The organism is Planctomycetota bacterium, from assembly GCA_039819165.1.
Lineage (GTDB): Bacteria > Planctomycetota > Phycisphaerae > Phycisphaerales > UBA1924 > JAHCJI01.
In genome coordinates, this window is the sequence record JBCBSM010000001.1 from 2,069,409 (window position 1) to 2,300,094 (window position 230,686).

Annotated in this window: 200 protein-coding genes and 1 tRNA gene (2 of these 201 only partly in view); 96 read left to right on the top strand and 105 right to left on the bottom strand. The window is 71.5% G+C overall.

Going from position 1 to position 230,686, the window contains the following annotated elements; translation table 11 throughout:
* Positions 1-331, top strand: partial view of a ribosome biogenesis GTPase Der gene (der, locus tag AAFX79_09075; protein ID MEO1008707.1) — the final stretch only. Its footprint begins 1,304 nt before the window's first position; only the last 331 of its 1,635 coding nucleotides appear in the window; the start codon falls outside the window, past its left edge; the stop codon is at positions 329-331.
* Between the two features lie 317 nt (positions 332-648).
* Here der and AAFX79_09080 read toward each other — a convergent pair whose 3' ends face one another.
* A complete protein-coding gene (locus AAFX79_09080) occupies positions 649-1,530 on the bottom strand; it encodes a GC-type dockerin domain-anchored protein (GenBank protein ID MEO1008708.1) in 882 nt (293 codons plus the stop codon).
* A 96-nt stretch (positions 1,531-1,626) separates the two neighbouring features.
* Positions 1,627-2,520, bottom strand: coding sequence for a tRNA pseudouridine synthase A (locus AAFX79_09085; protein ID MEO1008709.1), 894 nt, complete (start codon positions 2,518-2,520; stop codon positions 1,627-1,629).
* A gap of 249 nt (positions 2,521-2,769) precedes the next feature.
* Here AAFX79_09085 and AAFX79_09090 point away from each other — a divergent pair, with 249 nt between their 5' ends.
* Positions 2,770-3,234 (top strand): hypothetical protein, encoded by a 465-nt coding sequence (locus AAFX79_09090; GenBank protein ID MEO1008710.1) that lies wholly within the window; start codon positions 2,770-2,772, stop codon positions 3,232-3,234.
* Between the two features lie 147 nt (positions 3,235-3,381).
* Here the strand turns inward: AAFX79_09090 and AAFX79_09095 are convergent, their stop codons facing one another.
* The 3 genes from AAFX79_09095 to AAFX79_09105 form a co-directional block, all read right to left on the bottom strand.
* Entirely contained in the window at positions 3,382-5,154 is a 1,773-nt protein-coding gene (locus AAFX79_09095; GenBank protein MEO1008711.1) for a molybdopterin-dependent oxidoreductase, read from the bottom strand.
* Between the two features lie 130 nt (positions 5,155-5,284).
* Positions 5,285-5,536: a hypothetical protein gene (locus AAFX79_09100; GenBank protein MEO1008712.1), complete on the bottom strand. Its 252-nt coding sequence runs from the start codon at positions 5,534-5,536 to the stop codon at positions 5,285-5,287.
* 508 nt (positions 5,537-6,044) lie between these two features.
* The gene (locus AAFX79_09105) at positions 6,045-6,617 is read right to left on the bottom strand and encodes a hypothetical protein (GenBank protein ID MEO1008713.1); all 573 of its coding nucleotides are present in this window, start codon (positions 6,615-6,617) and stop codon (positions 6,045-6,047) included.
* An 84-nt stretch (positions 6,618-6,701) separates the two neighbouring features.
* Here AAFX79_09105 and AAFX79_09110 point away from each other — a divergent pair, with 84 nt between their 5' ends.
* From AAFX79_09110 to AAFX79_09125, 4 genes are read left to right on the top strand one after another with little or no spacing between them, the layout of a single operon-like run.
* Positions 6,702-8,204 (top strand): ATP phosphoribosyltransferase regulatory subunit, encoded by a 1,503-nt coding sequence (locus AAFX79_09110; protein ID MEO1008714.1) that lies wholly within the window; start codon positions 6,702-6,704, stop codon positions 8,202-8,204.
* Complete coding sequence (locus tag AAFX79_09115) at positions 8,201-9,436, top strand: glycosyltransferase family 4 protein (GenBank protein MEO1008715.1); 1,236 nt, start codon at positions 8,201-8,203, stop codon at positions 9,434-9,436. Before AAFX79_09110 ends, AAFX79_09115 begins: the two co-directional genes overlap by 4 nt.
* A 19-nt stretch (positions 9,437-9,455) precedes the next feature.
* Positions 9,456-10,274 carry a hypothetical protein gene (locus tag AAFX79_09120; GenBank protein MEO1008716.1) on the top strand — a complete coding sequence of 273 codons (819 nt, stop codon included), beginning with the start codon at positions 9,456-9,458 and terminating at the stop codon, positions 10,272-10,274.
* 29 nt (positions 10,275-10,303) lie between these two features.
* Complete coding sequence (locus tag AAFX79_09125; protein ID MEO1008717.1) at positions 10,304-11,014, top strand: MBL fold metallo-hydrolase; 711 nt, start codon at positions 10,304-10,306, stop codon at positions 11,012-11,014.
* A gap of 119 nt (positions 11,015-11,133) precedes the next feature.
* On the opposite strand, the gene AAFX79_09130 is transcribed toward AAFX79_09125, so the two are convergent.
* On the bottom strand, positions 11,134-12,573 hold the full coding sequence (locus AAFX79_09130) for a PQQ-dependent sugar dehydrogenase (GenBank protein ID MEO1008718.1): 1,440 nt from the start codon (positions 12,571-12,573) through the stop codon (positions 11,134-11,136).
* A gap of 172 nt (positions 12,574-12,745) precedes the next feature.
* Positions 12,746-14,905 carry a TIGR03790 family protein gene (locus tag AAFX79_09135; GenBank protein ID MEO1008719.1) on the bottom strand — a complete coding sequence of 720 codons (2,160 nt, stop codon included), beginning with the start codon at positions 14,903-14,905 and terminating at the stop codon, positions 12,746-12,748.
* A 215-nt stretch (positions 14,906-15,120) separates the two neighbouring features.
* Here AAFX79_09135 and AAFX79_09140 point away from each other — a divergent pair, with 215 nt between their 5' ends.
* Positions 15,121-15,609: a histidine phosphatase family protein gene (locus AAFX79_09140; GenBank protein MEO1008720.1), complete on the top strand. Its 489-nt coding sequence runs from the start codon at positions 15,121-15,123 to the stop codon at positions 15,607-15,609.
* A gap of 36 nt (positions 15,610-15,645) precedes the next feature.
* On the opposite strand, the gene metG is transcribed toward AAFX79_09140, so the two are convergent.
* From metG to AAFX79_09155, 3 genes are all read right to left on the bottom strand, one after another.
* Positions 15,646-17,238 carry a methionine--tRNA ligase gene (metG, locus tag AAFX79_09145; protein ID MEO1008721.1) on the bottom strand — a complete coding sequence of 531 codons (1,593 nt, stop codon included), beginning with the start codon at positions 17,236-17,238 and terminating at the stop codon, positions 15,646-15,648.
* 91 nt (positions 17,239-17,329) lie between these two features.
* Entirely contained in the window at positions 17,330-18,286 is a 957-nt protein-coding gene (locus AAFX79_09150) for a hypothetical protein (protein ID MEO1008722.1), read from the bottom strand.
* A gap of 121 nt (positions 18,287-18,407) precedes the next feature.
* Positions 18,408-20,207: a hypothetical protein gene (locus AAFX79_09155; GenBank protein ID MEO1008723.1), complete on the bottom strand. Its 1,800-nt coding sequence runs from the start codon at positions 20,205-20,207 to the stop codon at positions 18,408-18,410.
* Positions 20,208-20,364: 157 nt separating this feature from the next.
* Between AAFX79_09155 and pyrE the strand changes: the two genes are divergently transcribed.
* Complete coding sequence (gene pyrE / locus AAFX79_09160; protein MEO1008724.1) at positions 20,365-20,958, top strand: orotate phosphoribosyltransferase; 594 nt, start codon at positions 20,365-20,367, stop codon at positions 20,956-20,958.
* Here pyrE and AAFX79_09165 read toward each other — a convergent pair.
* Positions 20,948-21,778 (bottom strand): hypothetical protein, encoded by an 831-nt coding sequence (locus tag AAFX79_09165; protein ID MEO1008725.1) that lies wholly within the window; start codon positions 21,776-21,778, stop codon positions 20,948-20,950. The two genes, pyrE and AAFX79_09165, sit on opposite strands and share 11 nt — an antisense overlap.
* On the bottom strand, positions 21,778-22,758 hold the full coding sequence (locus AAFX79_09170) for a hypothetical protein (protein MEO1008726.1): 981 nt from the start codon (positions 22,756-22,758) through the stop codon (positions 21,778-21,780). Before AAFX79_09170 ends, AAFX79_09165 begins: the two co-directional genes overlap by 1 nt.
* 63 nt (positions 22,759-22,821) lie before the next feature.
* Between AAFX79_09170 and AAFX79_09175 the strand changes: the two genes are divergently transcribed.
* Complete coding sequence (locus AAFX79_09175) at positions 22,822-23,943, top strand: hypothetical protein (protein MEO1008727.1); 1,122 nt, start codon at positions 22,822-22,824, stop codon at positions 23,941-23,943.
* Here the strand turns inward: AAFX79_09175 and AAFX79_09180 are convergent.
* Complete coding sequence (locus AAFX79_09180) at positions 23,927-25,426, bottom strand: hypothetical protein (GenBank protein MEO1008728.1); 1,500 nt, start codon at positions 25,424-25,426, stop codon at positions 23,927-23,929. The genes AAFX79_09175 and AAFX79_09180 overlap by 17 nt on opposite strands.
* A gap of 269 nt (positions 25,427-25,695) precedes the next feature.
* On the opposite strand from AAFX79_09180, the gene AAFX79_09185 reads away from it, so the two are divergent.
* Together AAFX79_09185 and AAFX79_09190 are read left to right on the top strand one after the other, a co-directional pair.
* The gene (locus AAFX79_09185; protein ID MEO1008729.1) at positions 25,696-26,838 is read left to right on the top strand and encodes a UbiA prenyltransferase family protein; all 1,143 of its coding nucleotides are present in this window, start codon (positions 25,696-25,698) and stop codon (positions 26,836-26,838) included.
* A gap of 94 nt (positions 26,839-26,932) precedes the next feature.
* Positions 26,933-29,656, top strand: coding sequence for a zinc-dependent metalloprotease (locus AAFX79_09190; GenBank protein MEO1008730.1), 2,724 nt, complete (start codon positions 26,933-26,935; stop codon positions 29,654-29,656).
* 92 nt (positions 29,657-29,748) lie between these two features.
* Here AAFX79_09190 and AAFX79_09195 read toward each other — a convergent pair whose 3' ends face one another.
* From AAFX79_09195 to AAFX79_09245, 11 genes are all read right to left on the bottom strand, one after another.
* Positions 29,749-30,627: a GC-type dockerin domain-anchored protein gene (locus AAFX79_09195; GenBank protein MEO1008731.1), complete on the bottom strand. Its 879-nt coding sequence runs from the start codon at positions 30,625-30,627 to the stop codon at positions 29,749-29,751.
* 165 nt (positions 30,628-30,792) lie between these two features.
* Positions 30,793-32,355, bottom strand: coding sequence for a murein biosynthesis integral membrane protein MurJ (murJ, locus tag AAFX79_09200; GenBank protein ID MEO1008732.1), 1,563 nt, complete (start codon positions 32,353-32,355; stop codon positions 30,793-30,795).
* Entirely contained in the window at positions 32,352-32,795 is a 444-nt protein-coding gene (locus AAFX79_09205; GenBank protein ID MEO1008733.1) for a VanZ family protein, read from the bottom strand. Before AAFX79_09205 ends, murJ begins: the two co-directional genes overlap by 4 nt.
* Entirely contained in the window at positions 32,792-33,826 is a 1,035-nt protein-coding gene (locus tag AAFX79_09210) for a ParA family protein (protein ID MEO1008734.1), read from the bottom strand. The genes AAFX79_09205 and AAFX79_09210 overlap by 4 nt, the downstream gene beginning before the upstream one ends.
* A gap of 53 nt (positions 33,827-33,879) precedes the next feature.
* On the bottom strand, positions 33,880-35,196 hold the full coding sequence (locus AAFX79_09215) for an MraY family glycosyltransferase (protein ID MEO1008735.1): 1,317 nt from the start codon (positions 35,194-35,196) through the stop codon (positions 33,880-33,882).
* Positions 35,193-36,218, bottom strand: coding sequence for an NAD-dependent epimerase/dehydratase family protein (locus AAFX79_09220; GenBank protein ID MEO1008736.1), 1,026 nt, complete (start codon positions 36,216-36,218; stop codon positions 35,193-35,195). Before AAFX79_09220 ends, AAFX79_09215 begins: the two co-directional genes overlap by 4 nt.
* A gap of 44 nt (positions 36,219-36,262) precedes the next feature.
* A complete protein-coding gene (locus AAFX79_09225) occupies positions 36,263-38,467 on the bottom strand; it encodes a hypothetical protein (GenBank protein MEO1008737.1) in 2,205 nt (734 codons plus the stop codon).
* Between the two features lie 153 nt (positions 38,468-38,620).
* Positions 38,621-43,252 (bottom strand): tetratricopeptide repeat protein, encoded by a 4,632-nt coding sequence (locus AAFX79_09230; GenBank protein ID MEO1008738.1) that lies wholly within the window; start codon positions 43,250-43,252, stop codon positions 38,621-38,623.
* Between the two features lie 49 nt (positions 43,253-43,301).
* Positions 43,302-44,207, bottom strand: a complete 906-nt coding sequence (locus AAFX79_09235; protein MEO1008739.1) for an exosortase-associated EpsI family protein — start codon at positions 44,205-44,207, stop codon at positions 43,302-43,304.
* On the bottom strand, positions 44,204-45,175 hold the full coding sequence (locus AAFX79_09240; protein MEO1008740.1) for an exosortase/archaeosortase family protein: 972 nt from the start codon (positions 45,173-45,175) through the stop codon (positions 44,204-44,206). Before AAFX79_09240 ends, AAFX79_09235 begins: the two co-directional genes overlap by 4 nt.
* A gap of 109 nt (positions 45,176-45,284) precedes the next feature.
* Positions 45,285-46,793 (bottom strand): polysaccharide biosynthesis/export family protein, encoded by a 1,509-nt coding sequence (locus AAFX79_09245; GenBank protein ID MEO1008741.1) that lies wholly within the window; start codon positions 46,791-46,793, stop codon positions 45,285-45,287.
* A 301-nt stretch (positions 46,794-47,094) separates the two neighbouring features.
* Here AAFX79_09245 and lipA point away from each other — a divergent pair, with 301 nt between their 5' ends.
* Complete coding sequence (gene lipA, locus AAFX79_09250; protein ID MEO1008742.1) at positions 47,095-48,207, top strand: lipoyl synthase; 1,113 nt, start codon at positions 47,095-47,097, stop codon at positions 48,205-48,207.
* A gap of 39 nt (positions 48,208-48,246) precedes the next feature.
* Here the strand turns inward: lipA and AAFX79_09255 are convergent, their stop codons facing one another.
* On the bottom strand, positions 48,247-49,092 hold the full coding sequence (locus AAFX79_09255) for a class I SAM-dependent methyltransferase (protein ID MEO1008743.1): 846 nt from the start codon (positions 49,090-49,092) through the stop codon (positions 48,247-48,249).
* On the opposite strand from AAFX79_09255, the gene AAFX79_09260 reads away from it, so the two are divergent.
* From AAFX79_09260 to AAFX79_09280, 5 genes are all read left to right on the top strand, one after another.
* Positions 49,083-50,243, top strand: coding sequence for a PP2C family protein-serine/threonine phosphatase (locus AAFX79_09260; GenBank protein ID MEO1008744.1), 1,161 nt, complete (start codon positions 49,083-49,085; stop codon positions 50,241-50,243). The two genes, AAFX79_09255 and AAFX79_09260, sit on opposite strands and share 10 nt — an antisense overlap.
* Before the next feature lie 51 nt (positions 50,244-50,294).
* Complete coding sequence (locus tag AAFX79_09265; protein ID MEO1008745.1) at positions 50,295-50,834, top strand: hypothetical protein; 540 nt, start codon at positions 50,295-50,297, stop codon at positions 50,832-50,834.
* Complete coding sequence (locus AAFX79_09270; protein MEO1008746.1) at positions 50,824-51,924, top strand: DMT family transporter; 1,101 nt, start codon at positions 50,824-50,826, stop codon at positions 51,922-51,924. The genes AAFX79_09265 and AAFX79_09270 overlap by 11 nt, the downstream gene beginning before the upstream one ends.
* A gap of 304 nt (positions 51,925-52,228) precedes the next feature.
* Positions 52,229-52,555, top strand: coding sequence for a hypothetical protein (locus AAFX79_09275; GenBank protein MEO1008747.1), 327 nt, complete (start codon positions 52,229-52,231; stop codon positions 52,553-52,555).
* A gap of 76 nt (positions 52,556-52,631) precedes the next feature.
* A complete protein-coding gene (locus AAFX79_09280) occupies positions 52,632-53,222 on the top strand; it encodes a hypothetical protein (protein MEO1008748.1) in 591 nt (196 codons plus the stop codon).
* A 30-nt stretch (positions 53,223-53,252) separates the two neighbouring features.
* Here AAFX79_09280 and AAFX79_09285 read toward each other — a convergent pair whose 3' ends face one another.
* Positions 53,253-53,897, bottom strand: coding sequence for a hypothetical protein (locus AAFX79_09285; GenBank protein MEO1008749.1), 645 nt, complete (start codon positions 53,895-53,897; stop codon positions 53,253-53,255).
* A gap of 18 nt (positions 53,898-53,915) precedes the next feature.
* Positions 53,916-55,235 (bottom strand): radical SAM protein, encoded by a 1,320-nt coding sequence (locus AAFX79_09290; protein ID MEO1008750.1) that lies wholly within the window; start codon positions 55,233-55,235, stop codon positions 53,916-53,918.
* 138 nt (positions 55,236-55,373) lie between these two features.
* On the opposite strand from AAFX79_09290, the gene AAFX79_09295 reads away from it, so the two are divergent.
* Entirely contained in the window at positions 55,374-55,697 is a 324-nt protein-coding gene (locus AAFX79_09295) for a hypothetical protein (protein ID MEO1008751.1), read from the top strand.
* On the opposite strand, the gene AAFX79_09300 is transcribed toward AAFX79_09295, so the two are convergent.
* On the bottom strand, positions 55,694-56,329 hold the full coding sequence (locus AAFX79_09300) for a short-chain dehydrogenase (protein ID MEO1008752.1): 636 nt from the start codon (positions 56,327-56,329) through the stop codon (positions 55,694-55,696). The two genes, AAFX79_09295 and AAFX79_09300, sit on opposite strands and share 4 nt — an antisense overlap.
* 45 nt (positions 56,330-56,374) lie before the next feature.
* On the opposite strand from AAFX79_09300, the gene AAFX79_09305 reads away from it, so the two are divergent.
* The 4 genes from AAFX79_09305 to dnaK all read left to right on the top strand — a co-directional run bounded on the left by AAFX79_09305 (position 56,375) and on the right by dnaK (position 60,703).
* Positions 56,375-56,950 carry a hypothetical protein gene (locus AAFX79_09305; protein MEO1008753.1) on the top strand — a complete coding sequence of 192 codons (576 nt, stop codon included), beginning with the start codon at positions 56,375-56,377 and terminating at the stop codon, positions 56,948-56,950.
* A complete protein-coding gene (locus AAFX79_09310; protein ID MEO1008754.1) occupies positions 56,937-58,430 on the top strand; it encodes a hypothetical protein in 1,494 nt (497 codons plus the stop codon). Before AAFX79_09305 ends, AAFX79_09310 begins: the two co-directional genes overlap by 14 nt.
* Before the next feature lie 8 nt (positions 58,431-58,438).
* Positions 58,439-58,666, top strand: coding sequence for a hypothetical protein (locus tag AAFX79_09315; GenBank protein MEO1008755.1), 228 nt, complete (start codon positions 58,439-58,441; stop codon positions 58,664-58,666).
* Positions 58,667-58,777: 111 nt separating this feature from the next.
* Positions 58,778-60,703 (top strand): molecular chaperone DnaK, encoded by a 1,926-nt coding sequence (gene dnaK, locus AAFX79_09320; protein ID MEO1008756.1) that lies wholly within the window; start codon positions 58,778-58,780, stop codon positions 60,701-60,703.
* 121 nt (positions 60,704-60,824) lie between these two features.
* On the opposite strand, the gene AAFX79_09325 is transcribed toward dnaK, so the two are convergent.
* The 10 genes from AAFX79_09325 to ptsP form a co-directional block, all read right to left on the bottom strand.
* A complete protein-coding gene (locus AAFX79_09325; protein MEO1008757.1) occupies positions 60,825-61,778 on the bottom strand; it encodes an AsmA family protein in 954 nt (317 codons plus the stop codon).
* A 40-nt stretch (positions 61,779-61,818) separates the two neighbouring features.
* Entirely contained in the window at positions 61,819-62,553 is a 735-nt protein-coding gene (locus AAFX79_09330) for a TrkA C-terminal domain-containing protein (GenBank protein ID MEO1008758.1), read from the bottom strand.
* 27 nt (positions 62,554-62,580) lie between these two features.
* Positions 62,581-62,949, bottom strand: a complete 369-nt coding sequence (locus AAFX79_09335) for an STAS domain-containing protein (protein ID MEO1008759.1) — start codon at positions 62,947-62,949, stop codon at positions 62,581-62,583.
* Positions 62,950-62,977: 28 nt separating this feature from the next.
* A complete protein-coding gene (gene gyrA, locus AAFX79_09340) occupies positions 62,978-65,740 on the bottom strand; it encodes a DNA gyrase subunit A (protein ID MEO1008760.1) in 2,763 nt (920 codons plus the stop codon).
* A 122-nt stretch (positions 65,741-65,862) separates the two neighbouring features.
* On the bottom strand, positions 65,863-67,623 hold the full coding sequence (locus tag AAFX79_09345) for a hypothetical protein (GenBank protein MEO1008761.1): 1,761 nt from the start codon (positions 67,621-67,623) through the stop codon (positions 65,863-65,865).
* Positions 67,624-67,625: 2 nt separating this feature from the next.
* Complete coding sequence (locus AAFX79_09350) at positions 67,626-69,155, bottom strand: hypothetical protein (protein MEO1008762.1); 1,530 nt, start codon at positions 69,153-69,155, stop codon at positions 67,626-67,628.
* Between the two features lie 61 nt (positions 69,156-69,216).
* The gene (locus AAFX79_09355; protein MEO1008763.1) at positions 69,217-70,131 is read right to left on the bottom strand and encodes a hypothetical protein; all 915 of its coding nucleotides are present in this window, start codon (positions 70,129-70,131) and stop codon (positions 69,217-69,219) included.
* Between the two features lie 245 nt (positions 70,132-70,376).
* A complete protein-coding gene (gene dxr, locus AAFX79_09360; GenBank protein MEO1008764.1) occupies positions 70,377-71,582 on the bottom strand; it encodes a 1-deoxy-D-xylulose-5-phosphate reductoisomerase in 1,206 nt (401 codons plus the stop codon).
* Positions 71,583-71,585: 3 nt separating this feature from the next.
* Positions 71,586-74,213, bottom strand: a complete 2,628-nt coding sequence (locus tag AAFX79_09365; protein ID MEO1008765.1) for an Rne/Rng family ribonuclease — start codon at positions 74,211-74,213, stop codon at positions 71,586-71,588.
* 267 nt (positions 74,214-74,480) lie between these two features.
* Positions 74,481-76,235: a phosphoenolpyruvate--protein phosphotransferase gene (gene ptsP, locus AAFX79_09370; GenBank protein ID MEO1008766.1), complete on the bottom strand. Its 1,755-nt coding sequence runs from the start codon at positions 76,233-76,235 to the stop codon at positions 74,481-74,483.
* A gap of 325 nt (positions 76,236-76,560) precedes the next feature.
* Between ptsP and rho the strand changes: the two genes are divergently transcribed.
* Genes rho through AAFX79_09390 form a run of 4 tightly spaced genes read left to right on the top strand, consistent with a single transcriptional unit; the run spans position 76,561 to position 79,940 of the window.
* Positions 76,561-77,799 carry a transcription termination factor Rho gene (rho, locus tag AAFX79_09375; protein ID MEO1008767.1) on the top strand — a complete coding sequence of 413 codons (1,239 nt, stop codon included), beginning with the start codon at positions 76,561-76,563 and terminating at the stop codon, positions 77,797-77,799.
* Between the two features lie 8 nt (positions 77,800-77,807).
* Entirely contained in the window at positions 77,808-78,629 is an 822-nt protein-coding gene (locus AAFX79_09380; GenBank protein MEO1008768.1) for a hypothetical protein, read from the top strand.
* 52 nt (positions 78,630-78,681) lie between these two features.
* Positions 78,682-79,152, top strand: coding sequence for a hypothetical protein (locus AAFX79_09385; GenBank protein MEO1008769.1), 471 nt, complete (start codon positions 78,682-78,684; stop codon positions 79,150-79,152).
* A gap of 23 nt (positions 79,153-79,175) precedes the next feature.
* Entirely contained in the window at positions 79,176-79,940 is a 765-nt protein-coding gene (locus tag AAFX79_09390; GenBank protein ID MEO1008770.1) for a pyridoxine 5'-phosphate synthase, read from the top strand.
* Between the two features lie 66 nt (positions 79,941-80,006).
* Here the strand turns inward: AAFX79_09390 and lysS are convergent, their stop codons facing one another.
* The 3 genes from lysS to coaD form a co-directional block, all read right to left on the bottom strand.
* Positions 80,007-81,659, bottom strand: a complete 1,653-nt coding sequence (gene lysS / locus AAFX79_09395) for a lysine--tRNA ligase (protein ID MEO1008771.1) — start codon at positions 81,657-81,659, stop codon at positions 80,007-80,009.
* 25 nt (positions 81,660-81,684) lie between these two features.
* Positions 81,685-82,491 carry a hypothetical protein gene (locus AAFX79_09400; protein ID MEO1008772.1) on the bottom strand — a complete coding sequence of 269 codons (807 nt, stop codon included), beginning with the start codon at positions 82,489-82,491 and terminating at the stop codon, positions 81,685-81,687.
* A gap of 99 nt (positions 82,492-82,590) precedes the next feature.
* Positions 82,591-83,154, bottom strand: a complete 564-nt coding sequence (gene coaD, locus AAFX79_09405) for a pantetheine-phosphate adenylyltransferase (protein ID MEO1008773.1) — start codon at positions 83,152-83,154, stop codon at positions 82,591-82,593.
* 390 nt (positions 83,155-83,544) lie between these two features.
* On the opposite strand from coaD, the gene AAFX79_09410 reads away from it, so the two are divergent.
* A complete protein-coding gene (locus AAFX79_09410) occupies positions 83,545-84,216 on the top strand; it encodes a GC-type dockerin domain-anchored protein (protein MEO1008774.1) in 672 nt (223 codons plus the stop codon).
* 4 nt (positions 84,217-84,220) lie between these two features.
* Here the strand turns inward: AAFX79_09410 and AAFX79_09415 are convergent, their stop codons facing one another.
* Positions 84,221-85,372: a Nif3-like dinuclear metal center hexameric protein gene (locus AAFX79_09415; protein ID MEO1008775.1), complete on the bottom strand. Its 1,152-nt coding sequence runs from the start codon at positions 85,370-85,372 to the stop codon at positions 84,221-84,223.
* Between the two features lie 38 nt (positions 85,373-85,410).
* On the opposite strand from AAFX79_09415, the gene AAFX79_09420 reads away from it, so the two are divergent.
* The 6 genes from AAFX79_09420 to AAFX79_09445 all read left to right on the top strand — a co-directional run bounded on the left by AAFX79_09420 (position 85,411) and on the right by AAFX79_09445 (position 91,002).
* Positions 85,411-86,307 carry a hypothetical protein gene (locus tag AAFX79_09420; GenBank protein MEO1008776.1) on the top strand — a complete coding sequence of 299 codons (897 nt, stop codon included), beginning with the start codon at positions 85,411-85,413 and terminating at the stop codon, positions 86,305-86,307.
* A 21-nt stretch (positions 86,308-86,328) separates the two neighbouring features.
* A complete protein-coding gene (locus AAFX79_09425; GenBank protein MEO1008777.1) occupies positions 86,329-87,291 on the top strand; it encodes an ROK family protein in 963 nt (320 codons plus the stop codon).
* The gene (locus AAFX79_09430; protein MEO1008778.1) at positions 87,288-88,550 is read left to right on the top strand and encodes an amidohydrolase; all 1,263 of its coding nucleotides are present in this window, start codon (positions 87,288-87,290) and stop codon (positions 88,548-88,550) included. Before AAFX79_09425 ends, AAFX79_09430 begins: the two co-directional genes overlap by 4 nt.
* A 101-nt stretch (positions 88,551-88,651) precedes the next feature.
* Complete coding sequence (locus tag AAFX79_09435) at positions 88,652-89,332, top strand: GC-type dockerin domain-anchored protein (protein MEO1008779.1); 681 nt, start codon at positions 88,652-88,654, stop codon at positions 89,330-89,332.
* A 230-nt stretch (positions 89,333-89,562) separates the two neighbouring features.
* The gene (locus AAFX79_09440) at positions 89,563-90,267 is read left to right on the top strand and encodes a hypothetical protein (GenBank protein MEO1008780.1); all 705 of its coding nucleotides are present in this window, start codon (positions 89,563-89,565) and stop codon (positions 90,265-90,267) included.
* 42 nt (positions 90,268-90,309) lie between these two features.
* A complete protein-coding gene (locus AAFX79_09445; protein ID MEO1008781.1) occupies positions 90,310-91,002 on the top strand; it encodes a GC-type dockerin domain-anchored protein in 693 nt (230 codons plus the stop codon).
* A gap of 16 nt (positions 91,003-91,018) precedes the next feature.
* Here AAFX79_09445 and dnaE read toward each other — a convergent pair whose 3' ends face one another.
* Positions 91,019-95,059, bottom strand: a complete 4,041-nt coding sequence (gene dnaE / locus AAFX79_09450) for a DNA polymerase III subunit alpha (protein ID MEO1008782.1) — start codon at positions 95,057-95,059, stop codon at positions 91,019-91,021.
* Positions 95,060-95,430: 371 nt separating this feature from the next.
* Between dnaE and AAFX79_09455 the strand changes: the two genes are divergently transcribed.
* From AAFX79_09455 to AAFX79_09465, 3 genes are all read left to right on the top strand, one after another.
* Entirely contained in the window at positions 95,431-96,138 is a 708-nt protein-coding gene (locus AAFX79_09455) for a hypothetical protein (GenBank protein ID MEO1008783.1), read from the top strand.
* Positions 96,139-96,418: 280 nt separating this feature from the next.
* Positions 96,419-97,096, top strand: a complete 678-nt coding sequence (locus AAFX79_09460) for a hypothetical protein (protein MEO1008784.1) — start codon at positions 96,419-96,421, stop codon at positions 97,094-97,096.
* A 40-nt stretch (positions 97,097-97,136) separates the two neighbouring features.
* Positions 97,137-97,472 carry a hypothetical protein gene (locus AAFX79_09465; GenBank protein ID MEO1008785.1) on the top strand — a complete coding sequence of 112 codons (336 nt, stop codon included), beginning with the start codon at positions 97,137-97,139 and terminating at the stop codon, positions 97,470-97,472.
* Between the two features lie 23 nt (positions 97,473-97,495).
* Here the strand turns inward: AAFX79_09465 and AAFX79_09470 are convergent, their stop codons facing one another.
* From AAFX79_09470 to AAFX79_09485, 4 genes are read right to left on the bottom strand one after another with little or no spacing between them, the layout of a single operon-like run.
* Positions 97,496-98,437 carry an aminotransferase class IV gene (locus AAFX79_09470; GenBank protein ID MEO1008786.1) on the bottom strand — a complete coding sequence of 314 codons (942 nt, stop codon included), beginning with the start codon at positions 98,435-98,437 and terminating at the stop codon, positions 97,496-97,498.
* Positions 98,394-99,299: a serine protease gene (locus tag AAFX79_09475; GenBank protein ID MEO1008787.1), complete on the bottom strand. Its 906-nt coding sequence runs from the start codon at positions 99,297-99,299 to the stop codon at positions 98,394-98,396. Before AAFX79_09475 ends, AAFX79_09470 begins: the two co-directional genes overlap by 44 nt.
* On the bottom strand, positions 99,296-101,023 hold the full coding sequence (locus AAFX79_09480; GenBank protein ID MEO1008788.1) for a SpoIIE family protein phosphatase: 1,728 nt from the start codon (positions 101,021-101,023) through the stop codon (positions 99,296-99,298). Before AAFX79_09480 ends, AAFX79_09475 begins: the two co-directional genes overlap by 4 nt.
* 27 nt (positions 101,024-101,050) lie before the next feature.
* Positions 101,051-102,730, bottom strand: coding sequence for a hypothetical protein (locus AAFX79_09485; GenBank protein ID MEO1008789.1), 1,680 nt, complete (start codon positions 102,728-102,730; stop codon positions 101,051-101,053).
* A 383-nt stretch (positions 102,731-103,113) separates the two neighbouring features.
* Here AAFX79_09485 and AAFX79_09490 point away from each other — a divergent pair, with 383 nt between their 5' ends.
* The 6 genes from AAFX79_09490 (at position 103,114) to AAFX79_09515 (ending at position 108,115) form a co-directional block, all read left to right on the top strand.
* Positions 103,114-103,764, top strand: coding sequence for an OmpH family outer membrane protein (locus AAFX79_09490; GenBank protein ID MEO1008790.1), 651 nt, complete (start codon positions 103,114-103,116; stop codon positions 103,762-103,764).
* Positions 103,765-103,823: 59 nt separating this feature from the next.
* Positions 103,824-104,897 (top strand): UDP-3-O-(3-hydroxymyristoyl)glucosamine N-acyltransferase, encoded by a 1,074-nt coding sequence (lpxD, locus tag AAFX79_09495; GenBank protein MEO1008791.1) that lies wholly within the window; start codon positions 103,824-103,826, stop codon positions 104,895-104,897.
* Positions 104,894-105,751 carry a UDP-3-O-acyl-N-acetylglucosamine deacetylase gene (locus tag AAFX79_09500; GenBank protein MEO1008792.1) on the top strand — a complete coding sequence of 286 codons (858 nt, stop codon included), beginning with the start codon at positions 104,894-104,896 and terminating at the stop codon, positions 105,749-105,751. The genes lpxD and AAFX79_09500 overlap by 4 nt, the downstream gene beginning before the upstream one ends.
* 257 nt (positions 105,752-106,008) lie before the next feature.
* Positions 106,009-106,587, top strand: a complete 579-nt coding sequence (locus tag AAFX79_09505; GenBank protein ID MEO1008793.1) for a hypothetical protein — start codon at positions 106,009-106,011, stop codon at positions 106,585-106,587.
* Positions 106,532-107,290 (top strand): prepilin-type N-terminal cleavage/methylation domain-containing protein, encoded by a 759-nt coding sequence (locus tag AAFX79_09510; GenBank protein ID MEO1008794.1) that lies wholly within the window; start codon positions 106,532-106,534, stop codon positions 107,288-107,290. Before AAFX79_09505 ends, AAFX79_09510 begins: the two co-directional genes overlap by 56 nt.
* Positions 107,291-107,311: 21 nt before the next feature.
* The gene (locus tag AAFX79_09515; protein MEO1008795.1) at positions 107,312-108,115 is read left to right on the top strand and encodes a hypothetical protein; all 804 of its coding nucleotides are present in this window, start codon (positions 107,312-107,314) and stop codon (positions 108,113-108,115) included.
* A gap of 149 nt (positions 108,116-108,264) precedes the next feature.
* On the opposite strand, the gene AAFX79_09520 is transcribed toward AAFX79_09515, so the two are convergent.
* On the bottom strand, positions 108,265-112,494 hold the full coding sequence (locus tag AAFX79_09520; GenBank protein MEO1008796.1) for a PQQ-binding-like beta-propeller repeat protein: 4,230 nt from the start codon (positions 112,492-112,494) through the stop codon (positions 108,265-108,267).
* Between the two features lie 294 nt (positions 112,495-112,788).
* Here AAFX79_09520 and AAFX79_09525 point away from each other — a divergent pair, with 294 nt between their 5' ends.
* The gene (locus AAFX79_09525) at positions 112,789-113,271 is read left to right on the top strand and encodes a DUF5658 family protein (protein MEO1008797.1); all 483 of its coding nucleotides are present in this window, start codon (positions 112,789-112,791) and stop codon (positions 113,269-113,271) included.
* A gap of 131 nt (positions 113,272-113,402) precedes the next feature.
* Here AAFX79_09525 and AAFX79_09530 read toward each other — a convergent pair whose 3' ends face one another.
* Together AAFX79_09530 and AAFX79_09535 are read right to left on the bottom strand one after the other, a co-directional pair.
* The gene (locus AAFX79_09530; GenBank protein MEO1008798.1) at positions 113,403-114,398 is read right to left on the bottom strand and encodes an aspartate carbamoyltransferase catalytic subunit; all 996 of its coding nucleotides are present in this window, start codon (positions 114,396-114,398) and stop codon (positions 113,403-113,405) included.
* A 26-nt stretch (positions 114,399-114,424) separates the two neighbouring features.
* Positions 114,425-115,042, bottom strand: coding sequence for a hypothetical protein (locus AAFX79_09535; protein MEO1008799.1), 618 nt, complete (start codon positions 115,040-115,042; stop codon positions 114,425-114,427).
* Positions 115,043-115,293: 251 nt separating this feature from the next.
* Between AAFX79_09535 and AAFX79_09540 the strand changes: the two genes are divergently transcribed.
* Positions 115,294-115,980, top strand: coding sequence for a UbiX family flavin prenyltransferase (locus AAFX79_09540; GenBank protein ID MEO1008800.1), 687 nt, complete (start codon positions 115,294-115,296; stop codon positions 115,978-115,980).
* Here the strand turns inward: AAFX79_09540 and AAFX79_09545 are convergent.
* From AAFX79_09545 to AAFX79_09560, 4 genes are all read right to left on the bottom strand, one after another.
* The gene (locus AAFX79_09545) at positions 115,977-117,218 is read right to left on the bottom strand and encodes a Fic family protein (GenBank protein ID MEO1008801.1); all 1,242 of its coding nucleotides are present in this window, start codon (positions 117,216-117,218) and stop codon (positions 115,977-115,979) included. The genes AAFX79_09540 and AAFX79_09545 overlap by 4 nt on opposite strands.
* A gap of 101 nt (positions 117,219-117,319) precedes the next feature.
* Entirely contained in the window at positions 117,320-117,802 is a 483-nt protein-coding gene (locus AAFX79_09550) for a hypothetical protein (GenBank protein ID MEO1008802.1), read from the bottom strand.
* Positions 117,803-117,993: 191 nt separating this feature from the next.
* Complete coding sequence (locus AAFX79_09555; protein MEO1008803.1) at positions 117,994-119,754, bottom strand: iron ABC transporter permease; 1,761 nt, start codon at positions 119,752-119,754, stop codon at positions 117,994-117,996.
* 1 nt (position 119,755) lies between these two features.
* On the bottom strand, positions 119,756-120,994 hold the full coding sequence (locus AAFX79_09560; GenBank protein ID MEO1008804.1) for a pitrilysin family protein: 1,239 nt from the start codon (positions 120,992-120,994) through the stop codon (positions 119,756-119,758).
* 166 nt (positions 120,995-121,160) lie between these two features.
* Between AAFX79_09560 and AAFX79_09565 the strand changes: the two genes are divergently transcribed.
* The 5 genes from AAFX79_09565 (at position 121,161) to AAFX79_09585 (ending at position 125,795) form a co-directional block, all read left to right on the top strand.
* On the top strand, positions 121,161-121,934 hold the full coding sequence (locus tag AAFX79_09565; GenBank protein MEO1008805.1) for a hypothetical protein: 774 nt from the start codon (positions 121,161-121,163) through the stop codon (positions 121,932-121,934).
* A 326-nt stretch (positions 121,935-122,260) separates the two neighbouring features.
* A complete protein-coding gene (locus AAFX79_09570; protein ID MEO1008806.1) occupies positions 122,261-122,650 on the top strand; it encodes a hypothetical protein in 390 nt (129 codons plus the stop codon).
* Positions 122,651-122,784: 134 nt separating this feature from the next.
* Positions 122,785-123,420 carry a hypothetical protein gene (locus AAFX79_09575; GenBank protein MEO1008807.1) on the top strand — a complete coding sequence of 212 codons (636 nt, stop codon included), beginning with the start codon at positions 122,785-122,787 and terminating at the stop codon, positions 123,418-123,420.
* Positions 123,413-124,654: an amidohydrolase family protein gene (locus AAFX79_09580; GenBank protein MEO1008808.1), complete on the top strand. Its 1,242-nt coding sequence runs from the start codon at positions 123,413-123,415 to the stop codon at positions 124,652-124,654. The genes AAFX79_09575 and AAFX79_09580 overlap by 8 nt, the downstream gene beginning before the upstream one ends.
* A gap of 292 nt (positions 124,655-124,946) precedes the next feature.
* Complete coding sequence (locus tag AAFX79_09585) at positions 124,947-125,795, top strand: phenylalanine 4-monooxygenase (protein MEO1008809.1); 849 nt, start codon at positions 124,947-124,949, stop codon at positions 125,793-125,795.
* 90 nt (positions 125,796-125,885) lie between these two features.
* On the opposite strand, the gene AAFX79_09590 is transcribed toward AAFX79_09585, so the two are convergent.
* The 3 genes from AAFX79_09590 to AAFX79_09600 all read right to left on the bottom strand — a co-directional run bounded on the left by AAFX79_09590 (position 125,886) and on the right by AAFX79_09600 (position 128,168).
* On the bottom strand, positions 125,886-126,416 hold the full coding sequence (locus AAFX79_09590) for a DinB family protein (protein ID MEO1008810.1): 531 nt from the start codon (positions 126,414-126,416) through the stop codon (positions 125,886-125,888).
* A 46-nt stretch (positions 126,417-126,462) separates the two neighbouring features.
* Complete coding sequence (locus AAFX79_09595; protein ID MEO1008811.1) at positions 126,463-127,581, bottom strand: GC-type dockerin domain-anchored protein; 1,119 nt, start codon at positions 127,579-127,581, stop codon at positions 126,463-126,465.
* A gap of 62 nt (positions 127,582-127,643) precedes the next feature.
* The gene (locus AAFX79_09600; GenBank protein MEO1008812.1) at positions 127,644-128,168 is read right to left on the bottom strand and encodes a hypothetical protein; all 525 of its coding nucleotides are present in this window, start codon (positions 128,166-128,168) and stop codon (positions 127,644-127,646) included.
* Positions 128,169-128,287: 119 nt separating this feature from the next.
* Here AAFX79_09600 and speA point away from each other — a divergent pair, with 119 nt between their 5' ends.
* Genes speA through AAFX79_09630 form a run of 6 tightly spaced genes read left to right on the top strand, consistent with a single transcriptional unit; the run spans position 128,288 to position 133,502 of the window.
* Entirely contained in the window at positions 128,288-130,306 is a 2,019-nt protein-coding gene (gene speA, locus AAFX79_09605) for a biosynthetic arginine decarboxylase (GenBank protein ID MEO1008813.1), read from the top strand.
* A gap of 26 nt (positions 130,307-130,332) precedes the next feature.
* Positions 130,333-131,223, top strand: coding sequence for a thiamine-phosphate kinase (thiL, locus tag AAFX79_09610; protein MEO1008814.1), 891 nt, complete (start codon positions 130,333-130,335; stop codon positions 131,221-131,223).
* A complete protein-coding gene (gene tsaE / locus AAFX79_09615) occupies positions 131,216-131,842 on the top strand; it encodes a tRNA (adenosine(37)-N6)-threonylcarbamoyltransferase complex ATPase subunit type 1 TsaE (protein MEO1008815.1) in 627 nt (208 codons plus the stop codon). Before thiL ends, tsaE begins: the two co-directional genes overlap by 8 nt.
* A 24-nt stretch (positions 131,843-131,866) precedes the next feature.
* On the top strand, positions 131,867-132,631 hold the full coding sequence (locus tag AAFX79_09620; protein MEO1008816.1) for a MotA/TolQ/ExbB proton channel family protein: 765 nt from the start codon (positions 131,867-131,869) through the stop codon (positions 132,629-132,631).
* Positions 132,631-133,065 (top strand): biopolymer transporter ExbD, encoded by a 435-nt coding sequence (locus AAFX79_09625; protein MEO1008817.1) that lies wholly within the window; start codon positions 132,631-132,633, stop codon positions 133,063-133,065. Before AAFX79_09620 ends, AAFX79_09625 begins: the two co-directional genes overlap by 1 nt.
* A gap of 38 nt (positions 133,066-133,103) precedes the next feature.
* On the top strand, positions 133,104-133,502 hold the full coding sequence (locus AAFX79_09630) for a biopolymer transporter ExbD (GenBank protein ID MEO1008818.1): 399 nt from the start codon (positions 133,104-133,106) through the stop codon (positions 133,500-133,502).
* A gap of 6 nt (positions 133,503-133,508) precedes the next feature.
* Here AAFX79_09630 and asnS read toward each other — a convergent pair whose 3' ends face one another.
* Positions 133,509-134,906, bottom strand: a complete 1,398-nt coding sequence (asnS, locus tag AAFX79_09635) for an asparagine--tRNA ligase (protein ID MEO1008819.1) — start codon at positions 134,904-134,906, stop codon at positions 133,509-133,511.
* Positions 134,907-134,962: 56 nt separating this feature from the next.
* Between asnS and AAFX79_09640 the strand changes: the two genes are divergently transcribed.
* Both AAFX79_09640 and AAFX79_09645 read left to right on the top strand, forming a co-directional pair.
* Complete coding sequence (locus AAFX79_09640; protein ID MEO1008820.1) at positions 134,963-135,574, top strand: sulfur transferase domain-containing protein; 612 nt, start codon at positions 134,963-134,965, stop codon at positions 135,572-135,574.
* On the top strand, positions 135,574-135,864 hold the full coding sequence (locus tag AAFX79_09645) for a (2Fe-2S)-binding protein (GenBank protein MEO1008821.1): 291 nt from the start codon (positions 135,574-135,576) through the stop codon (positions 135,862-135,864). The genes AAFX79_09640 and AAFX79_09645 overlap by 1 nt, the downstream gene beginning before the upstream one ends.
* 317 nt (positions 135,865-136,181) lie before the next feature.
* Here AAFX79_09645 and AAFX79_09650 read toward each other — a convergent pair whose 3' ends face one another.
* The 3 genes from AAFX79_09650 to pdxA form a co-directional block, all read right to left on the bottom strand.
* Complete coding sequence (locus AAFX79_09650; protein ID MEO1008822.1) at positions 136,182-137,120, bottom strand: DNA-directed RNA polymerase subunit alpha C-terminal domain-containing protein; 939 nt, start codon at positions 137,118-137,120, stop codon at positions 136,182-136,184.
* Between the two features lie 61 nt (positions 137,121-137,181).
* The gene (locus AAFX79_09655; protein ID MEO1008823.1) at positions 137,182-138,663 is read right to left on the bottom strand and encodes an MATE family efflux transporter; all 1,482 of its coding nucleotides are present in this window, start codon (positions 138,661-138,663) and stop codon (positions 137,182-137,184) included.
* Entirely contained in the window at positions 138,660-139,664 is a 1,005-nt protein-coding gene (pdxA, locus tag AAFX79_09660) for a 4-hydroxythreonine-4-phosphate dehydrogenase PdxA (protein MEO1008824.1), read from the bottom strand. Before pdxA ends, AAFX79_09655 begins: the two co-directional genes overlap by 4 nt.
* Before the next feature lie 62 nt (positions 139,665-139,726).
* On the opposite strand from pdxA, the gene AAFX79_09665 reads away from it, so the two are divergent.
* Both AAFX79_09665 and AAFX79_09670 read left to right on the top strand, forming a co-directional pair.
* On the top strand, positions 139,727-141,520 hold the full coding sequence (locus AAFX79_09665) for an FKBP-type peptidyl-prolyl cis-trans isomerase (GenBank protein MEO1008825.1): 1,794 nt from the start codon (positions 139,727-139,729) through the stop codon (positions 141,518-141,520).
* 64 nt (positions 141,521-141,584) lie between these two features.
* Positions 141,585-141,926, top strand: coding sequence for an FKBP-type peptidyl-prolyl cis-trans isomerase (locus AAFX79_09670; protein MEO1008826.1), 342 nt, complete (start codon positions 141,585-141,587; stop codon positions 141,924-141,926).
* Positions 141,927-141,951: 25 nt separating this feature from the next.
* On the opposite strand, the gene AAFX79_09675 is transcribed toward AAFX79_09670, so the two are convergent.
* Together AAFX79_09675 and AAFX79_09680 are read right to left on the bottom strand one after the other, a co-directional pair.
* Positions 141,952-142,899 (bottom strand): hypothetical protein, encoded by a 948-nt coding sequence (locus tag AAFX79_09675; protein MEO1008827.1) that lies wholly within the window; start codon positions 142,897-142,899, stop codon positions 141,952-141,954.
* 111 nt (positions 142,900-143,010) lie between these two features.
* The gene (locus tag AAFX79_09680; GenBank protein MEO1008828.1) at positions 143,011-143,604 is read right to left on the bottom strand and encodes a sigma-70 family RNA polymerase sigma factor; all 594 of its coding nucleotides are present in this window, start codon (positions 143,602-143,604) and stop codon (positions 143,011-143,013) included.
* Positions 143,605-143,699: 95 nt separating this feature from the next.
* Between AAFX79_09680 and mutM the strand changes: the two genes are divergently transcribed.
* Complete coding sequence (mutM, locus tag AAFX79_09685) at positions 143,700-144,569, top strand: bifunctional DNA-formamidopyrimidine glycosylase/DNA-(apurinic or apyrimidinic site) lyase (protein ID MEO1008829.1); 870 nt, start codon at positions 143,700-143,702, stop codon at positions 144,567-144,569.
* Between the two features lie 445 nt (positions 144,570-145,014).
* Here the strand turns inward: mutM and AAFX79_09690 are convergent, their stop codons facing one another.
* Positions 145,015-145,833: a hypothetical protein gene (locus AAFX79_09690; GenBank protein MEO1008830.1), complete on the bottom strand. Its 819-nt coding sequence runs from the start codon at positions 145,831-145,833 to the stop codon at positions 145,015-145,017.
* A gap of 123 nt (positions 145,834-145,956) precedes the next feature.
* Between AAFX79_09690 and mgtE the strand changes: the two genes are divergently transcribed.
* Positions 145,957-147,345, top strand: coding sequence for a magnesium transporter (mgtE, locus tag AAFX79_09695; protein ID MEO1008831.1), 1,389 nt, complete (start codon positions 145,957-145,959; stop codon positions 147,343-147,345).
* On the opposite strand, the gene AAFX79_09700 is transcribed toward mgtE, so the two are convergent.
* From AAFX79_09700 to galE, 4 genes are read right to left on the bottom strand one after another with little or no spacing between them, the layout of a single operon-like run.
* Positions 147,331-149,670, bottom strand: a complete 2,340-nt coding sequence (locus AAFX79_09700) for a DUF255 domain-containing protein (protein MEO1008832.1) — start codon at positions 149,668-149,670, stop codon at positions 147,331-147,333. The genes mgtE and AAFX79_09700 overlap by 15 nt on opposite strands.
* Positions 149,657-150,649: a hypothetical protein gene (locus AAFX79_09705; protein MEO1008833.1), complete on the bottom strand. Its 993-nt coding sequence runs from the start codon at positions 150,647-150,649 to the stop codon at positions 149,657-149,659. The genes AAFX79_09700 and AAFX79_09705 overlap by 14 nt, the downstream gene beginning before the upstream one ends.
* Before the next feature lie 53 nt (positions 150,650-150,702).
* Positions 150,703-151,941, bottom strand: a complete 1,239-nt coding sequence (locus AAFX79_09710; GenBank protein ID MEO1008834.1) for a prolyl oligopeptidase family serine peptidase — start codon at positions 151,939-151,941, stop codon at positions 150,703-150,705.
* Entirely contained in the window at positions 151,941-152,957 is a 1,017-nt protein-coding gene (gene galE, locus AAFX79_09715; GenBank protein ID MEO1008835.1) for a UDP-glucose 4-epimerase GalE, read from the bottom strand. Before galE ends, AAFX79_09710 begins: the two co-directional genes overlap by 1 nt.
* Before the next feature lie 71 nt (positions 152,958-153,028).
* Between galE and AAFX79_09720 the strand changes: the two genes are divergently transcribed.
* A complete protein-coding gene (locus AAFX79_09720; protein ID MEO1008836.1) occupies positions 153,029-154,045 on the top strand; it encodes a DUF368 domain-containing protein in 1,017 nt (338 codons plus the stop codon).
* On the opposite strand, the gene lgt is transcribed toward AAFX79_09720, so the two are convergent.
* Genes lgt through AAFX79_09735 form a run of 3 tightly spaced genes read right to left on the bottom strand, consistent with a single transcriptional unit; the run spans position 153,974 to position 157,183 of the window.
* Positions 153,974-155,134, bottom strand: coding sequence for a prolipoprotein diacylglyceryl transferase (lgt, locus tag AAFX79_09725; protein ID MEO1008837.1), 1,161 nt, complete (start codon positions 155,132-155,134; stop codon positions 153,974-153,976). The genes AAFX79_09720 and lgt overlap by 72 nt on opposite strands.
* A gap of 19 nt (positions 155,135-155,153) precedes the next feature.
* The gene (locus tag AAFX79_09730; GenBank protein ID MEO1008838.1) at positions 155,154-156,356 is read right to left on the bottom strand and encodes a hypothetical protein; all 1,203 of its coding nucleotides are present in this window, start codon (positions 156,354-156,356) and stop codon (positions 155,154-155,156) included.
* A 44-nt stretch (positions 156,357-156,400) separates the two neighbouring features.
* The gene (locus tag AAFX79_09735) at positions 156,401-157,183 is read right to left on the bottom strand and encodes a TatD family hydrolase (GenBank protein MEO1008839.1); all 783 of its coding nucleotides are present in this window, start codon (positions 157,181-157,183) and stop codon (positions 156,401-156,403) included.
* 36 nt (positions 157,184-157,219) lie between these two features.
* Here AAFX79_09735 and AAFX79_09740 point away from each other — a divergent pair, with 36 nt between their 5' ends.
* Both AAFX79_09740 and AAFX79_09745 read left to right on the top strand, forming a co-directional pair.
* On the top strand, positions 157,220-158,692 hold the full coding sequence (locus tag AAFX79_09740) for a transglutaminase-like domain-containing protein (GenBank protein MEO1008840.1): 1,473 nt from the start codon (positions 157,220-157,222) through the stop codon (positions 158,690-158,692).
* Positions 158,689-159,657 (top strand): NAD(P)H-hydrate dehydratase, encoded by a 969-nt coding sequence (locus tag AAFX79_09745; protein ID MEO1008841.1) that lies wholly within the window; start codon positions 158,689-158,691, stop codon positions 159,655-159,657. Before AAFX79_09740 ends, AAFX79_09745 begins: the two co-directional genes overlap by 4 nt.
* A 12-nt stretch (positions 159,658-159,669) precedes the next feature.
* On the opposite strand, the gene AAFX79_09750 is transcribed toward AAFX79_09745, so the two are convergent.
* The 6 genes from AAFX79_09750 to rnhA all read right to left on the bottom strand — a co-directional run bounded on the left by AAFX79_09750 (position 159,670) and on the right by rnhA (position 166,947).
* Positions 159,670-160,293 (bottom strand): prepilin-type N-terminal cleavage/methylation domain-containing protein, encoded by a 624-nt coding sequence (locus AAFX79_09750; GenBank protein ID MEO1008842.1) that lies wholly within the window; start codon positions 160,291-160,293, stop codon positions 159,670-159,672.
* Positions 160,290-163,178, bottom strand: a complete 2,889-nt coding sequence (locus AAFX79_09755; protein MEO1008843.1) for a hypothetical protein — start codon at positions 163,176-163,178, stop codon at positions 160,290-160,292. Before AAFX79_09755 ends, AAFX79_09750 begins: the two co-directional genes overlap by 4 nt.
* Before the next feature lie 41 nt (positions 163,179-163,219).
* On the bottom strand, positions 163,220-163,873 hold the full coding sequence (locus tag AAFX79_09760; GenBank protein ID MEO1008844.1) for a prepilin-type N-terminal cleavage/methylation domain-containing protein: 654 nt from the start codon (positions 163,871-163,873) through the stop codon (positions 163,220-163,222).
* A gap of 63 nt (positions 163,874-163,936) precedes the next feature.
* Positions 163,937-165,163: a type II secretion system F family protein gene (locus AAFX79_09765; protein ID MEO1008845.1), complete on the bottom strand. Its 1,227-nt coding sequence runs from the start codon at positions 165,161-165,163 to the stop codon at positions 163,937-163,939.
* Positions 165,164-165,239: 76 nt separating this feature from the next.
* Entirely contained in the window at positions 165,240-166,301 is a 1,062-nt protein-coding gene (locus tag AAFX79_09770; GenBank protein MEO1008846.1) for a PilT/PilU family type 4a pilus ATPase, read from the bottom strand.
* Positions 166,302-166,488: 187 nt separating this feature from the next.
* Positions 166,489-166,947: a ribonuclease HI gene (gene rnhA / locus AAFX79_09775; protein MEO1008847.1), complete on the bottom strand. Its 459-nt coding sequence runs from the start codon at positions 166,945-166,947 to the stop codon at positions 166,489-166,491.
* A gap of 57 nt (positions 166,948-167,004) precedes the next feature.
* Here rnhA and AAFX79_09780 point away from each other — a divergent pair, with 57 nt between their 5' ends.
* The gene (locus AAFX79_09780) at positions 167,005-169,875 is read left to right on the top strand and encodes a phosphoribosylformylglycinamidine synthase subunit PurS (GenBank protein ID MEO1008848.1); all 2,871 of its coding nucleotides are present in this window, start codon (positions 167,005-167,007) and stop codon (positions 169,873-169,875) included.
* A gap of 73 nt (positions 169,876-169,948) precedes the next feature.
* Here AAFX79_09780 and AAFX79_09785 read toward each other — a convergent pair whose 3' ends face one another.
* The 5 genes from AAFX79_09785 to AAFX79_09805 form a co-directional block, all read right to left on the bottom strand.
* Complete coding sequence (locus AAFX79_09785) at positions 169,949-170,233, bottom strand: hypothetical protein (GenBank protein MEO1008849.1); 285 nt, start codon at positions 170,231-170,233, stop codon at positions 169,949-169,951.
* Between the two features lie 219 nt (positions 170,234-170,452).
* Positions 170,453-170,575, bottom strand: a complete 123-nt coding sequence (locus tag AAFX79_09790) for a hypothetical protein (GenBank protein ID MEO1008850.1) — start codon at positions 170,573-170,575, stop codon at positions 170,453-170,455.
* A gap of 186 nt (positions 170,576-170,761) precedes the next feature.
* Entirely contained in the window at positions 170,762-172,225 is a 1,464-nt protein-coding gene (locus tag AAFX79_09795; protein MEO1008851.1) for a sigma-54 dependent transcriptional regulator, read from the bottom strand.
* A 10-nt stretch (positions 172,226-172,235) separates the two neighbouring features.
* Positions 172,236-172,751 carry a crossover junction endodeoxyribonuclease RuvC gene (locus AAFX79_09800; protein MEO1008852.1) on the bottom strand — a complete coding sequence of 172 codons (516 nt, stop codon included), beginning with the start codon at positions 172,749-172,751 and terminating at the stop codon, positions 172,236-172,238.
* On the bottom strand, positions 172,748-173,386 hold the full coding sequence (locus AAFX79_09805) for a riboflavin synthase (GenBank protein MEO1008853.1): 639 nt from the start codon (positions 173,384-173,386) through the stop codon (positions 172,748-172,750). The genes AAFX79_09800 and AAFX79_09805 overlap by 4 nt, the downstream gene beginning before the upstream one ends.
* A gap of 157 nt (positions 173,387-173,543) precedes the next feature.
* Between AAFX79_09805 and AAFX79_09810 the strand changes: the two genes are divergently transcribed.
* The 3 genes from AAFX79_09810 (at position 173,544) to AAFX79_09820 (ending at position 177,134) form a co-directional block, all read left to right on the top strand.
* Positions 173,544-174,725 carry a PQQ-binding-like beta-propeller repeat protein gene (locus AAFX79_09810; GenBank protein MEO1008854.1) on the top strand — a complete coding sequence of 394 codons (1,182 nt, stop codon included), beginning with the start codon at positions 173,544-173,546 and terminating at the stop codon, positions 174,723-174,725.
* An 8-nt stretch (positions 174,726-174,733) separates the two neighbouring features.
* Complete coding sequence (gene purH, locus AAFX79_09815; GenBank protein MEO1008855.1) at positions 174,734-176,308, top strand: bifunctional phosphoribosylaminoimidazolecarboxamide formyltransferase/IMP cyclohydrolase; 1,575 nt, start codon at positions 174,734-174,736, stop codon at positions 176,306-176,308.
* Between the two features lie 220 nt (positions 176,309-176,528).
* A complete protein-coding gene (locus AAFX79_09820) occupies positions 176,529-177,134 on the top strand; it encodes an HNH endonuclease (GenBank protein ID MEO1008856.1) in 606 nt (201 codons plus the stop codon).
* A 47-nt stretch (positions 177,135-177,181) separates the two neighbouring features.
* On the opposite strand, the gene AAFX79_09825 is transcribed toward AAFX79_09820, so the two are convergent.
* On the bottom strand, positions 177,182-177,487 hold the full coding sequence (locus AAFX79_09825; protein MEO1008857.1) for a 4a-hydroxytetrahydrobiopterin dehydratase: 306 nt from the start codon (positions 177,485-177,487) through the stop codon (positions 177,182-177,184).
* Between the two features lie 147 nt (positions 177,488-177,634).
* On the opposite strand from AAFX79_09825, the gene AAFX79_09830 reads away from it, so the two are divergent.
* The 3 genes from AAFX79_09830 to AAFX79_09840 are packed head-to-tail and all read left to right on the top strand — an operon-like array spanning position 177,635 to position 180,387.
* A complete protein-coding gene (locus tag AAFX79_09830) occupies positions 177,635-178,612 on the top strand; it encodes a glutamate--tRNA ligase family protein (protein MEO1008858.1) in 978 nt (325 codons plus the stop codon).
* On the top strand, positions 178,591-179,097 hold the full coding sequence (locus tag AAFX79_09835; GenBank protein MEO1008859.1) for a DUF192 domain-containing protein: 507 nt from the start codon (positions 178,591-178,593) through the stop codon (positions 179,095-179,097). The genes AAFX79_09830 and AAFX79_09835 overlap by 22 nt, the downstream gene beginning before the upstream one ends.
* A gap of 51 nt (positions 179,098-179,148) precedes the next feature.
* On the top strand, positions 179,149-180,387 hold the full coding sequence (locus AAFX79_09840) for a PP2C family protein-serine/threonine phosphatase (protein ID MEO1008860.1): 1,239 nt from the start codon (positions 179,149-179,151) through the stop codon (positions 180,385-180,387).
* A gap of 24 nt (positions 180,388-180,411) precedes the next feature.
* On the opposite strand, the gene AAFX79_09845 is transcribed toward AAFX79_09840, so the two are convergent.
* On the bottom strand, positions 180,412-181,227 hold the full coding sequence (locus AAFX79_09845) for an ABC transporter ATP-binding protein (GenBank protein ID MEO1008861.1): 816 nt from the start codon (positions 181,225-181,227) through the stop codon (positions 180,412-180,414).
* Between the two features lie 129 nt (positions 181,228-181,356).
* Between AAFX79_09845 and AAFX79_09850 the strand changes: the two genes are divergently transcribed.
* From AAFX79_09850 to AAFX79_09865, 4 genes are all read left to right on the top strand, one after another.
* Positions 181,357-181,430, top strand: a tRNA-Trp gene (locus AAFX79_09850).
* A gap of 63 nt (positions 181,431-181,493) precedes the next feature.
* Positions 181,494-182,168, top strand: coding sequence for a preprotein translocase subunit SecE (gene secE / locus AAFX79_09855; protein MEO1008862.1), 675 nt, complete (start codon positions 181,494-181,496; stop codon positions 182,166-182,168).
* Between the two features lie 123 nt (positions 182,169-182,291).
* A complete protein-coding gene (gene nusG, locus AAFX79_09860) occupies positions 182,292-183,104 on the top strand; it encodes a transcription termination/antitermination protein NusG (GenBank protein MEO1008863.1) in 813 nt (270 codons plus the stop codon).
* Positions 183,105-183,282: 178 nt separating this feature from the next.
* Entirely contained in the window at positions 183,283-187,491 is a 4,209-nt protein-coding gene (locus tag AAFX79_09865; GenBank protein ID MEO1008864.1) for a hypothetical protein, read from the top strand.
* 134 nt (positions 187,492-187,625) lie between these two features.
* On the opposite strand, the gene AAFX79_09870 is transcribed toward AAFX79_09865, so the two are convergent.
* From AAFX79_09870 to dnaX, 4 genes are all read right to left on the bottom strand, one after another.
* Positions 187,626-188,312 carry an NUDIX hydrolase gene (locus tag AAFX79_09870; protein ID MEO1008865.1) on the bottom strand — a complete coding sequence of 229 codons (687 nt, stop codon included), beginning with the start codon at positions 188,310-188,312 and terminating at the stop codon, positions 187,626-187,628.
* The gene (locus tag AAFX79_09875; protein MEO1008866.1) at positions 188,309-188,686 is read right to left on the bottom strand and encodes a YbaB/EbfC family nucleoid-associated protein; all 378 of its coding nucleotides are present in this window, start codon (positions 188,684-188,686) and stop codon (positions 188,309-188,311) included. Before AAFX79_09875 ends, AAFX79_09870 begins: the two co-directional genes overlap by 4 nt.
* A 33-nt stretch (positions 188,687-188,719) precedes the next feature.
* Positions 188,720-189,064: a hypothetical protein gene (locus tag AAFX79_09880; protein MEO1008867.1), complete on the bottom strand. Its 345-nt coding sequence runs from the start codon at positions 189,062-189,064 to the stop codon at positions 188,720-188,722.
* A 302-nt stretch (positions 189,065-189,366) separates the two neighbouring features.
* Positions 189,367-190,497: a DNA polymerase III subunit gamma/tau gene (gene dnaX, locus AAFX79_09885; protein ID MEO1008868.1), complete on the bottom strand. Its 1,131-nt coding sequence runs from the start codon at positions 190,495-190,497 to the stop codon at positions 189,367-189,369.
* Positions 190,498-191,167: 670 nt separating this feature from the next.
* Here dnaX and AAFX79_09890 point away from each other — a divergent pair.
* On the top strand, positions 191,168-192,316 hold the full coding sequence (locus tag AAFX79_09890) for a hypothetical protein (protein ID MEO1008869.1): 1,149 nt from the start codon (positions 191,168-191,170) through the stop codon (positions 192,314-192,316).
* A gap of 30 nt (positions 192,317-192,346) precedes the next feature.
* Here the strand turns inward: AAFX79_09890 and AAFX79_09895 are convergent, their stop codons facing one another.
* On the bottom strand, positions 192,347-192,814 hold the full coding sequence (locus tag AAFX79_09895) for a hypothetical protein (GenBank protein MEO1008870.1): 468 nt from the start codon (positions 192,812-192,814) through the stop codon (positions 192,347-192,349).
* Between the two features lie 174 nt (positions 192,815-192,988).
* Here AAFX79_09895 and AAFX79_09900 point away from each other — a divergent pair, with 174 nt between their 5' ends.
* The gene (locus AAFX79_09900) at positions 192,989-193,441 is read left to right on the top strand and encodes an Hsp20 family protein (protein ID MEO1008871.1); all 453 of its coding nucleotides are present in this window, start codon (positions 192,989-192,991) and stop codon (positions 193,439-193,441) included.
* A gap of 117 nt (positions 193,442-193,558) precedes the next feature.
* Here the strand turns inward: AAFX79_09900 and AAFX79_09905 are convergent, their stop codons facing one another.
* On the bottom strand, positions 193,559-194,344 hold the full coding sequence (locus AAFX79_09905) for a GC-type dockerin domain-anchored protein (protein MEO1008872.1): 786 nt from the start codon (positions 194,342-194,344) through the stop codon (positions 193,559-193,561).
* Positions 194,345-194,605: 261 nt separating this feature from the next.
* Between AAFX79_09905 and AAFX79_09910 the strand changes: the two genes are divergently transcribed.
* Both AAFX79_09910 and AAFX79_09915 read left to right on the top strand, forming a co-directional pair.
* The gene (locus AAFX79_09910) at positions 194,606-195,073 is read left to right on the top strand and encodes a sigma-70 family RNA polymerase sigma factor (protein ID MEO1008873.1); all 468 of its coding nucleotides are present in this window, start codon (positions 194,606-194,608) and stop codon (positions 195,071-195,073) included.
* Positions 195,074-195,081: 8 nt separating this feature from the next.
* A complete protein-coding gene (locus AAFX79_09915; protein MEO1008874.1) occupies positions 195,082-195,819 on the top strand; it encodes a hypothetical protein in 738 nt (245 codons plus the stop codon).
* A 5-nt stretch (positions 195,820-195,824) separates the two neighbouring features.
* Here AAFX79_09915 and AAFX79_09920 read toward each other — a convergent pair whose 3' ends face one another.
* Positions 195,825-196,706 (bottom strand): GC-type dockerin domain-anchored protein, encoded by an 882-nt coding sequence (locus AAFX79_09920; GenBank protein MEO1008875.1) that lies wholly within the window; start codon positions 196,704-196,706, stop codon positions 195,825-195,827.
* 123 nt (positions 196,707-196,829) lie between these two features.
* Between AAFX79_09920 and trpS the strand changes: the two genes are divergently transcribed.
* The 7 genes from trpS (at position 196,830) to AAFX79_09955 (ending at position 206,538) form a co-directional block, all read left to right on the top strand.
* Positions 196,830-197,900, top strand: coding sequence for a tryptophan--tRNA ligase (gene trpS, locus AAFX79_09925; GenBank protein ID MEO1008876.1), 1,071 nt, complete (start codon positions 196,830-196,832; stop codon positions 197,898-197,900).
* Positions 197,901-197,910: 10 nt separating this feature from the next.
* Entirely contained in the window at positions 197,911-198,900 is a 990-nt protein-coding gene (miaA, locus tag AAFX79_09930) for a tRNA (adenosine(37)-N6)-dimethylallyltransferase MiaA (protein MEO1008877.1), read from the top strand.
* A gap of 180 nt (positions 198,901-199,080) precedes the next feature.
* Positions 199,081-201,936, top strand: a complete 2,856-nt coding sequence (locus AAFX79_09935; protein MEO1008878.1) for a DNA topoisomerase — start codon at positions 199,081-199,083, stop codon at positions 201,934-201,936.
* Positions 201,937-202,226: 290 nt separating this feature from the next.
* Positions 202,227-203,663, top strand: a complete 1,437-nt coding sequence (locus AAFX79_09940; protein ID MEO1008879.1) for a pyridoxal-phosphate dependent enzyme — start codon at positions 202,227-202,229, stop codon at positions 203,661-203,663.
* 78 nt (positions 203,664-203,741) lie between these two features.
* Positions 203,742-204,899: a cystathionine gamma-synthase gene (locus tag AAFX79_09945; protein ID MEO1008880.1), complete on the top strand. Its 1,158-nt coding sequence runs from the start codon at positions 203,742-203,744 to the stop codon at positions 204,897-204,899.
* A complete protein-coding gene (locus tag AAFX79_09950; protein MEO1008881.1) occupies positions 204,896-205,609 on the top strand; it encodes a hypothetical protein in 714 nt (237 codons plus the stop codon). The genes AAFX79_09945 and AAFX79_09950 overlap by 4 nt, the downstream gene beginning before the upstream one ends.
* On the top strand, positions 205,606-206,538 hold the full coding sequence (locus tag AAFX79_09955; GenBank protein MEO1008882.1) for a hypothetical protein: 933 nt from the start codon (positions 205,606-205,608) through the stop codon (positions 206,536-206,538). Before AAFX79_09950 ends, AAFX79_09955 begins: the two co-directional genes overlap by 4 nt.
* 3 nt (positions 206,539-206,541) lie before the next feature.
* Here AAFX79_09955 and AAFX79_09960 read toward each other — a convergent pair whose 3' ends face one another.
* Positions 206,542-207,123: an NAD(P)H-dependent oxidoreductase gene (locus AAFX79_09960; GenBank protein ID MEO1008883.1), complete on the bottom strand. Its 582-nt coding sequence runs from the start codon at positions 207,121-207,123 to the stop codon at positions 206,542-206,544.
* 129 nt (positions 207,124-207,252) lie between these two features.
* Entirely contained in the window at positions 207,253-208,620 is a 1,368-nt protein-coding gene (locus AAFX79_09965; protein ID MEO1008884.1) for a GC-type dockerin domain-anchored protein, read from the bottom strand.
* A 277-nt stretch (positions 208,621-208,897) separates the two neighbouring features.
* Here AAFX79_09965 and AAFX79_09970 point away from each other — a divergent pair, with 277 nt between their 5' ends.
* Complete coding sequence (locus AAFX79_09970) at positions 208,898-210,517, top strand: hypothetical protein (GenBank protein MEO1008885.1); 1,620 nt, start codon at positions 208,898-208,900, stop codon at positions 210,515-210,517.
* A gap of 112 nt (positions 210,518-210,629) precedes the next feature.
* Positions 210,630-210,845, top strand: a complete 216-nt coding sequence (locus AAFX79_09975; GenBank protein ID MEO1008886.1) for a 4-oxalocrotonate tautomerase family protein — start codon at positions 210,630-210,632, stop codon at positions 210,843-210,845.
* Here the strand turns inward: AAFX79_09975 and AAFX79_09980 are convergent.
* Complete coding sequence (locus tag AAFX79_09980; GenBank protein ID MEO1008887.1) at positions 210,838-211,821, bottom strand: aspartyl/asparaginyl beta-hydroxylase domain-containing protein; 984 nt, start codon at positions 211,819-211,821, stop codon at positions 210,838-210,840. The genes AAFX79_09975 and AAFX79_09980 overlap by 8 nt on opposite strands.
* Positions 211,822-212,029: 208 nt before the next feature.
* On the opposite strand from AAFX79_09980, the gene AAFX79_09985 reads away from it, so the two are divergent.
* The 5 genes from AAFX79_09985 to AAFX79_10005 all read left to right on the top strand — a co-directional run bounded on the left by AAFX79_09985 (position 212,030) and on the right by AAFX79_10005 (position 217,127).
* Complete coding sequence (locus tag AAFX79_09985) at positions 212,030-212,773, top strand: GC-type dockerin domain-anchored protein (protein MEO1008888.1); 744 nt, start codon at positions 212,030-212,032, stop codon at positions 212,771-212,773.
* 190 nt (positions 212,774-212,963) lie between these two features.
* Entirely contained in the window at positions 212,964-213,827 is an 864-nt protein-coding gene (locus tag AAFX79_09990) for a GC-type dockerin domain-anchored protein (GenBank protein MEO1008889.1), read from the top strand.
* 330 nt (positions 213,828-214,157) lie between these two features.
* Positions 214,158-214,970 (top strand): GC-type dockerin domain-anchored protein, encoded by an 813-nt coding sequence (locus AAFX79_09995; protein MEO1008890.1) that lies wholly within the window; start codon positions 214,158-214,160, stop codon positions 214,968-214,970.
* A gap of 518 nt (positions 214,971-215,488) precedes the next feature.
* Positions 215,489-216,289 carry an EF-hand domain-containing protein gene (locus AAFX79_10000; GenBank protein MEO1008891.1) on the top strand — a complete coding sequence of 267 codons (801 nt, stop codon included), beginning with the start codon at positions 215,489-215,491 and terminating at the stop codon, positions 216,287-216,289.
* Between the two features lie 100 nt (positions 216,290-216,389).
* Positions 216,390-217,127, top strand: a complete 738-nt coding sequence (locus AAFX79_10005) for a GC-type dockerin domain-anchored protein (GenBank protein MEO1008892.1) — start codon at positions 216,390-216,392, stop codon at positions 217,125-217,127.
* 76 nt (positions 217,128-217,203) lie between these two features.
* Here the strand turns inward: AAFX79_10005 and AAFX79_10010 are convergent, their stop codons facing one another.
* Positions 217,204-217,635, bottom strand: coding sequence for a SnoaL-like domain-containing protein (locus AAFX79_10010; GenBank protein MEO1008893.1), 432 nt, complete (start codon positions 217,633-217,635; stop codon positions 217,204-217,206).
* A 71-nt stretch (positions 217,636-217,706) separates the two neighbouring features.
* Positions 217,707-218,900, bottom strand: a complete 1,194-nt coding sequence (locus AAFX79_10015; protein MEO1008894.1) for an Mrp/NBP35 family ATP-binding protein — start codon at positions 218,898-218,900, stop codon at positions 217,707-217,709.
* Positions 218,901-219,093: 193 nt separating this feature from the next.
* Between AAFX79_10015 and AAFX79_10020 the strand changes: the two genes are divergently transcribed.
* Both AAFX79_10020 and AAFX79_10025 read left to right on the top strand, forming a co-directional pair.
* On the top strand, positions 219,094-220,116 hold the full coding sequence (locus AAFX79_10020) for a hypothetical protein (GenBank protein ID MEO1008895.1): 1,023 nt from the start codon (positions 219,094-219,096) through the stop codon (positions 220,114-220,116).
* A gap of 425 nt (positions 220,117-220,541) precedes the next feature.
* Positions 220,542-221,528 (top strand): NAD-dependent epimerase/dehydratase family protein, encoded by a 987-nt coding sequence (locus AAFX79_10025; protein ID MEO1008896.1) that lies wholly within the window; start codon positions 220,542-220,544, stop codon positions 221,526-221,528.
* Here the strand turns inward: AAFX79_10025 and AAFX79_10030 are convergent.
* Positions 221,518-222,678 carry a hypothetical protein gene (locus AAFX79_10030; protein ID MEO1008897.1) on the bottom strand — a complete coding sequence of 387 codons (1,161 nt, stop codon included), beginning with the start codon at positions 222,676-222,678 and terminating at the stop codon, positions 221,518-221,520. The genes AAFX79_10025 and AAFX79_10030 overlap by 11 nt on opposite strands.
* A 261-nt stretch (positions 222,679-222,939) precedes the next feature.
* Here AAFX79_10030 and AAFX79_10035 point away from each other — a divergent pair, with 261 nt between their 5' ends.
* A complete protein-coding gene (locus AAFX79_10035; protein ID MEO1008898.1) occupies positions 222,940-224,259 on the top strand; it encodes a hypothetical protein in 1,320 nt (439 codons plus the stop codon).
* Here AAFX79_10035 and AAFX79_10040 read toward each other — a convergent pair.
* The 8 genes in view from AAFX79_10040 to AAFX79_10075 are tightly spaced (at most 34 nt apart) and all read right to left on the bottom strand, a layout consistent with a single transcriptional unit that may run on beyond the window.
* On the bottom strand, positions 224,256-225,149 hold the full coding sequence (locus AAFX79_10040) for a sulfotransferase domain-containing protein (protein MEO1008899.1): 894 nt from the start codon (positions 225,147-225,149) through the stop codon (positions 224,256-224,258). The two genes, AAFX79_10035 and AAFX79_10040, sit on opposite strands and share 4 nt — an antisense overlap.
* Positions 225,146-226,342, bottom strand: coding sequence for a glycosyltransferase (locus tag AAFX79_10045; GenBank protein MEO1008900.1), 1,197 nt, complete (start codon positions 226,340-226,342; stop codon positions 225,146-225,148). The genes AAFX79_10040 and AAFX79_10045 overlap by 4 nt, the downstream gene beginning before the upstream one ends.
* Entirely contained in the window at positions 226,339-227,031 is a 693-nt protein-coding gene (locus AAFX79_10050; protein MEO1008901.1) for a hypothetical protein, read from the bottom strand. Before AAFX79_10050 ends, AAFX79_10045 begins: the two co-directional genes overlap by 4 nt.
* Positions 227,028-228,104 carry a glycosyltransferase family 2 protein gene (locus AAFX79_10055; protein ID MEO1008902.1) on the bottom strand — a complete coding sequence of 359 codons (1,077 nt, stop codon included), beginning with the start codon at positions 228,102-228,104 and terminating at the stop codon, positions 227,028-227,030. Before AAFX79_10055 ends, AAFX79_10050 begins: the two co-directional genes overlap by 4 nt.
* Positions 228,101-229,018 carry a polysaccharide deacetylase family protein gene (locus AAFX79_10060; GenBank protein MEO1008903.1) on the bottom strand — a complete coding sequence of 306 codons (918 nt, stop codon included), beginning with the start codon at positions 229,016-229,018 and terminating at the stop codon, positions 228,101-228,103. Before AAFX79_10060 ends, AAFX79_10055 begins: the two co-directional genes overlap by 4 nt.
* 29 nt (positions 229,019-229,047) lie before the next feature.
* The gene (locus AAFX79_10065) at positions 229,048-230,118 is read right to left on the bottom strand and encodes a GNAT family N-acetyltransferase (protein MEO1008904.1); all 1,071 of its coding nucleotides are present in this window, start codon (positions 230,116-230,118) and stop codon (positions 229,048-229,050) included.
* A 23-nt stretch (positions 230,119-230,141) separates the two neighbouring features.
* On the bottom strand, positions 230,142-230,372 hold the full coding sequence (locus tag AAFX79_10070) for an acyl carrier protein (GenBank protein MEO1008905.1): 231 nt from the start codon (positions 230,370-230,372) through the stop codon (positions 230,142-230,144).
* 34 nt (positions 230,373-230,406) lie between these two features.
* Positions 230,407-230,686 carry the end of an HAD-IIIC family phosphatase gene (locus AAFX79_10075; protein ID MEO1008906.1) on the bottom strand. Its footprint extends 1,664 nt past the window's final position, so the window shows 280 of its 1,944 coding nt (coding positions 1,665-1,944); its start codon lies beyond the right edge, outside the window; it ends in the stop codon at positions 230,407-230,409.

Sequence of the window (230,686 nt, forward strand, 5' to 3'; positions counted from 1 at the left end):
CGCCCCGCCCACCATCGCGCTGGTCGTTAATGAGCCCAAGCTCTTCACCGCCAACTACATGAAGTACCTGTCCAATCGAATCCGCGAGCAGGCGCCCTTCGACGAGATCCCCTTCCGCATCTTCATCCGCTCCCGCAAGCAGTTCGACAGGCGGCGGCGGTCGACGGTGTACCGCGACGAGCAGGGCCTCATCCCCACCAGCGTGCTCGACGCCGACGGCAACGAGTTCGACCTGACCCCCGCGCAGATCGAGGCGCTCTTCGAGATCCCCGAGGCCGGCGACCACGCCGAAGAGGCCTTCGTGCTCGACGACGCCGACGACAAGAACTAGCACGCATCGATGCGCAACGCACAAACCGCACGGCCCGATCTCGGGGGATGAGTCCGAGCGCGGGCCGTACGGTTCATTGGGGGCTGTTTGTCGTACGAACACTGCCGTACTAAACGGTGAACCCCCACGGTTGCTCACGTATTCCGGAGCACTTTCTGCATCTGAACACCACATCTATGTTCGGAAGCGGCGGGGGCCGGTTGCGTGTTGGCACAACCATTGCGCCGCGGTCCCCGCTGGCGCACCGCACGACGCGGTGCGCACAGGAAAACCCCGAGATTTCTCGGGGTTCTGGCGTTCGCGGTGCGACTTCGTTTTCAGCAGCCGGCGTCGAACTCGCTCTGGAACGCCAGGAAATCGAAGATCGTGAACGCGCCGTCGCCGTCGAAGTCGGCGCGGGCATCACCCCGGCCGAATGCGATCTGGAAGGCCAGGAAGTCGAAGACCGTGAGCCGGCCGTCCCCGTCCAGATCGGCGCGGCACGGCGCGGGGCCCAACCCCTGCGGCACGTCGCTCGTCGTGGCCCTTAGCGTCATGACGCCCGTCGACGCATCGACCTCCCACACCCGGCGACCCAGGTCGGTCATTACCAGCGTGCCATCCCGCTCGAATGCGATGCCGCCCGGCACGCTTCCGACGGTGGGCCTGCTCATGGGGATGGTCGCCAGCGGCGCGCCCGTCGCCGGGTCGATCACCAGCAGTTCGGGCACCGAGAACGGCGCCGCGCTCGTCACGCCGTAGAAGAGGCCGCTGCGCTGGTCGTAGTCCAGGCCGTAGAGCCGCGGCAGCGACGGTCCGCCGAGCGAGGTCGCCACGCCCGTCGCGGTGCTGACCGTCGCGAGGCGGGTGCCCAGCATGCCATACAGCCGCCCGCCCGGGCCGAAGCTGATCGAGTCGCCCACGGTGCCGCCGATGTGCGTCGCGATCCCCGTCGCCGGGTCGACGCGGCTGAGATTCGCGTCGCCCGCCGGCGAGTTGTTGATCACGTAGATCGACCCGCCCGGGCTCACGGCCATGCTCACCGGCGTAACGTACCGCGCTGGGTCGGGGTTCAGCGGACCGATGACCGAGACGGTGGCACCGGTCGCGGTATCGAAGATGTACAGGCTGTCGGTGCCCGCATCGCAGGCATACATGCGGTCGGCCGACGCCAGGCCGGCGGCGGACAACAGGACGGCGGCGGTGCACGAACGGATCATGGCGGTCCCCCTTTGGGCCCACGTGGGCCGGATTGCGCGCGAGCGACGCACCCGCGCCGCTCGATCAGGATGGGGAGCGCCGGCGCAGCGGCCGCCTCACGCCGGGGCCGGATTTTCTTCGTCGCCCGGGTAGTGGATCCACTCCAGGCACAGGCCGCTCGGGCCTGCGGTCGGCCCCGCCCGCCGCCGATCACGGCTTTCTAGCGCAGCGGCCACGTCGCCTGGCGACATCCGTCCTCGGCCGACCTCGTGCAACGTGCCGGCGATGATCCGCACCATGTTGTACAGGAACCCGCTGCCGCTGACGTCGATCCGCACCCGCACCGGCGACTCGCGAACCACCGAGATGCCGTGGATCGTCCGCACCGTGCTCACGCGGTCGTGGTTGATCTGCGTGAAGGCCGCGAAGTCGTGCTCGCCCGCCAGCACGCGGGCGGCGTCGCCCATCGCCTCGGCGTCCAGCTCGTGGTGCGTGTGCGTGACGAAGGCGCGATCGAACAGCGGCCGCTCGGCCCCGGTGCAGAAGGCGTATGAGTAGCCCTTGCTGATCGCGCCGCCGATGGGATCGAAGCCGTCCTGGGCGACGCGGGCATCGCGGACCAGGGCGTCGGGCGGCAGCCGATCGTTGAGCGCTCGCACGAGCGCCCCGACGCCGCGTTCGACGGGCCAGCCGCCGCCCCGCCGCGCTGGGTCGTCGCCGGCCGAGCACGCGAAGGCCGCGACCTGCCCCCGCGCATGCACCCCGGCGTCGGTGCGGCTCGCGCCGGTCAGCCGCACGGGCTCGCGGACCACCCGCTGCACGGCCTGCTCCACGACCGCTTGCACGGTGCGGAGCGCGACGCGGCCCTCGGGCGCCGGCAGCGACGCGTCGGCCTTGTGCACCGCCCCGGTCGCCACGCCGCCGTCCGCCTCGGGGATCGGCGGCTCCTGCTTCTGCCAGCCGCTGAAGGCGGTGCCGTCGTAGGCGATGGTCAACCGGTACGTCGGCACGCCGCAAGCCTACGGGCGATAGACCTCCCCCGTGGCGGCCAGCCCTGGCCCGCGCCGGCCACCATGGACCCAACGCTCCGGTGCGTCGGCCGTGGCTGGCCGTGGCCCAAAGAAGTCGCGCATCGCCGCACCAAAACCGCGCAACTTCCGGCAATAGCCGGCCATACTCCCCGTTGCAGAACAGAGCGGTCGCGCTGGGGAGGCCGGCCCGCATCCGAGACGCATCGAGAAGGAATGAGGAGCTCGAAGATGACCAGAACCCTGTCCATGCTGTCCGCCGTGCTGATGGTGCTCGTCGCCGCCGCCGCCACGCAGGCGCAGACCAGGCCCGATCCCGCCGACGTCGCCGCCCGCTGCGTCGCCACCATGCAGCAGACCACCGATCGCGTCGTCGGCGCCATCGGCGGCACGACCTCGGCCGTCCTCGATCGCATCGCCGACCTCGACGCCAGCGGCGCGAGCGACGACGAGATCATCGCCGCCGGCCGCCGGGGCATCTCCCGCGTCACCGGCCTGGCCCGCATGGGCGTCGCCCGCGTCAGCCGCACCGAGCGCCGTTGCATCGGCGTCCTCCGCCGCCTCGGCGCGGACCGCGCCCTCATCGGCCGCGTTGCCGACGCCGCCGACGGCTTCCGCGAGGACATCGGCAACGCCGCCAGCCGCGGCGTGGGCGCCATCCGCCAGGCCGTCGACGACGCCACCGGCGGCGGCTAAGCATCAACCAGGTCGCACGCAGCCAGCGACACACTCCGGCAACATGGCACGCCCCGGGACCACCGTCCCGGGGCGTGCTTTCGTTTGACCGAATCCGATTCGAGCAGGTTCGATGGACCGCATCGCCGACGGAAATCGGCGACGCCGCTACAGCTCGACCAGCCGCATGTCGGTGCTCGCCTTGGCCTCCGCGGGCGGGTGCCGGACGTCGCCGGCGAATTCGCCCAGCCCGGCATCGACGAGCATCCGCCGGGCCTCGTCGGCGCGGAACGGCCGACCGCGGGGCAACTCCACCTCGGTCGCCTGCGGCACCTGGCCCGGTCCCTCGTCCACGATGACGACGTTCGCCCGGTGAGCCGTACGTGTGGCGACGGGGCCGGTGTCGCGGATGAACTCGTCCACGCCCAGCGCCGCCAGCAGGTCGAAGGCGATCTGCCCCTCGGTCCGCGCGAGCGGCGGGATGGCCCGCTCGAAGGACTGCAGCAGCCCGCGATGGTTCTCGAAGGTGCCCGCCTTCTCCGCCCACGTCGCCCCGGGCAGCACCACGTCGCTGGCGTCGATCAGCCGCGTCGGCAGCGTATCGAGCAGCACCGTGAACCGCTCCCGGGCCGCGTCGGCGACCTCGACGGCTGACCAGTCGGTCGCATAATTGCCCGTCAGCACCAGGGCGCCGACGCCGTTGAGCGAACGCATGAACGCCGCGAACTCCAGCGGTTCGTCGCCCAGCACGGCCCGCAGCACACGCCGCACGCCCCGGGCGTTGGGTGCCTTCTCGGCCTTCATGACGAAGGCGTCCGGATCGTCGGGCTGCTTGGTCGGGGGGAAGGCCTTGTCCTCGCCGTGCATCGGCACCGGACCCACGCCGAGGATCGCCTGGTCGTCCAGCCGCCTGGCGAGCGTGGCGAGGGCGAAGGCCTCTTCGCAGGTCAGCATCGGGCTGATCATCACCGCCAGCCGGGTGCCGCCGTCGAGCTGCCGCGCGATGCCCGCGAGTGCGTCGCGGTAGGCCCGCGTCCACTCGGTCTCGACGAGGGCCCCGTACCGCCGCGTCCGCGGCTCGATCAGCCGATCGTCGCGATGCACGAACTTCCAGCCGTAGCGGACCTCGTCGGTGATCCAGTGCTTGTTGACGTCCTCGTTGGAGCGCGGCTTGACGCGGTAGATCTTGCCCTCGTTGTGCTCGAGGTAGATGTTGTCGCCCGAGGCGGTGATGCCGTCGATGCTCGGGGTTCGCTTCAGGAACCACACCCGCTGGGCGAACAGGAAGTCCTTATCGAGCAGGGCGCCCACGGGGCACAGGTCCACGACGTTGCCGCTCAACTCGTTCTGCAGGGCGCGGCCCGGGAACACGTCGATCTCGCTGCGGTTGCCCCGGCCGCCGATCATCAGCTCGTCGGCGCCGGCGATCTCGCGATCGAAGCGGACGCACCGCGTGCACATGATGCAGCGGTCCGAATACAGGTACACGTGCGGGCCCAGATCCTTCTTGGGCTGCTTGACCTTCTGCTCCTGGAAGCGGCTGACGCCCCGGCCGAACTCGTAGCTGTAGTCTTGCAGGAAGCACTCGCCCGACTGGTCGCACACCGGGCAGTCCAGCGGGTGGTTGATGAGCAGGTACTCCATCACCGCCTTCTGGTTGGCCACCGAGGCGGGCGAGTCGCTCCGCACCACCATGCCGTCGGCCGCGGGCGTGGTGCAGGTGGGCAGCAGCTTGCCGCCGGCGATGGCCTCCAGCTTGCCCTCGTTCCGCGCGTTGGGCCCCCACATCTGCGCGAGGCAGATGCGGCACTGGGCCGGGGCGCTCAGCCCGTCGTGATAGCAATAGAACGGGATCTCGACGCCGCTGGCGTTGGCGACCTGCAGCACCGTCTGCCCGGGCTCGAAATCGCACGACACTCCGTTGATGGTCATCGTCGGCATGCGGGCCGATGGTAGGGTTGCGGACGCCCGCGCGGCCCGATCCCCGGGCACCCAAACAACCCCTAGGCCCTTCGACGAGATCCCTCGCGGGAGACCGCCTCGGATACGCCGCCGCCGGCGGTCGCCGGCCCTAGATCCCGCAGACGACCCCGCCCGCCGGCCGGCTGCTCTCGGCCACCCATCGCTGGGCCGCCGGCGCGACCCGATGGGTCGCCGCTCCTGGGGTCGCCTCCCCGGCGTCTCCGCCACCGCCGCCCGATGCCGACCCGCCCAGGGCCAGCGAGCACGCCGCCGCCGCAAGTCCCGCCAGCACGGCCGCCGATACCGACCACGCCCCGAGCCGCCGCCGCCCGGGAGCCCCATCCATCGCCGCTGCGCGCATCGTCCGCGCCTCCTCACCTCCCCTAGGTGTCGCCGGCCGGCCGCCCCCCACGATGGAGCGCGGGCCGTCCTCCTCGGCTCCCCTCTACCGGCTTGTTCCGAACACGGACGCACGGCTTGCGGCCGCCCGTCGCCACGCCCCGTCGGATCTCATGCCCCGGGGCCCCGGTCCGCCCAAACACGGCTGGTGGCCCGCAAAGACTGCGCGAATCCGCCCTCGGCTTGCGTCCAAGGCCCCGGCATGCCGAACGTGCGACGAGCATCCGGGCGGCCGAACGCGCGTCCGGACCCACAACGCGCCCCGCGTGCGGGGGAACGTGCAACTTTCCGGCCGGTGCCCCGTAGAAAGCAGCGTGCGGCGAAGCCGCGCCGCACCACAATTCCACCTCCCCAGAGGGCCGTCTCGCTTCGGCGGGCGGCCCTCATTCTCGCTCGTCGGAACCCGCTGCGCACGAAGAAGGCCGCCCCGAGAGGCGGCCCGCACGGACTCGATGATCGGCCTTGATGCGTCAGTTGCCCATCGCGTCGTCGATGTCGTTGTAGCTGAAGTTGTCGAAGGTGAAGTGCACCGCCGCGAGGCTGCCGGCACGCGGATCGCTCACCATCGTCATGTCGCGGTTGAAGGACGTCTGCCCGCTGGCGGCCAGGCCCAGGATGCCCCAGCCCGCGTTGCCGCCGACTGACCAACCGCCCTCCTGGAAGTCGGCCAGCGCCTCCTCGGTGGGGAAGAACAGGACGAAGTCCTCGTAGCCGCCCCAGGCGCCGATGCCCAGGTTGATCCGCGCGTGGCGGCTGTAGCCGATGACCTCGCCCGAGTTGTCGTACACCAGGCCGTCCCCGCCGCCCCCGCCCAGGAAGTAGGCCAGGATGTTGAAGTCGCCCGGGAACACCGCCCAGGCATGGCTGCTCTCGACCAGACCGTCGAACTCCGGCTCGGTGTTGGAGAGATGGGTGATGGTCGCCTGGCACTCGGCCTTGGTGATCTCGAGCGCCTCGGGCGTCAGCCCCGTGGCGGCGCAGCCGCCCAGCATGCACCCCAGACCAACCACGCCGACACCCGCTGCGGAACGCTTGAAGGACATATCGCTTCTCCTGCTACCTTGAATACGCTCCGGGTCCGGTCCGCCTAGACGATCTGGCGGCGCCGCCCGGAGGGACCCTCCACGATGAGCAGGCCGCAAGCCGCCCCCATCGCAGCGCCCAAGGGTACGCGCGATCTCTATCCCGACGAGCACCTCCGCCAGGCCTACATCTGCAAGCTCTGGCGGGACACCGCCGTCCGCCACGGCTTCGAGGAGATCAACGGCCCCACCTTCGAGATGCTCGAGCTCTACAAGAAGAAGTCCGGCGAGGGCATCGTCAGCGAACTCTTCAGCTTCCGACGCCAGGGCGGCGACGACGACTACGCCCTCCGCCCCGAGTTCACCCCCACCCTCGCCCGCATGTACGCCGCCAAAGCCGCCAGCCTGCCGAGCCCAACCAAGTGGTTCAGCATCGGGCCGTACTTTCGGGCGGAGAAGCCGCAGCGGGGGCGGCTGCGGGAGTTCTTGCAGTGGAACGTGGACATATTGGGCGGCGACACGCCGGAAGAACAAACCCGGCACGACGTTGAGTCGATCGGCGTCGTGGATTCGCTGCTGCGCGGCGGCGGCGTCCCCGTCGACGATGTCGCGACGCAGTTGAACCACCGGGGCGTCTTTCAGCAGATTCTCTCGAAGCTCGGCATTCCTCCGGGTTCGATGGAGTCCGCGTTTGCTCTGGCGGACAGAGCGGCGAAGATCAACTCCGAGACGTTCATCGGCAACTGGATGGACCTGGGCGCAGAACGCGAGCCAGGAGAGCGGCTGCGCCGCGTACTACTCGACCCCCACGGCGTCGCCGACGCACGCGATCGCGCCCAGGGCCTGTGGCTCCAGTTCCGATCGATCGCAGACCGCCTGGGCATTGGCGAGCTGTCGGCGGATGCTGCGGCAACCGAACGCACGCTTCGAGCACTCTTCGAGCAACTCGCACGTGCGGACGTTGGCCACGTACAACTCGTACCCTCCATCGTCCGCGGCCTCGCCTACTACACCGGCACCGTCTTCGAGGTCATCGCCGAGGGCGAGCGGGCCATCGCCGGCGGCGGCCGCTACGACAACCTCATCGAACTCTTCGGCGGGCCGCCCACGCCCGCCGTCGGCTTCGGCATGGGCGACGTCGTGCTGGGCCTGCTGCTCGACGACAAGGGGCTGATGCCCCAGGGCAAGGACCTGCTCGATGCCCTCAGCCAGCCCGCCGCCAGCCTGCGGCCCGACGCCTTCGTGATCGCCGGAAGCGAGGACGAGGACGCCCTCGTCGAGCCGCTGCTGGCCAACCTGCGGCGCGGCATCGAGCACGACGGCTTCTCCATCCAAGGTGGCGGCAAGCCCTGGGCAGCCGATCGCTACGCCGTGCGCCCCGTGCACGCCCGCCGCACGTACAAGACCACCCGCAACCTCAAGAAGCTGCTCAGCGACGCCGAGAAGCAGCACGCCCGCTACGCCATCGTGCTGCACGGCGAGGACAAGGTGCAGGTCAAGAACCTCGACACCCGCGAGGAGCTGGCCCACGACGAGCGCGGCGACTTCAGCGTCCGCCCCGAGAGCGACGCCTACGTCGGCGCCGCGCTCGCGCACGCACTGCCGTGACACGCATCCTCCACATCTCCACCCGGCTCATCCTCGGCGGCAGCCAGGAGAACACCGTGCTCTCCTGCGAGGGTCAGGCCGATGCGGGCCGCGACGTGCACCTCGCCTACGGCCCCATCCACGGACCCGAGGGCTCCATGCTCGACCGCGTGCGCGGCTTCCAGGCCATGGACGGCGGCGGCATCGCCACGCACGAGGTGCCATCGCTCGTTCGCCCCGTACACCCCGCCAGGGACATCGCGGCGTACAAGCAGCTCAAGCGGCTGATCGACGACATCGAGCCCGACGTCGTGCACACGCACTCGTCCAAGGCGGGCATCCTCGGCCGGCTCGCGGCCTGGCGTGCGCGATGCAAGCCCGCGGTCGTGCACACCATCCATGGTCCGCCGTTCATGCCCGTCGAGGGCTCGCCCGTCCGACGGCTCCGCCTCCGGCTGAACAACGCGATCTACACGCTCGCCGAGCGCGTGGCCGCAACGCGGTGCGATGCCATCGTGTCCGTCGCCGACGCGATGACCCGCCAGTTCCTCGACCGCGGCATCGGCACGCCCGCGCTCTACACGACCGTCCGCAGCGGCGTCGACCTTGCGCCCTACACCGAGCCCACGCCGACCCGCGACGAGGTTCGCGCAGGGCTCGGCCTCGAGCCACACGACTTCGTCGTCGGCACGGTCGCCCGCCTCGCGCAGCACAAGGGCCACGACGACCTGCTCGATGCGCTCGCCGACGACCTCGCCGCCAACCCCCACTGGAAGCTGCTCTGGGTCGGCGACGGCTACTGGCGGGAGCGGCTGGAGGCCCGGATCGCCGAACACGCGTTATCGAATCAGGTCGTGCTCACCGGCCTCGTGCCGCCGGCGGACGTTCCCGGGCTCATCCGCGCCATGGACGTGCTGGCCCACCCCAGCTATCGCGAGGGGCTGCCCCGCACGGTCACCCAGGCGCTGCTGTCGGGCGTCTGTCCGGTCGCCTACGACTGCGACGGCACGCCCGAGATCTGCCGGCACGACCGCACGGGCCTGCTCATCCCCACCGGCGACGTCGCGGCCCTACGCGGGGCCGTCAAGCGGCTGGCCGACCACCCCGACGAACGGCTGCGGATGGCGGCGACGGGCAGGGAGTCGGCCGCCCGCGAGTTCAGCGCCCGCGCCATGGTGGCCGGGCTGGAGCACGTGTACGCCGAAGCGCTGGAACGCCGCGCGCGCCGGACCGGACCGCGGCGGGGCCGATAGCCTCCCGGCGGAACCCGCCATGACCCACCGCGTCCGATCACCACGCCGCGCCGCCCGCGTCGCACTCGCCGCCACCGCCGCGCTGACGGCGCTCGCCGCGGGCTGCAGCAGCGGCGGCGGCGGGCTCGATCCCGTCGTCATGGCGCCGCCCATCGTGCCGCCGGCGCCGCCGCCCGCACCCGACCCCGATCCGCTGCCCGAGGATCCCATCGGCACGCCCACCGGCGGCAGCGGCCCGAGCGGCACGGGCGGCGGCGGCATCCGCGCCTATACGGGCACCATGGACGGCGTCGAGCTACTCGCGCGGTCCGCCCTCGCCTACGGCCGGCTGAGCGAGTACGCCGACAGCGGCGTCCTCTTCGTCGATCAGCCCGCCGGACGCACCGAGTATCGCTTCGTCACCACGGCCTCGGGCGACGAGACCTTCGCCTTCGACCTAGTCAGCAGCGACTCGACGCGGCTACCGAGCCTCCGCGTCACCCGCGCCGCCCGCCGCTACGAGGTCGTCCGCGGCAGCTCCTACGGCCAGGCGCGGACCATCGAGGACGCCCTGCGGCCGCTGGACGCCGAGGCCACCGAGTTCGCCACCGTCGTGCCCAAGATGCTGATCGGCATCGACTGGGCCGGGCCCGCCGACGACTACACCGACGCGCGGATCATCGGCACCGCCACCGTGAGCGGGCAGCCGGTCATCGGCGTCGATCTGCGGCTGGCCGGCCTGGGCGAGGCCACCGTCTGGATCGACGAGGCCACGCTGCTCATCCGCCAGATCAGCCACCAGTCGGTCCGCAGCGAGACCCGCGCGACGGTCAACTTCCAGCAGGTCCGCGCCCGATAGCCGGAGCCCGCGCGGCGTACGCTCGCCCCGTGGACGCCCGCCTCATCAGCCTCGGCACGCTGCCGGCCAACCCGCTGTGGAGCGAATCCGCGCCCGTCCGCACGGGCCACGCCACCACCACGCTCATCCGCGCGGGCGGCAAGGCCATCCTTGTCGATCCCAGCCTGCCCGAGCCCGCCCTGGCCGCACGGCTGCACGAGAGGACGGGGCTGCGGCCCCGCGACGTTACCGATGTCTTCCTGACCACCTACAAGCCCGACATGACGCGGGGCCTGCGGCTCTTCGACGCCGCCACGTGGTGGATCCACGACGACGAACGCGAGAGCGCCGGCGTGCTGCTGGCCACCACCCTCCGCCGCGCCGCCGAGGACCACGACTCGCTCTCCAACGGAACCGCGGAGGACGAGCCCTCGCCCATCGACGACCTCCGCGAGCGGGTCGCGATGCTCCAGCGGTGCAAGGCCGCGCCCCAGTCGCTGGCCGAGCGCGTCGACCTCTTCCCGCTGCCCGGCGTGACGCCGGGGCTCTGCGGCCTGCTGCTGGCCGACGCGCGGCACACGACGCTGCTGTGCTCCGATGCCGTGCCCGACGCCGACCACATCGCCCAGGGCCGGGTGCTCGACGGCGCAGCGGACGTCGACCAGGCACGCGAGTCCTTCGCTGAGGCCCTGGAGATCGCCGACGTGCTCATCTGCGGCCGCGACGGGCTGGTGATCAACCCGACCAAGCGGCCGTTCTAGAGCAGATCCGATCCTCGTGTAGCGCGTGCGTTCGTGTCGGCCCGCCGGATTCACTCCGGCGAGGCCGACGAGAGCAAGCGTCGCGGCCGTCCGGCCGCGACGGAGCGCTCAAACATGCCCTACGCGGGGCAGCCCGCGCCGAACAGGTTCTGGAACTCCAGGAAGTCGAAGACGGTCAGCTCGCCGTCGCCGTTGATGTCGGCGGCGAGGTCGCCCGCGTCGAACAGGTTCTGGAACTCCAGGAAGTCGAAGATCGTCAGCTCGCCATCACCGTCGATGTCGGCCAGGCACTGGCAGTCGTCGGGGATGCCGTCGCCGTTGACGTCCGCCTCGGCGCCCGCGGCGATCTCGCACGCGTCGTCGGTCAGGTCGCCGTCGCAATCGGTGATGGCCTCGGTGGGCATGATCTTGACGATCTCGCCGCCCAGGCTCACGACGTACAGCTCGCCGAAGGCGTCCCGGCCGAAGCTCACGATGCTGCCGATGCCACCGAACTGGCTGGTGCGGTTGACGAACTCCGTGGCCTCGCCGTCGACCACCCGGATCGACCAGACGCGGTTGGTGCACAGATCGGCGTAGAAGTAGGTGCCGTCGAGCCCATCGATCTGGCAGCCGCGGTAGACCATGCCGCCCGTGATCGAGCAGCCGCCCGCCGAGCTGTGGTCGTACACGATCACCGGCTCGACGAAGGCCGACGGATCGCAGCTCGTCGGGCACGGCACCGCGGTCGAGAAGCAGATGTCGCCCTCGCGGCACTTCCAGCCGTAGTTCTCGCCGCCCGCGCTGTCCGCCGGCTGGTAGTTGACCTCCTCGCGCGCGCCCTGGCCGACGTCGGCGATGTACAGGTCGCCGGTCTCGGGATCGACGTCGCACCGCCAGGCGTTCCGCAGGCCGTAGGCCCAGATCTCGTCGAGCCCCGGCCTGCCCACGAAGGGGTTGTCGTCCGGAATGCCGTAGGCCAGCCCCGGCTCGGGCAGGCCCAGCACGTCGATGCGGACCATCTTGCCCAGCAGCGTGTCCAGCCGCTGGCCCCGGCCGCCCGGATCGCCGCCGCTGCCGCCATCGCCCCACGAGATGTAGAGCATGTCGTCGCCGCCGAAGCCGATCCAGCCGCCGTTGTGGTTCGTGAACGGCTGGTCCTCCGTCAGCAGGATCTCGGCCGACGCCGGGTCGGCCACGTCCGGATTGGTGTCCGACACGCGGTACCGCGCAATCACGCTGTCGCCCGAGTTGTTGGTGTAGTGCACGTAGAACTCGCCATCGGCGCCGTACTCGGGGCTGAACGCCAGTCCGAGCAGCCCACGCTCGCCGAAGCTCGAGATCAGCGGGTCGATGTCCAGGAACGGCGTGGGCAGCACGTCGCCGTCCCGCACGACGCGAATGACGCCTCGCTTCTCGACGACGAACATGCGGTCGAAGTCGCCCTCGAGGGCGGTCAGGAACACGGGCTCGTCCAGCCCGCTCAGGAAGGGCGTCGTGGTGACGTCGACCTGGCCGGTAGCGGTCGCGGCGGCCAGGCCGCACGCGGCGGCGGCCAGGAGGGTCTTCGTGGCGGTCATGTGCATCCTCTCTCGGAGTGTCATCGTGGATCACGACGCGGGCCGGAGCATCGCCCGCACCAATGCCTAGCCCATCGGGGGCCGCGGGCGTTGCGGAAAGCCCGCTCAACGGCGGGATCTACCACCTTCTAACTTGCAAACACGCTCCCCAGGCGCAGCCCGCACGGACCGCTCAGCAGCCCGCATCGAAGGCGTTCTGGAACGCCAGGAAGTCGAAGATCGTCAGCGAGCCATCCCCATCGAAGTCGGCCGCAAGGTCGCCCGAGTCGAACAGGTTCTGGAACGCCAGGAAGTCGAAGATCGTCAGCGAGCCGTCGCCGTCGATATCGGGCGGGCATGCCACGATCGGCAGCTCGAAGCGGACCACGCCGCGATCGGTGCCCGCCGGCGTCGTGACCTCGAACTCCAGGTCGCCGATGGCCGCCGGCTCGTCGTCGATCCGCACCAGCGCGAAGGCCTTGCCGTCGTGCCACAGAACCTCGGCCCCCGTGGCGGGCCCGGCCGTGATCGAATACGTCACGTCCGCCGGATCGGCATCGTGGCCGACCGGCAGATCGACCAACAATGTCTGTCCGGGCTCGACGCGGCGCGTGTGATCGAAGGCGATCGGCGGGCTCGCGGCGGGCAGGGTCGACCGGAACTCGATGTCCAGGCCCTTGATCTCGTTCGTCCGAACAATGGTGCCGTCGGGATACGACGCCTCGCCCCAGAACGACACGGGCCCGGGGCCCACGTTCACACCGAAGAGATCCACCTCGCCCGACTCGCCCTGCACCGCGCCGAGAACCCTGCCGCCGCGGACGACCCGGATCTCGGTCGCCCCCGGCGCCTCGAGAAACACGTTCACCTCCTCATCGAGGGCCTCTCGGCCGCCGACCTCGATCGTCGCCACGCGGCCCGTGTTCACGACGTCCGCGAACAGCGTCGTGCTGCCGCGGGTCTCCAGGTCGGTGTCGTCGTATCCGATCACGCGGATCTCGTTGAGCCCGTCGGGCAGCTGCGTGGTGTCCAGCGAGACCGTCTCGCCCGCGGCAACCTCGGCCACCGTCACGCCGTTGGCGAGGATGACGAAGCGGGCCAGCTCGGCACCGGGCTTGGACGTAAAGCCCCGCGGCTCGAACTCGACTACGCCGCTCACCTGCGGTGCGATCGGCGGCCTCGTGATGCTGGGCACGTACGCGAACGGCCGCGCCAGCGGGTCGCCGATGAACTGCACCTGGAAGGGCATGAAGCCGATGCTGCGGAGGTAGGCCTCGCCCAGCGTCGCGCCCTGGTCGTAGAAGTAGTGCAGCCGTGCGTGGGGGAACTTGCCCGTGTAGTTGCACGGCTCCTCGACGGTGCCCGAACTGCCGACCGCGCCCTTGGCAATCCAGCGGGACATCTTGGTCTGCGCCTCGGTGCCGAAGTGGCCCGCGAAGCTCGTCAGGTGATCGGCAAATGCCCCGTTGCGGCGGATGGAGAACGTGCCGCCGTCGATGTCGGGCGTCGCCCAGCCGGTCATGATCCCCGCCGCCGGCCCCGTCGGCAGCACGCCATCCTCCTGCGTCGCCGGCGTGCCCTTGGCGTTGAGGTCGGCGATCACCGCCGCGAACTGCGGCTGCCGCACATTGCGCGCCGAGTCCGTCGTGTTCATGAATCGGTACGGCCGTATCGACCCGCCGGGCGACTCGCCGTCGGCCGCGACCGACTCGTCGATCATGTCCAGCACGTCCTGGATCGTGTTGCCCCGCTCGCCCGTCCAGCCCAGCACCGCGCCAATGAACGACTGCCGCGCCAGCGGCGACGTGCTCGGGTTGCCCGCGATGTACAGCACCTCGCTATCGAACCCGCGGGGCTCGCCCACGGGGCGGTAGAACGGCTGCGACCGCGTCACGCTCAGCCCGCCGGCGAGCACCTCGTCGGCGTAGAAGGCCATCGTGTACCCGCTCGAGATGCCGAAGTTGTTCACCGGGCTGCAGGCGTCGGCCACGGTGGTCGCCGCGCCCATGCGATACCGGGAAGGCGGAGCCACGATGACGTAGTCGGCGCGATCGCCGATGCCCCGGCCCTCGATGGTGCCGAAGAGCGCCACCAGGTTCTCGTCGCGAAAGCGGGCGAAATCCACCGCGTCGGGCGTCATGTACAGCACCGCCGTCTCGGGCAGGCCCCGCGCCGCGATGTACGCGTTCGCCGCCCACTGCGCCTCGATGGACGACGGATCGACGATCAGGATGGCGTGCTCGGCCACGCCCGGGCCGGCGGTCGCTACGCCGGCGGCGAGGCTGTTCGCCAGGACACCCGCCGCCGCGGCGAGTCCCCATGGGCTTCGTGTCGAGAGCGTCTTCATGGGCATGCTGCCTCCCCGGCCGCGGCATCGCGGGTCCACCCGCGCCGGGCCGCCTGTCTGTATGGTCCGCCATTCCGGCCGGTTCTGCAAGGGAATCCGCGGGCGAGGCCCGCCCATTCCGCCCCGGCCGCTCGCGGGCCGCCCAGAAATTCCCCCGCCGGGGCTGCTGCGAACTTGCATCGAAGGCCGATTTTCGGGAAGCTACGGAGAGGCCAAACCCCATGCGGATCTACATCTGCCGACACGCACAGGCCGTCCCGACGGCCGTCTCCGGCCGGGACCTCGACCGCCCGCTGACCCGCCACGGCCAGCTCCAGGCCCGATATCTCGCCAGCGTGCTGGGCGACGCCCGGGGTCCAGAACGGCCCCGCGGCGTGCTGGCCAGCCCCGCCGCCCGCACCCAGGAGACCGCCCAGAGCATCGCCGACGAGCTGGGCTTCCAGGTGGCCACCCACCAGGAACTCGCCCCAGACCAGCCGCCGGGTGTCCTGCTCGACCTGATCGACGCCGCCGACGACCTGCCCGTCGTGCTCGTGGGCCACAACCCCACCGTGTCGGCCCTGGTCTCGCTGCTGGCGTCGGGCATCGGCCCCCGCCGCGTCGCGCTGGATACCGGGCAGATGGCCGTCCTCCGCTTCGACGGGGAGCTGGCCCCGGGCGAGGGCGAGCTGGTCGCCCACTTCCGCTACGACGCCGTCCACAGCCACTAGCCACGAGCAGCAAGGGCGCTCCCACGAACGCCGGCGCTACGCGCCGGGTGCGGGCTCGTCGGCCTCCGCCCGCTGGAACAGCACCTCGCCCTTCTGCACGGCCGCCCCCGGAGCGATCGCGTGCGCGCCCCGCCAGGCCACGTGCGAGTCGAGGCCGCCGTCCGTCGGCACGCCCGCGCCGAGCGTCCGCAAGGCATCCGCCGCCCGACCCGGCAGGAACGGCAGAAGCAGCACCGCCGCGATCCGCAGCGCCTCGGCGCAGTTGTACAGGATGAGCGCCAGCTCTCCATGCTTCGGATCGTCCTCGCCCTCGATCTGCTTGGCCAGGCGGAACGGCTCGGTCTGGAAGATGTACTGATCGACGGCCGACACGATCGCCATTGCCTGGTGGCCCGCGCCGTGCAGATCGATGACGGCCATCCGCTCGTGCGCCGCCTGCACGTGCCCCGCGATCAGCTCGGGCCAGTTCACGCCGCCATGCACCGTTGCATCGCCGGCTTCCGGATACACGCCACCGAAATACTTCTGCACCATGTTGACCACGCGGTTCACGCTGTTGCCGAAGCGGTTGGCCAGTTCGGCGTTGTAGACCTCGACGAAGTTGGCGTGCGCGAAGTCCGCATCGGTCGCGCCCAGCGGACCCTGCGTCGCCAGGTACCACCGCACCGCATCGATCGAGTACCGCTCGCCGTACGCACGCAGCTGGTCGATCTCGATGAAATTCCCCAGGCTCTTGGACATCTTGCGGCCCTCGGCCACGAAGTAGGCGTGCGCGTACACGCAGCCGGGCAGCGGGCGATCGAGCGCCATCAGCATCGCGGGCCACACCACCGCGTGGAACCACAGGATGTCCTTGGCCAGCATGTGCACGTCGGCGGGCCAGTAGCCGCGGCACTCGTCGGTATCGACGACGGTCAGGTAGTTGCACAGCGCTTCGATCCACACGTACACGCGGTGCGCCGGGTCGTTGGGCATCAGGATGCCCCAGTCGGCCTCGCCCCCGCGGACCGCGCGGCTCACCGGCACGTCCTGCAGGCCCTGCTGCAGCCGCCCCAGCACCTCGTTGAGCCGCGCCTGCGGCCGCACGAAGCTCGGGTGCGCCTCCAGATGCGCCGCCAGCCGGTCCTCGTAGGCCGATAGGCGGAAGAAGTAGTTCTGCTCGGTCCGCTTCTCGAGGGGCTTGCCCGTCACCGGGCTGGCGTAGGCGTGCTGCTTGGCGACCGACTCGGTGACGTACTCCTCCTGGCTCGTGTCGTACCAGCCCTCGTAGTCGCCCAGGTAGATGTCACCCGAATCCACGAGGTGCTGGATGTAGGCCGACGCGCGGTTCTTGTGCCGCTCCTCGCTGGTCCGCACGAAATCGTCGTTCGAGATCGCCAGCAACTCGAACGCCTCGCGGAACGCCTGCGCGTTGCGGTCGGCCCACTCCTGCACGCCCACGCCCGCCTCGCGAGCCCGCTCGATGACCTTCTCGGCGTGCTCGTCGGTGCCGGTCAGGAACAGCACGTCCCGCCCCGCCAGCCGGTGGAAGCGCGCCAGCACGTCGGCCACCAGCGTGGTATAGCAATGGCCGATGTGCGGATGATCGTTGACGTAGTAGATCGGCGTGGTGACGTAGAACGTGCCCATGCCGCTAGTCTACCGGAATGCGCGAAGCCGCGGGCGAAATGCGCGAGCCCACGGGCGGAATGCGAGAACCAAGGCCGCGGGTCGCCCGCGTTCAGTTGTCTTCCTGCGGCACGCCGATGTCGGCCAGCTCGGGCATCGGGTCGGGCGGCAGCAGCTCCCGCAGCTCGGCCATGACCGCGAACATGGCCCGGAAGCCCATCTGGTCCAGCAGCGCGACCATCGCCTGGATCCGGGCCTCGTCGCCCTCGGCCGACGTAGCGGCCTCGATCGCCTCGCGATGGGCCTCGGCGTCGATGCCCGCGTTCGCCATCGCCGCTTCGATGTACTCGGGCGACCGCGCGAGCACCGAGCGGAACATCCGCATCGCGTCGTCGGTCAGGTTGACCATCGTCGAGCGGCCGGCAAGCAGCACCGCCTGCTGCTGGTCGCCGCCGGTCTCCTCCAGCGCGGCGTCGATCGCCGCCTGGTTGCGCTTCGAGATGAAGTCCCGCACGATCAGCCGGTTGGCCTCGGCCTGCTCGCTGGTGATGGCGCCGGCGTTGGACAGGTGCGTCGTCAGGTTGGTGGAGGACGTCAGCGCCTTCATCACCTCGGAGGCGAACTCCCACCGCTCCTTGTCGTTGATGTCCAGGTCCTCGAAGAGGCCCTGGGCGACCTCCAGGCACAGGTCGGGGTTCTGGGTCACCATCAGCTCGACCTCGTCGTGCCACGCCCGGAACGACCGCTCGATGGCGCTCCGCTGCTCGGGGTCGATCTTGGGGTTGCGAGTCAGCGCCGCCAGGTCGGGCCAGCGGGCCGGCGCGATGATCGCGCCGGCCTCGGTCGTCTGGTAGATCGGCTCGTACTCGAAGTCGGCCTGCGGCTGGCCTCGATCAATCCCCTGCCCCCGGCGGTCGGGCGGCGGCTGACGCGGGGGCGGCGGCTCGGGCAGCTGCGTCTCGGGCTTGGCCTCCGGCTCGCCCGGCGGCGGCGAGAACTGACCCATGGCCGGCGCCACGCCGACCGCGACCGCCGCACCCACGACCAGCAAGGACCACTCTCCGCGCATCGCATTCCCTCCGATCGTCGCGGCCGGCGGACGCATCACGCCCGCGGGCCACCCATTCCGTGCCGCCCTGCGCGACCTGGTGCCATTGTTGCGCCCGCCCGCGCGAGCATCGAAGCTCCGCTCAGCCGCCGTTGCCCGCCCGGACCCGCGAATCCTGGGACTCGCCCTGGCCCTGCTCCACGGTCCTCCGGGGCCAGCGGCCCTCGAAGAACCCCGGCTCGGGCACCGCCCGGCCCGTGCGGGCCGCGATCAGCTGCTGGTGGGCCGACGCCGGAAGCTCCACCGCCACAGCCCAGAACGAGTCGTGCGTCAGCGGCTCGTCGCCGGCGAGCACCGGCTCGAGCTTGGCGGCGATCTCGGGCTCCACCGTCAGCGACGCCAGCGCATCGCGGAAGTCCGGCTCGCCCACCCTGAGCTGCCGCGCGTAGGACTCCTTGGCGTGGCCGATGAGCACCTGCAGACGCCAGGGCCGCTTGATGCTCGCGGGCATGGAAAGCCCCTGATCGAGCAGCTCGCCCGTGCGCACCTTCTTGATCAGCTCGATGCGCGCATCGAAGATGTGCGCCGCGTCGTATTCGTTGGCGATCCGCGTCAGCTCCAGCAGCGTCTCCCACTCGATGGCCTCGCGAACGGCCGGGTCGCTGTGGAACGTCGACGGCGCGGGCAGCTCATCGTTCAGCCACGCGCCGTACCGCGTGGCGGGCCCGAGCCACTCGGGCGCCAGCACCGCCCGGTGCGTCGGCCAGGTCTCGACGCGGCCGACCTGTGCGGTCTCCAGCAGCAGCTCGTACAGCCGCAGAGTCTGCTCGTCGAGGGTCCGCTGCCGTTGGGCGACCACCTCCGCGAGCCGCTCGGCCTCGGGCTTGGAGATCATGTCGTGCTCGCGCATCAACTCGAAGGCCGCCACGTGCGCGCTCTCATCGAGCCGGACGGCGAGGCCCTCGGCGTCCCGCTCCACCAGCGAGACCACGCCATCCTCGGGATTGACCCGCAGCTGCTCGAGCTCGGCGTGTGGGTCGGGCATCGGGAAGCCGCCGTCCTGCGGCACCAGCCCCGTGCTGTAGATGATGTAGCCGTCGGGGCTGGGGTACTCCACCTCCATCCCCGTCACCTCGGCCACGAACACCTCCAGGCCGTCGTCGGTCATGGACCACATCGTGGACCAGTAGCCCTGCTCGGCGATGGCGCCGGCCAGCCCGGGACGCAGCTCGGCCAGCTTGGCCTCGCCGCCCAGGGCAACCTTCAGCAGCCGCGCCGCGTCGGCGACGGAGTCCCGATTGCGGAAGGCCTGCTGGATCGTCGATGACCGCAGCTCGATCGGGCTGTATTCCGCGCCCTCCTCGTCCATCTCGCGCCGCATCTCGGTCCGGCGCTCGTTGATGCGGGCCTGGTTGTAGTCGCGGACCATCTTGGCTAGGTCCGTACTCGCGGCCCGAGCGATGTCGCGCCGCACCGCCGGCTCGCTCACGAACGTGCCCCGCTGCTGCAACGGACCCAGCGACGCCCAGAAGGCCCGCGCGTATTCGTCGGCGGCGAAGTCGTCCCCCGAAGCGCGCTCCCGCATCTCGCCCAGCACCTTGTCGGCGTGGGCGATGGCGATCTTGGTCAGCAGCGCGTCACGCTCGGCGATGAGGCCGTCCACCAGCTCGCGATCGGCGGCGTTCAGCCGCACCAGCCGGGCGGCGTGGTAGCCCGGATCGCCCTCGACCCACTGCACCGAGCCATCGGCCGCGAACGAGAGGATGCTCGGCAGCTCGCGCGGCGGCTGGGCCGTGGGCGCCTGCACCTGAGGCTGGGGTCCCACCGAGTTCTGTGCATGCGCCCCAGACGCCGCGATTCCCGCCAGCGCCGCCGAGGCGATGCAGACGCGGCCCATCCGCCGCAGCGTGTTTGCCCATTGCTCGGTATCGGTCTCGCGCATGATCATCTCCCGTCGTCGCGATGCGGTGCGTATCGCCGCGGCATACGCCGCCGCCCGATCGTGGGATCGGACGTCCACCCATGCATCTTTCGCACTCCGGAGCCGCCGCGGCGGGCGTGCCGCATCTCCGCGATCGACCCTCCCCTATCCTGACCGCATGGAGTCGGCTCCGCCCCCCGTCCGTCACCCGCCGGCCGCTCGCCCAGCCGATTCATCGGACCTGGCCCGCCGCATCGCCGACGCCTGCCTGCTCCGGGGCACGTTCACGCTCCGCTCGGGCCGCACGAGCACCTACTACCTGGACAAGTACCGCTTTAGCAGCCGGCCCGAGCTTCTCGGACCCGTAGCCGACCACCTGGCCGACCGCGCCGCCGCGCTGCTGGCCGCGCACGCCGACGCGCCCCATCGCCTTGCGGGCGCGGAGCTGGGCGGCATCCCCCTGGTGACCGCCGCCGCGCTGCGGCTGGGCCTGCCGATGGTCTTCGTCCGCAACGCCAAGAAGGACTACGGCACCGCCAAGCAGCTGGAGGGCGCCCTCGAGGCCGGCGACGCGGTCGTGCTGCTCGAGGACGTCGCCACCACCGGCGGGCAGTCGGTCGAGGCCGCCACCGTCCTGCGCGATGCGGGCGCCACCGTCGCCGGCGTGATCGCCACCATCGATCGCCAGGAGGGCGCCCGCGAGAACATCGAGGCCGCCGGCCTGCGCTTCGAAGCGCTCTTCACCGCCCGCGACCTCGGCGTCACCGAGTAGCCCCCAGCCGCGCGATCGCCTCGCGGAGCCACCAGCGACGAGCCCGGTCGAGCTGCGCCAGTTCGATGGTGTCGGCGTGCACCAATCCCAGCACGCCCGTTTCATCCCGCAGGATCGCCCCCAGCACGAAGTCGTGCAGCCTCGGGCCGTCGGCGTGGTCCCACAGCGCATCGATCCGGCTTGCGAAGCCGCGGGCCCGCCGCAGTTGCTCGCGCAGCAGCGCTGCCGCCGGCGGCGCTCGGTGCGCCGCCGGCGGCAGCGCTGCGTGCGATCGCGTCGGCCCCACCAGCGACCACACTCCCTCCGGATCGATCGACGCAGCCCACGGGCGGCCCCGGCGTTCCAGCAGCGCCGCGAGCGCGGCCGTCCCGCCCGGCTCGGCCAGGATCTCGCCCTCCAGCGCGGCGATCCGCCGCTGCGCCCGCGCCCGTGCCACCCCGCGGATGCCAACCGGGTCGGCCGGATCGAGCGCAGCCAGCAACTCGCGCAGCGATCGCATCGCGTCCTCCGAACTCGCCGCGAGCAGGGCCCGCGCGTCGGCGTGCCGCAGCTCGACCAGCGCGGCGTCCAGCGTCCGTGCCGCGGCGAAGCGGTCGGCCCCCGCGGCGTGCGTCCCCTCGAGCATCGCGACAACCGCCCCGATCCACGCCGCGGCGTCTCCACGGCGGCGCGCAGCCTCTGCTGCCTGGGCCAGCGCGTCGGCCTGCGCGGCCGCCGTTGGCGGTGCGCCGTAGGCGTACCGGAACGCGGACTCATCGAACGACGCGCGCACGCCGCCGCCCGCGGGCAGCACCGCGAGCACACACGCCAGCCATCGCATCAGGGCAGCACCGATCGCATCGCCCGCAGACGCTCCCGCAGCTCGGCGTCGGCGGCGCCCAGCTCCGCCGCGTCGGCGAGCAGCAGCCGCAGGATGCCGGTTTCGTCGTCGCGGATCCGCTCGCGGATGCGGCGCTCGACGTCGGGCCTCGGCGGCTCGTTCCAGAGGTCGGCGAGCGCCTCGGCCAGCGCAACGGCCTCGACGGGCAGCCGGCTCAGCTCGCGATCGGTGGGCGGCCGCGCATCGGGCGTCCGCCGCCGCGACACGCGCCGCGCCACCGCCCGTGCGTCGGGTCCCGTCGCCCGCTCGAGGAAGGCGCTCGACCGCGCCCGGACCTCGTGCAGCATCGCGCCGCGTCGACCAACGGGATCCGTTGCGTCCAGCCCGTCGAGCGCCCGGATGAGCCCCGCGGCCGACGACGGATCCAACGCCAGCCGCAGCGGCGCCGCGGCGGGTTGCTCGACGGCGGCGGTCGCCGCACGCAGCATCTCGTCGGCCGCCGCCGCCGCGTGCGACGAACCCGACGACGCCAGCTCGCCCGCGCGCTCCACGAGCAGCCCGATCGCGTCGGCCGCGCCCGCGACGTCGGCCCGCGCCAGCCGGAGGGCGGCCTCGGCGCGGCACAACGCCGCCCACTCGCGGTTGGCCTCGATCGCCATCCGCTGCTCCACGCTCGTCGCCTGGTCGAGCGGAGACGCCGAACTCACCGGTACGCCCGGTGCTCGCTCGCCCGCCGCCGACCACGCCTCGGCGATGCGATCCCGCAGCTCGGGCCAGGGCTCCCGCGGATGTCCCGGCGGGCTGGTGGCATAATCCAGCTCGGCGAGCCCGGCCAGCAGCGAAGGCGGCACGCGCGCCGCCGATGGCTCCGCCGCCGGCGACGGCACCCCCGCCCGAGCCGACGCCGGCGCCTCGTCGCACCCCGCGGCCAACGCCACCAGGAGCACACCCACGCCGCAGCCACGACCGATCGCCCGCATGCCGAAGGCTATCGGCCGCTGGAGGCCCGCCACTCGCACGGCCGATGCCATGGGCCGCCCCGCATGACGCCCGATCCGCCACACGCCGACGCTCGCCGCCCGCGCCTCCGCGCCACGCTGCGCTGGCTCGCCCGCGGGCTGCTGCTCGCGACGCTCGGCGGGTGGGCCCTCGCCGTGGTCGCTACCGATCGCACGGCCGCCTCGCAGTGGCTGTTCTGGACGCCCCGCGAGGCCTGGCTCGTCCTCGCCGTCGCCCTGGCCGTCCCCGCGACGCTGTTCACGCCCCGCCCGCAGAGGCTGCGGCGCTGGCTGCCCGCCATCGCCGCCGGCGTCCTGGTGCTGCACACGGCCTTCCTGCACTGGCGGCTTGCGAACGTCGTGCTCCGCCCGAGCGGCCCGACCGCGCTGCGGCTGGCCCACTGGAACGCCACCGAAGCTACCGACGCCTCGCTCCAGGCCTTCCTGCGGGAGCAGGACCCCTTCGCCATCGGTGCCGCAACACCCGGCGTCGTCGTGCTCGCCAATCCGCCGCTGCGGCTGCCATGGGAGGACATCGTGCGGGCGCTCGCCCCTCGCGAGCTGACCGGGGCCGACCTGACCCGGCACCTCGCGCGGGCCGGCCGCGTCGTGTTCATCAGCGGCGCGCCCATCTCGCGGTCGGGCTCGTCCACGCTGGGCCTCGCCGGCCGCACCCGCACCGAGATGCTCGACCGCGGACGCGCCGCCTTCGCCGAGCTGGACACCGAGGCCGGCCCCATCGTGCTGTGGGCCATCGACTGGCCGAGCGATCCGAGCATCGTCCGCATCGACATGGTGCGGCCGTCCCGCGAGTCCATCGACACCTCGGTGCACAGGCGTTTCGGCCCCACGGCCGCCGGCCCGATGCGCGCCACGCGGACCACCGGCTTCCCGCCCGCCGACGTCGTGCTGGGCGACTTCAACACCGCCCGCGGGTCCGCGGCCGTCGACGCGTTGCTGCCCGGCATGGCATCGGCCCACGCCCAGGCCGGCATCGGGCCCGGCTACGCCTGGCCCCGGGACCACGTCTTCCCTGGCATCCCGCTGCTCGCGCTCGATCAGGCCTTCGTCCGCCGCGACGCCTGGCGAGCCACCCGATACCGCGTGCACGACACGGGCTCGGGCGTGCACCGCGCGCAGCTGCTCGCGATCACCCCCGCGCGGTGAGCGCGGCCGCGGGCTCGCCCAGAGCGGCACTCGGGGCCTGGGGCGCGGGCAGCCGCGGATCGTTCGGCCGCGTGGGCTCGCCCCGCCGCCACGGATCGATCTCCTTCGTCCACAGCACGAAGCCCGTCAGCGCCGCGAGCACCACCGCCAGCCCGAAGGGCGGCAGCAGCTGGGCGTTGGGTGTCCCGGTCGCGGGGGGCCTGCGGCCGCCAACGATGACGGCCGTCGCCAGCCCGAGGAACAGCAGCGCGAACGGCTCGTGGTACCGCTGCCAGACCTCGAAGCTCGCCGACTGCGCGATGCCGAAGCCCGCGAGCCCCGCCGCCAGCACCCACCGCTGCCGCCGCGGTGCGAACGCCAGCAGGAACACGAGCAGCCCGGCGCCGAACGAAGCCGCCAGCACCAGCAGCGGGCTCAGATGCTCGGGCGCCGGGCTGAGCGCGTTGGCCAGCCCGCCCAGCTGCCAGACCAGGCCCGCGCGGCCCTGCTTGGGCGCCAGCGTTGTTGGCACCAGCACCGCCACGACCAGCGACACCCCCGCCGCCGACAGCATCCACCAGCGGACGGCCCGCAGGCGTTCGGCCGCCCGCGCGCGCCACCCCTCCTCGCCCACGCCGACGATCGCCGGCGTGAACCAGATGCCCAGCATCCCGAGCATCGCCAGCTGCAGCGGCACGTTCGACGGGTTCGCGCCGCGGTACTGGCCCTGGAATTCGAAGGGCACGAGCCCATCCCAGACCGTGTACAGGTACCCGAGGCTCGCGACCGCCGGCAGCGTGGCCAGCGCCATCGGACCCAGCGACGCCGCCCGAGAGCCGAGCGACGCCCGCGGCGTGCCGGCGGCCTCCGATCCCGGGGTGACCCCCCCCGGCCCATCTCGCGGCGCCGCCAGCCACGCGGCCGCCCACAGCGGCAGGGCAAGCCACAGCAGGTTCTGCCTCGTCCAGACCGCCAGCAGCAGCCCGCCCCCCGCGACGACCGCCGTCCGCCAGGACCACGACGCCCGCACCGCCAACGCGAGCAGCGCGAACACCCAGAACCAGCCGGCGTTGTCGGCCAGCAGCCAGGCCCCGGAGTTCGCCACGTACACCGACGCGCACAGCGGCGCCGCGAGCGCCACGGCCCGCACCGGTCCGGCCCACCGCGCAAGCACGAGCACGAAGCCCGCCAGGATCGCGGCGCTCAGCCCGAGCCCGACCAGCCGCAGCGCGCCCGGCCCCGCCCCGGTGAACCTCTGGGCCGCCGCCAGCGTCCAGTGGAAGCCGGGCGTCATGGCGACGAAGTGCCGCGGCTTGGCCGCGGGGGCATCCTCCGGCGGGTCGACCAGGTGGGCCACCGGCCAGGTCCGCGCGAGTTGCTCGATGGTGTGCTCGTGGAACAGGACGTGGTCGAAGGTCGCCCGCCCGCCGGCGTGCCGAACGTCCAGCACCGCGATCGGGCTCAGCAGCAGCGCGTACGCCAGCGGCAGCAGCAGCAACGCCACCCCCGCCCCGCGGAGCCACCTCCCTCGCTGTCCAGGCCCTCGGCGTGCCATACACCCCCAACGCAGCAGATCGGCCAAGGCCAGCGGGGGCTGGAGCCGGCACGCTTATCGGATGCACTCTGTGCAGTCGGCGGGGACCCGCCCGGGTGGTGGACTCCGCCGCCGATGCCACCGATTCTTACGCGGGGGTGCCGCACCGGACCGCCCCCGCAGCGAGATCCTCCGCCCCCAGGCACCTTCGGCCGGCCGAGCCCCATGACCAGTGCCCAATGACCAGCGCCCCAGCCCAGCCCGACGCCCTTGAGCACGCCCCGCGCCGGGGCGCGTCGCTCGTGCCGGCCCTCATCCGCCTGGCGCGGCCCAAGCAGTGGACCAAATCGGCCTTCGTGGCCATCGGCCCCGTGTACGGCGGGCTGGGGCTCGAGGCGGCACCCGTCGTCGCCCTGGGCATGCTCGCCTTCGCGCTGGTCTCCAGCGGCTGCTACGTCATCAACGATCTCCGCGACGCCGAGGCCGACCGCCTGCACCCCCGCAAGCGCCGCCGCCCCATCGCCTCGGGCCGCGTCGGCCCCCGGACCGCGATGGCCTACGCCGCCGCGCTGTGGCTGGCCGCCGCCGCCTGCCTGGGGGCCCTGCCGCCGTTGGGCGTCGGCCTCGATCGCCTCGGAATCCTCGCAAGCTGCCTGCTGCTCTACGCCGCCAACGTCACGGCCTACAGCCTGGGCCTCAAGCGGGTCGTCGTGCTCGACGTGCTGAGCCTGGCGATGGGCTTCGTGCTGCGGGTCCTCGGCGGATGCGTCATCGCCGGCATCACCCCCAGCACCTGGCTGCTCAACTGCACCCTCTTCCTGGCAATGTTCCTGGCCTTCGGCAAGCGGCTGGGCGAACGCCGCACCCTCGGCGTCGACGCCAGCGGCGCCCGCGCCGTCCAGAGCGTCTACACCGACGATCTCCTGCGCATGGCGGTCGTCGTTACCGCGGTCGCCACGCTTCTTACATACGCCGGTTATGTGCAAGATCAAGAAACCAGATTCATCTGGCATCTGGGCGACCTCGATGGCGCGGCCGGCGCGGGGATTAACGTGCTGTGGATCACCATCCTGCCCGCCACTTTTGCCGTGCTGCGCTGTATCGTGTTGCTTGAGCGGGGTCTCTTCGATGACCCCACCGAGCTCGCGACCAAGGACAGGGGGTTCCAGATCGCAGCCGCCATCTTCGTTGCGCTCACCGGATGGCTGCTGGCCCAGGCCGGGCCCGCGGAGGATCCGGGTGCCGCCGTGCCGGCCGACGCCGGACGCCCGGCCACCGAGCAAGATGGACCTCAGGCGGCCCGATCTTCGACCGATATCCTCGGATGTGAGCCGGGCAAGGATGCCATAGGCCGGCTTGGGCGTGGTGGCGCGTCCACATAGCCGGTGACGCGTGGGGCGCCCGGCGGGCGCTTCTGGATGTGGATCGCGGGCGGGGCGAGAGATCCCGGTCCGCGCAATAGGGAGTATGACGATCATGAAGACCAGGTGCCGCACAACCGCCGCCGTCGTCGCCTCGCTCGCGTTCTGCGCCGGGCAGGCCCTCGGCCAGGGCAACAAGGACGACCTGCCGCCCTTCGAGAAGGTCAGCGAGGGGTACAAGAAGGTGGTCTCCACCACCGACGGCAAGAGCCTGTACAACGTGTGGAAGCGCGACAAGGACGGCCAGCTGCTGGCCGAGCTGCCCCGCGGCTACGAGAACCAGAAGCACTTCTTCGCCATGACCATGGCCAGCGGCGACATCTTCGCCGGCCTGCAATCCGGCGACCGCTACGTCTACTGGAAGAAGTACGACGACCGCCTCGCGCTCATCGCCCCGGACCTGAGCGTCCGCGCCAAGGGCGACAAGCAGCTGCAGAAGGGCGTCGACCGCATCTTCACCGATCGCGTGCTGCTCGACGTGCCCATCGTGTCCAAGGGCCCCAGCGGCCAGCCGGTCATCGACCTGGACGCCCTGCTCGTCGGCAACGCGAGCACGTTCTTCGGGCCGGGCGCCAACAGGCTCAATGCGCGCCTGGCGACGATCACCAAGGCCAAGGCCTTCCCCGAGAACATCGAGATCGCCATCGAGGTGCCCCGCGCCAACGGACGCATGGCCACCTACCACTACTCGATCAGCAAGATCCAGGGCACGCCGGGCTTCAAGCCCCGCGAGGCCGACAACCGCGTCGGCTTCTTCACCACCGCCTACCGCGACTTCACCGAGATGGACGGCTCGCAGCTCTGGACGCGATACATCAACCGCTGGCACCTCGAGAAGGCCGACAAGGGCCTCAAGAAGAGCCCGCCCAAGGAACCGATCGTCTACTACGTCGATCACCAGGTTCCCGTGAAGTACCGCCGCTACGTCAAGCAGGGCGTGGACTACTGGAACCGGGCCTTCGAGGAGGTCGGCATCGTCGGCGCCATCGAGGTCCGCTATCAGGACGCCACCTCGGGTGCCCACATGGACAAGGACCCCGAGGACGTCCGCTACAACTTCATCCGCTGGCTGACCAACGGCATCGGTACGGCCATCGGCCCCAGCCGCGTCAACCCCGAGACCGGCGAGATCCTCGACGCCGACGTGGTGCTCACCGATGGCTGGATCCGCGCCTACTGGTTCCAGTACAACAACCTCCTGCCCGACGTCGCGATGGAGGGCTTCGGCCCCGAGACGCTCGCGTGGCTCGACCAGAACCCGCAGTGGGACCCGCGGATCCAGCTCGCACCGCCCGCGCAGCGCGACTTCCTGATCGCCCAGCGCGAGGCCCGCGGCCCGCAGCCCTTTGGCGGGCACGCCGCCGCCATGGCCGACCCGACGATGCTCGGCGATGAGGCCTTCGACGGCCTCGCCGGCCGCCTCACCCAGATGAACGGCGCCTGCAACATGGCCGAGCTCAAGGCCATGAACATGGACTTCGCGCGGCTCGGCGCCGAGGTTCTGGGCATCTTCGAGAATGAGGAGATGGGCGAGGCCGACATGCTCGACGGCGTGCCCGAGTGGTTCATCGGACCCGCCCTGGCGCACCTCACCGCGCACGAGGTCGGCCACACCATCGGCCTGCGACACAACTTCAAGGCGTCGGCCATCTACAGCATGGCCGAGATCAACTCCGAGGACGTCAAGGACAAGGAGCCCTTCGCCTCGTCCGTGATGGACTACAACCCCATCAACATCAACATGGACTCCGGAGAGATCCAGGGCAACTACGAGGTCATCGACATCGGTCCCTACGACGTGTGGGCCGTCGAGTACGGCTACACCAGCGGCAGCACGGACGAGGTGCTCGCCCGCGCGGGTGATCCCAAGCTCGCCTACCTCACCGATGAGGACACCTGGGGCCCCGATCCCCTCGCACGCCGCTACGACCTCTCGTCCGACCCGCTCGACTACGCAGAGAACCAGATGCGGCTGGTCGCCGAGCTCCGCTCGAAGATCCTCGAGAAGTACGTCGAGGACGGCGACAGCTGGGCCCGGGCCCGCCGCGGCTACAGCATCACCCTGGGCCAGCACGTCCAGGCCGTCAGCATGATGGCCAACTGGGTCGGCGGCACGCACCAGAGCCGCAACAAGAAGGGCGACCCGGGCGAGCCGCTCACCCCGGTGCCCGCCGAGCAGCAACGTGCCGCCCTCGACTTCGTTGTCGAGAACACCTTCCACGACGACGCCTTCGGCCTCGACCCCGAGCTGCTCAGCAAGATGACCATCGACAAGAACTGGGAGACCGGCGACATCTTCGCCGAGCCGGCCTACCCCGTGGCCGACCAGATCCGCGGCATCCAGGCATCGGCCATGACCATGATCCTCAATCCGACCACGCTCGGCCGGGTCTACAACAACGAGCTGCACGTGCCCGCCGACGAGGACTACATCACCCTCGCCGAGGTCATGACCACCATCAAGGACGCCGCGTGGTCCGAGCTCGACGAGAAGTCCAGCGGCAGCTACACCGAGCGTGAGCCCATGATCAGCACGCTCCGCCGCGGCCTGCAGCGGCAGCACGTCGATCGCCTCATCGACCTCGCCACCGGCGGCTACCCCGGCGCCGCCGGCGACGCCCTGACCAACCTGGCGGTGCTGCAGCTCCGCGAGCTGCGGCAGGACATCAACAATGCCAGCAAGGCCGGCGGCATCGACATGTACACCAAGGCCCACCTGCAGGACGCGCACACCCGCATCGAGCGCGCCCTCGAGGCCCAGTACGTCCAGCGCCGATAAACGCCGGCGTCAAACCCCGATGCAACAAGGGCCCCGCGGCAACGCGGGGCCCTCTTCTGTTGTGGCAGAACTGTCCTGCGACGTTCCGGGGGCTACTCGCAGCCCGCGTCGAACTCGTTCTGGAACTCCAGGAAGTCGAAGATGGTCAGCTGGCCATCGCCATCGAAGTCCGCGGCCAGATCGCCGGCATCGAAGGCGTTCTGGAAGGCCAGGAAATCGAAGATGGTCAGCTCGCCGTCGAAATCGAAGTCCGCCCGGCAGTCGTTGCCGGCGGCGAACAGCAGCGACTGCACCAGCATCAGATCGCCGTCGGTCGCCGGATCCCACCAGCCCGACGCCGCATCCGCCGACGGCGGATAGAACGCGAGGTCCACCCGCTTCTCGTTGGCGCCGATCGCCACGAGCACGCGGCCGTCGTCCCATTCGGCGATCGCCCGCGCGCCGGGCCGTAGATCGGTCACCACCGGGCGGAAGCTGGACGTGCCGCCGTCGAAGGTCGCCACGCCGTCCATGATCGGGTGGGGTTCCAGGATGGTGCCCAGGCCCGCTTGGCCCGTCTGGTTGCCGCTGCCCGGCACGATGACCTCGTACTCGGCGCTGCCCTGCCAACGACCCGCGATCTGGCGAGTTGTCGTCGTCGTGCTGTTGGCGAACACCGCCACCACCACGCCGCCGCCGCCATCCACGTAGTCGGCCAGCACGTTGCCGACCGCCACGTTGTCATCGGGCGTCGTGTTGGTCCACACGATGATCGAGTCGAAGGCCTCCAGCTCGGCCAGCGTCGGCGTGCTCGTCTCGAGCGCGATGTTGGCCACGCTGTCGAACGCCCCGCTGCCCACGAGGATCGCCTCGACGTCGTCGGCCTGGAAGCTGCCCGCCGCCGCGACGATCGCGACGTCCTGGGCCGCCGCCCCGCTTGCCGCTGCGACCAAGGCCGCCGCAGAAATACCGATAACCGTGCCGCGTTGCATGATCCAATTCCCCCTTGCCGCAAGAGCGGCCTGTCGAGTGGCGGAGCGTCCGTCGCTCCGCGTGATCCTCGCCGAACAGCCTACTGCAGTCCACGCCCCGGTGCAACGCGACCGTCGGCGAATCACCGGGGATGCCGCCCGGATTCGCCCACCATCGGCCCTGGCTCAGCCGCGAGAGCGAGCCAGCAGACGCCGCAGTTCGCCGTAACCCACCACCCGCGACGCGACGCCGTACGCCGCCACGCCCGCCAGCACGCACGCCGCCAGCCGGCCGAGCCGCACGCCCCAGTCCTCGCCGACCCACAAGAACCGCACCGCCAGCACCGCCGCGATCACAGCGACCAGCGGCACCGCAGCGCGCGACGTCCGCCGCCACGCCTCGCCCGCCACCCGCACGCCGTGCCGCCTGCGAAGCAGCACCGCGAGCACCACCGCCTGCAGCACCGCGGCGATCGCCGTCGCCCACGCAAGCCCGGCCTCCCGCAGCACCCAGATCAGCGACAGGTTGAGCGCGAGGTTGGCCAGCAGCACGCCGACGGCCACCAGCGCCGGCGTCCGCGTATCGCCCAGCGCGTAGAAGCCCCGCGTCAGCACCTGGTTGATCGCGTACGCCCAGACGCACGACGCATAGCCCACGAGCGCCGCCGACGCCCGGCCCACCCCCTCCGCGCTGAACGAGCCCCAGCCCGAGAACAGCACCGCGACCAGGTCGCCCGACACCAGCACCAGCCCCACGCTCGCGGGCAGCGCGATCGCGAGCGTGAGGCACAGCGCGTCGACCGTGGCCGAGCGGAACCTCGCCGCGTCGCCCGCCGCACGGCTGAGCAGCGGCAAAGCCGCGGTGGCCACCGCCACGCCGAAGACGCCTAGCGGGAATTGGTACAGCCGCTGCGCGTAGAACAGCACCGCGTTGGACTGCTCATCGAGCGGGTACGCAACGCCGAACACCACGCCGCCGACCCAGATGGGCCACATCGCAAGCAGCACGTCGACGAGGGCGCTCGCCTGCAGCGTGCCGAGCCCGATCACCGCGGTCGCCCAGCGACCCAGCAGCCGCCGCGCGCTGTCGCCCACGCCCGCGAGGGCGCGCGTCCACCGCACGTGCGGCCGCAGGGCGAGCGCGCTCCACGCGACCTGGATGGCCCCCGAAAGCACCACCGCCCCGCACAGCAGCATCGCAGCCGATTCGAGCGGAGCGCCCTCCCGCAGCGCGTGCGCGCCCGCGGCCCCCAGCACGCACGTGTTGAGCACGATGGGCTGCGCCGCCGGCGGGCCGAAGCGGCCCCGTGCCTGCAGCACACCCGCCATCACCGCCGCGATGCAGATCAGCGGCATGAAGGGCAGCGCCACCATCACCAGCACCAGCGAGAACCGCTGCGTGCCCTCGTCGAGCCGCACAACGACGAGCCACAACGCGGCCTCGGCCAGCACGACCAGGAGCGTCGTCGCGGCCGCGATCACCGCGAGGGTGAACGACGCGAAACGGTCGGCCGCGCGCGGGTCCCGCTCGACGAGCTGCGCGTACTCGGGCACGAAGGCCGCCGCCAGCGCGCCCTCGCCGAACAAGCGGCGGAAGGTGTTGGGCACGGCGAAGGCGGCCGCGAAGGCCGAACCGATCGCGGTATCGCCGAAGAGCCGCGCGGTCACGACGTCGCGGACCAGCCCCGCCACCCGCGATACCAGCGTGAGCGAGGAGACCACCCGCACCGCCCGCGCCAGCGCCGTCACCCCGCTGGCTCCGAGTGGGGCTCCGGGTCGGAATCCGAGCCGGGCTGGACATCGGCGGCGGTGATCCGCGCGAGCGCGTGCGCGGCCACGGCCCCCGCCACCGCCCCGACGGTGTTCGCCACGAGATCCGACAGATCGAACACGCGGTTGAGCCCGGGGATGGCCTGCGTCGCCTCATCGACCCAGGCGTACAGCACACCGACGACGGCCAGAACCCCGAGCGCTCGCACGCGTCGCACCGGACCGATGAAGCCCGACAACCCGAGCAGCAGCGTCCACAGCCCGAAGGCCGCCACATGCACGAGCAGGTCCAGCCGGATGCCCGCGGCCAGCGGCACCGCGACGCCCGGCTTGTGCGTCGCGATGAACAGCACGATGGCGTAGGCGACGAAGGCGATCCGCAGCGGGCGGCGATGCCGCGCCGGATCCCACCGGCTCACGACGCCGGCTGCCGCGGCTCGGCCGGCTGCGTCACGATCTCGGGCGCCGGCACTTCATCGGCTGTGGGCTCGCCTTGCACGACTTCCGATGCCGGCGATTCGACCTCGGGCGGCGCCTCGACCATCGACGGCGACGCTGGCTCGATCAACGCCGCGAAGTGCTTCGCCAGCGCCGCGTAGTCTCGCGCGCCCGCGGCCTGCGGCGAGTATTCGAAGATCGACTGCCCGAAGCTCGGCGCCTCGGCCAGCTTGATGTTGCGACGGATGGGCGGCCACAGCACACGCGCCTCGCTCCACGGCAGGCCCTTGCCCCGCGCATCGGCAAAGAACGCCTCGATGTCGCCCACCACCTCCTGCGTGTGGCTGGCCTGCTGGTCGTACATGCACAGCACCACGCCGGCGACCCGCAGCCCGGGCCTGACCGAGCCCGACACCAGCCGCACCGTCTCCAGCAGCTTGCCCACGCCGTGCAGCGCCAGGAAGTGCGCCTGCATCGGGATGACGACCTCGTCGGCCGCCGCCAGCCCGTTGAGCGTCAGCAGCCCCAGCGACGGCGGACAGTCGACCAGCACGACGTCCAGCGGCGTCGAACGGCCGATCGCCTCGATCGCGCGGGCCAGCCGCTGCAGCCGGCCGTCGGCCTGCGCCAGCTCGGTCTCGATGGCCGCCAGGTCGGTCTCGCTGGGCAGCAGCCGCAGGTTGTCGGCGACCGCCACCGCCGACGCCGATCCGGGATCGAGCAACGCGTCATAGGCCGTCGGCGGCCGATCCCCGTCGTCGCCCTCCGCGGATACGCCCAGGTGCAGCGTGGCGTGCGCCTGGGGGTCCAGGTCCACCAGCAGCACTCGCTGGCCCAGCCGCGCCAGCGCGGCCCCGAGGTTGACGGCCGTGGTGGACTTGCCCACGCCGCCCTTCTGGTTCATCAATGCGAAGACCCGCGGCCCGGGCGATCCTGCGGCCGCATCCGGGCCGTCGTGCGGGCTCGCGTCGGGGGGCGGAGAACTCTGGCTGCCGGATCCGTGGCCGTCCATCCGCCGATTCTATCGGCCGATGCCGCCCGTTCCGCCGAAGAAGACCGCCGCCGCTACGAGGCCGATCGAGAGCGATCCTCGGCCGGCCCGATGGCCAGCGTCGCCTGCTCCTCGAGGTGCCGCCGCCGGCTGACCTTGATCGCCGTCACGCCCAGGTAGCTGATCACCACCAGCGCCAGGGCGTACACCACGCGGGCCCGGCTGAGGCTCAGGGCCACCCCAAGAACCGTGAAGCACCCCGCGATGCCGTACAGCGTGAGCACCGCACCCTTCACGCCGAGCGCCCGCTTGAGCATGTGGTGCAGGTGCTGGTCGTCGGCCTCGCTGATGCTCCGGCCCGCCATCCGCCGCCGCACGATCGCCAGCGTCGCGTCGATGATCGGCACCGCGAACATCATCAGTCCCGCCAGCACCAGGTGGGTCTGGCCGATGTCGCCCAGCGTCAGGATGATCACGATCGTGCAGTAGCCCAGCAGCATCGAGCCGCAATCGCCCAGGAAGATGCTCGCCGGATTGAAATTGTGCGGCAGGAAGCCCATGCACGCGCCCAGCACCGCAAGGCACAGCACCACCCGCTGGGCGTCCCGCGGTCCCTGGTCGATCATCGCCAGCGACAGCGCAACCACGAGCAGCCCCGCGACGGTAATCGTCGTCGTGCCGGTCAGCAGCCCATCGAGCCCGTCGATGAAGTTGGCCGCGTTGCACGCCCCGAGCACGAAGATCGCGATGACGCCCGCCCCCGTCCAGTAGACGACGTCCAGCGGCACCTCGCCCAGCCCGGGCAGCGGGATCATGAACACCAGGTCGCTGGTGGCCAGCAGCCCGCGATCCACCAGGAACTCGCCGATGGGCCGCAGCACGCCCCTCGCCACCTGCACGCCCACGTCATCGATCGCCAGCGCCGCCGCCGCGATGAGCTGCCCGCTGATCTTCAGGCCCGGGCGGATGCCCACGACGTCGTCGAGCAGCCCCACGATCGTGATGATCGCCATGCCCATCAGCACGCTGATGGGCACCACCGCGTGGTACTCGCCGTCGACCATGTGCTCGCTTGGGAACACCTCGGCCAGCGCGCCACCCGCGGTCGCGAAGTAGCTGACCATGGTGCCGCCCATGATGCCCAGGAACACCGCCACGCCGCCCATGTAGGCCACCGGCACACGGTGCACCTTCCGTGGATCGCTCGGGCGATCGATGATCCCGTTGGCGATCGCCAATCGCCGCATGATCGGCGTCGCGATGATCGCGATCGCGAACGCCGCCAGGAACACCCAGATGTAGCGATGGAAGATCCCCAGCCGCGTCGTCGCGAGCGACTCGCCCGCCTCGACAACAACGCCGGCATCGGGCATCGCCGAGGGATCGATCACGACGCCGCCTCCGCGCCGCCCGCGACGTCGGCGAGTGCGTCGGCCACCGCCCGGATGGTCTCGCGCAACCCGAAGGACGGCTCGAAGCCGATGGCCCCACGAATGCGCGAGAGATCGGGCTCCCGCCGCCGCAGATCCTCGAAGCCCGGGCCGTAAGCCTCGTCGTAGGGCACGTGCACGATCGCCGACGGCGACCCCAGCTCATCGATGACCGCCCGCGCCAGATCCTCGATGGAGATCGGACGATCGCTGCCGACGTTGAATATTTGCCCCGCGCACGCCGGCGTGCCGACCAGGTCGACCAGCCCGCGCACCACGTCCCGCACGTCGCAGAAGCAGCGGACCTGCCGGCCGTCGCCGTACACGCGGAGCGGCTCGCCCGCCCGCGCCGCCGCCACGAACCGCGGCAGCACCATGCCGTACCGGCCGATCTGCCGCGGCCCGACCGTGTTGAACAGTCGCGCCACCACCACGGGCAGCCCGCTCTTCTCGTGGTGTGCCAGCGCCAGGAACTCGTCGAGCGCCTTCGAGCACGCGTAGCTCCAACGCGACGCCGTCGTGGGCCCGTAGACCACATCATCGTCCTCGCCGAAGGGCGTCCGCTCGCTCTTGCCGTACACCTCGGAGCTGCTGGCGACCAGCACCCGCGGCGCGGGATGCATGCCGGCGGCGAAGTGCAGCACCGCCGACGTCTGCTCGGTGTTGGTCTCGATGGTCCGCACCGGGTCGGCCACGACGAGCTCGACGCCCACCGCCGCCGCGAGGTGATAGATCTCGTGGAAGAGCCCGGCGCTCGCGCCGTCGGCCCCAAGCCAGTCCTTCAGGTCGGCCTCGGCGAAGGCGATGTCGTCGTGCGCCGCCGGCAGGTTGCCCCGTCGCCCGGTGGACAGGTCATCGACGACGAACACCGAATCGCCCCGCGCCAGCAGCCGCTCGACCAGGTGCGAGCCGACGAAGCCCGCGCCGCCCGTGACGAGCACGCGGCGACGCCGGCCGGACCGGATGCCTGCGGACTCGTCCACCGAGCGTCCCCCGAGTGGGCCCCGAATAGCGCCCACGGATCGGCCTAGCCGGCGGCCTTGACCGCGTAGCTGTGGCTGGCGCGGATGTTGCCGCGAAGGTAGCCGCCGCTGGCGCCCCGAGCCGCGTTGACCAGCACGCCCAGGTACTCGGCGGGCTGCTCGGACAGCTCCCGCGACAGCCGGCCGATCTGGCCCCGCGTCTCGCCAAAGGCCCGCGCGACCAGCATCGTGCAGTCCACGATCTGCGCGAGGGCATACGCGTCGCCCGACACCGCCGCCGGCGCCACGTCCAGGATCACGTAGTCGGCATGCTGGGTCGCCTCCAGCAGCAGCCGCTGCAGCGTGCCGGTGGCCATCGCCTCCATCTGGCTGGCGTCGATCTCGCCCGCGGTGATGATCCGCAGGTTGGGACCGCCGGGCTTCTGCACGACCTCGGCCAGCGGCGTGCCGCCGAGCATCTCGCCCACGCCCGGGCCGACCGGCAGCCCGAACACCTCGTGCAGACGCGGCCGACGCAGGTTCGCATCGATCAGCAGCACACGGTTGTCCGCCGCCGCCAGTGCCTCGGCCAGGTTGCTGGCGATCGTCGTCGAGCCCGAACCCGGCATCGCCGACACCACCGCCAGCGACTTCGAGCCGTCCATCCGCATCCGCTTGATGATGCTCGAACGCACCTGGCGGAAGCTCTCGGCCGTCGACGTCGTCGGCTGCTCGGCGAAGACCCGCTCGGGCTGCACGATCCGCACCGGGTCCTCGCTGGCGTGCGGGATCATGCCCAGCACGCGGACGCTTGGCAGCGCCGAGATGTCCGCCGGGCTCTTGACTCGCTGGTCGATCAACTCGAGCAGGAACACCACGCCGCCCACGAGCGCGACGACGAGCACCACGCCCGCGGGGCCCATGATGTAGATCTTCGGGAAGGCCATCACCGTCGGGATCCGCTCGGACTGGATCACCTCCACGCGAGACGCCGTGCTCAGCTGGCTCGTCGCCTCGACCATCCGCAGATCCTTCTCGAACTCCGCCCGCAGCTCGGCGAGCGACATCAGCTCGTTGGCGAGGTTGGCGAGCTCGTCCTGCGCCAGCACCAGCTCGTTGAGCCGCTGCGTCAGCGCGTCCTGCTTCTCGGCCTGCTGAGCCAGCTGCGCCCGGAATTGGTTCTCGGCGATCCGCAGCTGCGACAGGTTGGCCTGGAAGAGCTCCATGCGGAGGCTCTCTCGCTGCTGATCGAGGTTGCGCTGCAGCGACCCGATGCGATCGTCCATCCGCTGGATGGTCAGGTGGTCCTCGCCGAAGTCCTCCTTCATCGCGTCCCGCTCGATCTCGGTCAGGATGATCTGCTGCCGCAGCCCCGCCACGACCGGGTGCATCTCCACCTGCGCACGAAGCTGGTCGTTGAATTGCAGCCCCTGCGGGTTGCGGAGCTGGGCCTCCATCTCGGCCTTCTGGCTCAGCACCGCCTGCAGGTTGAGCGTGACCTCCTGGATGCTGGTCTGCACCAGCTGCATCGCCTGCTGCTCCTGGCTCAGGCTCACGTTGAGCTGGTCCAGCCGCTTGGTCGTCACGATCTCATCGCGCTGGGCCTCGATGTCGGCCTGCTCGTCCTCGAGGTTGTTGATCGCCCGCTGCAGCGTCTCGCGACGCTCGGTGGTGGTGCGGGCGCCGCGCCGGCGGAGGTCCTGCAGGTAGGTGTCCTTGACCACCGAGGCCAGCGCCGCCACCTCGGCCGCGTCGGTCCAGCTCACCCGCATGCGGATGAGGTCGGTGCCCGCGCTAGGGCGGGCGTTGACGCGGTCCTCCAGGTCGATCGCCGCCGCCGCATAGTCGTACACGCCCCGCGACTCGAACTGATTGATCCAGTCCGGCGCCTCGTTGATCAGCCGCGGATTCTCGACGGCCCGCCGCAGCACGAGCTCGGAGCCCATGATCGACGCCTCAGTCGCCATGAAGCGCTCGAACTCCTCGTCGTCGATGTTGGGGTTGTCGGGGTTAACCTCGGTCTGCGGCGGGAAGCACTTGTAGACCACCGGCGTCGACCAGGTCGGCCGGAACTCCGCGAGCGCGAAGTGGCCCGCCACGCCCAGCACGCCGCCGATGAAGCCCGCGATGACGAGCACGATCTTGTGCTTGCGGATGACCCGCAGCGGATCGACGCCGCCGCCCGGCTTGCCGCCCGCCGCCGATGGCGGCTGGTGGGGCATCGTGCTCGCCGACCCGTTCATGCTCGATGTAGTCGTCACGATTGTCATGTCGTTCTCACGCGGGCCGGCGCCGTGCGCCCCGTCTTCCATACGTCGGTCCGGCACGCGGGCGGATTCGCTCCCGCCGCCGGGTTGCTCGCCGCGACCATCGCGACGCCCTCGCCGCGGGTCCGAGAACCCGCGCCCCCGCCCGCCCGGCGGCTATCCGCCCAGCGCTGCCCGCAGCTCCTCGAGGGGCTGGCGGTAGCTCTCCGCGCGGCCGCCGTACCGCTCCAGCAGCGTTGCCGCCTGCTCGGCGCTCCGCCGCGCCGCGTCGGCCCGCCCCGACGCCAGCTCCCACTGGCCCCGGCGAACGATCGCGAGCACCTCCTCGGGTGTACCCCGCGCACCGATCAGGAGTTCGCCGATGATCGACTCGGCCTCGTCCAGCCGGTCGCAGGCGATGTAGGCGGTCGCCAGCGTGCTCCCGACGATCTGCGGCGGCATGCGGCCCGTGGCCCGGGCCCGCTCCGCCAGAGCGATCGCCTCCTCGCAGTCGTCCATCTCGGTCGCCAGCAGGTACGCCAGGTTGTTGAGCGTCTGCCCGTCCTCGGGGTTCCGCTCGATGACCGTCCGCCAGGCCGCCTCCGCCTCGCTGTACCGCGCGCGGTTGTAGAGGGACGAGCCCAGCATGCCGCCCGCCTGCTGCGCCAGCACGTCGTCGGAGCTGCCGGCAAGCTGCCGCAGCTCGTCGAGGCCCTGCACCTCGGTGGACTCGTCGGCCAGCATCAGCGAGCACAGCCAGACCTCGCCGATGCGGTTGGGCGTCTGCGCCACGCCGACTTGACGCGCGAGCTCCAACCGCGTGGGATGGTCCCGCACTGCGCTGGCCAGCGCATTGAACCACGCCACCACCAGCGACGGATCGTTCCGCACCAAGTTGAACGACTGGCGGGCCTCGGCCACCGCGCGGTCCGACGCACCCTCGTCGATCGACAGCCGCGCCGCCAGCAGCGGCAGCACCCAGCTGCCCTCCACGTTGAGCAGCGGGTCGTTCAGCACCTCGCGGGCCTTGCGGCGAGCCGTCGCCGACCCCTGGTTGCTCAGGTGCTCCACGAACTGGGCGGCGATCTGCGGGTTGCGACGCTTGGCCAGCGCCGCCTCGAACAGCGTCGTCGCCTCGTTGGGCCGCTCCATCTCGGCCATCAGCCGCGCGAACCCCACGATCGAATCCACGTCGCCCGGACGATCCTCGATCGACCGGTTGATCAGGCCCATCGCCTCGGCGACGCGGGCGTTCTCGACCATCGTGCCGACCAGCTGCGTACGCAGCGGCGCGAGCCGTGGGTTGAGCCGCACCGCCTCGGCCACCGCGTCGCCGGCCTCCTCGTAGCGCCGCTGATCCATGGCGATCGCGGCCCGCAGCCGGTACGCATCGGCGAGCGCCGGATTGAGCCGGACCGCCTCGGCCAGGTCCTCCTCGGCGTCGCGGCGGAACTGGGTCTTCTCGGCCTCGGTCAGCTGCTCGTCCGTGAGCACCCGGGCCCAGATCAGCTCGGCCCGCCGGGTGTAGGCCAGCGCCGACGACGGGTGGCGGGCGATGACCTCGTCCAGCCCCCGCCGCGCACCCGGCAGGTCGCCCTGCCGCCGCGCGATGCGGGCGCTCAGCAGGCCGATGACCTCCGACCGGCGATCCTCGTCGGACAGCTGCCCGATCGCGTCGCGGGCTTCATCCAGCCGATCGCTGGTGATGAGCGCCTCGATGCGAGCGCGGCGGAAGACGCCGTCCTCGTCCGCGCCGCCGGCGATCAACCCATCGATGACATCGATGGCCTCGTCGCCGCGGCCCGATACCAGCAGCAGCTGCGCCAGATTCCGCTCCATCGTGCGGGCCTCGTCGTCGAGCGAGGAGTACTCCCGCAGCACGGCGATCGCCCGATCCCGCTGGCCGCGGCTGGACAGGAAGGCCGCGTAGGTCATCGCGTCCTGCTGCGCCAGCGTGCCGGCGTCGCGGCGACGCTGCAGGTAGCCATCGAACACCGCAACGGCGTCGCCCATCCGGCCCTGCTCGGCGTGCCACGCCGCGGCCACCGTGGCCACCTCGAGCGAGTCCTCGCCCGCGGCGAGCTCGTCGATCAGCGCCCGGCCCTTGGCCCACTCGCCCAGCTGCACGTACAGCCGCGCCAGCGCCAGGTTGTTGCGGCGGTCGCCGGCGTCGAGCGATCGCATGTCCTCGCGGCGGAGCATCGCTCGGGTCGAATCGCCGACCTCGGCCTCGAGCACCAGCCACACGTGCACCAGTTCCTCCTGGGCGCCCGCGTTGTCGATGGCCCGCCGCGCGATCTCGAGCGCCCGCACGGGGCGGCCTAGCTCGCGGATGGTCGCCACCGCCGTCCGCGCCACCGCGGCGTCGGTCGGATCGATCCGCAGCGCGTCCTCGTAGGCGGCGACCGCCTCCTCGACCTGCCCGGTGACCGCCAGCAGACGCGCGATCTCCCGCTGGATGCCCGCGCTGGTGATGCCGTCGCTCGCGACGGTCCGCAGCAGGTCGAGCGCCCGCGCGGGCTCGCCCCGCGCCGACAGCAGCCGCGCCTGGAAGATCCGCCCGCCGGCCTGGTCCAGGTCCTGCTCGACGGCCTCCCGCACGAACCGCTCGGCGGCCTGCATGTCGCCCTCGCGGACCGCCCGGTTGAACATCCGCTCGACGACCTGCGGCGACTGCGGCTCGAGCGCGTAGGCCTTGTCCAGCTCGGCATCGGCCTCGGCGACCAAGCCCTCGTTGAGGTAGATGCGATAGATGTTCAGGTGCTTGGACAGCTCGCCGAGCTGCTCGTTCTCGCGGATGAACGCCACGCGGCCGTCCACCGTCCGCGAGGCCTCCAGCGCCCGCTTGCGCCGCAGCAGGCTCTCGTCGCCGGGGAAGCGCGACAGGCCCTCGTCGGCGGCGGCGATCGCCGCATCCAGCCGATCGGCCACCGCGTTCACGTAGATCAGCAGCATGTACAGCCGCGGATCGGCGCCCGCCTGCTCGGCCGTCTGGCGGATCACGGCGATGGCCCGGTCGAACTTGGGCACGCCCCCGCCCCGCGGGTTCATCAGCTGCTCGACGCGGGCGACCGCGTTGTCGATCGGATCGTCGAAGGCGCGAATGCCCATCTTCGCCTGCAGCCGCTCGCGGGTCTGCGTCACGATCTCGGCGTCGGGGGCCAGGCGGAAGGCCTCTTCGGCGGCCTGCAGCGCATCGGCATCCGAGTTCATCTGTTCGTGCAGCTGCGCCAGGGACAGCCACGCGCGGTAGCTGTTGGGACGCTCGTCGATGAAGGCCTCCAGCTGCTCGAGCGCGAGGCCCGGCTGGTTCTGCTCCAGATAGATCAGCGACAGCAGCCGCGACAGCTCCGGATCCGTCGAGCCCGTTGCCCGCTGGAAGCCAATCGCCAGACGCAGCGCCTCGGCCGTCCGCCCGTCGAGGAAGGCGATGCGGGCGTCCAGGAAGTCCAGCTGCGGGAGGCCCTCGCCGAACTTGGCATCGAGCGCCTCGCGCAGCTCGGTCACCCGCTGCCGCGCCGCTTGCCGCGCGGCGTCGCCCTCGGCCTGCTGGGCGAGCTGCACCGCACTCTGCGCGCTCACGATCGCCGCCTGCGTCTTCCGCTGCGAGACGAAGATGCCGTCGAGGCTGATGGGCAGCGGCGGCGTCTCGGCCACCTGCTGGAACAGCCGGATTGCGCGGTCGTGGTCGCCGGATTCCCGAGCCAGCAACCCCTCCACGAAGTTCAGTTCGGCCAGCTCGGTGGCGTCATCGGCCGCACTCGCACGGGCCGCTGCGAGCAGGCGATTGGTCAGCGGCGTCTCGTTGCGGCGGAACGCCACGGTCTCCAGACGCCACAGCAGCTGCGCCTCGTTCCCGCTCAGCTCGCCCGGATCGGCGTTCTCGAGCAACCTGGCGACCACCTGCTCGATCCGCGGCGCGTATTCGGCTGCCAGCAGCTGGTTGGCCTCCCGCTGCTGCTGCGGGTCGCGGATCTCGCGGATCGGCCGGGCTCGCATCTCCATCTCGAGACGCAGGTCCTCGAGGATCGCCCGCGCGTCGCCCGGATGCGCCGCGAGGTAGGCGTCCAGCTCCTGCTGGGCCTGCTCGAAGAGCCGATCGGCCTCCCGACCCCGCCGACGATCGGCGTCGCGGGCCTGGCTCACGATCCACTGCACGCGGCCGAGCAGCGCCTCGGTGTCGTCGGGGTCGACCAGTAGCGCCGCCGCCAGATCGGCCAACGCCTGGTCGCGGAAGTCGCTGTCCGCCTCGCCGCCCGTCACCACCATGTTCAGGTTCGCCAGCCCGCGGTAGCGCCGGAGGCGGTTCCAGTCGGCGGTCGGGTCGTCGGCCTCGGGCGTGGTCGCGAAGTTGCGCAGCGCCACGTCCGTCTCGTCCAGCAGGAAGCGCCAGCTGCTGCCGCCCGCGACGGCCCGGTAGAACAGCAGCCGCTGGTACTGCGTCTCGAGGTAGCTGGCCCACGCGTCGGCGTCGGTCCGCTTGGCCACCGCAAGCTGACGCAGCGCCGGCATGTATTCCTGGAAGAACACGTCGGTGTAGCGCGTCTCGGTGTCGGGCGTCAGCCGCTGGAGCGACTCGATCCACCGCTCGAGGTACACGATGTTGAAGCGGTCCTTGTTGACGGCCTTGGAGAACGCGCGTTCGGCCTCGACGAAGTCGCCCGCCGCGTAGGCGGTCTCCCCCGCGGTGTAGTGATCCTGGGCCGACTTCTGCACCACGAAGTACGCCGCCGCCGCCATGCCGACGAAGATGACGGCGATCACGCCGCACACGATCGCCACGAAGCGGACATTCACCCTGGCTGCCATGACTGCCTCCGCGCGGGGGCGCGCCCCGCCTGCACGCCCGCGGGCGTGGTCAATCGTCGCTCGCGTCTTCGGGCCAGCGGCCCTCGGTGACGTCCCGCCAATCCGGGACGCACAGCATCAGCTCGCCCAGCAGGTCATCGAGCAGGTCCGAGGCCACCTCGGCCAGCTCCGCGGGCGAGTCCACCTGCCCGCTGTTCACCTGCACCTTCAGGTAGTACGAGTAGTCGGTCTTGAGATCGAAGGCCAGCAGCCGCACGCCCTCGGCGCTATCGCGATGCTCGCCGTTGGCGATGAAGAAGTAGCCCGCGTAGAAGTCGCCCCGATCGGGGATCAGGAAGCTGGTGACCCGAAGCGTGATGTCCCGCGGATCCAGCGGCAGCAGCACCCGCTGCCCGGGGCGGTTGGAGTACGCCCCCCGCGCCAGCGGCGTGGTGAACGCGCGACCCTGCATCGACTCGGGTGCGTCGCGCATCGGCAGCCACCGCGAGTCGTCCAGCGTCAGCGTCTCGTAGTACGGCCCCGCGCCGATCTGCAGCCCGCCGCCCACGAAGCACCGCTCGGGGATGTGCGGCACCGTGTCGATCGAGCCCGTGTAGTACGCCACGTGCAGGTCGATCACGCGGGGCTCGGCCCCGTCGGCCGGGTCCTTCTCGCGGTAGGTCCGCGTCACGTAGTTCTCGGTGCCCAGGGTCTGCTCGATCTCCGAGTCCTCGAAGCGATCGGGGCCCACGCGGATCCACCGCGGGGTCTCGGCCGGCAGGTCGACCAGTTCCAGGCCCGTCTGCGGGTAGATGGGCTTCTTCTGCAGGTACAGGCCCAGCGTGCGGATGGTCCATCCAAGGCCAGCGCCCGAAGCCACCAGCACCGAGATCGCCAGCACGCAGGAGACCAGCACGCCCCGCGGCAGGCCCGGACGGCCCCCGCCCACACCGGTGCCCGGATTCGCCTTCGTCATGATGCGGACCCTCCGCTCGCGGCGCTCGCCGCCGCCGGCTCGTCCTCGCGGACCACGCGGTTGAGGATCCACACCAGCCCCAGGAACAGCAGCAGCCCGGGCACCAGCAGCAGCGTGCCGATGATCATGTGGGCCTCGCCCGAGGCCAGCTCCGGATCGACGTAGACCGACAGGAAGCCCAGCACCGCCACGCGGACCATGTTGAGCGCGATCGCCACCGGCACGCTGAGCAGCACCACCGCCGTTCGCTGCCACCACTGCCGGCACTGCGAGAACGCGATGGCCGCTCCCAGCGCCACGAAGGCCACCACCATCCGCATGCCCGAGCACGCCTCGGCCACGTTGAGTGCATGCTCGGTGCCGCTGGCGTCCAGCACGCGGATGATGTTGCCGTCCCGCACCGGGTCGAGCCCGAGCGGATAGCCGAAGACCGTCAGCAGCACGTGCCCGCCCTGCGAGGCGATCAGCTGCAGCTGGAAGGTGATGGCCAGCATCACCCGCTCCGATACCGTCACCGCAAACAGCAGGTAGGCGATCGGCACGATCGCGACACGCATCACCTGCGGGCCCAGCACCAGAAGCACGAAGCCGAACACCGAGAGCACCAGCGCGAAGCCCTGCAGCATGTGCGTCGGCACGCCGACGATGAAGAACACGTAGCACGCGATGCCCAGCAGCAGCGGCAGCAGCCCGGGCCAGAACGGCTGCACGCGGGTCGCCAGCAGCCGCTCGCGACGCTGCCACAGCAGCAGCACCGCGATGGCCGGCACCGCGAACGCATGCCCCCAGTCATCCAGGCGGTTCAGGCTGATCTGGCCCTGCCGGGCGAACCACGTCGAGAAGAGCCACGCGAAGGCCGCCACCGACAGCCCGCCCAGCACCAGAGCCGCCCGGGAGCCGAGCACCGCGAACGCGGCCGACCGGCGATCCACGCCGGCGATTGGTTGTTCGGCCACTGCGCTGCCCACGCCACCCTCCCGGATGCCCCCCGACCCGCGGAAGGACGTGCTACGACCCGCCCGGGCGAGGGTTCTGGTCGAATTTTCCCGTCCCCGCGGCGATGCCGGCGGGCCCGAATCAGAACGCGCTGTCGACCGGCGGCGGGCCGAACACGTCGTTACCAAAGTTGCGGTCCAGCAGGAAGCCGAAGCCGTAGGTCACCCGGAAGCCGTTGCGGAATACCGCCAGCGGGTACGCCCAGATCGACGACCCGACGTTGATGCGATCGTTGGGCTTGATGTAGATATCGGGCTCGGCCCCGTCGTTGATGGCCCGCAGGTTGAGCATGATGGTCGCCTGGCGGTCGCCGTCGAGCATCCGCACCAGCTCCACCCGCTCGGGCACGCCCAGCCCGTTCACCCCGCCGGCGGCGTCGATGGCCCGCATCAGCGTCAGGTTGGGGGCGATGCCGAAGCTGCCCGGCCGGTTGACGAAGCCCGCGATGTAGAACGAGCCCGAGGCCCCCGTCGGCACCCGGATGACGTCGCCCGGCTCGACCACGATGTTGTACCGCATGTCGCCGGCGATCAGCCGCTGCGCCGGGATGCGGATCACCCGCTGCGTGAGCAGCTGGCTGGGCGTCAGGCCGCCGCTGAGGGCGCCGATCGGGCCGGCGACGCCCCGGCCGGCGACGCCGCCGCCGGCGACGCGGATCCACTGCCCGTCGAGGAACATCCACGTGGAGTCCTCGTCCCGCGGCTCGCCGCCGCGCCGCGACGGCTGACCGTCGAACAGCTCGATCGCCGGCTCGCGGGGCTCGTCGGCGGCGGGCTGGCTTCCATCCTGGCGGATCGCCAGGGCCGACGGGCTCGGGTCCTCGCCCCCCAGAAGGTCGTCGATGTCGCCCAGAAGGTCGTCGCCCGTCGGGGCGTCGACCGGATCGCGAACGCCGTCACCGGGGTCCTGGCCGAAGTCAAGCCGCAGCTCGTCGGCCAGCGCGATCTGCCGGATCACCAGGATGTCCTCGGCCGTCTCGCTCACCCAGCCCGACTCGGCCAGCGCATCCAGCATGCGGTAGTCGGCCTTGGGGATGATGTACGTGCCGGGCCCGGGCACCGCGCCGACGACCGAATAGGTCGATTGCCGCGGATTCTGGATGGACACCTGCACCAGGGGCCGGCGGACGTCGCCCTCGTCCTGGGCCGCCTCGGTCAGCCGCTGGCGGATCTCGTCGAGCGTCAGCCCCGCCACGGGCACGTAGCCCAGCTTGTCGATGTAGATCGTGCCCTGGCCGTCCACGACGACGAAGAACTGCGCCGGGGCGCCGGCCACCAGCAGGTCGGTAATCACCACGCCCAGCGAGTCGCCCGGCCCCACGCGGTAGATCCGCGGGCGGGGGATCAGGTCGTCGGGCGTCACCTCGCTCAGTTCGACGAACTCGTCGTCGGGCCCCTCGATGGCCGCGATGCGGTCGAGGATCGGCACCACCGTCGGCGTCCGCTCCCAGCGGCCAACGACGCTCTGGTCCAGGAAGCTGTCGACGCCGCAGCCCGTCGTCGCCAGCAGCGCGGCGGCGGCCAGGGCGGCCAGCCCGCGCAGCGCCGCGCGAGAGCCTCGGGAGAGCGGGCGGGTCTGCTGGTCCGTCATCGCGTGGGCACCCCTTCACCTCGATCCACGCCGCCCAACTCTGCAGCGCGGCGGCTCGCTCCATCGTCCATCGGCCCGGCAACGCTAGAGCCCTGCCGGGGCCTGAGGCCGTACTCCCCCTGCCGCGCGGGGTTCGCGCCCGCTCGGGGGTCTTTCCAGCATCGACACGCCGCGGGGGCGTTCTGAGCCCGATGGCCGCCCAATGGCCAGCCGGCGGGCCGGCCCGGGCGAGCGCAGGATCTGCCCCGGGGCCATCCCCCGCGAATCCGGACCCCCAAGCAGCCGAACCTATTGTCTCCTAATGGCTCCGACGACCTCCGCCAGCCCCACGCCCGACGCCCCGCCCAGCACCGCGGAGGCGCGCATCGACCGTGGGATCGCCCGCCACCCGAGACCCGCGGGCGGCAACCCGCTCCGCCGGGTCGATAAGCCCGTGCTGAGCCTCACCGACCGCGTCCTGAACAACGAGGGGCCCCAGCAGCTCCAGAACAAGCGCAAGCCCAGCTGGCTCAAGGCCAAGCTCCCCGGCGGCCCGGGCTACGAGCGGGTCAAGGCCATCATGGACGAGCACGGGCTGTTCACCGTGTGCCAGGAGGCCGGCTGCCCCAACATGGGCGAGTGCTGGGCCCGCGGCGTGGCCACCATCATGATCCTGGGCGATACCTGCACCCGGGCCTGCGGCTTCTGCAACGTCAAGACCGGCCGCCCGCCCACGCTCGACAAGGACGAGCCCCGCCGCGTGGCCGAGAGCCTCCGCCTGATGCACCAGGAGGCCAAGCTCAAGCACGTGGTCATCACCAGCGTCAACCGCGACGAGCTCCGCGATGGCGGCGCCGGCATCTGGGCCGAGACCATCCTCCGGGGGCGCGAGGCCTGCCCCGGCATGAGCCTCGAGGTGCTCATCCCCGACTTCATGGGCGACTGGGCCGCCCTCCAGATGGTCATCGACGCCAGGCCCCACATCATCAACCACAACCTCGAGTGCGTCCGCCGGATGTACCCCGCCGTCCGCCCGAGCGCCAAGTTCGATCGCTCGCTGGAATTACTCCGCCGCGTGAAGGAGCAGGGCGGCGTCGCCAAGACCGGCATCATGGTCGGCATCGGCGAGAAGGACGAGGAAGTGATCGCCCTCTTCGACGACGTGCTCGAAGGCACCCGGGCCAAGGGCCCCGATGGCACCGAGGACGCCTGCGACATCCTGACGATCGGCCAGTACCTGCAGCCGACCCGCAACCACCTACCCATCGACCGCTGGGTGCACCCCGACACCTTTGCTATGTACAAGGAAGAGGGGCTGAAGCGCGGCTTCAAGGTCGTCGAGAGCGGCCCGCTGGTCCGCTCCAGCTACCACGCCGACCACCAGGCCGACGTGCTCAGCACGATCGAGGTGGAGCGGGGCCGGCGGGCGACTTGATAACATCCAACTAGCGACCACGCTCGTTGCCGGAGCGTGCTACGTGCTCGCGCTGCCAAACGGCCGATTGGGACGATCGGCGCCCCACCCCGCATCCACCTCCCCCGGCAACGCCATGCCCTCCGCACCGAACGCCTCGAACCCATCCCACGCGAGGGTTGGCTCCGACGCCGGCCGACGCAGCGCGATGAAGCGGCGCTCGGCGGCGTGGTCATCGAGGGTGACGAGGGGCACGCCCAGGTTCCGCGCCGCGTAGTCGGCGGCGGCGCGCACGGACGGCATCCAGCGATCGTCGAGGATCACCAGCCCGCCGGGCCGCACGAGCCGCAGCGCGAAGCACAGGTCGAGGAACACGCCCTCGAAGCGGTGGTTGCCGTCGATGAAGCCGGCGTCGAAGCTGGCGCCCCTGGTGACCAACTCGGGCAGCGCCAACGCCGAGTCCCGCTCGATCAGCGTCAGCCGATGCCCGAGCTGCGCCTCGCGGACGGCGCGGACGCCGGCGCCGAGGTAGTCGCTGGTCTGGCATAGATCGACCGCGGTGTGCGGCCCGCTCGTCGCCGACAGGATCCAGAGGGCGCTCAGGCCGAAGGCGAAGCCCGTCTCGAGGGTCGCGTGCGCCCCCTCGCCTCGGAGCAGCTCGGCCAGGGCCCGCCCGGGGCCCTCGGTCAGGCCGACCGGGAACAGATCGAACTCCTTGGGCCCCTCGAGGGCGGGCACGCGGCCGCGGCGGTACATCTCGCCGAGCACCGCCTCGGCCCGGGCTCGGTCGGTGGTCGCGTGTTCGCCGTGGGACACGGCGGGCGGCGGCGCGGGCATGGCAAGCAGATCGACCAGCGGGTGGCGGCGGCCCCGAAATTGGCCGCGAATGATGCCCAGTGCCCCCACCGACCTTCCTCCGCCAGACGCCGGGCCCGGGCCGCAACGCCTTCTTCGCCCGCCTCACCGCCGGCGGCTGGCTGCGGATCGTGCTGGGCGTGCTCTTCCTCTTCGCGCCGCTGTGGGCGATCCTGACCGCCCGCATGGTCGCCGACGCGCGGTACCTGGGCTTCTTCGTGTGGTGCCTCTTCGGCGGGCTGATCGGCGTGGCGTACTTCTTGGCCGCCGCCCGGGCGCGCACCTGGCTGCTCGTCGCCATCCCCTGCACCGTCGCCATCGGCGTGGGCGGCTGGTTCGCCGAGACCAACCGCTGGCTGATCGCCCCGGGCATCGGCCCGCCGACGCCCACGGTCGAGGGCGTCTTCGCCGTGCTGTGCCTCGTCGTGGCGTATGCGCTGTTCTCGCGCTTCATCGGCAGCGCGGGGCTCGAGCACGTCCGCCTCCGCACCGAACTCGACGTCGCCAAGCGGATCCACGACGACCTCGTCCCGCCCCTCGCGCGCACCGTCGGCCGCTTCGAGGTGTACGGCCTGGCGACGCCCAGCAACGAGGTCGGCGGCGACATCGTCGACGCGATCGAGGGCGACGGCTTCCTCGATGTGATCGTCGGCGACGTCACGGGCCACGGCGTCCGCAGCGGCGTGATCATGGCCATGGTCAAGGGCGCCATCCACGCCGCCCACGCCGGCAGCGACACCCTCGGCGATCTGCTCGCGGGATCCAACGGCGTGGTGCACCGCCTGACCGACCCCGGGCTCTTCGTCACGATGGCCGCCGCGCGGCTGCACGCCCACGGCGGCGTCGACGCGGCGCTCGGCGGCCACCTGCCCATCCTGCACTGGCGGGCCGCCACCGGCACCGTGGAGACCCTGGACAACGAGGCGCTCCCGCTAGGCATCGAACCCGCGATCGATGTGCCCACGCGGTCCATCGCCTGCCAGCCGGGCGACCTGCTGGCGATCCTCACCGACGGCCTCGTCGAGGTTGCGACGGAGGGCGGCGAGCAGTTGGGCATCCGCGGGTTCGCCGATCTGCTGGCCGGGCGGGCCGCCCTGCCGATCGCCCGGGCCCACCGCGAGTTGATGGCCGCCGTCGAGGCCATCGGGCCCATCCGCGACGACCGCACGCTGGTGCTGATACGCGTTGGGGACAACCGATAGCCGCGGTCCGCGTGCGGCGGGCCGCAGACCCGGCCTCCCCTACCCTCGGGCATGGGCAAAGCCGTCGCGATCCTGGTCGGGTACGCCATCGCCGTCGTCGCCATGGGCGTGATCGCCTTCGCGCTGGCTCCGGCGCAGGCCAACGCCAAGACCGCGCTCATCGTGCCCGCCGCCATCGCCGTGCTCAGCCTGCTGTGTGCGGGCATGGCCGCCCTGCTGTCGGTCGCGAAGCCCATCGGCATGATCGGCATCCACCTGGGCATCCTGCTGCCCCTGGTTGTTGGCATCGGCGTGGGCCAGCGGGCGTGGGTGTCGCACCAGGCATCGGCCGACTACCGCGAGACCGAGCAAGCCTGGACCGACGCCGTCGCAACCGGCGACCAACCCGACGACGCGGACGCCCGGCTGGCCTACTTCGAGGCTGCTGACGCCACGCCGTACGACAAGGCCTATCTCCGCAACGCCCTCGCCGTGATCGCGCTCGTGAGCCTGGCGGCCTTCGTTGCGATGCTCGCCGCACGGCCCAGGCCCGCCGACCGCGGTCCCACGCCCGACGCGGTCGCCGCAGAAGGCGGCGACGGTGGCACCTGACGGAGCCGGCGCGGACCCATCCCGCACCCAGGCAACCGGCATCGGCCTGGTGCTGATGACCCTGGTCGGCTGGAGCAGCGTGCCGCTGTTCCTCCGCTACTTCGCCGAGGACATCGACGGCTGGACCAGCAACGGCTGGCGCTACGGCGCCGCCGCCGTCATGTGGCTGCCCGTGCTGCTCATCGGCGGCTTCCGCCGCTCGCTGCCCGCCGGGCTGTTCAAGGCCGCCATCATCCCCTCGGTCGTCAACGCCATCGGCCAGGTCTGCTTCACGTGGGCCCACTACTTCATCGATCCCGGGCTGGTGACCTTCTCGCTGCGGGTCCACATCGTGTGCGTGACCATCGGTGCGGCGATGCTCTTCCCCGCGGAACGGGCGATCATCCGCCGGCCGTTGTTCCTGGCGGGCATGGCGCTGGTCATCGGCGGCACCATCGCGACCATGCTGCTCGCGCCGCAGAAGCAGGAGACCGCCGCCACCGCGAGCGGCTATCTGGCCGACAGCCCCCGGCTGGCGTTGCTCGCCGGCGTGGGCCTCGCCGTCGCCGCCGGCGTGCTGTTCGCCTGCTATGCGCTCAGCGTGCGGAAGCTGATGCAGGGCGTCAACTCGATCGTCGCCTTCGCCGCCATCAGCCAGTACACCGCCGCCGCGATGATCGCCCTCATGCTGCTGCTGGGCACCAGCGCGGGCCTGTCCGCCCTGCCCACGAATTGGTCCGACGCCGGCGCCCTCACGCTCACGCAGTTCGCGCTGGTGCTCTTCAGCGCCGTCATCGGCATCGCCCTGGGGCACGTGGGCTACTACATGTCGATCAACCGCCTGGGCGTCGCCGTCGCATCGGGCGTCATCCAGCTCCAGCCCTTCTGCGTCGCGATCGCGAGCCTCGCGATCTTCGGCGAGGTGCTCACCGGCCTGCAGTGGACCACCGGCAGCCTCGCCGTCGTCGGCGCGGGCGCCATGCTCTACACCCAGCACCGCGCCGCGAAGGCCGCCCGGGCCAAACGCCTCGACGAGTTCGACAATCTGCCGCCCGACCACGTCGCCGCGGCTGCGTCGGGCCAGCGGGTGTTTTCTAGGGCCGAGAGCTAGACTCTTCGGCCACTCTTGCGAAGGCTTGCAACCAGGTCGAGTCGAAGATCGAATACCTCATCTTAGAATCGAGGTCTGGGTCCACATCATGGCCAACCCTAAGAGTGCCTTCCAACCCCGCAAGACGACAAGACGAACCAAGAAGGCCTCCCCGCGATCTGGCCCTGCGACTGAGTCTCAACAATCTACCGAAGCCCGACGAAAGCTACCAGACCAGGCACCGGGCTCCAACGGTCAGTCATCCTCGGATAAGGAAAACCGGCCGAGCGCACTTGCGTTATTCCGTGAGCAAGATCCGGCGGTCTTGGACGATTGCCCCTGGTTCGTGCGGCGAGCGGTGGCCCTGTACGAGGATGGCCTTGCCTCGACGGCGCGGGAGCTGGTGTTCGAGGAGCTCGACGAGCTGCTCGGCGCCGAACGATTCACGCACGTCGAAGCCATCATGCACCAGCTCCCCGTCTCGCGCATCGTGCCGCTTGACCTGCTGCTCGCGTTCGTCATGAAGACGAACTCGGTCAAGGAGAAGATGCGGGTCCGCCCCAGGTTCGTCGAGGCCATCCGCCTCCACCTGCACCAGGACCTGTCCTACCCACCGGAGCGCATATCCGCTATCCTCGACCGCTATGCCTAGACGACGGTCGAATGCCTCCCCGCTAAAACTGCCGCTCTCTCCCTCGCAGGTGACGCGTCCGATGCTGGGCGTCGCAATGCCCATCAAGGACCATTGCGGCCTCGCGTGTGCAGACGCCGAGGAGGAACTCCCCCCGTTCTGGGTGCACATGGTCGGGTCCGACGGGGTTCGCATCGCCGACATTCCCGATCGCGGCCGGTATGTGCACATCCAGGTCGATCCGCACATCGCGGTGCTCGCGATCACGCAAGCCCGCATGATCGGCAAGCGTAATCCCGAACTGGCCTTCGGCTATGACCATCCCGAGGGCGTTTTCACCGAGGACGGCGAGCTCGCGAATGCGGAGGAGTTCGCCGGCCTGACCTGCTCCACCTTCGTGCTGGCCGTGCTGGACTCGGTGGCCATTCGACTCATGGACTATGCGACGGTGGCGGAGAAGACCGACCCGCAGGAGCGTGCAGAGGACTCGGCAATGCTCGAGAAGCTGGCCGTCAACGCACCGACGCCTGAAAAAGCCGAAGCCCTGCGACGGCGATCGCGTGTGAGGCCCATCCGCGTCCGGCCCATCGAGGTGATGGCGGCCGCGGCGAGCCACGAGGGCGAGGAGGCCTGCGATTATCAAACGGCCACCGAGATCGGTCGGGACCTTGAGTCCCACTTTGAATAGGTCGTCGGCACGAGACCTCGGTTACGCCAGCTACGCCCGCGTCCCGCACTCCGGGCACACCTTCTCGGGCAGGCCTCGGAGCGAGTAGCCGCAGGCCGGGCATGCGGCGAACTCGGGCACGATCTGCCAGGTCCGCAGCGCGGTCGCGACGAAGAGCGTCCACGCAAAGCCCAGGTGCAGCACGAGCGCGCCGCCGCCGACCTCGTGGAAGCCCAGCCAGCGCGGCACGCCCACGACGGGCATCAGCGCCGCCACGCACACGGCGGCTGCGAGCGCCACCGCCACCCAGGCGCGCCATGCGCCCGCGGTGATCGCGGCGCCCAGTACGACACCGGTCACGCCCAGCAGCGCAGCGCGCTTTCCCGACCCCGCTGCGGGCATGAGCCCCGCCGCCGACAGCGCCGCGCTCGCGCCGGCGAGCCACAGGAGGTACGTCAGCCCGAGTCCAAAGACCACCGGCGACCAAAGCAACGCCCGCGTTGGCCGCGCGCACGCCACGAGTAGCGCGCCGTACACGCCGATCGCCGGCCCGTGCAGCATCTGGAACGCGTCGGCATCCAGCGAAGGCCCGCGGATGGCGATGGCCTGCACGAACGCGCCGAGGGACACAACGATCGCCACGAAGAGGGCGAACGCCAGCCGCTCATCACGCCAGTCGTAGCCCAGGCCACGCATCTCGGAGCTTAGTTCGCGCTACTCGACGACCCGCCACGCCCGGCCATCGCGTTCCACCCGGCGGTACAGCGTGTCCCGCTCCACCGGCTCGAAGCCCGCCTCGCGGATGGCCCGCTGCAGATCGACCACGCTGGTTTCCTGGTGCGTGCTCGACCCGCCCACCTTGGTGATGTCGTACCACACCACGGTGCCGTCGATGTCGTCGGCGCCGGCCTCGAGCATGAGCTGGGCCATGCCCAGCGTCTGCATGATCCAGAAGGCCTTGGCGTGCGGGAAGTTGTCCAGCATCAGCCGGGCGACCGCCAGCGTGCGGAGGTTCTCCAGCCCGCTGGGGCCGTATAGGTGCTCCATCTCGCTGCCATCGGGGATGAACGGCAGCGGGATGATGGTCTGGAAGTAGCCCGCGGTGCGCTCGGCCATCGCCGGAGTGGGCTGGGGCACGCCCTCCCGGGTCAGCGTGATGGGCGACGCCTCGATCTCATCGGTCGCCGCCAGGCCCTCGGCCACGAAGCCAGCCGGATCCCCCTCGTAGCCCAGCCGCTGGAGCGCCTGGTCCTGGGCTCGCCGCAGGATCTCCATGTGCACCAGCCGCTCGCGACGCTGGTCGATGTGCCCGTACAGGATGGTCGCGTTGCTGTTGAGACCCAGCTCGTGCGCCACCAGGTGCACGTCGAGCCACTCGTCGCTGCGGATCTTACCGCGGTAGGCCTGGTCGTGCACGCGATCGTCGAAGACCTCGGCGCCGCCGCCGGGGATCGAGCCGAGCCCGGCCTCCTTGAGCTCCGCCAGCACCGCGCGGATGCCCGCCTTGCGGTCGGCCCGCTTGTACTTCTTGGCAATCTTGGCGAGGTGGACGATCTCCACGGCGGTGAAGGCCTTGATGTGCAGCGCGGGCGCTACCTCACGAATAGCGCGCATCATGTCGGGGTAATAGTCCCAGGGCAGATAGGGGTGCAGCCCGCCGACGATGTGCATCTCGGTGGCGCCGGTCTCGATGGCCTTGCGCGCCTCATCCCGGATGTAGTCCAGGTCGCGGGTGTAGGCGCCGTCGTCGCCCTTCTTGCGGTAGAACTCGCAGAACTTGCACGACAGCGCGCACACGTTGCTGTAGTTCATGTGGCGGTTGATGTTGTAGTAGGCCACGTCGCCGTGCAGGCGACGGCGGACGGCGTCGGCCAGCGCCAGCACGCCCCAGAGGTCGCCCGTCGCGTAGAGCACCTCACCATCGTCGAGCGTCAGGCGGCGGCCCGCCAGCACCGCCTCGGCGATGGGCTCCAGGGCGGGATCGCTCACCCGCACCCCGCCGGCGGACATCGGTTCGGTCGCGGGAACGGTCATGCCCCAGTATAGCTTCGGAGGCCTGATTTTCAAACATTTCTGAAAATTACGAACATGCCCGCGCCCCAGCGCGAGCCTCGCGATCGAGCGATCCAGCGGCCGAAACGAGCGGCCCGCTTCTCCGAATACACTCCTGACATGGACATCTGGGTGTGGCTCATCCTGGGATTCGCGCTCGGCATCGCCTGCGTGGCGGTGGCCGTCCCGCGCATCGCCGGCCTTGTTCGGTCGGCCCCGCCGCCCGACCTGCCCGAGTCGCTCGCGCCGGGCTGGCACGTGCGATGCCTGCGGTGCGGCTGCACGCGGACGCTCGCCAGCGTCGGCGGCATCCGCCTGGGCGGCAACCGCAACGCCACCAAGGCGACGCTCGGCATGTGCCGCGGCTGCCGCCGGCTGGCCGTCATCCAGATCGTGCATGCCGATCGCCTTCGCCCCGACGCCCCGGGAGCCGCCGCGTCCTAGGTCGACCCGGGCCGCTCGGACCACGGCTCGAGCACGCCGACAACGGAGCGCGCCCGCCCGCTGCGGATGGCCTGCAGCACGCCGCCGCAGATCTCCTCGTCCGTGAGCCACCGCGAGACGCCGCCCTCGCGCACGAACCCGAGCACGACCTCGCGGTAGTCCACGCCCGCGAGTGCGCGAATCTCGGCCGCCGCCGGATTGGCCGCCGGGTCCCGCGCGGCGCTACCCAGTACGTGCACGAACGCGACGGGCCGCGCCGCCAGCCGCGCCACGATGCCGGCCGCGTCCGGCGCCGTCGAGTGGATCCAGGCGACGACCAAGTCCGCGGGCGGCACGCCCGCGATGGCCCGCTCGAGCGCGGCGGCATCGGCATAGTCGACCGAGACACCCCGGATCGCCCCATGCCGCCGCTCGAGCGTCGCGAGCCTCGGTCGGCCACGCGCAAGGACGGCCACCGACCACCCGTCCCGCGCCAGCGCGACGGCGACGCCCGCCAGCATGCCGCTTCCGCCGACGACGATCGCCCGCCGTCCGTGTTCGCCCGTGCGCTCGATGGCCGCCTCCCGCCGGTATGCTTGGCGGGAACCCGCGGAGGCGACGTGGAACCAGGCCCCGGTGCACAGCAAACCCACGCGCCACCGACGATACCCGGCGGACCCGTCGAGGCGCGGCGGCCCGTGTGGCCCACGGTCATCGGCGTGCTGTGCTGCGTGTTCGGCGGGCTCGCCCTGCTGGGCAACCTCTGCGGCCTCATCGCGATGCCCATCGCCTCGCAGATGCCGGGCATGCCGCCGCAGGGCGGCATCGCCTGGTGGCTGCAGATGGTCGCGGCCGTGGCGAAGATCCCGGTCTCGATCCTGCACCTCGCCGCCGGCGTGCAGTTGCTGAGCCGCAAGCCCTCGGGCGTCCGGCTCGCCGTGATCTTCGCGTGGTACGCCATCGCCATGAACATCATCGGCGCCGCGGTGCAGGTGCTCTCGACGCAGGCCGCCCTCCAGCAGCAGGGCCAGCAGGTGCCGCTTGGGTTCAACGCCGGGTTCATGGTGGCGGGCACGGCGATCGCCTGCATCTGGCCCGCGTTCCTGCTGTTCTGGCTCCGGCGCGAGCGCATTCGTATCGACGTCCTCGCCTGGCGGGGCGAGCACGCCTGCCGCGCTTGCGGGTATGCGCTGCAGGACCTTGTTCCGGGCGTGTGCCCCGAATGCGGGCTGCCGTTCGACTTCCGCGGAGCCGAGCGGCATGCGATGCCCTAGCTGCGACTATCCGCTCTGGAACCTCAAGGCCGGCCCGTGCCCCGAGTGCGGCACGCCCTTCAAGCCCAGCGGCCTGCGCTTCACGCCCAACGCCGTGCGGTTCTGCTGCCCGCACTGCGAGACGGCCTACTACGGCACCTCCCGCAGCGGCCACCTCGTGCCCCGCACGTTCGGCTGCGTGGGCTGCGGCGCGCACCTCGACATGGACGAGATGCTCGTGCGACCGATCGAGGGCGTCGACGATCGCAACGCCATGCAGGCCGGCAACCCGTGGCTCGCGCCCAACCTGCCGCTCCGCACGCGCTGGCAGAAGACCTTCTATAGGGGGTTGGGTGAGCCGGCCCTCCTGATCGAGGGCACGCCCGCCATCGGCCCCGCCGGTGCGGCACTCCGCTATGCGTTGCTCAACTTTGCCGCCGTCTTCGTGGTGGGCATGCTGCTCTTCGGGGGGTTCATCGCGCTCACGTCGCCCGGCGGCGGTGCAGGGCCGGCCATCCTGGCGTCGGCGGCCACGGTGGGCGTCCTTGGCGTGCTCGTGCCGGCCGTCGCCATGCTGCTCTGGATCGCCGGTGCGCACGGCCTGCTATCCCTCGTCACCCGGGACAACGAGGGCATCGGCCGCACCACCCAGGCCGTCGCGTTCACTTCGGGCGCGTGGCTGCTCACGCTCATTCCCTGCGCCGGTTACCCGGTCGCCATCCTGGTGTGGATCGTCTGCGCGAGCGTCGCGATGGCCCGCGCCCACGGGGGCCGCGGCGGCCGCGCGGCGCTCTCGGCCCTCGCGCCGCCGCTGGTGATGATCGCGATGCTCGTCGGCGGGTACGTCCTGCTCGCCGTCGGCATCATGCCCACGCCGATCGCGCCCCCGCAGCCCCCGCCGATGACCGGGCCGGCCGCCTGGCGGGGCACGACCGGCATCCGGGGCGAGACCCAGCGCGTCGCCGACTCGCTCCGGCTCGCCATGCATCTCGGCACGACGCCGACCCACGGGGCCGAGCTCATCGGCTGGAACGGCGTGACCGCCCGGGACTTCGCCAACGCCGACGGCACAAGCCCCCGCGTCCACGGCAGCACGCGGATCGTGGACCTCCCGTCCAGCGTCTACGCGGCGCAGCATCCCGCCATCGTGCAGGCCACCGCGCAGTGGCCCGCGGGCGTCACCGCGCACCGCATCGGGCGTTTGGTGTTCACCCACCACGGCGTGGACCCGCAGCGGCACCCCGACCTGGCGATCCTCATGCAGCTCCCCGGGCCCGGCGCCGCCGAGCCGCTCGTGCTGGTCTGGACGGCCGGCCACGTGCAGACATCGGGCGATGGGCGGGCGGAGATCGACGCCGAGAACCGCAAGCGCGCCGCCGCCGGCGTGCCGCCGCTGCCCCCGCTGGAGGCTCTGATGGCCGGCCCGGGCCCCTGGACCGCCGACACCGCGCCGGCCTCCGACGGCGACGATTCAGCCCCTCGCGCCACGGGGGATGGGTAGAGTCCCGCATGGGCGCCGAGGAGCACGAACTCAAGCGGATCCGCCGCCGCGTGGAGCGCATGCAGCCGCCCAGCGTCGGATGCGGGGTCTTCGTCGGCCTGTGGCTCTTCCTGGGCAGCCTGCTGCTGCTCCGGGGCTGCCTCGGCGTTGACGTGCTGGCCCCGCTGAGGCACGGCCCGGCCGACCCTGCCACAACGGCAGAGCCAGACCCCACCGCGACTCCCGACGCCGGCTAGCAACCCCGCTGCGGGCCGCCAATGCTGGTGCCCGCCGCTGGCATCGGGCTTGCACGGCTTCCATGGCCGCGGTCGCCTTGCCACCGCGGGGCTCGAAGGGAGACCCAGCACATGTCCAAGATCATCGGCATCGACCTCGGCACGACCAACTCGGTCGTCGCCGTCATGGAGGGCAGCGAGCCCAAGGTGCTCATCAACGCCTCGGGCAACCGCACCACGCCCTCGGTCGTCGCGTTCACCGACAAGGGCGAGCGGCTGGTGGGCCAGCAGGCCAAGCACCAGCAGGTGACCAACCCCAAGAACACCGTCTACTCGATCAAGCGGTTCATGGGCCGCCGCCACAGCGAGGTCGCCGCCGAAGAGAAGAACGTGCCCTACGAGGTCGCGGGTGGCGCCGACGAGTTCGTCAGCGTCAAGGTCCGCGGCGAGACCTACACGCCCCAGCAGATCTCGGCCTTCATCCTCCAGGAACTCAAGAAGGTCGCCGAGGACTACCTGGGCGAGGCCGTCACCGAGGCGGTCATCACCGTGCCGGCCTACTTCAACGACAGCCAGCGGCAGGCCACCAAGGACGCCGGTGAGATCGCGGGCCTGACCGTCCGCCGCATCATCAACGAGCCCACCGCCGCCGCGCTGGCCTACGGCCTGGGCAAGAAGACCGCCAACGAGAAGGTTGCCGTCTTCGATCTCGGCGGCGGCACCTTCGACATCACCATCCTCGAGATCGGCTCCGACGAGGAGACCGGCTCGGTCTTCGAGGTCCTCAGCACCAACGGCGACACCCACCTGGGCGGCGACGACTGGGACCAGCGGCTCATCGACTACCTCGCCGACGAGTTCAAGCGGCAGGAGGGCGTCGACATCCGCGGCGACGCCATGGCGCTCCAGCGGCTCAAGGAGGCCGCCGAGAAAGCCAAGATCGAGCTGTCCACCATGCAGGAGACCAGCGTCAACCTGCCCTTCATCACCGCGACGGACACCGGGCCCAAGCACCTGCAGATCTCGCTGACCCGCAGCAAGTTCGAGAGCCTCTGCGAGGACCTCAACAAGCGGCTCCGCGAGCCCTGCCTGGCGGCCCTCAAGGACGCCAAGCTCGACGCCGGCAAGATCGATGAGGTCGTCATCGTCGGCGGCTCCACCCGCATGCCCAAGGTGCAGGAGATCGTCCGCGAGATCTTCGGCAAGGAGCCCGACAAGAGCGTCAACCCCGACGAGGCCGTCGCCATCGGCGCGGCCGTCCAGGGCGGCGTCTTCACCGACGACGTGCAGGACATCCTGCTGCTCGACGTCACGCCCCTGAGCCTGGGCGTCGAGACCATGGGCGGCGTCATGACCAAGCTCATCGAACGCAACACCACGATCCCCACCAAGAAGAGCGAGGTCTTCTCGACCGCGGCCGACAACCAGCCCAGCGTGACCATCCGCGTCTTCCAGGGCGAGCGGCCCATGGCCGCCGACAACCGCCTGCTGGGCCAGTTCGACCTCGAGGGCATTCCGCCCGCGCCCCGCGGCATGCCGCAGATCGAGGTCGAGTTCAACATCGACGCCAACGGCATCCTCCAGGTCACCGCGACCGAGAAGAAGACCGGCAAGAGCGCCGACATCAAGATCACCAACTCGGGCGGCCTGTCCGAGGACGAGATCGACACGATGAAGCGCGACGCCGAGGCCCACGCCGCCGAGGACACCCGGCGACGCGAGATGGTGGAGGCCAAGAACCGCGGCGACCAGATGGTCCACCAGATCCGCCAGCAGCTCGAGGAGCACGGCGACAAGGTGTCCGGCGACGTGCGGAGCACCATCGAGTCGGCCATCTCCAACCTCGAGGACAAGCTCAAGGGCGACGACAAGGACGCCATCGAGGCCGCCAGCCGGGAGCTGGAGGCCGCCGCCATGGAGCTGGGCAAGGCCATCTACGAGGCCCAGGGCGCCGAGGGCGCGCAGTCCGCCAGCGAGGCCGAGCCCAAGCCCAATGCCGACGCCAGCGACGACGACGTCATCGACGCGGAGTACAAGGTCAAGGACGAGGACAAGTAGCCGAACGCCGCATCCGCGACGTTGCGAAACCACGAACGAGCCCCGGACTTGCCTTCGGGGCTTTTCTTATGTACGAGTAGTTCTCGTGGTACGCAGCAAGGCAGCGGCCTCGTTCATAAGCTCAGCCGCCGCCGTCCTTCTTGGGCTCGTCCTTCTTCCCACCCGGGATCAGCCCCCGCAGCCGATCGCCCGTCTCCTTGACGGTGTCCTCGACGTCCTCGACCGCGCCCTCGACCTCATCGACCGTGTCGTCGATCGCGCGGGTCGCGTCGTCGGCCGCCTGCTGTGCCGCCTGCTGTGCCGCCTGCGTCGCATCGTCAACGATCTGCGTCGCCATTTCGACGCCCTGGGCCGACAGGTCCTCGAGCTCGCCGAGCTTGCCCTGCACGTCGCCGATGATGTCCGCCGGCAGCACCCCACCGCCGACCTCGATGGCCGACTGCAGGATGGCCTTGACCAGCACGCCGGTCAGGTCGGCGATGCTCAACGGCTCGCCCCCGCTGCCGACGTTGCTCAGCCGCACCTCGGGCACCATCAGGTCGACGGTGGTCAGCTCGCCGCCCACGGGCAGCAGGTCGGCGTGCACCGAGACGTTCTCGATGCGGATCTCGCGGATGACGAACTTCTTGCCGTCGGGCGCGGGCTCGCTGGTCTCCTTCTGCCCGCTCTCGAACCGGCCGAGGTTATCAAGTATGACCTGGTAGTTGCTCCTGCCCTCGCGTCGCTGCAGGTGCAGGTCGATGCCATCGAGCGTGAGCGCGGGCAGCTCGACCACGTCCTTGGTCAGCGAGCCCAGCGAGACTTCCACCCCCGCGTCGTCCAGCCGCAGGAAGTGCGGCGCGTCGAACCCCGTCGGGTTGCTGATGCGCAGGCCGGCCATCTCGAACCGGCCGCCGGTGATGTCGACGTCGGCCTTCTGCACCTCGGCGGGCACCGCGAGGGCATAGCTGGCCCCCCGCTCGATGCCGCTCGCGGCGATGCTGTCGATCAGCACCCACGCCACGATGAGCGCCACGATCACCAGATCGACGACCAGGAATGCCCCGATCGCCGCCAGCTTCAGCTTGCCCTTCATGCCTGCATCCTCCGCGTGAAGCCCGGCCGTACACCGCAGTCTAGATCGACTTGAGGTGCTTCTCTCCGGCGTGCCGCTCCACGAACGTCGCGTGCGGCAGCTCGGCGAGGTCCTCGACCGCCGCCTCCCGCCCGTACACCGTTAGGTGGTCCCCCTGCGACAGCGTGGTGGCGGCATCGGGCGCGCCGATGTAGGCCCCGCGGATCGGCCGGACGCCCAGGATCAGCACCCCCATGCTGCCCAGCCGCGTCTGGGCGAGCGTCTTGCCGTGCAGCCAGTGGCCCTGCGGCACGTCGACCTCCAGCACCGCGTAGCCGTCGCCCAGCTGCATCAAAACCTCGTAGTCCAGCGGCCGATCGACACCCGCGCTGCGGAGCGACAGGCCCACGACGGCGTCCAGCGCCCGCCGGATGACGCCCAGCTTGGCCGCCAGGATGACCGCGGCAATCGTCGCGACGGCGATCACCAGCTTCGTCGTCCAGGGCATGCCCGAGTCGCCCGAATCGCTCGCGAAGGTCACGATGATCGCCGCCAGCGCGCCGGTCAGCCCGATGTTGCCCGCGATGATCAGGTCGCGGACGATCCGCCGGCGCACCGGATGGCCCACGACCAGCTCGGCCTCGCTCGTCGTGAAGCCCACCCCAAAGAAGGCGCTGGTCGCCTGGAAGTCGGCCGTCGTGCTCGACAGCCCCGTGCGGGCGAGCGCGATCGCACCCATGCGGACGATCAGCAGCGAGACGCTGGCGATGATGATCAGGGCGAGGATCGGGCCCACGTCGTCCGCTCCCGCGCCGGCCGCGGATCAGGCCTCGTCGTCCGCCCCCGCGGCATCGGCCCCGAGCTGCAGCATGGCCAGCGCGGTCATGGTATCGGGCGAGAACGCCAGCACGCGGTCGAGCCCGGTGGTCTGCATGACGGCCCACACCTCGCCCCGCACCGCCGACAACCGCATCTGCCGGCCCGCGGGCTCGAGCGTCTTCCGCAGGTTGAGCAGCTGGGCGATGTTGGAGCTGTTGACGTAGCTCACCTTGTCGAAGTCCAGCACGACGTGCGGCGTGCGGTCGCCCTCCATCGCGTCGAGCTTGTCCTGGATGGTCGCCAGCTCATCGCTGAGCGCCGGCTCGTCGTCCAGCTGCGCGACCACGATGTCGTCGGACCAGTTGGTGCTCATGGCCATTCCGTACGGCTGCCGGGCCCGACTAGTTCTCGCCCGAGTCGTCCCCGCCCGTGCCGGGCTCGCCCTCGCCGGCCGATGCCGCGTCGCCCTCGGTGCTGGTCTCGGCCACCGGCGCCACGGCGATGACCTCGTCGCCCGCGTTGAGCGACACCACCCGGACGCCCTTGGCCCCCCGGCCGACCTCGCGGATGTCGTCGCCCGGCGTGCGGACGAGCTGCCCGCTCCGCGAGATGACGATGACCTCCTCGCCCCGCGCCAGGCCGATGGCGGCGACCGCCTCGCCGTTGCGCGCGTCGGTGCTGATGTCCCGCCGGCCCTTGCCGCCGCGGCTCTGGCTGCGGGGCTTGCCGCTCTCGGGCTGCACGCGGTACTCGTCCACGGGCGTCCGCTTGCCGTAGCCGTTGCGGGTCACCGTCAGCAGGCACAGGTTCTGCCCCAGCGCCTCGGGGTGTGTCATCAGGTCGCCGTCGGCGTCCTCCACCATGGGGATGCGCACCAGCCCGATGACCTTCGCGCCCGCCGCCAGATCGATGCCCTTGACGCCGGCGGCCGAGCGGCCCATGTCGCGGGCGTCGCTCTCGGGGAAGCGGATGGCCATCCCGCCGCTGGTCACCAGCAGCAGGTCGTCGCTGCCGCTGGTGAGCGCGACGTCGTACAGCTCGTCGCCCTCCTTGAGGCCCACGGCAATCAGCCCCGAGCGGTTGACGTTGCGGTAGGCCTTCAGGGGCGTCCGCTTCACGATGCCGTTGCGCGTCGCGAAGGTCAGATACTGGCTCGACGCCTCGAAGTCCTTGATGGTCAGGAAGGCCCAGACCTGCTCGCCCTCCTTGAGCTCCAGCAGGTTGACGATCGCTCGGCCCTTGGCGGTCCGCGCCATCTCGGGCAGTTCGTACACCTTCATCTTGAACACGCGGCCCGTGTTCGTGAAGCACAGCAGGTGGTCGTGCGTGCTCGCCACGAACAGGTGCTGGATGAAGTCCTCGTCCCGCGTCGTGCCGGCACGAATGCCCTTGCCGCCCCGGCCCTGCGCCCGGTACGTCTCGGCCGGCACCCGCTTGGCGTAGCCCGCGCGGCTGATGGTCACCACCACGTCGTGCTCGCGGATCAGGCTCTCGAGGTCGATCTCGCCCTCGGCATCCTCGATCTGCGTCCGCCGTGCGTCGCCGTATCGAGCCTTCATCTCCTCGCAGTCGTCGCGGATGATGTCGAGCACCCGCTGGCGGTCGCCCAGGATCTGTTCGTAGTCCTCGATCTCGGCCACGAGCTTGGTGTACTCGTCGACGAGCCGCTCGATCTCCAGGCCCACCAGCTGGATCAGCCGCATCGAGCCGATCTGCTCGGCCTGCTGCCGCGTGAGCGCCACGCCGCCGGCGTCCTCGAACCGCGCGACGTAGTCGAGCAGCCGCGGCGGGATGCTCGCGGCGGCCGGATGATCCGGCGGGATTCGGTACCGCCGATCCATCAGCTTCTGGATGGCCTCTTCGCGGGTCGAGCTGCCGCGGATGAGCGCCACGATCTCGTCGATATCGACGACCGCGTAGATCTGGCCCTCGAGCAGGTGCGCCTTGCGGCGAGCCTCGCGGAGCAGGTGCTCGGTCCGCCGGCGGATGACCTCCACGCGGTGGTCGACGTAGTGCTCGATCAGCTCCTTGAGCGAGAGCGTCACCGGCCGCCGACCAACCAGGGCGATGTTGATGATGCTGAAGGTCTGCTGCAGCGGCGTGAACTGGTAGAGCTGGTTCTCGACGACCTCCGGGTCGGCGCCGCGCTTCAGCTCGATCACGATCCGCGTCTGCGCCTGGCGGCCCGACTCGTTGCGGATGTCGCTGATGTCCTTGATCCGCTCGTCCTTGACCGCCTCGACGATCTTCTCGACGAGGTTCCGCTGGCTGAGGTTGTAGGGAATCTCGTCGATGACCAACTGCTCGCGATCCTTGGTGAGATCCTCGACGTGGCAGGTGCCCCGCAGATACACCCGGCCGCGGCCGCCGGCGTAGGCCTCGCCGATGCCCCGCCGCCCGACGATCACGCCGCCGGTCGGGAAGTCGGGCCCCTTGACGCCGTGGCGGACGATCGCGCCGTCCTCGCCCGCGACGTCCTCCATGAGGTCGGCGAGCGCAATGTCGGGATCCTCTACGACCCGCACGATCGCGTCGAGGATCTCCGTCGGATTGTGCGGCGGCATGCTCGTCGCCATGCCCACAGCAATGCCCAGCGAGCCGTTGACCAGCAGGTTGGGGAAGCGGCCCGGTAGCACCGTCGGCTCCTGCAGCCGCTCGTCGTAGTTGGGCTGCGTGTCGACGGTGCTCAGGTCCATGTCGGCCAGCATGTCGACGGTGGCCTGGTGCATCCGCGCCTCGGTGTACCGCATGGCCGCCGGCGGATCGCCGTCGATCGAGCCGAAGTTGCCCTGTGGATCGACGAGGGGCACCCGCATCTTCCAGCTCTGGGCCATGCCCACGAGCGTCGGGTAGATCACGCTCTCGCCGTGGGGGTGGTAGTTGCCCGAGGTATCGCCGCAGATCTTGGCGCACTTGAGGTGCTTGCGGCCGGGCCTCAGGTTGTTGTCGTTCATGGCGACGAGGATCCGCCGCTGGCTGGGCTTGAGCCCATCGCGGACGTCGGGCAGCGCCCGGTCCATGATGGTGCTCATCGCGTAGGTGAGGTAGCTCTCGCGGAGCTCGCGATCGATCTCCATGTCGATCACGCGGCCGCCGGCGTCGATCACCGGGCCGTCCTGCGCTTCGCCCGCGCCCTCGTCGATGCCACCGTTCTCGTCGGCCAAGCCGAGCCCTCCGACCCGCCTGGAAGCGGGCACCGGTGGCCCTGCGGCGAGACAGAAATTCTAGGCGAGAACCCCGCAAAACGCCCGTTCGCGGATGCGTCCTAGGAGCGCGCAAGAGCCCCCTAGCGGACGCCGTAGGCGACATCCAGCGCGTCGCAGACCGCCAGCAGCGCCAGGCTCGTGGCGGCCGAGGGCATCCGCTGGTCCCACAGCGCCGCACGCACCCCGCCGAGCGCCAGATCGGGGTCTGCGTAGAGGTGGCCCAGCGTCTCGTCGGCCGATAGCTGCCGCAGGAACCGCAGCGACCGCATCAGCCGGAAGAACTCGCCCGCCCGCGCCTCGGCGGGCACCAGCCTTGGATCGGCGAGCATGCCCGAGGCCGCCACGACCGCCCGCGCCGATTGCCACGTGGGCAGCGGCGTGCCACCCCGCGTGAACACGATGCCGCCGGCCATGTCGCGGTCCGGTCCCGCGGCGTCCAGATCGTCGAGCTGGTGCGTCCAGATGAGCGAGCGGACCACGCCGAGCGCCTCGGCCTGCTCGGGCGTCGCCTCGATGACACCCAGCAGCCACGGCAGCTGCCCGACCAGCAGCTCGGTCTCGACCGTCGCCAGGATCGACTCGCCCGCGGCTCGCCCCAGCTCCGCGTCGTTCGGCCGGCCGACGCCGGAGTCGCCGAGCGCTGCGAGCGCGCGGGCCACGAGCGCCCGCTGGTTGGCGCGGACCGACGGCTCGAAGGCGATCTCGCCCGTGAGCGTTGCGCCGACGGCCGACCGCACCCGGCCCGCGCACCGGTCCCGCAGGTCGACCAGCTCGGGATGCGCGACGATCGCGTCCTCGTCGAGCTCGCCCAGCGCCACCAGGGCCATGGCGGCCGCCCCCGTATCGGCCCAGGGTGCGGGCTCGAGGGGCGCGTCGGGCACGTCGGCCAGCAGCCCCGCGCGGACCGGCGTCACGAAGCCCAGCTGCCGCAGCACCACCTCGCCCGCGCGACGCGAGGCGGCGGCGCGATCGGGGTCGGCCCACGCCCGCGAGCCGTACCGAAGCAGCGCGTAGGCCGCCAGCGCCTGCGCGAAGGGCTCATCCACCGGCGACAGGAACGCCCCCCGCCGCGCATCGAGCGTGCCCCGAAGCCCCCATGGGTCGAGGCCGTCGTGCAGCCGGCCGCGGAGGTGGGCCGCCATCTGCGCCGCCCAGGCCTCGAGGCCCCCGGGCGTGATGGCCGACAGCGGCACCACCCGGCCGCCGCGGTGCAGCAGCGTCGGCGCCCCGCCGTCGCCGAGCGTGGCCAGCACCGTGACGGGTGCGCGGAACACGGTGGCCTCGCCCTCACGGACGACGCGGCCGGCGTACCCGGACCACGCGTCGAAGCCCGGCTCGACCGCCGGGGGCAGCCGATCGTCGAGCGCGCGCCGCAGCGCCAGCTCGATCGCCTCGCTCGGCAGCAGGCCCCGCGCGAGCATCTCCTCGGGGAACACCACGCCCGAGCGATCGCCGACGAGCACCGCGACGGCATCGACGCCCGGCGCGATCGACAGCGCCACGCTTGAGAGCGGACCGGCGGGGATCGGCACGGGACGGCCGGCCAGCTCGACGGTCAGCGGACCGGCGTCGCCCGAGACGTGCCGTGCCAGCTCCTCGACGATGCCCACGCGGGCGGCATCGAACTCCATGGTGCTCGCGCGGCGGGCCTCCGTCGCCCCGCGGACCGTGACGGCCGCCCCCCAGACCGCGGCCGCCGCGGCGCCCGACTCGTCGCCGCGAACGACCGCCCGTGCGCGCTCGAACGCATCGAAGGCCGGCATCCCCGCCGGCGGGCCGTCCTGGGCGTGCGCCACGATCGAACCCAGCAGTACGCACAACGCCGCAAGCGGAGCACGCATGGTCAGCCTCCGTCCCCGTCGTCGATCGGCTCGTCGTACACGGGCGGATCAATGTGCCGCGTGATCCGCGACGCCCACCGCCACGACGAACCACCCCAGCCCTGCTGGTCCACGAAGCTCGCCGGCAGCTCGACGCGGAGCTCGTACGGCCAGCGGATCGCACCCTCGGGGATGGGCTGGCCCGCCGCGTCGGCGTCCCCGGGCCCGGGGGTGTACGACCAGGGCTCGCCGGTCACCGGGTCGTTCCGCAGCCCGGCCGGCAGCAGCCCGCCCAGGTCCCCGAGCGATGCGGGCGGCGCGCCGCCATGCTGCGCCCGGTAGCGCTCGATCGCCAGCAGCACGCGAAGCCCGTGCCGCTGCAGCCGATCCCGCAGCGGCATCTGCGCCACGGACTGGATAGGAAGAACGCCGACGATCGACGCCGACGCCGACGCCGATCGGGCCTCGTCCGCCACCTCGAGCGCCGCGAACGCCCGGGCGGCGTTGTCACCGGTCAGCTCGCTGGCCGCCAGCATGTCCCGCCGCTGCTCCGCGAGCATCGCCTCGGCCTCGGCCCGCGACGGGAAGAATCGCCACGCCGCGTTCGTGATCGCCGGCGGGTCGGCCCCGCCCAGCGGCCCCACGCCGAGCAGCGCAGCCGACGCCGTCGGGATGAACCGCCCCTCGCTCGTGTAGCTGCGCTGGATGGTGTCCAGCCCCATCATGCCGTCGGCCTCGAGCACGAATTCCAGCGGGGCGTAGGTCTCGCCGGACCGAACGACGAGGGCATCGATCCGTCGCAGCCAGGCGTCGTCGTCGATGCCGTGCAACAGGATGACGCCGGCCATCCGCTCGTACGCGAGCGACCGCAGCGCGAGGGCGACGAAGTACCGCAGCAGCCCGCCCTGCCAGGACAGCACCCGGCCGTGCTCTATGAGTTCCTCGAAGGCCGTCGCGACGCCGTCGAGATCGCCCCGCTCGGCCAGCCTATGCATCCGCGCCGCCTGCGCGCGGGCCATCGCCCGGGAGGGACCGAGGTAGGGCGCGTCGGCGGCGACCAGTGGGCCGGAGACCGGCGGCGGGGCCGCCACGCGGATGGCCGCGATGCGGGCGGCGTGCCCGAAGATGCCGTCGGCCTCCCAGCGGTCGAGTTCCTCCGCCGCCCGCCGCCGCGCGGCCGCGTAGTGCTCGGGCGTGCCGCCATCGGGCGGCGAGTACAGCGCATCAAAGGCGATGACCGCCCACGGATCGTCGGGGTCCCAGTCCATGGCTCGCAGCCGCTGGCCCTGCTCATCGCTGGCCGCCGCGATGGCCTCCATCGCCCGCTCGTAGGCCGGCCATTCGTCGGGGCCGCCGCCCAGCGCCGCCCGCTGCCGATCGAGCGCCAGCTCGTGCAGGCGCAGGCCGTAGTCCTCCGAGATGTCCGGCGTGGCCGTTAGCCCCAGCACGACGTCGCGGCCGACGAGGATCAGCACGACCAGGACCATCACGCCGAGCGCAATCAACGCCTTCTTGAGCACGCCGCCGCGCCGCTGGATGTTCGCGTTCCCCATGGCCCAAGCGTACGGGGTGCAAGGCGGCGGGTTGCGGGGGGATCCCGCGAACCGGAGCCGCTCAGGGATCGTCGAACGTGGGCGGAGGGATGGGCCGGGTGATGAGGATGCCGGCACGCGGATCGCGCCACCTGCCCGAACCACCGCGGCCCTCGAAGCCCGGCAGCGGTGCGCTGCGGAGCTCGTACGGCCAGACGATGCCGCCCGCCGCGATCGGCTCGCCGTCCTCGTCGAGCTCGGCCGGCGTTGGCCGGTAGATCCAGGGCCCGCCGCTGATCGGATCTATGAGCTGTTCCGGCGCGACCGTGTCGCCCAGATCGGCGAGCGACGGTGGCGGCGCACCGTCGTGCCCGAGTCGGCAGCTCTCGATCGCGAGCACCAGCCGCATGCCCTCGACCCTTGCCCGCCATGCCCGCTCGAAGAGCACGACGCGCGGGGAGGCGGCGAGCACCCCAATGAGGAACCCAGGTGGATTAATCTCGTCCATCTTGGCAAGCAGGCTGTCGTACTCGTGCGACCAGGCGTGCCCCTCGATCTCGGACGCGCGCTCGATGCCGCCGTAGTACTCTTCGAACCACTGCTCGGTATCCACACGTCGCCAGAAGAGCCGCCAGTGCACATTCGAGAACACCGATTCGCCGAATGGGCCGACGCTTGTGCCACCATCGATCGGGAACACTCGCTCGAATTCGGCCGGAATGAAGCGCCCGCGTCCGGCGCCACCATCGGTGTGCGTCCGTTGCACGACGTCCATCGATTGGGCCCGCTCGCACGCCACGCCGAACGACAACGGTGCGATCTGGTGGGCAAGCGCGTCGGTCGTGACGGCAATCCGTGGGGCGATGTCATCACCGAATGGGCCGTGCAGGAGCATGCAGTCGAGCATCTCGTCAACGGCGAGTCGACCCATGTGGATGCCAACCAACCAGCCGATGAGCGAGCCGTGCCACGAGAGCGTGGCCGAGTGCCGGCACATCTCGCGATACGCCGCGACAACTTCGCCGTCGGCACCCGCCGCTGCTCGGCCAGGCCGTCTAGGTAGATCTGCTCGCCGTAGTCCGTCACGATGTTCGGCTTCGCGACCACGCCGAGCACCACGTCCCGCCCCACCAGCACGAGCACCAGCAGCACGATGCCGCCGAGTGCGAAGAGCACCTTCTTAAGAACGCCGCCGCGGAGGTGCGTGCGGTGCATGGACCAAGCGTACGAGGTCGGCCCGTCCTACACCGCCGCCCCCATCCGGGCCCGCACGTGCTCCCGCGCTGCGACATCAGCGGCGTGCACGTCCGACAACGACGACACCGGCGTGCACGGAATCGCCCCGCAGGCCTCGCGGGTCAGCTCGCCGATGCGGCCGAACGGGATGCGGTGATCCAGGAAGGCCTCGACGGCGGCCTCGTTGGCGGCGTTGAAGATCGCCCCCGCGGTGCCGCCCGAATCGATCACCCACCGCGCGAGCGCGAGCGCCGGGAACCGCTCCTCGTCGGGGTGCTCGAAGTCCAGCCGGCCGATGGCCGCCAGGTCGAGAGGCTCGGCGGCGTTGGGCCGGCGATCTGGATGCAGCAGCGCGTGCTGGATGGGCAGCCGCATGTCGCTCACGCCCAGCTGCGCGAGCACCGAGCCGTCCACCGCCTCGATCAGCGAGTGCACGATCGACTGCGGATGCACCAGCACGCCGATGCGGTCGGCCGGGAAGCCGAAGAGCCAGTGCGCCTCGATGACCTCGAGGGCCTTGTTGGTGAGCGATGCGCAATCGATGGTGACCTTCGGGCCCATGTCCCACGTCGGGTGGGCGAGGGCCTGCTCTGGCGTTGCGTCGTAGACCGCCCCGGCGCTCGCCGTGCGGAACGGCCCGCCCGACGCCGTCAGCACGAGCCTCGCCACGTGCGCCGGCGGCGGCATGGGCGGCGCCGCATCCGGACCGGCGATGGCGTGCAGGCACTGCCAGAGCGCCGAGTGCTCGGAGTCCACCGGCAGCAGCCTCGCGCCGCTCCGTTTTGCCGCGGGCACGACGAGCGCCCCCGCCGCCACGAGCGTCTCCTTGTTGGCCAGCGCGACGTCGGTGCCCGCCTCGACCGCCGCCATCGTCGCCGGCAACCCCGCCGCGCCGACGATGGCCGCCATCACCACGTCGGCGTCCACTTCCCGCACGAGACGCTCCGCAGCATCGGCCCCGCGACGCACGCCCGCCGGAAGCTCGGTTGCGTCCGCGTGCTCGTCGGCAAGCGCGAGCTGCTCGACGCCGAACGCCAGCGCCTGCTCGGCGAGTTCGTCCGCGCGGCGGCCGGCGGCCAGGCCGACGACCTCCAGCGGTGGCGATTCGCCCCGCGCCCGCGCGGCGTCGCGGAGGTGTGCGACGACCTCCAGCGTCTGCCGACCGATCGAGCCGGTGCTGCCCAGGACCAGCAGCCGGCGGGACGGGACCACCCGCTAGCCCTCGCGTTCGGGCGGCGCGGGCGGGCCGCCCTTGGTCCGGCGGTGCGCCGCGTAGAGGAATCGGGGCCGCGAGCCGCCCGACGCCCGAGCCGGACGCGGCTCGATCAGCCCGGCGGCCGACTGCACCTCGACCTCGGGCTCCTCGTCGGAATCCTCGTCATCGGAGGCCTCGGGGTCGTCCACCTCGTCGACGACGAGTTCGTCGATGGGCTCATCCTCGACCGCCTCGTCCTCGATCTGCTCGACCGACGCCTCGTCGTCGAGCGTGTCCTCGATCGAACTCTCGCCTTCGGCCTCCTGGCGGCCCCTCGAGCGCCGACGCCCGCCGCGGCGGCGCCGGCGGCGACGCGGGCGGTCCTCGTCCTCCTCGCCATCCTCGGAGACCGCGACGGGCTCGTCCCGGTCCTCGTCCTCCTCGGCATCGTCGTCGCGGAGGGCCGACGCCAGCCGACGCGCCAGGGAGCCCGCGTCCTCGTCGCGCTCCTCGTCGGCGGACGCGCGATCGCCGTTGACCTCCGATGGGCGATCGGAGCCCCGGCGGCGACGCCTGCGCCGGCGGCGACGCGGGCGGTCCTCGTCCTCCTCGTCCTCGGACCCGCGCGCCTCGTCCGCGTCATCCACGTCGCGGGGCTCCGCATCCGCGGCCCGCTCGCGGGGCTCGGCGGCGTCCTCCCCGCCTCCACCGCGGCGGCGGCGACGACGGCGACGGCGGCGACGCGGGCCGTCGCGCTCGTCCTCGTCCTCCTCGTCGAAGTCCACGTCCAGCTCGATGGGGTGCGCCTCGGGCTCCGGATGGCCGTCGTCGGCGTCGTCGTGCGCGTCGTCGGCGTCGGGACGCGCCTGCATCTCGGCCAGCGGCGTGTCGCTATCGGCCAGGCCCTCGACCTCCTCCAGCAGCGTCTCGGGGTCGGGCAGCTTGGGCAGCTTCTCGAGGTTGATGTCCGAGCCCGCCTCGTCGTAGGCGTGCAGCACGAAGCGCTCCACCGCCATCGCGTCGCTCACGCGGACCTCGGCGATCACGCCCGTCTGCCGCTCGATGCGGCTGAGCTGCTTCCGCCGCCCGCTGAGCAGATGCGTCGCCACCGCGCCGCTGACGACCATCTCGACACGAGCGACCCTCGCGTAGCCGCAGAGCACCGCCAGCTCGCGCAGCGCCTCGGCCGCCACGCTATCGGGCCGGCGGACGACCCCCCGGCCGCGGCACATCGGGCACACCGCAAAGTGCGTCTGCTCGTGGCTCGATCGCATCCGCTGGCGGGTCATCTCCAGGATGCCGAACTCGCTGATGGGCAGGATCGTGCTGCGGGCCCGGTCCCGCCGCAGCCGCTCGGCGAAGCGCTCCTGCACGGCCTTGCGGTTCGAGGCGTGCCGCATGTCGATCAGGTCGTTGATGACCAGGCCGCCCAGATCCCGCAGCCGCAGCTGCCGGCAGATCTCGTCGACCGCCTCCAGGTTGGTCTTGAAGGCGTTGGTCTCGGCGTCGCGCGCCTTGCGGCTGCGGCCGCTGTTGACGTCGATGGCCACCAGCGCCTCGGTCTCGTCGATCACCAGCCGGCCACCGCTGGGCAGCGGCACCTCGCGGGCATTGATGTTCTGCACCTGCGCCTCGATGCCGAAGGCCGAGAAGATCGGCGTGACCGCCGTGAGCCGCTTCAGGCTGGGCCTGTTGCGGGGCGAGACGATCTTCAGGAAGCGCTCCGCCCGCGCCAGCGCGCCGGCATCATCGATGAGGATCTCCTCGACGCCCGAGCCCGCCAGGTCCCGCAGCGCCCGCAGCAGCAGGTCGCTCTCGGCGTACAGCGCCACCGGCGCCCTGCCGCCCTTCTGGCGGCCCTCCATGTCGCTCCACAGCCGCTTGAGGTACGCCAGGTCCCGCTTCAGCTCGGTCTTGGTGGCCTCCATGCCCGCGGTGCGGAGGATGAAGCCGAAGCCCTCGGGCAGGTCGAGCTGGTCGAGCACCTTCCGCATCGCGCGGCGCTGGTCCTCGTCCTCGACCTTGCGGCTCACGCCGACGTTGTCCATCCCCGGCATCATCACCAGGTAGCGACCGGGGATGGAGATGTAGCTCGTCAGCGTCGGGCCCTTGGTGCCCACGCCCTCCTTGAGCACCTGCACCATGATGCGATCGCCCGGCTTGAAGCACTTCTGGATGGGCGGCCGCTCGCGGCGGGGCGTCTTCTTGCCGACGCGCTCCGAGCCATCCCCGTTGTCGGGGAAGAACTTGGGGTGCACGTCGGTGGTGTGCAGGAAGCCGTGCTCGTCGAGCCCGAAGTCCACGAAGGCCGCCTGCACCGCCGTGTTGACGTTGCGGACCACGCCCAGGTAGATGTTGTTGACCCGGCTGACCGACTGGGTGCTCTCGGCGTGGTATTCCTCGAGCTTGCCGTCCTCGACGAAGGCGATGCGGCACTCGTCGCCGGGCGTGTAGTTGACGATCATCCGCGACGCGGGGGGCGCCTCGCCACCGCCGGTCTCGATCTGCGCCGTGGTGCGGGAGCCGCGGCCGCCCGAGCGGCCCCCTGAGCGGCTGCGCGTACGGCTCGCGGGCTTGCTGTCACTCTTCGTGTCGGCGGCCGCCGATGCGGCGCCGTTGTCGTCGGCCTTCGAGGGCTTGCGTGCCATGGGCGAATGGTCCTCTCGGGAGCCCACGCCACGCCCCGGCTCCGCGGCCGGCGACGCCACACCCGGGGGCGGCGATCGGGCCTGCTGGAACGCTGCAAGGGGCCATCGTGGGGGCTCCGCTGGTGTCCGTTGGTGTCGTGCGAGGCCGCCCGCTCGGATACGCATCGGGCGAGTCGGCCACGCGGTGTATCGGCCCGATCGACGGGCCCGCGTTGCTTGTCGGCGTCCGGCCGCAGCGGCCAACGCACCGGTCTGCCCGCCGGCGGCTCAATCCTCGGTGGAATCGAACGCCTCGGGCACGCTCTCCCGCAGCCGCTCCCGCACGAAGGCGGTCACGTCGGCGGCCGACTCCAGGGACATCGCCCGGCGAGCCAGCCGCATGCACTCTTCCGCGGACACGCTCCGCACGAGCCGCTTGAGCTGCGGGATCGAGTACGACCCGACAGAAAGCGTACGCACGCCCAGCCCGATCAGCAATGCCGCGAAGTCGATCTCGCCCGCCGATTCCCCGCAGCAGGACACCGGCACGTCCCGATAGCGGGCCCCCCGCATGACTTCCCGGACCAGCCGGAGCACCGCCGGGTGCATCGAGGTGAACAGGTCGGCCACCTGCTCGTTGGTGCGGTCCACCGCCAGGGTGTACTGCACCAGGTCGTTGGTGCCGATCGAGAAGAAGGCCGCGTCGCGGGCGAAGGTCGACGCCGTCACCGCCGCCGCGGGCACCTCCACCATGATGCCCATGGCCGCATCGGCGTCGAAGGGCTTGCCCTCCTCGGCCAGGTCCTCCATCACGTCTCGCACGATCGACTTGGCCCGCCGCAGCTCCTGCACCGTCGTCACCAGCGGGAACATGATCTTCAGCGGTCCCTCGGCGCTCGCCCGCAGCAGCGCCCGCAGCTGCGTCTTGAACATGCCCAGGTTGCTCAGGCAGTACCGGATCGACCGGTTGCCCAGGAACGGGTTGCGCTCGGGCAGCTCGACGCGGTGCTGCGTGTACTTGTCGGCCCCCAGGTCCACCGTGCGGATGACCAGCTCCCGGCCTTCCAGCTTGCGGACGCACCGCAGGTAGGCCTCGAGGTGCTCCTCCTCGGTGGGCTCGCGGTCCCGCGTGAGATACAAGAACTCGGTGCGGTAGAGCCCGACGCCCTCGCCGCCGGCCTCGAGCACCTGGTCGATCTCGTCGGGGAACTCGATGTTGCCCAAGAGGCGGATCGCGACGCCGTCGGTGGTCGTGCCGCTCTCGGCGGCCTGCTCGCGGAGCACCGTCCGCCGCTGCTCGAAGCGTTGCTTGCGGGTCAGGTATCGCTCGAGCTGCTCCTCGGTGGGGTCGAGGATCACCGTGCCCTCGCCGCCGTCGACGATCAGCGTGACGTTCTCGTCGGCCAGCTCGGCCACGCCCCGCACGCCCACGACCGCCGGAATGCCCAGCGCCCGCGCGACGATGGCGGTGTGGCTCGTCCGCCCGCCACGATCGGTCACGAATCCGCGCACCAGATCCCGGTCGAAGCTGGCCGCCTGCGACGGGGTCAGGTCGTCGGCGACCACGATCGCCGGGTTGCGCAGGTCGTCCAGCTGGCGGTTGTGCTCGCCCATCAGGTGGCTGAGCACGCGGTTGCGCAGGTCCTCCAGATCGTTGACCTTGGTCGTGAACGCCGAGTCGCCCATCGCCTGGAAACGCCGAGCCCAGTCGCCGAAGGTCGCGTCGACGGCGTGCTCGGCGGCCATGTGCCGCTCGCCGATCCGCTCGAAGATCGGATCCCGCAGCGAGGGGTCCTGCAGCACGCCGATGTGGAACAGGAAGATCTTGGCGGCCTCGGCACCCATCGCCCGCTCGGCCCGCTCCTTGACCTCCTCGAGCTCCACGACCGACGCGTGCAACGCCGATTCGGCCCGCTCCGCTTCGGCGGCCGACGCCGACGAGGGCGTGTAGCGGCGGACCACGCGGCGGGCCTCGTCCTCGAGCAGGAAGGCCGGCCCGATCACCAGGCCGGGCGATACCGCGATGCCGCGAAGGATCTCCACCGGCTCCCTTCCGCCGATCGCGCGAGGCCGCAACGCCCCGCACGCCGGACACACCCCGATAACACGCCCGCACCCCGCAAACCGCGAGGATAGCCGAATCCGTGGCCACTCGCCATGCGTAGCGGCGACCGGAGAGCCCGTGGCATAAGGGAGATTCCGAGCCCGCACGCCCCGCGTTGACACGCGAACCCGGCGGGCCTCTGATTTCACGAAGGGCAGGGTGTGACCGACGCACCCCGCCGAGACCGATACAACCCCAGCCGATCCGCGCATCGGTGGCCCCGGTCGGGCCGCGGCACGCGTGGGTCCTGCGGACGAACATCACATGACGACCTACACCGGCCTGGTGGACGTGCCACGGCGCGGCGAGGCCCGGCTTCGGGAAGTGGCCGGGGACACCGTGCGTTTCCGAGAGGACGACCCCGTCCTGCCCAGACGCCTCCTCGAGGCCCACGCCCTCCGCCCCGGCTCGCGGGTCGAGGCCGAGGCCGGCACGCGCCGGGTTGCGGTCCAGGGGCCCTCGAAGAACAACCGCCGCCGCGGCCGCAACGCCAGCCGCCGGCCCACGCCCACCACCGACGCCCCGCTGCTCGAGCACGTCTGCGCCATCGAGGGCGCCCCGCCCGAGGACGCCACCGACCCCACGCCCTTCGAGGAGCTCACCACCATCGACCCGCAGCCGCGGATGGTCCTGGAGCACCGGGGCTGTGCGCCCGCCTGCCGGCTGGTCGACCTGTTCTGCCCCATCGGCTTCGGCCAGCGAGCGATGATCGTCAGCCCGCCCAAGGCCGGCAAGACCACGCTGCTCAAGGACATCGCCACCGCCGTCCTGCGCAACCACCAGGACACCGAGCTGCTCGTGCTGCTCGTCGACGAGCGGCCCGAGGAGGTCACCGACTTCCGCCGCTCGCTCACCGGCCACGACGCCGGCGACCCCGATCGCCCGTGGGACAGCGGCCGCGTCACCGTCGTGGCGTCCAGCGCCGACCACGAGGCCGAGCGGCACATCCAGGTCGCCACGCTCACGATGGAGCGCTGCAAGCGGCTCGTCGAGATGGGCAAGGACGTGGTGCTCATCCTCGATTCGCTGACCCGGCTGGGCCGGGCGTTCAACCGCTCCCGCGAGCACGCCTCCAGCGGCCGCACGCTCTCGGGCGGCATCGATAGCAAGGCCCTCGAGATCCCCCGGCAGCTCTTCGGGTCGGCCCGCCAGACCGAGGAGGCCGGCTCGCTCACCATCATCGCGACGGCGCTGGTCGATACCGGCGGCCAGGGCGACCAGGTCATCTTCGAGGAGTTCAAGGGCAGCGGCAACATGGAGCTCATCCTCGACCGCAAGGTCGCCGAGCGGCGGCTGTTCCCGGCGATCAACCTCGCCGCCAGCGGCACCCGCAAGGAGGACCTGCTCATGCCCAAGCAGGAACTCGAGACCGTCAACGCCCTCCGACGCCGGCTGCTCAGCATGCCCCCGCCCATGCAGATCGAACAGTTGCTGGGCGCCATCAACCGCTTCGGCACCAACGCCGAGCTCATCGGCCTGAAGACAGAGGCCGCCTCGGCGTAGGCGTAACCGTGACCGCGGTCCCGCACGCCGGCGGCATCGATCCACCCCCGCACGCGGCCGACGCGATGGACCTGCTCGTCGACGGCACGCACTTCGTGCTCGTCCGCCGCCACGGCGTGGTCCGCGAACGGATCATGATCGGCGGCGTGGCCGACCCCGACGACCCCGACGCGCCGCCACCCGGCCTCGCGCTCACCGCACACCGCGATCGCCGCCTCGCCCAGCAGTTCGCGGTGGGCATGCTGGCGACGGCGACGGCGCTCATGGGCATCGCGGCCGTCACGCACCTGGGCCGCTTCCACCCGCCGCTGGCGGCGCTCACCCTCGTCGCCGCCGTCTTCGCGTGCATCGCGATGGTCGCGGCGCTCCGGCCCCGCTGGGCGATGCACCTGCTCGACCCGCTGCCGGGCGCGGACGACCGCCCGCCGCTCTTGGCCATCGAGGAGCGCACGGCGCGGGCCCGCACCTTCGAGCTCTTCGACGAGGAACGCAACCCGCTCGGGCTCGTCCGACGCCGCATGGGACGCTGGCGGCTGCTCCGCGGCGAGGGCGCGCCCGAGATCACCGCGCGCATCGCCCGCAAGCGGATGCACGCCGGCGCGGTGGTGGCGGTGCTGCTGCCCGGGCCCATCGGCGTGATGCTCGCCCTCCGTGCGCCGTGGTCGGGCATCGAGTTCCTGGAGGGCAAGACGCCCATCGCTCACGCGACGCGCATCGACGCCGAGCACGCCATGGCGCTGCACATCGTGCCCGGCCACGTCGGCGACATCGATCGACGCCACCTGCTCGCGCTGGCCTGCCTCGTGCTCTCGATGGAGGCGAACCGATAGTCGCGGCTTACGAATCGATGCTGGTGGGTACTGGGCACATCACAGTCTCGGGATGAGCACCTCGAAGAAATGGCGACGCGTGGCTGTGCTGTTGCTCGGAGCGGCGGCGGCCATGATCTCGTTGTCGGTACTGCCGCGGCTCATAGCGCCCACCCCCGAACGCATCGTCTACGGCGGCATTCTCCCGGAGGCGGCCGCCAGAGTGAGCCTCGCTGTGTATGACGACACCGACGCCGACGTCGAGGCGGTCCTCCGCGAAGCACTCGACGAAATGGAGAGCAGCGGGTTCGGTGGCGCGGACTTATATCAAAAGCTCGATCTCTATTTTGAGCCAGATCCATCGCTGTGGTGGACATCCGATGCGGAGCAGACGCCGGAGTTCTTGCTTCTCAACATGGCACCCGCCAAGCGGCGAGGAGAAGTGGGCTTCGAAGCGCTAACGCCGAGTCGGGGAGTTCGCATGCTGCCAGCTACGAGAGCCGAGCAAGCACGACTGGAACTGGCCCGCCTGGACCGAGGCTAAGTACGAGAACGCTATCCTCGCCCATGATCCAGCTGGGCGTCAACATCGACCACGTCGCCACCGTCCGCCAGGCCCGCCGCGGCGCCGAGCCCGACCCCGTCCGCGCCGCGCACGAGGCCGAGATCGGCGGGGCCGACGGCATCACGGTGCACCTCCGCGAGGACCGCCGCCACGTCCAGGACCACGACGTCCGCCGGCTGCGGGACACCGTCAACGTCAAGCTCAACCTGGAGATGGCCGCCACCGACGAGATGATCGCCATCGCCCGCGAGCTGCGGCCGCATACCGCCATGCTCGTCCCCGAGGGCCGCCGGGAGATCACCACCGAGGGCGGGCTGGACGTCGCGGGCCAGCCCGAGGCGATGCGGGCCGCCGCCGGACGCCTCCGCGACGCCGGCCTGATCGTCAGCGCCTTCATCGATCCCGATCCGCGGCAGGTCGAGGCCGCGCACGCCGCGGGCTTCGACGTGTGCGAGGTGCATACCGGGCCCTACGCCCACGCCTTCGCCGATTGCGGCGGCGACTTCCGCCGCCGGGAGCTCCGCGATGCCCTGGACGCCATCGCGGCCGCGGGTGACGCCATCCGCCAGCGCGGCATGCGCTTCAACGCGGGCCACGCGCTCAACTACCACAACGTCGCTCCCGTGGCGGCCCTGCCCGGCATCGAGGAGCTCCACATCGGCCACGCCATCGTCAGCCGCGCCATCTACGTCGGCCTGCGCGCCGCGGTGGCCGACATGAAGCGCCTGATGACCGAGGCGGCGACGCCGTCCGAGCCGCGTGCGTGAGCACGCGGCCATGTCTTGGTTATTCGTCTTGCCACGCGATCAGTTTGACAGCGTTGATCCGCGTGCTCACGCACGCGGCTCGGTTGGACTACCTTCCGGCCGCATGAACGGGAACGGCAGCACGTCGCGGATGCTCGGGGCGCCGGTCAGCAGCATCGCCAGGCGGTCGATGCCCAGCCCCAGCCCGCCCGCGGGCGGCATGCCCACCCGCAGCGCACGCAGGAAGTCCTCGTCCAGCGTGCGGAAGGTGTCCTCCTCATCGTCGGCGCCCGCGAGCTGCTCGCGGAACTTGGCCTCCTGCACGTCGGGATCGTTCAGCTCGGTGTAGGCCGGCCCGATCTCCATCCCCGCGATGAAAAGGTCCCAGCGGCCCGCAACGTCCGGGTTGTCGCGGTGCGGCCGGGTCAGCGGGCTGATGGCGCTCGGGTAGTCGGTCACGAACGTCGGCCGGTTGCCGTCCAGCAGCGGCTCGGCCGCGTGCTCGAACAGCGCGTTGACCGCCAGCCAGTGGTCGGTGCCGGCCTCGATGCCGTGCTTGGCGGCCGCGGCTTGGACCTTCGCCTCGTCGAACATGTCGAAGCCCAGCGCCCGCTCGAAGAGCGTCCCGAAGGCGACTCGCTCGAAGGGCGAGGCGTAGTCCACCGCGTGGCCCTCCCACGGCATGGCCGACGGCGTGATCGGTGCGCCGCCCTCCGCCGCGTGCAGATCCTGGTACAGCGGCTCGGCACAGGCGGTCTCGGCCAGCTGCCGCACGAGCGCCTCGGTTAGCTCGAGCATGCTCTCGCTGTCGCCGAAGGCCTCGTAGGCCTCCATCGAGGTGAACTCGGGGTTGTGCCGGCGGCTGAGCCCCTCGTTGCGGAAGTTGCGGGACATCTCGAACACCCGCGGCATGCCCGCCACCAGCAGCCGCTTGAGGTACAGCTCGGGCGCGATCCGCAGGTACAGGTCCATGTCCAGGGCGTTCATGTGCGTGACGAAGGGCCGCGCCGCGGCGCCGCCGGCCTGGGGCTGGAGCACCGGCGTCTCGACCTCGACGAAGCCCCGCTCCTCCATGAACGCCCGCACTGCCCGCACCAGCCGCGTGCGCAGCCGAAGCTGCGCCATCGCCTCGGGGTTGGACCACAGGTCGACGTACCGACGGCGGTACCGCGCCTCGACGTCGGTGAGCCCCTCGTGCTTCGCCGGCGGCGGCTCGACCGACTTCGACGCCGGCCGAACGTCGCTCGCCCAGATGGTGACCTCGCCCGCCCGCGTCCGCATCAGCGGACCCTCGACGACCACGATGTCGGCCAGGTCGGTGAGCTTGGCGACCTCGAAGCCCGCCTGGGTGCAGTCCCGCTTGCTGACGGCGATCTGCAGGTCGCCGCTGGAGTCCCGCAGGTTCATCCACACAAGCTTGCCGCCGTCGCGGTGCAGCACGACCCGGCCCGCGACGGTGACCCGCGGCCGCTGGTCGACGACCGCCGGCAGCGCATCGCCGGTCGCCTGCGGGTCGGCCTTGCGGGCCTCCTTGCGGGCGGCCTCGGACGCCTGGTGCGCCGCGTCGGCGGCCTCGTCGTAGAGCGCAGCAGCATCCACCAGCGGCCGCACGCCGGCCTCGCGCTGTCCGTAGGGATCCAGCCCCAGTTCGGCCACGCGGTCGCGATTGGCGCGACGCTGCGCCGCGTACTCGCCGTCGGCCTGGGTCTCGTTCGGGGCGTCGCTCGATGCTGCGGTCATGGGACCGCGATGCTAGGAAGTCGCCCTAGGACCCCGGCGGCTCCCGGGAGCCCACCCCGCGGACGCCGTCGTCCCGCGGGCCGTCGGTGCTCGCCAGCGCGGGCGTCGCGTGCGTGCGGCACCACATCTCCAGCCGCCCGCCGACGCACCGCACCGCGACCAGCTCGACGCGGCGGCCGTCGCCCAGCGCCTGCTCCGCGGAGGTCAGCAGCGGCTCGCGGCCCTCCAGGGCCCGCAGCAGCGCCTCGGTCTCCGGCAGGTCCCGCAGCGCGGGCGGCACGTAGTCCTCGCTGTTCTGCCGCGCGTGCGCCAGCAGCACGCCCGCGGGCAGCGTGAGCCGGCCCAGGCTGACCGACCGCGCGGGCAGCCACAGCGCACCATCGTCATCGACGATGGGTTCGACCACCGCCCACACGAAGCGCTCGCCGTCGGGCATCATCAGCCGCACGCCGATGGCCAGCTCGTCGTTGACGAACTCGACCTGGATCTCGCCCAGCTCCTGCGGCCACTCCTCGAGCTCCCACCGCGACGCCACCCATTCGCGCATCTTGGTGTTGATCCACGCGTTGGCGTCGGGCGCTCGCACCCACACGTGCCAGGGCCCGTCCTCGCCCTCGCGGGGCTTGTAGAGCGCATTCCACAGGCTGTTCTCGATCGCGACGGCCGTCTGCACCGTCCGCGGATCGTCGGCCCGCACCGTCCGCCACCACTTGGGCGCCTGGTGGGCCAGCGAGATCGACACCATCACCGCGGCGGTGAGCACCGCCACGACGACCAACGCGCCGAGGACCAGCCAGCGCCGCAGCGACGAGATCCGGATCCGTCCGGGCATGCTGCTGCAATGGTGGCCCCGACGGCCGGGCCGATCAACCACCCGCTCACCCATATTCACTTGCCCGTCGCAACTCGCGGCGGCGCACGATGTTGGGGCTCAGCCGTCGCCGCCGGGGTCGCGATCGTCGCGGAGCTGAGCCAGCAGCGGGTGGTCCCGCTTGCGCCGCAGCGCCTCGATCACCGTGGGCGGCACCATCGTCTCGAGCACCGACGGGTCCTTGCCCATCGCCGCGATCTGGCGGATCAGGCTCGAGCTGATGTACGCGAAGCTCTCGCCGGCGACCATGAACGCCGTCTCCAGCCCCGCCAGCTGGCGATTGGTGACCGCCTGCTGCACCTCGTACTGCAGGTCCGAGAGGTTCCGCACCCCCCGCAGCAGCGCCGCGGCGCCCACCTCCACGGCGAAGTCCACCGTCAGCCCGTCGAAGACCTCCACCCGCACGGGCGCGTGATCGGGCTCGCGGCGGCACAGCTCGTCGACCAGCGTCCGCGCCATCGATCGCCGCTCGTCGGCCGAGAACAACTGCGGCTTGGAGGGGTTGTGGCCGATCGCGACCACCAGCTCGTCGAACAGCGTCCGCCCCCGGCGGATGACGTCGAGGTGGCCGTAGGTGATCGGATCGAACGAGCCCGGGTAGATCGCGATGTGATGCCTCGCCACGCCCGATGCTACCAGCACCCCGCGGCCGGCACGCCGCGGCGTGCCGGGGTGGCCTGTGCGGGTCGTGCGGCCTGGGGCGGGCGGGGAGGCGGCTTCGGCCGACCGAGCGACCGGCGAGATTGCCCCCCGGCCGGGCGGATTGCACATTTGGGGTGTTGGCCATCGGCCTTAGGCCGTGCCCGGTCGATTCCCGGGGTCCATGTGGGCCCTGCGCCCGGGCAACCGTGGCCGCATCCCCCTGCACCGGCCCCTCGCCGCTTGGGCGGCGAGGGGCTTTTTCGTGCCCCGGCGGCACGGCCCTTGTGATACACCCCGAGATTCGGTAGTCTCTGTGCGAGCGGCGTGTCATCGCGGCGCGCCAGATCCAACGCAAACGCGGGGGTTAGAGACATGCGCATCGCATCCATGCTGGCGGCCGGCGCCATCGCCGGGGGCTCCGTTCTTGCCGACGAGCAGGTCTTCTACGGCGACGCCGACGGCTTCGGCTTCGGCGCGCCGGAGGTCGACGGCGCCCTGTGGCGCGACGGCCTGGGCGGGGTCTTCTTTACCGACTACCGCGACGCCGGCGATATCGCCTCGGCGCCGATGACCGACTGGTGGGACGCGTTCGGCACGCAGACGTGGACATTCGACTACGACCCGAGCGGCATCGACTCGGCCAATCTGCACTTCTACGCCGCCGGTTATGGCGACTTCACCGGCCCGGCGGAGGTCTTCGTGGAGGGCACGCTGCTGGCGACGCTCGACTTTGCCGGCCAGTTCCAGACGACCCACATCATCGACCTGGACGTGCCGACCGGCCTCCTCGATGGGTCCACCAGCGTGGAGTTCCGCACGCCGGACGGCGACGGCTACATCGTCGATTACGCCCGCCTCGATCTCATCGGCGACGACTGCCGCGTCGATCTCGACGGCGACGGCGAGCTCACCATCTTCGATTTCCTCGAATTCCAGAACCTCTTCGACGCCGGCGATCCGGCCGCCGACTTCGACGGCGACGGCTCGCTGACGATCTTCGACTTCCTCGAATTCCAGAACGAGTTCGACGTCGGCTGCGGCTGAACTTCTACATCCACGCGAACGGCTTGGCGTCCGCCATCGAGACGACGAACTCGGCGGCGGGCATCGCCTCGGCCAGCCGATCCCGCAGCCGGGGCAGGTAGCCCCGCTCGGTGTTGGTGTGGCCCGCCAGCAGCACGCCGCAGCTGCGCCGCAGCAGGCCGAGGGCCTCGTGGTGGCTCATCTCGCCGGTGACGAACAGCTCGCAGCCGGCGGCGACCGCGGCCTCGCCCAGCGACGCCCCCGCGCCCGGGCACACGCCGACGACGCGGACCGCCTCGCCGGCGTCGCCGCTCGCCGCCGCCACCTTCACCGCCGGGATGCCCAGGAACGCCTTGAGCCGCTCGGCGATCTCCGCGGGCGACGCCGGCCGATCGAGCACGAGCCGCCGCCCCGCGCCCGCGTGCCGCACGGGCCCGGGCAGCAGCTCGTACAGGTCGATCGCGGGCTCTTCGTACGGATGGAACTGCCGCAGCGTCTCGATCGCGATCGCCAGCGCCTTGCGGGAGCAGACCATCTCCAGCCGCAGCTCGGGCGCCCGCTCGAAGGTGCCCGCCGCCCCGACCGCCGGCGACGTGCCCTCGCCGCCCAGGAAGGTGCCCACGCCCTCGGCCGCGAACGAGCAGGCCGAGTAGGCGCCGATGCGGCCCGCGCCGGCGCTCGCCAGCGCGTTGCGGAGCTGGTCGGCGTCCTTCGCGGGCACGAAGGTGACGATCTTGACCTCCTGCGTCGGTGGCCGCTCCAGCTGCGGCTCGAGCGCCCGCACGTCGCCGGCGATCGTCCCCTCCTCCATCGAGCCGCTGATCGCCTCGCACAGCCAGTCGGTCATCCCGCCGGCGGCCGCATCCAGGCTGCTGTGCGGGCTGACGACCGCCATGCCAGCCGCCACCGCCTCGAGCAGCATGCGGCCCATCGCCGTCTCGTCGGTCAGCCGCTGGATGGGCCGGAAGATCGGCGGGTGGTAGCACAGCAGCGCCGAGGCGCCCAGGCCCACCGCCTCGGCCAGCACCGCCTCGGACAGGTCGATGGTCAGCACCACCGGCCCCGCCAGCTCGTGCGTTCGCGCGCCCACCAGCAGCCCGACGTTGTCCCACGCGCCGGCGTAGCGCAGCGGCGCGATCGCCTCAAGCCCGCCCATCAGGTCGCCCACGCTTGCCATTGCCGCGATGGTAGAGGCACGCCTCGCTACCGTCGGCCGTGACGCGGACGCTCCGCCTGCGGGCCCACGCCAAGCTCAACCTCGCGCTCGCGGTAGCGCCCGCCGAGCCACCGGGCTCGCCCCGGGCCGGCTGGCACCGCATCTGCTCGTGGATGCACGCCATCGAGCTGCACGACGACGTCGAGATCTCCCTCGACCCGGCGCTCGACGCACCCGTCGTCGGCGTCCGCTGGGCCGACGACGCGCCGCGGCACGCGGGCGAGCCCGTGGCCTGGCCAACCCAGAGCGACCTGGCCGCCCGCGCGATGGCCGCGGTCGCCGACGCCGCCGGCGGCATCCCGCCCGTCCGCATCGCCGTCCGCAAGCGGATCCCCGACGGCGGCGGGCTGGGCGGGGGTTCGGCCGACGCGGCCGCCGTCCTCCGGGGCCTCGACGCGCTCCTGGAGCTCGGGCTGGGCCGCGTACGCCTCGGCGAGCTGGCCGCCGGCCTGGGCAGCGACGTGGCGTTCTTCCTCGACGACGGCCCGACGGACGCGCCGCCGAGGCCCGCGATCGTGTCGGGCTTCGGAGACGCCATCGAGCGGCTCGGGCCCGTCGAGGCCGACGTTTCGCTCTTCTGCCCGGGCTTCGGCTGCCCGACGGCCGAGGTCTATGCCGCCTTCGACGCCGCGCACCCGCCGGCCTTCCGGGATGCCGACGTCCGCCGGCTCGCGTCGGCCACGCCCGAAGGTGCGACGCTCTTCAACGACCTGGCGCCCGCGGCCGAACGCGTCCGCCCGCCGCTCGCGGAGGTCCGCCGACGCCTGGCCGCGGCGCACGAAGCGCCCGTGCGCCTGACCGGCAGCGGCTCGACGCTGTTCGCGCTCTCGCCGCACGCCGCCGACGCCTGGCGACACACCAGCGACGGCGTTGCGCTCCGAACGCGGCTGGTGTAAGTCTCGCTACGATAAGGGCGTATGAGCGATGCACCCGGCCAATCCCGGCTACCCGCCTCACCAGCACTCTCGCCCAACCAGCTGCTCGTTGGCGTCGACGTCGGCGCCACGGGCTCGCGCGCGGGCGTAGTGGACGCGGCGGGCCACGTGCTCGGCCGCGCCAAGCGCGAGACCCCTCGCGACCCCGCCGACGCCGCCCGCGTCGTCGCCGAGATCGTCCGCGAGGCGTGCCAGGCCGCCGGCATCGCGGTCCCGCCCCGCCTGGGCATCGGGGTGCCGGGGCCGGTCGCCCGGAACGCCATCACCGCCGCCGTCAACCTTGGGTGGCGTGACGTGCCCTTCGCACGCCTCGCCGCCGAACAACTCGGGGTGCCCTGCACGCTGCTCAACGACGTCGACGCCGCCGCCCGCGCCGAGCACCAAGCCGGGGCGGCGGCGGGCCAGTCCGACGTGCTCGCCGTCTGGATCGGCACGGGCGTCGGCGGCGGCGCGATCCTGGGCAACACGCCCCTCGCCGGGGCCTGCGGCGTCGCCGCCGAGATCGGCCACGCCGTCATCGACGTGCACGCACCCCCGGATCGCCGGCTGGTCGAGCACCGCTGCTCCCGCCGGGCCATCCTCGGCGAGATCCGCCTGCGCGTCGACCGCGGGGGCGCCACGGCCCTCCGCGAGGTCGCCCCCGCCGCCGTCGCCGACGCCTACCGCGCGGGCGACGATCTCGTCGCGGGCGTGGTCGACGAGGCCATGGACGTGCTCGGCGCCGCCGTCGCGAGCGCCTGCGCCATCCTCGGCACCCGCTTCGTCGTGGTGGGCGGCGCCCTCGCCGAGATGCTGGGCCCCGCCGTGTGCGACCGCGTCGGCCGCGCCGCCAACGCCGACGCCTTCCCGCCCGGCAGCGACATCGACGTGCGGCTGAGCGCCTTCGGCGACGACGCGGGGCTCATCGGGGCCGCCTTCGCCGCGGCGAATACCATCCCCGCATGACGACCGCCCCCGCCTCGCCCGCCGCACCAGCGATCCCCGCCGATATGTCCGCCGCTCAGACCGACCTCCGCGCCGCCATCGCCGCCGACGCCGGGCGGCTAGCGGCCCTCCGCCGCGACATCCACGCCCACCCCGAGCTGGGCTTCGCCGAGCACCGCACCGCGGGCCTGATCGCGAAGGAGCTGGCCGACCTCGGCATCGAGCACAAGACGGGCATGGCACGCGGCACGGGCGTGCTGGGGTACCTGCCCGCGGCGACGCCAACGGCCACCACCATCGCCCTGCGGGCCGACATCGACGCCCTGCCCATCGAGGAACGCACCGGCAAGCCCTACGCCTCGACCAACCCCGGCGTCATGCACGCCTGCGGCCACGACGGCCACACCACCATCCTGCTGGGCGCCGCCCGCGCACTCGCCTCGTTGAGCGATCGGCCCCACAACGTCCTGTTCGTCTTCCAGCCGGCCGAGGAGGGCGGCGGCGGCGGCGAGAAGCTCTGCGACGAGGGCGCCCTCGCCGGCGCGGCGGGCGGCGGGCTGGGCGAGCCCGCAACCATGATCTACGGGCTGCACGGCTGGCCCCGCATGCAACTGGGCCACGCCGGCAGCCGCCCCGGGCCGCTGCTGGCCTCCACCGACGAGTTCGACATCACCGTCTCGGGCGTCGGCGGCCACGCCGCCATGCCCCACCTGGCCCGCGACCCCATCGTCGCCGCCAGCGCCGTCGTGCTCGCGCTGCAGACCATCGCCGCGCGGTCCATCAGCCCCGTCGACGCCGGCGTCTGCACCGTCGGCCAGTTCAACGCGGGCACCGCCGACAACATCATCCCCGAGTCCGCGCGGCTCTCGGGCACCGTCCGCGCGCTCACCGACGAGACCCGCGCGCTCCTCGAGGCCCGCGTTCGCGAGATCGCCGCGAGCGTGTCCACCGCCCACGGCTGCACCGCTGCCGTCGATTGGCACACGGGCTACCCCGTCACCCGCAACCACGAGGCCGCCACCGACCGCTTCTTCGGCATCGCCCGCCGCACCATCGGCGAGGCCAGCACCGAACTCGTCCCCGAGCCCAGCATGGGCGGCGAGGACTTCAGCTACTACGGCCGGCACATCCCGGCCTGCTTCTTCCTGCTGGGCACGCTGCCCGCCGGAGCCGACCCCGACCGCGTGCCCCTGCTGCACCAGCCCGAGTTCGACTTCAACGACGACGCCATCCCCGTCGGCGTCGAGCTCATGTGCGCCATGGCCACCGCGAACGCCTGAGCGCACGCCCAAGCGGGCCCCTGCAACGCCGGTGGGCGTACGGGCATATCCCTAGACGGACGTGCGACCTCTTCTGCACGTCCGTCTCTTGGGAGAAAGCCATGCAAAGAACGATCTGCCTGCTCGCCACGCTGGGCCTCGCCGCCGCCGCGAACGCCCAGACGCTCCGCATCACGCCGGATGAGCCCCTGACCATCCGCTTCCGGTGCCCGGCCGACGCGACGCCGACGCCCGACATGTTCAACGTGCTGTTCGGCATCACCGAGGCCGGCGGCACCGGCCTCCGCGTCGCGGAGCTGTTCGACGAGGGGACGCTGCTCGGCACCCACAGCCAGGCCCTGTTCGGCGGCGTCGTCGGGGGGCTGTCGCTCAACCCCGGCATCACTTTCCGCACGGCCAGCTCGCCCTACACCTTCTTCGATGCCGGCGTCATCGACATGAGCACGCTCATCGACGGCACCGAGGACGGCGTGGTCATCTGGACCATCGCCAGCGGCTTCCTCGAGTTCGACACCGCCAACCTGCGCTTCGACTGGGGCCAGGGCCTCAGCCCGTCCTCCTACCGCGGCGCCAACCCGGACTGCACGGTCATCGAGGTCTTCGTCGGCAACCCGTGCCGGGCCGATTTCGACGGCGACGGCGAACTCACCATCTTCGACTTCCTCGCCTTCCAGAACGCGTTCGATTCGGGCGACCTGGCGGCCGACTTCGACGGCGACGGCGACCTGACCATCTTCGACTTCCTCGAGTTCCAGAACGAGTTCGACGCCGGCTGCGACTAGGCATACGACGCCATACCGACGGACAACGTGCGCACGGGGCCGCCATCGCTGGCGGCCCCGTTGTCGTTGCGCGGCGAACGCATGTTCGTGAGAAGTACGCAATTCCGTATAGCGAACGAACACCAAAAATTTAGGTTGACACCACACCTAAGACCCTGTAGCTTCGCAACATCGAGCGAGCCACGGAGTCGCTCGAAGGACCACTGGACACACGCAGGGAGATGCACACGATGGCCCGCACGCACCGCTCGATCGCGGCCGCCGCCCTGCTCGGGATCACCGCCGCCGCGTGCGCCGACAACGTCCGCCGCATCACGCCGAGCGAACCAATGACCATCCGCTTCAGCGTCGAGCCCGGCGTCATGCCGCTGCCCGATACGCTCGTCGTGCACCTTGGCGCCGCGATCGCCGGCGCGCCCGGCACGGGCGCCCGCACCGCCCGGCTCGTCGCGCGCAACCTGCTGCCCGGCGGCACGCACGCCACCGACATCCAGGGCGATGTCACCGGGCCGCTCGACCTCGATCCCGGCATCACCTTCCGCACGCCGGACTCGATCTACGCCGTACTGAACCCCGGCATCGTCGACCTCACCGGCCTGTACGACGGCACGCCGGGCGCGGAGATCCGCTTCCAGATCGAGACGGGCACGCTCGACGTCGACCTCGACGACGTCCGCATCGAGTGGGGCAGCGCGACCGCGCCGGACGCCATCGACTCCGCGCCCATCCAGCCGGTCATCTACGAGATCTTCGTCGGCCGGTGCCCCTGCTACGCCGACTTCGATTGCAACGGCCGGCTCGACCTGCTCGACTGGCTCGCCTTCCTCAACGCCTTCGAGCGGCTCGAGTTCCGCGCCGACTGCGACGGCTGCGGCGAGGTCACCATCTTCGATTTCCTCTGCTTCCAGGATCGGTTCCTTGCCGGATGCCCATAGCGACGACCACCACCACGCACACGAACACGGAGAAAGAACACCATGAAGATCGCAACGACCGCCGCCCTGCTGCTGGCCACGGCAACCGCGAGCCAGGCCGACAACGTCCGCCGCATCACGCCCGATGACCCGATGACCATCCGATTCCGCGTCGATCCGGGCGTCACGCCAACGCCCGACACGCTCGTCGTGCACCTCGGCACCACCATCGCCGGCGACCCCGGCACCGGTACGCGATTCGCCTTCCTGCGTGAGAACGGTCGCTCGCTCGGCGATGCCCAGTCCACCGACGCGTTCGGCGACGTCGTTGGCGAGATCGAACTGAACCCCGGCGTGACATTCCGGACCGCGAGTTCGCCCTACATGCTGCTCGATCCGGGCGAAGTCGACCTCACGGATCTGATCGCGGGCACCGAATTTGGCAGCATCCGAATCGACATCACCACCGGCTTCCTGGAGGTTGATCTCGACGACGTCCGCATCGAGTGGGGCGTCGCCACCGGCGTCAACGCGATCGACCCAGCCGCGCTGCAGCCCGAGATCACCGAGATCTTCGTCGGCTCGCCCTGCTACGCCGACTTCGACCGCAGCGGCGAGCTCGACGTGTTCGACTTCCTGGCGTACCTCACCGCATTCCAGCTCGGCGACTACCGCGCCGACTGCGATGGCTGCGGCAGCCTCGACATCTTCGACTATCTCTGCTTCCTGACGTCGTTCGACCGCGGCTGCCCGTAACGTCGCTGTACGCGACCTAGCCGCGGCGCGCCCGGCCGTTGCCGCCCGGGCGGCGGTCGCGCTGCATGTCCACCGCCACGCCGCCGAACAGCCGTACCGCCCGCGGACCCAGCACGCCCTCGGCCGCCCGCACGAACTCGGGCTCCAGGCGGATCATCCGAGGCCGCACCGAGCGGATGGTCTCGTGCCGCTCGCCGACGCACACGACGATCTCGAGCGGCGCGTGCGGCACGAGCGCGCCCTGGGCCGCGTCGTCCTTCGCGAAGGCGTGCGACCCCGCGATCTCGTGCAGCGCACCCAGCGCCCGCATGCCCGAGCCGTTCAGGAAGCTGTCCCGCACGTACGCCCGCAGCGTGCCCTGCTCCAGCGGCACGGCGTCGATCGGCGTCAGCTGCTCCACGATGATCTGCGCATCGCCCCGCGAGCGATCGACGCGGCCCAGCACGAACTTGGGGCCGTCGTCCTCCAGGAGGTGGCCGTAACTCTGGTACGCGTCGGTAAACAGCACCGCGTCGGCCGTGCCGGTCGCATCCTCGATCGTCAGGATCGCCATCCGCTGGCCCGCGCTGCGGCCGTTGCGGGCCGTCAGCGTGCGGGCCGACTGCACCATCGCCCCCACGACTACCCGCTGCTGCGGCTGCAGGTGCTCGATCTCGGCCAGCTCGTGCGTGCCGAACGCCCGGATCCACGACGCCCACTGCTGCAGCGGGTGGCTCGACACGTAGAAGCCCAGCGTCTCCTTCTCCTGCCGCAGCAGCTCGGCCTCGGGCCAGGGCTCGACGCCCGCGAGCGCCGGCGTCGGCGCGTCGGCCTCGTCGCCCCCGCCGAACAGCCCGCCCTGGCCCGCCGCACGATCCTGCGCCGCCCGCTGCCCCGCCGACACCGCCGCCTCGATCGACGCCACGAGCGCCGCCCGCGCGTCCCGGCCGTGCACGCCGTCGAACGCGCCCGCCTTTATGAGCGCCTCGATGGTCGCCTTGTTGACGCTCCGCAGCGGCACCCGCTCGCAGAAATCGAATAGATCCCGGTAGGGCCGCACGCCCTCCTCGTCCGTGCGTGCGCGGACGATGCCCTCGATCGCGCCCGCGCCGGCACCCTTGATCGCCTTCATGCCGAAGCGGATGTGCCCGTGCCGCGCGTCCCGCGGCTCGCCGTCGGCGAACACCACCTCGAAGTCCTCGCCCGACAGGTTGATGTCGGGCGGCGCTACGTCGATGCCCGTTCGCACCGCCTCCCCGGTGGCCGGGTCGATCGTCCGCGTCCGCTTGCAGTCCTCGAGGTAGGGCAGCCAGTCCGCGACCTTCTGCGCCTGGCTCTCGTAGCTCAGGAACGCCGCCATGTACGGCGCCGGGAAGTACGTCTTGAGGTAGGCCGTCTGGTACGCCACGATGGCGTAGCCCGTGCTGTGGCTCTTGTTGAAGCCGTAGCCCGCGAACTTGAGGATCAGCTCGAACAGCTCCTCCGCGTCGCCCTTCGCCAGCCCCTGCTGCTGCGCACCCTCGACGAACTTGGGCCGCTCGGCGTTGATGATCTTCGCCTTCTTCTTGCTGATGGCCTTGATCAGCGAGTACGCCGCCCGGAGCGGGATGCCGCCCAGCTCGTGGACGATCTGCATCACCTGCTCCTGGTACACCATCACGCCGTAGGTCTCGGCCGTGAACCGATCGACAATCGGGTGCACCTTCGGCACCGCCTCCTGCCCGTGCTTGCGCTTGTTGTACGCCGGGATCAGGTCCATCGGTCCGGGCCGGAACAGCGCATTGGCGGCGATGAGATCCTCAAGGCGGTCGGGCTTCATCTCCATCAGCAAGCGACGCATGCCGCCCGACTCGAACTGGAACACGCCCGTCGCATCGCCCCGCGCGAACAACGCGAACACCCGCGGATCGACCATCTCCAGCCGCTCGAGATCCAGCGGGTGGGGCCCGCCGTCGCCCTTCTCCCGGCCCACCGCGGCGTAGATCGCCTCCTCGTCCATCGCGCCGCGGATGAGCGCCTTGGCCCGCTCGACGACGCTCAGCGTCCGGAGGCCCAGGAAGTCCATCTTGAGCAGGCCGATCTTCTCGCAGGTCGGCCCGTCCCACTGCGTGATGATCTCGTCCTCGCCGCCGTTGCTCTGCTTGTAGAGCGGCACCAGCTCGTGCAGCGGCCGCGTCGCGACGATCACGCCCGCCGCGTGCACGCTGGCGTGCCGCGCCTGCCCCTCGATCACCCGGGCGTTGTCGATCAGCCTCCGCACGTCGTCGGCCGACGCGTGCTGCTCGCCCGGCAGCGCATCGTTCAGCTTCGCGATCGCCTCCCGCTTGCCCGCGACGACGTCCGCGAACTCGGGCTCGGCCTTCTCGGCCTTCTCCAGCGTCATGCCGACCTGCTCGGGGATCAGCTTCGCCAGCCGATCCGCCACGGGCAGGCTGACGGCGTGCACCCGCGCCACGTCGCGGATCGCGGCCCGGGCCTTCAGCGTCCCGAAGGTGATGATCTGCGCCACGTGTCCGTACTTCTCGCGGACGTAGCGGATGACGTCGCCCCGGCCGTCCTGGCACAGGTCGATGTCGATGTCCGGATATTCGCTGCGGTCCGGGTCGGTGAACCGCTCGAAGAGCAGCCCGTACTTCACGGGGCACGCATTGGACAGGCCCAGCACGTAGCCCGCCATCGTGCCCACGCCCGAGCCGCGGGCCAGCGCCGGGATGCCCCGGGCACGACCCCAGTTCACGAAGTCCCACACGATCAGGAAGTACGCGCTGATCGACTTGTCGGCCAGGATGCCGAGCTCGCGATTCAGCCGCGCCCACTTGTCGAAGCCGTCCGCGTCCGCCGCGCCGCCGCGCGCCGCGTCGGCGGCCTCGTCACCCTCCGCCAGCGCGTGGCGGTGCTCCAGGATCGACGGCCCGTAGCGCCACACCATGCCGCCCTCGGCCAGCAGCCGCAGCGCCGCGTCGCAGTTGGCCTTGAGCTCCTCGGGGTCGACCGCGCCCCCGGTCGCCGGCTCCAGCTCGAAGCGGGCGCAGTACGCCTTGTACCACGCCGTCAAGTCGCCGCCGAACTCGGCATCGTCGTGCGGCGGCAGCTCCTCGGGCGTCCCCACCACGACCACCGGCGCGTGGTTCTCGCCGATGGGCAGCTCGACATCGCACCGCGCCGCGATCCGCAGCGTGTTGTCGCAGGCCTCGGCGCCCACCTCGCCGTACTCGCCCTCGAACAGCTCGCGCATCTGCTGCGAGCTCTTGACGTACAGCTCGGGCGTGTACTTCAGCCGCTCGGCGTCGTGCTTGTTCTTGCCCATCGAGATGCAGATGAGCGTGTCGTGCGCGTCGTGGTCCTCCGCCCGCAGGAAGTGGGCGTCGTTGTCGCACACTACCGGCACGCCGTGCTCCTGCGCGAGCTCGATGATCCGTGGATTGATCGACACCTGCTCGGCCACGTGGTGCTGCAGCTCGCAGTAGAAGCGCGGCCCCGTGCCCTCGTCGGCGAACACCCGCTTGTGCCACGCGACGCTCTCGCGGGCGGCCTCCAGGTCGGCCTTGTCCTTCGAGCGAACGTACCGCAGCAGGTGCTCGCCCAGCTCGCTGCCCAGGTGGCCGTTGATCGCAATCAGCCCGCTGCTGTGCGCTTCGAGCAGGTCGCGATCGATCCGCGGCTTGTAGTAGAACCCAGTCAGGAACGCCTCGCTGCACAGCAGCATCAGGTTGTTCCAGCCCGTGATGTTCTCGGCCAGCAGCACCAGGTGGTACCCGCCGTCGCTGACGCCCGTATAGGTGCGGTCCTGCCGCGGACGCCCGGGCGGGCACACGTACGCCTCGACGCCCAGGATGGGACGCACGCCCCGCGCCCGGCAGGCCTCGTAGAACGCCACCGCGCCGAACACGTTGCCGTGGTCGGTCACCGCGCACGCGGGCATGCCCAGCTCGGCCACCCGGTCCGCCAGGCGATCGATGCGGTTGCCGCCGTCCAGCAGCGAGTACTCGGTGTGCAGGTGCAGGTGGACGAACCCGCTGCCGAGCCCCCCCAGGATCCGCTCCGCGTGCTCCCCGTCCGCCCCCGGCCGCTCCGCCATCGCACCCCTCCGAATCCGGCATCCTGCCGCCGTACGGACCATAGCTCTCGGCGGACCCGCCACGGCCCGCGAACCGCTCGTCCGCCGACCGCGTGCGGCGCTCCGATCATGTTCCGATAACCCAACCACGACGACCCGTAACAGCCGCACAACGCGAATTTCCTTCAAACTTGGTTGAATCCGCATGGCCGCCACGACCGGCATCGGGTAGGGTTTGTCTCGGTCAGTGCCGGATCTGCGTGCATTCCGCCCGCAGCAAGGGACGCAGGCCGGCGCGAGTCAATGGCGGGTGGGGGCCCGCTGGCCGCGTGTCGCTACGAATCGGAGAGGCCGGAGTGCGGGGACAGGGGAGCCCCGAGGGAGAGTTGAAGATGCGTTCCAAGTTCCTTGCCGCCACCGCGGTGGCGTCGCTGGCCGCGACCGCGTCCGCCGACACCGTGATGATGAAGTTCGCCGGACCCGTCTCGGGCCGCGGCATCACCGTCAACGTCAACGGCACCGCCGACACGGTCTTCGCGGGCCTGCTCTCGCACCAGATCACCTCGGGCACGGGCGCCGGCGCATCGCTGGTCGGCTCGCTCGAGAGCTACTGCATCGACGTGCTCGAGCCGCTGTCGTTCTCGGAGTTCGAGTTCGATCTCGCCGAGCTGACCGACGCGCCGGTCACGCCGCCGCCGCCCGCGCCGCCGACGGCCACCATCAACCAGGCCCAGGCCGACGCCATCGCACGGCTGTACACCGCCGCCGCGGGCGCCCAGTTCGGGAGCAACGCAGACTTCAACGCCGCCTTCCAGATCACGCTCTGGGAGATCGTCAACGACTTCGACACCGCCAGCTCCACGCTGAGCCTCACGGCCGGCGACTTCCAGGCCGGCGGCCTGAACACCATCACCACGGGCTTCGTCGGCGATCTCTTCGCCGCCGCCACCAGCGACTCGATCGGCCTGACCCCGGGCCTCCGCGCCCTCACGAGCCTCACCCAGCAGGACCAGATCTTCCAGATCGTCATCCCGCTGCCGACCACCGCGGGCCTGGCCGCCGTCGGCCTGGCCGCCATCGGCCTCCGCCGCCGCCGCTGAACCGAGTCCCCCGCGCGACACTTCCCGGACCCTACACACGCCCGCCACGAGCGGGCGTTCTCGTTGCGCCCCCCATCCTTCCGGCCCAGGTCGCATAACCCCGATCAACTACGCTAATCTGCTGATTTACAAACACTTATGACTGGACGACCCCAGCCCCGCGGGTAAGCTAGCAGCCAGGGGAGAGGTGGCCCGTGCCGCCGGTGGTGCACCAGTCGCCGCCGGCATGTGCGGGCCGCAGGACACGCCGCAGAGAGAGGGTTCCGACATGCGCTCGATCATGCCCGCCGCCGTTGTTGCGCTGGCCGCCGCCACGGCCTCCGCAGACACCGTCGACATGAAGTTCGTCGGCACCGGCGCAGGCCGGGGCGTCCGCGTCTACTTCGATGGCGCCAATCACAACCTCTTTGCGGGCCAGCTGAACCATCGCATCGTGAACAGCTCGGGCCCCGACGCCCCGGGCGTTGGCAACCTGACCACCTACTGCATCGACATCTGGGAGTCGGTCAACGGCGGCGTCCGCACCTTCGAGGTCGTCGACATCGACGAGGCCCCGATCTCGCCCTCCCGGCCCACGCTCAATGGGGCGCAGGCCGACGCCCTGGGCCGCCTGTTCACGTTCTCCAACCGCCGCCACGAGCTGAACAACCGCAGCTACAACGCCGCCTTCCAGATCGCCCTCTGGGAGATCATGATCGACCTGCAGCAGGAGGGCGACGACCTCGACGCCGAGGCCGGCCTCTTCCGCGCCAGCAACCTGACCTCCAGCACCCGCACGCACCTCGCCTCGATGCTCGATGCCGCCGGCGACGGCGATGTCGCGATCGCAACCAACCTGACGGCCCTGGCCGCCCTCGGCGTGCAGGATCAGGTCTACCAGGTCATCATCCCACTGCCGACCACCGCGGGACTCGCCGCCGTCGGCCTGGCCGCCGTCGGCCTCCGCCGCCGCCGCTAGGCCGTCCATCGACTCGATCCGCCCGGCGTAGCCTGTCTGCGTGCAGCCACGCAGGCAGGTCTACTACCCCGGCCTGGGAACGACCCAGTCGCTCGGCCCCTGGGCCCGCGTCAAGGCGGCGCTCGTCGCCGCGCTGGCGCTGGCCATCGCCGTCATCGTGGTCGCCGGCGGTCTCGCGCTTGCCATCGTGCTGCTGCCGATCGTCCTCGTCGCCGGCCTCGTCGGATGGCTCATCATCCGCCGCAAGATCGCCCGCCTGCAGCGCGAACTCCGGGGCGATGCGGGCGGCGACATGCCCGACGACCCAAACGACGCCTCCGCCGGCCGCGAGAACGTCCGCATCCGGCGGCCGAACGCCGCCGGCCCCCACGACTGAACGAAGCCCGATCGACGTCCGATCTACCCGGCTCCGTCCGCGCCGCGGAGCAACTCGCCGAGCTGCCGCGTCACCGGCCCGACGCCTCCCGAGCCGATCTCGCGGGACTCGACCCGCGTGATCGGCAGCACGCCGAAGCTCGCATTGGTGCAGAACACCTCGTCGGCGTCCAGCACGTCGTCGATCGAGACCAGCCGCCGCTCGATCGCGAGCCCCTCCTCGGCCGCCAGCTCCAGCAGCGTCGCCCGCGTCACGCCCGGCAGCACCGGGCTGGGCAGCGCGGGCCTGGACGCCGCGGCCACCTCCTCCTCACCCCGCGCGATGGGCGTCACCAGCGCACCATCCCGCACCGCGAAGGCGTTGCTTACACAGCCTCCGCACAGGTGGTTGGTCACCGAGAACACCAGCGCCTCGGACGCGCCCCGTCCCAGCGCCGCCTGCAGCTCCCGCAGACGCCACCAGTAGTTCAGCGTCTTGTGGCCCGCCGTCGGATCGAACGGGCTGACCTTTGCGTCGGCGAGCACCGCCAACCCCCCGCGCTCGAACAGCTCCTCGGGGTACTCGGTGGCCCGCTGCGCCAGGATCGCGATGGTCGGCGTCGGCGCGGCCGCCCCCACCCGCTCGCCCACCCGACGCACCAGGTCCAGGTCGCCGCCGGTCACCGTCAGCCGGACGCGGGCCGCATCATGGTCGGCGTGCTCCAGATGCGCCCGGGCCGTGTGCTCGACGGCCTCGGCGAGCGGATCGGCCCGCAGCGACGTGCTCAGCTGCAGCTCCCGCGCCGATTCGACCAGCCGCCGCACGTGCGCATCGACGCGGACGACCCGCACGCCGTCGGCCTCCCGCCGCGCCGTCATGGTCTCGAAGAGCCCGACGGCGTGCATGAAGCCCGCGTCGGTGAGCGCCACCCGCGCCGCGGGATCATCGAGGCTCCGCAGTTCGCCGTTGAGGAAGACCGTCGCCATCGAGCACCAGCGTAGCCGACGCGGCCGCCGGCTCCCCCGTGATCTCGTCCGCGGTCAGCAGCCTCGGGCCGTCGACGCCGCTCGGCAGGTCGTCGAGCGCACCGGCGGCGGCGAGGTGCGCCTGCGCGGGCAGGTCGTGCACCACGATCGCCCGCCCCCGCGCAAACAGCGTGCGATGCTCGATCCGACCCAGCACGATGCCCACCACCCGAGGCACGCCCACCCCATCGCGGACCACCACCGGCCCGCCCGACGCGCCCCCCAGCTTGGTCCACGCCGAGGCCATCCGCAGGTACCGCACGGGCCCCTCCTCGGTCCGCCACGCCCGCACGTCGGGCGCATCGGTCCGCAGCACGAAGGGGTCCCGCGCGAAGGGCTCCTCGGCGCTCGCCGGCGTCGTCGGGAAGCCGACCAGCAGCACCTCGTCGAGCGAGACCACCCCCGACGCCAGCGACGCCTGCCGCGCCGGCAGGTGGTCGATCGCCCCGCCGAGCCGCAGCAACGCCCAGTCGCCCTCGCGCACGGGCTCGCCGCCGCCCTGCACGATGACCTCGATGGGCGCCACCACGCCCCGCGGCCGATCCGGATCCACCAGCACCAGCGCCTGCGCCGCGCCCTCGGGCACGACGTGCGCCGCGGTGAGCAGCCAGCGATCCGACACCAGCACGCCCGAGCCCGAGCCCCGCTCGCCCGCCCCGAACACGTCCACGCTTACCGGCGTGCAACCGAACTCCCGCTCCGCCCGCGCGGGCCACGGCACGCGGACGGCCGTCTCCTCCAGCCCCGACACCACGCAGCCCGGCGGCGCCACCAGCACGCACAGAAGCGCGCACAGAAGCACCGGCAGCCGCACACGCCTCACGACCGCACCCGCAGCACCACAAGCGTCTGGTCGTCGGGCATCCGCGCCCCCGCGGCGAAGCGACGCACGCCGCCCACCAGCTCGTGCACCAGGGCCGATGCGGCGATGTCGGGCCGCTCCCGAAGCGCCGCGAGCACCGCCTCGGCCACCCGCGGGCGACCGTAGCGCTCCTCGTCGCCCCGCCGCGCATCGCTCAGCCCGTCGGTGAACACCGCCAGCGAGTCGCCGGGCGACAGCGGCAGCCTGCCTTCGGAAAACACCTGCGCCGGCAGCACCCCCGCCAGCATGCCGCCGGTCCGCAATTCCTCGATGCGGTGCACCGGCCCGCCGGCATCGGTCCCTGCGCCCGTGCTGCGCACCAGCAAGGGCGGATCGTGCCCCGCGCTCGCGAACACCAACTCCCGCCGCTCCGGGCAGGCAACCCCGTACCACAGCGTCACGAATTCGTTGGGCATCGTGTCGCGGCACAGGTCGTCGTTGACCGCCGCCAGCACCCGCGACGGCGCGGGGTCTTGCGATGCGTGCGCCCGCAGGCTGGCGCGGACGTGGCTCATCAGCAGCGCGGCGGCCACGCCCTTGCCCACCACGTCGCCCACCACGATGCCGATGCGGCGGGCCTCGGGCGGCCGATCGGCATCGAGCTCCACGAAGTCGTAGAAGTCGCCGCTCAGCTCGAGGCTCGGCTCCCAGCTCGCCGCCACGTCGAAGAGCGCAGACTCGGGCGGTCCCGCCGGCAGCATCCGCCGCTGCACGTCGCCGGCCAGCATTAGCTGCCGCTGCAGCTGCCGCCGCTCCCGCTGCTGGCGGAGCAGCCGCGCCTGGCCGATCGCCACCGCCGCCTGGTGCGCGATCGTCCGCAGCACGCGGATCTCATCGGGCGCAAACGCCCGCGGCTCCCGCCCGTACAGCCGGATCACGCCCAGCGGCCGGTCCTGGAAGACCATGCCCGCCTGCAGCGCACACCGCAGCCCCTCGTCGCGGACCCGATCCTTGAGCTGCACCCGCGCGTCGGCCTGCAGATCGGGCACCGCCACGACCTCGCCCGCGAGCGCCAGCCGATCGAACTCCCGGTCGAACGACAGCGGCAGCGGGCTGGCCAGCCACGCCGCCGACAGGTTGCGGCTCACGCGGTGCTCCACGTCCCGCTCGAGCGCCTCGAGCGCCCCGCCACCGGCCTGCGGCAGCAGCACGATCGAGCCCGCCGACAACCCCAGCAGCTCGATCGCCGACTCGAGCGCGATGCCCAGCACGTCGTCCACGCTCTCGGCCCGCGCCAGCAGGGCGCTCAGCCGCTGCGTCGCCGCGAGCGCCCGCAGCCGGGCGCGCAGCTCCAGCTCCCGATCGCACACCTGGTCCGCGATGTCCACCATCAGCGCCACGGCGTGCTCGATCTCGACCGCCAGCGGGCCCTCGGTCGCCGGCGAGCGACCCACGTGCACCCAGCCGATGACGTCGCCCCTCGCGCGCACGGGCACCGCGAAGGCCCGCTCGGCCGCCAGCTCCGCGGCCGATGGCGTGCGATCCGCCACGCGCCACGCCAGCGAGCCCTCCCGCGCCGGCTCGATCTGCCGGCCCTGCGCATCGATGAGCCGCACGCTGGAGCCCAAAAGGCCCCCCAGCGTCTCGCACAGCTGCACGAAGCCGCCGTCGCTCAGGAAGTCGGTGATGGACGGCCGCGCCGCGTCTTCGGAGCGGGCCGCCTGTTCGGTCGCCGAGTCAGCCATGCACGCCGCCGCCCTCCCGCGGGCCCGCTAGCGGCCCGGTCCGCCCGCGGCCGCGGGCTGCAGCCACACGCCCCGCAGCAGCGGCACCAGCGGATCCCGCCGACCCTCGACGCCGTCCGCGAGCCGATCGAGCCCCACGCGCACCGCGATCGCGTCGCCCGACTGGAAGCCGACGTAGGCCAGCAGCATCGCGCTCTCCCGCGGAAGCTTCCGCCGTGATTCGCCGCGGAGCTGCGCGAGCATCCGGCTCTTCGCCGCGGCGATGCGATCGCTCCGCGGCAGCAACCCGTCTTCGTACCGCGCACCCACGAACTCGGGGTAGGCCAGCAGGAAGGATCGCAGGTTCACCGAGGCCGACAGATCGAGCCCCGCGCCCAGCTGCGCATGCACGCGGCCGACCAGCGCGATCGGATCCTCGGGCCGCGCCGCCAGCGCCATCGTGAAGCGCTGCTCGGCCTCGAAGTACCGCGCCTCGCCCATCAGCGCCTTGGCCCGCACCACGTGCAGCTCGTACTCCGAGGCCGAATCCAGCTCGGGCGACGGCGCCGTAACCACCCCCGTGCCCTGTCGGAGGGTCTCCAGCAGCGCCTCCCAGTCGGCGACCGTGCCCGCCGCCGCCTGCGCCTGCGTGGGAGGCAGCGGCGCCCGCGCCGCCTCGGCCGGATCCAGCGCCGACCGGAGCGCGGTGGGATCGTCCTCGGCTTCACCCTGGGCGGGCTCCGGCGTCGCCGGGAACCCCGGCAGCGCCGATGGATCCTCTTCGTCCCCCTGGGGCACGAATTCGCGCTGCAGCGCCCGCCGGAGCGCCTCGATGCGGTCCTCGAACGAGCCCAGCGGGCGGTCGGCCTGGCCCTCGCGATCGCCCTCGGCGCCGGCGCGAGCCTGCTCGTACGCGTCCAGCCGGACCCGGAGGTCCAGCTGCGTCTCGCTCATGTCGCGGTCGTCTTCGGAATCCTCCTCGCCGCCCAGCCGCAGGCTCGGCGCCCGCGCGGGATTGACCTCCTCCGGCTCGTCCTCGCCCGCCTCGGCATCGCCAACCAGTTGCTCGCGGGCCAGCCCGCGCAGCGGCGAGGCGACGAGCCCCAGCGTCCGGCCGTCCTCGCTCTCGGCCATCATCAACATCGCCGGCGACAGGCTCCGGCCGCTCACGAAGCTGCTGGTGGAGCGCAGCGACGTGCCCGCCAGCGGGTAGAGCAGCTCCTCGGGATCGGCCTCGCGCAGCCCGGGCTGGGCATTGCTCATGCTCACCGCCAGCTGCGTGCGCAGCTCGGGCGTGAGCCGGTCGCCCGTCCGCGAGGTCAGCAGCGAGCCGCGGAGGTTCCGCGGCGGACGGTTGCCCACCGTCAGCGCGAGCTGGAACTGCAGCGCCTCGGTCCCGCGGATGCCCGCCCCCGCCAGCCCGCTGGTAAACGCGTCGCGGCGGAAGGTGAACAGGTCGTCGGACCCCACGAACTCGCGGAACTCGAAGGTGTCCTCGAAGCCCACGTCGCCGCGGAACGACAGCCCGTTGGGCGCGTTGCCCGTCACGATGGCGTTCCGCAGCCGCAACTCGGACTGGAAGTCCCGCACCGGCACATTCAGCCCCCCGCTGCCCCGCAGCAGGTTGCGATCCAGCCGCCGGCCGTCGCCCAGCGCCGTCTGCCCGTACGCCGCGGGCGCGCCCGCCAGGCTCGCCGCGACGATCGCGATCAGTGCCCTCCGCGTCATGCTGCACCCTCCGGCTCTCGAGCGGGCCGGCCTCAACCAGGGCCATACCCAAACAAGATTCTGACAATCCTAGGCTCCGAGGCCGCCCGTTGGACGCCCCCGCACGCCATGTACGACATCGGCCGCCCGCGGGGTTCGATGCCCCGCGGCCGCGCCCAACCCCTTGCCGAGCCGCACGATCCGCCGATCGGTCGTCCTATAACGGGCCCGCCCGGAGCCCGGTCCGGGCGCATCTCCATCGGGAGTACAATCCCGGTCGATTGCGCCCGCTCCGACGCATTCGCGCGGCCCGCCGAATCCCGGCGGAGCCGAGATTCGCGGCGGGCGACGCCAACCGGCCGCGGAGCGGCCGCGAGACCCAGACGCAGGAGGCTCATAGCGCCATGCAGCACTTTCGCCAGAAGCTCGTCCTGGCCGCGATTGCGGCGTTGATGCTCGGCATGGGGCTGGGCGGCGCCCGGCCCGTCGCGGGCGCCGTCGAGCGGATGCTCGCCCAGCCCACGCCCGTCGCCACGGTCGACCTCTTCCTGGTCATCGACGGCCTCGACGAGTTCCGCCAGCAGCGCCAGCAACTCGAGTCCCGCCGTGATGGCATCCAGGCCCTGATCCAGCAGCTGACCACCGAGATCGAGGACAAGGCCGGCGACCTCGAGAAGCTCGACCCCCAGAGCGACGCCTTCGACGAGGGCCGCCGCGAGCTCCGCATGCTGCAGGCCACCCGTGACACCCGGGCCCAGGTGCTCCAGCAGAACCTCGCCGAGGACAACGCCCGGGCCCTCAAGGAGCTCTACGAGAAGACGCTCACCGCCGTCGACCAGGTCGCCGAGCGCGACGGCTGGCAGATCGTCGTCCACACGGGCCAGCAAAAGGGCGTGCCGCGCAACCCCGGCGTGCCCGCCAACCAGGCGGTGCTGTTTGTCGAGGATTGGATCCAATCCCGCCGAGTGATCTACAGCAACGACAGCGTGGACATCACCCAGAGCGTGGTGCGGCTGATGAACAACCAGTTCGCCGCCGGCCCCGTGCAGCCCTGAGCCCCACTCCCCTGCAACGCAAGACCCTCCCCAGCCGCCCAGCGAGGACAGACGTGCCCATGCCCACCGCCTCGGCCACACCGCAGCAGCCCGCTCGCACCGAGGCGCCGGCGACCACCGGCACGCTCGCCACCATGCTCGACGCCCGGCTGGTCGGACCCGACGACATCCCGCTAGCCGACATCGCCGGCCTGGACAAGGCCACCGCCGGCGCCCTCACCTTCATCCGCGATAGCCGCTACGCCAAGCAGTGGCCCCAATCCAGCGCGTCGGCGGCCCTGGTCAGCGAGGGCGTCGAGGTCCCGGGCCACGATCCCTCCGATCGCGCCCTGCTCTTCGTGCCCGACGCCGACCGCGCCCTCCAGGCGCTGCTCCAGGCCTTCAGCGAGCGGGCCGCCCCGCCCCGCCCCGAATCCGACGAGAGCAACAGCTCGGTGATCCACCCCTCGGCCAACATCCACCCCACCGCCACCATCGGGCCCATGTGCGTCATCGAGGCGGGCGCCAGCGTCGGCGCCGACGCCGTCCTCGCCGCCCGCGTGAGCATCGGCGCGGGCGCCCGCGTGGGCGCGGGCTCGCTGCTGCAGGCCAACGTGTCGGTGCTGCACGGCTGCACCATCGGCGAGCGCTGCGTGCTGCACCCGGGCGTGGTCATCGGGGCCGATGGCTTCGGCTACCTGCCCGGACCCGACGGGCCCATCAAGATTCCCCACCTCGGCTCGGTCGTCGTCGAGGACGACGTCGAGATCGGGGCCAACACCTGCATCGATCGCGGCAAGCTGGGCGATACCCGCATCGGCGGGCACACCAAGATCGACAACCTCTGCCAGATCGGCCACAACTGCGACATCGGCCGCTCCTGCGTCATCTGCGGCTGCTGCGGCGTCTCGGGTTCGGTCACGCTGGGCGACGGCGTCACCCTCGCCGGCGGCGTCGGCATCGGCGACGGCATCACCATCGGCCCCGGCGCCACCGTCGGCGCCCGCAGCGGCGTGATGAACGACATCCCCGCCGGCGAGACCTGGCTGGGCTACCCCGCCGCCCCCGCCCGCGAGACCGCGGCCAACATGGCCCAGTTCCGCACGCTCGCCCGCACGCTCCGCGAGATCCGCAAGCGGCTGCCCGACGCGTGATCCCACGACGCACCCTCGCGGCACCCGCCACCGTGACGGGCCGCGGCTTGTTCACCGGCGCGGCCGCGGCGGCCAGCCTGCTGCCCGCGCGACCGGGTGAGGGCGTCGCGCTCGCGCACGCCGATGGCGGCCCCCGCATCCCCGCGACCATCGCCTACCTCGACCCGCGGCCGCTGCACCCGATCTTCGCGCAGGCCGGCGCACGCAGCACCAACCTCGCCGCCGGCGACGCCCGCATCGCAACCGTGGAGCACCTGCTCTCCGCATTGCACGCCCTGGGCATCACCGACGCGCTCGTCGAGTTCGACGGCCCCGAGCTGCCCATCCTCGACGGCTCCGCCGCGGACTTCTCCGACGCTATCGATGCAGCGGGCGTCCGCGAGCTCGGCGAGGCCCTCGAACCGATCACGCCCGGCGACACCATCGCCCTCGAACGCGACGGCGCACGCATCGAGGCGACCCCCCGCGCCGAGCCCGGGTGGTCGGTGGCCTACGAGCTGGACTACGGCCCCGCCGCGCCCATCTCGCCGCAGCGCGCCGACTGGGACGGCACGCCCGGGGCCTACGCCCGCACCATCGCGCCCGCGCGGACGTTCTGTCTCGACGCCGAAGCGCGCGCGATGCGCGACGCCGGCCTATTCGAGCACCTGACGCCGCGGGACATGCTCGTCATCGGCGCCGGCGGCCCGATCGACAACGCGTACCGCCTGCCCAATGAGTGCGCCGCCCACAAGCTGCTCGACGTCGTGGGGGATCTCGCGCTCGCCGGACGGCCGATCCAGGCCGACATCCGCGCCAGCCGCTCGGGCCATGCGCTCAACCACGAGCTGGCGGCCGCGCTCGCCGCCCTCTAGCGACCACGCCCGTGCGCCATCTGCCCGCGGTGATGCGTTGCCGCCTTGCCCACGGTGCAGCGTGGCGTAGATTCTCCCGATAGCCCCCGCGACCCATCGCGAGCCCCCGTTTCGCCGCCCCCGCCGATGCCGAACCCGAGCCTCGCGGGCCGGCACCGCACGCGTCGAGGCCGCAGGACACGAGGGGCATCATGGATACGAGCACACCGGCACGGAACACCCCGCGGGTAACGGGCATCCCCCTGAGGCGACTAAACTTGCGTGGCACGATCAGGCTGGCGGTCGCCCTGGCGGGCATCGCCATGATTGGGGGCTGCGTTGACCAGGCACGCGTCGAGGACGAGGTCGGCCGGGCTCGCGAGGGCCTGCACGCCCTGCGTGCGAGCCTCGATGCGCGCGAGCGTGCGCTCCGCGATGCGCTGGCGGATCCGCAGGCCCCGCCCGCAGCCGCCGACCTCTGGCGGGCCGAGCTCGGCACCATCTCGGCCCAGCGTCGCGCCGCCGACGAGGCCATCCGAGCCGCCGACGACTACGCCGACGATCCGGCCGGCGGGGTCGTCACCCGCACGGTCGGCACCGTCGCGCCCCTCGTGCCGGAGCCCTATCGCCTGCCGCTTGTCCTCGGGGCGGGCGCCATCGCGGCCCTCGCACGGGGCGTGCAGCTCCGCCGCGCCGGCCGCGCCATCGCCCGCGGCGTCCAGCGGGCGCTCGACGCCGACCCCCAACTCGCCGAGCGCTTCGGCCAGCAGGCGGCGGTCGTCCGAGGCGAGCAGTCCGCCCTTGCGCAGCGGCTCGTCGACGAGGCGACCGGACGACGCACGCCGCGCCCGATCTGATGCGCAGCCGCGCACCGCGCACGCGTCGCGGCGGGGCTTCACGCTCATCGAGCTGCTGGTGGTCATCGGCGTGATCGTGGTGCTCATCGGCATCCTGGTGCCGACGCTCAGCGGCGCCCGCGAGAGCGCCCGCCGCACGCGCTGCCTCGTCAACCTCCAGCAGATCGGCGTGGGCACCCAGCTCTACATGGACTCGGAGAGCCAGGGCGTGCTGCCCATCGTCCGGCCGTTCCAGGGCGGCGTGCCCGGCGGCGGCAGCGACCCCACGCTCCTCGAGATCCTCCAGGACTACGTGGACTCGCCCATCCCCCGCCGGTCCTCGCCCGACGAGGATTTCATCCTGGGCGCGGATTCGTGCTACCGCTGCCCGTCGGATCGCGGCGGCAGCGACGGCCCGTTGTGGGCCACCGCGGGCGTCAGCTACGAGTATCTGCCCGGGCTGATCATGACCGGCACCGAGTTGTTCTTCGCCGTCGAGAGCCCGCTGGTCGAGCGGACGGTGACCCGCGCCATCGAGCTGCAGGCCGAGGGCGGCCGGCCGCTGCCGATGCTCGAGGACGCCGACGACTGGCACACGGGCCGCGCGACCGGCCGCCCCCGCAACGCCGTCTACTTCCCGGGCATGAGCGCCGACTGGTCCCGCAACTACGACACCGATCTGGACGATCTATTCGGCAGCATCGGCCGGATCCTGGGGCGCTAGCCCCGACGAGGGAGGCACCACGTGGCCGCACTGCACGACGAGATGCAGCAGACGCTGGGCCGGCTGGGCGGACGAAGGCCCAGCATCCGCGCGCTCCGCGAGCGGGTCGCCGACTTCGAAGAGCGGACCCTTCGCAACCCCGAGCGGCTGCGTGCCCTCGCGCGGCGGGGCTGGCCCTTCGCGGCCGCGGGCGTGCTCGCCGCGGGCGTCGCCGCGTTCTTCGTGCTGCGGCCCACGCCGGTGCCCGACTACGAGGACGCGCCCATCGACACGCTGATGAGCTTCACGCTGCTCCAGGCCGAGTTCAATCGGCTGCCCATCGAGCGGCGACTCGAGCTGGTTGGCATGCTCGTGAGCCGGCTGGAGGGCATGAGCGGCAGCGACTCGCTGCTGCTGGCCGCCTTCGCGGGCTCCATCCGCGGCGAGGCCCGCGAGCAGCTCGAAGAGAACGCCAGCCGCCTGGCGATCGACCTGTGGGATTCGCTCGCCGTCGAGTACGAGACGGTCGCGCTCGATGATCGCGAAGCCTTCCTGGCCGACGCGTTCGTGCGTTTCGAGCAGGCCACCGAGGTCATGTCGGGCAACGTCCGCGACCGCGACCCCGAGGAGCGGCTCCGCCGAGGCCGCGCCCAGGCCAAGCGCGACCAGGAGATGATGCGCAGCGGCAACGGCCCGCCCTCCCGCGTCGCCGGCCGCCTCTTCGACGTGATGAGCAACGACATCGGTGGCCACGCGACACCCCTGCAGCGGCAGAGGGGTCACCAGCTGATGCGGGACATGACCCGCTTCCTCCGCGGCCAGGACATCGCCACGGGCGGGGGTTAATGCCGGCGCCGGCCGCGCCGCTCATGCCCGATGCGGGACGCGATAGGGCGAACACTTCTGTCCAGAGGACCACGGGCCTGACCATCGTGCGCCTCGACACGCCGACGACGAGCACGCGGGCGTCCGGCGAACCCTGGCTGGACTAAACGCTAGCGGCCCATCTCCAGCACCACCGTCGAGCGATCGGTCGAGATGAGCGCGTAGCCGTCGACGAGCCAGGCGTCCCGCGGCGTGCCCACCAGCCGGATGGGCCGCGAGCCGGTGATCTTGGCCGACAGCGTGTCGATCGTCGAGACGACGTACTCGGGCAGCCCGCCCGCCATCGACCGGGCGATCTGCGGCACGATGAGCACGCGATCCTGGCCCAGCGCGGGCGGGGCCTTGGTGTCTCGGCGGACGCCCGTCCGGCGGAGCGCATCGCGGCCGACGATCTCGCCGCCCTCGTCGATCAGCGTGACGCCCGAGGAGGTGAGCGCCACCAGCCCGCCGGGACCGACGCCCGGGTTGCGCGGGCCCACGCGGGGCACCTCGCCATCTCCCAGCACGAGCGCCGCGGGCGTGCCGAGGAACGCACCGGTGGCCAGGTCGGCCACGGCCAGCTCGCTCGTCGTAGGGCCGAACACCGCGAGCCGATCGCCGACGATCCAGCCGTAGGCGGCGTCGAGCGCCGGCCCCGCCACCGAGCGCCAGCGCACGGGCTCTTCGGAGCGCGCGGGGGCGTGCAGCTCGATGCTCGAGACCAGCCCGAGCGCGACCGAGCCGTCATCGGCGGCCGCGATCCACCGGGGGACCTCGGCCAGGCCCTCGACGCGATAGGAGATCTCGCCGCTGGCCGGGTCGAGCGCCAGCAGCTCGAAGCTCTCCAGCGTGTCCTCGCGGGGCGAGCCCGGCGGCTCGGTGGTGCCCAGGACCCACGCGCGGCCGCCCGCGACGGCGACGTCCATCGCGGTGCCCAGCTCGGTGCGGCCGACGAAGCGCACCGAGCCGTCGGCGGCATCGAGCAGCAGCAGCAGGCCGTCCCGCCGCGCCGCCAGCACGACGCCGTCGCCCGCCGCGATGATCCAGCTCGCTACGCTCGCGCGGCGGCCGCCCGTGGCGAGCGCCGTCGCCCGCGGCCCGACGCTCACCGTCGGCCGCAACGCGTCGGGGATCAGGTCCTCCAGCGGGCCGCTGTTCCAGCTCTCGGCATCGAGCAGCGCGACCGAGCGGAGCGTGACCGACCCCCGCTCGGGCCAGCTGAACAGCGCCCGCTTCGAGTTCATGTCCAGCAGTGTCGGCGGGCTGGCGGCCTCGAAGCGGGAGGACCACACCAGTTCCAGCGGGCCGGCGGGCTCGGCCTCGAAGGGCTCGCCCTCGATGGGGCCCAGATCGGGCGACACCGCCCAGACGCCCATGCGGTCCTCGCTGGCGAGCACGACGTGCTCGGGCGAGAAGCCCCCCGCCAGCGTGCCCGCCGGCGTCACCAGCCGCCAGCCGCCGAAGTGCTGGCTGACGCCCAGCGGCCGATCGCCCACGCGGGCGGCGCGGACGCGGACCTCGTAGCGACGGCGGAGCTGCTCGAGCGTCTGCGCGTCGCCCTGCGCAATCGGCGACACCGCCGCCAGCTCCGCGACCACGCGGCGTGCGGCGGCGACCTGGTCGAGCGCCAGCAGGCTGCCCGCCAGCGCGGCGCCGATGTCCGCGACGTCGCCGCCGTCCACGGGCCCGCCCGCGGTCCGCAGCAGCCGCGCGGCGTCCAGCGCCCGCCGCCACCGCCGCGCCGCCGCGAGCTGGTCGCCCCGGGCGGCCTCGTGCCGGGCCAGCGTCCGCCACGCGCGGAGCGCCGACGCGGACGCCGGCATCGCGACGGCGATCTCGAGCCGCGCGGCATCCCCCTCCACGCCCGGGGGCAGGGCGTCGAGCGCCGCCAGCATCGCGGCGTCGGCGTCCTCGATGATCGCGTAGCCGTGCACCGGCAGCAGGTTGCGGAGCGTGCGGACCGCGGCGGCGCCCGCCCGCTCCCGCGCCGGGCCCAGCGGCAGCAGCCGCATCCGCTCGTCGGCGAGCATCTCCAGGCACAGCGCGGCCGCCTCGGCGCCGCGGCCCTGGCGATCCCGCAACCCCGCCACCGCCAGCAGCGCCGCGGCCCGCTCGGGCGTGTCGCCCGCGGCCTCCAGCGCCAGCTGCGCGATCGCGTCGGCCAGCTCGCCCGGGGCCTCCAGCTCGGCGCCAGCGGAGAGCCGCTCGACGATCGACAGCAGCGCCGCGAACAGCCGCCCGCGCTCCGCCTGCGCCAGTCGTCGCTCGGCTGGATCTCCACCCGCCAGCGCCTCGAACACGCGGAGCGCCCGCGCCGCCGCCCCGGGCACCTCGTCGAGCACCCGCCGGCGATCGGCCAGCAGCACCAGGCTAACCAGCGACGCCATGTCGCTCGGGTCGCCGCGGAGCCGCTCGCTCAGGGCCGCCGCTGCCGTGTCGGCGTCCATCAGGCTCGCCATCACCGACGTATCCACGACGAGCAGCTGGTCGGCCAGCGGCACCAGCGTGCCGGGCCTGGGCAGGTCGATCGGCTGGGCGACCCGCACGCCGGTCTCGGGATCGAACAGCAGCGCGGCGCGGCCGCTTGGCACCAGCAGCGCATCGCCGGCGGCGACGGCCCGCCCGGTGATCGAGCGGTCGAAGTCCCGCACCTCGCGGATCGTGCCCACCCGCCGCACGCCGTAGCCCCGGAAGACGCCGGGCTCGGCGAATCGGATCGACGATTGGCCGACCATCGCCACGTGCTCGCCCACGCGCACGAGGTAGCCCAGCGGATCCACCGCCGACACGCCCCACACGCCCTCCAGCTCACCCGTCTCGCGATCGAGCCGGAAGTAGGCATCGAGCGGGCCGATGTGCACGATCACCGCATCGTCGATGACGATGGGCTGGCGGACGTTCCACGCCGCGTCGGCGTTGCGGTCGTCGCCCCGCGGCACGGCGTTGAAGCGGCGCAGCCAGATGGGCCGGCCCGTCTGCGCGTCGAAGGCGCCCACGACGCTGAGCGGTTCGTGCCAGTACACCACGCCGTCGTGGACCACGCCGCCCGCGCCGACGTTCTTGCTCGACCGCGACCAGCCGCCGCCCGCGCTGCCCAGCGACCGCGTCCACGCGGGGCGTCCCGTCAGCGCATCGAGGCCCACCAGCGTCGCCTGCACCTGCCGGCCCGCGCCGCGGGCCTCGCGGACGCCGAAGACCACCCGGCCCTCGTCCGCCACCGGGCCGCCGCGGACGACGCCCAGCGCCAGCCCCGCGTCGACGTCGCGGACCCGCGTCCGCCACAGCCGCCGTCCGCTCTCCAGTTCGACGGCCACGATCGCCGGATCGTCGTCGGGCGGCACCGACGTGTGCAGCCCCAGCGAGGCGTACGCCGCGCGATCATCGACCGCCACGATGTTGGGCGACTCGACGCGGATCGACGTCTGCGTGTTCTCGGTGCGGACGGCGCGCAGCGACTCGAGCTCCAGCGGATCGACGGTCTGTGTGACGCGCCAGCGGAGCCGCAGCGAGTGGCGGTCCCACGCCGACAGGCTCGCCGCGTCGTTGAGCAGGATGGTGTCGCCCGCGATGGTCGGCCAGATCCAGAACGGCCCGCCGCGTGGATCGGCCGACTGCGACGGCGGCAGCCCCGAATCCTGCGCCGGCGCCAGGTCGCGGTCGTAGGGCTGCGCCCACAGCGCCCGCGACGGCGGGGAGGGCGGCCGCGCCCCGCCCGCGAGCACGCTCGCCGTGGGCCGCGTCGCCGCCGCCGGGGGCTCGAAGCGCAGCGCCGCGAAGTCGGCCTCGGGCAGCCCCGCCGCGGCGCGCCACGCCGCCGCGCGCTCCCGGATCTCGCCGCCGCCGAGCTGCGCCGCGACCACCGAGAGCAGGTCGGCCGCCGCGCCACCGTCGGCGTGCAGATCGGGGTGGTCCTCGAGCTGGAGCAGCGTGCGCGCGGCGCCGTCGAAGCGCGCAAGCTCGTAGCGGTCCTGGGCGAGTCGCAGCGCCGCCTCGTAGCCCGCCGGCGTCAGCAGGTAGGAGCGCTCGACGGCCTCGATCTCGCCCTGGTCCAGCAGCCGCTGCGCGCGGGCCGAGTACTCGACGCGGTAGCGTTCGAGCAGCCGTGCGCTGCCCAGCATCCGGGCGTGGATCGCCGACCGCACCGACACGAACAGGTCGGCGTCGTCGGCGTGCGGCAGCAGCCGATCGGGCGAATCGTCGAGCAGCGCCTGCAGCGAGCGGACGGCTTCGGCGATGTTGCCCGCGTTGAGCAGCGCGGGCAGCGCCTCGAGCGTGCTCTGGGCCGCCGGAGAGTCGTCCACGTACACCGTGTTCTCGGTCTGGGCGAGTGCGGGCCGCCCGATGAGGGATGCCAGCGCCACGAGGAGAATCCCCGCCGGGGTGAAGCATCGCCGCTCGGGCTGCGTTGGTCGAGTGAGCACGCGGTCCGCCTCTCGCTGAAGGGGTGGCCCCGGGCGTGCCTGCGCGGGGCCCGGAGGCCCCATAAGCGCCGCCGCCAACCCCGTACGCATGGAGCCCTTGGCCTGATCGGCACAGCCCAAATCCTCGGCCAGTCTAACCCGTCCGAGCGGACGCGCGAATGCGTGCCGCCCGCCACGGGGGCTGCACTGGCCCTCGCGCCCCGCCGATGCGAGATCCTCGAGGAGGGGGCTCGCATGATGGCACGCTTGTTCGCACGGGGCCACGCCGACCCGCCTGCGGCCGCCGCTGTCGCGGCGCCCAGGCCGACGTTCTGGGACGCGGTGCGGTGCCCCGAGAGCCGCAGCCGCCGCGTGGCGGTGCTGCTGCTGGCCATCGTCGCGATGAGCATCGCCGACCTGGTCATGACCATCGAGCACATGGTCGGCCCGGGCATGTACGAGAGCAATCCGCTGGCCCGCATGATCCTCGAGTTCGGCACGCCGACCACCCTGGCGATGTTCAAGGCGATGACCACCCTGATCGGGCTCTGGCTGCTGTGGAAGACCCGCCGCAGCAAGGCCGGCGAGATCGGCGCCATCATCTGCCTCGTCGTGCTGACCTGGCTGATGGTCCGCTGGAAGGTCTACAGCGACCAGATGACCTTGCTCACGCCCCGTCTGGCCGAGATCCAGTACGACCTGGGCCAGAACTGGGTCATGTTCCGCGGCGACGAGTAGAGCGCTCCGTCGCGGCCTTCCGGCCGCGGCGCTCGCTCTGGTACGGGCTGGCCGGAGTGAATCCGGCTCGCCTTGGACGGACGCCATCGCCATCCTCGAACCCGGACTGCCTCGGAGCCAATCCGAGTGCGCTACGCCGATCGCGTGACCGACCCGAAGCGCTCCAGGCAGGCCATCCGCACCGGCACGCCCATCGCGACCTGCCGCGAGATGACCGAACGCTGGCTGAGCGCCGCGTCCTCGTCGATCTCCACGCCCAGGTTCGCCGGCCCGGGGTGCATGACGACCGCCCCGGGCTTCATCCGCGCCAGCCGCGGCAGCGTCAGCCCGAAGCGGAGGCGGTAGGCCTCGTCGGCGCCCTCTTCGTCAAGCTCGGTGCGCCCCCGCTCGTGCTGGATCCGCAGCGCCATGACGGCGTCCACGCCCGACAGCCGCTGCTCGAAGTCGTGCTCGGGCTCGCCCCCCACGGTCCGCGCGAGCCGCTCATCGATCCCCGGGCCCGCCACCAGCACCCGCGCGCCCAGCGCCGCCATGCACGGCCCGCTGGACCGCGCCACACGCGAGCGCGCCACGTCGCCGACGATCATCACCGTGAGCCCGCCGAGGTCCAGCGCCCGCCAGCGGTCGCGGCGAGCGTCGCTGGCCGCATCGCACAGCGTGAGCGCATCGAGCAGGCCCTGCGTCGGGTGCTCGGCGTCGCCCGCGCCGGCGTTGAGCACCGGGATCCGCACGGCCGACGCGATCTCGAGCAGGTCGCACTCGCGCCGCGACCGAACCACGAGCCGCGAGACGCCCATCGCCTCGATCGTGCGGGCGGTGTCGGCGAGCGTCTCGCCCTTGCTCAGGGACGAACCCAGCTCGGTCAGCTCGACGAACCGCCCGCCCAGCCGCTGCACCGCGACGGCGAAGCTCAGCCGCGTGCGGGTCGAATCCTCGAAGAACAGCAGCCCGATGATCTGGCCGGTCAGCGACGCGGGCACGCCCGCGGGGTGGCCCGCGAGCACATCGGCGTGGTCGCGGGCGGCCGAGAGCAACTCGCGGAGGTCCTCGGCCGGCAGGTCGGCCAGCCGCAGCAGGTCCTTGCACGGCTGCGCATTCGCGTGCGTGATCGGGCTCGCGTGCGTCACGGCATGGGGTTCCTGTGGGACGCGGCTCAGCCGCCGTCGGACTGCTCGGTCGGCGGGTCGACCGCGAGGTCGGGCTCCGCCTCGGCCGACGCGTCGCCCTCCGCGCCCGCGAAGCTCAGCGGCGGCACCGGGGTCACGCCCGGGGAGTACTCCTGGATCCACGTCACCCGCCAGGGCCGCACGCCGCCCTCCAGGCGGACCTCGAAGCCCTGGTAGGCCTCGGCCAGGCCCAGCTCGCTCGCGTCCAGCTCGCCCGCGCCGAACACCGGACGCAGCACGTCGACCTCGGCGCGGCCCGCGCGGACCCGCACCCCCGCCACGTGGTACACCGGCAGGTCGGTCCGATCGACCGTCAGCGGCACGACGATGTTCGTCACGCCCGGCTCGTCCATGATCCGCTCGGCCATCCGGCGGTAGACCGGGTCGGTCACAAGGTCCGTCGGCACGCTGATGGCCACCGGCTGCTGCTCGCCGCCCTCGGGCCCGGCCCGCGCGATCACCCGGGCCAGCGCCAGCTCCATGCTGCGGATGGCCGGGGCGCTGTTGCGGTTGGGCGTCGCGCTGCCGGATTGCTGCGGCCAGGTGTCCCAGCCGGCGCAGCCCGCCAGATGCCCGGTCGCAAGCACCGCCAGGAGAACAGACATCGCCGCCGCCGGCACGCGTGCTGCCAGATTCCCCGCCCCGATCCGCGTTCGCCCGATGCTCGTCCGTGCCGCCACGATGGCCTCCCGTTGCAGGGGCTACCAATGCTCCGTGGGCGGTGCAGGTGGACCGCCCCACGCCAACCGCCGATGTCCTGGCGGATCGGCGGACAGTGTATTCGGGCCGCCCCGCGCCCGGGGCCAGGGCCCCATCGGCCCGCCCCTGCGTCCCGCAAGCCCACCGGAGAGCCCGCGTGCCCGTGTTCCCCCACGCCAGCCCCGATGCCGCCGCGAGCACCGCCGCCGCCGGAAGGCGGTTCGTGCTGGGCATCTCGGGCGCCTCCGGCGCCTGGTACGCGCTGCGGTTCCTCGAGCAGCTGCTGCTGGCCGGCGCGGAAGTGCACGCGGTCGTCAGCTCGTACGGCCAGCGGCTGCTCTACGACGAGTCGGGCATCAAGAAGGTGAGCTTCGACGACCTGCTGCCGCATCTGTCCCAGCACCCGGGCGCCCAGGCCATGCGCGACCGGCTGATCTGCCACCCCAACAAGGACGTGGGCGCCGTGATCGCCAGCGGCAGCTTCCTGCACGACGGCATGGTGGTGCTGCCCTGCTCGAGCACGAGCCTGGGTGCCATCGCCACGGGCAGCGGCAGCAACCTGCTCTGCCGCGCCGCGATGGTCACCCTCAAGGAGCGCCGCCCGCTGGTCATCTGCCACCGCGAGAGCCCGCTGAGCCTCGTGGACATCGAGAACATGCGGACGCTGGCGCTCGCCGGCGCGATCAACTGCCCGACCAACCCCGGTCTCTACCTTCGCCCCCAGACCGTCGGCGAGATCATCGACTTCGTCGCCGGCAAGGCCCTCGACCTGCTGGGCGTCGAGCACGCACTCAAGATCCGCTGGGAGGACGCGAGCGGCGGCGGCGAGGGGGAGAGCGACTAGGGCGTTGCGCCCGCGTCGTCCTCCACGATCCCCAGCACCACCGGCGCGTACCACGTCTTGCCGTAGGCCACCTCCTCGGTCAGCCGCAGGATGCCCAGCTCCTCGAAGAACTCGATGTCCTTGCGTGCGGTCGGGTTGCTCACCCCGAGCAGCGTCTCGACCCGCTTGGCCGACACCACGGGCTGCTCGAACAAGTAGTCCAGCAGCGTCGCGTGGCGGGCCTGGGCCTCGTGCGCCCGCAGCCGCTCGGCGTACTCGCGGTGCAGCGCGACGATCCGCTCGGCCAGCGAGCGCGTCTGGGCCGCACCACGGGCGACGGCCTCGGCGAAGAAGCGGATCCAGCCCGCCCAGTCGCCGTCGGCGCTGACGGCGAACAGCCGATCGACGTACTCCTGCCGGCGGGCCTGTAGATCGGCGCTCACCGAGACGATCGGCAGTTCCAGCAGCCCTCGGCGGCACAGCTGGTGGAGGATGAGCGCCCGGCCGATGCGGCCGTTGCCGTCCCGAAACGGGTGGATGGTCTCGAACTGGTAGTGCTCGAGAGCGACGCACGCGATGCCCGGGATGTCCGCCCAGGTGCTGGTGGCGAACCGACCGAGGGCGTCCATCGCCGGTCCGACGTGCTCGGGCGGAGGCGGCACGAAGCGGGCCTTGTCCGGCCACCTGGGCGACCCGATGTACACCGGACCGTCGCGGTACTCGCCGGGCCTCTTGTCGCCGCCGCGGACGCCCACGAGCAGCTCGCGGTGCATGTCGCCGAGCAGCTCGGGGCCGAAGGGCTCGTTGGACTCCCAGGCGAAGCGGACGGCCTTGACGGCGTTCCAGGCCTCCAGGCCGGGGTTCGCGCCCTCGCCCGCCTCACCGCTGGCGCCGGCGAGCACCATGTCGAGGGCCGTGGTCTCGATACCCTCGATCTGGCTGGACAGCCGCGCCTCGCGGAGCCACAGCCCGTGCCGCAGGATGTCGGTGCTGGGCACCGCGTGCAGCAGCCCGTTGACTCGCGACAGCGCATTGCCCGCGGCGTCCAGCTCGTCGAACAGCTCGGCCTTGATCGCCCGCCAGTCGAGATCGGGCGGCAGCGGATCGGGCACGAAGCCGACCGATACGATCCGATCCCGTACGGGCTCCCCCAGCGGCCCCAGCCCCCGCTTTGAGAGCGTCACGGGCTCGAGCCGGCCCGGGCTGGCGTCCGAGAACCGCTCGCGGACCATCAAGGGCCGTTTTGGATCGGGATCCATGATTTAAAGCATATCGGCTCTTGCTTTAAAAGTGTCGACCCGATTGAAAACGGCCTTGGAAACCCGCGGGACGGCCCCAGACGCGTGATTCGCTGCGCGGGCTACCCGCCGATGGTGATCTCGAACTGCTTCTCGAGCTCGTCGGGGTCGCCCACGTTCCAGCCCGCGAGGGTGCCGTCGATGAAGCGGAAGTAGACCGGCTGGTCCTCAATGTAGCCGTAGCTGCTGGTGCCGAAGCGGTAGACGCGGCGGTCGCGGACCTCGTAGAGCTGGACCTGCGAGCCGGCGTCCATCTCGCGGGAGTCGCGGAAGATGGCCTCGGGGAAGACGTGGCGGAACTCGTCGACGGTGGTCTCGGGGCCCAGCAGCGAGACGCGCTCGATCTCGGCCACGCCGAAGCCCGGCACGTCGGCCTGCGAGCGGACGACGATGGCGTCGCTCCGCTCGTGCACGCCGAGGCGGACGCGGTCCTCGTTCTTCTTGCCAGCGGTGTTGCCGATGGCCACGACGCAGCCCGCGGAGCCCAGGCTGATGGCGGCGAGGGCGGCGATCGAGGCCGCACGCGTGATTCGGGAGGGGAGCATCTCGGGTCCTTTCTCGTTCGGGCCGGTCTTTCGGGCCGTGCAACGCGAGACGGTCCGCGCGGCCCCCGGCGGGTTCTCCTGACCTTCTTAGGGAATACTAACCCCGGCGTTGCACCGTGACGCTCCGTCGGGCCGCGACGGGGTCGATCATGATTTTCAAGTCTTGAATTTGCAGAGCTTTAGGATGCTATCTACACACGGAAGATCGCGCCAAGCTTGCGCCCAAGGAGGATGCTCGCGCCCACGAGGGTGACCGTGAGCAGGGCCATGCCCCACACGCCCATGGCGCTGGCGATGTACGGGCCGTCGCCCTGGCGGTTGGTGAAGGCGTAGATCGCCCGGGTGATCGGCCAGTCGTCCTGCTTCTGGGCGAGGATGAGCGAGTCGGACACCTCGAGCATGCTAAAGGCGAACACGAGCAGCCCGCCGGCGATGATGTTGGCCAGGATCAGCGGGATGGTGATGCTGCGGATGGCGCGGAGCCGCGTGGCGCCGTGGATCATCGCGGCCTCCTCGAGCTCCTCGCTGGTCTGCTCCAGCCCCGCAACGACCGACCGCACGATGTAGGGCAGCCGGCGGACGGCGTAGGCCAGCACCAGCAGCGGGATGGGGTTGGGATCGACGCCGATGACCGAGACCACGCCCTCGAGGGGCGCGCCGATGCCCGTGCCGCCCAGCTCGCCGCGGAAGGGCCACGCCAGGCTCATCGCCACGAAGCCGAACGCCATGACCAGCCCGGGCACCGCCAGCGGCAGCATGCACAGCGTGTCGAGCACGCTCCGCCCCAGCACCCGCGTCCGCACCAGGATGTAGCCCACGACGATGCCGATGCTGACGCACAGCACGACCGCCATGGCCGAGTAAACCAGGCTGTTGGTGATGGATCGCAGCGCGGTGTCGCCACCCAGCGCCACGCCGTAGTGCGCCAGCGTCCACGAGGTGGGCAGCGCCGTCTGGTACCACTGGCCCACGCCGCTGACGCTGACGAGCACGACGCCGATGTGCGGCGCGACGGCCAGCACCGTCACCACCAGGAACAGCAGCGTCGCGGCCCAGCCCCGCGCGCCGCGGAGGGGCACCTCGCTGGAGGCCCGCGTCGCCCGCGTCTGGAGCGCGTAGCCCCGCCGGCCGAAGAGCACCTTGCCCAGCGCGTACGCCGCCAGCGAGGCCGCGAGCATCACGAAGGTCAACGCATAGGGCTGGCGGGACTGCTCGACCTCGGATAGCCCCTTGAAGATCTGGACGGCCGTCACGCGGTCGTAGTCGAAGATCAGCGGCGTGCCCAGCTCGGTGAAGGCCCAGATGAAGACGATGGTGCCACCCGCGAACAGGCCCGGGCGGATCAGCGGCAGCGTCACCCGCGTGAACCGCCGCCACGGGCCAGCGCCGAGGTTCTCGGCCGCCTCGTTCATGGCGGGATCGAGGTTGGCCAGCGCCGCCGTCGCGTTGAGGTACAGGATGGGATAGAGGTGCAGCGCCTGCACCACGATGACGCCGATCGCCTTGGCATCGCCCAGCACGTCGAATTCGGTGCCCAGGAGGCTGTTGAGCATGCCCTCCCGGCCGACGATCGCCCGGAAGCCGATGGCCCCGACGAAGGGCGGCAGGATGAGCGGCACGAGGATGGCGCTGCTGAACAGGCCCTTGAGCGGGAAGCGGTGCCGCGCGGCCAGCAGCGCCAGCGGCAGGGCGATCGCGGCGCTCAGCAGCGTGGTGAACACCGCGATCCAGAAGGCGTTGAACAGCCCCTCGCGGGTCACCGGATCGCGGAACACGCGGGCCACGTGCGCCAGCGTCCACGCGTCTCCGCTGAGCACGCCCGCGCCGGTGTCGGCCTCGAACCCGCCTCGGATCGTCAGCCCGATGGGGTAGAGCAGCGCCACCGCCAGGAAGGCGATGAGCGCGAGCGCGAGGGCCTGCTCGCCCGCGCGGCGGAGGGTCAGCGCGTGCACGTCACGCCCCGGCCGCCACGGGCGTGGGCCCGAGCGTCAGCACCGTCTGCCGTCCGCGGTCGAAGCCGGCCAGGTGGGCCCGCAGCTCGTCGAGCGTCACCCGCTCGATCTCGGCGACGCGTTCCTCGAGCGTGCGGCAGCGGCCGAGCTTGCGGTAGTCGTTGGCGAGCGCCGCGGCGCGGGCCCCCGTGCTCTCGCCGCCGAAGACCAGCCGGCTCTTCAGCCCGATGCGGGCGCGGGCGAACTCCTCGGGCGTCGGCGCGCCCGCGTCGGTGGCGATGCGGTCCAGCTCGGCCTGGAGCACCTCGAGCGATTCGGCCGCGCGCTCGGGCGTGGTGCCCACGTAGGCGGTCAGCCAGCCCTCGGGCGTCTCGGGGGTGTAGCCCGCGCTGACGGCGTAGCAGAGCCCCCGCTTCTCGCGGACCTCGGTGAACAGACGCCCCGACATCCCGCCCGACAGCACGCCGGCCGCCAGCCGCTCGCAGGCAGCGGCGCTGGTCCCGTCGGCGGGCGCATCCCGCATCAGGTAGACCTGCACCTGGGCGCCGCCATCCTCTATATGCGACGCGCCCCGCGGGCCATCCTGGCCGGGCGGCGGCGGCTCCGCATCGCCCGCCCAGCCCTCGGTCGCGGCGTCGAGTGCCCGCTCGGCCCGATCGGCGTCGACGTCGCCCGCCAGCGCGATGATGCTGCCCCCCGGCACGTACCTCGCCCGATGGAACGCAACCGCGTCGCCGTGCGTGGCGGCGCGGAGGCCCTCGAGCGTGCCCAGCGTTGATCGGCCGAACGCCTCCGGCAGGTGGCGGGCGGCGACCTCGATGCTCGCCCGCATCTGCGGGTCGTCGGCCAGCCCCTCCACGTCCTGGATCGCCAGGCTCTGCGCGGGCGCGAAGTCGGCGGCGTCCAGGGCCGGCCGCAGCAGCGCATCGGCCAGCAACGGGACGGCGTGCTCCAGGTCCGCGCCCACGAAGGTCGCCGAGAGCCGGCTGGTCCGCACGCCGGCGTCGACGGATCGCTCCACGCCCGCGCGATCGAGGGCGTCGGCCTGGGCCCGCGAGTCCCGCCCGCCCGCGCCACGCTGGACCAGCTCCGCGACGATGCCCGCGATGCCCAGGCGATCCTCGGGCTCGGCCGACACGCCGGCGGGCAGCACCCAGTTGAGCGCACACGAGCGCACGCCGGCCATCGGCTGCACGAGCAGCGTGGCGCCGCAGGCGAGATCTCGGACCTCGATGGCCATCGGTGGGCGCAGTTTAGCGGACTCGACATCCGCCGGCGGGCGCCCCACGACTCGCCCGATCCGCCCAGCCGCACGCCCCGGGCCCATCCGCGACCCGCGGGCCGCACCCCGCCGTGTCGTCCGCCGAAGACGAGGTGGCACCATGCAGCAGCGGCACGGACAAGGCATGCGACGCATCGTGGACGCCCTGGCGATGGGGCTCTGCGTCGTCGTGCTCGTGCTCGCGCTCGTCGGCTGGGCCCGCACCGACACCACCGCGACGCGGTCGGCCCAGACGCTGCTCGCACTCGATCGCTTCCACACCGTGCTCAAGCTGCAGGCCAACACGCCGGGCGTGGAGGTCAACGGCCGCGGGTGGCCCATCACGGTCGAGGCATGGTGGTTCGGCAAGGAGCCGCCCCGCAACCAACTGCTCAGCGGCGATCGGCCCTGGGTCGAGATCGCACCCATCGAGCACGCCGATCGCATGCATCCGGACGATCCGGTGGCCTTCGATGAGGACGGCGTGAAGCCTGCGAGCTTCTGGTACAACCCATACCGCGGCGTCGTTCGCGCAAGAGTTGCGCCCCAGATCAACGCCGAGGCCACGCTGCTGCTGTACAACGAGGTCAACGACGTGGCATTGGTGTCGCTCTCGCGCGACGCCGAGATGCGGCGCGAGCAGGCGGCGCTCGACGAGGCGTCGCAGCTCCGCGAGATGGCCGACCGCGTGCGCGAGCTGGCCGAAACCACCGGCGCCATCTCCACAAGCGACAGCATGGTGCGCGTGCGTCGCGCAGACGGCGAGGACGACACCGAGGGCGCCGAAACGCCCCCTCAGGCGCCGCAGGGGCCGGTTTCGGACCCATCCGGCGACGGCGACGCGCCGGCCGATACGCCCGCGTCGGGCGGCGAAACGACGGTTGATCCCGAGCCAGCACGCGCGGCGCCGCCGGCGTAGCCGATCACGATCGCGGTGCGCGGCGCGCGTGTGATGGAGGCGCGCCGCACCTCGCACAACGCACTCGAAATGGTGCTCGTGCGCGTTCTTGCGCGCGGCCGACGGGTGCGTCGCAGACGCTCGAGCGCACGTCGCGCGCGTGGTGCGTCATCGCGAATGTCTTCCAAAAAATGTGGATTGCGCGTGAACATCCAGTAGACTACTCAAGCTGCATGGGTAACAGATCCGATACTCGCAGCGCGCGCTAGTCAATGCGGAGTGCCCGGATCGCGAATTCGGCGCGCGTTGTGGAAGGCGACACCGGGCACGAAAGCAGGAGCTCGCTCATGGCGAAGAAAGCCGCGAGGAAGAAGGCCACCCGCCGGAAGGTCGCCAAGAAGGCGACGCGGAAGAAGGCCGCTCGCAAGACCACTCGCAAGGCCGGCGCCCGGCGCACCACGCGGGCCGCCAGCACCCGCAAGAAGGCCGCCAAGAAGACCACTCGCAAGAAGGCGACCCGCAAGAAGGCCGCCAAGAAGACCGCCCGCAAGAAGGCGACCCGCAAGAAGGCCACACGCCGCAAGGTCGCCAAGAAGGCAACCCGCAAGAAGGCGACCCGCAAGAAGGCCGCCAAGAAGACCGCCCGCAAGAAGGCGACCCGCAAGAAGGCCACACGCCGCAAGGTCGCCAAGAAGGCAACCCGCAAGAAGGCCAAGCGCCGCACCGTCCGCCGGTAGGCCGGACCCCGCGAACAGGCCTTCATGAACAGGCCTTCGTGGAACAACCCATGACGACTCGGCGGCGAGCCGGCTAACGCCAGCTCGCCGCTTTGCCGCGCGCCCGGGGCCGCCGCCGCCGCAACAATCCCGCCATGGCGAGCGAGGACACCCACGCGCGGGCGCGGCTGATGGCCCATCTCGACGGCTGGCTTGTCTGCGACGCCGGCGTCGAACGGACCCGCCTGGTCGTGGCCGAGGCGGGCGACGCGGTGGTCCTGCCCCTGCACGCCGACCTGGCCGACGCCGGCGGCTGGTCCTACGCCGCCCCGCAGGAGATGGATCCGGCGATCGAGCTGGCGCTGGTGCCGGAGGAATCCACCGACGCGGGCGAGCCAATCGACGCTCGGGAGATCGAGGCCGACCGCTGGCTGGCCTACCACGGCGAGACCCCGCCCCGCTGCCGGCTCGTCGCGCTCGCCATCGACTTCGCGCGGTTCCGCAGCAATGGCACCACCCACGTCGCGGAGGGCGCGGGCGTGCTCACGGCCAACCCACTTGGGGCCGCGCTGCCCGCACTGTGCGCGCAGCTGAACTTCGACCCCGACCGGCTGCGCGCGGCGTGCGATCGGCTGGCGGGCGTCGCGCCCGAGCGACCCGTCGCCGTCGGCGTCGACGAGCTGGGCGTGCACGTCCGCGCCGCCTTCGACGTGCTGCGGCTTGCCTTCGAGGAGCCGGTGGCCGACGAGGCGCGCGCCCGCGTCGCGATCGAGGCGATGCTCGATGGCTGAGCGACCCGCGCGGCTGCGGGAGGCGCACGCGCACGTCTACGCGCACGGCCGGGCGATGCGGATGGTCCAGCTAGCAGGCTGCCGCAGCGCGTTGGAGATGCTCGATCTCATCCGCGATGGCGTCCGCGCGCAGCGGGGCGCAGTGCTCGCGCACGGCGCACGGCCCGAGGCCTGGGATCCGCCGGGTTGGCCCTCGCTCGACCAGCTGGATGCGGTCTCCGGGGGTGCGCCGGTGGCCGCCTGGTGCTTCGACTATCACGCACTGGTCGCGAGCACGGCCGCGCTCGAGCTCGCCGGATTCCGGAGCGACACGCCCGATACGCCCAACGGACGGATCGGGCGAGACGACCGCGGGCGTCTCACCGGCGTGCTGTACGAGTCGGCGGCCGGCATCGCGTGGGATGCCCTGGAGCCCCGAGAGGTTGGCATCGGCGACCTCACCGAGGCCATGATCGCGCTGCACGCCGCCGGGTTCGCCGAGGTGCACGACCTCAAGTCGCAGGTGGATCTGGGCAGCGCGATGCGCGGCACCGGCCTGAACCAGGCCACCTGGGTGCTGTACCCGCTCGTCGAGGACCTGCCCCGCCTGATCGAATCGCGCGACGAATGGAGCACCGACGCCATCCGCCTGGGAGGCGGCAAGATCTTCGTCGACGGCACGCTCAATTCGCGCACCGCGTGGATGCTGCATCCCTTCGCGGACGGGCACGCGGAGCACCCCAGCGGCATGCGGCTGATGAGCGATGCCCACATCGACGACGCCATCCGCCAATGCGCCGCCCACGGCCTCCAGCTCGCGGCCCACGCCATCGGCGATGCCGCGGTCCGCGCCGTGCTCGACGCCACCGAGCGGGTCCGCCCGCCCCGCGGCGCCGTGCGCATCGAGCACGCCGAGCTGATCGACGCCGCCGACGTGCCCCGCTTCGCCGACCTCGGCGTCCTCGCCAGCGTGCAGCCGTGCCACCTTCTCTACGACATCGAGGCCCTGAGGCGGGCCTGCCCCGATCGCCTCGATCGCGTCCTGCCGCTGCGGGAGCTGATCGACGCCGGCCTGGCGCCGGGGCGGGAGCTGCTCTTCGGCTCGGATACGCCCATCGTGAGGCCGGATCCGGAGGATTCGATCCTGGCGGCGACCCGCCGGGCCCGGGCGGACATGGCCGCGACCGAGGCCATCGCCCCCGCACAAGCGATCTCCGAGGGCGAGGCCTGGGGCTGCTTCGACGCCGATGCCTAGCGGATCCCGACCCCGATCCCGAATCTAGGGTCTACCCCAACAAACTCCGCGGGAAGAACGGCGTATTTAGAACGGTTCCAATAAATGTAGAGGCGCGGAACAGGTCTGGAGGGCGGATCCGGCGACCGCACGCACGCAGCGAACTCTCTCTTTCTCCTTCGGGGGCGGGCCGAACTCCAAGGCGGCTCGCCCCTTTTTCGTGCCGCCGCATCGCGGGCAGCGCAACGCCGTGGCGACGGCCGTGCGGCGTCCGCGAGTATCATGGAATGGTCCACGAACGCGGAGGGTGCGCATGCGCGGCGACATCGAGTACAGCAAGGTCATCGACAGCGACGAGGCCCGCGAGGCCCAGGCAGCCGCCGACAAGGCCCCCTTCCAGCCCTCGGCCGACATCGACACCGAGAAGTTCTACATCACCCAGAACATGGACCTGTACACCGACGAGAACCACGAGGTCTGGCGGACGCTCTTCGGCGAGCGGATGAAGACCCTCGAGCAGCAGGCGTCGACGGTCTTCCTCGACGGGATGCGGGCCATCGGCCTGCCGAGCGACAGCGTGCCCTCGGTCGCCACGATCAACGCCAACCTCGCGGCGCTCACCGGCTGGGCCAGCCGCCCGGTGCCGGGCTACCTGCCGGCCAAGGCCTTCTTCTCGTGCCTGGCGCACCGCCAGTTCCCCACCACGATCACGATCCGGCCCAAGCGGCTGATCAACTACCTGCCCGAGCCGGACATCTTCCACGACATCTTCGGCCACGTGCCGCTGCACGCCGACGACGTGTTCGCCGAGTTCCTGCAGACCTACGGCAAGGCCGCCCTGCACGCCGAGGACCCCGAGCACATCGAGCGGCTGGGCCGGCTGTTCTGGTTCACCGTCGAGTTCGGCCTGATCCGCGAGGGCGGCCGCACCAAGCTCTACGGCAGCGGCCTGATCAGCAGCCTGGGCGAGAGCGAGCACGCGCTGGCGAGCCCCAACGTGGACCGCCGGGACTTCGACCTGGACCTGGTGTGCGAGACGCCCTTCGAGATCGACCACTACCAGCCGATCCTCTACGTGCTGGACAGCTTCGAGCAGCTCCGCGATGCGATGAACGAGTACGCCCAGCGGGTGATGAACGCGCGGAAGGGGCAGGCGGCGTAGCTCTTGACGAACCGTCGTCGTGAGGCGGGAGACAAGCCCGGGATCGTCATCACCGAGTATCCCTGGCCCCACGCTTGCGCGAGGGTTCGTTCAAGGTGCGATCAATTGCCGCCGCACCATCTCCGCCAGCGCCAAGTGATGATCATCGTGATCCGCGAAGAAGACGCACGTATCTACGACCCGCTTCTGCGCGCCGAGTCGCTCGTGCCACGCGCTGCGGGCGAAGAAGTCACGCGGGTAGGCCTCCAGCCGCTCGACCGAGGCTTCGCGCACCCGGCGCACGTCGGCGAGCACGTCCGCCAGCGGCCTCGCGTCGTGGCCGGCCTCCACCGTCCGCGTGTTCTGCATGTCGGCGGCGGGCAACACCGCCGCCCCGGCCTCGTACGCATCGAGACGATCGGCCAGCAGACGCTCTAGGTCGGCCAAGTGCGCTAAGTGCCGCTGGATCGACCAACCTTCCCTGGGCGCCCTGGTCGCCTGCCCGGGCCCGAGCCGCGCCGCCAGCGCGTCGGCCCGCGCCGGCAGCCCGCGGAGGCGCTCGATCACCGCCGGATACAGCTCAGCGGGGAAGTCGAACCGCCAGCGCCGGTACGTCCAGGGCGTGAGGACTTGCCCTCGCATGGCCAGTGATAGGCACCCGGCCCGCGTGCCGCTATGACACCGAATCTCACCCGCACCCATCCCCAAACACGTTCTGAAAAGCCAGGAAGTCGAACAGGTCCAGGTCGCAGTCGCGATCGAAGTCGGCGGCGGCCTGGCCGCGGGCGAAGGCGTTCTGGAATTCGAGGAAGTCGAAGACGTCCAGGATGCCGTCGGCGTTGAGGTCTGCGGGGCATGCGTCGCTCACCGAGATGCGGTAGATCGTGTTGCCGTCGGCCGCCAGCAGGTCGCCGTTGGGCAGGAAGGCCAGCGGGCCGCTGAGTCCGCCGGCGATGCACTCGGCCGACGCGTCGGGGTGCAGCCGCAGCACGGCGCTGCGGTCCGCGTCCGACACCGCCAGGTCGTGGTCGAAGTCGCCCACGCCCGGGGCGGCGGCGATGTGCGTCGGGCGATCGAGCAGCCCGCCGACGGCGAACGGCGACACCACGCCGTCGCGATCGACGAACCACACCGCGGCGCTCCCGGGGTCAACGGCGTACAGGCCGATGCCGAAGTTGCCGCCCGTGGTGAAGTCGATGCCGACGGGCGTGGCGTCGTCGCCCCACACGCCGCCGCCTTCGGTGAAGATGTCCTGCGCGGGGATCGACGGGTCGACGGTGAAGATCAGCGGCGCCTGCCCCGCACGACCCTGGAAGTCCACGACGAAGAGGGCGTCGCCATAGCCGCTGCCGAAGGGCGCGAAGGCGACGCCCGATGGATCGGCCGCGCCGCGTCCGGGGGCGCCGAAGGAGATGGGCGAGCCAACGCCGGTGTCGGCGTCGAGCCGCCAGACCGAGCCGTCGCAGCAGGTGCTGCCGCCGAAGTCGGCGTCGACCACGAAGAGGTCGGTGCCGACGCCGGGGCGGCCGTCGCCCCGCACGACGCCGTCCATGGCGGTGAAGGCCGGCGGCATGGGCAGCAGCGAGACGTCGCCGGTGAGCCCGAGGCGGACGATGACCTCACCGGTCGCCTCCACGCTATGGACGGTGCCGTCGGGCGAGGCGTGCATGTCGGCGATGCTGGCGTAGGGCGGGCCGGCCTCGAAGACCGCCAGCTCGTAGCCTGGTGACGCGGAGGGCTGCGCGTGCGCCGCTGCACACCCGAGGTACAATCCGACACCAACTACCGCGGTGGCCAACCGGTGCATGATGGAGTCCCTCGCCGCGCCTGGAGGGACGATATGCCGGGCCCGCAACGCCCGGCCCGGGCCTAGCCGCACTCGCAGGGCACGTCGGGTGGCTCCTCGATCTGTCCCGCCGCCAGCTTCTCGAGCCATTGGGCGCGGAGATCCCGCTTCAGCCTGCAGCACAGTTCCGCGGCCAACCCGGGAGGAACAAGGCTCGTCGACTGCGCGACGACGGCGTGGAACCACAGCTGCCACCGCGGATCGAATTGGATGGCGCGGAGTCTTCGGAGGATCACGCGGGCCGGCGAAACCGGAATCGGGTCGTCCTTCGCGAATGCACCCTTGAGCGTGGGGGTCGGATCGTCGGGCAGGAGATCACCGATGTTGTCCACCCGCAGCCGCGCCCAGGGATCGATGGGTGTTGGGAAGGGCGGCGGATCAACCCAGTAGCCCGCAAGCCCGAGCCGCAGGGTCTGTACGACGACAAGGGCGTGCAACTCGGGATCGCTCGCCCGGAGCTGATCGAGCCGGCCGGAGAGTTCGTCAGCGCCCAGCCGGGTGGCTCGGGCGTAGGCGTCCGACAGGTTGGCGGTGCCTCGTTCGACCATGATCGTCTCCGATATACCGCGGGGGCCAACGCACGCGGTGGTCTCTCGAGAGGCGACAAGAGCGCGCTCCGGGGGCCACGCGACGACGACGCTCGGACGGCGTCGCTCTACGCTTGCCGGTGACGACCACCCCCACGCCACCCCGGGATCGTACATTGGCCGCGCCAAATGGCCGGGCAACGCAAGCACACGCCGGTTCGCCACCCTGGACCACCGCCGACGCCGCCAACCTCTACGGCGTGCATCGCTGGGGCGCACCATACTTCGTTATCGGTCCAGACGGCCGCATGCGTGTGCGGCCCCGCGGCGCTGGCGGCCCGAGCCTGGACCTGATCGAGATCGTCGACGGGCTGCGGGCCCGTGGGCTGGAGGCGCCGGTGCTGCTTCGCTTCGACGACATCGTGGACCACCGGCTGGCGGCGCTGCGGGAGGCCTTCGATGCGGCGATCGCCGACGAGGAGTACCTCGGCGCGTACCAGGCGGTCTATCCCATCAAGGTCAACCAGCAGCGATCGGTGTGCGAGCACATCCGCGATGCCGCGCAGCGGGAGGGCTTCGGCCTCGAGGCGGGCAGCAAGCCCGAACTGCTGGCGGTGCTGGCACTAACCGCCGACGCCACGGGCGTGCCCATCGTGTGCAACGGCTTCAAGGACGCGGAGTACATCGAGACGGTGATCCTGGCCAGCCGCATCCGCGAGCGGATCTATCCGATCGTCGAGCGACCGGGCGACCTCGACCTCATCGTGCAATACGCCCGCGAGCACGGCGTGCAGCCGCGCATCGGCATCCGGATCAAGCCTGCGGCGAAGGGCGTGGGCCGCTGGCAGAGCTCGGGCGGCGAGACGGCCAAGTTCGGGCTGACGGCCGCCCAGCTGCTCGAGGCCGTCGAGACGCTCCGCGAGGCCGAGATGCTCGGCTGCCTGCAGGTGGTGCACTTCCACATCGGCAGCCAGGTCAGCGACATCCTGAGCTTCAAGGCCGCGCTCACCGAGCTGGCGTGGACCTACGCCGAGCTGCGGCGGCTGGGCGCGGGCGTGGAGATCATCAACGTCGGCGGCGGGCTGGGCATCGACTACGACGGCAGCCGCAGCGCCAGCGACAGCAGCGTGAACTACGACCTCAGCGAGTACGCCGCCGACGTCGTCTATCGCATCAAGGCGGTGTGCGACGAGGCGGGCCAGCCGCACCCAGGCATCTTCAGCGAGAGCGGCCGCGCGATGGTGGCCCACGGCAGCGTGCTGGTCGTCGACGCGCTGGCCAGCAGCGGGCTGCCCAGGCCCGTCGACGCGCCGGCGGTGCGGGCACGGCTCGGCGCCATGGACGACCCGCCCCGCCCGGTCGTCGATCTGCTGGACGCCTACGAGCGGATGCGGAGCGGACGCATCGCCGAGATCAGCCACGACGCGCTGGCGGCCCGCGACGAGGCCATCAGCCTGTTCCAGTACGGCCATTTGAGCCTCGACATGCGGGCCACCGTCGAGCGGCTCTTCAAGGCGCTCGCCGCCGGCGTGCTGCAGCGGCCCGACGCCATCGACGAGGACGGCCTGCTCATCGACGCCGTGCGGCCGCTGGCGGGCGTCGTCCGCGAAACGTATTACTGCAACTTCAGCATGTTCCAGTCGATGCCCGACGCGTGGGCCATCGACCAGCTCTTCCCGGTATGCCCGCTGCGGCGGCTCGACGAGCGGCCCACGCGGCGGGGCATCCTGGCCGACATGACCTGCGACAGCGACGGCGCCATCGTCCGCTTTCCATCCGCGGAGGGAGAGGACTACGACGAGGCGCTCACGCTGCACGACGTCCGCGCCGGCGAGCCGTACGAGCTGGGCGTCTTCCTGGTCGGGGCCTACCAGGAGGTGCTCGGTGACCTGCACAACCTCTTCGGCGACACGCACGCGGTGCACATCGTGGTGGACGAGGCCGCCAACAACTCGGGCTGGGCGATCGACGAGGTCGTCGAGGGCGACACCGTCCGCGACGTCCTGGGCTATCTCCAGTACGACGACGCCGAGCTGCGCCGCGCGATGCGGCGCGACGTCGAGCGGGCCGTCCGCGCCGGGAACCTGAGCGTGGCCGACGGCACCACGCTGATGCACTTCTACGAGGACGGCCTCGCGGGCTACACCTACCTCGAATAGCGCGCTGGGGCGCGGACGGTGGCACCATGCGGGAACGCGAGCTGCTCCAACGCATCGCCGAACGCAGCGCCGACCTGGGCGCGGCCTTTCCGGGCGTGCTCGTGGGCCCCGGGGACGACTGCGCCGTGCTCGCGGGAGACCCGCGGCCGCTGCTGCTGACCGTCGACCACCTGGTGCAGGGGCGCCACTTCGACGATGCGCTCCCGCTCGATCTCGTCGGCCGCAAGGCGGTGGCGCGCTCGGTGAGCGACATCGCCGCGATGGCCGGCCGGCCCGCCTGGGCGCTCGCCACCGCGCTGCTGCCCGCGGGCTGGCCGCACGCCGACGAGTTGTTCGGACACATGGCCGACGCGGCACGGGCCTTCGGCTGCCCGCTCGTGGGCGGCGACGTCGCCAGCCACGCCGGTGACGGCCCGCTCACGCTGACCGTGACGGCGGGCGGCCACCCGGTCGGCGAGCGGCCGGTGCTGCGGAGCGGCGCGAACGCCGGAGACTCCGTCTACGCCACCGGTCGCTTCGGTGGCTCGCCGGTGGCGCACCGGCACGCTCGCTTCGATCCACGCGTCGAGGAAGCCGCCGCCCTCGCCGGCCTCGCGACCGCGATGATCGACGCCTCCGATGGCCTCGGCGTCGACGCCGGCCGCATCGCCGAGGCGTCGGGCGCAACCATCGAACTGGACGCCGCCACGATCCCGGTGCATCCCGATGCCCGCGACCTCGACGCGGCGCTCGGCGACGGCGAGGACTACGAGCTGGTCTTCACGGCGCCCGATGCAGCAACCGTGCCCGAGGCCATCTTCGGCACGCCGATCACCCGCATCGGGTTGGTGGTGGAGCGCGGCGAGCACGCGTGCGTCGTGGTCCTGCCCGGCGGCGCGCGGCGGAACGCGAGCGATCTAGGCTTCGAGCATGGCTAACGCCGGCATCCAGACGCTCGCCACCGCGTCGGCGGAGGAGACCGAGGCCGTCGGCCGACGACTGGCCGCCGGGCTGCGGGGCGGCGCCGTGCTCGCGCTCGAGGGCGACCTGGGCGCCGGCAAGACCACGCTGGTGCGGGGCCTCGCCGCGGGCCTGGGGCTCGATCCCGCCGCCGTCTCGAGCCCGACCTTCGTGCTGGTGCAGGAGTACGCCGGCGACGACGCGCGACTCGGCTTGGCGCACATCGACGCGTACCGGCTGTCCGGCCCGGACGAGCTCGAGGGCCTCGACTGGTCGCGGCTGCTGGCCGACGACGGCGTCGCGATCGTCGTCGAGTGGGCGTCCCGCGTCGCCGCCGCCCTGCCGGCATCCCGCACCACCACGGTCACGCTCGCCGCCACGGGCGAGTCTGCCCGCTCGATCACCATCGAGCCGCCGCGGACCTGGACGACCTGCCCCGCTACGGGCATCCGCGTGCCCCCGGACGCGCCCAGCTGGCCCTTCGCCAGCGAGCGGGCGCGGCTGGCCGACCTCTACGGCTGGTTCGCGGGCACCCACACGATCTCCAGGCCCATCGAGGAGGGCGACGACCCCTCGGAGTTTCCGCCCGAGGGCTGACCGCGCGCGTGTTACCATCGCCGGATGATCGCCCGGACCCCCGTATCTCTTCTCGCACAGTCGTCGGACGACCCACCGCTGACGGCGTGGTCGCTGTTCCTGCAATCGCTGGACGTGTTCACGGTGGTGCTGGTGGCGGGGTCGATCGCCGCTGCCGCCCTGTTCTACCGCTGCGTCGCCGACGTGCGGCGGACCCGGATGCTGCCGCCCGAGGACCTCGGCCGGCTCGACGCGCTGACCGCCACCCGCCCGCTGTCGGAGATCGCCGCCTACGTGCGGGGGCGGGACGCCTTCCCGGCCATCGTGCTACGGGTGATGCTGGAGAGCGCGTACACGTCGGCGTCGGCGCGGGAGGCCGCCCAGACCGCCGCCGACGCCGAGTGCGCCCGCTGGCTCCGCCGCATCGAGCCGCTCTCGACCATCGGCAACCTTGCTCCGCTCGTCGGGCTGGCGGGCACGGTCTGGGGCATGATCCTCGCGTTCACCACCATCGGCGTCGAGGGTGGCACCGCGGGGCCCGCCGAGCTGTCGCTGGGCATCAGCAAGGCGCTCTTCCACACGCTGCTAGGGCTGTGCCTCGCGGTGCCGACGCTGCTGGCCTATGGCTGGCTGCGGGGACGGACCGATCGGCTGTGCGACGAGGCGCTGGCGATCTCGGCGACCTACGTCGAGCGCGTGGCCGCGCGGCTCGACATGCCTCCCGCAGACGACGACGCGCCCGAGCAGCCGGCCGTCGCGGAGCCGGGCGCGGCCGAACCCGACGACGAGCCGCGGGCCGGGGACGGCTAATGCGACGCCGGCGGCGGGTCCGGGAGAACGGCGCGGGCCATCTCAACGTCACGCCGATGATCGACGTGGTGATGTGCCTGATCATCTTCTACCTGCTCGTGGGCCAGCTGGCCTCGCAGCAGCGGAGCCAGCTGGTGCTGCCCCGCTCGAGCTCGGGCGATCCCGAGGCCGACGCCGCGGGCGTCTTCCTCAACGTGCGGACCGAGGGCCCGAACCTGACGATCGACGCCGACGGCGTGCCGCTCGATCGCGGCGAGCTCCCCAGCGTGCTTCGCGGCGTGCGGGTCGTGCACCTCCGCGCCGATGCGGCCCTGCCCTACGCCGCCCTCGCCCCCGTGCTGGCCGACCTGCGCGACGCGGGCGTCGACGCCGTCCGGGTCGCCACCGAACGCACGGGCTCGCCCACCGGCCCCAGGCTGCGGGTGGCGCCGTGAGGCGGAGCCGCGACACCCGGCCAATCTACGGCCCCAACATGGCGCCCATGGTCGACGTGGTGCTCGTCATCCTCGTGTTCTTCATGGCGACGGTCGTGTTCGTGGGGCCCGAGTGGTTCCTGGCCGCGGGCCTGCCCCGGACCGACGGCGGCGACGCCCCGCCGGCCGACGCCTTCGCGCTGCCCGAGCCCGCGCTGGCCGTGCGGGTTCGCGTGGTCGACGGCGCACCGGTCGTCTTCGGCCTGGGCGGCGATCCCATCCCGCTGGCGGACCTCGAATCCACCGCCGCCCGCCGCCTGAGCGCCGCCGACCCGGCAGCGCTCATCGTCCGCCTGAGCGGGGGCGACGGCGCGACCTGGCAGCACGTCGTCGCGGTGCAGGACGTTCTATCGAGGCTCGGCGTGCGGCGGATCGGGCTGGAGGCGGCGATGCCGTAGGACGGCTCAGAACTCCGCCTGCTTCGGCGCCCGCGGGAAGGGGATCACGTCGCGGATGTTCTGCATGCCCGTGCAGTACATCACCAGCCGCTCGAAGCCCAGGCCGAAGCCCGCGTGCGGCACGGTGCCGTAGCGGCGGAGGTCGCGGTACCAGCCGTACTGCTCCTTGGGCAGGCCCATCGCGTCGATGCGGGCGTCGAGCACGTCGAGGCGTTCTTCGCGCTGGCTGCCGCCGACGAGTTCGCCCACGCCCGGCACCAGGACGTCCATGGCGGCGACCGTCTTGCCGTCGTCGTTCATCCGCATGTAGAAGGCCTTGATGTCCTTGGGGTAGTCCGTCACGATCACGGGCTGCTCGAAGGCCTTCTCGGTCAGGTAGCGCTCGTGCTCGCTCTGCAGGTCGGCCCCCCACTCGACCGGGAACTCGAACGCTTCGCCGCTCTTTTGCAGGATGTCGATTGCTTCGGTGTACGGCAGCCGCCGGAACTCCGCGCCCGCGACCATGCGGAGGCGCTCCGCAACGCCCTTCTCGATCCGCTCGTTGAAGAACGCCATGTCGTCACCGCAGTGCGTCAGCACGTCGTCGAACACGTACTTGAGCAGGTCCTCGGCGAGCTGGGCGTTGTCGGCGAGATCGGCGAAGGCGATCTCCGGCTCGATCATCCAGAACTCGGCCAGGTGCCGGCTCGTGTTGCTGTTCTCGGCCCGGAACGTCGGGCCGAACGTGTACACCCGGCCCAGCGCGCAGCAGTAGGTCTCGACGTTGAGCTGGCCCGACACGGTCAGGAACGACGGCTTGCCGAAGAAGTCTTCGCGCCAGTCGACGTCGCCCTTGTCTTCCGTGAGTGGCGGGCTGATCGCGTCCAGCGTGCTCACGCGGAAGAGGTGCCCCGCGCCCTCGGCGTCGCTGGTGGTGATGATGGGCGTGTGCACCCAGTAGAAGCCGTGCTCGTCGAAGAAGCGATGCACCGCCATCGCCAAGCGGTGCCGCACGCGGGCGACGGCGCCGAAGGTGTTGGTCCTGGGCCGCAGGTGCGCCACCTCGCGGAGGTACTCGAAGGTGTGCCGCTTGGCGCTGGCGGGGTAGGTGTCGGGATCCTCGACCAGGCCGACGACGCGGACGGCCGACGCCTGCACCTCGACCCGCTGGCCCTTGCCCTTGCTCTCGACCAGTTCGCCCTCGACCTCGACGGCGCAGCCCGTCGTGAGGTGCAGGATCTCGGCCTCGTAGTTGGCCAGGTCGTTCTTGGCGACGACCTGGATGGGATCGAAGCACGAGCCATCGTGCAGCTGGATGAAGCTCAGGCCGGCCTTGGAGTCCCGCCGCGTGCGGACCCAGCCCTCGAGCGTCACGCGCTCGCCCACGTCGGCGGCCAGGGCTTGCTTCACGCGCATCGGGCTCATGTTTCACTCCTGTTCGCGGGCCGCAACCCGGCGAGGCGGGCATCGTACGCTTGGGCATGATCGAGCCACGCCCCCTCGCCGTCGCCGGCCTCGCCGCGTCCGCCCTGCTCGCCGCCGGCTGCGCCTGTGGGCCGTGCGGCGATCCCATCATCGAGCAGTCGCAGCCCGCCGACGACACGCAGGCGGCCGCACCCGAGCCCATCACGGTGCACGAGTGGGACCGCTGGCGGATCGCCGGCCAGCCCATGCCGAGCGACTACGCCCTCCAGGCACAGGACGGCACGGCGCTCGTGGTCAACCTGCGGACGCAGGAGGAGATCGACAGGCTCGACTTCGATCCGGCAGCCGAGGCCGAGGCCCGCGGCATGCGCTACGTGCACCTGCCGATGGGCGGCGATATTGGCTACGACGCAACGCAGGTCGACGCCTTCGCGGCCGCGATCGACGGCGTCGACGGACCGGTGCTGGTGCACTGCGCGTCGGGCGGCCGCGCGCGGCACCTGTGGGCGGCCTACCTCGTCGAGCACGAGGGGCTGCCCGTCGGCGAGGCGATGCTCCGCATGGAAGAAGTCGGCGGCAACCCCGCCCTCATGGAGCGGCTGCTGGGCCATCGGCTCAACTACACCATCGGCGAGCCGCTGCCGGCGACGCCCGACGACGACGGCTGATGGGCCCCGACGACGACATCTGTCTGTGCTTCCGCGTGCCGCTGCGGAAGATCACCGCCTTCATCGAGCGCGAGGATCCGCCGGTGGCCTCGCTCATCTCCGAGTGCCTCGGCGCGGGCACGGGCTGCGGCTGGTGCGTGCCCGTGCTGCGGAAGTTGCACGCCCAGCACGCCGCGAGCGAGCCGATGCGCATCGAGGCCGACCCGGCGGCGTACGCCGAGGGGCGGCGTGTCTATCGCCGGGCGGACGGCGGCGATCCACCCCCCGCGGCCACGACCGAACAGACATAAGAAGCGCCCGGAGGTCGCACCCGACGTAGCGACGGACGGCGAGGCGCTTGGCACCCCCAGATCCGGGGGCACCGAGTAGAAAAGGCGACCCGACGCCACGAGATGCCGGGTCGCCCTTGCGAGGAATGCACCCCGAGTACCGACCGGGGCAGGCCCAGCATACCGAGAAACCCGCCCGGACGCAAGCCAATCTTGCCCCGCCGCCCAAAACCGGCGATCGGCCCCGAACGCGGAGCGATCGCCGTCACGATTTCGATGGGGCGAGCGCGAACGGCCCACGCCGGCTCGCATCGGCAGAATCGGCGCGGTCGGCGGATCTACTCGTCGAAGGACCGCAGGCTGAGGTTGATCTCGGCCAGCCGCTGCTTCACCTCGCTGAGCGACGTGGCGCCGAAGTTCTTGACGCCCATCAGCTCGGCCTCGGTACGGCTGACCAGGTCGCCCAGCGTCTGGATGCTGAGCAGCTGCAGCGCGCGGCGGGCACGCACCGACAGCGCCAGGTCGGTGACCGGCTTGTTGAGCATGGCCTCCTGGCTGGTGCCGCGGAAGCGATCGAGCGCGCTGCGGCGGCCCGAGCGGTGGCCGTCGTCCACGCCCTGGCCGAGCGCCATGCCCTTGCCGGCGAGCATCCGCTTGATCTCGTCGAGGCTCGACTCGCCGAAGTTCTTGTAGCTCAAGAGCTCGGCCTCGGTGGTCCGCAGCAGGTCGCCCAGCGTGCGGATGTTCATCCGCTTGAGGGCGGTGCGGGCCCGCACCGAGAGATCGAACTCGGTGACGGGCGTCTCCAGCTCGGCCCGCCGCTTGAGGTGATCGCGCTCCGAGTCGTCCTCGGGCCGCATCTCGCGGCTGGCGGCGACGTCCTTCATATACAGCCGCGCGCGGATGTGGTTGGGATCGGTGTCGAGCACCTGCCTCAGGCACCGCTCGGCCCGGGCGTACTCGGCCCGGTCCTCGTAGAGCACGGCCAGGTTGAGCAGCGCGTTGACGGGCGCGGGCATCTTCTCGCAGACCCGCTCGTAGAGCGCGATGGCCTCGTCCTCCTCGCCCAGCAGGTCGAGCTGGTAGGCCAGGTGGAACATGGCGTCGTCGTTCTGGGGGTCGGCGTTGATCGAGGCCCGCAGCGCCTCGATGGCCCGCTCCCGCGCGCCCGCCTCGATGTGGACGAGGGCTTCCTTGTACAGCCTGGCGCCCTCGGCGGCATCGCCGCCGGCGCCGATGACCACGTCGAGAGCGCTGTTGGACGTGCTCGATGTCACGCAGAACCTCCGGATGGTGCTTGCAAACGCGGTGCCCGACCGCTCGATGCCAGTCGCAATGCTAGGCGTCGGCGGGCGGCCGGGCCTTGTCCGGGGTGGGCCCGTTGGCTCGCGGATCGGCATCCGGCGGCGGGGCCTCGGCCAGCCGCATCCGCTTCCAGGCCCCCATCCGGAAGCGGACCAGCAGCGCCAGCCCGAGCACGACGATGTAGGCGCTCGCGCCGATCCACGGGCCCAGCACGCCCCACTCGGGCTTCAGCTCGATGGCCAGGTGGCCCCCGCCGACGATGAGCGCCCACGACAGCGTGATCGTCAGGATGCTGGGCACCAGCGTGTCGCCCGCGGCCCGCAGGGCGCCGCTGATGGTCACCGCGACGGCGTCGAAGACCTGGAAGACCGCGGCCGCGATCAGGATCAGCGCACCGGTCTGGAGCAGCTCGGCGGCCTCCTCCGCGGGCGTGCCCTCGGGCACGAACAGGCCGATGAGCTGCTCGCGGAAGATCACGAAGCACGCCGCGCAGCCGCCCATGTACGCGACGGCCAGGCCCGTGCCGAGCCAGGCCCGCTTCTCGGCCAGGTCGAGGCGGCCCATGCCGATGAGCCGCCCGACGATCGCCGTCACCGCGATGGACAGCCCCACCGTGGGCATGAACGACAGGCTCATGTACCGCAGCGCGATGTGGCCGGCGGCCTGCTGCGCTTCGCCGAAGCGGCCGCCCAGCACCACCAGCAGGTAGCCGAAGCACACCATCTCGTTGACAAACATCAACCCCGCGGGCGTGCCGACGCGGAGCAGCTCGCCGATGGGCTTGATGCGCGGCCGCCACGATGCCCGCGTCGCGAAGCTGCGGGCCCACCGCGGCCCGAGGAACACGACGGCGGGGAGCACCAGCTCGACCGCGCTGCCGATGACCGTGCCGATGGCCGCGCCCACCAGGCCCATCTCGGGGATGCCCAGCGGCTCGAAGCCGAAGATCAGCACGAAGTTGGCGAGGATGTTGGCGGCGTTGCCCAGCAGCGCCGCGGTCATCGGGATGACCGGGCGGTGCATGCCGAAGAAGTAGTTCGCCACGCCCTTGCTGGCCATGGGCAGCACGGCGCCTGCCAGCAGGATGGTCGCGTACTGGGTCTCGTGGCGGATGAGCTCCTCGCTGTGGCCGAAGGCCTCGAACATCCGCGGGTACAGCCAGATGAGCGGCAGCATGAGCGCGGCGGCGACCACGCTGATCCAGAACTGGGCCCAGGCGTACCGCGCGCCCTTCGCGGGCGTGCCCGCCCCGAGGTTCTGCGACACGAAGCTGTTCACCACGCCCGCCATGCCGAAGATGATGGACATGGGCACCCACACGCTGAAGCCGCCGTTGCCCTGGGCGGAGACGTAGATGGGGTCCTTGCCCCACAGCGCAACCATCCACGAATCGACGAACTGCATCAGCGTGTGGCTGGTCATCTGCACGACGCTGGGCGCCGCGATGATCAGCATGTCCACAAGCGGGTGGCGCAGGAAGGCCCGCTGCTCCCTGGGGTCGCCCGGCAACGTCACGCCGCACCACCCCTCGCGAGCGCGACCGCCAGCCGCAACGCCGCCACCATGGAACCGCAGTCGGCGACGCCGGTGCCCGCGATGCCGAAAGCAGTGCCGTGGTCCGGGCTGGTGCGGGGCGCGGGCAGTCCCAGCGTGGTGTTGACCGCCGACTCGAAGGCCACCAGCTTGAGCGGCGCGAGTGCCTGGTCGTGGTACATCGCGACGACCATGTCGAAGCGAGACGACGGGTCGGTCCGCCGCGCGTCGCGGAAGATGGTGTCGCCCGGCAGCGGGCCCTCGACGCACAGGCCGGCGGCCCTCGCGCGCTCGACCGCCGGCGCGATGACCCGCTGGTCCTCGAAGCCGAGTGCGCCGGCCTCGCCCGCGTGGGGGTTGACGCCCGCCACGCCTAGCCGCGGCCGCGCGATGCCGAGCGTGCGGCAGAGTTCGGCCGACAGCTCGATCACGTCGACGATGCGATCGGTGGTCAGCGCGCCGGCGACCTCCCGCAGCGGCACGTGCGCCGTGGCCAGCGACACCAGCAGCGGCTCGCTCACGAACGCCATCGCGTGCCGCCGCGCTCCCATCCGCTCGGCCAGCAGCTCGGTGTGGCCCGTGTGGTCCCGCAGGCCGGCGGCGAACCAGGCCTCCTTGCTGATGGGCCCGGTGCAGATCGCGTTGGCCCTCGCCGGGTGGCCCTCGGGCAGCCGCGTCGCGTCGATGGCGGCCAGCACGGCGGCGTGGCTGATGGCGCCGCCCCGCGGGCCGGGCGCCGCCTCGAAGGGCGCCCCGTCGTCGGCGTGCGCATCGCACACGGTGACGTCAGCCCGAGGATCGACGTCGCCCGCGTCGCGCACCACGGGCCACGCGTGCTCGCCCATCGCCCGGGATGGCCCGTACACGACGCTGCGGGCGCCATCGGTGGCACCGGCCTCGAGGGCGCCGCGCAGCACCTCGGGCCCGATCCCGCCCGGATCGCCCATCGAAATCGCGATCACGGGCCGCCGTTCGTGCGTCATGAGCCGGGGATGGTATCTCCGCGCGCCGCCGGGGCCGGCGGCCGCAAGCCCTAGAGTCGCCGATGAATGCACGCTCCATGCGCGTAGACGACCCGCGTCGATCCCGAGCGGCCCTGCTGCTGGTGGCGATCGTCTCGGCCCTGGTCCTGCCCGGTTGCAGCGGCAACGGCGAGGGCGAGGGCGACCAAGCAGCCGATACGGCCGCCGACAGCGCCGCCGGCGATTCCACCGAGCCAACGCCGGGCCCCCAGCCGCAGGACGCGCCGCGGGAGCCGACCGTTGCCGATGCCCCGCCATCGGACGATGCCCCGGAGCCGCCCCCGTCCGAACCGACGACCGAGCCCGCTCCGGAACCAGAAGTACAACCCGAGCCCGCGGCGTCGGAGCCTGATGCACCCGAGCCCTTTACCCAGCTGGGCATCGAGGACCTGGTCGTCGGCGATGGCGAGCTCGTCGAGCCCGGCGCGACGGTCACCATCCACTACCGCGGCACGCTGGCCAGCGACGGCTCGGAGTTCGACTCCAGCTATTCGCGCGGCCAGCCCGCCACGTTCCCGCTAAGCAGCCTCATCGCGGGCTGGCAGGAGGGCATCCCGGGGATGCGCGTGGGCGGCACGCGGCGGCTCGAGATCCCGTGGGCGAAGGCCTACGGCGCCTCCGGCCGGCCGCCGACGATCCCGCCGATGGCCGACCTGATCTTCCAGGTCGAGGTGCTCGGCGTCGAGAACCCGCCCAAGCCGCCGCAGCTGGCCACCGAGTTCGAGGGCGAGCCGGTCGACCTGGGCGACGGCCTAGTCATCCGCGACATCGCCGTCGGCTCGGGCGACACCGCCATCGAGCCGGGCGCACCGATGGTGCTGCTGCACTTCGTGGGCGCGGTGGCCGACACGGGCGAGATCTACGAGTGGAGCCGCCGCACGGGGCAGCCCGTGACGCTGCGGCTGGCCAACACCCTGCCGGCCTTCGAGCGGGGCGTCGTGGGCATGAAGGCCGGCGGCGTGCGACGCATCGAGGCCCCCGCCGCGCTGGCCTTCGGCGACGCCGAGCGGCGCCCGCCGGGCGTGCCCGCCGGCGCCGATCTGGTCTTCGAGGTCGAGGTGCTCAGCTTCCGCAACGCCCGCAAGCTCGCCGCCGAGTGGCTCCGCGAGGAGGACCTGGGCGAGGGCCTCGTCCGCCGCGTCGTGCGCGAGGGCGACGCCGGCGGGGCGGTCCTGCCCGACGACGCCTCCATCACGATCCACCTGATCGGCGAGCTGCAGGACGGCACCCGGATCGACTCGACCTACGACGCGGGCCAGCCCATCACCATCCCGCTGGGCAAGGCCGTCGAGGGCTGGAAGCGGGCGCTGCCGGGCATGCGGCCCGGCGGCGTCATCCAGATCGTGATGCCCCCGGAGCTGGGGTTCGGCAGCGAGGGCAGTCCGCCGCTGGTGCCGCCCGACGCCACGCTCGTCTACGAGATCGAGCTGATCAACTGGAAGCCCGTCCGCACCTGGTCGACCACCTTCGCGAGCGAACCTGAGGTCGTCGCCGAGGGCATCACCATCCGCGACGTGCTCGCCGGCACGGGGGATCTGGCCGAAGAGGGCCGGACCGCCGTGGTGCACTACCTCGCGCAGCTCGAGGACGGCACGCAGGTGGCCGACACCTTCTCGGTCAACCAGCTCCAGGTCGTGCCGCTCGTCGTGGAGGAGCCGCTGCCGGGCCTCCGCCGCGCCCTCATCGGCATGCGCGTCGGCGGGGTCCGCCGCGTGGAACTGACCGCCGACCAAGCCTTCGGCGACGCCGGCAACGAGCCGCTCGTCCCGCCGGGCAGCGCGATGGTCTTCGAGGTCGAGCTCATCGGCCTGCAATAGCGGGGCCAGACACCGGCGGCACGCGAAACCACACACAACGCACACCCGCGAAAGGAATGCACACATGGGCGAGCGCATCGAGATGACCGGCGGCGTCGTGGCCGAGGAGATCCAGGTTGGCGACGGCACCGAGTGCCCGCCGGGCGCCACCGTCAAGGTCCACTACACCGGCACGCTCGAGGACGGCACCAAGTTCGACAGCAGCCACGATCGCGGCGAGCCCGTCGAGTTCCCGCTGGGGCGGCTGATCCAGGGCTGGCAGGTGGGCATCCCGGGCATGAAGGTCGGCGGCACCCGCCGGCTCGAGATCCCCTGGTCCATGGGCTACGGCGAGCGAGGCTCGCCCCCGAGCATCCCGCCGCGGGCGAACCTCATCTTCGACATCGAGCTGCTCGACGTGGATTGACCGACAGGGTCAGTGACCGGGCGACCTAGAGCGCGCCGTTGACCTCCGGGGCCGACATCCGCTCGGCCATGTGCTTCGTGTCCTCGGCGTTGGTCGTCACGAGGTAGTGCACGAAGTCGCCCCGCCGCCAGCCGACGACGGTCTCGGACTCGTCGCCCACGCGGAAGGCCTTGCCCTCGGCGAAGCGCTCGTCGTCGCAGTGCTGCACGTAGAGGCTCACCTCGACCTTCTCGCCCTGGGCGTTGAAGGCTTCGTAGAGCAGGTGGACCGAGGGGCCGTCGCCCGGCACGCCGCAGCGGCCGGCGCCGATGAGCCGCGCGTCGCCGCCCAGCAGGTGGGTCGTCGAGAGATCGGCGCCCAGCCAATCCCGGAAGGCCGCGGGTACCTGCGCGAGGTCGCGCTCGGTGAACTTCTCGATCATGTCGGGCGCCATGCGGCACCGCGAATGCTCGTCGGTCATGAAGCTGGCCAGCTGCAGGCCCGAGGGTGGCCCGCCGGCCGAGCCCGTGCCGAATTGCTGGAAGGCGATCACCGCGGTGACGACGAGAAGCACCGCCGCCGCCAGTGCCAGTGCACGGCCGACGAACGGGACGCGCTGCCGCAGCACGATGGGCTGCGGCGGATCGTCGTGCGCCTCGCCTGGATAGTGATCGTCCGCAGGCGTCGCGGACCGCACGTCGGAATGGGAATCCGATACGGGCTTGGCTCCATCGAGCGGCGTCGACGCGAGCAGCGCCGCCACGCGATCGCGGGTCGCCTGCGGGCACGGGGGCCCGTCCATCACGCGCGCCACGGCCGAGCGGAGCCGGCGCTCGTCTTCGACGAGATCGAGCACCTCGGGCCGCTCGGCGACCAGGGCATCGAGCCGGGCCTGCTCGTCGGCGAGCAGCTCGCCGTCGGCCGACCCGCGGATCAGGCGGGCGAGTTCGGCCTCGCCCAGGCCTCCAGGATTGCCACCACCAACGTCCGACATTGCCACCAACTCCGATTGCCAGGAGACGATCGAGCAGAGAACCCCGCGATGTTGCACCCGACGGGCCCCTCGGACCCCGATACGGGACCCGCGGCCGGCGTCGCTACACGCCTAACCCCGGTCCTCGCCGTTTTCATCCGAAGAAAGGCGATCCAATCCGAGTCTTTCTACCGTGGCGGCATCCGCCATCAGGGCGTCCGCCAGCAGCCGCCGGGCGCGGTGCAGCCGCGACATGACCGTCCCGATCGGCACTTCCAGAACCTCGGCGATCTCGCGGTACTTCAGCCCCTCGACGCCCCACAGCAGCAGGATCTCGCGGAACTCGGGCTTCAGCTCGGTGACCGCCTCCTTGAGCGAGTCGTCGACCTGGTCCCAGTCGAAGTGGGCCCGATCCCACGCGGGCATCGCCTCGCCCGGGCCGGTCTCGCCGTCGCTCTCCTCGAAGAACTCGCCCACGGGCGTCGGGCGGCGGCCCTCCCGCTTGAGGTCCGAATAAAACGCGTTGTGGGCGATCGTGAAGAGCCAGGCCCGCATGCCCCCGCCCCGCTCTTCGAAGGACTTCCACGTCTCGCTCTTGAGGGCGCGGAGGTAGACCTCCTGCACGAGCTCGTCGGCCCGGTCCGGGCTGCGCGTCAGGTGGTACGCCAGCCGGTAGACCGCATCGATGTGCTCTACCGCGCTCGCTTCGAACTCTGCTCGATCCATGGCACCACCCTGACGACCGCCGACGTGCACCGCCCCCGAGCAGGGTACTCCGCGGCGTGCGGCGACGCCCGATCGGCCGGCCGATAGCCTCGCGGGTGCCCGAGCTGCCCGAGGTCGAGACCCTCCGCCGATCGCTCGAGCCGCACCTGGTCGGCCGGACGGTCGCCGCCGCCACGCTGCACCGCCGCGACATCGCGGTCGCGCCGGGCGACCCGCCTGGCGGCTTCGCGCGGCAGCGAACCCCCGCCAGGCCCCGCCGCCTGGCACGCGACCAGATGCTCGCCGGCGCGGTGATCGCGGGCCTCGAGCGGCGGGGCAAGCAGCTGGCCATCATCGCGACCGACGGCCGGGCGATCCGCGTGCACCTGGGCATGTCGGGGCAGCTGCTCCGCGCCGCCCGGGCCGGCCGCCTGCCGGGCGACCACGTGCACGCGACCTGGCGCCTCGATGACGGCGGCCGCCTGGTCTTCCGCGACCCCCGCCGCTTCGGCGGGCTCTGGCTAGTCGACGCCGGGGGCGAGCGGTTCGACGCTGCGCTGGGGCCCGATGCCCTGGCCATCGGGGCCGCGGAGCTGCGGGCCGCCCTCGACGGCGCCCGCAGGCCCATCAAGGCGGCGCTGCTCGACCAGCGGGTGCTCGCGGGCGTGGGCAACATCTACGCCGACGAGAGCCTCTTCGCCGCGCGGATCCATCCCCGGGCGATCGCCGCCGCCCTGGATCCACCCCGGATCTCCGCCCTAGCGGCTGCCATTCGCCGCACGCTGGCGAGCGCGGTCCGGGCCCGGGGGTCCTCCATCCGCGACTACCGCGACCCCAGCGGTGAGCCCGGCGGGTTCCAGGCACGTCACCGCGTCTACGGCCGGGCGGGCCTCGCCTGCCACGGATGCGGCCGCATGCTGGCCTCGGATCTCGTGGCCCAGCGCACCACCGTCTGGTGCCCCGGCTGCCAGGGCACGGACTATTGACTGGTTATCCACATCATGGACACACGTTCGCCACGCGGCAGCCCAATGGCCGGTCCGGCTCGGGCCTCCTCTTCTTCTTGATATGAGAGAAAGAGATAGACGTAGCCGTGATCATCGCTGTCGGGATGTGTGCAACGCCGGGCCAACGGCCGTAAGTCTTTATTCCACAAAAACTTGGAATCATCGTTCCGCGCTCGTACGCCGTCGCTTGGCCGTCGCCCGCACTGTTGTCGGGGTGTCCCTGGCGGAAGCCGGAGTTCGGAGCGAACATCCTGCGCCCCGGGCCGCGCGCATCCGACAGGTTGCCCCCGAGCCAGGCGACAGGCACTCGCGGGGCCACGAGCATCCAATGAACCAACCCTCGCCATTGGCCGGCGAGGTCGGCACAGATGCAGGTTCTAGGGAAGGGGTGCCCGGGCGTGTGTGCCCGGATCCGAGAGGTCGATCAGCCGGCCATCTTGCCGGCCAGGGCGCCGATGATGGCGCCGAGGACCACCAGGCCCGCGGATGCGCCGGCCGCGATGAGCAGGCTGAGCTGGTTGAGCAGGTCGCCGAAGACGGCCTCGCCGCCGGTCATGATGGCGACGAGCACCGCGAAGCTGAGGGCCATGGCGACCGCCAGGCCCAGGCAGGCGCCGCCCGCGAGGCCCGAGGGCAGCGGGCTGATGGTCTCCTCGGCGTAGACGACGGCGGCGGGCTGGGCGGCGGCGGGGTTGCCGGCGTCCTCGAAGAGGGCTCCGCCGCCGACCTCGGCCCCTTCGCCCACCGTGGAGGCCTCGCCGTCGCCGGCGCCGAAGTCCTCGAGCAGGTCGGCCCCGAGCGAGGTGTCGTCGGCCTCGCGGGTCATGTCGAGCAGGCCCGAGCCCGAGGCGGCCGGATCGCCGTGGGTCTCCATGCCGAAGCTGGGAGCGGAGGTGATCTGGGTCTGGGCGGCGGCGTCGGCCTCCTCGGTCTCGTCAACGTCGAAGATGCTGATGCCGGTCTGCTCCTTGGCCTCGCCGGCCGCGGGCTCGTCGTCGGCGAAGCCCAGCACGCCCGAATCGTCGGTCTCCAGGCCGATGGCGGGCTCGTCGTCGGCGAAGCCCAGGCCGCCGTCGTCGTCGTCGCCGCTGGCCAGCAGGTCGACCTGGTCGACCTTGAAGATCAGCTTGTCGCCGTCGACGAACTTGCTGAGCTGGTTGGACTCCACGAGGGCCATGACCTCGTCCTCGGACTTGCCGAGCTTCTGGCACGTCTCATCGAGCGAGTAGAACAGCTTGGCCATCGCGATGCACTCCCAGGGCGTCGAGCCGCCGATTCGCCGGGGCGTCGGTCGTGGGTCCGGAGGAGCCGATCCGCAGCCCACCCAGCCGCGGATCCGCCGGTCGCGACGATAGGCTCCGCTCCCATGCCCGGACAGACCAACCCCACCGCCCAGCTGCTGGACGTCGAGATCCGCGAGCTGATCGCGGCCCGGCGTTATCGGGAGCTCCGCGACGCCCTGGCGCCGCTGCCGCCCTTCGACGTCGCCGCCGTCCTCGACCTGCTGAGCCCCCAGGAGGCCGCCGTCGCGTTCCGGCTGCTGCCGCGGGAGCTGGCGGGCGAGGCCTTCGCCACCCTCGACTACGAGAGCGAGCAGGCGATCATCGACGCCCTGGGCGACCGCGCCACGCGGACCATGCTGGGCGCCATGGACCCCGACGACCGCGCGGCGCTGCTCGACGAGATGCCCACCGCCGCCGCCACCCGGCTGATGAACCAGTTGGGCGACGAGGACCGCCGCGTCACCCAGCAGATCCTGGGCTATCCCGACGAATCCGTGGGGCGGCTGATGACCCCCGACTACGTGCGGCTGCGGCCCGAGTGGACCATCGCCCAGGCGCTCGCGCACATCCGCCGCTTCGGCCGCGACGCGGAGACGGTGCACTGGGTGTACGTCATCGACGACGACAACAAGCTGATCGACGACCTGCACATCCGCTCGGTGCTGCTCGCCGAGCCCGGGGACGACGTGCGGTCGCTGATGGACGACGGCTTCCTGGCGTTGAGCGCCACCGACGACCAGGAGCACGCCGCCCGCACCATGCTCGACTACGACCGCACGGTGCTGCCGGTGGTCGATACCACCGGGGTGCTGCTCGGCATCGTGACCATCGACGACGTGGCCGACGTGGTGGAGGCCGAGGCCACCGAGGACATCCAGCTCCTCGCCGGCGTCGAGGCGCTGGGTGAGCCCTACATGCGGACCTCGCTCGGTTCGATGCTCCGCAAGCGCGGGCTGGCGCTGGCGGTGCTCTTCGTCGTGCAGGTGGTCACCATCGCGATCCTCGGCGGTTTCGACGCGGCGCTCGAGGCCCACCTCATCCTGGCGATGCTCGTGCCGCTGATGATCTCGTGCGGCGGCAACACGGGCACGCAGGCGTCGAGCCTGCTGATCCGCGCCGTGTCGCTCCGCGAGGTGGCGCCGCGGGACTGGCTCCGCGTGGCCCGCAAGGAACTGCTCACCGGCGCGGCGCTGGGGCTGGCGCTCGGGGCGATGGGCGTGGGCATCGTGTTCGTCGTTGATCGCCTCGGGCTGGCGACGACCGACGAGCCCGCCCGCGTCGGCCTGGCCGTGGGCCTGGCGGTCTTCGCGATCGTGACCTGGGCGGCGATGCTCGGCGGGCTGCTGCCGCTGGCGCTCGAGAAGCTGCGGGCCGACCCGGCCAACCTATCCAGCCCGCTCGTCGCCACGCTGATGGACATCAGCGGCATCCTCATCTACCTGGGCGTGGCGACGGCCCTACTGGGCGTCTGACGCGCCGGCGCGATCGATCGCCACGTCGAGCTCGACGACCCGCGGCGGCAGGCACCGGGAGTCGTCGCACGCCTGGAAGCGGACGGCGAGCATCGGCCGGCCCGACCACTCGCCCTCCAGCTCGAGAGCGACGGGGAACTCCAATTCCCGCTCGTGCACCAGGACGCCGGTGTCCCGCGACCACGGGGAGCCCTTGGGGTAGTCGGCGTACACGCGGACGCCCGAGCCACGGTGCAGGCCGACGCGGAGGCCGGGCAGATCCTCGCCCCCGGGATCGGCCGCGTAGATGTGCCAGCCGGGGGCGATGCGGAGCACCAGATCGATCTGCGCCGGGGCGCCGGGCGCGAGCGTCACGCGGTCGCCGTTGGCGTAGATCTCCACGGGCGTGAAGTCTGGATCGATCGGCGGGCCGTCGGCCTCGAGCCGCTCGGCTTCGGCGGCCGTCGCGTCGCGGGCAAGATCGGGATCCAGCCGCAGCCAGCGGAGCAGGGCCGCCGTCGAGCCCGCCGTAGCGACGGGCGACTCGGCGATCGCGCCCGACAGCGATGCCAGCAGCAGCCTCGCGCGCTCGGCGTGGCCGCCGCCGGGATCCAGCTCGTGCAGCGTCGCCATTGCGTGCAGCAGCGCGCTCTGGGCGCTGGGCACGGCGCCGTCGTAGGTCGAGCGGCCCCGCACGAACAACTCGGCCGACCTCGTGTCGTAGAGCACGCCGGGGCGATCGGGATCGCCGAAGGTCCGCCACGCGGCATCGAGGACGGTAGCCGCGTGCTCGATCGAGTCGGCGCCATCGCCCCGGTCCAGTGCCCGCTGCGCTCGTGCAAGCTCCGCGAGGCCCAGCGCGTAGTAGGCCGCGTCCTCAAGGAAGCCGGGCTGCTTGGCGACGCCGCTGCGCCAGGTTCGGAAGGGCAGGCCGTCGCTGGCGACCATCCGTGTGCGCAGGAAGCCGGCCAGATCCGAAGCGGGGTCGAGGTAGTCGGTGCGGCCGAGGGACGCCGCCGCCCGCGCCAGGCCCGCGAGCGCCATCGCGTTCCACGACGCGAGCACCTTGTCGTCGCGGATCGGTTGCTTCCGCGCATCGCGCACGGCGAGCAGCGCGGCGTTGGCGGCGTCGAGGTCCGCGGGGTCGTTGCGCCGCGCCTCCAGACGCAGCACGTTCGCGGGCGGATCCTCGGGATGGTGCGGGTCGCGGAAGTTGGGCCCCGCGTCGAGCCCGTAGGCCTCGATGGCGGCGTCGCCTCCGTCGCTGAGCGCGTCGCGGACCTGCTCGGGCGTCCACAGGTAGTTGAGCCCCTCGCGGTGGTCGACCTCGGCGTCCAGGGCCGACGCGTAGCCCCCACCATCCAGGCGCATCTCTCGGCGGGCCCACCGGTCGATGCGTGCGACGACGTGCGCGAAGTGGGCGTCGTCGTAGATCGCCGCCGCCCGGGCGTACACCGCCATCAGCTGGGCGTTGTCGTAGAGCATCTTCTCGAAGTGGGGCACGGTCCACGTCGCGTCCACGGCGTAGCGATGGAAGCCGCCGCCGACGTGGTCGTGGATGCCGCCCAGCGCCATGGCGTCGAGGGCTCGCACCACCGCCGTGTCGATGGCGGCGCGGGTGTCCTCGTCCACCGACTGGCGTGCTTCGAGCAGCAGCTCCAGGTACACCGGCTGGGGAAACTTGGGTGCGCCGCCGAAGCCGCCGTTGGTGCGGTCGACCATCTGCGCGAGCGCCTGCACGGCCTTGGCGACCGCCTGCGGGCCGACCGCGATGCGCGGCGCGCCGCCCGCGTCGACGCCCAGGCTCCGCCGCACGGCGTCGGCGAGCGTGCCGGCCTGCTCGAGCACCTCGCTCCGCTGGTCCTTCCACGCCGCGGCCATGCCGCCGAGCACCTGTGCGAAGCTGGGCCGCCCGTGCGCGGGCTGCCTGGGGAAGTAGGTGCCGCACCAGAAGGGCTTGCCGCCCTCGGGCTCGAGGAAGACGCTCATGGGCCAGCCGCCCGAGCCGGTCATGATCTGGGTGGCGGCCATGTAGGCCTCGTCGACGTCGGGGCGTTCCTCGCGGTCGACCTTGACGCACACGAAGTGCTCCGCCATGAGCCGCGCGGTGGCCTCGTCCTCGAAGCTCTCGCGCTCCATCACGTGGCACCAATAGCAGGTGGCGTAGCCGACGCTCAGGAAGACGGGCATGTCCCGCCGGCGGGCCTCCTCGAAGGCAGCATCGCCCCACGGCCGCCAGGGCACCGGGTTGTGCGCGTGCTGCAGCAGGTAGGGGCTGGTCTCGCCGGCGAGCTCATTGGCGGACCGGTTGGCAGCCTGGTTCTCCGGCGCGTCAGGCGGCGGCATCGCGGCTCATCACCCGGATGACCATCGACGACACGGGGCGGCCGGCCAGCTCGTCCATGGTCGCAAGCTCGGAGGCCGGGCTCCGGCCGCGCCCGCTGGTCCGCAGCGTTCGCGTCGCCATGGAGCTGGCCTTGAGCACGACGTCCACCGGGTGCGTCGTGAGCGTGACGCCCACCAGCCCGCTGACGAGCGCGACGTCGTCGGCGTCGTGGCACGCGACCAGCTCGGGCAGGTGCTCGGCGAACGCGGCGGCGTAGCGGCCGGCGGCCTCTCGCGCCCGGGTGCACCAGGCCTCCCGCTCGAGCCCCGGCCCGCCGTTGCGCACGGGCTGGGCGGTCAGGCCCTCGACCACCGCGTTCATCGCGGCGCGGAGGGCCTCCAGCTCGGGCTCGAGCAGGTCGCGGGCGATGATCACCGTGTCGGCGTCGGCCTGCAGCAGCACCGGCAGCACCAGCGCCAGGCGGTCCCGCCGGGCGCTCAGCTGCGCCTCGGCTTTCTGCACGACGGACGCGGGCTCGGGCCGCACCACCGTCAGCGCGTGCCGCGCGGCGTAGCGATCCAGCCCCAGCATGACCGGCACCGACACGCCGGGATCCGGGCCGGCCTTGAGCACGTCGCGGGCGACGGCTTGCAGGTAGTCGTCCTCGCTGCCGTAGAGGTCCAGACGCATCAGCGGCGCGAGCGGCGCGCAGGTCGGATCGGTGGTCAGTCGCCGCCAGGCGTAGGCCATCTCGCTCGCCGGCGGCAGGTCGTCGGCCACCGAGGGTGACACCACGCCGGCCTCCCACAGGGGCTGGCTCCACCGCCAGGACCGCATCATCTCGAGGTAGTCCGGCACGCGGTCGGCGGCGAGGCGGGCGGCATCCTGCCCGCCCGGCGGGCTGGGCAGCAGCGTGAACACCCGATCTGCCAGCAGCGCGGCGGCCATCACCGGCGGCTCGCGGGTCGTGAAGTGGTATGGGCTGACCAGGGCGTCCACGAAGGGAAGCGTAGCGGTGGTCCTCCACGCCGCGGATGGGGGTTCGCCCGCCGCTAGGGTCCCCCGACGTTCGGCAGGGCCAGCGGCTCGCCCTCGAGCCAGCCGTTGATCTCGTCCATCCACTCGGGCAACGCCAGGAACAGCGTGACGTGGTTGGTCGGGTAGCTCCGTCGATCCGGCCGGCCCAGCCGCTCCCACAGCAGCGTGCTGTCGCGGAAGGGGACGGCCTTGTCCTTCGTGCCATCGACGATGAGGACGCGCGTGCCCCGCATCGCGGCGGCGGCGTGGTAGGGATCGAGCGTGGAGGCCCGCAGGTAGGCCTCCTCGAGCTCGGCACGCTGCGCCGCCGGATCGGCGCCCAGGAACTCGTAATCCACCGAGCGGATGTAGCGTTCGACGAAGGTGCTGTCGATGCTGATCGCCGCCGTGTTGGCGCCGCCCGCGACGATGACGGCCGACTCGTAGCGCTCGGGCTCCCGCGCCACCACCGTGGGCAGCAGGATGGCGCCGCCGCTGAAGCCGACGATCTGCCGCGGCGTCCCGGCGAGTTCCGGATAGAGCCCCTCGGCGAAGCGGGCGGCGGCCTGCACGGCGTAGGCGGTTTCGGCGGCCCGCTGGTCGGCGATCTGCGCCACCCGGCGACCCTGGGCGACGGCCTGGCCCTCGGCGACGTCGATGGGCACGTACTCGGTGAACCGCGACGGCTGGCTGAGCAGCCGCAGCACCGTCCAGCCGCGGCTGCGCAGGTCGTCGCTCCAGGCCTCGTACAGCTCGCGGGGGAAGCCGAAGGTGCCCGGCAGCACGACCGCCAGCCCGCGGATGCGATCGGTGTGCGCGGGCTCGAGCGCCATCCACGTGCGCTCGATGGCGAGCGCGGCGCCCTCGGTCGGCCGCAGCGAGGCGAACAGCAGCGTCCGCGAACCATCGTCGGGCGCCCCACCGCCCCGCCGCGCGAACACCACCGAGTTGAAGCCCTCGCCCGCGACGGCGTCGGCCTCGGGGCGCGCGGCGTCGGCATCGAGGCGGTCCAGCAGCAACGCCGCATGCTCGCGCGCGTCGGCGGTCTGGCCGGGCCGGCCGACGCTGCCGCTGGCGTACTGGTCGGGGTGGCCGGGCAGCTCGAGGATCACGCCCGTGCCGCCCAGCGCGTCCTCGAATGCGCGGACGGGCCAGATGGCCTCGGCGGGCTCGAGCTTCCAGCGGTCGATCTCGTCGTCGTTGCGCGTGCCGTCGGCCAGCGCACAGGCCGACGCGAGCAGCACGAGCACGACGTGCAGCAGCGGCGCCCTCATCACGAGGCGTACCCCGCGGGATGGGCGTGCATCCACTTCCAGGCCGACTCGACGATCGCGTCCAGCTCCTGCACGCTCGCGGTCCATCCGAGTTCCTCCTGCACCTGGGCGGGGTTGGCGTACAGCGCCGGCGGATCGCCCGGCCGCCGCGGAGCGACCTCCGCGGGGATGTCGTGGCCCGTCACCCTCCGGCACGATTCGATGACTTCCTTGACCGAATAGCCCCGGCCGATGCCCAGGTTGTACGCGCGGCGGTCGCCGTCCCGCAGCGCATCGAGCACGCGGAGGTGGGCGTCGACCAGGTCCTCGACGTGGATGTAGTCGCGGATGCAGGTGCCGTCGGGCGTGTCGTAGTCGTCGCCGAAGATCGAGATCGTCTCGCGTTTGCCCAGCGCGACCTCGAGCACGATGGGGATCAGGTGCATGTGGGGCGTGTGGTCCTCGCCCAGGACGCCCCCGCGGTCGCAGCCGGCGACGTTGAAGTACCGCAACGCGGCGCAGGCGAAGGGCGAGCCCCGCTCGCGGGCGGCGTGCGCGAAGTCGCCGAGCACCTGCTCGCCGTGCAGCTTCGAGACGCCGTAGGGGCTGATGGGCGCCCGCGGCGCCTGCTCGTCGACGGGCATGCCGGGGGGCTGGCCGTAGATGGCGCAGGTCGACGAGAAGATGAATCGCGGCACGCGGGCGGATCGGACGGCTTCGAGGATGGCGACCAGGCTGTTGTTTCGGTGGTAGTCCAGCGGCTTCTCGACGCTCTCGCCGACGAGGCTCAGCGCCGCGAAGTGCAGGACGGCCGAGATGCGGTGCTCGCGGAGCAGCTTCTCCATGAGCGTGCGGTCGGTGGTGTCGGCCAGCTCGAACTCGAAGCGGTCGCCGCCGAGGGTCCGCAGGCGGGTGACGGCGCCGGCGTTGCCCCGGGCCATGTTGTCGACGGCGACGACGGCGTGGCCGTCGGCCAGCAGCCGCTGTACCGCGTGCGAGCCGATGTAGCCGGCCCCGCCGGTAACCAGTATCGCCATGGCGTCCCCTATCCTGCGTCCCGCGCGGCCGCATGGTATCGCCGCCGTCCACCCGCCCCCGGACCCCACGCATGACCAGCCGGACGAGCGAGCCCGCCGCCTACCAGCCGACCCCGGAACCGGACTGCGTACCGACGCCGCCGGCCCCGATGTTCGCCCGCGTGCTTAGGCTGGGCGTCGGCGGCGCGATGATGGGACTGGCCAACCTCGTGCCGGGCATCAGCGGCGGCACGATGCTCGTCGCCGCCGGCGTCTACCGCGACTTCGTCGATGCCGTCTCGGACGCCACGCGGCTGCGGATCTCCCGCGGCATGCTGCTGACGCTGGCCGCCATCGCCGGGGCGGCGGGCGTCGCCATCGTCCTTGGGGCCCGCCCCGTGGCGTTCGGCCTCGAGCACGCGCGGTGGGCGATGTACGCCCTGTTCATCGGGCTGACCATCGGCGGCGTGCCGGCGCTGCTCGCCCTCGTGCGGCCGCTCGACGCCCGCGTGCTGGGTTTCGCGGCGCTGGGCCTGCTGGCGATGATCGGCATCGTGATCACGCAGGAATCGGGCGCAACCGGGGGCGCGACCTCGGGCTGGCCCTTCCTCGTGCTCGCGGGTGCCGCGGGCGCCGCGGCCATGGTGCTGCCGGGCGTCAGCGGCGCGTACCTGCTGCTGCTGCTGGGCCAGTACGAGAGCGTCGTCAGCGCGATCAAGGACCTGGCCAGCGGCGATCGGGCGGCGGCGATCCGCACGCTCATCCCCGTAGGCATCGGCGTGGCGTTGGGCATCGCGCTGGTCGCTAACGCGCTCCGCTGGCTGCTGCACCGCTGCGAGCGGCCGACGCTCGCGGTGCTGCTCGGGCTGCTGGTTGGCGCACCCGCGGGGCTCTACCCATTCCGCGAGGCCGTGCCGCCCGTGCCCGGCGACGTGATCGACGGCGAGGTCGTGACGGCGGAGAACCAGAGCGAATTCGACGCCGAGGACTGGCCGACGCGGGCGTTCACGCCGGGCGTCGGCCACGTCGCGGGGGCGTTAGCTCTGGTCGGTGTCGGCTGCGGACTGACGATCGCCGTTGGCCACCTCGGCCGCCGCCGCGATGCGTGAGCCCTTCGCACCGCGCTTCGACAGCCAGCCGCCGAAGCGGGGCGCGTCGGGCCGGCCGCGGGCCTTGATCAACGCAAGCCCCGCGACGCCGATGGCGATCAGCGCGACGCTCAGCCACTGGCCGCGGCTGAGGCCCAGCGGCGTCTGGTTCTGGAAGTGGGCATCGGGCAGCCGGAAGAACTCGGTGGCGACGCGACCCACGCCGTAGGTGATGACGAACCAGCACGAGATCACGCCGCTTGCGCGGGGCCTGGCCCACACGATCGCGAGCACGGCGAGCACGACGACGCCCTCGGCCAGCGCCTGGTAGAGCTGCGAGGGATGCCGCGCGTTGAGCGAGGCCTCCAGCAGGTTGCGGGCGGCCGGATCGCCGTCCCGCATCTGCGCCACCAGCGCCCGCCAGGCCTGCCCGAAGCGGTCCCAGCCGCCCTCGACGCGGAGCTCGAGCGGGCTCATGCCCACCGCCTCGGCGGCGGCGATCCGCTGGTCGTCGGAGAGTTCGTCCCAGCGGGCGGTGACCTCCTGGGGGTACTTCACCGCCCACCACGGCGCGGGCGTGCCGAAGGGCGCGGCCACGCGGCCCAGCAGCTCGCCGTTGACGAAGTTGGCCAGCCGCCCGCACAGCAGCCCGATCGGTGCGGCGAAGGCGGCGAGATCGAACAGGTGCGTCCGCGGGACGGCCAGCTCGGGCCGATCGTCGAGCCTCGCCCGCTTCGCCAGGCTGCGCTGGAGCAGCAGGAAGCCCAGCATGGCCCCGAGGAAGCCGCCGTGGCTCGCCATGCCGCCCTTGGTGATGTTGATGGCGCCCCAGAAGGGCACGCTCGACGAGACGTCGGCCAGCAGGTCGGGGCGGTAGAGCAGCACGTAGCCCACGCGTCCGCCGATGACCCCGCCCAGCCCGCCCCACACCACCATGTCGCCGAGCGCAGGCGCGTCCAGCGGCGTGGCCCCCCGCGTCCGCAGCCAGCGGAGCACGAGGTAGGCCAGGACGAAGCCCAAGATGTACGAGATGCCGTACCAGTAGATCGCGAACGAGCCGCCGAGGCGGACCACCACCGGGTCGAGATCGTGCAGCCAGGCGAGCGTCACGCGGCGATGGTACGGGCGGCTAGGGCGCGTCGCGAGCCGGCGGTTCGCCGACCTCGACCGCGGTCTTGGCCTCGGGCTGGGCGTCCGGCTGGGCATCGGCGATCCGCCACGCCGCGCCGCACTCGGGGCACACCGTGCAGCGGTCGGCCTCGGGCGTGAGGCGGTTGAGGTCGTAGTAGCAGGCGTGACAGATCGCCAGGCGGGCGTGGGCGCGGCGGCGGTCGAGGGGAATCATGAAGAACGACCGGAGGGCCACCAGAAGTGCGATGACCGCTGGTAGCAGCACTGCGATCCAGAACGCCGCCAAGTTCTCATCCAAGCCGATCACCGCCCTGGCCATGAACAGCAGCCACATCAGGAGGAAGAAGAGAACCGGGGATCCCCAGAACAGCAGCTGATGCATGTAGGTGCGCAGCCGTGCGCGCTCGATGAGGCCGCGGGGTCGCTGGCCCAGCGCCGCGCGCAGGTTCTCGCGGGTGCGGCGCAGCCTGCGGCACCGGCCGCGGTCGTCGATCACGAGGCCGAGCAGCCGGATGCCGGGCGGGCATTCCGCGTTGCCGCAGGCCTCGCACGCGGCGGCATCGGGATCGCGCCGCGAGCCGCACGACAGGCAGCGTTCCCGCCGCCCCCGCCAGGTGTGCCGGGCCACTCGAGCAGACCACCACAGCGCGATGAACGCGCACGCATACACGACCGCGTTGCCGGCCAGGCCACCCCACCGCGGCAGATACACGAAGTCGACCTGCGTCATCCCGAGGGTGCGACGCACGTAGCCGCGGCTCCGCTCGATCTCTATCGACTCGAAGCGTGCCTGCTCGCCCCGCCAGTAGCCCTCGTATCTGCCATGGGCGGACTCGAAGGGCCATCCGGCGGACATCTCGCACGACATCGTGTACGGCACTTTGGCGGGCCGCGCGCGGATCCACTTGAGGGAGCCAACCACCATCGATTCCGCATCATCGCGCTGCCAGTGCAGCGTCAGCAGGACACGCGAGGAGGCGACAACGCGATCGTCCTCCACGTAGAAGTAGACCCAGTCCTCCTTATCGGCAACGTACCGCATGTCCTCGTACGTGCCAGCGCTCGAGAGCAACTGCGCGGCGAGCATCATCGCTGGTGCAACGGCGATGGATGCCAGGACGCCGATGACTGCGCCAAGGATCGCCATCCGCGGCGTGGCCTGCCGCACGCGTCGGCTTCGCCTCCTCGCGGTCTCCGCCATGGCGGACACTAGCGGTATCGGACCTACTTCGGAGTCTTGCGTGCTCAGAACTCGATCCCGAAGAACCGCCTCGCGTTGGCGTCGGTGTGCTCTTCGAACGCCCCGAGCGTCTCGCCCCGCGCTTCGGCCAGTATCGCCGCCGTCAGCGACACCATCCACGGGCGGCACGGCCGCTGCCCCCGCACGGGCTGCGGGCTGAGATAGGGCGCGTCGGTCTCGACCATGATGCGGTCCGCCGGCGTGAGCACCGCCGCCTCCAGCGTCGGCCGGGCGTTCTTGTACGTCGCCACGCCGGTGTACGAGATCATGGCGCCGAAGTCGAGCACGCCGCGGGCCTCGTCCGGGCCGGCCGTGAAGCAGTGGAACACGAAGCGGTCGCCCGGTATGCCGCTGCTCCGCAGGATGGGCAGCAGGCGATCGAAGGCCTCGCGGCAGTGCACGACCACGGGCTTGTCGATGCCCCGTCCGCGGGCGGCCGCGATCAACCCGAGCTGCGCGTCGAGCACCTCCAGCTGCTGGGCGAGGGGCGGACGGTCGTAGTGCTCGTCGAGCCCCAGCTCGCCCCAGGCGACGCACCGCTCGTCCGCGATGGCCCTGCCGAGCGCCGCCATGTCGAATGGGCCCTCGCCCGCGTACAGCGGGTGGATGCCCGCGCTGCACCAGACGTTGCCGTGCGCCCTTGCGAGCGTGAGGCACTCGAGCGCGTTGGCCGGCGTCGTCGAGATCGTGATCGCGCCCCGCACGCCGTGCCGCCGCGCTTCGGCCAGCTCGTCGGCGACGCGGCCCTCGAACTCCGGGAATGTCAGGTGGCAGTGCGTGTCGATCACGGGCAACCCTAGCGGATCGTGGACGTAGTATTTTTGGTGATCGCCCGGCCGCTTGCACGCTGGTTCGTCTCGATGCTGCTCGCGGTATTGCTCTTCGCCCATGTGGCGTGGGGAGACACGCTGTGGTACGTGGTGCGCCTGGACGGCACGCCCGCGGGCTGGATGTCGATCGAGACCACGACCGCCGGCGAGCGGACGACGACGCGGACCGAGATGCGGGTCGCCGTCCGCCGCGGGGCGTCGGTGCTCGAGACCGCCTTCGAGACCGAGGTCGTCGAGCACGCCGACGGCCGCGTGCTATCGATGGCCCGCACGCTCCGCGAGGATGTGGCTACGCAGCGGACGAGGTGGCGCTTCGAGGACGGCGGCGTGCGGGTCGAGGCGTCCGTCGGCGGCCTGCCGACGCGGAGCGTGGAGCCCACGCCCGAGGGCCGCCACGTGGGCCCCGCCGGCGATCGGGCACGATTCGCCGAGCAGGTGGCCCGGGGCGTGGCGCAATTCGACGCCGCGGTGCTCGATCCGCTGGCCGGCCTCCGTCCCGTCGCGGTCCGTCGCACGATCATCGGCGGCGACACGCTGGCGACGCCCGAGGGCACGGTCCGCGTCACCCGCGTCGAGACGCTGCGGGGCGAGGACGACCGGGCCGTCACCGAGTGGCTCGACGCCGAGGGCCACCTCGTGCGGGCCGAGCTGGCGATCGGCGCCGTCGTACAGATCATCGAACGCGCCGCCGAGGGCGACGCGCGGCGCGCCATCGACGATCCGCCCGACCTGGTCGATCGCACGCGGGCCCCGGCCGACACACGGCTGCGGTCGCACGAGCGGCTGCGGCGGGCGAGCTACGTGCTGCGGGTGCGGCGCGGTGCGCCGGCGACGCCCGTGGACGGCTGGCCCCAGGCCATCGAGCACGCGGGTCCCGGAGCCGTGCGGGTCCGCATCGATCTCGATAACGCCGGTGCGCCCGCGGCCGTGCCCGTCGCCGACCGCGATCGATTCCTGGCGGCGACGGACCTGCTCGAGCGGGACGACCCGCTCGTGCGGCAGCTGGCCGACCGCGCGCTCCGTGGCGTGCCCGCTGATGCCGACGAGCGCCGCAAGGCCGAGGCGATGCGGGGCTTCGTGCACCGCTACATCGACGCCAAATCGCTCGACGTCGCGCAGGCCAGCGCCGCCCGCGTGGCGCGGGACCGCGAGGGCGACTGCACCGAGCACGCCGTGCTGCTGGCGGCCATGCTGCGGGCGGCGGGCGTGCCCTCCAGGCTCGTCGCCGGGCTGAGCTACGAGGACGCCGCCGCGCCGTCCTTCATCTACCACGTGTGGACGCAGGCGCTGGTGCAGGACGCCGACGGCGAGCGTTGGATCGACCTAGACGCCACGCAGCGCCGCCGCGCACGGCACGCGGCGCAGATCGCCCTGGCGACCTCGGACGCCGCCGACGCCCGAGAGCTGTGGCGCGAGCTGGGTGCCACCCTCGGCAGGCTGTCGGTCGAGGTGGAGTCCACGCGGTGACGAGCCCAGCGCCGGACCCGCCACCGACGCTGCCCGTGCGGCCGAGCGACGGGCACAAGGGCACCTTCGGCACCGTGGCGGTCGTCGGCGGGTGCGCGCTGCCGGGCAGCCGGATGCTCGGCGCGCCGGCCCTCGCCGCTCGCGCGGCGGCCCGCGTCGGCGCGGGACTCGTGCGTCTGGCGTGCCCGGCGCCGGTGCTCGATGCTGCGCTGGCCCTGGCCGACCACGCCACCGGGCGGGCGATCCCGGTCGACGCCGAGGGCGGCCTCGTACCCCACGAGTCGGCCGCGATCATCGACGATCTTGCGGCCAACGCCACGGTGCTCGTGGTCGGCCCGGGCCTCGGCCGCGGCGCGGGGTCGGCCGCCGCGGTGCTGCGGGCGGTGCAGCAGCGCGAGGCAATCGCCGTGATAGACGCGGACGCACTCAACGAGCTGGCCGCCACGCCGCAGCTCGCGCTGGACTTCCACGCCCCCGCGGTGCTCACGCCCCACCCCGGCGAGTACGCGCGGCTCGCTGCGGCGCTCGGCCTGCCCCAGGTCCCGCGGACCGACGGCGAGCGGCGGGAGGCCGCGGCGGAGCTTGCGCGCCGGCTGGGCTGCATCGTGGTCCTCAAGGGCGCCCGCACCGTGGTCAGCGACGGCTACCGGCACTGGGCGGACGACACGGCCGACGCCGCGCTCGCCGCGGGGGGCACGGGCGACGTGCTCGCCGGCGCCATCGCGGGATTGGCCGCCCAGTTCGCGAGGCCGCCGGTGCACGAGCGGGCCCGTGCGCGGCTGGGGGATCGCGCGCCCCGCGACGCGGCGCTCTCGCTCTATGACGTGGCCCGCGGCGGCGTGCGGGCGCACGCGCTGGCCGCCGCGGGATGGCGGGCCGCGCACGACGCCGACGCGGGCCTGCTGCCGGCCGAGCTGGCCGACGCGCTGCCGGCCGCGATCGCGTCCATGCGTGCGCCGGGTTAAGCTCGGCGTGTCCTAGTCCTCGTCGTCTAGCCGCCGCGGCGAGGTGCTCGCGACCAGCCGCAGCGTGGGCGCGTCCCACTGCGCGGTCATGCCGGTATCGCCCAGGTCGTTGGGTTCGACGGTGATGTCGACCGTCGCCCGCCGCAGCCGGGGCCCGGGGTCGTACTCGAGCGTGAAGGTTGCGTCGCGGATGCCCCGCAGCAGCGGCCTCGTCTCGCTGGACGTCAGCACGCCGTCGGTGAACTCGTCGACGTTCAGCATGAGCCGCTGGGTGCCGTCGGTCGCCTCGGGGTCGGCTTCGGCGGCGATCCGCGTGACCTGGCGGAAGTTCGTCGCCTCGTCTTCGGCCGACACGAACTCGATGCTGTTGCTGAACAGCGGGTTCTGCGCCGCATCCAGCACGTCGAGGGGGTAGGGCGCAAACTCCTCGCCCGTGCGCACCATCGTGAGGATGCGGTGCACCACGATGCGGGTCACCACGTGCGTCGACGCGGTCTCGCTCGTCTCCTGGTAGCTCTTGAAGGCCGTATCCAGGGCGGTGAGCGATGCCGTCAGGAGCGCCGCGCTGATCGACAGCGCGACCATCATCTCGATGAGGCTAAAGCCCCGGCGACCTCGGCGTGCACGCCCGATCATGGCCGGCCCTCCCGGTACGAGCCCACGACGGTGCTGACCTGCATGGGCAGCATGATGCCGTCGGGCAGCCCCATGTTGGGGTTGAAGCGCAGGTGCACCCGGCCGTAGCCGTAGAACGGCACCGCCACCGCCCCCGCGGGGATGTCGGTCTCGTCGGGGCCTAGGTCGGCGAGTCCGTCGCCGTCAACGTCGTAGCCGACGATCTTCTGCATGCGCATCTCGCCGGTCTCGGGATCGGGCGCCAGGGCCTCGGGCAGCGTCGCGGGGTCGAGCGACTCCGAATCGCCGTCCTCGGGGCCGAAGTAGCCGATCGTGGTGTTGAACGCCGCGGGCGAGCCCACCGGCACGCCGAACTGGTCGACCAGCGGCGCCTCGCCCGGCACGGGCTTGAAGGTCAGCAGCAGCGCGCCGTCGATCTCGGCGTTGCCGCGGATGTCCATGACGCCCGCGACCACCGCGCCGCCCAGCTCGATGTCCTGCTCGGGCGGGCTGTTGAACGAGCCCAGGTCCACCGAGTAGCCCGGCAGCAGCATGCTGCTCAGGTCGATTAGCTCCTCGTCGGCGTCATCGGGCTGGTACCGCTCGTCGCCGGCGTAGTCCGGATCGGGGTGCTCGCGGGCGAACCGCGTGGCCCCGGTGAACTGCAGCTTGTTGCGCGTCGGCGTGTACTGCGCGGGCGTGTCCGAGATGATCGACCCGATGAACAGGCAATCGTGGAAGCGGATGTTGTTGGACATCGCCTTCGTGTCCACGACCCGCCGGCCATCCAGGATGATGGCTTCGGGCATGTCGTCGAAGTTCACCGGCCGGCTGCTCAGCAGGAAGTCGGCCTTGTCGAGCGCCTGGTTGAAGGGCTGCTCGGGGATGAAGAACCCCTGCTCGGGCGGCAGCGCCGTCGCGGGCAGGATGTCCGTGGGGAACTCGGCCCCGTCGGTCACCTCGACGCGGGGCACCGTCGGCAGGGGTCGCTGCTCGCCGCTGTCCCACTCCATGCTGCCGTACAGCTCCCAGTTCAGGTGCGTGTTCTGCTCCTGCACGCGGACGTAGGTGATGCCCACGAAGACGCAGTTGATGAACAGCGCGTTGAGGCCCGGGTCGATCACGGCGTCCTTGAACACCATGTTCTTGTACACCGGGCGGTAGTACCAGTCGGTGAAGCTCGGGCTGCCGAACGGCGTTCGCTCGAAGTAGGCCGTCTCCCAGTTGTCGGGCAGGCCGTCGCCATCGGCGTCCGGATCCAGCCGGAAGTACTGGGGCGCCTCGGGGTCCAGGCCCTCCTCGACGTAGCTCGCCAGGTCGCCCGGGCCGCCGAGCCCGAGGCTGCGGGCGACCTGCACGGCGAAGGCGTCGCCGTTGAGCGTGCCGGCGGCCAGCTGCAGCTTGGCCTTCTCGAACAGGGCGGTGCTCAGCTCGGGCAGGTCCTCGTCGGGCACGTCGAAGGCCATCGCGGCGTCCTCCCCGCCGTCGATGGGACCCTCGAGCCGCTCGGACAGGTCGCCCTGCTGGGCCTCCCAGTCGCTCCGCGTCACGCGGAAGGACAGCGAGCCATCCACCTTGCGGTACAGGTCGCGGCCGTCGATGTAGCCGTCGCGGAAGCCCAGCACCTGGTCGCTGTAGAGGCCCGAGTACGGATCGACGTCCAGCAGCGGCTCGTCGCCGGGCTGCCACTCGCCGTCGCCGTTGAGGTCGTCGTAGCCGAAGACGCCGTTGCGGTTGCGGTCGGGCTTGGCGCTATCGATAAGCATGGCCAGGTCGTCGTCCTCGGTGAACTCCTCGCTGGCGAACTCCGCGGGCGTGCCCTGGCGGAGCGCGTCCGAGAGCGCCACGCGGCCGTCACCGTTGGCGTCGTAGAAGGCCAGGAACATGTCGAAGTCGTCAATGAACCCGTCCTGGTTGATGTCGTCGGCGCTCTCGTCGGCGATGCCGTCGCCGTCCAAGTCGAGCCCGGCGCCCTGGTCCTCGACCGGGTGGCCCACCCGCAGGCGGTTGTCCTGGTCGGTGTCGAAGTTCTCGATGTTGCTCATCAGCGCATCGATCCGCTGATCCAGGTCGGGATCGAGGTGGCGGAAGTCGGTGCGGATGACCATCGGATCGCCGTTGTCGTAGGTCAGCTGCGAGTAGGTCGAGCCCAGGTCGCCGTCGACCATGACGTTCTTGCCGATCATGATCCGCGAGGGCGCGATGATCGCGTGGTTGACCCGCTTGACCATCCGGTAGTCCTTGGTGATGGTCCGCGTCAGCGGCACGCCACCCCGCTGGTGGTCGAAGTCGAAGCCCGTGACCACGATGCGGATGTCGGTGCCGTTGGCCAGCGGCGCGTAGGTGACCTGGTAGGCCGAGCCCGCCGGATCGGCGCCGTCGGCCTGCGCGACGAGCCCGACCGCCGGCGTAAATAGCCAGTTGTCGTCGGCGTAGAGCGTCAGGTCCACGCCCACCGGGGCGGCGCCCATGATCGGGACCGAGATCCCATCGATGTCGATCGTGTTGGCGTCGGTCTCGTGCATCGTGCCGAGCGCGTCGGCCACGCCCGTGGGCACGGTGCCGTCGGGCAGGGCCCGCACCGCGCTATCCACGCCCGCGGGGATGGTGCCCAGCCACAGGTCCTCGCCCATGTCGCTATCGATGATGCCGCGATCGATGATGAAGCGGGTGACCGCCTCGTCGAGGCGTTCCTCGGCCACCCCCATGCCCGTCTCGGCCGCGCTCATGGCGCGGCTGACGTGCAGGTGCGCCGCGGCGGCCCGCAGGTTGCCCTGGCTGACCACCGCCATCGCCGCCGCCAGCGAGCCGAACAGCAGCAGGAACATCATCGAGAGGATGGACACCACGCCGCGGCGGGAGAGCCGCGTGCGGCGTCGCTTCGTAAGCCTGGGTGTCGCGCTCATGGCCGGACTCCCTTTCGTGCGAATCGGTTGGCCCTGCATGCCTACGGCACCACCCACACCACCCGCGTGATCTCCGTCGGCCCGCTCGCAAACGGGCCGGCGTAGCTCACGGTGACCTCTACCTTGAGCGGGAACTCGTCCATCGCGATGCCCCGCGAGCCGCCACCGGGCGCCTCCTCGTAGTCGGGCGCTAGCTCCCACGTCGGATCGGTGGGGTGCACCTTCACGACGCGGACGGTCTGCGTCCAGCCCGCCATGGGCACGGGGTCGCCGTCGTCGTCGAGCATCACGGTGCCGTCGGCGAAGATCTCGGGGATCAACACGCCGAAGGCGTCGACCGGGCCCGGCAGGTCGCCGTCGTCGATGAAGCCCGGCGTGCCGTCGAAGGCGAAGCTCAGCCCGTCGAAGTCGTCCAGGTCATCGAAGTCGGTGACGAGCACCTCGCCGTCCTCGGGGCCCCAGTCGTCGGGGCCCGCCAGCCCGGTCACCGGATCGTGCCGGGGCAGCGGCTGGCTGAGCTCTCGGATCTCGTTGCCCAGGAACGTGGCGGTGGCCGCGTGGCTCGACCAGTGGTTGCTGCGGATGAAGGCCTGGTAGGCCTCCACGATCGCGACCACGCCCACGCCGATGATGACCGTGGCCAGCGCCGTCTCGATGAGCGTGAAGCCGCGTCGGTTGCGTCGCGTTGCTCGCACGGGAAGACCTCCGCCGGGCCGAACGCCGGCCCCTCAGCCTCGAACTTCCAAACCGTGCGGCGATTAGCCCACGATCTGGCTCATCCGGAAGATGGGCAGGATGATGGCCATGGCGATGAAGCCGACGATGCCGCCCATGACGATGATCATGATCGGTTCGATCAGGCTGGTCACGGCCTTGATCTGGTCCTTCAGCTGCTTGGCGTAGTACACCGACACCTCGTCGAGCACCTCGCCCAGCTTGCCGGATTCCTCGCCCGCGCTGATCATCTGCACCACCGCTCGCGGCAGCAGCGTCGTCTTGCTCAGCGGCAGGCTGATCTTCTTGCCCTGCTTGACGGCCACGTACACGTTCCGCCACATCGCCTTGTACAGCCGGTTGCCCGAGATGTCGCCCGTGATCGCCAGCGTGTCGAGCATCGGCACGCCCGCGTTGATCAGCTGCCCCTTGGTGTGCAGGCTCCGGCTGATGTACAGCGAGCGGAACATGTTCTTGAGCACCGGCAGCGTCAGCTTCAGCCGATCCGCCAGCAGGCCGCCCGGCTCGGTCTTCAGCCCTAGGAACAGCGCGATGCCCACGCCGAAGAGCCCGGCGATGATGAAGGGCCACTGCTCCTGCATGAACGCGCTGAGGTTCATCAGGAACTTGGTGGACGCCGGCAGGGCGTCTTCCTTGCCCTCGAACACCGCCTTGAACTTGGGCAGCACGAAGGTCAGCAGGAAGACCGTCACGCCGACGGCCATGGTCCCGATGATGCCCGGGTAGATCGCCGCCCCCACGACCATCTTGCGGGTCTCGATCTGCTGGGCGATGTAGCCCGCGATGCGATCGAGCATCTGGCTGAACGAGCCGGCCATCTCCGACGCCCGCACCATGTTGATGTACAGCGGGCCGAACAGCTTGGGATGCCGCGCGAGCGCCTCCGAGAAGCTCTTGCCGCTCTCCACGTCGGTCTTGAGCTGCTGGATGACCTTGCGGAAGCCGCGGTGCTGCGTCTGGTCGGCGATGCCCTCCAGGCTGCTGCGGAGGTTGATGCCCGCCCGGATCATCACCGCCAGCTGCGTGGTGAACTCCAGCACGTGCTTCTGGTTGGGCTTGCCCGAGTTGAGGTCGGCCAGCTTCTCGAGCACCTGGGCCCGCTGGATGCCACCGCCCACCGGGTTGACCGATAGGATGTGCAGCCCCTGGTTGCGGAGCACCGTGGCGGCGGTCTGCACGCTGTCGGCCGACAGCACCCCCACCTGGATCTGCCCCGCGCTGCTCTTGACCTGGTAGCGGTAGTTCGGCATGCTGGCCTCCACCCCCCGCGGCGCACCGGCCGCCGAGCCCCGTGGCCGCCACCGGCCGCCGGAGCGTCACCCCTGCTTACGCGACCAGCTGACGCTCCAGCTTGTCCGGATATGCCGCCTGCGCCACCGCGTCCTCCTTCGAGATCATGCCGTTGAAGTACAGCTCCGCGATCGACGCATCGAGGCTCGACATGCCGATCGAGCGGTTGGTGTCGATCACGTTGGGGATCTCGAAGGTCCGGTTCTCGCGGATCAGGTTGCGCACCGCCGGCGTGCACAGCAGCGTCTCGACCGCCGGCACCATGCCCGGCTCGTCGATGCGGCTGAACAACGTCTGGCTCACCACCGCCTGCAGCGTGTTGGCCAGCATCGAGCGGATCTGGTTCTGCTGCCCGGCCGGGTACATGTCGATGATGCGCTCGACCGTCTGGCTCGCATTCACGGTGTGCAGCGTGCTGAGCACGAGGTGGCCGGTCTCGGCCGCGCTAATGGCGAGCGCCGTGGTCTCCAGGTCGCGCATCTCGCCGACCAGGATGATGTCCGGATCCTGCCGCAGGGCGTGCTTCAGGCCGCTGGAGAACGTGGGCATGTCCTGGCCCAGCTCCCGCTGCTCGATGAGGCAATGGTCGCTCTGGAAGGTGTACTCCACCGGATCCTCGAGCGTGATGATGTGCTTGCGGTACCGCTCGTTCATCGCCTGGATCATCGCCGCCAGCGTGGTCGACTTGCCCGAGCCGGTGTCGCCGGTCACGAGCACCAGGCCGCGGGGCAGGTAGGTCAGCCGCGCGATGACCTCGGGCAGGTTGAGCGCCGTCAGCGGCGGCACCTTGGTCTTGATGGCACGCAGGCACAGGCCGACCTGGCCGCGCTGCAGGTGCGCATTCACGCGGTAGCGAGCCAGGTTCTCGATCTCGTACGAGAAGTCGGCGTCCTTCTGGCGATCGAAGATCCCGATGGACTCGGGCGGCGCCATCTCCTCGAGGATCGCCCGCCCGGTGTCGGGGGAGATCACCGGGAAGTCCATCGGCGTCATCACCTGGTTGACGCGCATCACGGGCGGCTGGCCCGCGACGAGGTGGATGTCCGACGCGTTCGCCGTATTGGCGGTCTTGAGAATCTCGTGCAGGTCCACGCGCATCCCCCTGTGTTCTGAGCCCCCCGCGGGCTGCCGCTGCGGTGTCATCGACCCCGCGGCCAGCGGCGCTCGTCGCGCCGGCCGCGTGGAGGGCGCAAGGCAGTCCGGTTGTGCGGGTGCAGGGCGGCCGCGGGGCCGATAGCCACCGGGCGGCGTCCGGGAACGCCGCCGCAGCGAGCGAAGGGATGGGCTAGGCCCCGGCCTCGTCGCGCGCCGCGACCGCCATCCGGTCGGCCCGTTCGTTCTCGGGGTGATCGCTGTGCCCGCGGACCCAGTGGAAGCGCAGCTCGTGCACCGCCATCAGCTCGTCGAGGCGGACCCACAGGTCCTGGTTCTTGACCGGCTTCTTGTCGGCCGTCGTCCAGCCCCGCTTCTTCCAGCCGACCATCCACTTTTCCAGGCCGTTGATGACGTACTGCGAGTCCGAGAACAGCTCGACGATCGACGGCCGGCCCAGGGCCTCGAGACCGCGGATGGCCGCCGTCAGCTCCATGCGGTTGTTGGTGGTGGCCGCCTCGCCGCCGCTCTCGGTCTTCTCCGTCCCGCTGGCGGGGTGCTTGAGGATGTAGGCCCAGCCGCCCGGCCCCGGATTGCCCGAGCAGGCGCCATCGGTGTACAGCTCCACGGTCGTGCGCGCATCGGTGGCCACGGCCGATGGTACCGCGCCGCGCTCGCAACAGGCGTTCTCGGACGCTTAGGCTTCCCGGTGAGCACCCACCGATTCGAAGTCGCTCCCGCCGCGGTCGCCGGCGATCCGCGGGCCGAACGCCTGGTCCGGGAAGCCGCCCGGCTGGGCTACACGCTGCGCCGCGTCCGGACCGCGAAGGTCTACCTCTTAGAGGGCGAGCTGTCCGAGGACCAGCGGCTCGCCATCGGCGAGGGCCTGCTCGTCCACCCCGTGACCGAGCGGCTGGAAGACGGCGCGGCGCCGGAGGGCGGCGTCACGCTGGAGGTCCACCCGCTCCCGGGCGTCATGGATCCGGCGGCCCAGTCCGTCCGAGAAGCCGTGGCCGAGCTCCTGGGCGTCGACGTCGGGGTGTCCACCGGGATGCGCTACGACCTGGAGGGCGTCGATGCCGAGGCCGGCCGCGCCATCGCCGACAGGCTGCTCTACAACCCGGTGGTGCACGGGCTGCACGCCGGGCGGTTCCACCCCGAGAGCCTGCCGCGCGGCACCCCCTACGAGCTGCGGCCCGTCAGCGTCGAGCTGCGCGGCCTGGATGACGCCGGCCTCGAACGCCTCAGCCGCGAGGGCCACCTCTTCCTGAGCCTGGGCGAGATGCGCGCCATCCAGCGCCGCTACGAGTCGCTCGGCCGCGAGCCCACGGACATCGAGCTCGAGACGCTCGCCCAGACGTGGTCCGAGCACTGCGTGCACAAGACGCTCAAGAGCGACTACCGCTACGCCGGGCCCGCGGACGACACGATCGACTGGTCGAACCGCCCCGGCGTGACCCGGAACGCCGACGGCAGCGTCACCATCGAGAACCTGCTCAAGAACACCGTCGCCGCCGCCACCTACGAGCTGATCGAGGGCGGCCTGGATTGGACGCTCTCGGTCTTCCACGACAACTCGGGCGTCATCGCCTTCGACGCCGACTACGGCGTGTGCGTCAAGGTCGAGACGCACAACCACCCCAGCGCCATCGAGCCCTACGGCGGGGCGGCGACCGGCATCGGCGGGTGCATCCGCGACATCATCGGCACCGGGCTGGCCGCCAAGCCCATCGCGAACACGGACGTGTTCTGCGTGGCCCCGCCGGATCTGTCCGACGTGCCTCCCGGCTGCATCCACCCGAGGCGCACGCTCCAGGAAGTCGTCCGCGGCGTCCGCGACTACGGCAACCGCATGGGCATCCCCACGCTGAACGGCGCGGTGGACTTCGACGAGCGCTACGTCGGCAACCCGCTGGTCTTCGCCGGCTGCGTCGGCCTCATCCCACGCGATAAGGTCGACGGAAAGCCCAAGCCCGGCGACCGCATCATCGCGCTCGGCGGGCGCACCGGCCGCGATGGCATCCACGGCGCGACGTTCTCGAGCGCCGAGCTGACCGATACGCACGCCGACGAGTTCAGCCACGCCGTCCAGATCGGCAACCCCATCGAGGAGAAGAAGGTCCTCGATGCGATCCTGCGGGCCCGCGATGCTGGCAGCACGCCGCTGTTCAGCGCCATCACCGATTGCGGCGCCGGCGGATTTAGCAGCGCGATCGGCGAGATGGGCGAGGAGCTCGGGGCCGAGGTCCACCTCGACCGAGCGCCACTCAAGTACGCCGGCCTGAGCTACACCGAGATCTGGATCAGCGAGGCCCAGGAGCGGATGGTGCTCTCGGTGCCCGAGGACAGCGTGGCGGCGCTCCAGCAGATCTGCGACGAGGAGGGCGTCGAGCTAGCCGACCTGGGCCGCTTCGGCACGCTCGACCGCGAATTGGTGCTGCGCTACGACGGCCACGAGGTCGGGCGGCTGCCCATGGACTTCGTGCACGGCGGCATCCCCCGCGAGACGCTCGAGGCCAGCTGGCATCCGGCGCAGGCCGCGTTGCCTTCGATCGAGGTCATGCCGGCTCAGGCTCCTTCGGGCGAGGGCGGCATCCGTGAGACGCTGCTCGCGCTGCTGGCGCACCCGTCCGTTGCCAGCAAGCACTGGCTCATCCGCCAGTACGACCACGAGGTGCAGGGCAACACGGTGCTCAAGCCGCTGGTCGGGCCGCCCGCGGGCGACGGTGCCAGCCGCGGGCCGGGCGATGCCGCGGTGATCGAACCGGTGCCGGGCTCGGGCAGGGGCCTCGCCATCGCCTGCGGCCTGCAGACCCGCGTGGGCGATCCCGCCCGCGGAGGCGACCCCTACCAGATGGCCCTCGCCGCCATCGACGAGTGCGTCCGCAATCTTGTCTGCGTGGGCGCGAACCCCGGCCGCATCGCCATCCTCGACAACTTCTGCTGGCCGGGCGTGAAGGACGCCGACAGCCTGGGCAACCTCGTGCGGGCGGCCGTCGGCTGCTACGACGGCGCGAAGGCCTACCGCACGCCGTTCGTCAGCGGCAAGGACTCGCTCAACAACCAGTTCCGCCTGGACGATGGCACGGTCATCCGCATCCCGCCGACGCTGCTGATCACGGGCGTGGGCATCGTGGACGATATCACGACGTGCGTGACGATGGACGCGAAGCGGGCGGGGAACGAGATCGTGCTGGTCGATGCGTCCGAAGCATGGACCGAGCGCGGACCGGCGGCCGCGGATGCGGTTGCTCGGGCGATCCGTGCCGGCCAGGTGCGTTCGGCGCACGACGTGAGCGACGGCGGCGTGCTGTGCGCACTCGCCGAGATGCTGATCGCCGGGAGCACGCCCAGAGCACCGATCGGCGCTCGCGTCGAATCTCTCGACGACCCCTTCGGTGAGGCTCAAGCGCGTTACCTGCTCGAGATCGAACCGGGCGTAGATGTCGCACCCCATCTCGGGGACGTGCCCCATCGGCGGATTGCAGCCCTGGATGGAATGGGAGTGCTCGGCGTCGGGGGCGTCACGATCCCCGTCGAAGACCTCGCCGCCGCGTGGCGGGGCACGCTCGATTGGTAGAGAGCAAATCCGCACGACCGCCCTTCGGCGATCGCGCGCTCCGTCGGAGTCGCGTGCGCGAGCACGCGGGCTCTTAGAACACCATCGGCGGGCCGCCCCGCTCGCTGGGCAGCAGCCCGCCCTCGGCCAGCCGCCGCTCGCTGGCACTGAACTCGTGCAGCGGGCGGACGACCCCGAGCCGGGCGTTGGCCCTCGCCAGCGCGGCTTTGAACAGGCGGAGCAGCCCGACGAAGCGAGCGAGCCGCAGCATCGCCCGCAGCGCCGCCAGCCCCGAGACGACCTGGACCATCTGGAGCAGGGCCTCGATGGTGAGATGGAATGAACTATCCGCAACGCGAACCAAGCCGGTGGGCAGCATGATGCCCCTCCTTCGTGCTGGCCGGCCGGGCGAGGGACGCACCGCGCGCCGCATCGCCCCGCCGGGGTGTGGTCATGGGTGCCGACGCGGCGACGCACGCGCGAGCGGTGCGGCGGGCGGCGGCGGATCAGCGCGAGATCAACGCAACAGCGGCGCGATCACGCACGATGGGGGATGTGGTGCGGGGTGGCCGGTCGACGGCCCCGGGCGTCCGGTCCGCTAGCCCTGGTACGGGCCGGCGTGCGTCCGGTCGATCCCGACGCCGGAGCCGGCATCCACCGGCGTGCGCAGGACGAGGGCCGAGAGACCGAGCACCTGGATGGTGTTGATGGTCGTGATCATCGGACGCCTCCTCTTCTGGCCGGGGTCCCGCGTGGAGCAGGCCGGCCGGACCGGATCGCGAGAGCGGATACGGTACCCCGAATGCCGACGGGGTCAACCCCTATCGGCCGGTCGGACCCGCTGGATTCACGGAACGGCAACACGCCGGCCCGGTCACGCGGGCACCGCAGGAATCGAGAGCGAGGCTCACCGCAGCCCGTACTCCTTGAGCTTGCGGTAGAGGGTCCGCTCGCCGATGCCCAGGAGGCGGGCGGCCTGCTCGCGGTTGCCGCCGGTGAGGCGGAGCGTCTCGCGGATGGCCCGCTTCTCGATCTGCTCGAGGCTGGTGCCCGCCAGCGTGCCGGCGGCGGCGCCCGCCTCGCCCGCGTCGGCGTCGTCGCCCGCGCGGACCTCGGCGGGGATGTGGCGGACCTCGAGGCGTGCCGCCTGGTCGCCCTCGGCCTCGCCCACGCCCATCACCACCATGTTCTGCACGACGTTGAGCAACTGGCGGACGTTGCCCGGCCAGTGGTATGCGGTGAGCCGCATGAGCGCGGCGTCGGTGACCTCGGGCGTGGCCTGCTTCATCTCGTCGGCGAAGCGGGCGGCGGCGTGCTGCACGATGCGGGGGATGTCCTCGCGGCGCTCCCGCAGCGGCGGCACGTGCACGTGCGCGCCGTTGATGCGGAAGTACAGGTCCTCGCGGAACGTGCCCTGGGCGATCATCGCCTGTAGGTCTCGGTTGGTGGCGCTCACGAAGCGGACGTCGGTCTGGCGGGGGTCGTTGCTGCCCAGGCGGACGACGTCGCCGGTCTCGAGCACCCGCAGCAGCTTGGCCTGCATGCTCATGGGCATGTCGCCGATTTCGTCGAGGAAGAGCGTGCCCCCGCTGGCGTACTCGAACACGCCCTCGCGGTCCTTCTCGGCCCCGGTGAACGCGCCGCGGATGTGGCCGAAGAGCTGGTCCTCGATCAGGCTCTCGCTCTGGCCCGCGCAGTTGAAGGCGACGTATCGCTTGTTCGCCCTCGGGCTGTTGCGGTGCACGGCCTGGGCGATGAGCTCCTTGCCCGTGCCGCTCTCGCCGGTGATGAGCACGGCGATGGTGCTGGGCGCGACCGTCTTGACGGTCTTGAGGATCCGCCGCATGGGCTCGCTGCCCGCGATGATGCCCTCGAAGCCGTCGTGCTGCACCAGGTCGGTCAGCTCGCCCGATTCGTGTCGCAGCAGCACCGCCTCGGCGGCGCGGTTGATGAGGCTGCGGAAGACCCCCAGGTCCAGCGGCTTCTCGATGAAGTCGTACGCGCCGTCCTTGAAGGCGCGGCGGGCGGTCGAGACGTCGCCGTGGGCCGTCACCATCACCGTCTCGGCATCGGGCTGCAGCCGGCGGGCGGCGGCGAGCACGAGCAGGCCCGCGTTGCCGCCCTCGGCGTCGACCGTCGCGCCGTCGAGCGTCGCCACGCCCGCGGAGGTGGGCATCCGCAGATCGGTGACGATCACGTCGAAGGCGCCCCCCCGCAGCTCGTCCATGGCCTCGGCCACGCCGCCCACGATGGTACAGACGTGGCCCGGCTTGCGCAGCGCATCGGCCATGACGTCGGCGTGGTCGGGCTCGTCCTCGACGAGGAGCACCTGGGCGGCGAGCTTGCGGTCGGTGGGTTCGGCGATGGCCATCGCGTGCAGTTTACGAGAGCGCCGCGGCGCCGGGCGACGCCGCCCGCGCCAGCCCGCCCGCGGCGATGGCGATGGCGTCGGCGACGTCGGCCGGCGAGGGTGGCTCGGCCAGCCCGTACCGGGCCTGCACCGCCAGCCGCATCTGGTCCTTGCTCGCCCGCCCGAATCCGGTCATCGATCGCTTGACGGCCGCCGGCGGCAGCTCGAGCACCGCGAGCCCGGCCCGCTTGGCGGCCAGCAGGATGACCCCCCGGGCGTGGCCCATCGCGATGGCCGACCGCGGGAAGCGCTCGTGCACGAAGACCGACTCGACGCAGGCCAGCCCGGGCTGCACCCGCTCGATCAGCTCGCACAGGTCCCGCTCGAGTTCGACGAGCCGCCGGGCCAGGCCGTCGGGGGAGGCGTCGCCCCGCGTGAGGCGGAAGACGCCCGCCTCGACTAGCCGCTCGCCCCCGCCGTGCTCGTCCACGCAGGCGTAGCCGGTCAGCCGCAAGCCGGGATCGATGCCGAGCACGCGCACGCTCATCGGGAGTGGTTGTCGGCACGATCGCCCGGATCGCGGGAGTAGTGCTTCTGCCAGTGGATCAACGCCTTGGCCATGCAGTCGCACTCGAGGTTGACGAGCCCCCCCGCGTTCAGCCGGCCCAGGTTGGTCCGCTCGAGCGTCTCGGGGATGAGCGCGATCTCGAACCAGCCCTCCGCGGGCGACAGTTCGGCCACCGTCAGCGACACGCCGTCCACCGCGATCGAGCCGCGGGGCACGACGAACTCCATGAGCGGCGCCGGCGGGCGGATCCGCGCCCGCCACTCGCCATCGGTGCGGACGCGGACGATCTCGCCGACGCCGTCGACGTGGCCCTGCACGATGTGGCCGCCCAGCAGCGTCCGCGGCGTGCAGGATCGCTCCAGGTGCAGGTGATCGCCCGCGGCCAGGCCGCCCAGCGTGGTGTTGGCCAGCGTCTGGGGGACGGCGTCGAAGGCCAGGGCGTTGCCGTCGTGCTCGACCAGCGTGAGGCAGCAGCCGTTGATGGCGATCGACTCGCCGCGCTGCGGCGGCGGATCGGCCAGCAGGCCCGGGGCCTCGATCGAGAGCCGGCGGCCGGCGTCGATGGACGTGGCCGACAGCAGCCGCCCGGTGTGCCAGATCAGCCCCGTGAACACGCCGTCCCTCCCGCGGCCGGGCGGCCGCCGCCTCGCCTTGACCCCCTGCGGCGGGCGTCGGATACTGTGGCTTCCGCGGCCGAACCGCGGCGGAACGCGCGGCGCGTTCCGACCAGCAACCGTACGGGCCGCGACCCGCCCTGGGAGCCATCCACGCATGCGTACTCGAAACGAATCTCGTCGTGCCCGGGCAGCGGCCGGCGTCGGCGCGGCGTGCCTGCTGGCGGCCGGCGTGCTCGCGGCCGGCTGCGCGAGCACCGGCGTGGTCTCGCCCGGCGCCCAGAGCGATTCGCTGCGGGTCGAGGCCGACGACCTGCGCACGCTGGGCTACGCCCGGGGCTGGCAGGGCTACCCCATCGTGACCCGCGGCCGCGACGTCGAGCACGCCCTCGTTGCCGACGACGTTGTGCTGGTGCTCGAGGGCGGCTCCACGCTGAGCTGCCTCGACGTCGAGGACCGCGGCCGCCTCCGCTGGTCCCGCCAGCTCGATACCGCGACGACGCCGTTCTTCGGCATCGCCCGCGAGGGCAACCTCGTGTACGCCAACTCGTCGGCCGAGCTGTTCGTGGTCGATCTGCTCACGGGCGACCTCGTCTCGCGGCAGGCGTTGTCCCGCCAGGTCAGCACCGGGCCGGTCCGCGTGAACGGGCAGCTCATCTTCGGGTGCGGCGACGGCCAGATCCTCTCGTGGCTGCCCTCGGGCGGCTTCGACGGCATCCCGCTGTGGGACAACAAGATCGACGGGCCCGTCCGCAGCCAGCCCGTGCTGCTCGACGCCGGCTTCGTCGGCATCGTTTCCGAGACCGGCAACGTCATGTTCCTCGATCCACAGACCGGCAGCCGCGTCCGAGAGGCCGGCGGCGGCGCCCGCTTCAACGCGCTCTTCGGCGGGCCGGGGGCCCAGCCCGACGGCGGCGACCGCTACCTCGTCGTCGCCAGCGAGGACCAGTCGCTGTGGGCCTTCGATGCCGGACGCAGCCAGCACCTCTGGCGGGTGCCCACCGAGGCGCCGCTGTCGCGTCGGCCGATCGTCCACCAGGGCATCGTCTACGCCGACCTGGGCGAGACGGGCTTCCACGCCCTCGACCTGCGGACGGGCGATGTGCTCTGGCAGGCCGAGGACGTCTCGGGCGAGCTGGTCGCCGTCCGCGACGACCTGCTGATCGTGTTCGACGCCGAGGCGGAGGCCATCGCCCAGGTCGACCTGTTCACGGGAGATGTGTTCGCCCGCATCGACGTGCCGGGCGTCGTCCGCATCGATGCCGAGGGCGTGGTCGATCGGCCCATCTACATGGTGACCGATCGCGGCCTGGTCGCCCAGTTCACGCCCGACGCCTGATCCTCCGCGTGCCCGACGCCGTCCGCCCGATCCGCCGCGCCCTGCTGTCGGTCAGCGACAAGGCGGGCATCGTCGAGCTTGCGCGCACGCTGGCGGCCCGCGGCGCCGAGATCGTCTCCACCGGCGGCACCGCACGGGCGCTGCGGGACGCGGGGCTCACCATCCGCGAGGTGGCCGACCTCACGGGCCTGCCCGAGATGTTTAGCGGCCGCGTCAAGACGCTGCACCCCGCGGTGCACGGCGGCATCCTCGCCGTCCAGGAAGACGCGGAGCACCAGGCGGCGATGGATGCGCACGGCATCGGTCCCATCGATCTGGTGTGCGTCAACTTGTACCCCTTCGAGCAGACCGTGTCGAAGCCCGGCGTCTCGCGGGCCGAGGCGATCGAGCAGATCGACATCGGCGGGCCCGCGATGATCCGGTCGGCGGCGAAGAACCACGATCGCGTCGCGGTGCTCACCAGCCCCGAGCAGTACGGGCTTGTGGCGCAGGAGGTCGAAGCCCACGGCGGGACCACCAGGACGCTCCGGGAATCGCTCGCGACCGCAGCCTTTGCGCGCACCAGCGCGTACGACGCCGCCATCGCGGCGCACCTCGGCGGCGATGACGATTTTCCACCCGTGCTCGCGCCCCGCTTCGAGCGCATGGCCGAGCTGCGCTACGGCGAGAATCCCCACCAGCGGGCGGCGGTCTACCGCGACCCCAGCCACACCGGCCCCACCGTGGTGGGCGTCGAGCCGCTGCACGGCAAGCCGCTGAGCTACAACAACGTGGCCGACGCGTCGGCGGCGCTGGAGCTCGTCCGCTCGATGGCGCACGCCAGCGGCCGGGTGGCGGCGGCGGTCGTCAAGCACGCCAACCCGTGCGGGGCGGCGGCGGGCGGGATGCCCGAGGCCGTCGATCGGGCGCTGCTCGGCGATCCCGTCGCGGCCTTCGGCGGCATCGTTGCGTGCAGCCACGAGATCGACGAGCCGACGGCCGAGCGGCTGAGCGCCGACGGGCTGTTCCTCGAGGTCATCGCGGCGGCGGGCTTCACGATGGCCGCGCTCGAGCGGCTGCGGGCGCGGTGGAAGAACACCCGGCTGCTGGCGGTCGGCGAGGTTGCCAAGCCCACGCCCGGGCGCACGCTTCGGACCGTGCCGGGCGGCGCCCTCGTGCAGCAAGCCGACGTGCTCAGGCCCGGCGGCGACTGGACGCACGCCGCCGGCCCGCCGCTGACGCGCGACGCCGAGCGCGACGCTCGCACGCTGGTGTGCGTCGCGCGTGCGCTGACGAGCAACGCCGTGGCCATCGGGGGGCGGACCGACGGCGGCGTCGCGCTCTTCGGCGCGGGCGCGGGCCAGATGGATCGGCTGACGAGCTGCCGGCTCGCCGCCGACAAGGCGGGCGATCGCGCCCGCGGCGGCATGGCCGCCAGCGACGGCTTCTTCCCCTTCCCCGATGGTCCGGAAATCCTCATCGACGCCGGCGTCACGGCCATCGTCCAGCCCGGCGGATCCAGGCGGGACGGCGAGACCATCGAGCTGTGCGAGGACCGCGGCGTCACGCTCGTGATGACCGGCATGCGGCACTTTCGCCACTAGAGCGATCTTGGGCAGCCCGTGGCGGCCTCGGGCCGCGACGCTCGCTCTCGAACGGCCTTGGGATCCCCCAGGGTTGTGCGGATCGCGCGAAACTGGCGCTGTCGCCGTTGAATCGCGGGCGAAACCGGCCGAAAATCCGTGGCGGAAAGCGAAATCACGGATGCGTACGGCGAGGACCCCACAACGCAGGTACAGCAGCGGGCGACCAGCCGTCCGCACCATGAGGGCGTGCACGCTCGACGTGCCCGTCCTGCTGCTGAACCGCAGCTACGCCGCCCTCCGGGTCATCTCCGCCCGGAGGGCGTTCACGCTTCTGTGCAAGGAGCTGGCCGAGGTCGTGCACGTCGAGGGCGCGGGCTTCTCGAGCCACGACTTCGCCTCGTGGGTCGAACTCTCCGAACTGCAGCGGCAGATCGAGCCCGAGGCGCACGACTGGGTCCGCACCGTGCGGCTGTCGATCGCGGTGCCGCGGGTCATCCGGCTGCTCGAGTACGACCGGCTACCGCGCATGGAGGTCCGGCTCAGCCGCCGCACGGTGTTCGAGCGGGACAACCACCAGTGCCAGTACTGCTCGCGGTACTTCCGCACGTCGGACCTGTCGGTGGACCATGTGCTGCCCCGTGCGCGGGGCGGGGGCGATAGCTGGGAGAACCTGGTGACGGCGTGCATCCGCTGCAACGCCGCCAAGGGCGATCGCACGCCGTCGGAGGCGGGCATGCCGCTGATCAAGAAGCCCCGCCGGCCCGCGCCGGGCGGCGTGCTGGCGGGTCGCCGCGGCGCGCCACGCTACAGCGCCTGGGCGGCGTTTCTGCCCCAGGTGCGCTGACGCCGCGGCGCGACGAAGCGAGGCCGGGATTCCTGGTTCTGCGTGGCTCAGGTCGAGGCGGCGCCGGTCGCGCTGCCCGAGGCCTGGTCGGCGAAGGCGGCCAGCTCGAAGTCCTTGGTGGTGATGCCGCCCGCGTCGTGCGTGGACACGGTCAGCGTGACCTTCGAATAGCGGATGAGGATGTCGGGGTGGTGCTGGGTGCGCTCGGCTTCCTCGGCGATCTCGTTGACGAACCGCATGGAGGCCCGGAAGTCGGCGAACTCGAAGGTCCGCTGGATCTCGCCGCTGATCTCGGTCCACTCGGGGTGGCCCGAGAGGCGGTCCTGGACTTCGGTCTCGGAGAGCTTGTCCATCCTGTGTGGCTCCAATCCTCGGCTCGGCGGACGGGATCCTCCCCGCCCGGATACAACGGTAGCCGCCGGTCCGCCATGGTCGCCCGGGCTCCGAACACGGCCCGAGCGCGGCAGCCCCGGCGCTCGAGTGCGCCGATTGAACACAGCATGATGCAGCAGGACGCCAACAACCAGCCCTTGCGCGAGGCCACCCGGCTCGCGCCCTCGCCCACCGGGGCGCTGCACCTGGGCAACGCCCGCACCTTCGTGGTCAACTGGATCCTGGCGCGGCGGCGCGACTGGCGGGTGGTCCTGCGGATCGAGGACCTCGACGGACCCCGCGTCAAGCCCGAGGCCATCGGCCAGACCATCGAGGTGCTGGAGTGGCTGGGCCTGGACTGGGACGAGGGGCCGATCCTCCAGAGCGAGGACCGCGAGCGGCACATGGGGGCCGTCGCCGAGCTAGCAGCACGGGGCCTGGCCTACCCGTGCGCGCTGACGCGGACCGAGATCGAGGCGGCGGCGTCGGCCCCGCACCTGGGCGGCGCGCCGGCGTCCCCGCCGATGCGGCCCGTGGACCTCAGGCCGGCGGCCTTCCGCGATGCCGGCACCAACTGGCGGTTCGTGATGCCCGACCGCGAGGTCCAGATCGACGACGCCTGCGCGGCACGGAGCGTGCATCGGCCCCTCGACGACGCGGGCGACGTCGTCATATGGACCAAGCGCGGCATGGCGGCGTACCACCTGGCCGTCGTCGCGGACGACCACGCCCAGGGCATCACGCACGTCGTTCGCGGCGACGACCTGCTGCCCTCGGCCGCGGTGCAGAGGTGCCTGTACGACGCGCTGGGGATCGGGCCCCTCCCCGCGTACGCCCACCTGCCGCTGGTGGTGGGGCCCGACGGCCGCCGGCTCGCCAAGCGGCACGGCGACAGCCGCCTGGTCCGCTACCGCGACGCCGGCGTGCCACCCGAGCGGATCCTGGGACTGCTGGCGTCGTGGAGCGTGCCGGACCCGGACCCAGGCCCGGCCCGCGAACCGCTGGACCTCGAGGCGTTCGCGGCCCGCTTCGACCTCGATACGATGCCGAGGGACCCCGCCCGATTCACGCCGGAGGACGACGCATGGCTTCTCGGACGCTCCTGATCGCGGTGCTGCTGGCCGGCCTCGCGGGCCTGCTCGCCGCCTGCACGCCCACCGATGCGGTCGCCAACGACGTGGAGACCGTGCGGATCAAGGGCGAGGTCTTCTTCCTGGAGATCGCCGCCGACGATCCGACGCGGGTCCGCGGGCTGTCGGGACGGGAGTTGATCGAGGAGGACGGCGGCATGCTGTTCGTCTTCCCCAGGCCCCGGCCGCTCAGCTTCGTGATGCGGGACTGCCTGGTGCCGATCGACATCGCCTTCCTCGACCAGTTCGGGACCGTGACGGCGACGCACGAGATGCCCATCCAGCCCAGGAACGAGGGCGAGAGCGACGCCGAGTACGAGAGGCGGCTGACGCAGTACTCCAGCCGGGCGGCCGCCCTCTTTGCCATCGAGCTGAGGTCCGGAAAGCTGGCCGAATTGGGCGTGGAGCCGGGCGATCGCATCGAGCTGGACGCGGAGCGGCTGCAGCGGATGGCCCGCTAGGTCGATACCTCCGGGGGGCCGCTGCGGGCCCGTCCGGAGGAGGTCCGCCCGGTGTCGACGGCTTCGATCACGCTCGCGGCGAGCGATGGCGCGCAGGACCGTGCAGACGCGCTGTGGGCGGCCATCACGCGGACCTGGGGCCCGGACGCCCCCGAGCCCAGGCGGATGGACGCCGCCGACCTGGCCGACGCGCTCCTGGACGACGAGGCCGACGCCCCCCCGGGCGGCATCGCGCTGGTCGTACTCGACGAGCACGCCCCGCGGGCCACGGTGGTCGCGCTGGCGCACATGCTCCGCGATGCGCTCATCGCCGGGTACGTGCAGCTGCCAGCGCTCGACGCCGACCTGCGGCGAGAGGTCTCGGGCGGCGGTCTGCTGGCGATCGACCGCGACGCGGCGGCGGCCGAGATCGCCGAGGGGCTGCGGGCGCTGGCGTCGAGGCAGGAGGCCGTGGGCATGCTGCAGCGGGAGCTGCGGATCCTCAGCAGCTTCCAGGGTGGCGCCAAGCAGGAGATGGATCGGCTGCACGAGGAGCTGAACCTGGCGGCGGCCATCCAGCAGGAGCTGCTGCCCGCCCAGCTGCCGCAGCCCGAGGGGCTGGAGTGCGGGGCGCTGTTCCGGCCGGCCAGCTACGTGAGCGGCGACATCTACGACGTCACGCAGATCGACGACGACCGCCTGGCGTTCTTCGTGGCCGACGCGGTAGGCCACGGCGTGCCCGCGGCGCTGCTGACGATGGTGATCTCGCGCAGCCTGCGCTCGGGGGCGGCCACGCGCTCGCCCGCCGAGGCGATCACCGCGCTCAACGCCGACCTCGTGCGCGCCCAGCGGGGCCGCTCGCGCTTCGCGACCGCGGTGTGCGGCACCATCGACGTCCGCAGCCGCGAGGTAACGCTGTGCACCGCGGGCCATCCGCCGGCGCTGCTCTTCGGCGAGCACGGCATGACACCCATCGAGAGCGGCGGGGCGCTGCTGGGCGTCTTCGAGGGCGAGCCCTACGAGCAGACCAGCTTCACGCTCGAGCGGGGCCAGACGCTCGTGCTGTACAGCGATGGCTTCGAGATGGCCTTCCCCGACGGCGGCGAGGCGGCGGCCTCGGACGTGTACCTCCGCGAGTTCGCGGCGCTGCCGTGGTCCGGCCAGGACCGGCAGGGCACCACCGACGCGGCGCTGCAGAAGCTCGCCGAGCGCGTCGACTGCCAGGCGGGCTCGCTGCACCAGCGGGACGACCTGACGGTGCTGGCGATCGCGGCGCAGCCCGAGTCCGGCGCGGGCCGGCGGGCGGCGTAGCCCGCGCCGATCTCTCAATTCTCCTTAGTTCCTGGTTGCTGCGACGTCGGGAGCACTCCGCGTGCGGAGCCACCGGTCGGTCTCGACCAGCCCGTCGCGCAGGCGGATGACCCGCTCGCAGCGGTCGGCCACCGAGTCGTCGTGGGTGACCATGATGATGGTCATGCCCCGGGCGTGCAGCGACTCGAAGAGCTGGAGGATCTCCTCGCCTGTGCGCGAATCGAGGTTGCCCGTGGGCTCGTCGGCCATGAGGATCTTGGGGTCGGCCACGAGCGACCGGGCGATGGCGACGCGTTGCTGCTGGCCGCCCGAGAGCTCCCGCGGGCGGTGCCCCAGCCGATCGCCCAGGCCGACCATCCCCAGCTTCTCGATGGCGCGGCTGCGGCGCTCGCCCTTCTCCACGCCCTGGTAGAACAGCGGCACCTCGACGTTCTCCTCGACGGTGAGCTGCGGGATGAGGTTGAAGGCCTGGAAGACGAAGCCGATGGTCTGCCCGCGGAACAGCGACAGCTCCTCGTCGGTCATCTCGCGGATGTCGCGGCCCGCGAGCAGGTAGCGGCCGCCGGTCGGGCGATCGAGGCAGCCCAGGATGTTCATGAGGGTGCTCTTGCCCGAGCCCGAGGCGCCCATGATGGCGACGTACTCGCCCCGGCCGATCTGCACGTCGATGCCGCGGAGGGCCTCGACCATGATCGAGCCGTCCGGCTTGTAGTAGGCCTTGGAGAGATCGGTGAGCTCGGCGACGGCGTCGCGGGCATCGGGGGGGCCGGCGGCGCTCTCCGGGCCGGCCGCGGGGGCGGCCGCCGGTGGGGCGTCGGGGTGGGCGCTGTCGGGCGGCATCGGCGAACTGTACAGGTGCGTTCGAGATCGGTTCGCCCCCACGCGGACTTTCTTGCCGCCGGCGGCGTGCCAATCATCCTGGTCCGGGGCCGCGTCGCCGGTGGATCGCGTCGCGGCCCGACAATCCGAACGCCAGTAGCTCAATTTGGCAGAGCAGCGGATTCCAAATCCGCAGGTTGGGGGTTCGAGTCCCTCCTGGCGTGCGTGCGCGGGGCGAAGGCCCCGCATCCAGATCCGGCGACATCCGGCCGGAACGCGAGGTGGCGATGGCACTGGCGATGTACAAGCCGGGACAGGGTTATTGGACCCGGGCGATGACGGCGGTCTTCGGCGGCGTGCTCGTGCTCGCCGCGGCGGCCTGGCTCTACGGCCAGGGCGTGCTCATCCCGCTGCCCGACCGGGCCTGGAACGCCAACTACCTCTCGACCGACGCCAGCGTCGAGATGGGCGACACCGTCACCCTGCTCGGGCAGACCGTCAGCGGCGAGCGGCCCGCGCTGGGCACGGCGGCGGTCGAATCCGTGGAGGTCGGGGGCAGCGGCGGGCTGGTCACCCTCGTGGACATGCAGGTGGACGAGGGCGTGCAGCGGCCGCAGGTCCAGGCGCTGCGGACCGCCTCGGGCACCGAGCTGGCCATCGACGGCGGCGTTCGCGGCGTGCCCATCGTCGACCGCATCTACGTCCAGGGCGGGCTGGTGCTGGTCACCGTGCTGCTGGGCGCGTCGATGCTGCTCTACTTCGTGGCCGTCCGGCGGTCGTCGGTGGACTTCCTGATCGCCACCGACGGCGAGATGCGGAAGGTCAACTGGTCGACCCGCAAGGACGTCATCGGGTCGACCTGGGTGGTCATCGGGGCCTCGCTGCTGCTGGGCATCTGCCTGTTCCTGGTCGACACCGTCTTCGCCACGGTGTTCCGCCAGGTGGGCGTGCTGGACGGCTAGGCGGGCCAGCCTTATCATGACTGTGATCGGCCGTGGACCGCTGCGAGCGTGTCCGCGGCCGCTGTCACTCTCTGGAGCCCCCACGCGAGATGCGGGCGGCGGGCCGCAGCGACGGAGCCAGCCATGATCGAGGGCGAGACCCCTACGCAGACCTCCACAACGCCGACCGAGCCGCCGACCGAGCCGCCGACCGAGCCCGCGGGTCCCCAGCCGGCCGACGACGCGGCTCCCGCCGGGGAGGCGGAGGCACCGGCCTCGCCGGCCGAGCCCAAGCCGGCCGAGGCCGAACCCACCGAGACCAAGACCACCGAGACCAAGACCACCGAGACCAAGACCGCCGAGGCCGAGCCGCCGGCCGAGCCCGACGAGCCCATCGTGCAGGAGGGCATGGGCTGGTTCGCGCTGCGGGTGGCCTCCAACAAGGAGAGCTCGGTCCGCGACACGCTGCTGCGGAAGGTGGCCATCGAGAACAAGACCGAGTTCGTGGGCCGCATCCTGGTGCCCACCGAGAAGAACCGCACCTTCAAGAACGGCAAGATGAAGGTGACCGAGACCAAGCTCTACCCGGGCTACGTCTTCGTGGAGATGAAGCTCGAGGACGACGGCCGCATCCCCCAGGACGTGTTCTTCCTGATCAAGGAGACCACGGGCGTGGGCGATTTCGTGGGCACGCCCCGGCCCACGCCGCTGGAGCTGCACGAGATCGAGAAGATCCAGCAGAGCAGCAAGGCGCCCGACGAGGAGCCCGAGGTGCGGATGAGCTTCGCCAAGGGCGAGCACGTCACCATCAAGGAGGGCCCCTTCGAGGGCTACGAGGGCACCGTCGACGAGCTGCTGCCCGAGAAGGGCCTGGTGAAGGTGATCGTGACGATCTTCGGCCGCCAGACGCCCATCGAGATCGAGGAGTGGAAGCTCTCCAAGGTGGACGAGAGCTAGAGCGTCTTTTGAGCGCTCCGTAGCGGCCTCCGGCCACACACTCGCTCTAGTACGGCCGCGCCGGAGTGAATCCGGCGGGCCTGGACGAACGCACACGCCACACGTGAGTCGAATCTGCTCTAGACGCTTCACGACGGAATGAACCGCCGGCGCATCGTCGTTGTGTACCCTGCGGACGGTGGGAACACGGGAGACGCCGGCGGTGCCCGAGGCGGTGCCTGAACAGACCACGAAGACTCGCGGGCGGCGCCTGCGACGCTGGGCCATGGTGCTCGGCGGTGCGCTGATTCTCCTGCTGGTGGCCGTCATCGCGAGCGGTCCCTGGCTGCTCGGCCGGCTTGCGCCAACGCTGGCCGCCCGCGCACCCATCCCCGGCCATCTGGCGGTGCGGGACGCCTCGCTCTCGTGGCTCGGCGGGCTGCGCGTCGGCGAGGCGACGCTCTACGACGCGGACGGCAACGCCATCGCCGGTCTCCGCGCGTCGACCGGTGGCGGGCTGCTGGGGCTGCTCGACGGCGTGGTGCAGCAGGACGTGGTCGTCGAGGGCTGGGCCCACGTGGTCGTGGCCGAGGACGGCACGACCAACATCGAGCGGGCGCTCGGCCTGTCCCGCGGCGCGCGTGGCCCCGCGGCCCCACCACCGCCGCCCGCGTCCCGCGACGCGATGCCCGTGCGTCGGATCGTGGTCGACGGCCTGCGCGTGGTCGTGACGCCGCCCGGCGGCGAGCGCGTCTCGCTCGTCGGCTCGGGCAATGCGGCCTTCGACGGCGGCGCTCTGAGCGCGACCTTCGACGGGCGCACCGGCACGGTGGCGTCCGCGGGCATCGACGCGGCGTCGATCGCCGCGATGGCGCCGGGCCGGAGCGTCGTCGCGCTCGATGCGCAGCTCGATCTCGGAACGCTCTCGGGTACGGCGTCGGCGAGACTCGCGGACCTGCCGCCGCAACTGGCCGCGGTCACCGCCGCGTGGCTGCCGGAGGGCGCAGGCCGCGACGCGTTGGCGATCGCGCTCGCCGGCGGACTCGACGCGCAGGTGCAGATCGAATTGGACCGCGGGGCGCCGATCGTCGCCGTGGTCGACGCCGAATCCGATACGCTGCGCGTCGACCTCCGCGCCAAGAGCGGCAACGACGCGATTGCGCTGGCCGCACCCGCGACGCTGCGGCTCGACGCCGACGCCTTCCTGCGGTCGCCGAGCGTGCGGCGGCTGGTGCTGGCGTCGCCCGACGTGGACCTGGAGCGGGCGGGCATGGTCGAGCTGTCGATCGCGACCGCCCGCGTGCCCCGCGACGGCGGCGTGCCGGCGTGGCATGCCGCGACGGGCCGCGCGACGGTCGCGATCGAGGACGCGACGCTGCGGGTGCCGGGCCCGGACGGTCGTCCGGTGGGCGTGGATCTCTCGGGCGCCACGCTCGAGGCGGATCGCTCGGCGGCGGGACCGGCCCGCATCGCGGGGCGATCGGGCGTCGCGCTCGCGGGCGAGCGGCCCGGCCGCGTCGAGTTCGAGGTGGACATCGGCGTGGAGGATCTTGCCGCCGTTGGTGCGCTGGAAAGAGCGATGCTCGCCCGCGCGTTTCCCGCCGGGAGCGTCACGATCGAGGGTCTGCCCACCGGCGCGCTGGCTCCATGGCTGCGCTCGCTGCGAGAGCGTGGCATCGAGCTCGCCGAGGCTGCCGGCCCGGTGCTGGCGGCGGACGCACGCTGGGGGGTGGCCGACGACGGCCGTCCAGAGGTGTCCGCCCGCGTGCAGGCCAAGGCGCTCGACGCGGAGGTCGCCGGCCTGTGGACCGACCGGGGCATCGAGATCGGCACGACGCCGGCGCGCATCCGCCTTGGACGACCCGCGATGGCCGTGGCGCCATTGCTGCCCGAGGGATGGACACTTCGAGGCGACGGCGACGTGCGGCTGACGATTCTCGATGCCCTGCTGCCGATCGACGGCGGGGGGTTCGATCCGGCACTCGCAACCGGCGCACTGCGGCTGGACGCGGGCGGCTTCGAGATCGTGCCGCCCGGCGGCCCCCCGGTGCGATCGGAGCGGCTGGCGGCGACGCTCGGCGTGGCGCGGGACGCCTCGATGCTCTCGCTCTCGATCGAAGGCGGCGTCGATGGCCGCCCCGCGACGCTGGCGGCCGAACTCAGCGCGGGCGCGATCGCGTCGCTCGCGGGCGCGACGCTGACCGACCCGCCGGCGGTCGTCGGCACGATCGAGGCGTCGGCGGCCACCACGGCGCTCGGGGCGCTGGACATCGACGCCGCGGGCCGGCCGCTGCAGAGGTGGCTCGCCGACGCCATCGGCCCCGAGGCCAGCGTGCGGCTGACCCTCCGCGAGCCGGCGGAGGGGCGGGCGTTCGAGGGCGTGCTCTTTGCCGGCGGGCCACACGGCCGAGTACGCACCGAGCAGCTGCGGATGGTCGACGGACGGCTGGCCGCCAACGCGATCGTGGCGACGGGGGAGATCACGCCGGCGCTGTGGTCGGCCGTCGCGCCGCTGGCGGGGCTGGAGGGTTCCTCGCTCGCCGCGCCCGCGGGGTACGAGGCGAAGACCGGTGCGGCATCCCTCGAGCTGGCGAATCTCACGGCGTGGCGGGCGGCGCTCGAGGAGGTTCCCGTCGAGCTTGCGTTTGCCGATCCCATCGGCCTGCGTGGGCTGCCGGTGGGCGCCGACGACGCGGGGGCGGCGGTGCGGCGCGACGTGTCGATCCGCGGGCTGCGCGGCACGGTGGATGCGCTCGGCCCCGCGCTCGCCGCGGAACCGGGCTGGCGCGCAGGGCTGTCGGCCGAGGCCTGGACGCCGGGCGACCAGCGGATCGGATCGATCCAGGCCACGGCCGCCGCCCCCGACGCCGAGCGGGTCGTGCTCGAGGCGACGGCCACCGAGGTGGACGTGCCGTCCGCCATGACGCTGGCGGGCCTGGATGCGTCGGCTCCGTCGATGGTCGGCGCACTCGGGGGGTCCGCATCGATCGACGCCCGGATGGTCGCCCGCCGTGGCGACGCGGGAGCGCTTGCGCTCGCGGCCGCGACGCTCGACCTGCAGGGGGATCGCCTGAAGACGACCGAGCCGCTCGAATTGCGGGCGGGGGCCCGCACGATGCGGATCGCCGAGCCCGTGCGGCTGGCGTGGTCGCCCGACGCCGACTGGATGGCGAGCGAACTAGGCCTCGGCGTTGCGTCGGCTTCGCCCATTGCCATCGAGGTTCGCGAGCTGGCGATGGGCAATGCGATGGCCGCTGGCGAGGCGCTGCTCGACCCGCAGCTGTTCCGCCTCGCGGCGACCGTTTCGGGCGACGGTGTCGCGCTGCGGCGGGCCGATGGCGGCTCGGGGCGGCTGGACGACGTGCGGATCGAGGCGCACCGGACCGGGCCGGGCGTGGTGGCGATCGATGCCGCCGCGGTGGCGCCCAACGGTGGGCGGCTGGACCTCTCGGGCGTGGTGGCCGGCCTGGGCGCGAGCGGCGGCTTCTCGATGGACGACCTGTCGGCCACGCTGGTCGCGCGGGGCGACGAGATCCCGGTGGGCATGGTGGACTCCCTGGCGGGTGCGAACGGCCTGCTGCTGGAGGGCTTCGGCAACCTGGCGACGCTCGATGCGCAGCTCGACGACGCCGTGCTGCGGGGCGGCGGGCTGCGAAGCGGCTCGGTGCGCGCCAGCATCCGCGGGCCGCGGGCGGCGGTGCTCGCCGATGGCCGCATCGACGACGGCGTGCTCCGCCTGCCGGGCCAGCAGACGGTGCTGACGCTAAACATGATCCGTCCGGATGTTGCGGATCGCTTCGGCAGCCTCATCCCGCAGGTGCTGCACCTCGAGAAGCGGCCCGAAGACGGGCCCGCGACGCTGGTGCTCACCGACGCCGCCGTGCCGCTCGACGGCGACCTCGCGCGGCTGGACCTGCCGCAGGGGCAGCTCGCGCTGGGCACCGCCCGCTTCGAGACGACGCCCGCGTTCGCCAACATCCTCCAGCTCGCGGGCCGGCGGGACGCGGGGCTCGTCGGCCGCCGTCTGCAGCCCATCCGGGCCCGCGTGGAGCGGGGCGTGGTGGCCTACGAGCCCTTCGAGCTGCCGCTGGGCGAGTTCACGCTCGAGAGCGAGGGCACCATCGACCTGGTCGGGCGACGGATGGACATCCTCACGTGGATCCCGCTGGGGGCGCTCAGCGACGAGGCCGCCGGCCGCTTCGGCATGGGGCTGGGCCGCGCGCTGGGACGATCCGTGCCCGGGCTGGAAGCCGCATCCATGGTGCCCTGGCGGACCAGCGGCCCGTTTGGTCGCACGACGACGGCCCCCGCGCCCGAGCAGCTGATCGAGCGGCGGGGCCGCGAGTTCTTCGAGGGCCTCGACCCGAGCCAGGCCATCCGCGACATCTTCCGCCTGCCCGGCGGCTAGAGCATCTTCGAACGCTCCGTAGCGGCCGTGCGGCCGCACACTCGCTCTCGTACGGCCTCGCCGGAGGTACGTCCGGCGGGCCTACACGAACGCACGCGCTACACGTGGATCGAATCTGCTCTAGCGGCTGACCACTAGGCCCAGCCGAGCCAGCGGGCGGTCGCGATCATGGGTCCGATTACCGGCTCGTGGTCCAGGAACGCGGGCAGGTCGGCGATGGGGATCCACCGCGCCTCGTCGTACTCCCACGCGTGCTCGCGCGGTGGGCGGAGCGGCGGCGGGTCGCCCTCGAGGCGCGCACGAACGAGGACATCGACGCTGCGCGCACCCGGATCGGGCACGATGCCTACGACGCGAGCGTCACGCAGCGGATGCGCGATGCCCACCTCCTCGTGCAGCTCGCGGCGGAGCGTGCGGAGGAGGTCCGGCTGGCCGAGCACGCGGGCGTCGTCGGCCGCTTCCAGCCCGCCGGAGGGTCCGAACTCCCACATGCCCGGATAGCTGCGGGTCGAGCGCCCGCGGCGGCCGGCGAGCACAACGGGCCGCCGGCCCGCCTGCGCCTCGATGATGCCGGTGATGCTGAGGATCGACACGGGCACCACCGCCGCCCGCGGGCACACGAGGTGCGCGAAGCGGTCGAGCCGCGCGTGCAGCGTGGCGGACGCCGCGTCGATTGCGGTGATCGCGAGGATGGGACCGTCGAACAGCCGCGGGTTGGCCTCGGTCGCCGCCCGCCACCGCTCGGCGATGCCGGGATCGCGGGCCGGCCGCGGGCCGGCGACGACCACCGTGGGCGGGCGCCGCAGCGGCAGGATCTTCACAGGCCCATCGCGGCGCCGAACTGGCCGGCGATGTCCTCGGGCAGGCCCAGCTCCTGCGCTTCGTCGGCCACCGTGCGGCGGGCGATGGCCTGGGCGGCGGTGAGCGCCTCGTTGGTAGCCTCGGCGATCAGGCCCTCGGCCAGGGCGCGGGACTCGTCGCCCGACCCAAGCCCCGCGAGCATCGCCGGTTCGAGGCGGACTTCGACGATCCGCAGTGCGCCCGATGCGGTCACGCGGACGGCCCCGCCGCCCGCCGAGCCCTCGGCGCGGGCGCCGTCGAGCGTGCGGCGGACGCGCTCGGCGGCCTCCGCGAGCTTCTGCTTATCGCGGAGCAGCCCGGCGAGGGCGCCCACGGCGCGCATGCTATCGAACACGGTCGCCCTCCGCTCGCATCCGCCCAGGGGCTGCTACGCGCCGGGGCCGGGCGTGATGATCGTCTTGGACACGACGCGTCCGCCGCGGACGGCGACCTCGAAGACCATCGGGTTGGCCGAGTCGACCTGGCTCATGGTGAAGCGATAGCGGCCCTCGCCGACGTCCTCGGCGTTGTCGTTGCCGACGCGCTGCTTGAGCTCGTCGAGCGTGAGCTGCTCGTCGATCATCTCGGTCTCGACCCAGGCGTGCATGTCGTTGCGGCTCACGGTGCCGTTGCCGCCCTGCATCATCGTGAAGTAGTACACGCCGCCCGCGCAGGCCGCGATGACGAGCAGCAGGACGATGGTCTTGGCGGGGTTGGATCCCTTCTTGGACATGGGGGCCTCCGGTGTGCGAGCGTGAACGAGCGTCCGCGAGCCGGGCGGACCACGGGTAGGTTAGCCCCCGGAGCCCGATTCCGGGGCGAACAGCTCCCGCGCCCGCTGCACCAGGGGATGCTCGTCGAGGGACTGGCGCCCCTCGTCCGCCGGGTCCCGGGCGTGGTCCTCGGCCGGAACGGGTGCAGGCCCGGCGTCGCCGGACGGCGCCGACGCACGCACCGGTGGGGGCGCGGGCTCGGCACCGGGCGTTGGTGCGGGTCGTGCTGGCGGCGGCGCCGGCGCGTCGGTGCGCGCCGGCTTCAGGCTTTTCCCGCCGGCGCCTCCGCGTGGGTCGGGGCGGATCGGGCGAGCGCCCCGAGGTCGGCGAAGCGTTCGGCCGACGCCAGGCGGACCAGGGCCGCGTCGAACATCGCCCGCGGCGCCGGGCTGTCGCGGCAGATCCGTCGGGCGGCCTCGCACACGGCGATCAGGTGCGATAGCGCGGGCGCATCGAATCGGGCCGCACGGTCGATCTCCGCTCGGCGGGCGGCATCGGACAGCTCGACCAGATCGGTCTCCGGCCCGCACGCGGCGAGCACCATGAGGTCGCGCAAACGCGCGGCGATGGTCTCGAGCGCCAGCTCGGTGCCGATGCCCAGCGCGAGCAGTGCATCGCCGGCGTCGAGCGCAGCCCGCGCCTCGCCCTGCGCGAAGGCGTCGATGAGCGCGCCCACGAGCTCGCGATCGGGTAGGCCCAGCAGTTCCTCGAGCAGCGCGAGCGTGAGGTGCGTCTCGCCGGCGGCCATGAGGCGATCGAGCAGGCTGAGCGCATCCCGCATCGACCCAGCTCCCAGGCGCGCGACGGCCGCCAGCAGGTCGTCGTCGGCTTGCACCCCCTCCTGCTCGCACACGTCCTTGAGGTGTTCGGCGATGCGGGCCGCGGGGATCATCCGGAAGTCGAAGCGCTGGCAGCGGCTCTGGATCGTCGCTGGCACCTTGTTGGCCTCGGTGGTGCACAGGATGAACCGCACGTGTGCGGGCGGCTCCTCCATCGTCTTGAGGAGGGTGTTGAACGCCTCCTTGGTGAGCATGTGCACCTCGTCGACGATGTAGACCTTGTCGCCGCCGCGCATGGGCAGGTAGCCCGCGTTGGCGATCAGCTCGCGGGCGTTGTCGACGCCGCGGTTGCTGGCGGCGTCGATCTCGATGACGTCGCTGTCCTGGCCGGCCATGATGGCCGCGTTGACCTCGTCGCTGCCGCCGGCGAGCGCCTTGGCGAAGATGCGGGCCATGCTGGTCTTGCCCACGCCCCGGGTGCCGCAGAAGAGGTACGCGTGCGCGACGCGGCCCTGCTCGATGGCCCGCGCGAGCGTGCGGGCGATGGCCTCCTGGCCGACGACGGCCTCGAAGTCCTGGCTGCGATAGCGGCGGGCGAGGGCGGTGTAGGGCATGGGGGAGGGTAGATGAGCGGGCGATCGGAGACGGCACCGCCGTGCCCCGGACTCCTTTCGTCGGCCCCGGACATCCGGTATTCTCTCCGCGATGAGCGGCTGAACCACGCCGCTCCGGGCGTCCAGCCCCGGGCGCCCCGATGCCACGACGAGTGAAGGAGGATCGCATGGCACGGGCATTATTGAAGGGACGCATGGCCGCCATCATTGCCGCGGTGGGAGCAGCCACCCCGGTGTTGGCCCAGGCCGATCCGCTGGCCGAGTCGTTCCCGCCCGTGTTCGATTGGCGGACGCTGCTGCTCGCGGAGGGCGGGGATGGCTCGCTGGGCTATGCGCTGCGGGACTGCGTGTTCGAGTGGCGATGGGGTACCAATGAGCCAATCGCCGCCGGCGATGTGAATGGTGACGGCCGCGCGGACTTGCTGCACAGCGTCGATAGTGGGTTTCGCTTTAGCGGATTTGGCGTATTAGTGAGCCAGCCGGGCCAGCCCGCATCTCGGTACATTTCTGATCCACTCCGCAACAATGGTTCCAGCTGCGGTGGGCAACTCCTCACGAGTTTCTTAGCGCGAGTTCCGCGGTCGGTGACATCAACGGAGATGGCGTCGATGACGTTGCCGCGGAGCTTCAACGGCGTGGCTGCGACCGAGATCGGAATTGCCACGACTCCGTGCTGTTCTATGGCCGCGACAAATCAACCGCCGGGCCATTTCCTCGGCTCATCGATGACTTCGAAACGCGGATCCTGGATCGCTGGGAGTCCATCGGGATCTACGACGCGATTGGTGATCTCAATGGCGACGGTGTGGACGATCTGGCTTTTCTGAGTTCTCCGCCATACTGGGCGGAACAGCGACAGCAGATCAAGATTCTCTTCGGCACCACCCCGGATCGTCCCTTTCCTGCCCTGGCCCAGCTGGACGACCTCATGCGAGATTTCGGCGGATTTCGGATCACCAGTCCAGGGCATGGTCTGGCCGCGTTTGCCAATCCGGTGTCGGCTGGGGACTTCAATGGCGACGGGCGGTCCGACATCATGTTTTCTCGCTCGGTTGGCAGCGAACTAGAGGCCTTCGTGGTTTTTGGCCGGCCCGAGAGCGAGCCCTGGCCGATCGAGTTCGACGTCGTCAATGCGGCCCCGTCGGAAGCCGTCCGGCTGGCTGGATGGGTCGGAACTGGGACGGGCCGGCGGGGTCATGGCGGTGTCGGGGATGTGAATGGTGATGGAGTCGATGATGTCGCGATCACGAAGAACCGCTTGTGCCACGTTGTCTTTGGGCGCAAGGACTCCTTCCGAGATCCGTTTCCTTCCGACATCAATCTGGAGGCCCTAGATGGATCGAGCGGCGTTGTCCTGATCGGCGCATATGGCCGGCAGGCCATCAGCTTCATGCACCACCAGAAACTAGGTGACATCAATAGTGATGGTGCCGACGATCTCCTGTTTCTGGATCGGATCGTCTTTGGCCGACCCCATCGCGACTTTCCCGCGAGGATCAACGTGGCCGATCTTGGTGATAGAGAAAAGTTGTTGTTCGCAGCTGACGAAAATATGTTTTTGCGAGCACTTGGCGACGTGAACCGCGACGGCATCGGCGATTTCTCGATGACGGGCGTCAACTTCGGATCCACGTGCGCCATCGCCGCAATTGTCTACGGGCGGCGACCGCCGCCGCCCTGCCGCGCCGATCTCGATCGAGATGGTGTGGCGACGATGTTCGATTGCCTCGCGTTCAATATGGCGTGGCAGGATGGGGATCGTGTCGCAGACCTCGACCAGGATGGCTTCTTCACGCTTCACGACTACCTGTTGTTCTAAGTAATCTTCAGTGTTGGCTGCCCGTAGGCCTCATCCCCGCAGCGTCTTCTCGGCCAGCATCGACAGGTTGAAGAGCACGATCGCCACGCCGCCAGTGGTCAGGTCGAACACCAGCGGGCCCCAGGCGCCCCGGGTCTTGGTCAGCCGTGCGATCGGCGTCGGCTTCAGCGCGAGCGCGACCCCGCAGAACAGCAGCATCGCCCAGCTGATCTGGAGGAGCATCGGCCCGGCGTCTCCGCGGTAGTAGTGGGCTTCGGCGATCGGGATGGAGGCGCCCGCCATGATGCTGGCGGCCCGAGAGGGCAGCGTGTGCGCCGGCCGCAGGAAGCAGCCGGCGATGCCCAGGAGGATGAGCAGGCCCATCGTGTTAAAGGACCAAATCAGGGCCACGTCCGCCACGATGAGCACCGCCGAGATGGCGGCCGGCGTGAGCACGCCCGCGAGCATCGGGGCAACCGGCCAGGCGGCGGGTGCAGCGGGGAGCGGCCGGACGGTCATGGCCGACTCTAGAGCCCGAGGCCGGATCGCCTGCCAATCCTGCAAGTCGGCTGCCCATCTGGCGGATCCGGGGCGGCACATGGGCCGGGATGCCGCCCGATGCCCTTGGCACGCGGCTTGTTAATTCGACCCAATAGCAAACCTTGCCGCCCAAGTCCGAAGGGAGGACCGACCATGAAGCCCGTCCTGTACCGCGACCTGTTCGACGACACCGCCGACTCGCTCCGCCGAGACCTGTTCCGCCTGATCGAGCCGCTGGGCTTTGGCCGGCCGGCGAACGGCGGCGAGGGCGCCGTGTCCTACCCCTGCGACGTGCACGAGACCGAGGACGCCTACGCCATCGAGGCCGAGCTGCCCGGCTTCACCCGCGAGCAGATCAAGGTGACGCTCCGCGAGGGCGTGCTGGGCATCGCCGCCGACCGCTCGGAGGCGGCCGAGCAGACCCGCGAGAACGGCGAGTGGGGCCAGCCGCACCTCCGCGAGCGGACGCACACGCGGATCCGCCGCAGCTTCCGCCTGCCCGGCATGGTGGACGAGGGCGGCGTGGACGCCGAACTGAAGGACGGCGTGCTGCACGTCCGCGTGCCCAAGCAGCGGGTCGCAAGCCGCGAGATCGCGATCCGATAGGCCACGCTCCGCGGACCACCGCTCGACGTCACCACGAATAGGCGCACGCCGCACCTCCCTCCTCGGAGTGCGGCGTGCGTTGTTGTAGCGTCGAGTTGGTGTGCGTCGGCCGTGGCGTTACGGGCAGCCGGCGTCGAACTCGTTCTGGAAGGCCAGGAAGTCGAAGATCGTCAGCGCGCCGTCGCCATCGAAGTCGGCGGCGAGATCGCCCGCATCGAAGGCGTTCTGGAAGCCCAGGAAGTCGAAGATGGTCAGCTCGCCATCGCCATCGAAGTCGGCGCGGCACACGCCTTCCGCCACGTCGTAGTCGGCCGGCCCGTGCAGCTCGGCGCCGGTGTCGTCGATCAGATCGATCCGCTCGCTGTCATCGGTCGTAATGACGAAGTCGCTCGCCGCGGTCCACAGGCCCGCGGTGACGGCCTGCGCCGAGCGGGTCTGGGCCGAGCCAACGTCGCCGCCCGCGAGGTTCCACTGCACGTGGTCGACGATGTCGGTGGTGCTGCCGAAGCTGACGACGCCGTCGGGTCCGGGCGTGAAGATCTCCAGGGCGTACGCGTCCTGGTCGAGCGGGCCGGCGAAGGCGCCGCCCAGGCTGGCGCGATCGAGGCGGTCCGGATCACCCGCGGGTGCATCGTCGTCGAAGTGGATGAAGACCGAGGTGCCTGCCTCGATGGTCACGCCGTTGAGGCCGCCCGAACCCGAGTAGCGGCGGGCCTCGTTGAAGTCGTGCGAGCAGAAGCGCCAGCCGCTCAGGTCGACGTCGGTGGCGGCGAAGTTGAACAGCTCGATGACGCCCGTGCCGAAGTCGACGCTGCGGATCTGGACCTGGCGGTCGACCTGGGCGTGGGCGGCGGCGGCGAGGCCGGCAGTTGCGGCGATGGTGATAGCGCTGCGCGGAGCCATGGATGCTCTCCCGTGTCTGGTGTGTGCGGTCTGGCGTTGGGTGGCCGATCCCATCCGTCTCGGGCCGGCCGTCGCCCGCAGAGGTTGGGTCGCCGCCAAGGCGTTGCACCTTGCTGGAATTCTGGGGTCGCGGGCGCACGGCGCTAGCCTCGGGGTACCTCAGGGCACGGCAGCGGAGCACGAGGCATCGAGAGGTCGCCCCCACCCAACTCGGACCTTGATGCCGGCCCGGCCGAGCTCGATCCGCACGAGTTCGCGGGGCTGCTCGAGGAAGCCAGGCCCACCCTGCTCGTGGTGGCGGCAGCGGAGGTCGGCCGCGCCCACGCCGCCGACGCCGTCCAGCAGGCCGCGATGACCGCGCTCGGGCAACTCGACCGATTCCAGCGTGGCAGCGACTTCCGGGCGTGGATGGCGGCGGTCGTCCGCGGCGCCGCCCGCAACATGCGGCGGAGCGAGCAGGCCCGCGCCCGGAGGGAGCGCACGCCGCGGCTGATTGCCACTACTTCGGACATGGATTCCCCGGATCCCGCCGGGCTTTATGAGGCCTTGGATGCACTGCCGGCGATGCAAAGAGAGTGCATGCTGCTGCGCGCCGTCGGAGGGCACACCTATACAGAGGTCGGCGCCATCGTCGGCGTGCCCGAGGCAACGGCGAGGAGCCACGTGTACCGGGCGCGGCGGGCGTTGCTGGGGAGGCTCGACGGCGCCGGCACCACGGAGGACGCATAGGCAGCACCATGACCGACCCACGACCCACCATCCCCGACGACGAGCTGCAGCAGCTGTTCGCCTACCACGACGGCGAGCTCGCGGCCGACGACGCGAAGGCCCTTGAAGCACGCCTCCGCCAGTCGCCCGAGCTCGCCCGCGAACTGGAGGCGCTCCGCATCGCCGAAGACGGCCTGAGGCGTGGATTCGAGGGCGTGGGCGACGTCGCCATCACGCCCGAGGTCGACGTTTTGAGGGTGCATCCCTTCCGGCCGCTGCCGATGCGGGCGATCCTCGCGCTCGCGGCGGCGATCGTGGTGCTCGGCGTGGCGTGGGTCGCCGTGCAAAGCGGCGTGGGCGGCGGGCGTGCGCTGCAGGTCGCCCAGATGGCCCGCGTGCTCGATGGCGACTTCGAGCCCGACGTCGTCTGCGATACGCCCGAGAAGTTCCTCGACTACACCGTCGATCGGTTCGGCGTGCCCATCACCGCCGACTTCGCCACGCCCGTGGCCCTCATCGGCTGGACCTCGCTGGACGACGGCTACCTCTCCGCCGCCGCTGCGGGCGAGCACACCCGCGTGCTGCTCGCGCGGGCGGATGCCGGCGAGCGGGTCATCGTCGTCTTCCGGCCCGCGGGCCATCTCGCGATCGAGGAGACCATGGCTTCCGATCTGCACCGCCACACCCGGACGATCCGCGGCATCGCCATCGACGAGATCAGCACGCTGGACGCACCCGTGGTGTTGCCGCTGCTAGGTGAGGGCTAGGGCCCCTACGGACATCCGGCGTCGAAGGCGTTCTGGTAGGCGAGGAAGTCGAAGATCGTCAGTTCGCCGTCGCCGTCGAGGTCGGCCCGCGGATCGCCCGCATCGAAGAGGTTCTGGAAGGCCAGGAAGTCGAAGATGGTCAGCAGCCCGTCGCCGTCGAGGTCGGTCGGGCAGGGCGCGGGATCGAATACGTTGGCGCACACGAAGAAGCTTGCCGCCGCCAGGCTGTCCTGCACCTCGTCGAAGCCCGCGGTCTCGTCGGTGGCGATCGCTTCGATGCGCAGCTCGTAGCGACCGGCATCGAGGTCGATCACGATCGTGTCGTTGGACTCGATTCGTACCTCCGTGCCCGCGTCGTCTAGCACGGCCGATTCCTCGAAGAGGATCTCGCCCGTGTCGAGGTTGGTCAGCGCCAGCGACGCCGAGGCGTCGCCCGGGCGATCCCGGGAGACGTCGCCGCCGAAGCGGTCGTCGACGAGCAGATTGAACTCGTCCATCTCGAATCGCGAGCCCGCGCCGACGGCGAACTCCAGCACGTAGGTGCTGCGGGCGGCGGCGTCGCCCAGCCCCTGGATGAACAGCTGCGCGACGGCCGAACCGCTCGCGTCGATCACGTCCTCGCCCGGGCGGAAGCCGGGCTGGAAGAAGCTCCGCTGGCTGGCGCTCGACCGATTGGACGCGAAGGGCGGCACGACCGCCGACGCGGAGGCGGTCTCCTCGAAGAGGCCCGGCTGGCTCGACTCGAACGCCTCCTCGTCGGTCACCGGATCATCGAAGACCAGCGACAGTGCGTCGGCCGTTACGCCGCGCTCGATGGTGCGATCCTGGGCGCATGCGTGCGGTGCGAGAACCGCCATTGCGGCGCCGATAATCGTGGTGCGAATCATGACTCTCCTCCCGGTGGGGCCGATGATCCCGATGCAATGCTTGGCCCGATCGCATGGTAATCGGCCGGACGGCCGGCTTCGAGCGGGACTTCCCGTCCGCTCGCGGCTCTATCCTGTCTGCCCATGACCACCACCCGCCCCCGCATCCTCACCGGCGATACGCCTACGGGCCTGCTGCACCTGGGCCACTTCGTGGGCAGCCTCGAGAGCCGCGTGGCGATGCAGGACGACTACGACTGCTACTTCCTCATCGCCAACATGCACGCGTACACCACGCGGGCCGAGGATCCGGCGTCCATCCGCCGCAGCACCATCGAGATCGTCAAGGACTGGATCGCCGTCGGCATGGACCCCGAGCGCAGCACCTTCGTGCTGCAGACCGAGGTCCCCGCGATCGCCGAGTTGACGTGGTACTTCGCGATGCTGCTGCCCTTCAACCGGGTGATGCGCAACCCCACGCTCAAGACCGAGATCGACAGCAAGGGGCTGGGCGATACCTACTCCTTCGGCTTCCCGATGTACGCCGTTGGCCAGTGCGCCGACATCCTCAGCTTCCGCCCCGAGTGGGTGCCCGTGGGCGAGGACCAGGTGGCCCACATCGAGATGTGCCGCGAGGCGGCCCGCCGCTTCAACCAGGTCTACTGCGGCGTCGATCCCCACGCCGAGGACGACGAGCACGAGAGCCTGGGCGGCGTGTTCCCCATCCCCAAGGCCAAGGTCGGCCGCGTGGGCCGGCTCGTCGGCACGGATGGCACGCACAAGATGTCCAAGAGCCTCAACAACGCCATCTTCCTGAGCGATTCCTTCAAGCAGATCAAGAAGAAGATGGGCCAGCTCTACACGGGCCGCCAGGCCCTCGACGAGCCAGGCGACGTGCACAACGCACTGTTCGAGTACGTCCACGCCTTCATCCGCGACGACGAGCGCGTGGCCGAGCTCGAACGCCGGTACGCCGCGGGCGACAACATCGGCGACGGCCACATCAAGGTCGAGGTGGCCGAGCACATCGATAAGCTCCTCGAGCCCATGCGCGAGCGCCGGGCCGAGCTGGACGGCGACGCCGGCGACGAGCGGGTGATCGAGCTGCTCCGGGAGCATGCCGCGAAGGCCAACACGCTGGCCGAGGACACGCTGCGGCGGGCGAAGGAAGCGATGAAGCTGGACCTGATCGAGCGCCAGCTCCGCTTCGAGTAGCGAACGAGCCGTGGCAACAGCCGCACCCACGCCCATCGTTCCGGTGATCGCCGGTCCCACCGCCGGCGGCAAGACCGAGATCGCGATCGCGTGCGCACGCCTCGGCGCCGAGCGCGGTGCGCCGGGCGAGATAATCTCCGCTGACGCCTTCCAGATCTATCGCGGCATGGACATCGGCACCGGCAAGGCGCCCCAAGCCGAACGCGATCCGTCGCAAGGCGGCGTGCCGCACCACCTCATCGACATCGTCGAGCCGATGGAGCGGTTCACGGTTGCCGACTGGCTTGCGCGCGCGGCAGAGGCGATCGCGGACATCGAGGTACGCGGCGGCTGGCCGATCGTCGCCGGCGGCACGCACCTCTACGTCAAGGCGCTGCTCGACGGGCTGTTCGAGGGGCCGCCCGCGGACGAGGCGCTCCGCGCGGAGCTCCGCGCCCTCGGCCTTCCCGCGCTGCGCGAGGAGCTGGGCCGCGTCGACCCGGCCTCGGCGGCGCGCATCGACGCCAACGACGAGCGGCGGACCATCCGCGCCCTGGAGGTCTGGCGGCTGACGGGGCGGACCATCAGCGACTGCCAGCGGCAGTGGGACTCGGCCGAGCCCAGCGGGCCGCTGCACGGCCGGGCGCTGCTGGTGGTGCTCGACTGGTCGGCCGAGTCCATCAATCGCCGCATCAACGCTCGCGTGCGCGCCATGCTGGAGGCCGGCCTCGCCGGGGAGGTCCGGCGGCTGGATGAGGCCGGACGGCTGGGGCCCCAGGCCCGCGAGGCCCTGGGCTACAAGCAGCTGCTGGGGGCGGCACAATCCGGGTTTTCCCTGGATAGCGCCGCCGAGCGGATCAAGATCGAAACCCGCCGATTCGCCAAGAACCAGCGAACGTGGCTGCGGCGGCTGGTGGCCTCGCCGCCCGGCGGAGCGTCGATCCTGCGGGTTGATCCCGAAAACCGGGATCCGGGTGAGATCGCGCAAGGCATTGTCAAACATTGTTTTACGATAGAATGACTCATTGTTGTCAAGAAGCTGTCCACACCGATTCCCGCCGATCGCTCGAATAGCGTCCCGGGCGTAGCCGATTGGTAGCGAGCGCCGGTGGCGTTCCGCGAGGCCCGCTGGGGGCACCTTGACATCGCCCCGGCGGGCTGATTCCCTAGGTCGCCGCCGGCGGGCGGAAGCGTGCAGTCCATGGCAAAGAAGACGACCAAGAAGACGAGCAAGAGGACCTCCAAGAAGGTCTCGAAGAAGACCTCGAAGAAGGTCTCCAAGAAGGCCGCGGGCCGGTCGGCGGCCGGTGCGGGCCGACGGTCCAGCCGAGGCACGGGCTACAAGGCCGGCCAGGCCAAGGGCCGCGACCTGGTCATCGTCGAGAGCCCCAGCAAGGCCAAGACCATCAACAAGTACCTGGGCGACGGCTACGTCGTCCTGGCCAGCGTCGGCCATGTGCGGGACCTGCCCGAGAAGGCCGAGAAGGGCGACAAGAGCCCCGTGCCGGGCGTCGCCCTCGAGAAGCGCTTCACCCCGAGCTACCAGGTGCTCAGCGGCAAGGAAGCCGTGATGCGGGAGCTCAAGCGGGCCGCCAAGGACGCCCAGAGCGAGGGCGGCAGCGTCTGGTTCGCCACCGACCTCGACCGCGAGGGCGAGGCCATCGCCTGGCACCTGGCCGACGAGATCGGCATCGACGCCGCGGACGCCAAGCGGGTGGTCTTCGCGGCCATCACGAAGAACGAGATCTCCCGCGCGTTCCAGAACCCGCACGCCATCGATCTCGACAAGGTCAACGCCCAGCAGGCGCGGCGGATCCTGGACCGCATCGTGGGCTACCAGGTCAGCCCGCTGCTCTGGAAGAAGGTCACCCGCGGGCTGAGCGCGGGCCGCGTGCAGAGCGTCGCGGTGCGGCTGGTCGTCGAGCGGGAGCGGGCCATCCGCGCGTTCGTGCCCGACGAGAGCTGGAGCGTTACCGCGTGCTTCGCGGGCGACGAGAAGTCGGCCCGGGGACTGCTGCCGCAGTGGGCGCGGCTGCTCGCGCAGCGGGACGACAAGGGCAACCCGCCGCCGCTCAAGAAGCAGAACGCCTGGCTGGCCGAGCACGGGGCGCTCCGCGCCGAACTGATCGAGATCGACGGCGAGAAGTTCGAGGTGCTACAGGAAGGCCGGCTCGACCCCGACGCCGAGGCGGACGTCAGCGCCGAGAAGTTCCGCAAGGCCGGCACCTGCGACGTCACCCCCGGCGTGGTCTCCGCCCTCGAGAAGGCGGGGATGACCCAGATCGAGACCCACGTCGAGGAGGACGCGTCGGGCCGCGGGCCGGCCCGCTGGCGGCGGACCATCACGGGCGTGGCCGACCCGGCCATGGCATGGAGCGTCCGCTCGATCGAGACCAAGCGCACCAGCAGCCGGCCGCCCGCGCCGTTCATCACCTCGACCATGCAGCAGGCCGCCAGCAGCCGCCTGGGCTTCGGCGCCCGCCGCACGATGGGCGCCGCCCAGCAGCTCTATGAGGGCATCGACATCCCGGGCGAGGGGCCCGTTGGCCTGATCACCTACATGCGGACGGACTCGACCCACATCGCGGGCGAGGCGCTGAACATGGCCCGTGACCACATCGCCAGGACCTACGGCGACGACTACCTGCCCGAGAAGCCCAACTTCTTCGGCTCGTCCAACAAGAGCGCGCAGGAGGCCCACGAGGCCATCCGCCCCACCAACGTTGCATACACGCCCGACATGGTCCGCCGGGTGCTCAAGAACAAGCCCGACCTCGCGCGGCTGTACGAGCTGATCTGGCAGCGCTTCGTCGCGTGCCAGATGGCCAACGCGCAGTGGGACGCCACCACCGTGCTCATCGACGGCGGCAAGGATGCGACCCTCACTTTCAAGGCCAGCGGCCGCGTGCTGGTCTTCGACGGCTTCTACAGGGTTGCCGGCGTGCCCACCGCGAGCGACGAGGCGACGCTGCCCGAGCTGCGCGAGCAGGACGCGCTGCACGCCTTCGCCATCGAGCCGCGGCAGCGCTTCACCAGCCCGCCGGCCCGCTACACCGAGGCCAGCCTCATCAAGACGCTGGAGAGCGAGGGCATCGGCCGCCCCAGCACCTACGCGAGCATCGTGCAGACCATCCAGGATCGCAAGTACGTGGACCTGCTCGAGCGGCGCTTCCACGCGACCGACCTGGGCGAAGTCGTCACCGACAAGCTCGTCGAGGCCTTCCCCCGCATCCTCGACGTTGGCTACACCCGCGAGATGGAGGCCGAGCTCGACAAGGTCGAGGACGAGCATCTCGACTGGATCGAGATGCTCGAGCGGTTTTATGGGCCGTTCAGGAAGAGCCTGGAGGCCGCCGAGGAAAACCTCCAGCACGCCAAGGCCGAGACGCAGCCCAGCGACTACCTGTGCCCCCGCGACGGGGCGCCGCTGGTCTACCGCTTCGGCAAGAACGGCCGGTTCCTGAGCTGCTCCCGCTACCCCGACTGCGACTACGCCTGCCCGGTCGACCGCTACGGCAAGCCCCGCCCCGTCGAGTACGTCGACGTGCGCTGCCCCAAGACCGGTCGGCCCATGGTCCACCGCACGGGCCGCTTCGGGCCGTTCATCGCGACCGACCTGGCCGAGGGCGAGAGCCCGGGCGACGGCATGATCCTCAACGTCGACAAGAAGGGCTACGTGACGGCCCCCGCGCCCCCGCCGCTGGAGACCGACCTGCCGTGCCCCCTCTGCGAGAGCCCGCTGAACCTCCGCAACGGGCTCCGCGGCCCGTGGCTGGGCTGCTCGCGCTTCCCCAAGTGCCGCGGCCGCGGCAAGTGGGCCGAGCTGGACGACGCGAAGAAGAAGGCCCTCGAGGACGCGCTCGAGGCGCACGAGCGCGCCCACCCCATCCCGATCATCCGCCGCCTCGACGGCACGCCGCTGACCGACGCCAAGGGCAAGCCCCTGGAGGGCGCCCCCAAGGTCGAGCAGCTCGTGCTGCAAGAGACGCCCGAGGAGGCGGTGAGCAGCCACGCCGGCCCGATCCACAAGGACGAGAAGCTGGCGAAGTCGGCGTAGGCGGACGGGCGTCGGCATTCGGCGAATCGGGCTCCCATCGAGCCGCGTGGGTACGCACGCGGACCAACGCATGTCGTTCGTGTCGGTCGGTTCGCAATGGGCACGAGTTGCTGAACGCTTGTCTCTCCCGGACTACCCGGTTGGTCTAGGTCCGCGTGCGTACCCACGCGGCTCGGACGATCTGCCCCATTGCCCATTGCCCATTGCCCATTGCCCATTGCCCGGTGCCCGATGCCCAGTGCCCGGTGCCCGGTGCCCGGTGCCCGCTCACCCCGCTCCTACCCTTCCCCATGCCCACGTTCGACCACATCCTCGACGCCATCGGCGACACGCCGCTCGTGAAGCTCAATGCCGTCGTGCCCGCTTCCGGGCCGAACGGAACGCCCGCCGCCGTGTACGCCAAGTGCGAGTTCCTCAACCCCGCGGGCAGCATCAAGGACAGGATGGCCTGGCACATCATCCGCCGGGCCGAGGAGGAGGGCCTCCTGAAGCCCGGTGGGACAATCGTCGAGAACACCAGCGGCAACACGGGCGCCGGTGCGGCCATGGCGGCGGCGGCGCGGGGCTATCGCGCGGTGTTCACCATGCCCGACAAGATGAGCCAGGAGAAGATCGACGCGCTGCGGGCGTTCGGCGCCGAGGTCATCATCACGCCCACCGACGTGCCGGGCGACAGCCCCGACCACTACGTCAACGTCGCCAAGCGCGTGGCCGAGGAGACGCCCGGCGCCTTCTACATGGACCAGTACCACAGCCAGTGGAACATCGAGGCCCACGAGCAGAGCACCGGGCCCGAGCTCTACCGCCAGAGCCAGGAGGCCTGGGGCGAGCAGGCCGACGCCATCGTCGTGGGCACGGGCACGGGCGGCACGATCTCGGGCATCGGTCGGTACTTCAAGAAGAAGGGCGCGCCCACGCTCATCGTCGGTGTCGATCCGCTGGGCTCGGTGCACTACAGCGTGTTCCACACGGGCGAGGCCAGCACGCCCTACGTCTACAAGGTGGAAGGGCTGGGCGAGGACATCGTCTGCCGTGCGTTCGATCCGTCGGTCGTCGACGAGATGCACCAGGTCAGTGACTACGAGTGCTTCACGATGGCCCGCCGGCTGATCCGCGAGGAGGGCCTGTACTGCGGGGGTTCGAGCGGTGGCATGGTGCACGTGGCCATCGAGGTCGCGCAGCGGCTCGGGGCGGGCAAGAACGTCATCGCCATCTGCCCGGACTCCGCCGGTCGCTACATCACCAAGTACCTCCGGGACGACTGGATGAAGATGCACGGCTTCCTCGAGCCGCCGCGCGGGCTGGGCGTCGTGGGCGACCTCATCCCCGAGGGCACCAAGGTCATCACGGCGGCCGAGGATCGCACATTGGGCGAGGTGATCGAGACGATGCGGACGCGGGGCATCAGCCAGGTGCCGATCGTCGATGCGGGCGGCAAGCCCCTGGGCATGGTGCACGAGATCGACATCCTGCGGGGCCTGCAATCCGGCGACGTGGACACCAGCACGCCCGTGCGCGCCATCGAGACCCAGATCGGCGGCATCCTGCCCCCCACCGCCCGCGTGGAGGAGCTCTACGGCGTGTTCGCGGCCGACCAGGCGGCCATCGTCGTCAGCGAAGGTCGGCTCGTCGGCGTGCTCAGCGAGATCGACCTCATCGAGTACCTGGCCCGCCAGGGCAACCACGAGCCGTCGCACGACACCACGCCGAGCCCGGCGCACGCCTAACACTCCGTCCGAGCCGCGTGCGTGAGCACGCGGGCCACCGCCCGGCTGCCGGCGTCTCGCTGCGAGGGAACACGAACCATGAAGATCGATGACAGCGCCGGTTTCGGCACCAAGGCCATCCACGCCGGGCAGCAGCCCGACCCCTCCACCGGCGCGATCGCCGTGCCCGTCTACCAGACCTCGACGTACGTGCAGCAGTCGCCGGGCAAGATCGTCGGCGAGTACGACTACAGCCGCGCCGCCAACCCGACGCGGGCGGCGCTCGAGGCCAACCTCGCGGCCCTCGAGGGCGGCGCACACGGGCTGGCGTATTCCTCGGGCGTGGCCGCCACCGGCGCGGTGCTGCACCTGCTGAGCGCCGGCGACCACGTGCTGCTGTGCGACGACGTCTACGGCGGCACCAACCGGCTCTTCCACCGGGTGTTCGCGCAGCTGGGCATCGAGACGACGCTCGTGGACATGACCGACCACGACGCCGCGCGCGCGGCGATCCGCGACAACACGAGGCTGGTGTGGATCGAGACGCCCACCAACCCCACGCTCAAGGTCGTGGATATCGCGGTGATGGCCGAGATCGCGCACAAGAGCAAGGCCATCGTCGCCGTCGACAACACCTTCTCGAGCCCATACCTCCAGCAGCCGCTGAGGCTGGGCGCCGACATCGTGTGCCACAGCCTGACCAAGTACATCGGCGGGCATAGCGACGCCATCGGCGGTGCGCTCATCACCAGCGACGACGATCTGCACCAGCGGCTCAAGTTCCTGCAGCTCTCCGAGGGTGCCGTGCCCGGCATCAACGAGTGCTTCCTGTTCCTGCGGAGCACCAAGACGCTGCACGTCCGCATGGACCGCCACTGCGCCAACGCCCGGGCGGTGGCCGACCACCTCGTGGCGCACGACAAGGTCGAGAAGGTGGTCTACCCGGGGCTGGAGAGCCACCCGCAGCACGCCGTCGCGGCGAAGCAGATGCGCGGCTTCGGCGGCATGGTGACGATCTACCTGAAGGGCGGCCTCGATGAGTCCCGCGCCTTCCTCGAGAAACTGCGGATCTTCGCGCTCGCCGAATCGCTGGGCGGCGTGGAGAGCCTCGTCGATCACCCGGCCATCATGACGCACGCCAGCGTGCCCGCCGACCAGCGCAGGACGCTGGGCATCACCGACAACCTGGTGCGGCTGAGCGTGGGCATCGAGGAGGTCGGCGACCTGATCGCGGACCTGGACCGGGCGTTGGGATGACCGGCGACGGGCCGGGCAGCCACGGCGGGCAGCCGGAGCGCGAGCCGACCGATCGCGACCGGGCCCGCTCGCTGAACCTGCGGAGCGAGGACGTCGTCAAGTTCCGGATCGTGATCGCAACGGCGTTGCGGCTGGTCGGCATCGTCGCGATGGTCTACTACGGCATCGGCGCCGGATTGCAAGCGTGGAGTCTCATCGGGACCACCAGGGTCGGCTGGTGGTCGTTCTACTTCCTCCGCGAGGCAACGCTGATGACGCTGGGCGTCGTGTTGCTCTTCGTGGCCGCGCCGCTCGCCCGCGTGCTGGTGCCGACGCGGCTCCGCGAGGCGACGTGCCCCGACTGCGGCCACTCCATCACCGAGCTCGCTGATGGCCGCTGCACGGAGTGCGGCTACCTGCTCTCGCCGCTGCGCGTGAGCCCGATGACGCCGCTCGAGCGCACGCTGTGGCTGCTCGCCGCCGTCACCGCGTGCTATCGCGTCGCCGCGGTCTGCTTCGTGGCGTACGCCATCCTCGAAACGGGCTGGCTGCTCGTCGGCTCGATGTACTTCCCCTCGCGCATCTTCGAGAACTACGGCTACGACCCCGATGCCGCGGTGCTGGCCGTCGGGTGGGGCACGCTCAAGATCGTGGCCGGCCTCGTGTTCCTCACGCTCGCGCCGGCACTCGCGAGGCGGACGGTGCCGGTGGTATCGTCGGCGAGCCCATGACCGACCACGCCCCGGAGGCCACGCCCGACCTGCTCGAGGTCGCGATGCCCGGCACGATGTGCGTCGCTTGCGGTTATCCGTTGGACGGGCTGGATGTCCGGGGTCGATGCCCCGAGTGCGGCGAGCACGTGGCGCGGTCGATCCACCTCGTCGATCTGGCGTACGCACCGCCCGCCGACCGGGACGCCGTGCTGTCCGGGCTCGGCGGCCTGCGTCGGGCCGGCTGGATCGCCCTCGCGGGCCTCGCGATGGTCGTGGCGGGCTTCGAGCTGCGGGGCACGATCGCCGGGCCGCGCCTCGCGATGTTCGCTACGGTCTTCGGGACGGCCGTGCTCCTCTGTGCGCTCGGCTACGCAACACGCGGCGTCTGGGTGCTCACCGGCCCCGATCTCGCCGGCCACGAGCGTCGCAGCGAGAGCCTGCGGCGCATGCTCCGCTACGGCTCGCTCGCCGCGTGCGTCATCGCCCTGGCCTCGATCTCGCTGTTCGCGCTCGCCGGCGTCGGCGTGCACATCCGTCCGCGCATGATCGCCCGGCATGGCCTGATCGCCTGGATGGTCTTCGCGATGCTGCCCGTCGGTGTCGTCGCGTACCTGCAACTGCTCGCGGACCGGGTCCGTGCGGTGGGCCGCGGGATGCTGGGCGGCGTCGTTGCGGCGTGCATGCTGCCGCTCGCGCTGACACCCGCGGCGTTGACCTTCGGCGGCGACGGCGTGTATCGCCTCCTGGGCGTGCCCGCGCAGGTGCGCTTACCGAGGCCGGCCGTGTTCGGCATCGCCGATTCGTACGGCTGGCCGATCCTGCTGGCGGCCGGCATCGCGGCGATGCTCGCGGGCGTTGCATGCTTCGCGAGAGGCCTGGACCGATCGATGCGCGACGCGGCGATTCGCCCGACGCCGGGCGGTCCGTCCGCGGACGGGCCGGGCTGACCGCTACGCCGTCGCGACGCCCACCGCCGCCGCGACCTCGGCCACCCGCCGGCCGACCTTCTCGGCGGCCTTGCGGTGATCGTCGGACTTGAGCCCGCCCGCATCATCGAAGGCGTCGGCCGCGTTGGGCAGGCTGAACTGCTCGGGCAGCACGATCGAGCGGATGTGGCCGAAGATGCGGCGGACCGTGGGCAGCCCGCGGATGCCACCGAGCCCGCCGGGCGACGCCGCCACCAGCCCGACGACCTTGCCCTCGAAGCACTCCAGCGGGCCCTCGCCGTCGCGGGGGCGGCTGACCCAGTCGATGGCGTTCTTCATCACGCCCGTGATGGCGCTGTTGTACTCCGGGCAGCCCACGATGAGGCCGTGGTGGGTCCGGAAGATGTCCTTGAGCTTGAGACAGTTGTCCGGCAGCCCGTCTGCCTCTTCGATCTCCTCGTCATAGAGCGGCAGCGGGTAATCGCGTAGACGCAGCTCGGTGATCTCGGCGCTCGCCGCGCCGCGGGCCGCCGCCACGGCGAGGGCGTGGTTGAGCGAGTCGCGCCGCAGGCTGCCGGCGAAGACGAGGATGCGCGTGCTGGCCATGCCAATCTCCGGTGGTGCAGGGCCGGAGAATAGCCGCCGCCGGCGCACCCAGGGGGGCGGCGCCGGCGGCGGATGGCGCCCCCGCGCGACACGGGAGCAGAAGAGGAGTGCTCGCGTCGTCGCGGGCGGCTACGGGCAGCCGTCGGCGAAGGCGTTCTGGAAGCACAGGAAGTCGAAGATGTTCAGCCGGCCGTCGCCGTTGCAATCGGCGGCGAGGTCGCCCGCGCTGAACAGGTTCTGGAAGCACAGGAAGTCGAAGATGTTCAGCCGGCCATCGCCGTTGCAGTCGGCGAAGCAGCTCGTCGCATCGGGCACGCCGGCGTCCTCGATCACCAGCCGGTCCAGGCCCCGGCCGCGAACCTCGACACGGTCCAGGTCGATCGGTGCGCCGCGGAGTTCGGCGGGCTGCATCCGGATGCTGTCGGCCCGCACCCGCGTGCTGCCGATCTGGATGTCGAACGGCGAGTCGCACTTGAGCACCAGCACGGGCCAGCCGTCATCATCCTCGATCCAGCACCACGTCAACGAGGTGCACGGGTCGAAGATCTTGAAGCTGCCCCCCGCCGGCACCGCGTCGCGGCCGGCCTCCTTGCCGTCGAGGAACGCCACGATCGGCACGGTCGTGGCGCCGACGCCGCGGAAATTGGGCACGATGTCCAGCTCGCCGCGGCGGGGCGTGGTCAGGCCGAGCGTGATCCACGGGTCGATCCAGAAGCACCACGGCAGGGGGTACCAGGTCAGATCGAGCGAGGCGGCTGGATCCAGCGTGCTCATGAGGTGCTGGATCTCGAAGTTGCCCATCTTGTCGCCCTTGGAGTCGTCGGCCTGCAGCCCGACGCCGATCTCGCCCGGCCCGCCCGGCAGCGGGAACAGCTCGAGCCCGTCCTTGACGATGTCGCCGCCGACGCCCGGGAAGGGCGACGCGATCCAGTCGTCGATGACGAGCGGCCCGACGAAGACGGTGCGGTCGGCCTCGATGGGCGTGCACGTGTTGCTGACTGCGCTGTCCGCGTCGGGGTAGTAGGAGAAGCTGTCGGTCTGGGTCTCGATCGTGCGATAGCCGTCGCCCGACGCCTCGAACTCGCCACACCAGACCAGGATGGGGTTGTCGGTGTCGGCAAAGATGCCGCCGATGGGGAAGTGCAGCTGGCCCACCGCGATGTCCAGCACGTCGTCGCCCACGACCTGCCCCACCGACCCGCCGACGGGCGGGCCGAGGCCGCAGTAGTCGCCGGAGATCCAGTCGACGCCGTCGGTGAGGATGTCGACACGGCCGCCGCCGAAGGCGTGGCCCGAATCGGGGAAGTGGGCCCAGAGCTCCACCTCGAAGTTGTCCGACAGGATGGCCTTGCGCTGCACGCGCAGCTCCCACCGGCAGCACTCGTCGGCCGACGCCGCGGCGCCCGCGGCGGCGACGGTGCCGAGCGCGAGCACGCCCAGCAGGCCGAGCCGCGAACACACGGCGCGATCCGAAGCACTCTTGGTGATGCGAGACATGGTGTTCCTTCCTTTCCCGTGCGGCTCCGCCCCGGCCCGGCCGCGGCGTGCCGCGTTCGGGCGGCCGCTGCCGGACCCCGCGGCCCGGCGAGTGGCGGTCGCCCCGGCACCGGAGCGCACCCCAGGCGGATCGCTCACGGTCGCGGCTCGCGACGCCGGCGAAGGCCCGAAATCGACGGCGTGCGTGGGGATTTGCGTGAGTCGCCGGCCCGGGCGGCGCTGTGGGAGCAGCGAGGCGCCCACCCGCGTGTCCGGGCGTCGAAGAGAGGAGCTCCCGATGATCCACCGCACCGTCCAGTCCGTCCGCCGCGTTCGCCTTGCCGCCTGCACCGCGCTGGCGGCGCTGTCGGTATTCGCCGCCAGCGTCGAGGCCGTCCCGCTCCCGCCGGGCGGGGTCGTGCCGCTCTCGGGGTCGGTGGGCCGCCCGGGCGTGGTGGTGAGCGACGGCGGCATCCCCTTCAGCATCCCCGATGGCTCGGGCCGCGTCGTCACGGGCAACGTCCAGAACCGCGTCGTCCGCCACGCCGACGGCACGCTGTCGTTCAGCCCCCGAATCCGCGACGTCGGCGGTACGTCGGCCTTCGGCATCGTCCGCGTCATCCACGAGGGCTTCGCCGGCTTCGCCACCGACGTGGACTACTGCGTGAGCTGTCTCGGCGATGTCGGCCCCACGCTGTGCGGCCGCTCGGGCGACGGCGACGACCTGGACTACAGCTTCGCGTTCGCGCCGGTCTTTCGAGGCAGTTCGTCGCGGTTCTTCGGCCCCGAAACCGACGCGACCCAGTTCGATCCCACCGGCGGCCGCTTCACGATCGTCCTGGAGAACGGCTTCCGCACGACCATCAACATCGCCGCCCCGGTGATCGACACCACGCCGCCCGAGGTCCGCATCACGAGCCCCGCGCCCGAGTCGTGCGTGTGCCCCAGCTTCGTGACGCCCATCGAGGTCGTCGTCTGCGACGATGAGAGCGACCTGTCCTGGACCGTCCGCGCCCGCCGCTCGCGGGATGCCGACGGCACGGGCTGGACCATCATCTCGACGGGCACCATCGAGCTCTGCTCCCCCTTCACGCTGACGACCTGGGACACCCGCGGCCTCTCGGGCGAGTACATCCTCGAGGTCGAGGCCATCAACGAGGTCGGCCTGGTGACGACCGCGGCCCTCGAGGTGCGCATCGATGCCAGCGTGGCGCCCGCCTCGCTCCGCACGCCCGTGGACGGCACCATCGTCGGCGGCAACACCTGCTTCGACGGCACCATCTCGCAGGACTGCGGCGGCCAGTACACGGTGGGCTACCGGCCCGCCGGCTCGGGCGGCGGATTCGTGCCCGTGGATCCCGACAGTCCCGTCTACTTCGGCGGGGTGATCAACGAGCCCTTCGCGTTCTGGGACACCCGGTCGCTGGCCGACGCCAAGTACGAGGTCCGCATCCGCACCGAGAACCCCTGCGGCGACACCGCCGACGTCTCCGTGGTCTACGAGGTCGACAACACCCCGCCGATCGCGGTCGTCACCAACATCGAGCCGTGCGAGTGGGTCGGCGGCGTCGTGCCGGTCCGCGGCGAGATCTTCGACAAGAACATCGGCGGCTGGGTGCTCGAGTACACCGGCGGCGGCAGCCGACGCTGGAACACCATCGCCACGGGCAGCGGCAACATCCCCGCGGGCGGCCTGATCGCCAACTGGGACACCCGCAGCCTCCAGCGGTGCGCCTACACCCTCCGCCTGCGGGCCAGCGACACCGCCCGCCGCGGCTGCATCGCCCCCAGCGGCAACAGCACCCACGACCTGCTGTCGGTCAGCGTGGGCTGCGAGGCCGACTTCGACGGCGACGGCGAGCTGACCATCTTCGACTTCCTGGCCTTCCAGACCGCCTTTAGCGCCGGCTGCCCGTAACCAACCGACCGCGCCGGCACCCACGGGCACGCACGGCGTGCCCTTTTTCGTGCGCACCGCGAACACCGGCCGCGCCGGTGGCGTCGGATCGGCCGAGCCCCTGGAGACAGCGATGCCCTACGTCAACGTGCAGATCACCGCCGGCGCCACCCGCACCCAGAAGCAGCGGCTCGTCGAGGACATCACCCGTTCGCTCGTCGACACGCTCGGCAAGAAGCCCGAGCAGACGCACATCGTCATCCAGGAGATCGCCGAAGCCGACTGGGGCTTCGCCGGCATGCTCACCGACGACTATCGCCGCCGAGAGCGGGATGGCGTCGCTACTTGATCATCACCCACCGCTTGTAAAACGTTCGGTTGATGCGGATCAGCAGCACCTGCAGCACCGCGACGATGGCATCCATGACCGGCTTGATCTTGTTGGGCCGCACGATATCGATGAACATGCAGTACCGCACGTGGTCGCTCTCGTTGACCGACTGGTGCATCAGCGTGTCGTCGAAGATGAACAGCGGCTCGTTGTTCCAGTAGTGCACGCGATCGCCCACCTGGATGAAGGCCGCGTTGTCGGGCGTGGGCCGCAGGTTGTACAGCACGCGGAAGGTCGCCCGCAGCGGGCCGAAGTGCCACGACGTGCTCTTGCGCTTGTTGAAGATCGAGACGCCCACCGTGCGGATGGTCTCGTACTCCTTGCAGAAGGCCGGCACGTCGACCGTCGCGGGCAGCTCCCTGCCGTACCAGCGGAAGAAGAGCATGCTGCGGTCGTCGCGGATCTTGTCCCGGAGCTGCTCGATGAGATCGCTGCCCCGGGCCGCGTCCAGCAGCTCGGTCAGCTCGCGGCGGTGCAGCTCGGGCAGGTCCTCGAATCGATAGATGCCCTTGTTGCGGTAGGGCAGGCTCAGCACGTCCATCAGCAGGTTGAAGGGCGAGAGCAACCAGGTCAGCACGCCCTTGCCGAAGAAGTAGCTGTCGACGACGGCATAGGTCAGCGGCCGGTGGCGGCCGACATCGATGGCGCCGCAGAACACGTAGAAGCCCACGATCATCGGGATGGCGTAGAGCTCGGCCAGCCACGCCCCCACGACCAGCCCCGCGACGACCAGCACGCCGCCGATCCGCTTGGCCAGCCGCTTCACGAGTCGCGCGCTGATGCCCGTGCCGCCGTCGAAGGCCCGCGGGCCGTCCGGCCGCACCTCCACGAACCCCGCGGCCCCGCCGCCCGCGGAGGGTGATGTCTCGGCGGGCGATCGTGCGTCGCCGGCGTCGGTGTTCGGGAGACTCTCGGTCGTCGTCACCGGCTGCATGCGCGGTTCTCCCGGGCGGTCCCGCGGCGGGCGCGGACCGCCAACGGATGCCGGACAGGATAGCGCGGCGGGCCGAAGTCCCTGTGGAACTCCCGCGGGCGCGCCCGAACATGAAACCCCGGGCAACCCCCCGCGAATGACGGGATAACCAACCCCCAGGGGCGTGCGCAGGCCGCCAGGACACCGCCCCCCACCCGGAGAGATGCACATGCACCCGTCCCGCCTCGCCGGCGCCATCGCCGGCCTCGCCATCGTCCTCCCCGCCGCCCACGTCGCCGCCGACGAGATCATCTATGAGACTGCCGACCCCTTCGGCAGCCCGTTCGGCCTGATCGGCTTCGACGTGTTCACCGAGCAGTCGGTGGCCGTGCGGTTCACGCCCGCCGCCGACGCGACGCTGGCCCGCGTGTCGGCCTGGTTCATGAGCAACGCTAGCGTGCCGCAGACCCGACCCGTCACGCTAACCATCCAGACCGACGCCGCCCCCGCGGGCTTCTCGCAGCCCTCGGGCGACGTCCTCGAGACCCTGGAACTGATCGTGACCGCCATCGGCTGGGACCCCCAGCTCGATACGGCGGAGGCCAGCGGCACCACCCTCCTGCGGGCCGGCGAGACCTACTGGCTCGTGGCCGAGGGCGACTTCGCCCGGGCCCAGAACCCCGTGTGGAACTGGGCGACGGGCGTGACGGGCTACACCTCGACCACGACCCCCGCCGGCGCGTGGCAGCAGGGCGGCGACGGCGCCGTGCCGGGCCTCATCATCGAGGGCGACGCCGCCACCGCCTGCCCGGCCGACCTCGACGGCGACGGCGAGCTGACGCTCTTCGACTTCCTGGCGTTCCAGAACCTCTTCGACGCCGGCGATCCGGCCGCCGACTTCGACGGCGACGGCAGCCTCACCCTCTTCGATTTCCTGGCCTTCCAGAACGCCTTCGACGCGGGCTGCCCCTGAGGCCTGCCCGGGCCGCATGCCCCGGCCTAGGCCCAAATTCGCGCACTTCTAGCGCTCCCGCGGGCCGGCCCGCGGGTCGCCGCATCTATGCTTCCTGCCACGCCGGCGACGCCGATCTACCCCGCCATGCGGCATCCGGAGGTGCCGCCGCGGACGCCGCCGGCACTCCGGATGACAGGGAGATTCTGCCATGACCCGTTGCATCGCAGCCGTCTGTGGGATTGCCATCGCCGCGACCGCGGCCGCTCAAGAGACCCGCTCGGTCGTCGCCTTCGAGACCGGCACGATCCGCGTTGACGGGCCCCGCCCGCCGGACTTTGGCGACTTCTTCTTCAACATCCAGGGCGAGGGCAGCCCCGTGGAGTTCCGCTCCTATGGCACCGCGCGGTGGGACCTGACCGCCGTGCAGGCCGAGTTCGATGCGGCCTTCCCGGGCGGCTGGGAGGTCACCGCCGTCACCCTGGAGATGACCCAGGACAACGCCGGCTTCACCGCCGACGGCCTCGTGGATGTCTTCATCTCCACCGACGACACCACCGACGCCAAGACCGCCGGTAGCCCGCTATTCTGGCCGTTCTTCGACGCCGGCAGCGGCGACCCGCAGCTGCCGCTGGCCGAGGCCGACCCGATCCTCAGCTACCTCTTCTTCGAGATCGAGACCGGCACCATCGACGCGTACGACCAGAGCGGCGGTCCGGGCGGCGGCGTCGAGGCGCTCGCCCTGACCGACGCCGTCAGGGCCGAGATCGAGGGCGACGAGGTGATGACCTGGGTGTTCGTGGAGGCCGAGGCCGGCGTCGTGGCGACCTACCGGGGCCAGACCGAGTTCATGGGCCGCGAGGGCCCCAAGCTCATCATCACCGCCGAGGGCGACGGCAGCGGCACCTGCCGGCCGGATATCGACGGCGACGGCTCGCTGACGATCTTCGACTTCCTCGCCTTCCAGAACCTCTTCGACGCGGGCGATCTGGCCGCCGACTTCGACGGCGACGGCTCGCTGACGATCTTCGACTTCCTGGAGTTCCAGAACGAGTTCGACGCCGGGTGCCCCTGATAGGTCGCTGGTTGGCCGAGCCGGCGATCGAGGCGGGTCCGGATAGCGACCCACTCCGAGAGCGGTGCGAGAGCGGTATTTGCTCGGTATCGGGCCTTCATGCGGCCGACGAACTCCCGCAGTGCCCGCTCTTTCGGACTTCAAGCCCCCCAGGAAGGCGCAGCGTTGGTTTTTATTGGACTCGGGTTACCCCACTTCCAACGATTTCCGCTTCCACTTGCGCCGTTTTTGCGGTAAGTTACCCATGAGCCGCGTTGTGCGGTTTGTACCGTTAGGCACGGCTGGATGCATCGTCGTGCCCTCACGTTCACATCCCCTGGGGAGGAAATGATGAACCAGAAGACCGTTTTTGCCAGCCTCGCCGTCTGTGGTCTCGCCGCGGCGGCCAGCGGCCAGATCCGCCTCTCGCAGAGCACCGACGAGTTCGTCGTGGTCGCCGGCGTCGGCGTGGCGTGCGTCTCGACGGCTGCGCCGCAGACGGGTGCCGACAACCAGTTCTCGCGCTCGTTCACGCTGACCGACTTCGGCGTCAGCACGGCCTTCGACGTGAACACCGTCGAGTTCGGCATCGAGACGCTGGCCCTGCCGACCCTGGTCGAGGGCACCATCACGGTGAACCTGTTCGAGGTTCCGGCCGGCAGCCCGCCGATCCTTGGCGGCACGCTGGTCGGTTCGGCCGACGTCGTGCTGACCGACCGGACCGAGGAAGTCGTCATCGTTGACGTGGCCGGCACCGTGAGCGCCGGCGCGGCCCTGATGGTCGAGATCAACGTTCCGTCCTTCCAGGACCTTGTTGGTGGCGCGCTCACCGGCGACGTGTACTTCCCGGGCGGCAACAGCTTCGGCCAGTCGGCCCCGAGCTTCATCGGCTCCACGGCCTGCGGCCTGCCCGACCCGACCGACTACGCCGCCATCGGCTTCCCCGACACGCACCTGATCATCGTCGCCGAGGGTGAGGAGGGCATGGGCGGCATCTGCCTGCCCGACATCGACATGGATGGCGAGCTGACCATCTTCGACTTCCTCGGCTTCCAGAACCTCTTCGATGCCGGCGACCTGGCCGCCGACTTCGACGGCGACGGCGTCCTGACCATCTTCGACTTCCTCGAGTTCCAGAACCTGTTCGACGCCGGCTGCCCGTAATACGGACCAGCACGACTCGAATAGTTCGATGATCGAGTGGGGCCCCGCACGTGCGTGCGGGGCCCTTTTTTCGTCACGCCAGGTCTCTCGGCCCAACCCCGATCGCCACCGCGTCGGGGTGGCCCACGCCGATCCCGCACGCCCCTCGGTCGACGCGGTGCATGCGTGCGCCGTCAACTAGCTCGTGCGCATCCCTGCAGCATCCTCCCTCGGCATTGACGGCACCGCCACGATCGTGCGGGCCGAGCGCCCGATCGACCCCCTGCAGGCGCACGCGAGCATCGTGGCGGAGCTCGTAGTCGGACTCTGCTCGCCCCGCCAGATTGCGAGCATCGGTGGCGTCCGCCGGATTGCCTGCGGGTGGGGACTCGTTTGCATGGGCGTCGCGTGCGCTTCGTCGGCGCCGTCCGCAACTCGCCCCTCGGCTCGTGGTACTACCCGCTGCGTCGCCCCCGCCTCGGCGACGCGCGGTGGGGGCACACCGAGGGAGGCGCACGTCCCAGCCACGGGAGGTTCCGATGAAGAGTCTCGTACTACCAGCCACGATCGCCGCCTGCGCGGGCCTGGCCCAGGCCGACCCCGTCCGACTGTCACACTCGACCGATGAGCTGCCGATCGCCGCGGTCGGCATCGCGTGCTCGTCGACGGCCGCGCCCCAGACATCCAGCGACAACCAGTTCTGGCGGGAGTTCTCGCTGCCGTTCTTCGGCATCTCCGAGGCCGTCACGATCTCGCAGATCGAGTTCGGCGTCGAGACGATCGCCCTCCCCACGCTCGTCGAGATCCCCGTCACGATCAACCTCTTCCAGGGGCCCGCGGGCGTCGCGCCGGCCAGCACGCTCGACCTCATCGGCACCACCGAGGTCATGCTCGGCGACACGTCGCTCGAGGTCATCACCGCCGACGTGACCGGTGTTGTCGATGCCGGCAACTCGCTGGTCGTCGAGATCAGCGTGCCCGACCTCGAGCTGCTCGCGGGCGCACTCACGGGCGACGTCTACTTCCCCGGCGCCAACTCCTTCGGCGAGACGGCGCCGTCGTACATCAGCTCCGACGGCTGCGGCACGCCCGAGCCGGTCACCTACGCCACCATCGGCTTCCCGGATGTCAACCTCGTCCTCGTGGCCGTCGGCGAGACCGGCGGCGCCGTGTGCGTGCCCGACTTCGACGGCGACGGCTCGCTGACGATCTTCGACTTCCTGGCGTTCCAGACCGCCTTCGATGCCGGCGACCTCATGGCCGATCTCGACGGCGATGGCGTCCTCACCATCTTCGACTTCCTGGCGTTCCAGACGGCCTTCGACGCAGGCTGCCCGTAACGGGAGCTGATTACGCCCGCGTAGCTCTCATGGGGAGCTGCGCATGCGAAATCTAATATTACTTGTCGCGCTCGCACCCGCGGCCACGTGCGCTGCGCAGGTGCGGCTTTCGCATTCGGTCGATGAGGGCACGATCACGCCCGGCGTGGGCGCCGCGTGCACGACGATCGACGATCCGAGCACCGGCCGGGACAACAGCTTCTGGCGGGGCTTCTTCCTGCCGGACTTCGGCGTCGACGACAGCCTGCGGGTCACGCGGGTCGAGTTCGGCGTCGAGACGCTCGCCCTGCCCACGCTCGGCGAGGCCGATATCGCCATCAACCTGTATTCGCCGATCGACTGGCCCATGCCGCCGAGTTCGTTCGACCTCGTGGGGTCGACCACCATCACGCTGACCGAGCGTTCGCTCGACGTCGTCGCGGCCGACATCCACGGCGTGGTCCAGGGAGGCTGGCTCGTCGTCGAGGTCGCGGTGCCCGATTTCAGCCTGGCGTCGGGCGGCCTGACCGGCGACGTGTTCATCCCCGGCGCTAACTCGGCCGGACAGACCGCGCCGTCCTACGTCAGCTCCGATGGCTGCGGCCTCCCCGAGCCGACCGACTTCGCCGACATCGCCCTGCCCGACACGCACCTGGTCATCAGCGTCGAGGGCGAGCAGTTCATCTGTCGCTGCTGCGCCGACTTCGACCGCGACGGCCAGCTGACCATCTTCGATTTCCTAGCCTTCCAGACCTACTTCGCGGTGGGCGACTCGCGGGCCGACCTCGACCGGGACGGCGAACTGACCATCTTCGACTTCCTGCAGTTCCAGAACTACTTCATCGCCGGCTGCCCCTAGGGCCTCGTCGAACGAGAGCCGTGCGCACGAAAACGCCCCCGGCGAGGGGGCGTCGGCGCTGCGTCTCGCGTCGTGCTTACCCGCCCTGGTTGGCGTCGTAGCAGAAGACCTCCCGCACGATCTTGCCGTCCTCGACCGTGTAGTTGGCGATCTCCTTCATCCAGCCGCGGGGCCGCGAGCCGTCCTTGGGCTCCACGTCCATGTCGAAGATGACGCTGAAGCCGCCCGGGCCGACGAACGGGCCGGTCGCCTTCGCCTCGTGGCACTCGAAGTTGTCCATCCACCAGCGGTACTTGCCCTCGATGGCCTCGCGGCCCACGAACTCCGAGCCGTCGCCCTCCACCGAAGTCCAGCTCGACGCGAAGTGCGCGTCCCACAGCTTTCCATCGTGAGCGATGGGGTCGGCGCCGTCGGGCAGCGACGCGTTGCAGTGGTCCACCAGGTCCTTGCCGATCTTCGTGATGGTCTCGATGGGCGTGGTCGCCCCCGTAGTCGCTGGCGTGCTCATGGCGTGCTCCTTTGCTCCCCTCAGAAGGTGATTCTCGCGATGCGCAGGATACACGACGCGGACGTGAGACGCTAATGGATCGTGAGAGTGGGCCCCGCCCGGCCCCGGCCCAGCGATGCCAGCGCCAGCTGGCTCTCCAGCGTCGAGAGCACGGCCTCGAAGGCCTCCCGGACGCGTCGCATCGGTACCGTGTCGGTCTGGAAATTCGCCGTCGGATCGCCGGCGTCGCTGTTGGCCCGCAGGTCCATCGCCAGCGGCACTGCGCCCAGGAAGGGCACGCCGAGCCGCTGGGCCATCTGCTGCGCGCCGCCGCGGCCGAAGATGTCGTACTCGGTGCCGTCGTCGGCGATGAAGACGCTCATGTTCTCCACCACGCCCAGGACGGGGACCTCGAGCTGCTCGAACATCCGCACCGCCCGGACCGCGTCGTCCTGCGCCACGCGCTGCGGCGTGCACACCACCACCGCGCCCGTCAGCCGCAGCGTCTGGGCGAGCGTGAGCGGTACATCGCCGGTGCCGGGCGGCAGATCGATGACCAGGTGGTCCAGCTCGCCCCAGTCGGTCTTCTCGACCATCTGCTTGACGGCGCCGTGCGCCATCGGCCCGCGCCAGATCAGCGCCTTGTCGGCCTCCACCAGCTTGCCGATGGTCATCGACTTGACGCCGTGGGTGTAGAACGGCTGGAACCGCCCGGCGATGGTGCTCGGCTCATGGGCGGCCAGCCCGAGCATCGCGGGCACGCTGGGCCCGTAGATGTCCGCGTCGAGCAGGCCCACCGCGTGGCCCCGTCGCGCGAGCCCGACGGCGAGGTTGGTCGCGATCGAGCTCTTGCCCACGCCGCCCTTGCCCGCCCCCACCGCGATGGCGAAGTTGGCCGCCGGCGCGTCGCTCGCCGCGGGCGCGGAAGGCGCGGGTGCATCGTCCGGCGCGCTGGCCGTGTCGGCGGGCCGCAGCGCGCCCCTGGGCGAGGCCTCGAATTTCGACGTGCGGACGACCGTGCCGGCATCATCCACGAACTCGACGGTCAGCGCACGGATGCGCTCGCCCGCTCGGACCGCGCCCTGGCGGATCGCCTCCAGGCACGCGGCGGCGACGGCCTCCATCGCCTCGGGCTGGTCGCGCAGCGATGGCAGGTGCAGCCGCACGGCAACGGACCCCTCGAGCACCGAGACCCATTCGAGCCGCCCCTCATCGACGACGTTGGCCGGCTCGCCCGCGGGCGTGACCGCCGAGAGCCACCGCCGGATGTTCGCTTCCGATATCACGAGCCGCGTCCGGTCATACTTCGACATCCCCCCGTGGCATCCACGCGCTGCTGCCTCGTCGTCCAGTAATGGTATCGGGACGACGCTGCAATCGGCCGCGGCTCCGGCCGTTGTAGGGGTGTCGGCCGGCCGCATAGCGTCACCCGCCGGGCGACCGAGACAGCCCCGACGTTCCGCTCGCAGGAGGTGCCCCGTGCCGCACGCAGCAAGCCGACTCATCGCCCTTTTCGCCGTTGCCGGCCTCGCGACGGCGGCCGCCGGACAGGCCGAGCCACACGCCGAACCAGAGGCCGAGGCGCAGGCCGGCGCCCCGGCGCCCCCGCTGCTCTCGGGCCCGGAGGTGCGGGACGAACGGCTGCCCGGGGCCGAATCCTCGTTCTCCGAGGCGCCCGGCGCGATGTCTCGTTACGCCGACCGCACCGTGCCGCCCCGCGCCTTCCGACGCGCCCTGGGCGAGCTTTCGGCTCCGGACGCACCCGAGAACATCCGTCTCTCCGGCGCGCAGCGGGATCGGATCGGCGGCCTGGTCCGCGCCTACGAGCGGGAGGTTGCCGAATTCCGTCGCACGCACGCCGACGAGCTCCGCGCTCTGCGGTCCGCGGGCCGCCGGGGCGAGCGCGGCGCGGACGGCGGCGACCGCCCGCGTCCGCCACGTTCCCGCGCCGAGCGCAGCCGCCCGGCCGACGCGCAACCCGGCGAGATGGAGGCGCCACGCGAAGCGCAGCGGCCCGGTGATCGCGCACCTGCGCGCACCGCGGCGGGCAACCCGTCCGCGCCCGAAGGCCTCCGAGAGCGCGCCCGGGAGCTGCGGGCGATGATGCCGAGCCCCGTGGACACGCAGAACAAGATCTGGGCCGAGCTCAACGACGACCAGCGGGCGCACCTCGAGGCGGTCCTCGAGCGCTTCAGCGCCCAGCGGGACCAGCAGGCCGAGCAACGCGACCGCGAGCGATACCGCAAGCAGATCGGCGATCGCTTCGCCGAGATGCCCGACGCCCCCGCCGGCGACGCCACCGAGCTGCGGCGGTGGTTCGAGGCCCAGCCCGAGGATGTCCGGCAGCGCGTTCGCCAGCGGCTCGAGGCCATCCCGGCCGAGCGTCGCGAGCAGCTGGTCCAACGCCTCCAGCAGATGTCGCCCGAGCAGCGGCAGCGGCTGCTCCGCCGGCTCCAGGCGGCCCAGAGCGAGGACCGCCCACCCCGCCGGCGGCCAAACTAGCCTCCTCGCCGGCGCCGGGCCGCGAGACCGTCGCGCTCCGCCGGCAGCCAGCGGTCACCCAGGTTGGGCCCGTTCTGCGGTTCCGTCTGGTGAAATAAATGTTGTGATTCCCCCTAGACGTCGCGCCCGCGGCGTCGCGTGTTATCGGTGGTTGGCGGTTCTCGATTCTCGCGATGATGCGGGCGGATTGCCCTTCGAACGACGCTTGGGGCCCTCGGCGGCGGGAGGTGCTTCCACCCGTTCGGGGTGAGCTAAGGCCTGCTGCCGCCGAAAGATGCACAAGCGATGGGGTGGCACTGCCCGATAAACCGCTTAGTATCGAAGATCTCTCTCTCTCCTCCAGCGGGGTGCCGTTTAGCGGCGGTACCCCGCTTTGTTGTTCGGCCGGCATTCGCCTTGCCCGCGCCGCCGCGACACACTTGCCCATGAATGAGCGCGTCCTGCTCACCGGCGCCGCCGGCTTCATCGGATCGCACGTCGCCGAGATGCTCCGCGCCCGGGGCTGGCAGGTCATCGGCGTCGACGCGCTGGACGGCTTCTACGACCGCGACCGCAAGCTGGCGAACTGGTCGCAGGCGGCCGGCGGCGAGCCACTGCACCGCGTCGACATCACCGACGCCGCCGCCATCGGCGAGCTCGTCGCCCGCACCAGGCCCACGGGCATCATCCACCTGGCCGCCAAGGCCGGCGTGAGGCCCAGCCTCGCCGACCCCGCGGGCTATGCGCTGCACAACGTCGTCGGCACGCAGCACGTGCTGGATGCGGCCCGCACGCACGGCGTCGAGCGCCTCGTGCTTGCGTCGTCGAGCTCGGTGTACGGCAACAACCCGAAGGTGCCCTTCGCCGAGGACGACGATGTCTCCGCGCCCATTAGTCCGTACGCCGCGACCAAGCGCGCCTGCGAACTGATCGCGCACGCCCACCACGCCGCATCGGGCACGCCCGTCGCGATGCTCCGCTTCTTCACGGTCTACGGGCCCAGGCAGCGGCCCGACCTGGCGATCAGCCTGTTCATGCGCGCGATCGCGCACGGCGAGCCGCTGCGGGTCTTCGGCGACGGCGGCATGAGCCGAGATTTCACCTACGCCACCGACATCGCCGCCGGCGTGCTGGCGGCCTACGACCGCATCCCCGAGCACGGTTACCGCATCTGGAACCTCGGCAGCGATGCGCCGGTGACCGTCCTGGAGCTGGTCGAACGCGTCGCGGCGGTCGTGGGCCGGCGGCCGACCATCGAGCATGCTCCACAGCCCACGGGCGATGTTGATCGCACGTGGGCCGATCTCACCCGCAGCCGATCCGAGCTGGGCTACGCGCCCGCTACGCCGCTCGACGAGGGACTCCGCCGGCAGTGGGCCTGGCTGGCCGACCAGCCGCGGATGGCCGCCCCGCGGCAGCCCGTCAGCCGTTGATCTCCCGCGACGCGTCCTCGCCGGCGGGCTTGAGGATCTCCGCCCACATCCGCCAGTACTCGTCCAGCTCCTCGGCCGTCGCCACGCTGTGCCACACGATCACGCCGGCGGCACCGTTCTCGGCCAGGATGCGGAACACCTCGCGGTGCTGGAAGTATGTGACCGGCTGCAGCGAGATGTCCTGGGACGAGTAGTACACCGCCGAGTGGATGGGGATCACCGGCTTGCCCCGGGCCAGCCGGACCGCCTCGCGGACCATCGACGAGAGCCATTCCTCGTGGCCGCGCACCGGTATCTGCCCGGGCTTGAAGCCGCCCTCGGGCGTCTCCGGCAGCACCTCGAAGGGCGGATAGATGCGGGGCGCGACGAAGTCCGCCGCGTCGTACAACCACTGGTTCTGGTCGTTGAGCAGGCTGGCCTCGTGCGTGAGGTCGCCGTAGCCCTTGACGCCCGGCGGCGTCAGATCACTGTTGACCAGCACCTGCGGGTAGTTGTAGAAACCCCACTTGGCCCGCGGCCGCAGCCGCTTGCAGGTGTAGAGCGTCGTGAGCATGAAGTTCCGCACGTGGGCCTCGTAGGTGGCCTCGTACACCCGCTCGGCGTCGGCGGCGGAGAGCCCATCGACCAGGTGCGGGCGACGCTCGCGGATGAAGTCCCGCCAGTCGTCCTTGAAGTCGGTGTCGAGCGCGTCGGACGGTGCCGACGACGGCTGATTCGACGTCCGCTCCCACAGCGCCCACCAGGCCTCGTAATCGATGACCACGTAGCCGTCGAACCCCGCCGGCACGAGCGATGGCATGCGCTGCTCTAGCGAGCGGACGTGCAGCGCCATGCCGCGGCGGATGACCGCCATGTGGTGCGGCCCCTGGCGACGCCAGATGCCCAGCTTCCATCCGCCGATGTCGATGATGTTCTTCTGCCACACGCCGCCGCTGATGTCGATGTCCTCGCGCGGCAGGCCCAGCGACGAGTGGGCCGCGAGCTCGACGTGGAAGGCGAAGCGCTGGCGGGATTGCTCGGCCCCGGTCCCCGAGAACTCGGCGACGCCGCCGGGCCCGGCCCCCGCGACCGCCAGCGCCAGGACGGCCAGGCCCAACGCCGCCGCCGCCCGCCTCACCGAGGGTCCGACCATGCCGCCTCGCCGTGCCATGCCGACTTCCCTTCGTGCATGCCGACCCGGGAACCATGCCCGCGGGCGGCCGCCGGAACCATACGAGTCCTCAGGGGCGTATCGGCCCCTCCCGGGGTGGCCCGCTCCCGCGGGGCCGCGGCAAGTTCCGCCGCGTTCCAGCCGAAGGGAAGATCTGGCGTGTGCGGCCTGCGGGGATGCGCCGGGCACGCCCGACGAACCCCGGGGCCCTTGGATGCGTCTGGGTTGTCGGCGTCCCGCGGCCCGCAAAGTGTTTGGAATATGTTCGAGCTACAAGACTATCTCGACGTCGTGCCCCTGCCGGTGCTGGTCCTCGCGCCGGTCCTCGCGGGCATGGCCTTCATGTTCTGCCCGTCGCGGATCCGCCTGCCCATCGCGCTGACCATCCTGCCGCCCTTCCTGCTGGTGGGCCGCCTGCCGATGCTGGGGCCGCCCGCTCTGGCCGCGAAGGCGCTCGGGTTCGCCATGCTGCTGGCGGTCGCGGCGGCCGCCATCGCCTCGCCGGGGCGGAAGCGGAAGCTGCCCCCGATCGCGTACGGATACCTGCCGCTCGCTCTGGTGGGCCCGGTCTTCCTGGTGACGGCGGAGGACAACACCTTCCCGCTGCTGCTCTCGGTGCAGTGGATCTGCATGGTGCTCGCGACGCTGGCCGTGACGCGGACGATCGTCGACCGCGATTCGCTGATGCTGGTGCTCGTCTCGCTGGCGACCGGCTTCACGCTGTCGATGCCCATCATGCTGAGCGCCCTGGTCACCGGCAACTGGACGTTCACCGGCCACTCGCGATTCGAGCCCTACGGCGCGTCGTCGCTGCAGGTGGGCATCATCTTCACCATCGCCGCGGGCCTGGGCCTGTACCTGGCGTTGCGCGGCAGGTTCTGGCCGCTGCGTCTCATCTGGCTCGGCACCGCCGCCGTCTCCGCGGGCCTCGGGCTGCTGAGCGGCACCCGCTCGGTGATGATCACGATGGTCGGCGTCTGCGCCCCCCTTGGCTTCTACATGATCCGCCGCCCGGTGCTGGCCATCCCCATGATTGCGATGATGCTGGTGGGCGTGGCGGTCATCATCAGCCGCGTCGATGCCAACCCCTTCCATCGCTACCAGACCGTGGAGACCGCGCGCGGCGAGCAGGCCGTCACCTACATCCGCGAGTCCATCTCCCAGCGGCCCATGACGGGCCTGCTGGGCACCAGCGGGCTGCGTGCGGAGAGCGACGAGGATCTGGGCTACCACGCCCACAACGCCTACCTCAAGATGGCCTACACCGGCGGCATCGTGCTGCTCGCGCCCTACCTGGTGCTGGCCTTCGTGTCGTGCCTGGCCGCCTTCCTCGTGTGGAAGAACCGGGCACTCTTCGACGTCGACCCGCTGCTCATGAGCGTGCTATTCGCGTTCCTGCTCATGGTGTATGCGCACGGCATGGTGAACCACATGATCTACCTGGCGACCAACAGCTGGGCGTTCATGCACCTGCTGCTGTCCATGCTCTTCATGAGCTGGGCGGGCGAGATGCTCCGCTTCAAGCGAGACAATCCCGCCATGGCGACCATGCTCCTGAGCCAACCCAGGCTCGCGACCTAGGGCCGCGACGCCGCCTCGGTGCGCAGCCGCTCGTACTTCGCCCGCGTGTGTGCCGGATCCCAGATCGGGTGCGGCCGGCCGAGCAGCGCCGCCAGGGCGCGATGGTCGTCCTCGAGCGCGTCCAGGATGCGGTCCACGCAGGCTGCCGACGGCGGCGGCGGCGGCGGCGGCGCCTTGGGCGCCAGCCGCAGCCGCAGCGCGTCGCGGAGCGAGTTGGGCAGCATCGGCCGCAGCCGGCGGTACGCCCAGGTCTCCCGCAGCGCCATCGCCCAGCCCGCGTCCACCGAGCGCTGGTCGGCCGCGTTGAAGCGCGTACCTGCGTCGATCCGTTCGGGCCGCGGCTCGAAGCCCAGCACCGGCGCTAGCTCGCGGGCGACCTCGGCCCGACGCGTCACGAACTCCTCGAACACGTAGACGTGTAGCTTCTCGCGGCCGAATTGCTCGATCCAGGGCTCCAGCTGCCACGCGTACCGGGTGAACGCGATCGCGTTGGGATCCTCGTCGACGAAGCGATCGACCTCGCGGGCGCCGGGATGGTTGGTGATCCAGTGGTGATGGTGGCTGACGATCCGGGCGACCGGTTCGCGGACCAGGTAGATCAGCGTGATGTTCGGCCCCAGGACCTTGCGGGCGCGCTCGGCTGCGCCCGTGAACCGCGGCATCCGCGTGTAGCCCGTCGAGGCGTCGCCCCGGGCGTCGCCGTCCTTCGAGCCGGCGTAGAGCGCGGCGTACTCGGCCAGGCCCGCGTCGGTCAGCACCGCGTCGTCGACCAGGCTCGTCGGCTCCTTGTTGTACGGCAGGAACACGCCGGGCTGCGTGAGCAGGTCGCGGTACAGCGTGGTCGTGCCGCACTTCTGGGCGCCGATGATGAGGAAGGTCGGTAGCTTCACCCGCGGCGCTCCCGGTGCGTGCCGCCCAGCACGTCGCGATAGCACGCCAGGGTTTGCTCGGCGACCTTGGGCCAGGTGAACCGCTGCCGCACGAGAGCGGCACCCGCTCTGCCCATCGCCTCGCCCGCGGCCGGATCGTGCAGGATGCTCTCGAGCCCGAGGGCCACCTGCGTGGCGTCGAGGTCGGTCTCGATGCCGGCGTCGGCCTCGGTGACTTCGGGGAAGTGGCACGCCTTCGAGATCACCACCGGCAGCCCGAGCGCCAGCGCCTCGGTGATGGCGATCGAGAAGCCCTCCTGCCGGCTGGGCAGGCAGAACACCGCCGCATCGCGCAACGCCGCGAGCTTGTCCACGCCGTATTGCGGTCCGACCACGTGCACGCGTTCGCCCACGCCGAGCCGGGCCACCTGGGCCTCGAAGGGCGCCCGCTGGCCGTCGTCCGGGCCGGCCACGACGAGCCGCGCGCCGGGCACGCGATCGAGCAGCAGCGCGAATGCGTCGGCGAGGTAGTCCAGCCCCTTCTTGTGCGCCAGCCTGCTGAGGAAGAGGACGTACGGATCGTCGCCCAGCTCCGGGTGCGCGGCGCGGAACGTCCCGGCGGGGGGCGTCGCGTCCAGCTCTTCCAGGAAGATGCCGTTGGGTATCACGCGGGTCGGCGTGCCGTGCAGCACGGGCCGTGCCAGATCGGCCTCGTCGCGGTTGAGCATGTGCACGAACGCGGCCCGCCGAAGGAACGCCCGGTGCGTCGTCGCGAGTACCAGCTTCTTGCGCCACGGCTTGACCGACAGCGTGTACGGATCGAGCATGCCGTGCGGCGTGATGACGTACGGGATGCCACGCCGCCGCGCAACGCGGGCCGATGCGGGCATCATGAACTCCCACATGCCGTGGGCGTGCAGCACGTCGACGCCGCCGTCTGCGAGCGCCGCGAAGGTGCGCGCGGCGCTCGCGCCCGTGAGGCGTTCCGGCGGGGACGGCTCGGCGATCCACTCGACGCGAACCAACTCGCCGCTCGGCGTTTCTTTGAGCAAGCCCTCGGCGCGCTCGCGGCCGTCGCGATAGCCGTAGGCCAGCAGCGTGGCCTCGCAGCCCAGCCGCGCCTGGGCGGCGGCAAGCCGGGCGGCGACGATGGGCGGGCCGCCCGCGGCCGGATCCAGCCGATCGATCAGGTGCACGATCCGCAGCGGCGTCACGTTGCGTCGGCCCCATCAGTGGAGTCGCCGGCGGAGTCGGCTCCCTCAATGGGCGGGCGGGCCTTGACGAACTGCGCCGGGTTGCCCATGAAGATGGACCAGGGCGGGAGGTCCTTCATCGCCACGCCGCGGGAGCTCAGGATCGCGCCCGCGCCGACCCGCACCGCGGGCCCGACGAAGGCGTCGGCCGCGATCCAGGCGTCGTCCTCGATGATGATCGGCGGCCGCAGCAGCGGCATGCCGGGCTTGGTGTAGTCGTGCGAGCCGGCGCACAGGTGGGCCCCCTGGCTGATGCTCACGCGGTCGCCGATGGTCACCGGGCCCAGGCAGTACAGGATGGCGCGATCGCCGACCGAGCTATCCCGGCCGATGGAGAGATTCCAGGGGATCTCGACTCGCACGCTCCGGCGGACGCGGGCGGTCGGGTGGATCTGGGCGCCGAAGGCGTTGAGCAGCGTCCGCCGCACGCCGTACCAGTTGTGGAACGTGGTGCGGAACACCAGCTCCTGCACCACGCTCCACAGCACGCGGGCGATCTTGGCCTTGGTCGAGTAGGGGCTCGCGGCGCGGACCTCGTTGCTGGCGCCCTCCGCAACGAAGTCGCCCGCGCGCATCCGCGCCGCCCTGGGTGAGGACGGCTCGGGTGCCGCCGGCTCCGACGTCGTGGGTTGGGCCGCCGCATCGGTCATGGCGGCGGCGCTCCGGCCTGCTTTGCGTTCATCCGCTCGGCGATGAGCATCTCGCGACGCTTGGCCACCGACATGAACTCGTACCACGCCATGTTGGTCGCCATCACGAAGCCCGGGTAGCCGTCGAGGATGCCCCGGCGGAACAGGTAGTCGTAGGTGAACCGCAGCAGCGGGCGTCCGGGCAGGTTGCGGGCCCGCTTCTTGAGCCAGCGGTGCCGCTCGATGGTGGTGCCGAAGAGGCGGGGCGTGACGCCGCCCTCGTCCCTGGCGTCCCAGGCGTGGGCCTCCCAGGTGGTGTAGCGGTTGTGCTTCTCGATCCAGGTCGTCAGGTCGGGGTAGGCGTAGTGCAGCATGTCGTGGTGCAGGTAGCCGGCCTCGCCCGTGAGCAGCACGGGATGCTCGTGCACCTCGTTGTCGCCCGAACCGGTGTCCCCCAGGTCGCCGATCCGCTCGTAGCGGGCGAGGCGGTGCTTGAACAGCCGGAGGTTCCAGCTGGGGTACCAGCCGCCACCGCGGAGCCACTTGCCAAGGAACATGAACCTGCGGTTGAGCCAGTAGCCGTCGCCGCAGCCCGGCTTGGCGGGCGTCTGCGTGCCGGCGACGACCGCCTCGATCTCGCGCGCCAGCTCGGGAGTGATGTGCTCGTCGGCGTCGACGATCAGCACCCAGTCGCTCCGCCACGGCACGTGCTCGAGGGCCCAGTTCTTCTTCTTGGGCCAGCCGACGCTCCGGTCGTAGCGGAACTGGTAGACCTCGGCGCCCGACGCCTGCGCCAGCGGGATGGTGTCGTCGACCGATTGGCTGTCGATGACCGCGATCTGCCGGCACCATGCCAGCCGGCGGGCGCAGGCCGCCACGTTGGCCTGCTCGTTCTTGACCGGGATGAGCGCGCTGACGGGCACCGAGCCCTCCGCCGGGTAGCCCGACAGCGGCGGCAGCCCCACGACCCGCTCCCGAAAGCGGTCGAGGTCGGCGTGCGGCGGGTCGGCCGCGGCGTCGCCCGCGAACCGGTGCAGGTTCGCGGCGGAGGCCTCGTCCGTGCCGGCGCTCGGCGTGTCGGCGACCTGGCTCACGGCGTGGCTCCCGTCTGGGCGGCGGTGGGTGGATTCTCGGACGCGCCCGATCGCTGGTCGCTCCGGCTGCCGAGCTGCTCGTCCAGCACCTCGCGGCAGGTGCCCCACTTGTAGTCGGCCAGCAGCCGCCGTAGCTTACCCTCGGTCGATGCCAGGCCCACGTAGCACTTGAACCGGCGGTCGGGCGGCATGGGCCAGCGGGGGGCGTCGGGAGCGAAGTCTCGCGGGTGCAGATACGCCACCGTGGGCCGGCCGGCCCGGGCCTCGGCCTCGATCGCCCGCTGGATGATGCCCAGGGGCAGCAGCCGCAGGTACCCCCCGCCCGAGTAGGCCAGCCTGGGCCTGCCCAGCGGCGGCGGCGACCACACGGACATCGGCAGCTCATCGAGCACCGCGCCGCCGGGTGCCGTCACGCGGTGGGCGCCCATCGGGCACGGGTAGCCGCCGTGGCCCCGGGCCGCGGGGAACAGGCTGGCGTCCCAGGTGATGCCCTGCGCGGCCATCTCGTCGAAGGCCCATTCGCACCCGGGCGTGATCGAGAACGATGGGGCGCGATAGCCCTCGACCCGCACGCCGGCGGCATCCTCGATGGCGCGGATGGACAGCCGCAGGTCGTCGGCGAACGGCTGGCGGCCCAGGATGCCGACCCGCTCGTGCATGTGGCCGTGGCTCGCCAGCTCGTGGCCGGCCTCGGCGATGCGGCGGACGAGCGCCGGATGCCGCTGGGCGATCCAGCCCAGCGCGAAGAACGTGGCCCGCACGCCGGCCTCGGCGCACAACTCCAGGATCTGGTCGGTCCGCCGCTCCACCAGCGTGTGCTCGGCGTGCAGCGCATCCCATCGCGCCGGCTCGAGGCCGTCGACGTCCACGATGTGGAACCAGTCCTCGATGTCGAAGGACAGCGCGTGCCGCATGGAGCGAGGGTTGTTGGGTGCGCCTGCCATCAGAACGCGTCGTGGTCCAGCAGCGTGAACCGCCAGTTGCCGGGGTCGTTGGCCGGGGCACGCTCCGCGTCGTCGGCCGGGAAGACGAGCATCTGGTATTGCTCCCCCTTGGCTTGGATGTAGCCGCCGCCGCGGAGGGCCTCGCTCGCGGCCCCACCAGCACCATCGAGCCACAGCGCGACGTCGGCGTCCCGCTCGAGCAGCGAAACCTCGACGGCCCCACGCAGGGCGGCGAGGGTGCGCGCGTCATCGTCGCGTGCGGCCAGCTCGAGCAGCGCCCCGGTGTGTACTCCGTCCCCCCGCGACGCGGTGCGATAGATGGCGACCCCCTCGATGGCCCCGCCCCGCCGTGCGAGCACGAGGCGGTACGGCTCGCCGTCGATGCCCACCGCGAGCCGGGCCCGCAGCAGGTCGGCGGTCCACGCCGTCGAGATCCGATCGCCCGAGCGTTCCGCGAGGAGGTCGGCAACAGCGTCGAGCACGAAAGTGCCCGCGTGGGCAGCGTCCTGGACGTGCTCCAGCTCGATGCCGGTCGGCGGCTTTGGCCGCCGGATCCTCAGCCGCCACAGAGAGTCGCCAAGCGGAGCCAAGGCTCGTGCCCACGCCACCCCCTTGTGCTTGCCGAGCAGCCGGAACGGCCGCAGCGGCTTGATGCGCACGGGCCAGGTGCAGGCGACGGCAAAGCCGAGCTTGAGGTGGCCCTCGGCGACCGACGGGCGGCGGTTGCCGGTCACGATGGCGGCGATGCCCAGCTCCCGCATCGCCTTGCGCATCGCGAAGACCAGCTGGGGGTAGAGCATCAGCCGGCGGTGTTCGGGCACCACGAACAGGTGCGCCCAGTAGCCCACGCGGACCTCGCCGCGGCCGGGCCAGCGCATCGATCGCAGGTACAGCGCGGTCATGCCCGCGGGCTCGCCGTGCGCGGAGGCGATCCACACGGCGATGCGCTCGGGATCCAGATCGCACAGCGTGGCCGACACGTGTGCCTCGCGGCGGCCGTCCTCGTCGCGCTGCGCGAGCAGCAAGGCCAGGTCGGGCAGGTCGTCGGCGGTCGCCCGGCGGAGCTCCACCCTCGGCTTGGCGGCGGTGGCGGTCAGCGCTTGGCCTCCACGCGATCGGCGAACGCCTGCGGCGACAGCAGCTCGCCAACCTCCTCGGGATCGAAGGACACGCCGAAGGACTGCTCGAGCGCCATCACGATGTTCAGGTGCGCGAAGCTATCCCAGGCCTCGACCGAGTCGGGCGACGCATCAGCGGCGATGTCGTCGGCGCCCAGCGTATCGGCGATGATCCGGCGGGTCTGGCTCAGCACGTCGTCGGCCATGGAGGTCTCCGTGGGCGGTCCGCGGGAGGGCGCGTCACGCGGTCTGGGCGGCGCCCGCGATCAGGCGGCGTTCGATCCACTCGGGGTTCTGGAGATCATCACCCGTGATGTCTCGGGACCACAGCGCCCCACCGTCGGTCCCGCGGATGACCTCGAATCCGTGGTCCTCGTAGATCGCCCGCGCGGGCGGGTTCTTCTTGGTCGGGTAGAACCAGCCTTCGAGCCGGGAGGCGCCGGCGTCCCGCGCGTGCTCGGCCACGGTCGCCAGCATGCACGTCTCGACGGTGCGGCCGATGACGCGGCAGGACATCAGG

What these genes read in the sequence shown, in the direction of transcription:
- AAFX79_09585 (MEO1008809.1), top strand. Translation starts at nt 124,947, where the DNA reads ATGCGCGGCGACATCGAGTACAGCAAGGTCATCGACAGCGACGAGGCC.
- AAFX79_09820 (MEO1008856.1), top strand. Translation starts at nt 176,529, where the DNA reads ATGAGGGCGTGCACGCTCGACGTGCCCGTCCTGCTGCTGAACCGCAGC.
- AAFX79_09425 (MEO1008777.1), top strand. Translation starts at nt 86,329, where the DNA reads ATGAGCGATGCACCCGGCCAATCCCGGCTACCCGCCTCACCAGCACTC.
- AAFX79_09525 (MEO1008797.1), top strand. Translation starts at nt 112,789, where the DNA reads ATGATGGCACGCTTGTTCGCACGGGGCCACGCCGACCCGCCTGCGGCC.
- AAFX79_09350 (MEO1008762.1), bottom strand. Translation starts at nt 69,155, where the DNA reads ATGGGGAACGCGAACATCCAGCGGCGCGGCGGCGTGCTCAAGAAGGCG.
- pdxA (MEO1008824.1), bottom strand. Translation starts at nt 139,664, where the DNA reads ATGACGCACGAACGGCGGCCCGTGATCGCGATTTCGATGGGCGATCCG.
- dnaE (MEO1008782.1), bottom strand. Translation starts at nt 95,059, where the DNA reads ATGGCGGAGCGGCCGGGGGCGGACGGGGAGCACGCGGAGCGGATCCTG.
- AAFX79_09590 (MEO1008810.1), bottom strand. Translation starts at nt 126,416, where the DNA reads ATGCGAGGGCAAGTCCTCACGCCCTGGACGTACCGGCGCTGGCGGTTC.
- AAFX79_09130 (MEO1008718.1), bottom strand. Translation starts at nt 12,573, where the DNA reads ATGACCGCCACGAAGACCCTCCTGGCCGCCGCCGCGTGCGGCCTGGCC.
- AAFX79_09935 (MEO1008878.1), top strand. Translation starts at nt 199,081, where the DNA reads ATGGCAAAGAAGACGACCAAGAAGACGAGCAAGAGGACCTCCAAGAAG.
- AAFX79_09985 (MEO1008888.1), top strand. Translation starts at nt 212,030, where the DNA reads ATGCACCCGTCCCGCCTCGCCGGCGCCATCGCCGGCCTCGCCATCGTC.
- AAFX79_09165 (MEO1008725.1), bottom strand. Translation starts at nt 21,778, where the DNA reads ATGCGATGGCTGGCGTGTGTGCTCGCGGTGCTGCCCGCGGGCGGCGGC.
- AAFX79_09960 (MEO1008883.1), bottom strand. Translation starts at nt 207,123, where the DNA reads ATGGCCAGCACGCGCATCCTCGTCTTCGCCGGCAGCCTGCGGCGCGAC.
- AAFX79_09545 (MEO1008801.1), bottom strand. Translation starts at nt 117,218, where the DNA reads ATGGATCCCGATCCAAAACGGCCCTTGATGGTCCGCGAGCGGTTCTCG.
- AAFX79_09430 (MEO1008778.1), top strand. Translation starts at nt 87,288, where the DNA reads ATGACGACCGCCCCCGCCTCGCCCGCCGCACCAGCGATCCCCGCCGAT.
- AAFX79_09810 (MEO1008854.1), top strand. Translation starts at nt 173,544, where the DNA reads ATGCGTACTCGAAACGAATCTCGTCGTGCCCGGGCAGCGGCCGGCGTC.
- lipA (MEO1008742.1), top strand. Translation starts at nt 47,095, where the DNA reads ATGGCTCCGACGACCTCCGCCAGCCCCACGCCCGACGCCCCGCCCAGC.
- AAFX79_09730 (MEO1008838.1), bottom strand. Translation starts at nt 156,356, where the DNA reads ATGGCGGAGACCGCGAGGAGGCGAAGCCGACGCGTGCGGCAGGCCACG.
- pyrE (MEO1008724.1), top strand. Translation starts at nt 20,365, where the DNA reads ATGGAGTCGGCTCCGCCCCCCGTCCGTCACCCGCCGGCCGCTCGCCCA.
- AAFX79_09800 (MEO1008852.1), bottom strand. Translation starts at nt 172,751, where the DNA reads ATGAGCGTGCGCGTGCTCGGCATCGATCCCGGCTTGCGGCTGACCGGC.
- AAFX79_09285 (MEO1008749.1), bottom strand. Translation starts at nt 53,897, where the DNA reads ATGCGTGGCCTGGGCTACGACTGGCGTGATGAGCGGCTGGCGTTCGCC.
- AAFX79_09440 (MEO1008780.1), top strand. Translation starts at nt 89,563, where the DNA reads ATGGCCCGCACGCACCGCTCGATCGCGGCCGCCGCCCTGCTCGGGATC.
- AAFX79_10060 (MEO1008903.1), bottom strand. Translation starts at nt 229,018, where the DNA reads ATGCGGCACGCGCTGTCCTTCGACATCGAGGACTGGTTCCACATCGTG.
- AAFX79_09990 (MEO1008889.1), top strand. Translation starts at nt 212,964, where the DNA reads ATGACCCGTTGCATCGCAGCCGTCTGTGGGATTGCCATCGCCGCGACC.
- AAFX79_09755 (MEO1008843.1), bottom strand. Translation starts at nt 163,178, where the DNA reads ATGAGCGCGACACCCAGGCTTACGAAGCGACGCCGCACGCGGCTCTCC.
- AAFX79_09565 (MEO1008805.1), top strand. Translation starts at nt 121,161, where the DNA reads ATGCGACGCATCGTGGACGCCCTGGCGATGGGGCTCTGCGTCGTCGTG.
- AAFX79_09280 (MEO1008748.1), top strand. Translation starts at nt 52,632, where the DNA reads ATGCCCATCAAGGACCATTGCGGCCTCGCGTGTGCAGACGCCGAGGAG.
- AAFX79_09190 (MEO1008730.1), top strand. Translation starts at nt 26,933, where the DNA reads ATGAAGACCAGGTGCCGCACAACCGCCGCCGTCGTCGCCTCGCTCGCG.
- AAFX79_09970 (MEO1008885.1), top strand. Translation starts at nt 208,898, where the DNA reads ATGATCCACCGCACCGTCCAGTCCGTCCGCCGCGTTCGCCTTGCCGCC.
- AAFX79_09915 (MEO1008874.1), top strand. Translation starts at nt 195,082, where the DNA reads ATGACCGACCCACGACCCACCATCCCCGACGACGAGCTGCAGCAGCTG.
- AAFX79_09825 (MEO1008857.1), bottom strand. Translation starts at nt 177,487, where the DNA reads ATGGACAAGCTCTCCGAGACCGAAGTCCAGGACCGCCTCTCGGGCCAC.
- dnaX (MEO1008868.1), bottom strand. Translation starts at nt 190,497, where the DNA reads ATGCCCTACACCGCCCTCGCCCGCCGCTATCGCAGCCAGGACTTCGAG.
- AAFX79_09980 (MEO1008887.1), bottom strand. Translation starts at nt 211,821, where the DNA reads ATGCAGCCGGTGACGACGACCGAGAGTCTCCCGAACACCGACGCCGGC.
- AAFX79_09710 (MEO1008834.1), bottom strand. Translation starts at nt 151,941, where the DNA reads ATGAGGGCGCCGCTGCTGCACGTCGTGCTCGTGCTGCTCGCGTCGGCC.
- AAFX79_09575 (MEO1008807.1), top strand. Translation starts at nt 122,785, where the DNA reads ATGGCGAGCGAGGACACCCACGCGCGGGCGCGGCTGATGGCCCATCTC.
- AAFX79_09345 (MEO1008761.1), bottom strand. Translation starts at nt 67,623, where the DNA reads ATGCGTGCTCCGCTTGCGGCGTTGTGCGTACTGCTGGGTTCGATCGTG.
- AAFX79_10010 (MEO1008893.1), bottom strand. Translation starts at nt 217,635, where the DNA reads ATGAGCACGCCAGCGACTACGGGGGCGACCACGCCCATCGAGACCATC.
- trpS (MEO1008876.1), top strand. Translation starts at nt 196,830, where the DNA reads ATGACCACCACCCGCCCCCGCATCCTCACCGGCGATACGCCTACGGGC.
- AAFX79_09770 (MEO1008846.1), bottom strand. Translation starts at nt 166,301, where the DNA reads ATGCGCGTGGACCTGCACGAGATTCTCAAGACCGCCAATACGGCGAAC.
- AAFX79_09995 (MEO1008890.1), top strand. Translation starts at nt 214,158, where the DNA reads ATGAACCAGAAGACCGTTTTTGCCAGCCTCGCCGTCTGTGGTCTCGCC.
- AAFX79_09460 (MEO1008784.1), top strand. Translation starts at nt 96,419, where the DNA reads ATGCCCGCCGCCGTTGTTGCGCTGGCCGCCGCCACGGCCTCCGCAGAC.
- AAFX79_09625 (MEO1008817.1), top strand. Translation starts at nt 132,631, where the DNA reads ATGCGACGCCGGCGGCGGGTCCGGGAGAACGGCGCGGGCCATCTCAAC.
- AAFX79_09385 (MEO1008769.1), top strand. Translation starts at nt 78,682, where the DNA reads ATGAGCACCTCGAAGAAATGGCGACGCGTGGCTGTGCTGTTGCTCGGA.
- AAFX79_09150 (MEO1008722.1), bottom strand. Translation starts at nt 18,286, where the DNA reads ATGCGCGGAGAGTGGTCCTTGCTGGTCGTGGGTGCGGCGGTCGCGGTC.
- AAFX79_09480 (MEO1008788.1), bottom strand. Translation starts at nt 101,023, where the DNA reads ATGGCTGACTCGGCGACCGAACAGGCGGCCCGCTCCGAAGACGCGGCG.
- AAFX79_09535 (MEO1008799.1), bottom strand. Translation starts at nt 115,042, where the DNA reads ATGTCTGTTCTCCTGGCGGTGCTTGCGACCGGGCATCTGGCGGGCTGC.
- AAFX79_09105 (MEO1008713.1), bottom strand. Translation starts at nt 6,617, where the DNA reads ATGTCCTTCAAGCGTTCCGCAGCGGGTGTCGGCGTGGTTGGTCTGGGG.
- AAFX79_09455 (MEO1008783.1), top strand. Translation starts at nt 95,431, where the DNA reads ATGCGTTCCAAGTTCCTTGCCGCCACCGCGGTGGCGTCGCTGGCCGCG.
- AAFX79_09170 (MEO1008726.1), bottom strand. Translation starts at nt 22,758, where the DNA reads ATGCGGGCGATCGGTCGTGGCTGCGGCGTGGGTGTGCTCCTGGTGGCG.
- AAFX79_09355 (MEO1008763.1), bottom strand. Translation starts at nt 70,131, where the DNA reads ATGTGCCGGCACTCGGCCACGCTCTCGTGGCACGGCTCGCTCATCGGC.
- AAFX79_09680 (MEO1008828.1), bottom strand. Translation starts at nt 143,604, where the DNA reads ATGGATCGAGCAGAGTTCGAAGCGAGCGCGGTAGAGCACATCGATGCG.
- AAFX79_09645 (MEO1008821.1), top strand. Translation starts at nt 135,574, where the DNA reads ATGGGCCCCGACGACGACATCTGTCTGTGCTTCCGCGTGCCGCTGCGG.
- thiL (MEO1008814.1), top strand. Translation starts at nt 130,333, where the DNA reads ATGCGGGAACGCGAGCTGCTCCAACGCATCGCCGAACGCAGCGCCGAC.
- AAFX79_10070 (MEO1008905.1), bottom strand. Translation starts at nt 230,372, where the DNA reads ATGGCCGACGACGTGCTGAGCCAGACCCGCCGGATCATCGCCGATACG.
- AAFX79_10025 (MEO1008896.1), top strand. Translation starts at nt 220,542, where the DNA reads ATGAATGAGCGCGTCCTGCTCACCGGCGCCGCCGGCTTCATCGGATCG.
- AAFX79_09295 (MEO1008751.1), top strand. Translation starts at nt 55,374, where the DNA reads ATGGACATCTGGGTGTGGCTCATCCTGGGATTCGCGCTCGGCATCGCC.
- AAFX79_10035 (MEO1008898.1), top strand. Translation starts at nt 222,940, where the DNA reads ATGTTCGAGCTACAAGACTATCTCGACGTCGTGCCCCTGCCGGTGCTG.
- AAFX79_09630 (MEO1008818.1), top strand. Translation starts at nt 133,104, where the DNA reads ATGGCGCCCATGGTCGACGTGGTGCTCGTCATCCTCGTGTTCTTCATG.
- AAFX79_09325 (MEO1008757.1), bottom strand. Translation starts at nt 61,778, where the DNA reads ATGAAGGGCAAGCTGAAGCTGGCGGCGATCGGGGCATTCCTGGTCGTC.
- AAFX79_09445 (MEO1008781.1), top strand. Translation starts at nt 90,310, where the DNA reads ATGAAGATCGCAACGACCGCCGCCCTGCTGCTGGCCACGGCAACCGCG.
- AAFX79_09595 (MEO1008811.1), bottom strand. Translation starts at nt 127,581, where the DNA reads ATGCACCGGTTGGCCACCGCGGTAGTTGGTGTCGGATTGTACCTCGGG.
- AAFX79_09895 (MEO1008870.1), bottom strand. Translation starts at nt 192,814, where the DNA reads ATGACCGTCCGGCCGCTCCCCGCTGCACCCGCCGCCTGGCCGGTTGCC.
- AAFX79_09470 (MEO1008786.1), bottom strand. Translation starts at nt 98,437, where the DNA reads ATGGCGACGGTCTTCCTCAACGGCGAACTGCGGAGCCTCGATGATCCC.
- AAFX79_09100 (MEO1008712.1), bottom strand. Translation starts at nt 5,536, where the DNA reads ATGCGCGCAGCGGCGATGGATGGGGCTCCCGGGCGGCGGCGGCTCGGG.
- AAFX79_09570 (MEO1008806.1), top strand. Translation starts at nt 122,261, where the DNA reads ATGGCGAAGAAAGCCGCGAGGAAGAAGGCCACCCGCCGGAAGGTCGCC.
- AAFX79_09310 (MEO1008754.1), top strand. Translation starts at nt 56,937, where the DNA reads ATGCGATGCCCTAGCTGCGACTATCCGCTCTGGAACCTCAAGGCCGGC.
- AAFX79_09940 (MEO1008879.1), top strand. Translation starts at nt 202,227, where the DNA reads ATGCCCACGTTCGACCACATCCTCGACGCCATCGGCGACACGCCGCTC.
- AAFX79_09720 (MEO1008836.1), top strand. Translation starts at nt 153,029, where the DNA reads ATGACCAGCCGGACGAGCGAGCCCGCCGCCTACCAGCCGACCCCGGAA.
- AAFX79_09490 (MEO1008790.1), top strand. Translation starts at nt 103,114, where the DNA reads ATGCAGCACTTTCGCCAGAAGCTCGTCCTGGCCGCGATTGCGGCGTTG.
- AAFX79_09905 (MEO1008872.1), bottom strand. Translation starts at nt 194,344, where the DNA reads ATGGCTCCGCGCAGCGCTATCACCATCGCCGCAACTGCCGGCCTCGCC.
- AAFX79_09225 (MEO1008737.1), bottom strand. Translation starts at nt 38,467, where the DNA reads ATGACAATCGTGACGACTACATCGAGCATGAACGGGTCGGCGAGCACG.
- AAFX79_09600 (MEO1008812.1), bottom strand. Translation starts at nt 128,168, where the DNA reads ATGGTCGAACGAGGCACCGCCAACCTGTCGGACGCCTACGCCCGAGCC.
- AAFX79_09185 (MEO1008729.1), top strand. Translation starts at nt 25,696, where the DNA reads ATGACCAGCGCCCCAGCCCAGCCCGACGCCCTTGAGCACGCCCCGCGC.
- AAFX79_09560 (MEO1008804.1), bottom strand. Translation starts at nt 120,994, where the DNA reads ATGGCCATCGAGGTCCGAGATCTCGCCTGCGGCGCCACGCTGCTCGTG.
- AAFX79_09485 (MEO1008789.1), bottom strand. Translation starts at nt 102,730, where the DNA reads ATGACGCGGAGGGCACTGATCGCGATCGTCGCGGCGAGCCTGGCGGGC.
- AAFX79_09550 (MEO1008802.1), bottom strand. Translation starts at nt 117,802, where the DNA reads ATGCTCCCCTCCCGAATCACGCGTGCGGCCTCGATCGCCGCCCTCGCC.
- AAFX79_09750 (MEO1008842.1), bottom strand. Translation starts at nt 160,293, where the DNA reads ATGATCGGGCGTGCACGCCGAGGTCGCCGGGGCTTTAGCCTCATCGAG.
- AAFX79_09095 (MEO1008711.1), bottom strand. Translation starts at nt 5,154, where the DNA reads ATGCCGACGATGACCATCAACGGAGTGTCGTGCGATTTCGAGCCCGGG.
- AAFX79_09435 (MEO1008779.1), top strand. Translation starts at nt 88,652, where the DNA reads ATGCAAAGAACGATCTGCCTGCTCGCCACGCTGGGCCTCGCCGCCGCC.
- dnaK (MEO1008756.1), top strand. Translation starts at nt 58,778, where the DNA reads ATGTCCAAGATCATCGGCATCGACCTCGGCACGACCAACTCGGTCGTC.
- AAFX79_09950 (MEO1008881.1), top strand. Translation starts at nt 204,896, where the DNA reads ATGACCGGCGACGGGCCGGGCAGCCACGGCGGGCAGCCGGAGCGCGAG.
- rho (MEO1008767.1), top strand. Translation starts at nt 76,561, where the DNA reads ATGACGACCTACACCGGCCTGGTGGACGTGCCACGGCGCGGCGAGGCC.
- AAFX79_09790 (MEO1008850.1), bottom strand. Translation starts at nt 170,575, where the DNA reads ATGATCACGACCATCAACACCATCCAGGTGCTCGGTCTCTCGGCCCTC.
- mgtE (MEO1008831.1), top strand. Translation starts at nt 145,957, where the DNA reads ATGCCCGGACAGACCAACCCCACCGCCCAGCTGCTGGACGTCGAGATC.
- AAFX79_09620 (MEO1008816.1), top strand. Translation starts at nt 131,867, where the DNA reads ATGATCGCCCGGACCCCCGTATCTCTTCTCGCACAGTCGTCGGACGAC.
- AAFX79_09415 (MEO1008775.1), bottom strand. Translation starts at nt 85,372, where the DNA reads ATGGCAAGCGTGGGCGACCTGATGGGCGGGCTTGAGGCGATCGCGCCG.
- AAFX79_09235 (MEO1008739.1), bottom strand. Translation starts at nt 44,207, where the DNA reads ATGACGAAGGCGAATCCGGGCACCGGTGTGGGCGGGGGCCGTCCGGGC.
- AAFX79_10030 (MEO1008897.1), bottom strand. Translation starts at nt 222,678, where the DNA reads ATGGCACGGCGAGGCGGCATGGTCGGACCCTCGGTGAGGCGGGCGGCG.
- AAFX79_09195 (MEO1008731.1), bottom strand. Translation starts at nt 30,627, where the DNA reads ATGCAACGCGGCACGGTTATCGGTATTTCTGCGGCGGCCTTGGTCGCA.
- AAFX79_09640 (MEO1008820.1), top strand. Translation starts at nt 134,963, where the DNA reads ATGATCGAGCCACGCCCCCTCGCCGTCGCCGGCCTCGCCGCGTCCGCC.
- AAFX79_09665 (MEO1008825.1), top strand. Translation starts at nt 139,727, where the DNA reads ATGAATGCACGCTCCATGCGCGTAGACGACCCGCGTCGATCCCGAGCG.
- lysS (MEO1008771.1), bottom strand. Translation starts at nt 81,659, where the DNA reads ATGACCGCAGCATCGAGCGACGCCCCGAACGAGACCCAGGCCGACGGC.
- AAFX79_09135 (MEO1008719.1), bottom strand. Translation starts at nt 14,905, where the DNA reads ATGCCCATGAAGACGCTCTCGACACGAAGCCCATGGGGACTCGCCGCG.
- AAFX79_09920 (MEO1008875.1), bottom strand. Translation starts at nt 196,706, where the DNA reads ATGATTCGCACCACGATTATCGGCGCCGCAATGGCGGTTCTCGCACCG.
- AAFX79_09765 (MEO1008845.1), bottom strand. Translation starts at nt 165,163, where the DNA reads ATGCCGAACTACCGCTACCAGGTCAAGAGCAGCGCGGGGCAGATCCAG.
- AAFX79_09140 (MEO1008720.1), top strand. Translation starts at nt 15,121, where the DNA reads ATGCGGATCTACATCTGCCGACACGCACAGGCCGTCCCGACGGCCGTC.
- AAFX79_09335 (MEO1008759.1), bottom strand. Translation starts at nt 62,949, where the DNA reads ATGAGCACCAACTGGTCCGACGACATCGTGGTCGCGCAGCTGGACGAC.
- AAFX79_09795 (MEO1008851.1), bottom strand. Translation starts at nt 172,225, where the DNA reads ATGGCCATCGCCGAACCCACCGACCGCAAGCTCGCCGCCCAGGTGCTC.
- AAFX79_09785 (MEO1008849.1), bottom strand. Translation starts at nt 170,233, where the DNA reads ATGCTGCCCACCGGCTTGGTTCGCGTTGCGGATAGTTCATTCCATCTC.
- AAFX79_09670 (MEO1008826.1), top strand. Translation starts at nt 141,585, where the DNA reads ATGGGCGAGCGCATCGAGATGACCGGCGGCGTCGTGGCCGAGGAGATC.
- AAFX79_09090 (MEO1008710.1), top strand. Translation starts at nt 2,770, where the DNA reads ATGACCAGAACCCTGTCCATGCTGTCCGCCGTGCTGATGGTGCTCGTC.
- AAFX79_09080 (MEO1008708.1), bottom strand. Translation starts at nt 1,530, where the DNA reads ATGATCCGTTCGTGCACCGCCGCCGTCCTGTTGTCCGCCGCCGGCCTG.
- AAFX79_09965 (MEO1008884.1), bottom strand. Translation starts at nt 208,620, where the DNA reads ATGTCTCGCATCACCAAGAGTGCTTCGGATCGCGCCGTGTGTTCGCGG.
- tsaE (MEO1008815.1), top strand. Translation starts at nt 131,216, where the DNA reads ATGGCTAACGCCGGCATCCAGACGCTCGCCACCGCGTCGGCGGAGGAG.
- AAFX79_09690 (MEO1008830.1), bottom strand. Translation starts at nt 145,833, where the DNA reads ATGGCCAAGCTGTTCTACTCGCTCGATGAGACGTGCCAGAAGCTCGGC.
- AAFX79_09230 (MEO1008738.1), bottom strand. Translation starts at nt 43,252, where the DNA reads ATGGCAGCCAGGGTGAATGTCCGCTTCGTGGCGATCGTGTGCGGCGTG.
- AAFX79_09945 (MEO1008880.1), top strand. Translation starts at nt 203,742, where the DNA reads ATGAAGATCGATGACAGCGCCGGTTTCGGCACCAAGGCCATCCACGCC.
- AAFX79_09880 (MEO1008867.1), bottom strand. Translation starts at nt 189,064, where the DNA reads ATGTCCAAGAAGGGATCCAACCCCGCCAAGACCATCGTCCTGCTGCTC.
- AAFX79_10000 (MEO1008891.1), top strand. Translation starts at nt 215,489, where the DNA reads ATGAAGAGTCTCGTACTACCAGCCACGATCGCCGCCTGCGCGGGCCTG.
- AAFX79_09290 (MEO1008750.1), bottom strand. Translation starts at nt 55,235, where the DNA reads ATGACCGTTCCCGCGACCGAACCGATGTCCGCCGGCGGGGTGCGGGTG.
- AAFX79_09410 (MEO1008774.1), top strand. Translation starts at nt 83,545, where the DNA reads ATGCGCATCGCATCCATGCTGGCGGCCGGCGCCATCGCCGGGGGCTCC.
- AAFX79_09175 (MEO1008727.1), top strand. Translation starts at nt 22,822, where the DNA reads ATGACGCCCGATCCGCCACACGCCGACGCTCGCCGCCCGCGCCTCCGC.
- AAFX79_09580 (MEO1008808.1), top strand. Translation starts at nt 123,413, where the DNA reads ATGGCTGAGCGACCCGCGCGGCTGCGGGAGGCGCACGCGCACGTCTAC.
- asnS (MEO1008819.1), bottom strand. Translation starts at nt 134,906, where the DNA reads ATGAGCCCGATGCGCGTGAAGCAAGCCCTGGCCGCCGACGTGGGCGAG.
- AAFX79_09110 (MEO1008714.1), top strand. Translation starts at nt 6,702, where the DNA reads ATGAGCAGGCCGCAAGCCGCCCCCATCGCAGCGCCCAAGGGTACGCGC.
- AAFX79_09365 (MEO1008765.1), bottom strand. Translation starts at nt 74,213, where the DNA reads ATGGCACGCAAGCCCTCGAAGGCCGACGACAACGGCGCCGCATCGGCG.
- AAFX79_09955 (MEO1008882.1), top strand. Translation starts at nt 205,606, where the DNA reads ATGACCGACCACGCCCCGGAGGCCACGCCCGACCTGCTCGAGGTCGCG.
- AAFX79_09210 (MEO1008734.1), bottom strand. Translation starts at nt 33,826, where the DNA reads ATGGACGGCCACGGATCCGGCAGCCAGAGTTCTCCGCCCCCCGACGCG.
- AAFX79_09265 (MEO1008745.1), top strand. Translation starts at nt 50,295, where the DNA reads ATGGGCAAAGCCGTCGCGATCCTGGTCGGGTACGCCATCGCCGTCGTC.
- AAFX79_09835 (MEO1008859.1), top strand. Translation starts at nt 178,591, where the DNA reads ATGGCTTCTCGGACGCTCCTGATCGCGGTGCTGCTGGCCGGCCTCGCG.
- AAFX79_09315 (MEO1008755.1), top strand. Translation starts at nt 58,439, where the DNA reads ATGGGCGCCGAGGAGCACGAACTCAAGCGGATCCGCCGCCGCGTGGAG.
- AAFX79_09975 (MEO1008886.1), top strand. Translation starts at nt 210,630, where the DNA reads ATGCCCTACGTCAACGTGCAGATCACCGCCGGCGCCACCCGCACCCAG.
- nusG (MEO1008863.1), top strand. Translation starts at nt 182,292, where the DNA reads ATGATCGAGGGCGAGACCCCTACGCAGACCTCCACAACGCCGACCGAG.
- lpxD (MEO1008791.1), top strand. Translation starts at nt 103,824, where the DNA reads ATGCCCACCGCCTCGGCCACACCGCAGCAGCCCGCTCGCACCGAGGCG.
- AAFX79_10050 (MEO1008901.1), bottom strand. Translation starts at nt 227,031, where the DNA reads ATGACCGATGCGGCGGCCCAACCCACGACGTCGGAGCCGGCGGCACCC.
- AAFX79_09120 (MEO1008716.1), top strand. Translation starts at nt 9,456, where the DNA reads ATGACCCACCGCGTCCGATCACCACGCCGCGCCGCCCGCGTCGCACTC.
- AAFX79_09245 (MEO1008741.1), bottom strand. Translation starts at nt 46,793, where the DNA reads ATGACGGACCAGCAGACCCGCCCGCTCTCCCGAGGCTCTCGCGCGGCG.
- metG (MEO1008721.1), bottom strand. Translation starts at nt 17,238, where the DNA reads ATGGGCACGTTCTACGTCACCACGCCGATCTACTACGTCAACGATCAT.
- AAFX79_09700 (MEO1008832.1), bottom strand. Translation starts at nt 149,670, where the DNA reads ATGCCGCCGCCTGACGCGCCGGAGAACCAGGCTGCCAACCGGTCCGCC.
- AAFX79_09675 (MEO1008827.1), bottom strand. Translation starts at nt 142,899, where the DNA reads ATGTCGGACGTTGGTGGTGGCAATCCTGGAGGCCTGGGCGAGGCCGAA.
- AAFX79_09845 (MEO1008861.1), bottom strand. Translation starts at nt 181,227, where the DNA reads ATGCCGCCCGACAGCGCCCACCCCGACGCCCCACCGGCGGCCGCCCCC.
- AAFX79_09400 (MEO1008772.1), bottom strand. Translation starts at nt 82,491, where the DNA reads ATGCCCGGACGGATCCGGATCTCGTCGCTGCGGCGCTGGCTGGTCCTC.
- AAFX79_09900 (MEO1008871.1), top strand. Translation starts at nt 192,989, where the DNA reads ATGAAGCCCGTCCTGTACCGCGACCTGTTCGACGACACCGCCGACTCG.
- galE (MEO1008835.1), bottom strand. Translation starts at nt 152,957, where the DNA reads ATGGCGATACTGGTTACCGGCGGGGCCGGCTACATCGGCTCGCACGCG.
- AAFX79_09830 (MEO1008858.1), top strand. Translation starts at nt 177,635, where the DNA reads ATGATGCAGCAGGACGCCAACAACCAGCCCTTGCGCGAGGCCACCCGG.
- AAFX79_09155 (MEO1008723.1), bottom strand. Translation starts at nt 20,207, where the DNA reads ATGCGCGAGACCGATACCGAGCAATGGGCAAACACGCTGCGGCGGATG.
- AAFX79_09390 (MEO1008770.1), top strand. Translation starts at nt 79,176, where the DNA reads ATGATCCAGCTGGGCGTCAACATCGACCACGTCGCCACCGTCCGCCAG.
- secE (MEO1008862.1), top strand. Translation starts at nt 181,494, where the DNA reads ATGGCACTGGCGATGTACAAGCCGGGACAGGGTTATTGGACCCGGGCG.